A 185,867-nucleotide genomic window follows, 5' to 3' on the forward strand; every position below is an offset into this window, starting at 1 on the left:
GCCTTCGGCGCCGAGGTCAGCCTTCGGCGCCGAGGTCACCGTCGTCGGTGGCAAGGTCACCGCGGTCGCCGACGGCGTCGGCAACGCGGCCATCCCGACCAACGGCTACGTCCTCTCCGGCCACGGCACCAGCCGCGACTGGCTCAAGGCCAACGCCAAGGTCGGCAGCACCGTGACGGTCACCGGCAGCACCGTCACCGCCGGCTGACACCCGACGACCGGCACCAGACTCCTGGCCCGGTCCGCGCAAGTGCCGTGCGGACCGGGCCGGGGACCGAGCGCCCGGCGCTCAGGAAGACCCGATGCTCCGTGGGGGGGCATCGGGTCTTTCGCACCTCCCGCAGCCCGACGGCTGTGGACGACCGCCCACGGGCCAGAACCAGCCGCAGCATGCTGGGACGATGACCGATCCCGAACCGCCTCCTGCGATCGCCGCCGGCCTGCGCGCGGCGCTCTGCGACTTCATCGACGCCGCCGGTGCTCGGCGGGTGCTGCCGACGATCTTCCACGTCGGCCGACCCGGCAGCCGCCCCGGGAGACACCGGCTGGCCGTTCCCGACGAACCCGGCCTGGGACCCGGTCTCGGACCCGGTCTCCGACCCGGTCTCCGGGCCGACCTGGTCGAGCGAGCCCTCGACGGCCTCGACGTCGCGGACCCGTGCGCCTGGGTCACCCGCTCCGGGCCGCTCGCCCCGACCGACCACGACTTCGCCTGGTTCGCCGCCAGCAGGGAGGCCTTCGCGCGGCACGGCCTCGACCTGCCCGGCTTCTTCGTGATCACCCGGGCCGGCTGGCTCAACCTGATGACCGAGCACGCCCTGCCGCACACCGAGGTGCGCCGCCGACGGCGCCGGCGCGCCTGACCCGCCCGCGGAACCGGCCGGCTACCAGGTGTGCACCGGGTCGTTGCTGTGCATCCGCTCCCGGTAGTCCAGCAGCGTCCGCCGCAGCGCCTCCGCCCGGCTCTCCCCCGCGGCCTCGTGCTCGTGGACCCGGTCGCGGTACCAGGTCGCCCCGTTGCGGCCCAGCGTGCAGCGCGCCTCGATGATCGCGAGCAGCCGCTCGGCCTCGTCGGGATCCACCCCCCAGCGGTCGAGGCCCTCCCGGGCCAGCGGGAGCAGCCGGCGCAGGGTCAGCTCGGCGGCGGAGACCTGACCGATCCCGGGCCAGTAGATCTGGGCGTCGATGCCGTCCCGTGCCGCGGTGTGGAAGTTCTCCTCGGCCGCGGAGAACGACATCCGCGACCACAACGGGCGCTCGTCCTCGGCGAGTGCGCGGGTCAGCCCGTAGTAGAAGGCCGCGTTCGCGATCGTGTCGACCACGGTCGGGCCCGCGGCGAGCACGCGGTTCTCCACCCGGAGGTGCGGTCGGCCCGCGACGACGTCGTACACGGGCCGGTTCCAGCGGTAGATCGTGCCGTTGTGCAGCCGCAGCTCGTGCAGCTGCGGCGTACCCCCGCTGGTCAGGACCTCCAGGGGGTCCTCGTCCTCGATGACCGGGAGCAGCGCCGGAAAGTAGCGCACGTTCTCCTCGAACAGGTCGAAGATCGAGGTGATCCACCGCTCCCCGAACCAGACCCGCGGCCGCACTCCCTGGGCCTTGAGCTCCTCGCTGCGGGTGTCCGTCGCCTGCTCGAACAACGGGATCCGGGTCTCGCTCCACAGCTCCTGGCCGAGCAGGTACGGCGAGTTGGCGCCGACCGCGAGCTGGATCGAGGAGATCGCCTGCGCCGCGTTCCAGTACGACGGGAAGTCGTCCGGGCTGACCTGGGTGTGCAGCTGGGTGCTCGTGCAGGCGGCCTCGGGCATGATCGAGTCGGCGGTCGTCCGCAGCCGCTCGACACCGCTGATCGCGATCGCGATGTCCTCGCCCCGGGCGTTCAGGATCTGGTCGCTGAGCAGCCGGTAGCGCGGGTTCGGGCTGATCGTCGCGGGACTCAGGTGGCCCGGTTCCAGGGTGGGCAGGATGCCGATCATCACCAGGTGGGCGCCCACCTCGTTGGCACGCGTCTCCGCTTCGTTGAGGCTCGCCCGGAGGTCCTCCTCGAACCCGGTGACGCCCCGGGCCCCGAGCCGGCGGGGAGCGACGTTGATCTCGATGTTGAACTGGCCGAGCTCGGTCTGGAAGTCAGGGTTGGCGATCGACTCGAGCGCCTCGGCGTTCTTCAGCGCCGGCCGCCCGTCGTCGTCGACCAGGTTGAACTCGATCTCGAGCCCGGTCATCGGGTCCTCGGCCTCGAACTGGGCCTCGCGCAGCATCAGCGCGAACACGTCCAGGCAGCGCCGTACCTTCTCCCGGTGCGCGGTGCGGTCGGCCCGGCTGAACTCCTGCTGGTCGACTTCCTGACCCATGCACCGACAGTAGAGCCCGCGCGGCGGCGCGACCAGGGTCGTGGCACCCGCGGGCCCGGACTTTCACGAGGCCCCTCGCCGGCCGCTCACCCGGCTCGACCCGTCCTCGGCGAGGACCCGGAGGGCGTGCTGCGGGATCGGTGCCCAGACCGTCGGCGGGGTGGCGCTCTCCAGGAGCGCGGCGACGTGCTGGCCGAGCGCGTCGTCGGGGTCGACGTCGAAGCAGCGGTCCAGCGCGCACCAGGCGAGCGCGCCCTCGCCCCGGAGCCAGGCCGAGAACGCCAGCAGCGCGGCCGGTGCCGGCCGGAGGTCGCGCGGCGCCCGCCGGACCAGGTGGCGCCACAGCTCGACGTGCTCTCCGGCACCGGACCGGTCGATCTCGGCCCAGGCCACCTCGCGCAGGGAGTCCAGCGCGACCAGCACCAGCAACCGGCCGGCGTCCGCGCTCGTGATCTCCGCCGGGGCGGCCAGGGCACGCCGGAGGGTCCGCTGCAGCCACCGACCCTCCGTGCGCAGCTCGCCGGCCAGCGCGACCTGCAGCGGCACCCGGACACCGACCGGGGTGCCCAGGGCGGTGCCTGGGCGCTTCCCCACCTCGATCAGCCGGTCCGCGGTGCGGTCGGCCGCTGCCGCGACGGCGGCGACGTCCTCGTCGTCGGCCCCGACCAGGCTGTCCGCGAGCGCGGACCGGCGCTCGTGGACCACCCGGCCGCGCAGGACCTGGTCGGCCGTGTACGGGTGGCTGCTCAGGTCGTACGCCGTCCCGCCGTCGTCCGGCTCGCCGACGTGGTGGAACCGTTCGCCGTCGGTCCGGATCACGTCGATCACTTCGACGCCCGCGGACAGCAGCGGCGGGACAGCCACCGCGGCGAACGCCTCCGCGGCCCCGGCGTCCTCGGTGTAGAGCACCAGCGCGACCCGGCCGGCGCCGTGCCGGCCGACGACCTCGCGCAGCAACCGGGCGACCTGCCGCTGCTCGTGCTCGACCACCGGCAGGTCCATCCGCGCGTGGAACGACTCCCCCGGCCCGAAGGTCAGCAGGACGACCGAGTCCTCGGGGTGGAACCCGAGGACGAAGGGCACCACGGCGAGCAGGTCGGTGGGGTTGCGGGCGGTGAAGGTCGCGGGCGTCGGTGTCATGGACCGAGGCTGTCCGCCCGGCCCGGAGACGGGCGACCACGCGCGCGCCGCCTGTGCACGGCCCGCGCCTTCGGGCGCCTGTGGACGCTGTGGGCACCGCGCGCCGCCGTACGATGCGACCGTGCGTGCCGAGCCGACGATCCTGCACGTCGACCTGGACGCCTTCTTCGCCGCCGTCGAGCAGCGCGACAAACCGTCGCTGCGCGGCAAGCCGGTGGTGGTCGGCGGGGTCGGCGGACGCGGTGTCGTCGCGACCGCGTCGTACGAGGCGCGCGCCTTCGGGGTGCACTCGGCGATGCCGACCGCCGAGGCACGCCGCCGCTGCCCGAACGCCGCGTTCCTGGCCGGCCGGTTCGGCGCCTACCGCGAGACCAGCCGCGCCGTGATGGGCCTGCTCCGCTCGATCAGCCCGCTGGTGGAGCCGCTCTCCCTCGACGAGGCCTTCGTCGACCTCGCCGCGGCCGAGCTGGCCGACACCTCGGTGACCGGGGTGAGCGCGTTCGGCCGCCGGCTCAAGGAGCAGGTGGCCGAGGTGACCGGCGGGCTGAACGCGTCGGTCGGGATCGGCACCTCGAAGTTCATCGCGAAGATCGCCAGCGACCTGGACAAGCCGGACGGCCTCGTTGTCGTCGCGCCCGGGATGGAGCGCGACCTGCTCCGGCCGATGCAGGTGACGGTGATCCCCGGGGTCGGCCCGGCCACCGCCGAGAGCCTGCGGCGGATCGGCGTGCACACCGTCGCCGACCTGGAGCAGATCAGCGTCGAGGAGCTCGTCCGCGTGGTCGGCAAGGCGCACGGACGGACGTTGTTCGAGCTCGCCCGCGCCGAGGACGACCGCCCGGTGGTCGCGGAGCGCGAGGTGAAGTCGATCAGCGTCGAGGACACCTACGAGACCGACCACGTCGACCGCAACCTGCTCGCCGCGCTCGTCGACCGGCAGTCGGCCAAGGTGGCTGAGCGGCTCCGCAAGGCGCGGCTCTCCGGGCGCACGGTGACCCTCAAGGTCCGGCTGCACGACTTCTCCACCCACACCCGCTCGGCCACGCTCCCGGGACCGACCGACGACACCCGGACGGTGGCCCGGGTCGCCCGCACGCTGCTCACCGAGGTCGACACCTCCGGCGGCGTCCGCCTGCTCGGCGTCGGCGTCTCCGGGCTCGCCGACTGGATCCAGGAGGACCTGTTCGCGGACGCCGAGGACGGGACCGTGGACGAGGTCGACGAGGAGACCGAGTCGGTGCTGGCCTCGCTGAACCGCTGGCGCGGGTGGGTGCCGGGCATGGACGTCGAGCACGACGAGCTGGGCCGCGGCTGGGTGTGGGGCTCGGGACGCGGCGTGGTGACCGTCCGGTTCGAGACCGCCGAGGCCCCGGCCGGCAAGGTCGTCAGCCTCGCCGCAGACGACCCGGCGCTGCGCCCGTGGACTCCTCCGGTCAGCCCGGAGGACGGTTCGGAAGACGCCCCGGGGCCAGCCTCAGGGTGAGCCGCTCCCCCGGCCGCGCCTGCGCGCAGACGGGCAGGTCGGCCGCGCGGACCACGCCGATCACCGGGTAGCCGCCCGTCGTCGGGTGGTCCTGCAGGAAGACGACCGGCCGGCCGTTCGGCGGTACCTGGACGCTGCCGAGCACCATCGGCTCGCTCGGCAGCTCGCGGTCGGGGTCGGAGCGGGCCAGCACCGGGCCGTCGAGGCGGAGCCCGATCCGGTTCGACGCCGGCAGCACCGTGTACGACGCCCCGTCGAGCGCCGCGAGCGACGCGGCCGTGAACCAGTCCTCGTGCGGTCCGGCCAGCACCGTCAGGACGCCGCGCCGCGGAACCGGGACGGCCTCGCCGCCGGCCGGGGCCGCCGGGGGTCGCCCGACGGGGAGCCGGTCACCGGCCGCGAGCGGGGCGGGCCCGGTGCCGGAGAGCAGGTCGGTCGACCGGGAGCCGAGCACCGGCGGCACCTCGATCCCGCCGGCGACGCCGAGGTAGCTGCGCAGGCCGTCCGCCGCCGGACCGAGCTCGACGACCGCGCCGGCCGGGACCGGGCCGAGGAGCCCCCACCCGACCGGGCGGCCGCCGATCCGGACCGGGCAGGACGCGCCGGTGACGGCGACCGCGCCGGCGTGGTCGAACCGGAGCCGGCAGCCGGTCGCGGTCACCTCCAGGCCGGCCGCCGACTCCGGGTTGCCGACCAGCCGGTTCGCGAGCCTCAGGGCAGGCTGGTCCAGCGCACCGGAGAGCGGGACGCCGAGGTGCGCGAACCCCGGCCGGCCGAGGTCCTGGACCGTTGTGAGCAGCCCGGGGTCCTCGACGACGACGTGGCGGGCGGTCTCAGGCATCCCGGAACCCCTGGGTTGAGGAGCCGAGGGACGAGGCGTCTCGAAACCCCACCCGGGTCCCGGGAGCGAGCAGCGCCGGCGGGTCCGCCTCGGGACGCCACAGCACCGCGTCGGTCGTGCCGATCAGCTGCCAGCCGCCGGGCGACGACGTCGGGTAGATGCCGGTGTACTCGCCGGCGAGGGCGACCGAGCCGGCCGGGACCATCGGACGCGGTTCGTCGCGGCGGCGTACGGTCAGGCCGTCCGGGAGCCCGGTGCAGTAGGCGAACCCGGGCGCGAACCCGCAGAACGCGACCGTGAAGGTGCTCTGCTGGTGCAGGCGGACCACCTCGGCGGCGCTCGTCCCCCACTGCTCGGCGACCACCTCGAGGTCGGGGCCGTCGTACCGGACCGGGACGGTCACCTCGGGCGCGGTCGCGAGCGCGCCGACGGGCGGCGCGTGCCAGGCGTCGAGCCGGGCGACGAGAGCCTCGGGGTCCGCGATCCCGTCGAGCAGCACGGTCCGGGCGGCCGGGACCACCTCGACCGCGCCGAGCTCGGCCGCGGCGCCGCGCAGGACCGCGTACGTCGCGCGGACCTCGTCGTCGTCCGCGCACCGGACGAGGACGGCGTGCTCGCCGACGGCACGTGCTCGCATGGCGTCATTCTGGCAGCATTTCGGGACGCATTTCCGGGGACGCGTCGGAGGTACGCGAGAAATGCTCCGGAAATAGGCGTAGGGCCCGCGAAAGTATGAGTTTCACGGGCCCTACTTTGGTGTGGCGGTGATGCTCCGCACCAGGGTCGACGGACTTCCTCGGTGCCAGCCATGCCCATCACCGGGCGGCTTTCCGGCGAGTTGCCTCGCCAGGTGGTTCCGATTCCTTCTGCCGATCCCCGCGTCCCTTGCGGGCTGCGGTGAGAGATTTCTACGTGACCCGCACCACACCGCGCAAGACCTTTTCCGAAGATTTTTCGACGAGTTTTCGAGTGCACAGGGTTGTCCACAAGAAAGACTCCGCGGTCCACAGGAACGCGCCCGTCTCCACAGCGCCGTCCACAGCTTCCTGTGGAGAAGTCAGGCCCAGCTTCGGACCTCGAACCCTGCCTCGGCGAGTGCCGCACGCACCTGCTTCGCCGCCGCCACCGCGCCCGGCGAGTCCCCGTGCACGCAGACGGTGCGGACGTCGCCGCGACGGGCCAGCACCACCGCGTTGGCCGCGATCTCCGCGGGATCCTCCACCAGCGCGCCCGGTCGGTCCCGCGGCACCAGCCGCCCTTCGGCGGTGTAGCCGCGGTCCGGGAACCCCTCGGGCACGACCTCGCGGCCGGCCCGGTGCGCCAGCCGCAGCAGCGCCGAGTCCGGCAGGCCGAGCACCGGCAGCACCCCGCTCCCCGCGAGCACGGCGGCCGCCTGGGTGGCGTCGTCGGCCACCCGGTTGTACAGGGCTCCGTGCGGCTTCACGTACGCGACCGCGGTCCCGGCGGCCGCGGCGATCGCTGTGAGCACGGTCACCTGCTCCGCGACCCAGTCGGCGAGGAGCTCGTGCCCGACGTCCATGTGCCGGCGGCCGAAGCCCTCGCGGTCGGCGTAGGAGACCTGCGCCCCGACCACCACGCCGAGCTCCGCCGCCCGCTCGCAGACGGCGCGCATCACCCGCTCGTCGCCCGCGTGGAACCCGCAGGCGACGTTCGCGCTGGTCACCAGGCCCAGGAGCGCGTCGTCGTCGGTGACGCCCTCGCCGAGGTCGGCGTTCAGGTCGATCCGGAGCACCCCGGGAGGGCTGTCGGCGGGATGAGTGGGGGCCACGGGACCAGTGTGACGGCCATCCGCGACACCGTCTGCACCGAATCATCACTGAGAAGTGGCTGAGAAGACGCCAGATCGGCAACTTCCTGGGTATCTCGGACGTCGTAACCCTCGAAGGCAGCGTCACAGGCGGGAATCCCCCGCCGCGACCACGCGTTGGAACATCTGGAACCACGATCCACCGGTTCCACGGCAGGAAGGGAGGCCACCAGTGACTGTACGTCGCACGGAGCGCGAGATCGAGGGCCGCGACAGCGTCGGGCTGTACCTCGACGAGATCGCACGCACGCCCCTGCTCGACGCCGCCACGGAGGTCGAGCTCTCCAAGACGATCGAAGCGGGCATGCTGGCCGCCCAGCTCCTCGAGGAGGGCCGGGTCGGACGCCGCAAGGGCGGTGCCCCCGGCTTCGCCACCGAGGCCGAGCTCACCTGGCTGGTCGAGGAGGGTGAGCGCGCGATGCAGCAGTTCATCAACGCCAACCTGCGCCTGGTCGTCTCGATCGCCCGCAAGTACGGCCGCAGCGCGATGCCGATGCTCGACCTGATCCAGGAGGGCAACACCGGCCTGATCCGCGCCGTCGAGAAGTTCGACTACGCCAAGGGTTACAAGTTCTCCACCTACGCCACCTGGTGGGTCCGCCAGGCCATCACCCGCGGCATCGCCCAGCAGGCGCGCGTGGTCCGGCTGCCCGTGCACGTGGTCGAGGAGCTCAACCAGGTCTCGGCCGCGCGCCGCACCCTGGAGCGCCAGCTCGGCCGCACCCCCGACGCCGCGGAGATCGCCACCGAGCTCGGGATGGAGCTCGACCGGGTCATCGACCTGATCGGCTGGGGGCGCGACCACGTCAGCCTGGACACCCCGCTCGACGTCGACGGCGACACCTCGCTGGGCGACCTGATCGCGCAGGAGAGCGCGCCGGGCCCGGACCTGACGTTCCTCGACACCGAGGCGCGCGACCGCCTCAACCTGCTCATCGACCGGCTCGACGAGCGGTCGGCCGACATCATCCGCTCCCGCTACGGGCTCGGGGACGGTCGCCAGCACAAGCTCGCCGACATCGGCACCAAGCACGGCATCTCCGCCGAGCGCGTCCGCCAGCTGGAGCGGGAGGCGATCGCCAAGCTGCGCCGCCTCGCCGACCCGGACCTGGCCGCCTAACTCTCCGCAGTCAGCTCCTCGAAGACCTCCGTCACCCGGTGACGGAGGTCTTCGAGCGTTCCGGTGTTCTCGATCACGTAGGTCGCGATGGCGAGCCGGTCCTCGCGGCCGGCCTGCGCGGCCATCCGGGCCCGGGCCTCCTCCGCGGTCCAGCCGCGGTCGCGCACCATCCGCTCGACCTGCGTCTCGGCTGGCGCGTCGACCACGATCACGGCGTCGAAGGTGTCCGCGCGGCCGCTCTCAGCCAGCAGCGGAATGTCGTGCACCACCACCGAGCCCGCCGGCGCGTGCGACTCGAGGTCGACGATCCGCTCGAAGACCAGCGGGTGCACGATCGACTCGAGCTTCTTGCGGGCGCCGGCGTCGGCGAACACCAGCTCTCCCATCGCGGGGCGGTCCAGGTGCCCGTCCTCGGTGAGCAGGTGTGGCCCGAACGCGTCCACGACGGCAGCCAGGCCCGGCGTGCCCTGGTCGACCACCTCGCGGGCCAGCGCGTCGGCGTCGATGATCACCGCCCCGAGCTCGCGCAGGATCGCGGACACCGTGCTCTTGCCGGACGCGATGCCGCCGGTCAGTCCCACTCGCTTGGTCACGCGAGCGAGTATCCCAGCGGGCTGGGAGGATGGGCGTCATGTCCGCACCGCGTCCCGATCCGGCGACCGACCTGCGGGCCGGCGACCGGGTGGCGCTCCTGGTCGACGGGTCGCTCCGGTACGTCGACGCGGTGCTGTCGCTGCTGGTCCGCGGCGTGATCCCGATCCCGCTCGACCCGCGGCTCACGTCGTACGAGCGCGAGCGGATCCTGGCCGACCTCGACCCGGCCCTCGTGGTGACCGACGCCGCCGGGCTCGAGCCGCTGGTCACCGGCTGGCAGCCGGGCGACGTCCCGCTGGCCCGGCCGATGCACGTCACCAGCGGCACGACGGGCACCCCCAAGGGCGTCGACAGCGGCGTCCTCCCCCGGTCTCACGCCGAGGCGCTGCTGGCCGAGGAGCGCGACCTGTGGGGCTTCCGGGCCGACGACGTGAACCTCGTGCTCAGCCCGCTGTACCACTCCGCGCCGCTGCGCTTCGCGATCGGGACGCTGCTCGCGGGCGGCCGGGTGGTGGCACCCGGGCCGTTCGACCCGGCCCGGGTCAGTGCTGCGATCGCCGCGGAGCGACCGACCACGATGTTCTGCGTGCCGGCGCACCTGCAGCGGCTCTTCGCGCACTGGGACGAGCCCGGGGACCGGCACGACCGTCCCGACCTGTCCTCGTTCCGGCTCGTCGCGCACGCCGGTGCCCCGTGCCCGGACCACCTCAAGGAGCGCCTGGTCGAGGTGTTCCCGGACGGCAGCACCTGGGAGTTCTACGGGTCTACCGAGGGCCAGTTCACCGCCTGCCGGAGCGAGGAGTGGCGCGCTCGTCCGGGGACGGTCGGCCGGGCCCGGCCGGGCCGGCGGATGCGGGCCGACGCGGACGGGCTGCTGTGGTGCGCGGTGCCCGAGCACGCCCGGTTCAGCTACTTCGGCGCGCCCGGGAAGACCGCCGCCGCCTGGCGCGACGGCCCGGACGGGCCGGAGTTCACCGTGGGCGACCTCGGCCGGGTCGACGAGGACGGCTACGTGTACCTGGACGGCCGGCGCGAGGACCTGGTGATCAGCGGCGGCGTGAACGTCTACCCCGCCGAGGTGGAGAACGTGCTCGGCGCGCACCCGGGCGTCGCCGACGTCGCCGTGTACGGCGTCCCGGACCCGGCTTGGGGTCAGCGGCTCTGCGCCGCCGTGGTCGGCACGGTCGCCGCCCAGGAGCTCGAGGAGGACCTGCGGGCCTGGGCGACCGCCCGGCTGAGCCCTCCGAAGCGGCCCAAGGACTACCGGTTCCTCGCCGAGGTGCCGCGCACGTTGACCGGCAAGGTGCTCCGCCGCGACCTGGTCGCGGAGGAGGGCGTCACGCCGGGCGCTCGTCGGGGCAGCTGAACGACTGCCGGTACCCCTGCGGGCTGACCCCGCGGACCCGGCTGAAGTGCTGGCGCATCGTCGCCGCGTTCCCGAAGCCGACCTCGGCCGCGATCCACTCGACCGACGCGTCACTGCGCTCGAGGAGCTCCTCGGCGGCGATCACGCGCTGGTTGGTGACCCACGCGTGCGGGGTGGCGCCGGTCTCGGCGCGGAACCGGCGGGCGAAGGTCCGCGGCGACATGTGCGCGCGCCGGGCCAGCGCCTCGACGCCGTGGTCCTCGGCGAGGTTGTCGACGATCCAGGTGAGCAGCGGTCCCAGGGTCTCGGCGGCGCAGTCGGGCACCGGGCGCGCGATGAACTGTGCCTGGCCGCCCTCGCGCTGCGGCGGCACCACCATCCGGCGCGCCACCGTCGAGGCGACCTTGCCGCCGAACTCCTTGCGCCACAGGTGCAGGCAGGCGTCCAGCCCCGCGGCGGAACCGGCCGAGGTGATCACCGGGTCCTCGTCGACGTAGAGCACCTCGGGCAGCACGCGCGCCTTCGGGAACTGCTCCTGGAGCTGGTCGGAGTACATCCAGTGGGTCGTGCAGCCGCGACCGTCGAGCAGGCCGGCCTGCCCGAGCACGAACGCGCCGGTGCAGACCGACAGCACCCGGGCACCCCGGGCGACCGTCTCGCGCAGGGCCTGGAGCACGTCGGTGGGCATCGGCCAGCTCCGGTGCAGGGCCGGGACGCAGACGAGGTCGGCCACCGCCACCCGGTCCAGGCCGTGCTCGACCTGGAGGTCGAAGCCCATGCTGGTGCTGATCCGCCCCGGCGTCGCGGAGCAGACCGCGAAGTCCAGAGCCGGTACGCCGTCCGCGGTGCGGTCGACGCCCCAGGCCTCGCAGAGCACGCCGAGCTCGAACGGCGCGACGCCGTCGAAGGCGACGACGGCCACGTTGGTGAGCATCACCCCAGGCTGCCACAGGTATGGCAGAAAATCGAGGGTAGGTGTCTTTCCTGCCACTGTTGGCAGGAAAGCAATGCGCGCAAGATTACTGCCATGAGCGAGATCCTGATCCCCGTCACCGCCGTCCTCCTGCTGCTCGCCGGCCTGGCCGCGCTCGTCGTCCTCGCCCGCCGGGACGGCTTCGCCGGTCCGGGCACCGGCTACCTGCCCCACGACGAGCTCGGCCCGCTGTCCTTCCGCCGTCGCCCGGTCTGACGGGCTCGCGGGCAACTCACCCGTACCCGGGCAAATCGACGTTGTCAGGTGGAACGCGGTCGTTCCGGATAATCTCCCCGGACCGGCGCGCGTGGGGCGCGCCCCCCTCCGCACCGCGAAGACCGAGGCACCCATGACTTCACGGCACCACCTGCACTGGTCCCTGCTCGCCGCCCTGACCGGAGGAATCCTCGTGGTCTCGGGCCTCGTCGCTCCGCCCGCGGGCGCGGCGACCGCCCGGTCCCTGGCGCTGAGCCCGCGAACCGCGACCGTCGGCGCGGGCACGGCGGTGACCTTCACCGGCCGCGTCACCAAGTCCCCGCGCGGGAGCCTGATCCGGGTCCAGCGCCTGTCGGGCTCCACCTGGGTCAACGCGACCTCGGTGCGCACCACGAGCAAGGTCGGCCGGTACAGCGCCAAGGTCACGGTCCCCGCCTCCGGGGGCACGTTCCGCTACCGAGCGGTCGCACCGGCGACCACGAAGCTGCGCACCGCCGTCTCCCCGGCGGCGACCGTGACCGGGCTGCGCAGGACCACCGCGTCGATCAGCGCCGCCCCAGCGACGATCGCCCTCGGCGGGTCGAGCACGCTGAGCGGCACGGTCACGCCGTTCGTGAGCGGGACGGTCGTCGCGGTCCAGCGCCTCTCGGGAGGCACCTGGACCACCGAGGACACCGCCTCCGTGAGCTCCTCGGGCGGCTTCTCCGCGGCCGTGTCCCCGACGACCACCTCCACCTACCGCGTCGCGGTCCCCCGCGCCGGCGTCAACGCCGGCACCGTCTCGACCGCGGTCACCGTCACCGTCACCACCGTCGGTCCGGCGGCGACGCCGCCGACCATCACGACCCCGACCGACCTGCCCACGGCCACCCGCGGCGCGACGTACTCCACGACCCTGACGAAGAACGGCCGGGCCGGCACCTGGTCGGCCGCGCAGCCGCTGCCGCCGGGCCTCAGCCTGGATGCGGACACCGGCGTCCTCTCCGGCGTCCCGACCGCCGTCGGGACCTACGGCGTCTACCCCACCTTCACCGAGACCAGCACCGGCCTCTCCGCGAGCGCGGCCCTCCGGGTCAAGGTCGACGGCACCAATGTCGGGATCACCAGCCCCGCCCAGCTCCCGGGCGCGACCCGGGGCGAGGTCTACTCGGTCACCCTGACCAAGACCGGCGGGGACGGCACCTGGGGCACGCTCGCCGAGCTGCCCGCGGGCCTGACGCTCGACGCCGGCACGGGAGTTCTCTCCGGAGCCCCGCACCAGGCGGGCACCTTCGGGATCTACCCCACGTTCACCGAGACCGCGACCGGCCAGCAGGCGACCCGCGCGCTGACCCTGGTCGTCGGCGGAGACCCGCTGGCGGTCACGACCAGCACGCTGCCCGACGCACCGCGGAACCTGCCGTACTCCGTCACGCTCACGAAGACGGGCACCGCCGGGACCTGGTCGACCATCGGCGACCTGCCGCCCGGCCTGGCCCTCGACCCCGACGCGGGTGTGATCTCCGGCATCCCGACCACGGCCGCCACCTACCCGGTCTACGTGGTCTTCACCGAGGAGTCGACCGGTGAGTCCGCCTGGGCCGCGCTCGCGCTCCACGTCGTCGCGCCGGACGTCACCACCACCACGCTGCCCGACGGCACCCGCGGCACCGGGTACAGCCAGCAGCTCACCAAGGTCGGCTACGCCGGCACCTGGAGCCTGACCCGGGGCGCTCTTCCCCCCGGCCTCACCCTCTCCAACGGCGGCCTGGTCTCCGGTACGCCGACCCGGGCCGGCGACTACGGCTTCACGGTCACCTTCACCGAGACCTCCACCGGCAACGCCGACAGCCAGCAGCTGCTGCTGCACGTCTCCGCCCCCGGAGCTCCGGTGATCACCACGACCTCGCTGCCGACCGGCACGGCCGGGACCCCGTACGCCGCCACCCTGGCCTCCAGCACGCCCGGCGGTCTCTGGTCGGTCTCCTCGGGCAGCCTGCCGCCCGGGATCACCCTGAACGCGTTCACCGGAGCGCTGTCGGGCACGCCGACGAAGGCCGGCGCCTGGTTCTTCATCGTGAAGTACTCGACCCTCACCTCGAGCAACACCAAGGTGCTCGCGATCGGCGTCCAGGAAGCCCCCGCCGGCTGAGCCGTCCGGCAACGACCACCACCAGGAACGACGAAGGGCCCCCACCGTGACGGTGGGGGCCCTTCGCGTTGATCAGGTGACCGGGATCAGTTGCCGCCGGTCAGCTTCTCGCGGAGCGCCTGCAGGGCCTCGTCCGAAGCGAGCGAGCCGCCCTCGACCTCCGGGGCCTCGCTGCTGTACGAGGTGGCCTCGCCGGCCTCGACCTCGGCCTGCTTGGCCTCGGCCTGCTGCTTGACGTGGGCCTCCCAGCGGGCGTGCGCCTTGGCGTACTGGTCCTCCCAGGTCTTGCGCTGGTCCTCGTACCCCTCGAGCCACTCGCCGGTGTCCGGGTCGAAGCCCTCCGGGTAGATGTAGTTGCCCTGCTCGTCGTACGAGGCGGTCATGCCGTACAGCGTCGGGTCGAACTCCTCGGCCTCCGCAGCGGTGGCGGTCTCGTTCGCCTGCTTCAGCGAGAGCGAGATCCGGCGACGCTCGAGGTCGATGTCGATGATCTTGACCATGACGTCGTCGTTGACCTGGACGACCTGCTCCGGGATCTCCACGTGGCGCTCGGCCAGCTCGGAGATGTGCACCAGACCCTCGATGCCCTCCTCGACACGGACGAACGAGCCGAAGGGCACCAGCTTGGTGACCTTGCCCGGCACGATCTGGCCGATCTGGTGGGTCCGGGCGAAGTGCTGCCACGGGTCTTCCTGGGTCGCCTTGAGCGACAGCGAGACGCGCTCGCGGTCCATGTCGACGTCGAGGACCTCGACGGTGACCTCGTCGCCCACGGTGACGACCTCGGACGGGTGGTCGATGTGCTTCCAGGACAGCTCGGAGACGTGCACGAGGCCGTCGACGCCGCCGAGGTCCACGAACGCACCGAAGTTGACGATCGAGGAGACGACACCCTTGCGGATCTGACCCTTCTGGAGCTGGGTCAGGAAGCCGTGGCGAACCTCGGACTGGGTCTGCTCGAGCCACGCACGGCGCGAGAGCACGACGTTGTTGCGGTTCTTGTCCAGCTCGATGATCTTCGCCTCGAGCTCCTTGCCGACGTACGGCTGGAGGTCGCGGACCCGACGCATCTCGACGAGCGAGGCGGGCAGGAAGCCGCGCAGGCCGATGTCGAGGATGAGGCCGCCCTTGACGACCTCGATGACGGTGCCGGTGACGACGCCGTCCTCTTCCTTGACCTGCTCGATGGTGCCCCAGGCGCGCTCGTACTGGGCGCGCTTCTTGGACAGGATCAGGCGGCCTTCCTTGTCCTCCTTCTGGAGGACGAGGGCCTCGACCTTGTCGCCGACCTCGACGACCTCGTTGGGGTCGACGTCGTGCTTGATCGAGAGCTCGCGCGAGGGGATGACACCCTCGGTCTTGTAGCCGATGTCGAGCAGGACCTCGTCGCGGTCCACCTTGACGATGGTGCCCTCAACGATGTCGCCGTCGTTGAAGTACTTGATGGTCTCGTCGATGGCGGCGAGGAAGTCGGCCTCCGAGCCGATGTCGTTGATCGCGACCTGAGGGGCGTCGGAGAGCGTCGGTGTGATGGTCATAAGGGAATGGATCCTCGATGGACAGATGTAGTTCGGGCGCGCGTCAAGGCCTTCCGCCGTCCGGGACTGTCTCCAGCCACCGTCACACGAATGAACGTCTTGGCCCCGAGCGGGGCAACAGCGAGCGAGAGTCTGCTCCGTCTGAGACTCGACGCAGACCTCTGGCGCATCGCCAAGCGTACGGCGTCGTACGGTCCCACGTCCAACCGGGCGGTCCGGCCCGGAACCGGGGAGGTGCGATCATCGACCCATGGCCGCCGACGCACCCTCAGGAGCCCGTCCGGTACGCGTCGAGCGCCGCGGGGTCGACGAGCCGGACTCGCTGCGCGCGAACCGCGCCGACTGGGACCGGTACGCCGACGAGTACCAGTCCACGCACGGCGAGTTCCTCGGTGACGACGGCTTCCTCTGGGGGCCCGAGGGCGTCCGCGAGGACACCGTCGGAGCCCTCGGGGACGTAGCCGGGAAGGACGTCCTCGAGCTGGGCTGCGGAGCCGGCCAGTGCTCGCGCTGGGTGCTCGCACGCGGCGGCCGCCCCGTCGGCCTGGACGTGTCCCTGCGTCAGCTGCAGCACAGCCGCCGGATCGACGAGCACCACGGCACCCGGGTGCCCACGGTCTGCGCCGGGGCGGCCGCGCTCCCCTTCGCCGACGACACCTTCGACACCGTCTTCTCCGCGTTCGGGGCGCTGCAGTTCATCGCCGACGCGGACGCGCTGGTCGCCGAGATCGCCCGGGTGACCCGCACGGGCGGCCGGTTCGCCTTCTCGGTGACCCACCCGACGCGGTGGATGTTCCCCGACGACCCCGGTCCCGGTGGTCTGACCGCGAGCCAGTCCTACTGGGACCGCACCCCGTACGTCGAGGTCGACGACGAGACCGGCGAGACGTCGTACGTCGAGCACCACCGCACGCTCGGCGACTGGGTGCGCGCCCTGAGCGCGGCGGGCTACCGGCTGATCGACCTGGTCGAGCCCGAGTGGCCGGCCGACCACGACCGGGTCTGGGGCGGCTGGAGCCGCACCCGCGGTCTGCTCACCCCCGGAACAGCGCTCTACGTCGCCGACCTCGGCTGAGGTCGACGACGTAGAGAGAGTCGTGCGGAGGGGCCTGGACGTCAGGCGTTGGCGTCCTCGAGCTCGCGGACCCGCGTGCCGCCCGAGGACGACTTGCGCCGGCCGAGGACGATGCCGGCGATGACCATGGCCAGGCCGAGCACGAACGCGATCTGCGGGCCGGTGACGCGGACCAGGTGCAGCAGGTTCGCCTGCGAGCCGTACTCGTCGGCGTTCTTCTTGACGGTCTTGTCGTCGTAGCCGGTCGTCACCTTGGTCAGCGTGACGCGCGGCTCGCCCTGGTAGTTGAGGGTCTCCGTGACGGCCTCGGACCGCTTGAGGATGACGCCGGTCTCGGGCTCCACCCACAGGGTGCGGGTGACGCCGTAGACGCGGTCCGCGGTGACGGTCTCGTCGCCCGGCAGGCCGAGGACGCTCAGCGGGACGTCCATCGTCTCGTAGGCGGTCGGCGCCAGCGTCTGACCGAACTTGTAGACGTCGACACCCTCGACCGTGGCGGTGCCCTGGTACTTGATCGGCGCCGACTTCAGCAGCGTGCTGTCCCAGAAGTCGTAGGTCTTCTTCTCCGTCTGGAACGGGAACTTCGCCGGCAGCCCGGTGTGCGTGACCGGGGTCTCGACGCCCTCGGTGGTCGACACGAAGTCGCCGCAGCACTTCGGGTTCGCCACGCCGGTGTGCGCGTCGAACGTCATCCGCTCGACGTCGCGCGAACGCATCACGCCGTCGGCCGAGTTCGTCGACGTCGAGTTGACGTAGGTGACGTTGCCCGGCGCCTTGTCCGGGGTGCTCTCGTCACCGGTGGTGTTCACGACGGTGGTGAGATCGGTCTGGATCTCCTTCAGCGTCGCGATGTCGAAGATCGTGGCGTTCGGACCCACCAGGGTGGTGACGCTGCGCTGGTTCGGCGGCGCGACGGCCAGCTTGGGGTACGCGTAGAAACGCACCATCGGCGCCAGCACGATCAGGAACACCCCGACCGCGATCAGGACAAGACTCAATTTGCGCATGACAGCGCTCCCTCCCACATGGACGCGCACCCGGGCTCCCTCCCGGCACGCGTTCCCGCACCTTAGCAGGAAAAGTGGGCAAAACCTCTCAACCGGGGCGCAGTGATCGAAACGAGACCAAGCCGGACCAGACCGGACCTGATCGGGCCAGACGTGCCTAGACCGGACGACGCCTGGGCACGGCCGGGACGAGCACCCGGGCACACCCGGCAAGACCGCCCCGGGTCGCTCAGGAGGGCTTGCGGACCACGATCCAGAGGTTCCACGTGAGCAGCTCGCGCAGACCGGGCACCCTGAGGAGGAACGAGGTCCAGCGGGGCAGGTAGCGGGGCCGCAGGTCGAGGACCTCCAGGTCGGGCCGGGTGCGCAGCCAGCGGAGGCCGTCGGAGACCGAGGCCGGGAACATCGTCTCGCCGAACCGGTTCTTCGGCGGGCGACCGTGCCGGCGCTCGTAGCGCCGAGCCGCCCTGTCCCCACCGAACAGGTGCCAGGGCGAGGTCTCGTGGCCGCCCCAGGGGCCGAGCCAGATCGTGTACGACAGCACCGCGACTCCCCCGGGTCGGACCACCCGCAGGATCTCGTCGCAGGTGCCGCCGAGGTCCGCCACGTGCTCGAGCAGGTTCGAGGAGAACGCCAGGTCCACCGCACCGTCGCGCAGCGGCGCTCGCTCGGCCAGCCCGACCACCGAGCCCGGCGTACGCCGGCCGTGCAGCCGGATCTCGTCCAGGTCGGCGTCGACCAGCACGGTGCGCGCCCCCCGACCGCGGAACGCCTGGGAGTAGAACCCGGGTCCACCGCCGAAGTCCGCCACGGTCGCCCCCTCCAGCTCCAGGTGCTCGGCGACCAGCTCGGCCGCGTCGTCGGCGATCAGGCTGTAGAAGCCGTCCGGATCGGTCTGCTCGGTCAGGAACGACCGGAACAACCGCACAGACCGGACTAGCCCGGCGTATCGGAGCATTCGGACAAAGTCCACCCTCAAATGCTACCGTTGGCGCGCTTATCGGTATCGCACCGGGGAGGGAGAACCACAGTGCGATCCTCAGGGAGGAATCTTCAGGCTGCCCGGAATCGGGTGATCATCCTGAATTGGCGTGACCCGTGGCACCCGGAGGGCGGGGGCTCCGAGCTCTACGTCCACCAGGTCGCGCAGCGCATGCGCGACGCCGGCCGTCAGGTCACCTGGCTCACTGCGGCCTACCCGGGCGCAGCAGGGGACGAGACCGTCGACGGGATCCGGTTCGTCCGCCGCGGCGGTCACCTCACCGTGTACCTCTGGGTCGCCTGGCTGCTCGTCGGCCAGCGCGCCGGCGCGGCGCTCGCCCGCATGACCGGGGTCCGGCCGAGGCACACCCTCGGCACCGTGGACGCCGTCCTCGAGGTGCAGAACGGGATGCCGTTCCTCTCCTCCTGGCTGACCGGAGCGCCGGTCACGGTCCTGGTGCACCACGTCCACCGCGAGCAGTGGACCGTCGTCGGCCCGCTGCTGGCCAAGGTGGGCTGGTTCCTGGAGTCCCGCGTCGCCGTCCTCGCGAACCGCGGCCGGCGCTACGTCGCCGTCTCGGACATCACCCGCCGCGAGCTCGTCGAGCTCGGCGTCGACGCCGGCTCGATCTCCCTGGCCTACAACGGCCTGCCGCCCGTCCCGGAGTACGACGCCGGCGAGCCCGCCGAGGCACCTACGCTGGTCGCCCTGAGCCGGCTGGTGCCGCACAAGCAGATCGAGCACGCGATCCGGGCGCTGCCGGCGCTGGCCGAGGAGTTCCCCGAGGTCCGGCTGAACGTCCTCGGCGACGGCTGGTGGAGCGAGGAGCTGCACCGCATCACCGCCGAGCTCGGGCTCACCGAGCGGGTCACCTTCTTCGGCTTCGTCGACGAGAGCACCAAGTTCACCCAGCTCGCCCGGGCGTGGGTGCACGTGCTCCCGTCGGTCAAGGAGGGCTGGGGACTGTCGATCGTGGAGGCCGGCCGCGCCGGTACCCCGTCGGTCGCCTACGCCTCGGCCGGCGGTGTCGCCGAGGCGATCCTCGACGGCGTCACGGGCCTGCTCGCCACCGACCAGGCCGACCTCGGCCGGAAGATCGGCCTGCTGCTGCGCGACCCCGTGCTGCGCGAGGAGCTCGGCCACAAGGCGTTCGTGCGCTCGGGTGAGTTCACCTGGGACGCGGCCGCCGCCACCATCATGACCAGCCTGGACGCCACCGGCGCCCATCGCTGAGCGCCCCGTGGGCGCCCCCGTGGCCGCGCCCAGGGGGGCGGCCGGCCGGGGGTCCGGGGGTCTCGGGGATCTCGGGAAAAGGAAGATCCGCCGCACCGGAGGTGCGGCGGATCTTTTGCGTTTCGTGGGGTCAGTCAGTCCGCGTAGTTCGGCTGGCTGACGTGGCTGGCCGTGTTGGCCGTCGTGGCGTCGGGCTGGGTGACGTTCGCCGCCACCTGCGTCCCGCCGACGGCGAGCACTGCCGCCGCTGCCGCACCGGCGGCACCGGCCGCGGCGATGGCACCGATCGTGGTGGCTGCCCCACTGGCGCCGGCCGCAGCCGCGCCCAATCCAAACATCGACATCGTTCCCTCAGTTCTCCCTAGAAACTGCTCCCGGGGGACATGCTACCCGATGACGTCCGGTTTGCGCAGAAACCGGCGAGTTCCGAGGAATGTCCCCGCGGCGAGCACGGCCAGGGCGGCCAGGACGTCCGCGGCGATCACCAGCCCGGGGTGGTCCGAACGGTCCAGCCGGGCCGGGTTGCCGAGGTCCACCAGGCTCAGCTCGCGGCCGTCGTACAGGGTGGTTCCGGGCGGCACCCGGACCGGGAACGCGCTCGGTGCGGTCTTCTCAACGAGCACGTACCGGACGCCGGCCCCGGCGAGCACCGGGCCGAGCGGCCGACCGGCGGCGACGGCCCTCGCGATCCGCGCCGCCGCCTCGCTGTCGCCGGTGACGACCCGGCCGGACCCGAGCACGAGGGTGTCGTTGGTGACGACCTGGCCCGCGAAGTAGCGGATCGCCGGGTCGAGGGCGGCGCGGTTGTCGTTCCAGGCGAACCGCTGGTAGGTCGAGAACGGCAGCACGACGGTGCGCCGCTGATCGGCCGGCTGGGCGCCGAGGACGTCCGCGACCCGGTCCCACTCCCCCGGGTACGCGACCGGCGCGTACTTGCCGGCCAGTCCCCAGGCGAGGCTCGGCAGCAGGAAGACCGGCATCAGGGCGACGGCGAGCCCGAACCAGCGGGCCCCCAGGTCACGCTGCTGCAGAGTGCGCACCAGCAGGTCGATCAGCAGCCCGAACCCGACCGCCACGACGAGCGCGAGCAGCTGGACCCACTTCTGGGAGTCGCGCAGCAGACCGGCGCCCGGCACGTTCTCCACCAGCCAGGACACCGCGTCGGCGCCGGGGCCGGTGGCCGGCAGCAGCGCGAGCAGGAATCCCAGCGCGGCGAGCACCAGCAGGCGGCGCGCGAGGTCCGGCGTCAGCCCGTCCGGCTCCCGGGCGCCGGCCGACGCACGGGCCCGCAGCACGAGCAGGGCGAGCCCACCGGCCGAGATCACCAGCGCGATCAGCACCAACAGCCAGGTGTCCCGCTCCGGCGCGACGATGCTCTGCTTCCAGATCGCACCCAGGGTGGCCAGCGAGCCGACCAGGCCGAGAGGCGTGTCGGCCCGGGCGGCGAAAGCCCGGACACCCGCCGGGTCGGTGCCGATGCTGGTGGCGAGCACCCCGGGAACCAGCCACGGCAGGTTCACCACCAGGGTCGCGGCCAGCACGAGCCCGGTACGACGCACCCGACCGCGGCCGACCACGACGACGACCGCGACCACCCCGGCGACCACGCCCCCGGTCGGACTGCCGACGGCCGCCGCGGCCAGCAGGAGCAGCAGCCAGGCCGCGGCCCGGGCGTCACCGGCACGGAAGCGGCGCGCGGCGAGCAGCACCCACGGGAGGGCGGCGTACCCGACGAGCAGGCCCCACTGCCCGATGCCGAGCCGCTGGTGCACGAACGGGTTCCAGACGAACAGCAGCGCGGCGCCGAAGGCCGCGACCCGGCTGGCGGCCGGGAGCAGGCGGCTGACGAGACGGAGCATCCCGAGGCCCGCCACGACCAGGGTGCCCCAGAGCACCGCCTTCTGGAGGAGGTCCCCGGGCACGACCCGGGTCAGCACCGAGACCACCGCGTCTGCCGGCACCGCTCGCGGCACCGAACCGTCCAGCGCCAGCCAGGCGGCCTTCCACGGCTGCCGCGGTACGAAAGTCATGTCGCCGACGAGGACGAACCCGCGGTGCAGCAGCACCGGACCGAGCACCAGCGCGCCGAGTGCGACGAGCGCGAGAGCGGGGACGAGCAGCGACCGCCCGCCCCCGCCGGACGGGTGCTCAGACGTGGCCATGGTCGTCCTCGTGGAGGGCGAAGCGGGACAGCGTGGCCGCGAGCAGACCGACCCCCACCGCGGCGACCAGGTCGGCCAGGTCGACCGGCTCACCCGAGCCCAGGTGCCCGCCGGCGACGGCCACGACGCCCGAGAGCGCGACCGCGGCAGCACCGACGCCGGCGACGACGGTGCGGTCCAGGACCCGGCAGAGCAGCACCCCGACCGCGATCGTGACCGCCAGCACCGGACCGCCCAGAACGGTCGCCACCCCGAGGCCGGCGAGCAGGACGACCGCGGACACCCGGCGCTGGCGCAGCGTGGAGCGCACCGCGCCGGTGGCGGTGGAGCGGCCCAGCGCCGGCCCGAGCAGCGGGCTCGGCCGGAGCAGGTCGAGGAGGAGCAGCGCGACCAGGAGCAGGGCGCCGAGCAGGCCGAGGCCGAGCGCGATCCGGTAGACGGGCGCCGGCGCGTACCGCACCACCAGCTTGCCGCCGTCCCCGGCCGGCACCACGAAGCCCTGCTGCCACCCGTCGACGACCTGCGCAGTGAGCCGCTTGCCGTCGAGGTCGGCCCGCCAGCCGGTGTTCGCGTTCTGGCCGAGAACCAGGACCGCCGCCGGCCCGGTCCCGACGTCGAAGTGCATCTCGTCCGAACGCGGGGTCGCACTGAGGGTCCGCGGCTCCGCCGCCTCCGCGGCGTCCGCGGCCGGCAGCCGGCTGGCCGCGGCCCGAAGGCTGATCAGCGTCGGGGTCCAGGTATCGGTCGCCACCGCCTCCAGGCGATGGGGCCCGGCGGAGAGCTCGACCTCGCGGTCCTGGCCGCAGGTCGACCACGTGAGCGGGCGGGCGTCGACCACGTCCGCGAGCGAACCGGTCACCCGGGTCCGGTGCAGGGTGCCGTCGATCCGTACGTCGGGCCCCAGCCCGCACGCGCCGGTGAAGGAGAACGAGGTGGCCACCGGGTGGGCCAGGTCGTCCACGCCGGCGATCCGGATCTCGCCGATGCCGACCGGCAGCGTCGGGCGGCTCAGCTCGCGCCGGGCGTGGAAGGTGATCCGGACCTTGTCGGTGCGGAACGGCTCGAAGTAGCCGAGCTGCCCGGTCCCGAGCTCGACCGTGCGCCGCTGCCCGTCGGCACCCTCGATGTCGGCCAGGTACGGCGTCGAGGACTCGACCAGCGACGGGTCGATCTGCAGCCGGCTGATCCGGCGCGGCCCGTCCCAGCTGATCTCGATCTCGGGGTGCAGGTCCCCCAGCGCAGCTATCCAGGAGGTGTCGCCGCGGCCGTCGACCGCGAACATCGCCGAGACCGCCGGGTCGTCACCGAGCACGCTGTCGCTGGTCGCCCGGAGCGCGTCGCCGAGCGGCAGCAGCGCCGCGGCCGCCGCCGGGCCGGGCAGCGCCACCACCTGGCCGCTGAGCGACCAGGTGCCGGCACCGTTGACGGTGAAACGCCGGTCGACACGCCCCTGCTCCGCCCCCGGCCGGGCCTCGAGCGCGTCGCACGCCGGGCCGAGCACGGTCTTGAGGCAGGCGCGGCGCGGCGGCTCGGCGCTGAAGACGAACGAGGTGTGCTCGTCGGCCCCGGTGTCCGGCACCACCAGGGTCCGGCGCTGGTCGATCCCCGAGACGACGACGTCGCGCAGCGCCACGGTCGCGCCCGGTCTGTGCGGGCCGACGGCGAGGACCGTGACCCGGACACTCTCGGCGAGGTCCTGCTTGAAGTCGGCGAGCGCCATCCCGGTGTCCGGGTCGACGTCCACCTCCTTGCGCCGGTTCCCCGCTTGGATCGCCACCTTCCGCACCGGCGCGCCCAGGTACTTGTCGACCCCGGCGCGGACGGCCACCAGGCCCACGGGGCGCGGCTGGTCGAAACGCAGGTCGACCCACTGCCCCACGGGGTCCTCGAACGGCGCCGAGCTCCAGTACGTCGCCGGGTCGCCGTCGGCGACGGAGGCCGGGCCGAGCTCCGGGCGGGTCCGTCCGAACCCGTCGACGTAGCCGGCCGACGAGGACGCCGTCACGACGTCCAGGTCGGCGTACTCGGCGACGACCCGCGGGACGCCCTCGACGCCGGGGTAGTCCTCGACCTTCCGGCCCAGCCGGGTCTTCTCCTCCGCGGTCATCACCTGGCTGACCGCGCCGTGCAGGCGACCGTACTGCCGCTCCACCCGCCGGTAGGCGTCGCCGACGATGTCCGGCGACTCGCCCTTGCCGGCCAGCCCGACGACCACGTGGTCCCCGTCGGGGACCAGGCCGGCCTCACGGGCGGTGATCACGTCCTCGGGGCCGCCGGTCAGCAGCGGCAGGTCGGCCGGCGCGAGCTCCGGGGTGAGCGGTGCCGGGTCGACCCGGAAGATCTGGATCATCGGCACCGTCGCGAGACCGGACCGGCCGAAGCGGTGCACCTCGGTGATGCCGGGACTCGCCGCCAGCGCGGCGGCCACCCGGGCCGGGTCGGCGACGTCGCCGGCCACCACGTCCAGGTCGTTGCGGAGCAGGATCCGGGAGATCCCCGCGGAGGCCAGCTCGCCGGCCAGCGCCGCCGACCCGCCCCCGTCCTCCAGCCTGTCGTCGAGGGCGTCGAGCATCCGGATCGTGCTGGCCGGCACCAGCGGCACCTGCGTGCGGGTGGCCCAGTCGGAGCCCGAGAGGCCCTGGACCGGCTCGTCGACCGTCCAGCCCCAGGTCTGCTGGCCGATGCCCGAGGACGGCACCACCAGCGTCGTACCGGGACCGTCGGCGTCCAGCCAGGCGGCCGCCTCGTCCCAGGCGGCCGGCACCCGGTCCCAGCCGTGGTCGTGGCGGAGCTGGCCGGCGAACGCCGGGGCGGAGCCGAGCAGCAGCGCGACCGCCGCGACCGCGACGCCCAGGTGCCGGGCACGCCCGAACGGCATCCGCGAGGCGTCCCGCAGCCGCCCGGAGCGGCGTACCCGCTCGGCGAGCACCATGCAGAGCGTCCCGAAGCCGAGGGCGATCGGCAGCCGCACCAGCGGGTCGACCTTGTGCACGTTGCGGAACGGCGCCAGCGGCCCGTCGAGAAGCGTCCGGATGTCCTCGGCGAACAGGGTCCCGGCCGGGCCGCCGTGGCCCGCGGTCAGGCAGACCAGGCCGAGGAGCGCGGACAGCGCGAACGGGATCCGCAGCGACATCCGCGGGTGCACCAGGCCGAAGAGGCCGAGCGCCGCGAGCACCCCCGCGGCGATCACCAGCGCCGGCGCGACCGACAGCGCGTGCGCGCCCTCCCACCACGGCCGACCGCCGATGAGGATGTAATTGAGCCAGTGCTCGGCGCCGCGGACCGAGTTGCTCCACCCGGTCGTCCGCGTCGTCGTCGCCGCGTTCTCGACGTAGTCCAGGAACGGCGGGCTGTAGCGGCCGAGCAGGAGCAGCGGCAGCATCCACCAGAGCGACGCCAGCGCGGTCGCACCGGCCCACCAGAAGGCCAGCCTGCGTCCGGCCGCGGTGCCGGCGCCGGCCAGCACGAGCAGGAACGGCAGCGGCATCGTGGCCAGGTTCTCGACCGCGTTCACGCCTCCCATGAGCAGGACGGCGAGCCCGGACAGCACCCCGGCCCGGCGCGGCGACAACCGGCCGGCCAGCGCGAGGACGAGCGGCAGGCAGACCCAGGGCAGCACCGCGCTCGGCAGTACCTCGGCGGTGAGCACCCCGGAGAGCCCGAGGATGCGCGGCGTGAGCGCGTAGGTCAGGCCGACCAGCACCGGGACGGCCGAGGAGCCGATGCCGAGGGCGCGGCACAACCTCCGGGCGCCGTCGTAGGCGAGCAGCAGGATCAGGGCCGACCAGAGCCGCTGGGCGACCCAGTCGGGCAGGTGGACCAGGTCGGCGAGCGAGAACCAGGTCCCCTGCGGGAAGAGGTACCCGTAGGCCTGGTTCTGCAGGCCGCCGAAATTCTGCTCGGTGCCCCAGAGCGTGAGCGAGCGACGCAGCGCCGCGAGCGGGTCGGCGGTCAGGTCGAACTTGGTGTCGAACGTGGTCTCGCCGATGCGCTGCGCGAAGGCGACGTACAGCAGCAACGCGCACGCGGCCAGGTGCAGCCGGGAGGTGTGCACCGCGGCCCGAAGGCGGTCCCGGATCTTCCGGCTCCGGCCGGGGCCGGACCGCCGCGGGACGGGTCGCTCACGGCCGGGTCTCGACCCGGCCCGACGGACTCCCCTCCTGCGGCGCACCGGGGCACTCTACCGACGCACGTAAGATGCCGCTCATGCTGAGTGCCGCGTCGCCGACCCCGTCCGACGATCCCGCCTGGACGCTCATCTGGCAGGACGCTTCGGACATTCCGGGCTGGCTCAAGGAGGGGCAGGCACGGATCCTCTGGGACGAGGCCCGGGCCCTGCCCGACGGTGCGACCGTCCTCGAGATCGGCAGTCACCAGGGCCGGTCCACCGTGGTCCTCGGCGAGGCCCTGCGGAGCAAGGGCGGCACCGTGCTGGCGGTCGACCCGTTCATCGAGGGACGGCTCTTCGGCGGGTTGAGCACCAAGGACAAGTTCGAGGCCAACATCGCCGCGGCCGGGCTCGGCGACGTCGTCGAGCTGGTCCAGGACTACAGCACCAGGATCCGGCCGACCTGGTCGCGCGGCTTCGACCTGCTCTACATCGACGGCAAGCACGACTACTGGACGCTGTCGGACGACCTGAAGTGGGCCGTGCACCTGCCGCCGGGCGCGGCCGTGGTGATCCACGACTGCTACTCCTCGATCGGCGTCACGCTCGGCATCCTGGCGCACGTGCTGTTCAGCTCCGAGCTCGCCTACGAGCGACGCTCGGACTCCCAGGCGCTCTTCCGGGTCCGGCGTCCGAGCACCGCGGACCGGCTCCGGATCCTGCGCGAGGTGCCGTGGTGGATCCGCAACGTCTTCCTCAAGGTGCTGCTCCGGCTGCGGCTGCGGCCGGTGGCCCGGCTGTTCGGGCACGACTCGCCGTACGACCCGTACTGAGTCCTTACTGGCCCTTACTCCGTACTGGCCCTGACCGGCCGCTACTCGGCCAGCGCCCGGAACTCCTCGGCGACCAGGTCCGCCAGCCGGTCCCCGGCGGCGGCCGAGAACCAGCCCCGGCGCAGCCGCACGGTGAGCACGGTCGAGGTCGGCGTGCTCGCGAGGCCGAGCGCGCACCCGCTGGGTCCGGTCGGCACCGGCCAGAACCGCAGCTCGAGCACGTCCGGGTCCGCCACCACGCCCAGGTTGGAGACCAGCACGGTCGCGCCCAGCCGGTTCGCCAGCAACCGGGCGGCCAACGGGCCGGCACCGCCGCCGTCGGTCTCCGGGAACGCCGGCTCCGGGTCGGTCGCGCGCATCAGGTCCGCGGCCTCTGCGGTGCCGGTGATCCCGTCGGCCGGCAGCCGCACGTAGGCGGTGTCGCGGTCCGGAGGTGCTACCGGGGTGCCGGGGCGGCGCGACAGCCCCATCGACACCACCAGGCGCCGTCCGCCCGCACGGCGGCTGCCGTTCCAGCGCCGCAGCGAGGTGGCGGCGGCCGCCACCAGCGCCGCGCTGGACGGGCGCGGCGCGGTCACCGCCCGGGACAGCAGCAGGTCTCCCGACGCGGGCTCGGAGGTCTCCGCGGCGAACCGGACCGGCGGGTGCACCAGCACCTCCACGAGCCGCACGACGGTACGGCGCAGGAACCCGGTCGGTTGCGCCTCCCGGGTGATGCCCCGCGCCGACGACGTCAGGTCCGCGTCGGCGAGCGCGGCCGCCGCACCGAGGAGCCCGAGTCCGTCGGTGGCCCCGTGGTGCGCGGCCACGAGCAACGTCCGTCCGTCCTCGGCGAGCCCGACCCGCAGCAGTGGCTCGTGGTCGCGGTACTCGGCGTCGGCCATCGCGGCCAGCAGCTCGCCCTCCTCGGCGGGCGCGTAGACCCGCACCGGCGGGACCTGCCCCAGGTGCGGGAAGCGGGCGACCAGCGCGCCGGCACGCGTCTCCACGTCGTCGGCCCGGCGCGCGCCGGCGAACCGCACGGCGAGCACGATGCTCCAGGTCACGTCCGGGTCGCCGTACAGGCCCACGACGCGGCGCGCGCGGGCGACCGCCTCGTCGGGACGCACCTCCGAGCTCGTCACTCCGCAGACTCTAGGCTGTGCCCGTGATCAGACCAGCCGGTGCCGTCCCGGCGCGCCTCCGTGCCGCCCTCCGCGGCGGAACGGCGATCGCCGGCGCGGTCGTGGTCATGAACCTCTCGACGTACGTCTTCACGATCCTGGCCGCGCGCGTCCTCGGGCCCCGGCCGTTCGGCGCCTTCGCCGCGGTGATGAACGTGCTGCTCGTGGCCGGCGTCCTCGCGCTCGCGCTGCAGGCGACCGCGGCCCGGCGGATCGCGCGCGAACCCGGGGACGTCCACGAGGTCGAGGCGACCATCCTGACCGTCGGGCGGCGGTCCGCGGTCGGCCTCGGCCTCTTCTTCCTGCTGATCTCGCCGCTGGTGAACACCGCGCTGCGGCTCGACAGCCTGCCCACGGCCGTGCTCATCGCCGTCGCGGTCGTGCCGACGACGCTCATGGGCGCGCAGGCCGGCGTGCTCCAGGGCGAACGGCGCTGGATCCCGCTCTCGCTGATCTACGTCGCCGCCGGGGTGCCGCGACTGCTCATCGGCACGGCGTTCCTGCTCTGGCGTCCCGACGAGACCGCGGCGGTCGCCGCCGTCGCGATCGCCGCGTTCGCCCCGGTCGTGGTCGGCTCCATCGCGCTGCGCCAGCCGCGGGCGCAGCGGACCGTCGCGCAGACCGACGAGCACAACGCCCGGGCGCTCTGGTGGGAGACGGTGCACAACTCCCAGGCGCTGCTGGCGTTCCTCGTCCTCTCCAACGCCGACATCATCCTGGCCCGCAACTCGCTCGACGCCCACGACGCCGGCCTGTACGCCGCCGGTCTGATCATGGTGAAGGCGGTGACCTTCCTCCCCCAGTTCGTGGTCGTGCTCGCGTTCCCCTCGATGGGGACCGAGGACGCCCGCCGACCGGCCCTGCTGGCCAGCCTGGGCCTCGTCGCGCTCACCGGTGCCGCCGTGATCGTCGGCGTCACCGTGCTGCCGGGGCTGGCGCTCGCCTTCGTCGGTGGCCAGGAGTACGCCGGCATCAGCGACCTGCTCTGGGCCTTCGCGCTGCTCGGCACCGTGCTGTCCATGATCCAGCTGCTGGTCTACAGCGGGATGGCCCGCCAGGCCCGCCAGGCGGTCGTCGTGGTCTGGATCGCGATCGTCCCGCTCATCGTGCTCGGACTCACCGCCGGCTCGGTCAGCCAGCTGCTCGCCCGGGTCCTGGTCGTCGACACGGCCCTGCTCCTGGTGCTGCTCACCACCACGCTGTGGCACCTGCGCCACGACCGGCCGGTCGCGCTCACCGCCTGAGCGTCACCAGCCGGGGCGAGCCTCAGTGCGCCGCGTCGTGCCAGCTCCGGCCGGTCCCGACCGACACGTCGAGCGGGACCGTCAGGTCGGCGGCCGCGGCCATCTGCTCGCGCACCAGCGCCTCGAGCGCCTCGCGCTCCCCCGCGGCGACCTCGAACACGAGCTCGTCGTGCACCTGGAGCAGCATCCGCGAACGCAGCCCCGCCTCGGCCAGGGCCCGGTCGACGTTGAGCATCGCGACCTTGATGATGTCCGCGGCCGACCCCTGGATCGGCGCGTTCAGCGCCATCCGCTCGGCCATCTCGCGACGCTGCCGGTTGTCGCTGGTCAGGTCCGGCAGGTAGCGGCGCCGACCCATGATCGTCTCGGTGAACCCGGTCCGCCGGGCCTCGTCGACCACCCCGGCCAGGTAGTCGCGGATCCCGCCGAAGGTCTCGAAGTACTCGTCCATCAGCCCGCGGGCCTCGCCGGTGTCGATCTTGAGCTGCTGGGACAGGCCGAAGGCCGAGAGCCCGTAGGCAAGCCCGTAGTTCATCGCCTTGATCTTGGCGCGCATCTCGGTGTTGACCGCGCTCGGCTCGACGCCGAAGACCCGAGCCGCGGTGGCCTGGTGGAAGTCGCGGCCGGAGTTGAACGCCTCGATCAGGCCGGCGTCCTCGGAGAGGTGGGCCATGATCCGCATCTCGATCTGGCTGTAGTCGGCGGTGAGCAGCGACTCCCAGGCCTGCCCGTCGACCGGCTCGCCGACCACGAAGGCCTGCCGGATCCGGCGGCCCTCCTCGGTCCGCACCGGGATGTTCTGAAGGTTCGGGTCGGTGCTGGAGAGCCGCCCGGTGGCCGCGATCAGCTGGTTGAACGTGGTGTGGATCCGGCCGTCGGGCGCGACCGTCTTGAGCAGCCCCTCGACCGTCTGGCGCAGCCGGGTGACGTCGCGGTGCCGGAGCAGGTGGGCCAGGAACGGGTGCTCGGTCTTCGCGAACAGGTCGTTCAGCGCGTCGGCGTCGGTGGTGTAGCCGGTCTTGGTGCGCTTGGTCTTCGGCATGTCGAGCTCGTCGAAGAGGACCACCTGGAGCTGCTTGGGCGAGCCGAGGTTGATCTCCTTGCCGATGACCTCGTAGGCGTCGGCGGCGGCCTCCCGGACGGCGTCGCCGAACTCCGACTCCAGGCCGGTCAGGAAGTCCTGGTCCACCGCGATGCCGACCCGTTCCATGCCGACCAGCACGCCGACCAGCGGCAGCTCGATCTCGGCCAGCAGCCGTTCGCCGCCACGCTCGGAGAGCTCGGTGCGCAGCGTCCCGGCGAGGTCGAGGACGGCACGGGCGTGCAGCATCGACGCCTCGCCGGCCTCCTCGCCGCTCTCGAAGAGCAGCCCCTGGTCGTCGTCGCTGTCCTGCTTCAGCTCACGCTTGAGGTAGCGCAGGGTCAGGTCGGCCAGCGCGTAGGAACGCTGGTCGGGCGCCACCAGGTAGGCCATCATCGCGGTGTCGGTGGCCAGGCCCGCGAGGTCCCAGCCGTGGGCGCCCAGGGCGAGCAGCGGGCCGTTCGCGTCGTGGAGGACCTTCGGTCGCGAGGCGTCGGCCAGCCAGGCCGCGAGCGCGGCGTCGTCGCCGACGGTCAGGCCGGCGACGTCGACGTACGCCGCGCCGCCGTCCGCGCACGCGAAGGCGAGCCCGTCCACCCGACCGGTGCCCGCGCCCCAGGAGCCGCGGACGTGCAGCCCGACCGGGTCGGTGCCGAGGTCGGCCAGGAAGCCGGCCAGCTCGTCGGCAGCGACCACCCGGCCCTCGAGCCGGAAGCCTGCCCCCGCTGTCTCCGGCTCCTCCTCCGGCGCCAGCACGTCGAGGATCCGGGTGCGGAGCTCGCCACGGAACTCGAGCTCGTCGAGCAGCTCCAGCGCCGCCTTGCGGTCCCACTCGGTCAGGCCGAGGTCGCCCGGGACGAGCTCGAGCGCGAGGTCGCGCACCAGCGCGTTGAGGCGCCGGTTGCGGATCACGTCGTCGAGGTGCGCCCGCAGGTTCTCCCCGGCCTTGCCGCCGACCTCCTCTGCGCGGTTCACGACGTTGTCGAGCCCGTCGAAGGTCGCGATCCACTTCGCCGCGGTCTTCGGGCCGACGCCCGGGATGCCGGGCAGGTTGTCGGAGTCCTCGCCGACGAGGGCGGCGAGCTCGGGGTAGCGGTGCGGCGGGACGCCGTACTTGGTCTCGACGGCCTCGGGTGTCATCCGGGCGAGCTCGGAGACCCCGCGCATCGGGTACAGCACGGTCGAGTCCGGCGTGACCAGCTGCAGCGAGTCGCGGTCGCCGGTGAGGATGAGCACCTCGAAGCCGTCCGCGAGGGCCTGGGTGGTCAGCGTGGCGATGATGTCGTCGGCCTCGTAGCCGGCGTGGGTCAGGTGCCGGATCCGGAAGGTGTCGAGCAGCTCCTGCAGCAACGTGAGCTGGCTGCTGAACTCGTCGGGCGTCTTGTTCCGCTTCGCCTTGTACTCCGGGTACTCCTCGAGGCGGAAGGTCTGCCGCGACTTGTCGAAGGCCACGCCGACGTGGGTCGGCCGCTCGTCGCGGAGCACGTTGACGAGCATCGAGGTGAAGCCGTAGACGGCATTGGTGTGCTGCCCGGTGACGGTCGAGAAGTTCTCCACGGGCAGGGCGAAGAAGGCCCGATAGGCCAACGAGTGACCGTCCAGGAGCAGGAGTCGGGGGCGTCCAGGGGCAGCAGTCTCGGGCACGGCCTTAACCTAACCGCTCGCCCCGACAACCGCGCGCCGCGGGGCGGGCGGCAGGATGGGGGCATGACTTCGCAGGACCGCTCCGCCGAGACCACCATCGACATCGACGCCTACGTCGCCCGGTTGCCGCAGGGCATGGGTGCGCTCAACGACAAGATGGGCATCGAGATCCAGGAGCTCAGCCCGCACCGGATCGTCGCCACGATGCCGGTGGAGGGGAACACCCAGCCGTTCGGGCTGCTGCACGGCGGCGCCTCCGTGGTGCTCGCCGAGACCCTCGGCTCCATCGGCTCCGGTCTGCACGCCGAGCCGCTGGGCCGGGTCCCGGTCGGTGTCGACATCAACGCCACCCACCACAGGTCCGCCACCAGCGGCGTCGTCACCGGCGTGGCGACCGCGATCCACCTCGGCCGGACCAGCGCCGCGTTCGAGATCGTGATCTCCGACGAGCGCGGCAAGCGGGTCTGCACGTCGCGGATCACCTGCGCGCTCGTCGAGCCGCGGTGACCGGCCGCTGACCGGCCGCTGACGGGCCGCTGACGGGCCGCTGACCGGCCTCTAGTCCCGCTCCCCCGCCTGGGCGCGGCGCTGGATCGACCGGCGCTGGGCCAGCACCCGGCCCAGGTTCCGGCGGGCGTCGAGCGGCCGGAGCGGCTCCGGCGTCAACCGACGTCGCAGCGTGCTCGTGCTCGCCACCCGGACGGTCGCCACGGTGGCCAGGCCGAGCCGGGCCAGGAAGCGGTTGGTGTCGCGCGAGCTGCTGGAGGTGATCGCGGTGACGTGCGAGACGTCCTTCTCCTCCGCCCACGTGACGGCGGCGTCCAGCAGCGCGCGGGCGAACCCGTGCTTGCGGTGCTCCGGGAGCACCACCAGGTACGACGTGTGGATGGCCATGTCGCTGTGCAGCGGGCTCATCGAAGCCCGGCGCAGGTGCAGCGCCGCCACCAGGGCCCCGTCGTGGAAGCCCACCAGGACCCGCTCGTCGGGGTCGGCGGCGACCAGCGCCAACGCGCTGGCGGCCTCGCCCACGGGACGCGTCGCCGGCTGCTCGGCACCGCGGCCGGCGCCCAGCGCCCAGAGCTGGAGCAGCGCCTCGGCGTCGTCCGGACGGGCATCGCGGATCTCCAGCGGACGACGTGACATCGCTGCCTCCCTGCCCCCCGTCTGTTGACCAGATCCGATCTGCTGCGGCCGCCGGAGAGCCCGAGCGGCTCCGCGGCGGTGCCAGACTACGCTTCTGGCTTCAACGTCTCTAGGGGGCCCTTCGTGTTCGTCGGAACCGGAACACTGGTGAACGCCTCGACCGTCCTGGCCGGCAGTGCGATCGGCGTGCTGATCGGGCACCGGCTCCCCGAACGGACCCGGACCGTCGTCACCGACGGCCTCGGCCTGGTCACCCTGCTCATCGCCGGGAGCGCGGCGATGGCGGTCGCCGACCCGGCCTTCAGCAGGGCCGTCGGCGACGCGGCCACGATGCTGATCGTCCTGGGCGCCCTGCTGATCGGCGCCATCATCGGGTCGCTGGCGCGGATCGAGGACCGGCTCGAAGGACTCGGCGACGTCCTCCAGCGCCGGCTGAGCCGGGGCACGGCTGCGGGCGACCCGGAGGACCAGGCGGCGGAGCACGTCGCGCGGGACAGGTTCATCCAGGGGTTCGTGACCAGCTCGCTGGTCTTCTGCGTCGGCCCGCTGACGATCCTCGGCTCGGTGACCGAAGGCATCGGTCGTGGCCCCGACCAGCTGCTGCTCAAGGCCGCGCTCGACGGCTTCGCGGCGATCGCGTTCGCGGCGGCGTACGGCTGGGGGGTGGCGGCCAGCGTGATCACCCTGGTCGTCGTCCAGGGCAGCCTGACGGTGGTCGGCGCCGTCCTCGGCGACTTCCTCCCCGACGCGCACCTGGCCGCGCTCACCGCGACCGGCGGCCTCCTGCTCGTCGGCGTCGCGCTGCGTCTGCTCAACATCAAGCAGGTGAAGGTCGGCGACCTGCTCCCGGCGCTGCTGATGGCGCCGGTGCTGACCGAGGTCGTGATCTGGTTCAGGTAGGCGGGCCGGTCACCGCGTCTCGACAGGCTCGACGACCAGGACGGGCCTAGACGTCGCCGCCCAGGTAGGCGGCCTTCACCGAGCCGTCGGCGGCCAGCTCCGCACCGGTGCCGGAGCGGACCACCTCGCCGGTCTCCAGGATGTGCGCGGTGTCGGCCCGCTTCAGCGCCTGGGCGGCGTTCTGCTCGACGAGCAGCACCGTGGTGCCCTGGGCGTTGATCTCGGTGATGATCGTGAAGATCTGGGCGATCAGCTTCGGGGCCAGACCCATCGACGGCTCGTCGAGGAGCAGCAGGCGCGGCTTGGCCATGAGCGCACGGCCGATCGCCAGCATCTGCTGCTCACCGCCCGACATGCTGCCCGCGGGCTGCTTCTCCCGTTCCTTCAGCCGCGGGAAGAGGTCGAAGACCCGGTCCAGGTCCTGCTGGTACGCCGGGGTCTTCCGGTCCTTGCGGGTGTAGGCACCCATGTCCAGGTTCTCCCGGACCGACATGCCCGGGAAGCAGCCGCGGCCCTCCGGCGACTGGCTGATCCCCCGCAGCACCCGCTCGTACGGCGGCATGTGGGTGATGTCCTTGCCGTCGAAGATGATCGCGCCGGCGCGCACCTTCCGCAGTCCCGAGATCGTCTTCAGCGTGGTCGTCTTGCCGGCGCCGTTCGCGCCGATCAAGGTCGCGATGGTGCCTTCCTCCACGTTGAAGGAGATGTCACGGATGGCCTCGATGTGCCCGTAGTTGACACACAGGCCACGCACCTCAAGAAGCATCGTCCTCGTCCACTCCCAGGTAGGCCGCGATCACCGCGGGGTTGTCACGGATCTCCGCCGGGGAGCCCTCGGCGATCTTGCGACCGAACTCGAGCACCACGATGCGGTCGGTCACGCCCATCACCAGGCGCATGTCGTGCTCGATGAGGAGCACGGTGTAGCCCTGGTCGCGGACCTTGCGGATCAGGTCCATCAGCTTGGCCTTCTCGGCCGGGTTGAAGCCGGCCGCCGGCTCGTCGAGGCAGAGCAGCTTCGGGCCGGTGGCCATCGCCCGGGCGATCTCGAGGCGGCGCTGGTCGCCGTAGGAGAGGTTCGCGGCGAGGTCGTCGGCCCGGCCGTTGACGCCGACGAACTTGAGCAGCTCGTGGGCGCGACGGTCGGCTTCCGCCTCCTCGCGCCGCATCGCCGGAGTCCGGAACAGCGCGCTCAGCAGGCCGGACCTGCTGCGGGCGTCGAAGCCGACCTTCACGTTCTCCAGGACCGTCATCGACTTGAAGAGCCGGATGTTCTGGAACGTGCGGGCGATGCCGAGCTGGGTGATCTCGAACCGCTTCATCCCGGTCAGGGGCTTGCCGGAGAACCGGGCCTCCCCGCTGGTTGGCTTGTAGACGCCGGTCATCACGTTGAAGCAGGTGGTCTTGCCGGCACCGTTCGGGCCGATCAGACCGAGGATCTCGCCTTCGCGGATCTCGAAGCTGACCCCGTCGAGCGCGGTCACACCACCGAACTTGAGGGTGACGTCGTCGACGACGAGCAGGGCCTCGCCGGGCGTCGCCGCAGGCGGCTGCGCGTTCTCGGTCATCGCCCCTCCTCCGGCTCGTAGTCGCCCTCTTCGAGAGCCTCGATCTCCTGCTCCATCTTCTTCGCCCTTCGTTGTCGACCGGGCGGCAGGATGCCCTCGGGCCGGTAGACGGCCAGGATCATCAGCGCGAGGCCGAAGGCGAGCACCCGCCAGTCCTCGAAGCCGCGGAACCGCTCCGGCAGGTAGACGACCAGGAAGGCGCCGATCATGACGCCCCAGCGGTTGCCGGCACCGCCGACGACCACCGCGGCCAGGAACAGGATCGAGAGCAGCAGCTGGAACGACTGCGGGTTGATGAAGCCCTGCTTGCCGGCGAACAGCGCACCCGAGAGACCACCGATGGCGGCACCCATCGCGAAGGCGAGCAGCTTGAACTTGAACGTCGGCACGCCCATCAGCTCGGCGGCGTCCTCGTCCTCCCGGGTCGCCTCCCAGGCGCGGCCGACGCGGCTGTTCTTGATCATGATGTCGCCGATCAGGACCAGGACGATGACGGTGAGCGCGAACCAGTAGTACGGGATCGCGTCCAGGACGCCGAACTTCAGGACCTTGGTCTTGGTGTCCAGGTCGATCAGCGGCTGACCGTTCTGCCAGATCAGGTGCGGGACCTCGAACAGCGGGTCCGAGCTGTCGCCCGGCGGGATGCTCGGCGGACCGGGGATGTCGGAGACACCGCGCGCGGCACCCAGCCACTGCACGTTGGTGATGATCAGCCGGATGATCTCTCCGAAGCCGAGCGTCACGATCGCGAGGTAGTCGCCGCGCACCCGGAGCGTCGGGGCGCCGAGGATGACGCCGGAGATCATCGCGATCCCGATCGCGACCGGGATGGCGAGCAGGAAGGGCCAGCTCCCGTGGGCCGCGGTCAGCATCGCGACCGTGTAGGCGCCGACCGCGTAGAAGCCGACGTACCCGAGGTCGAGCAGCCCGGCGTAGCCGACGACGATGTTGAGGCCGAGCGCCACCAGGCAGTAGATGGCCACGTTGAACATCACGCCGCCGAAGTCGGTGTCCGGGGTGGTGATGATCGGGATGTTGAGCAGCGGCAGCGCGTAGAAGAAGAGCGCGACGACGACCCAGAGCGCGATCTTGGCCGGCTTGGACATGTTGTCGACCCGGTCCCGGAAGCCGACCTTCTCCTTCTTCGCCCCGCGCTTGGCGGGAGTCGTGGTGCTCATGCGCGCGCCTTTCCGAGCGACTCACCGAGCAGACCGGTGGGTCGGAACAGCAGCACCAGGATGAGGAGGACGAACGCGACGACGTCCTTCCACTGGGTGCCGAAGATCGCGGACCCCCAGTTCTCGGCGACGCCGAGGACCAGGCCGCCGAGGAGCGCTCCGCGCAGGTTGCCGATGCCGCCGAGGACGGCGGCCGTGAAGGCCTTGACGCCGAGCAGGAAGCCGGCGTTGAACCGCGTCGTGCCGATCTTGATCATGTAGAGCGTGGCGGCGGCGCCGGCCATGACACCGCCGATGAGGAACGTCACCTGGATCACCCGGGTCGCGTTCACGCCCATCAGGGCGGCCGACTCCGGGTCCTGCGCGACGGCGCGGATACCGCGTCCGAGTCGCGACCGGTTGATGAACTGGTCGAGGATCAGCATCATCACCAGCGCCGAGAAGATCAGCAGCAGGTCGATCGTGGTGACCCCGTAGTCACCGAGGGTGAAGACCCGGTGCGGGTTGATGTCCAGCGGCAGGCTGGTGTTGTCGCGGGCCTTGTCGACGTAGCGCACGAACGTGTCGTCGATCGTGAGGAACTTGGCGATGTTGTCGCGCAGGCCCATCAGCTCCGACAGCACGAACGACGCGCCGATCGCCGAGATCAGGATGACGAGCTTGGGCGCGTTGCGCTTGATCAGCGGTCGGTAGGCGAACCGCTCCAGCGCGAGGGCGACGCTGCCGGAGACCGCCATCGCGACGATCAGGGCGACCAGCAGCATGCCGATCGTCGCGGCGGTCGAGGTCGTGGGGTCCGCGCCGAACGCGTACATCACCCAGACGACCGCGAACGTGCCGAACATGAAGACCTCGGAGTGCGCGAAGTTGATCAGCTGCAGCACGCCGTAGACCATCGTGTAGCCCAGGGCGACCAGGGCGTAGATCGCGCCGATCGCGAGGCCGGTGATCGTGTACGCGAAGAAATTCTGGAACAACAGATCGAAGTGCAAGTCTCTCCCCTACTCGGTACCAAGCAGCCCGATCCGATGTGCTGCGGCCGGGGGAGGAAACCCCCGGCCGCAGCCGGTCATCAGATCAATCCGGATGAGCCGATGTCACTGCTGGATCGGCGTACCGGGGGTGATCTTCCCGTTCTCGACCTTGTACGCGTAGATCACGACGTCGGAGACCTCACCGGTGGAGTCGAACTTGATGTTCTTGGTGATGCCCTCGGCGTCGTAGCTGTTCACCCAGTCGAGCATCTTGGAGCGGGTGCTGTTCCCGTCCTTGATGCCCTGCAGGAAGATGTTCGCCGCGTCGAAGCCCTCGGCCGAGTAGGTGCCCGGGTCGGTGCCGTTGAGCGCCTTGTACTTCGAGGTGAAGTCGGCCGGCGACGGGGCGCACGGGCAGGTCAGGACCGCACCGTTGGCGGCGCTGGCACCCGCGGCGCTGATGAAGCCCGGGTCGAGCGAGCCGTCACCGGAGACGAACGTCCCGGTGTAGCCACCCTGCTTGAGCTGCTTGGCCAGCAGGCCCGCCTCGGCGTAGTAGCCGCCGTAGAAGAACACGTCGGTGCCCGAGGCCTTGGCCTTGGTGACCGTCGCCGAGAAGTCGGTCTGCTTCTGCTGCACGGTGTCCGTCGAGGTGACCAGGTTCTTCAGGTCGTCGCGGACGCCGTCCGCGAGGCCCTTGCCGTACTCGGAGGCGTCGTCGACGACCATGACCTTCTTGGCCTTCAGCGTGTTCTGGATGTACGACGCGACGGCGGGCGCCTGGGTGGCGTCGTTGCCGAGCACGCGGTGGAAGGTCTTCCAGCCGTGCGTGGTCAGGTCGGGGTTGGTGGCCGACGCGGAGACCGTCGGGAGACCCGCCTCGGAGAACGCCGGGCCGGTCGCGTCGCTCTCACCGGAGAACGTCGGGCCGACCACGCCGATGATGTCCTTGTCGCTGATGATCTTCGCGGCGAGCGGGGTGGCCTTCTCGGGGTCACCCTGGGAGTCGAACTCGTCCATGGTGACCTTGCAGTCGGAGTTGGCCTTGTTGTACTCGTCCAGCGCGACCTTGGCACCGTTGATGATGTTGATACCCAGGTTCGCGGCGTCGCCGGTCTTCGGGCCCAGGAACGCGAGCTTGGTGGTGCAGTCGCCGCTGGCGTTCGAGTTGTTGTCGCTGCTCCCACCCGAGGTGCCACAGGCACTCAGGGTCAGGGCTGCGACGCCAGCCAGCGCGGCGAACGCACGCAAGGACTTCTTGGAACGGATCATCTTTCCTCCGTTGACGGGGTGGATGCGATCGACCCTCGGCACGATCACGGGTTTTGCTGGACGCTAGCACCACAGAAACCCGTGCGGGAGAACGTGAAGGCGCGGATTGCCGCCGTTGCCAAGTTGTGACGAAGCGGGCGTTACTCCGCGCCTCCGCACGGGGAAGGAAGGCCCCCGACGCCAGCCGACACGCCGATGAACGCGCAGGTGGACCGGACCAGTGCGGCCCGGGACCGGGTCAGCGCGGCTCGACCCCGTGCTCGACGACGCCGTCGGCGACCTCGCGCATCGACAGCCGCAGGTCCATCGCCGTCTTCTGGATCCAGCGGAACGCGTCCGGCTCGCTCAGGCCGAGCTTCTCCTGGAGGACGCCCTTGGCACGGTCGACCACCTTGCGGGTCTCCAGCCGCTCGGACAGGTCGGCCACCTCGGCCTCGAGCAGCTGCAGCTCGGCGAACCGGCTGACCGCCATCTCGATCGCCGGCAGCAGGTCGTTCTTGCCGAACGGCTTCACGACGTACGCCATCGCGCCGGCGTCGCGGGCCCGCTCGACCAGGTCGCGCTGGCTGAACGCGGTCAGCATGACCACCGGGGCGATCCGCTGCGAGGCGATCCGCTCCGCGGCGGCGATCCCGTCGAGCCGCGGCATCTTCACGTCGAGGATGACCAGGTCCGGCCGGAGCTCCTCGGTCCGCGCGACGGCCTGCTCGCCGTCCTCGACCGCGGCGACCACCTCGTACCCCTCCTCGGCGAGCATCTCGGCGAGGTCGAGGCGGATCAGGGCCTCGTCCTCGGCGATGACGACGCGTCGGGGTGCGGGAGCGGCGGTCTCGGTCACGCGCACAGGCTACCGAGTACGGCGGGGCCGGCTGATTCCGGTAGCGTTTGCCTGCTTGCCCCGGTAGCCCAATCGGCAGAGGCCATGTGCTCAAACCACATCCAGTGTGGGTTCGAATCCCACCCGGGGCACACAGAAACGTCGGTCGTCGGCGCGATGCTCGGTGCATGTACGACACCTCGACTCGCGCTCAGGCGCTCGAGCTCGTGTACGCCGGGCACAGCAGGAACGCGGTGTCGCGCCGGCTCGGCGTCAGCAGGTCGACACTGCGGAGATGGCTGTCGGACCCGGAAGGAGCAGGCGGAGGCGCCCGTCCCTGCCCCGTGCCGCTCGAACCATCCGCCGCGTACTCCGCCCTCCTCGGCTACTACCTCGGAGACGGTCACATCGCGCGCTTCCCCCGTTACTACGCCCTCCGCATCGCCTGCGACGCCAGGTACGGGAGGATCATCGACGACGTCGGGCGGCTGCTGCACACCGTGCATCCGGACCGGCCCGTCTTCCGGGTGAGAGCCTCCGGCTGCGTCGTCGTCCAGTCGAATTGGAAGCACTGGCCGTGCCTCTTTCCTCAGCACGGCCCCGGACCCAAGCACCAACGGCAGCTGGTGCTGACCGATTGGCAGCGGCGAACCATCGCGGAGGAGCCCGGCGCCTTCCTTCGTGGCCTCTTCCACTCGGACGGATGCCTCGTCAAGAACTGGGCGACTCGCCCGGTCGGGGGGCGTATCAAGCGCTACGAGTACCCGAGGTGGCAGTTCGTCAACGAATCACGCGACATCATGCAGTGGTGCGGTGAAGCCCTGGACCGGGTCGGCGTGCGCTGGCGCCAGACAAAACCACGGGTCCTCTCCGTCTCACGGCGAGACGATGTCGCCCGGCTGACCGCACTGATCGGCGAGAAGGGCTGAGACCACGTACCGTGTCCCGGTGCTTCTCGGACCCGACGACCCGCTGCCGCAGGGCCTCCGCCCGCGCCGTGTCCTGGTCAACGGTTCCTCGGGTGGCGGCAAGACGACGCTGGCCGCGGCGCTGGCGGTCGACCTCGATCTGCCGCACACCGAGATCGACGCACTCTTCCACGGACCCGGCTGGGTGCCGCGCCCGGAGTTCCTCGACGACGTCGCCGAGCTGGCGGCGAGCCCCGCTTGGATCACCGAGTGGCAGTACTCCGCGGCGCAGCCGGTGCTGCTCCCCCGCTGCGACCTGATGGTCTGGCTGGACACGCCGCGGCCGGTGGCGATGTGGCGGGTCATCCGGCGCACGGTCCGCCGGCGGCTGCGCCGCGAGATCCTCTGGAACGGCAACATCGAGGGCCCGCTGCGCGAGGTGTTCACCGACCCCGAGCACATCATCCGCTGGGCGTGGTCGTCCCACCCGCGTGCGGCCCAACGGGTCGAAGCCGTGCTCTGCGACCGGCCAGAACTGCCCGTGGTGCGGCTGCGACCCGGCGACGTCGCGCGTTGGCGCGCTGGCCTCGGCAGCTGACTCAGCGGCTCCGGTACGCCGGCGCGACCTCGTTGATCGCGTCGCCCATCCGGTGGATGCGCAGCGCGTTCGTCGAACCGGGGATGCCCGGCGGACTGCCGGCGATGATGACCACGAGGTCGCCCTCGGATACCCGGCCCAGCGAGAGCAGCTGCTCGTCGACCTGGCGCACCATCTGGTCGGTGTGCTCGACGCCGACGGTCTTGAAGGTCTCCACTCCCCAGGTCATCGAGAGCTGCGAGCGCACCGCGGCCTCCGGGGTGAAGGCGAGCACCGGGATCGGGCCGCGGTAGCGAGCCAGACGCCGCGCGGAGTCGCCGGACTGGGTGAAGGCGACCAGGTACTTCGCGCCGACGCGCTCGGCGACCTCGGCGGCGGCCTTGGCGATGACACCGCCCCGGGTCTTCGGCTGCCAGTCGATCGCCGCCATGTGGTGCAGCTCGTGGTCCTCGGTGGAGGAGATGATCCGGGCCATCGTCCGGACGGTCTCGATCGGGTACTCCCCGACGCTGGTCTCCCCCGACAGCATCACCGCGTCCGCGCCGTCGAGGACGGCGTTCGCGACGTCGGAGGCCTCGGCCCGGGTCGGAGCCGGGTTCGAGATCATCGACTCCAGCATCTGGGTCGCGACGATCACCGCCTTGGCGTTGCGGCGGGCCTTCTCCACCACGCGCTTCTGCAGGAACGGCACGTCCTCCAGCGGGCACTCCACGCCGAGGTCGCCGCGCGCGACCATGAAGCCGTCGAAGGCCTTGACCACCTCGTCGAGGTTGTCGATCGCCTGCGGCTTCTCGATCTTCGCGATCACCGGGAGCATGACCCCCTCCTCGCGCATGATCCGCCGGACGTCCTCGGCGTCCTTGGCCGAGCGCACGAAGGAAAGTGCGATGAAGTCGACGGTGAGGTGCAGCGCCCAGCGCAGGTCCTCGATGTCCTTCTCCGACAGCGCGGGCACGCTCACCGGGACGCCGGGCAGGTTGATGCCCTTGTGGTCGCTGACCCGGCCGCCCACGACGACCACGGTGTGCACGTCGGTGCCCTCGACCTCGGTCACCCGGAGCCGGACCTTGCCGTCGTCGATGAGGATCTGGTCCCCGGGGTTCACGTCGCCCGGCAGGCCGTCGTACGTGGTCCCGGCGATCTCGTTGTCGCCGCTGATCTCGCGGGTCGTGATCGTGAACGACTGGCCGGTCTGCAGCCGGACGCCGCCCTCGCGGAACCAGCCCAGCCGGATCTTCGGGCCCTGCAGGTCGGCGAAGATGCCGACCCCGTGGCCGCTCTCGTCGGAGGCCTCGCGCACCATCCGGTACACCGCCTCGTGCTCGGCGTGGGTGCCGTGGCTCAGGTTGAGCCGTGCCACGTCCATGCCGGCGTCGACGAGAGCACGGATGCTCTCCTTGGTCGAGGTGGCCGGACCCAGGGTGCACACGATCTTTGCTCTCCGCACGTGCACAACCTACCGTCTGTTTTTGCTCAGGCGGTGACGGGGCGCTCGGTCGGCGGGATCGGCGCCGGCAGGGTGGTCGATCCCGTCAGGAACGTGTCCACGGCGGCGGCCGCGGCACGACCCTCGGCGATCGCCCAGACGATCAGCGACTGACCGCGGCCGGCGTCGCCGGCCACGAAGACGCCCTCGACCGAGGAGGCGTAGGACTTGTCCCGGACGACGTTGCCGCGCTCGTCGAGCTCGACGCCGAGCTGGCTGACCAGGCCCGGCTGCTCCGGACCGGTGAAGCCCATCGCGAGCAGCACCAGGTCGGCCGGGATCTCGCGCTCGGTGCCCTCGACGGGCTGGAACTTCGCGTCGACCTCGACCAGGCGCAGCGACCGGACGTTGCCCTGCTCGTCGCCGAGGAACTCCTGGGTGGAGACCGCGTACACCCGGTCGCCGCCCTCCTCGTGGGCCGAGGAGACCCGGAAGGTCATCGGGTACGTCGGCCACGGCTGGCCGGCCGGCCGGTCGAGACCGGGCTGCGGCATGATCTCCAGCTGGGTGATCGAGGCGGCGCCCTGACGGATCGAGGTGCCGAGGCAGTCGGCGCCGGTGTCACCGCCACCGATGATCACGACGTGCTTGCCGGTCGCCACGATCTGGTCCACCCCGTCAGGCAGGGTCTCGCCGAGCGCGACCCGGTTGGCCTGCGGCAGGAACTCCATCGCCTGGTGGATGCCGGCCAGCTCGCGGCCGGGCACCGGCAGGTCGCGGGCGACGGTCGAGCCGATCGCCAGCACGACGGCGTCGTACCGCTCGCGCAGCTGCTCGCCGGTGAGCTCCTCACCGACGTTCACCCCGGCGCGGAAGACGGTGCCCTCGCGACGCATCTGCTCCAGCCGGCGGTCGAGGACCTTCTTCTCCATCTTGAACTCGGGGATGCCGTAGCGCAGCAGGCCGCCGATCTTGTCGGCGCGCTCGTAGACCGCGACGGTGTGACCCGAGCGGGTGAGCTGCTGGGCGGCGGCGAGGCCGGCCGGGCCGGAGCCGATCACCGCGACGGTCCTGCCGGAGAGCCACTCCGGCGGCTGCGGCCGCACGTTGTGGGACTCGAAGGCCCGCTCGATGATCGAGACCTCGACGTTCTTGATGGTCACCGGGTCCTGGTTGATGCCCAGGACGCAGGCCGTCTCGCACGGCGCCGGGCACAGCCGCCCGGTGAACTCCGGGAAGTTGTTCGTGGCGTGCAGCCGCTCGATCGCGGCGTCCCAGTCGTCCCGGTACACCAGGTCGTTCCACTCGGGGATGATGTTGCCCAGCGGGCAGCCCTGGTGGCAGAACGGGATGCCGCAGTCCATGCAGCGGGCGGCCTGGGTCCGGATGATCGGCAGCAGCGCGCGTGCCGGGTTCTCCGGGTAGACCTCGTTCCAGTCCTGGACGCGCTCGTCCACCGGACGCCGGTCCGCGACCTCACGGCCGTGGTTCAGAAAGCCCTTCGGGTCAGCCATGGAGCGCCCCCATCATCCTCTGGGCCACCTCGGCCTCGTCCAGTCCGTCGGCCTCGGCCTTCGCCTTGGCCTCCATCACGATCCGGTAGTCGCGCGGCATGACCTCGGTGAACCGCGCCAGAGCGGCGTCCCAGTCGGCCAGCAGCTCCGCGGCGACGGTCGAGCCGGTCTCCTCGGCGTGCTGGGTGACCAGACCCTTGAGGAAGTCCGACTCGGCGGCGGGCACCGGACCGAGGTCCACGAGCTCGCCGTTGACGCGGCCGTCGTTCAGGTCCAGCACGTACGCCGTGCCGCCGCTCATGCCGGCCGCGAAGTTGCGCCCGGTCGGACCGAGCACGACTACGGTGCCGCCGGTCATGTACTCGCAGCCGTGGTCGCCCACGCCCTCGACGATCGCGGTCGCGCCGGAGTTGCGGACGCAGAAGCGCTCGCCGGCCTGACCGCGCAGGAAGATCTGGCCGCTGGTCGCGCCGTAGCCGATCGTGTTGCCGGCGATGATCTGCTGCGCGGCGTCGAAGGTCGCCGCCCGGTTCGGCCGGACCACGATCCGGCCGCCGGAGAGACCCTTGCCGACGTAGTCGTTGGCGTCGCCCTCGATCCGCAGGGTGATGCCCTTCGGGACGAACGCGCCGAACGAGTTGCCGGCCTCACCGGTGAAGGTGATGTCGATCGTGCCGTCCGGCAGGCCCGCGCCGCGGTACCGCTTGGTGACCTCGTGCCCGAGCATCGTGCCGACGGTCCGGTTGACGTTGCGGATCGCGACCTGCGCCCGGACCGGCTCGCCGTTCTCGAGCGCCGGGGCGGCGAGCTCGATGAGCTGGTTGTCGAGCGCCTTGTCCAGGCCGTGGTCCTGGCCGGTGGTGTTGCGCAGGGCAGCACCCTCGGGCAGGGCCGGCACGTGGAAGATCGGCGAGATGTCGAGTCCCGCTGCCTTCCAGTGGTGGACGGCCTTCTCCGCGTCGAGGACGTCGGCGTGGCCGATCGCCTCGTCGAGGGTGCGGAAGCCGAGCTCGGCGAGGATCTCGCGCACCTCCTCGGCGACGTACTCGAAGAAGTTGACGACGTACTCGGCCTTGCCGGAGTAGCGCTCGCGCAGCACCGGGTTCTGGGTAGCGACGCCGACCGGGCAGGTGTCCAGGTGGCAGACCCGCATCAGGATGCAGCCGGAGACCACCAGCGGTGCCGTCGCGAAGCCGTACTCCTCGGCGCCGAGCAGCGCCGCGATGACGACGTCGCGACCGGTCTTGAGCTGGCCGTCGGTCTGGACGACGATCCGGTCGCGCAGGCCGTTGAGCAGCAGCGTCTGCTGGGTCTCGGCGAGGCCGAGCTCCCAGGGGCCACCGGCGTGCTTGAGCGAGGTCAGCGGCGAGGCACCGGTGCCGCCGTCGTGGCCGGAGACCAGCACCACGTCGGCGTGCGCCTTCGAGACACCCGCGGCGACCGTGCCGACACCGACCTCGGCGACCAGCTTCACGTGCACCCGGGCGGCCGGGTTCGCGTTCTTCAGGTCGTGGATCAGCTGGGCCAGGTCCTCGATCGAGTAGATGTCGTGGTGCGGCGGCGGCGAGATCAGGCCGACGCCGGGCGTGCTGTGCCGGGTCTTGGCCACCCACGGGTAGACCTTGTTGCCGGGCAGCTGGCCACCCTCGCCGGGCTTCGCGCCCTGGGCCATCTTGATCTGGATGTCGTCGGAGTTGGTCAGGTACTCCGAGGTGACGCCGAAGCGACCGGAGGCGACCTGCTTGATCGACGAGCGCCGCTCCGGGTCGTAGAGCCGCTCGGCGTCCTCGCCGCCCTCACCGGTGTTCGACTTGCCGCCCAGGCGGTTCATCGCGATCGCGAGGGTCTCGTGGGCCTCCTGCGAGATCGACCCGTAGGACATCGCGCCGGTGGAGAACCGCTTCACGATCGCGGAGACCGGCTCGACCTCGTCGATGCTGATCGGCGTCCGGCCGGTCTCGCCGGCGTCCTTGAAGCGGAACAGACCGCGCAGGGTCATCAGCTTCTCGGACTGCTCGTCGACCGCCTGCGTGTACTGCTTGAACACGTCGTAGCGGCCCGAACGGGTGGCGTGCTGGAGCCGGAAGACCGTCTCCGGGTTGAACAGGTGCAGCTCGCCCTCGCGGCGCCACTGGTACTCGCCACCGACGGCGAGGTCGCGGTGCGCCGGCGCGATGCCGTCGACCGGGTAGGCCATCCGGTGGCGCTGCGCGACCTCCTCGGCGATCACGTCGAGGCCGACGCCGCCGAGCTTGGAGGTGGTGCCGGTGAAGTACCGGTCGACCAGCTCCTGGGAGAGGCCGAGGGCCTCGAAGATCTGCGCACCCGTGTACGACGCGACGGTGGAGACGCCCATCTTGGACATCACCTTCACCACGCCCTTGCCGAGCGACTTCACCAGGTTCTTGACCGCGACCTCGGGCTCGGTCTTCACGTAGAAGCCGTCCCGGGCCAGGTCCTCGACCGTCTCCATCGCGAGGTACGGGTTGACCGCGGCCGCGCCGAACCCGATCAGCGTCGCGACGTGGTGCACCTCGCGGACGTCACCGGCCTCGACGATCAGGCCGACCTGGGTGCGGGTCTTCTCCCGGACGAGGTGGTGGTGGACCGCGGCGGTGAGCAGCAGCGACGGGATCGGCGCGTGGATCGCGTCCGAGTGCCGGTCGGACAGCACGATGATCCGGGCGCCGCCGGCGATCGCCGCCGAGACCTCGGCGCAGATCGCGTCGAGCCGGGCCGCCAGGGCCGCTCCGCCGCCGGCGACCTCGTAGAGGCCGCGGGAGACGTGCGTGACGAAGCCGGGGTGGTCGCCGTCGCGGTTGATGTGCCGGATCTTCACCAGCTCGTCGTTGGTGATCACCGGGAACGTCAGCACGACCTGGCGGCACGAGGCCGGGGTCGGGTCGAGCAGGTTGGCCTCGGGGCCGATGGTCCCGTTGAGGCTGGTGACCAGCTCCTCGCGGATCGCGTCCAGCGGCGGGTTGGTGACCTGCGCGAACAGCTGCGCGAAGTAGTCGAACAGCAGCCGAGGACGGTCGGAGAGCACGGCCACCGGGGTGTCGGTGCCCATCGAGCCGAGCGGCTCCGCGGCGGTGTTCGCCATCGGCGTCAGGATGACGCGCAGCTCCTCCTCGGTGTAGCCGAAGATCTGCTGACGACGGGTCACCGAGGCGTGGCTGTGCACCACGTGCTCGCGGTCGGCGATGTCGCCGAGCTTGATCAGACCGGCGTGCAGCCACTCCCCGTAGGGGTGCTCGGCGGCCAGCTCGGACTTGATCTCCTCGTCCTCGATGATCCGGTGCTCCTCGGTGTCGATGAGGAACATCCGGCCCGGCTGCAGGCGGCCCTTGCGGACGACGCTCGCCGGGTCGAGGTCGAGCACGCCCACCTCGGAGGCCAGCACGACGAGACCGTCGTCGGTGACCCAGTAGCGGCTCGGCCGCAGGCCGTTGCGGTCGAGGACCGCGCCGACCTGGGTGCCGTCGGTGAAGACGACGCACGCGGGGCCGTCCCACGGCTCCATCAGCGCGGAGTGGAACTCGTAGAACGCCTTGCGGTCGGCGTCCATCTCGGCGTGGTTCTCCCACGCCTCCGGGATCATCATCAGCACCGCGTGCGGCAGCGACCGGCCGCCCATGTGCAGCAGCTCGAGGACCTCGTCGAACGAGGCCGAGTCGCTGGCGCCCGGGGTGCAGATCGGGAACAGCCGCTCCAGGTCTCCGGGGATGATGTCGCTGTCCAGCAGCGCCTCGCGGGCGCGCATCCAGTTGCGGTTGCCCATCACGGTGTTGATCTCGCCGTTGTGGGCGATGAACCGGAACGGGTGGCTCAGCGGCCAGCTCGGGAAGGTGTTCGTGGAGAACCGCGAGTGCACCACGCCGATCGCGGACTCGACCCGCGGGTCGACCAGGTCCGGGAAGACGTGGTCGAGCTGGTCGGTGGTGAGCATGYCCTTGTAGGCGATCGTCCGGCTCGACAGCGACGGGAAGTACACGTCGGTCTCGCGCTCGGCGCGCTTGCGCAGGCAGAACGCCAGCCGCTCCAGGCCCATGCCGAGGACCCGGCTGCCGCTGGAGGCGATGAAGATCTGGGCGAACGTCGGCATCGCGGAGAGCGCGGTGGCGCCCAGCGAGGACGGGTCGGTCGGGACGTCGCGCCAGCCGAGGACGGTCAGGCCCTCCTCCGCGGCGATCTCCTCGATCCGGGCGCGGGTCTTCGCGACGTGCTCGGCGTCACCGGGCAGGAACGCGGTGCCCACGGCGTAGGAGTGCGCCGGCGGGAGCTCGAAGCCCAGCTCGGCGGTGACCTCGCGGAAGAACCGGTCCGGGACCTGGAGCAGGATGCCAGCGCCGTCACCCGAGTTGGGCTCGGCACCCGCGGCACCACGGTGCTCGAGGTTGCGCAGGGCGGTCAGCGCCTTCGTCACGATGTCGTGGCTCGGAACGCCGGTCAGGGTCGCGACGAAGGCGACACCGCAGGCGTCGTGCTCGTGCTGTGCGTCGTACAGGCCCTGCGGCTCGGGTCGTCCGAAAGGTCCGGTGAAGGACCTTGCCCCGGATGAGGGCGGCGGGAATGCGTGCATCTGCATTCTCCCGTCGTCGTCGTGCGCACGCGGGACGGTTCCCCTGAATCAGGGCCCGGCTCGGTGCGGCGGTGGAAGCATGCCAACACAGGACTTCACTGGCCCATGCGGAGGGATCAGACTACAGGAGCCGCGCCCCGGGCGCTCACTCAGTTTCGTGTGACGGATGTGGTGTAGGCGACTCACCTGCCGGCTCGCCGGCGTCCGCCCCGGTCTCCGCCCGGCTTCCCACCTGTTCCGCGACCTCCGGGGCGCGTCCGTCCACGAAGACCGAGTCCTCGCGGGTGTGCGGCGCCGGGTGCCGGCGGCCGGCCACCACGAAGTAGACGAGCGCGCCGGTCCCCAGCACGATCGAGGTCCAGACGTTCAGCCGCAGGCCGAGGACGTCGTTGTACTCGACGTTGTCGATCCGCAGGTACTCGATCCAGCCGCGCCCGAGGCAGTACGCCATCACGTAGAGCGCGAAGCAGCGGCCGAAGCCCAGGCGCAGCTTCCGGTCCAGGTAGAGCACGACGCCCATGGCGCCCAGGTTCCACAGGCACTCGTAGAGGAACGTCGGGTGGAAGGTGGCGTGGTCCTCGTACCCGGCCGGCCGGTGCTGGGCGTCGATCTCGAGCCCCCACGGCAGCGTCGTCGGGCGGCCGAAGAGCTCCTGGTTGAAGTAGTTGCCCCAGCGGCCGATCGCCTGGGCGAGCAGCAGCCCGGGCGCGAGGGCGTCCATCAGCGGCAGCATCTTGATCCCGTAGTGCCGGCAGGCGAACAGCGCGCCGACCGCACCGCCGGCGATCGCGCCCCAGATGCCGAGGCCGCCGTGCCAGATCTCCAGCGCGCCGATCGCGCGCTTGCCCTCGCCGAAGTAGAGGTCGTGGTCGGTGATCACGTGGTAGAGCCGGGCGCCGATCAGGCCCGCGGGGACCGCCCACAGGGCGACGTCGCCGACCTGGCCGGACCTACCGCCGCGCTCGACCCAGCGCTTCTCCCCCAGCCAGACCGCGGCGACGACGCCGAGGATGATGCAGAGCGCGTAGGCCCGGATCGGGAAACCCGCCACGTGCCAGACCCCCTGGCCCGGACTCGGCAGGAACGCGGGGATCAGAGCAGCGGTCACGGGTGGGTCTCTCCTCGGTCAGGACTTGAGCAGCTTGATCATGTCAGCGGACATCTCCGCCGGGGACGTCGTGGAGTCCCAGATCACCTCGGCGCCGTCGCCGAGGACGCCGTAGGTGTACGTCGAGTGGTCGACCTCGTAGCCGCCGCTGGGCAGCTTGCGGCCGTCCTCGATGGAGACCTTGAACGAGTCGCCCAGCGCACTGATGTCGGCCATCGAGCCGGTCAACCCGACCAGGCCGTCGCCGAACCGGGCCAGGTAGGAACCGAGCACCTTCTCGGTGTCCCGGGCGGGGTCGGTGGTGACGAAGACGATCTCGACCTTCTCCTGGTCGGCGTCGTCGAGCTTGGTCACGGCCTGGGCGACCGTGCTCATCACGACCTGGCAGATGTCCGGGCACTTGGTGTAGCCGAAGAAGACGATCTTGAGCGGAGCCTTCGCCGTCGCGATCGAGTACGGCTCACCGTCGGTGCCCGTCAGCGGCACGTCGGCGACCTTGAAGGGGCTCTCGTCCAGGTAGGTCCCGTGGTAGCCGCCGTTGTCACCGGCCACGCTGATGGCCGGGCCCGCAGGCTCGTCGGCACCGCAAGCGGCGGTGCCGAGCACGGCGACCGCCAGCGCCACCGCAGCCAGCCGCCGACGGTCAGCCACGCCGGACCCCGTCGGCCAGGTCCTCGGTCAGGGCAGCCAGCGCGGTCAGGCCGGCGGCGGTGTCGCCGGGGTGGTCGAGCAGCGTCCGGACGAACGCGGAACCGACGATCACGCCGTCGGCGTACGTAGCGACCTCTGCGGCCTGCGCTCCGTTCGAGACGCCCAGGCCGACGCCGACGGGCAGCGTGGTGGCGGCCTTCGTGCGGGCGACCAGCGGCCCGGCGAGGTCGCTGGTGCTCGCCCGGGCGCCGGTGACGCCCATGACCGCGGTCGCGTAGACGAAGCCGCGGCAGGCGGCCGTCGTCATCGCGATCCGCTCGTCGGTGGAGGACGGCGCCACCAGGAAGACCTTGTCGAGGTCGTGCGCGTCGGCCGCCGCGATCCAGGCCGCGCCCGAGTCCGGGGTCAGGTCGGGGGTGATCAGGCCCGCTCCCCCGGCACTGGCCAGATCGGCGGCGAACCGCTCCACGCCGCTGTGCCGATGGCTCCGACCGCTGGCGCGGCCGTAGCGTTCGACCGGGTTCCAGTACGTCATCACCAGCGTCGGGGTGCCGGTCGCGGCCACCGCCTCGACGACGCGGAGCACGTCCGCGGTGCGGGTGCCGGCCTCGAGGGCCTGCTGGGCGGCGGCCTGGATGGTCGGGCCGTCCATCACCGGGTCGCTGTAGGGCAGGCCGATCTCGATCACGTCGCAGCCGGCCTCGACCATCACCTTCAGCGCGGCGATGGAGCCGTCCACGTCGGGGAATCCCGCCGGCAGGTAGCCGACCAGGGCCGCACGGTCCTCGGCACGCGCCTTCGCGAACGCCACCTGGGTGCTGGTCACGACTCCGCCTTCCCGAGGCCGAACCACTCGATGGCCGTGCCCATGTCCTTGTCGCCGCGGCCGGACAGGTTGATCAGGATGGTCGCGCCCGGGTTCTCCGCGGCCAGCCGGAGCGACCCAGCCACCGCGTGCGCCGACTCGATCGCGCAGATGATGCCCTCGGTGCGGGCCAGCAGCGCCATCGCGTCCATCGCCTCGGCGTCGGTCACCGACTGGTAGTCGGCCCGGCCGATGTGCGCCAGGTGGGCGTGCTGCGGGCCGACGCCCGGGTAGTCGAGGCCGGCGGAGATCGAGTGCGACTCGATCGTCTGGCCGTCCTCGTCCTGGAGGATGTAGGTCCGGGCGCCGTGCAGGACCCCGGCCTCGCCGGCGTGGATGGTCGCGGCGTGCCGCGCGGTGTCGACGCCCTCGCCGCCGGCCTCGAACCCGACGATCCGCACGTCGGCGTCGTCGAGGAACGCGGTGAACATGCCGATCGCGTTGGAGCCGCCGCCCACGCACGCGGTGACGATGCCGGGCAGCGTGCCGGTGAGCTCCAGGCACTGCGCCCGGGCCTCGTCCCCGATGCCGCGGCAGAAGTCCCGGACCATCGCCGGGAAGGGGTGCGGCCCGGCGGCGGTGCCGAAGCAGTACGCCGTGTGGTCGACCGTCGCGACCCAGTCGCGGATCGCCTCGTTGATCGCGTCCTTCAGGGTCATGCTGCCGGAGTCGACCGCGACCACCTCGGCACCAAGCAGGTTCATCCGGGCCACGTTGAGCGCCTGGCGCTCGGTGTCGACCTTGCCCATGTAGACGACGCAGTCCAGCCCCAGGTACGCCGCCGCGGTGGCCGTCGCGACGCCGTGCTGGCCGGCCCCGGTCTCGGCGATCAGCCGGGTCTTGCCCATCCGCTTGGCCAGCAGCGCCTGGCCGAGCACGTTGCGGATCTTGTGCGCCCCGGTGTGGTTCAGGTCCTCGCGCTTGAGCAGGATCCGGGCACCGGCCTTCGCGGAGAGGTGCTTCGCCTCGTAGAGGCTGCTCGGCACACCGGCGTACTCGTGGAGCATCCGCTGGAACTCGCCGGTGAAGGCCGGGTCGGCCATCGCCCCGGTCCAGACGTCGGTGAGCCGGTCGAGCTCGGCGATCAGCGCCTCGGGCATGTAGCGCCCGCCCCACAGGGCGTCGTCCGGCGCGCCGAAGTAGCCGCGCTCGTCGGGTCCAGCGGACGGGAGCTGATCGGTCATCGTGCACCTCCGGAGGCGGGGACCGCGCGCATCGCGGCGACGGCGGACGTCGGGTCGCCGTCCTTGACGAGGGCCTCGCCGACCAGGACGACGTCGGCGCCCTCGGCGGCGTAGCGGGCGGCGTCGGCGGGACCGGTGATCCCGGACTCGGCCACCTTCACGACGTCGTCGGGCAGCAGCCGGACCAGCCGGCCGAACGCGTCCGGGTCGACCTCGAGGGTCTTGAGGTTGCGGGCGTTGACGCCGATCAGCTCGGCCCCGATCGCCAGCGCGCGGGCGATCTCGTCCTCCTCGTGCACCTCCACGAGGACGGTCATGCCGAGCTCGCGGGCGCGGTCGTGCAGCCGGGCCAGGGTGGCGTCGTCGAGCGCGGCCACGATGAGGAGGACCAGGTCGGCACCCGCGGCGCGGGCCTCCAGGAGCTGGTACTCGGTGACGATGAAGTCCTTGCGGAGCAGCGGGGTCGCGACCGCGGCGCGCACGGCCCGCAGGTCGTCGAGGCTGCCGCCGAAGCGGCGCTGCTCGGTGAGCACGGAGATCGCGTCCGCCCCACCCGCCGTGTAGGCGGCGGCCAGTGCGGCCGGGTCGGGGATGTCGGCCAGGTCGCCCTTGCTCGGCGAACGGCGCTTGACCTCCGAGATCACCGACAGGCCGGGGGCGCGGAACGCGGTCATCACCTCGCGCGCCGGCGGGGCGGCGGCCGCGAGGGCGGCGAGCCCGGTCTCGTCGAGCGCGGCCTGCCGGACCGCCAGGTCCTCGCGCACGCCCGCAACGATCTCGTCGAGCACAGACATGGGAAGCCTCACTGGTCGGACACGTGCAGAGGGAGAGCGGCCTCGTCGTCGCTCTGGAGCCACCCTCAGGCTCTCACGCGGAGCCAAGGGGTTTGCCGGGGTCAGTGACCCGCGGTGCCGTAGCCCATCTTGCCCATGACGAAGCCCACGAGCAGGGCGATCGGGGCGAGCGCGACGCCGACCCAGAACACGGGCATGGACTCGACCATCAGGCCGATCCCGCCGACCACGAAGCTCGCCAGCCCGATGCTCACGGCGGTCCAGGCGGCCGGGGTGTTCCCGTGGTTGTCCGACATGCGTTCGACTCCTTGCTCAGGTGCGGGGCAGCAGCATTCTAGGGGGCTCGGTGGTCCGGACGTTCCGTCGGGTCGTGCCCGGCGTCCATCGCCTTCCAGAGGTCGGTCTCGGTCGCCGGCTCGTGCTCGGTGTCGGCAGGGCTGTCGGCAGGGGTGTCGGCGGGGTGCGCGGCGGGGTGTGCGGTGGGGGCGTCGTACCGGCTGCCCATCTCGGGCCAGTGGCGCGCGAACCGGACCGCACCGGTCGCGGCCACGACCGCGAGCACCGCCGCGACGAGCGCGACCCAGTACCACCCGGTCATGGTGGTCCCGAGGTCTCCGGCGGCCGCCCCGCGCGCGGCACGGTAATTCTCGGCCACCGTGTCCGGGAGCCGCAGGTACGCGACCACGGTCACCGCGACGAGCACCGCGGCCACCACCAGCGTGACCACGGCCATCAGCCGGCGCGCTCCGCCGCGGGTGACCAGCAGGACACCCCAGGCGGCGAGCAGGACGAAGGCGAGCGCGCCGGCCAGCGGCATGTCGGCGCTCACCGTCTGCGACGCGAGCAGCCCCAGGCTGGCCGGTGACTTCGACGTCGTGGCCCAGTCCTTCGTCCCCGCGACGGCGGCGCCGCCGGCGGAGGCGAGTCCGAGCAGGACGACCGGCGCGAAGGTCCGGCGCGGGTCGGTCACGCCCAGCCCTCGGGACCCAGGAGGTCGGCGTCGAAGCAGGTCCGGTCGCCGGTGTGGCAGGCCGCGCCCTCCTGGTCGACCTTGACCAGCAGGGTGTCGCCGTCGCAGTCGAGGCGGACCTCGACCACGTGCTGGCGGTTCCCGGAGGTCTCGCCCTTGACCCAGTACTCCTGGCGCGAGCGGCTCCAGAACGTGCCCCGGCCGGTGGTGAGCGTCCGGTGCAGCGCCTCGTCGTCCATCCACCCGAGCATCAGCACCTCCCCGGTGTCGTGCTGCTGCACGATCGCCGGGACGAGCCCCTCCGCGGTCCGCTTGAGGCGGGCGGCCAGGGCAGGGTCGAGCGGGCTCTCCGGCAAGGCGTTCACACCGGCCAGTATCCCCGACCCGTCATGACGACTGCTGGGCCACCCAGGACGAGTGCAACCGCCCGTAGACGCCGCCCTCCTGGACCAGAGCGGCATGGGTGCCGCGCTGCACCACCCGGCCCTGGTCGAAGACGATCACCTCGTCCGCGTTCTCGGCGGTGCTGAGACGGTGCGCGATCGTGACCGAGGTGCGTCCGGCCATCAGCAGCTCCAGCGCCCGCCCGATCCGCATCTCCAGGGCAGGGTCGACCGCGCTGGTGGCCTCGTCGAGGACCAGCAGGTCCGGGTCGGCGAGGTGGGCGCGGACCAGGGCCACCAGCTGCCGCTCCCCCGCGCTCAGCGACTCACCGCGCTGCCCCACCCGGGTGTCGAGCCCCCGCGGCAGACCCGCCAGCCAGTCGCCGAGCCCGAGGTCGTGCAGCGCCCGGGTGACGTCCTCGCGGGTGGCGTCGAGGTCGCCGTACGCCGCGTTGGCGAACAGCGTGCTGTCGAAGAGGAAACCCTCCTGCGGGACCAGCACCACCCGGCGGCGCAGCGACGCGAACGCGATCGCGCGCAGGTCGTGGCCGGCCAGCCGGACCGCGCCGGTCGTCGGATCCATCAGCCGGGTCAGCAGCTTCGCGAAGGTGGTCTTGCCGGAGCCGGTCTCGCCGACGACGGCGATCCGGGTCCCGGCCTCGATCCGCTCGTCCACGTCGCGCAGGACCAGGCCGCTGCCGGGGTAGCCGAAGTCGACGTGGTCGAACTCGACGGTCACCGCGCCGTGCGGGAGGACCACGCCCGCCGGGCCCGGGTCGTCCAGGTCGGCCGGCGTCTGCAGGATGCCGATCACCCGGCGCCACCCGGCGAGGGCGTTCTGGGCGTCGGTGAGCACCTGCGTGCCCATCTGCACCGGGCTGACGAACAGGGTCACCAGGAACGCGAACGCGAGCACCTGGCCGGCGGTGATCTGGTCGTCGAAGCCGAGCCAGATGCCGACGATGATCACCAGCGCGTTCGCGAGTCCGGCCGAGACGCCGCCGAGGGAGAACGAGAACGCGGTCAGGCCCTGGGCCCGGGTGCTGGCCGCCTGGTACTCCGCGATCGACTCGTCGATGCGCGCCTGGGTGCGGCCCTCGATCGCGTGCGTGCGGACGACGACCGCGCCGACCACCGGCTCGGAGACCGCGGCGAGCATCTGCCCGACCATCCGGCGCACCACCGCGTAGGAGTCCGACAGCTTGCGCTGGAAGTAGCGCAGGGACAGGAACAGCGGCAGGAAGCAGACCCAGACCACGATCGTCAGCTGCCAGCTGTAGACGAGCATGATCACCGTCGCGACCAGCACCTGGCCGACGCTGACGATGCCGATCACGCCCCCGAAGACGAGGAACTGGCTGACCTGGTCGACGTCGCTGGTGACCCGCGAGACCAGGGACCCGCGGCGCTCGGTGTTCTGGGTGAGCAGCGGCAGGTCGTGGACGTGCCGGAACGCCTTGATCCGGAGCGTGGCCAGGCCGCGCTCCGCGGAGGTGAACAGCCGTTTGGTCATCCAGTACGACGACACCCCGGTGACCACCATCGCCAGGGTCGCCGCGGCGGCCATCCAGGCGACGAACGCCAGGTCGATGCCGTCCGGCCCGTTGATGCCGCGGTCGAGGGTCTGCTGCACGGCGATCGGGACGACCACCCGGCCGCCGGTGCCGATCACGGCGAGAACCAGGGTGCCGGCCAGGCCGTCGGTGATCTCGGGCGAGATCGCGGCGCCGCGGCGGATCGTCTCCCAGGCGGAGATCTCCTCGCCGGTGTCCATCACGGTGCCGGCCGGGGTCGCCGCGGTCGCGGCGCTCATGCGTCCACCTCCTCGGCGTCGGCCTGCTCGTAGGCGTTGACCAGCCGGGCGTAGGCGTCGTTGCGGCCCAGCAGCACGGCGTGCGGGCCGCGGTCGGCGATCCGGCCGTCGGCGAGGAACAGCACCTCGTCGGCGAGCCCGATCGTCGCCTTGCGGTAGGCGATCAGCACCAGGGTCGCGTCGGCGGACCTGGCCCGCATCGCGCCGAGGATCCGCGCCTCGACCTCGGGGTCGACGGCCGAGGTGGCGTCGTCGAGGATCAGCAGCCGCGGGCGTCGTACGAGGGCGCGGGCGAGTGCRAGGCGCTGCCGCTGCCCGCCGGACAGGGTGGTGCCGCGCTCGCCGAGCCGGGAGTCCAGCCCGTGCGGGAGCGCGGCGACGAAGCCGTCGGCCTGGGCGGTGCGCAGGGCTTCCCAGACCTCGTCGTCGGGGACGTCGGCGCCGAGCGCGACGTTGCCGCGCACGGTGTCGTCGAAGAGGAAGGCGGTCTGCGGGACGAGCGCGACGTGCTGCGCGAGCTCGCCGCGGGCCAGGGTGCGCAGGTCGGTGCCGTCGACGAGGACGGTGCCGGAGTCCGGGTCGACGAGCCGGGTCAGCAGCGTGGTCAGCGTGCTCTTCCCGGACGCGGTCTCCCCGACGACGGCCACGGTCCGCCCGGGGTCGACCTCGAAGGAGAGGCCGTCGAGCACCGGCTCGTCCGGTTCGTAGCCGAAGCCGAGTCCCTCGACGTCGAGGCGCGCCCCGTGGTCCGTGGCCGTGAGGGTGGCGGTGCCGTACTCGGTGCGGACCGGCTCGTCGAGCACGTGGTGCACCCGGCGGAAGCCGACCACCGAGCGCGGGAACTCGCCGAGCAGCCAGCCGATGGAGCGGATCGGGAAGGCCACGATCGTCAGCAGGTAGGCGATCGTGACGACGTCCCCGGGACCGGCGTTGCCGTTCTGCACCTGGAGGACCCCGACGCCGAGCACGCCCAGCACGCCCAGGCTCGGGATCGCCTCCAGGAGCGGGTCGAACACGGCCCGGATCCGGCCGACCTGGATACCGAGGTCGCGGAGCTGGTTCGCCTTCGCCGCGAACCGCTCGGTCTCCTCGGACTCGCGGCCGAGGGTCTTGACCACCATCGCGCCGTCGAACGACTCGTGCGCGACCTCGGAGAGCTCCGCGCGCAGCGCCTGGATCCGGGTGAACAGCGGCGAGGAGTAGCGCTGGTAGACCAGCGTCACGAGGGTGACGAGCGGGAAGACGAGCAGCCCGACGGCCGCCATGGTGAGGTCGACGAGCAGCATCTGGACGACCGCGATCACCATCATCGCCAGCGTGCCGACCGCCATCGGCAGCGGCGCGATCGGCGCCCAGGCGGCCTCGACGTCGGAGTTCGCGTTGGAGAGCAGCTGCCCGGCCGGGTGCCGCTGGTGCCAGGCCATCGGCAGGGCGAGGTACTGCGCCGTCACCTCGCGCCGGTACGCCGCCTGCATCCGGTACTGCATCACGCCGGCCCCGAGGCGCCGGGCCACGATCCCGACCGCGCGCAGCAGCGCCACCCCGAGGAAGAGCGCGAGGACCGCCCACAGCAGCTCGGCCGAGACGGTGCCGTCCTCGAACGCCGGCAGCAGCACGTGGTCGGTCGCCCAGCCGAGCACCCAGGCGTCGGCGACGGTGAGCGCGCCGAACAGCACGCTGCCGAGCGTGGAGACGGTGAAGATCCACGGTTCCCGCCGGATCGCCACGCCGAGGACGGCGAACCCGTCGCGCAGCGTGGTCCGGGCAGGCGCGGTCGCGGACGGTGAGCTCACAGTGGACCAACCCTAGGTGGTCGGTCTGTGTTCCCGCGCGCGGGTTTTCCGGCTACCGACGGTCGAGGAGGTCGCGCAGCAACCGTCCCGAAACCTCAGTAGACGCTGACATGGACATGGTCCATGTGGTTCGCGGTGGCCGAGCCGCGGTCGCCCATCGAGCGCCAGCCCTCGCCGCCGCGTTCCTGGGTGAAGATGTGCTGGCGCCAGATCACGTCGTACAGGTGCAGGGCGCCGGCGTTCGCCTTGAGGAACTCGGCGATCGCGGTCCCGAGCGCGACGTCGCTGGTCATGATGTCGATGGCCCGGCCGCTGGAGTGCTCGCCGTGGTTGTCGTAGCCGCCGTAGTGCTGGATCTGCGGGAAGTTGTTGCAGACCGCGCGGTAGACGCGGACCGCGTTCGCGGTGATGCCGTTCTCGACGCCGGAGGTCCCGGCGCACGGGGTGTCCCCGAGCGGCAGGTGGGCCGGGTCGGTCGGCTTCTTCTCGGCGAGGAACTCCGCGGTGACCCAGCGGACCTTGCCGGCGACGACGACCTGGGCGAAGCCGTCGCGGCGGACGCCGGTGACGCCGATCTGCTTGAGGGTGTCGTACTCGCCGTCGACCTTCGCGTCCTTGGTCGGCGTGAGCCGCAGGTCGAGGTCGTTGGTGGTCCAGAGCTTGCGCTTGACCTTGGGCACCGCGACGACGACGGGCCCGGCGGCGGACTTGGCGACGAGCGGGGCCCGGACCGCGCTGCGGGAGACGCTCGACTCGCGGGCGACGGCGGCGGACACGTCGCCGAGCGCGGCGCTCGCGAAGTCGGGCTCACCGGCGGCGAGCGGGGCGGAGGCTCCGGTGGCGACGACGCCGGCTCCGACGATGCCGCAGGTGACGAGCGGAGCGGCGAGGAGCGCGAGGCGACGGGGCTTGGAAGCGCGTGGCGCAAGGCTGTGGCGGCCTCGGGTCACGGATCGTCCTAACGTCGGGGACAGGGCAGCAGACCCGCGATCTCGGCCCTCCGAGACGGGCCGACGGCTGCAGGCAGCCCGGCCATGAGAACACGGTTCCGTGCCGAAAAACCAACCAGACTCCCGACATTTGGGACAAAACGTACGTGAGGGACCCCACGAACAGGGTCCCGAAACCAACCGAAGCGGACCAAACCCGCAGGTCAGCCGCCCGAGATCTCGGCAGTGTCCTCCTGCATCACCAGACCGCTCCCGTCCGCATCGTCCAGCCACCCGTCGGGCAGCACGACGCGCTTGCGCTCACTCCCCTGGCGGCCGCGCGGCGCACCCAGCACGCTGGTCGGGAACGGCTCGGCCGGGTCCAACGCGGCGAGCAGGGTGTCGAGCTCGGCGAGCGAGGAGACCAGCGCGAGGGCGTGCCGCAGCTCGCCGCCGGCGCTGAAGCCCTTGAGGTACCAGGAGACGTGCTTGCGGAACTCCTTGCAGCCGCGCTCCTCCCCCATGTCCCGGCTCAGCAGCTCGGCGTGCCGCCCCATCATCGTGCTGACCTCGCCGAGGGTCGGCAGGGTGGCGACGGTCCGCCCGGCGAAGGCCGCGGCGAGGTCGCGGAACAGCCACGGGCGCCCCAGGCAGCCACGGCCGACGACGACGCCGGCGGCGCCGGTCTCGGCGACCATCCGGAGCGCGTCCTCGGCCTCCCAGATGTCGCCGTTCCCGAGCACCGGGATCGAGACGTGCTCGACCAGCTCGCCGATCGGCTCCCAGGCCGCGGTGCCGGAGTAGCCCTGCAGCGCGGTCCGGCCGTGCAGCGCGATCGCGGCCGCGCCCGACTCCTCGGCGATCCGGCCGGCGTCCAGGTAGGTGAGGTGGTCGGCGTCGATGCCGAGGCGGGTCTTCATGGTGACCGGGACCCCGTGCCGCTCCCCCGCGCTCACCGCGGCGCGCAGGATCTCGCCGAGCAGGTTCCGCTTCCACGGCAGCGCGGCACCGCCGCCCTTGCGGGTCACCTTCGGGACCGGGCAGCCGAAGTTCAGGTCGACGTGCGCGACGCCGTACTCCGAGCAGAGGATCTCGGTCGCCTTGCCGACGTACGCGGGGTCGGTGCCGTAGAGCTGCACCGACCGGACGTCCTCGAGCTCGTCGAAGACCAGCATCTGCTTGGTGGTGGCGTCGCCCTCGACGAGTCCGCGGCTGGTGATCATCTCGCAGACGAAGAGGCCGGTGCCGCCCTGCGCGTGCATCTGCTCCAGGCAGAGCCGCCGGTACGCCGCGTTGGTGATGCCGGCCATCGGCGCGAGCGCCACCGGGGTGGCGACGCTGACCGGGCCCAGCGTGAGCCCGGGGTGGGTCGGAGCGTGCTCGGTCAGGACGCCTTCTTCTTCTTGGCGACCGTCGCCGGCGTCACCGGCCCGGTCCAGACGATCGGTGCGACGGCCTGCAGCGGCCGGAAGCTGACCCCGGTCAGGGTGCCGTGGTCGGGCACCAGGTACACCAGGCACGTCTCGGCGACCGCGTTCGGCGCGAACGTCGTCGGCAGCGGCGTCGAGGGGCACTTGGTGAACGCGTTGGTGAAGCTGGACGCCTGGATCAGCGTGTTGTTCTTGTCGACCGCCCACAGCGGGATCGGCGTCTGGCCGACGTCGCCGTCGCCGACGTTCTTCACCCCGACCCTGACGTAGTACGGAGTCGACGCCTTGGCCCGGTCGTCGAGCACGTAGCTGCCGAGGTCGGCGATGCTGCCCTGCTGCGCGGACTTCACCGTCAGCTCCAGGACGCTGTTGCGCTCCGGGTTCGGCTCGTAGGCGACAGTGGCGGTCTGGCCGAACTTCAGGTCGGTGCCCGCCTCGGTCAGGGTGACCCCGGACGGGACGTTCACGCTGCTGGTCGACCGGGTGGCCGACGGCTCGGCCTTCGGCTCCTTCTTGTCCGAGCCGCAGCCGGTGAGGGCGAGCGCGCCGGCCAGGGCGAGCACGGAGGCCCGCACGACGAAGCGGCGGGACGGGACGTCAGGGCGACCGAGGTTCTTCACCGGGACATTGTGCACGGCGGAACCGTCAGCAGCCGACGAGACGCTCGGCGAACCAGGTCCGGACTCCGTCGAGCGAGATCCGCTCCTGCTTCATGGAGTCGCGCTCGCGCACGGTGACAGCGCCGTCCTCGAGGGTGTCGAAGTCGACGGTCACGCAGTACGGCGTCCCGATCTCGTCCTGGCGGCGGTAGCGGCGGCCGATCGCGCCGGAGTCGTCGAACTCGACGTTCCAGCTCTGCCGCAGCTCGGCGGCCAGGTCCCGCGACTTCGGCGACAGGTCCTCGTTGCGGCTCAGCGGCAGCACGGCCACCTTGACCGGGGCGAGCCGCGGGTCCAGGCGCAGCACGGTGCGCTTGTCCACGCCGCCCTTGGTGTTCGGCGCCTCGTCCTCGGTGTAGGCGTCGACGAGGAAGGTCATCAGGCTGCGCGACAGACCGGCCGCGGGCTCGATCACGTACGGGTAGTAGCGCTCGTTGGCGGCCTGGTCGAAGTAGGACAGGTCGCTGCCGGAGGCCTTCGCGTGGGTGGAGAGGTCGAAGTCGGTGCGGTTCGCGATGCCCTCGAGCTCACCCCACTCCGAGCCGGCGAAGTTGAACCGGTACTCGATGTCGACGGTCCGCTTGGCGTAGTGGCTGAGCTTCTCCTGGGCGTGCTCGTAGTGCCGCAGGTTGTCCGGGTCGATGCCGAGGTCGGTGTACCAGCGGGTGCGCTCGTCGATCCAGTACTGGTGCCAGTCCTCGTCCTCACCGGGCTTGACGAAGAACTCCATCTCCATCTGCTCGAACTCGCGGGTGCGGAAGATGAAGTTGCCCGGGGTGATCTCGTTGCGGAAGCTCTTGCCGATCTGGGCGATGCCGAACGGCGGCTTCTTGCGGCTGGAGGTCACCACGTTGGCGAAGTTGAGGAAGATGCCCTGGGCGGTCTCCGGGCGCAGGTAGTGCAGCCCGGACTCGTCCTCGATGACGCCGAGGTAGGTCTTGAGCAGGCCGGAGAACTGTCGCGGCTCGGTCCAGGCGCCGCGGGTGCCGCAGTTCGGGCACGCCACCGTCGCGAGGTCGACCTCGTCGGGGTCCGTGAGGCCCTTCTTCTCCGCGACCGCCTCCTGGAGGTGGTCGGCGCGGAAGCGCTTGTGGCAGGACTGGCACTCGGTGAGCGGGTCGGTGAACGTCGCGACGTGGCCGGAGGCCTCCCAGGTCTGGCGCGGCAGGATCACGCTGGAGTCGAGACCGACGACGTCCTCGCGCGACTGCACCATCGAGCGCCACCACTGGCGCTTGATGTTCTCCTTGAGCTCGACGCCGAGCGGCCCGTAGTCCCAGGCGGAGCGGGTGCCGCCGTAGATCTCGCCGCAGGGGAAGACGAACCCGCGCCGCTTGGCGAGGGAGACGACGTTGTCGAGCGGGGACGCGGGCTTCTTGGCCACGGGGTTCAGCTCCTCCAGGATCGGCCGACTGGCTGCCGGCGAGGTGCGCGGGTGCGCGCGAGCGCCAACCTTATCGAGGTCAGCGGGAGCCGTGCTCGTTGAGGGTGCCGCCGGGTTCGACCGGCTCGAAGGCGCTCGGCTCGTCGACCGCACGGCTCAGCAGCGGCACCGCGCCGACCTTCACCTCGTACGACGACAGCGCCCGCCGGTAGCTCCCGACGTCGCGCCAGCGGCTGACCATCACCCAGAGGTCGGGCTCGTCGAGGTTGCGGCCGAGGCTGACGTCCTCGCAGCCGTCGCGGGTGCCGAGCACCGCGGCCGCCGCCTCCAGGTCGGCACGGAAGGCCGGGTCGGCGGTGCGGAACCGGTTCACCACGAGCATGCGAGGAGGCTAGTCGAGGAAGCGTTCCGTGTACGCCGCGAACCGGGCGCGCAGGTCGTCGGGGTCCAGCCCGATGTCCGCGGCGCGGTAGTCGATCCGCCCGTGCCGGTCGCGCTGGTGCTCGGCCAGGTACGCCGCCATCGCGGTCGCCGCGGCCGCGGTGACCGGCTCCCCCGCCAGGGCGTAGACCGCCTGCGCGGTGCCCAGGTCGTCGGCCATGAAGTCGTCGAAGCGGACGTCGGCGCTGGTGTCCGCCGGCAGCAGGTCGCGATCGGTCATGAGGGTGCCGAGCATCGTCTCGATCCGGTCGGCCCAGTAGCCGGCGATCCGCGCGACCGGCACCGGCGTCCGGTGCATCCGCGCGGTGTAGACGACCATCGTCGCCATCGAGACCACCACGGAGACCGGGTCGCGGTGGGTCACCACGACGGCGGCGCCGGGGAAGACCTCGGCGAGGACCGGCAGCTGCTCCAGGTGCTGCGGGGACTTGAGCAGCCAGCGCTGCGGGCGAACGCCCGCCGCCGGGGCGCCGGCCTCGTCGAGGTGCTGGAGCGCCTTCAGCTGCAGCCGCAGGTGCGCGTAGTGCGGGGTCTGGTCCGCGGCGAGGTAGTGGTCCCGCCAGGCCGGCACCTCGGCGATCGTCTCGTAGAACATCGTGGAGAAGTCGTTGGCGAGGAGCTGGATCTCCTCGTGCACGTGGTCCGCGGTCATCTCGTGCATCCGCTTGAAGTACGGCATCGCCTCGTCGGCGAACCAGGTCGCCTGGGCGGTGCGCTCGCGGCGCGGCCCCGGGTCCCCGGCCTCGGCGGCGACGGGGAACGGCTCGACGCTCTCCCAGTAGGGCAGCGTCCGGAAGGTCGGCCCGGCCGCGAGCAGGTTGTGCAGGTGCGTGGTGCCGGTCCGCGGCAGCCCCGCGATCACCACCGGCGGCACCAGGTCGCGCTCCGCGATCGCGGGGTCGCGGGCGAGCAGGTCGACGAGGAGCAACCGGTTCTTGAGCATCTGGAGCACCTGGGTGTGCAGGTTGAGCAGGCCGACCGGGGTGAGGTCGTCGATCTCGCGCATCGCCGCCAGGAGCAGGTCGAGCCGCTCGGCGTAGTCGCGCGGACCGAAGTCGGCCAGGCCGCCGGTCTGCTCGGTGGCCATCGCGTGCAGCTGGTCGGAGTCCAGCCGCAGGCCGTCGGCCATCGGGCCCATCACGTCGAAGATGGCGCGGACGTCCGCGGAGAACTCCGGGACGGCGAGGTCGGTGAGGCGCACGGGATCGGGCATGGACGGCTCCTTGGTCAGAAGAGCGAGTTACGTTACGCTCGGCATCGAAATGGTGACACAGACTTCAGCGCCTGACCAGAGCCCGGGCCGGCCCCGCGACCAGCGGATCGACGAGGCCGTGCTGCACGCCACCCGCGAGCTCCTCCTGGAGGTCGGCTACGCCGGCCTCTCCCTCACCGCGATCGCCGAGCGCGCCGGCACCACCCGGCCGGCGCTCTCCCGGCGCTGGCCCTCGCTCGACCACCTGGTCCACGAGGCCGCCTTCCCGGCGGACCTGACCGCACCGCTCGCCCCGAGCGGATCGACGACCCGCGACGTGCGCGCGATGGTCGCCGGCGCGCTGGCCGCGTTCGCGCACCCGGTCGCCCGCGCCGCCGCCCCGGGGCTGGTCGCGGCGATCACCGCCGACCCCGCCCTGCACGCCGTGCTGCTCGAACGGTTCTCCGCGGCGCTCGGCGGCATCGAGCAGCCGTTGCTCGACGTCGTCGCCGGCACCACCTTCTTCGCCCTGCTGCTGCACCCCGACGACCTGGACGACGACTGGGTCGACCAGGTCACCCACCTCCTGACGGAAGGCATCCCCCGATGAGCGCTCACCCTGACAACTCGGGCACCTGGGAGTCCACCGCCGCCTGGAACGAGCTGCTCACCGGGCTCGGCGAGCTGCAGCAGTCCTTCCTGGCCGGCGACCGCGCCGTGACCACCGAGACCGGGGTCGTCGACGGCTACCGGATGCTGACCACGATCCTCGGGGTCGGCCTGGACATCTACCTCTACCCGGACCGGAGCCGGCCGGTCTGGGTGGAGACGGTCAGCCCGTTCCGCCGCGACCGGCGCTGGGGCGGCGACAACACCGACGCGGCGTACTCGTTCGTCGTCCTCGACCCCGAGCGCACCTACCGGATCTGGGGCCGGCGCAACGACAGCGCCTACTTCTCGGTGACGGTCTACAACGAGCCCGCCCCGGGCGCCTGGTCGGACCAGGTGATCGGCGTCGTCAACGACTCCGACCTCGACTTCGACGACGACGGCGGCTTCTCGTTCCACCTCGGCGCCCGCAGGCCCCACGGGTACGACGGACCCTGGATCCAATTCACCCCGGACACGGCCGCGGCGCTGACCCGCGACTACCAGGCCGACCCGCTCACCGGGACGCCGGTCGAGTGGCACGTCGAGTGCCTGGACGAGCCGGACCCGGTGGTGCGCTCGGACGCCGCGACCGCGCAGGCGCTGCGCTCGACGCTGAGCTGGATGCGGACGATGTTCGCGATCGTCCCGATGGCGATCCAGGAGCGCACCGACGACGACCGCCTCGGACTGGGGCACGAGACCCCGGACGGCGTGAACACGGTGGCGGAGCCCTACCGGGTGCCGGACTTCAACTTCGGCTGGTCGGCGACCGATGCGACGTACTGCTTCGGCTCCTACGACCTGCGGCCGGACGAGGCACTGGTGCTCACCTACCGGCCGCCGAACTCGTTCCGGTTCTGGAACTTCATGCCGTGGAACGAGTACATGGCCGGCCACAACGCGGCCGACGGCAAGACCTCGCTCAACAACCACACCGCGGTCCCGAACGCGGACGGCACGATCACGATCGTGGTCGCGCGCCGGCAGCTCGACCACCCCAACGCGGTGACGACGCTGGATCACCAGCGCGGGATGCTCGCGTTCCGCTGGTTCCTCGCCGACGAGGTGCCGGCCCGGCCCGAGGTGCGGCTGGTCGGCTGCGCGGACGCCCCGACCGAGCTCGGGTAGCCGGGACACCTCCTCGAAGTTGACAATGGTTCTCATTCCGAATGAGAATCGTTGTCATGTTCCGACGCCTCGCCCTCCCCCTGTTCGCCGTGCTGCTGCTCGGGCCGCTCGCGGCCTGCGGCTCCGCGGACAGCGGCAAGCCCACCGTGGTGGCATCGTTCTACCCGCTGGAGTACCTGGTCCGGTCGATCGCCGGCGACACCGTGCAGGTCGAGGACGTGACCGCCCCCGGTGTCGAGCCGCACGACTTCGAGCCCAAGGTCGCCGAGACCGCGGCGATCGCCGACGCCCGGCTGGTCGTCTACTCCCGCGGGCTGCAGCCGGCCGTCGACGACTCCGTGTCCCAGAACGCGCAGGAGAGCCTCGACGTCAGCAAGGCGGTCGACCTCACCGACGACAACCCGCACTTCTGGGTGGACCCGCTGCGGATGGAGAAGGCCGCCGTCGCGGTGGAGAAGCGCCTCGCCGAGCTCAACCCCGACCACGCCGACGAGTACGCCGCCAACCTGGCGACGCTCCGCAGCACCCTCCAGGACCTCGACGCGGCGTACCGGACGGGCCTGCGGGGATGCGAGCGCGACCTCGTCGTCACCAGCCACGACGCGTTCGGCTACCTGGGCCGCTACGGCCTCCGGTTCGCGCCGATCACCGGCCTCTCCCCCGAGGCCGAGCCGAGCCCCAAGCACCTGGCCCAGCTGCGCGACCTGATCGAGCAGGACGGCATCACCACCGTCTTCAGCGAGACCATCGCCAGCCCGAAGATGGCCGACACGCTCGCCCACGACCTCGGCATCAGCACCGCGGTCCTGGACCCGATCGAGGGCCTGCAGAAGGGCAGCACCGACGACTACGCGTCGCTGATGCGGGCGAACCTCGCCGCCCTGCAGAAGGCGAACGGCTGCCCCGGTGCGAAGGTGGGGTCATGAACCGCGCCGTTCCGGTCCTGGAGGTGACCTCCGGAGCCGTCGCCCTCGGCGGGCGCCCGATCCTGCGTGACATCGACCTGCGCGTCGAGCCCGGCGAGGTCGTCGCGCTGCTCGGCGCCAACGGCTCCGGGAAGTCCACCCTGGTGAAGGCCGCCGTCGGGCTGCTCCCGCTCTCGGCCGGCTCGGTGGCGCTCTTCGGCGAGCCGCTGTCCTCCTTCCGCGCCTGGCAACGCCTCGGCTACGTCCCGCAGCGCTCGCCGATGAACCAGGGCATCCCGTCGACGGTCCGCGAGGTGGTGAGCAGCGGCCGGCTCGCCCACCGCAAGCCGTTCGCGCCGGCCCGGGCCGCGGACCGGGCCGCCGTCGACGCGGCGCTGGCTGCGGTCGGGCTCACCGACCGCGCCACCCACCCGGTCGCCACCTTGTCCGGCGGGCAGCAGCAGCGCGTGCTGATGGCGCGCACCCTCGCCGGCGGCCCCGAGCTGCTCGTCCTCGACGAACCCCTGGCCGGGGTCGACCTGATCAGCCAGCAGGCGATGGCCACGGCGCTTGCGGAGCGTGCCCGCGCCGGCGCCACCGTCGTGGTCGTGCTGCACGAGCTCGGCCCGTTCGAGTCGCTGATCGGCCGCACGGTGGTCCTCCGCGAAGGCCGGATCGTCTACGACGGCGCGCCGGCCGCGCTGGCCGACCTCGCCCACGACCACGACGTGCACTGCGCGCCGACCGATCCGGTCCCGCGACTGCCGCTGCCCGGCCCGCTCGGGACGGAGGGACGCCGATGACGGCCCAGATGGCGGCCCTGCTGATCAACCCGTTCGCCTACGACTTCATCCTGCGGGCGCTGGTCGCCGGCGCCGCGACCGGCCTGGCCGCGCCCGCGATCGGCACCTTCCTGGTGCAGCGCCGGCTCTCCCTGCTCGGCGACGGCATCGGCCACATCGCCGTCACCGGCGTCGCGCTCGGCCTGCTCACCGGCACCTCGCCGACCTGGACCGCGATCATCGTGTCCGTCCTGGGAGCGCTCGCCATCGAGCTGATCCGAGCCACCGGCAAGGCGTCCGGCGACGTCGCGCTGGCGCTGATCTTCTACGGCGGCATCGCCGGCGGCCTGATGCTCGTCTCCTTCGCCGACCGCGGCGCCTACGCGCTCAACAACTACCTGTTCGGCTCGATCACCTCGATCTCCGGCACCGACGTCGTGGTGACCGTGGCGCTGGCGGGCGTGGTGATCGCGCTCTGCCTGACGCTGCTCCCCCAGCTGTTCTCGGTCGCCAACGACGAGGACTACGCCCGGACGACGGGCCTGCGGGTGCAGGTGTACAACGTGCTGATCTCGGTGCTGGCCGCCGTCTCGGTGAGCATCGCGATGCGGACCGTCGGACTGCTGCTGGTCAGCGCGCTGATGGTGATCCCGGTGGCRACCGCGCAGCAGTTCGCCCGCGGCTTCCGGGTGACCATGCTCAGCGCGATGACCGCCGGCACGCTGGCGGCCGTGCTCGGCGTCCTCACCTCGGCGTACGTGAACGTCCCGACCGGGTCGACGATCGTGCTGGTCGCGCTCGCCGGCTTCGCGGCGACCGCCCCCGTCGGCATGGTGCTGCAGCGCCGGCGCCGGGCCCGGGTTCCGTTCGACATGCCGGTCGAGCCCGAGCAGCACCGGGTCGAGGAACCGCACCGGCACCAGCACGGGCCGGGCTGCGGCCACATCGCCGTCGAGCACGGCGACCACATCGACTACATCCACGACGGACACCGGCACGCGGTCCACGGAGGTCACTATGACGAGCACTGACCCCGGCGAGCGCACCCTGCGCCCCACCCGCCAGCGCCGCGCCGTCGCCGCCGTCCTGGAGGAGTCCGGCGAGTTCCGCAGCGCCCAGGAGATCCACGAGTCGCTGCGCAGCGCCGGGGACACCGTCGGGCTCTCCACCGTGTACCGGACCCTGCAGGCGATGGCCGACTCCGGCGAGATCGACACGCTCCGCTCCGAGGGCGGCGAGGCCGTCTACCGCCGCTGCAGCGCCAGCCACCACCACCACCTCGTCTGCCGCAGCTGCGGCGCGACCGTCGAGGTCGAGGGACCGGCCGTGGAGAAGTGGACCCGCGCCGTCGCCGGCGAGCACGGCTACACGGACGTCAGCCACACCCTGGAGATCTTCGGCATCTGCGCAAACTGCTCCTGAGCGGCGTCCGGAGCGTGCGTGCAGGGCGTCGTCGCTCAGCTCAGCTACGCCTGGCCGTAGCGGCGGTCTCTCTTGGCGTACTCGGTAATGGCGTTCCACAGGGCGATCCGGTCGACGTCGGGCCAGAGCACGTCGGAGAACACGAACTCCGAGTAGGCGGCCTGCCACAGCATGAAGTTGCTCAGCCGCTCCTCCCCCGAGGTGCGCCAGACCATGTCGGCCTCGGCCTGCTCGGGGACGTAGAGGTACTTCGCGAAGGCGCGTTCGTCGACCTTCGCCGGGTCGAGCCGGCCGGCGGCGACGTCGTGCGCGAGCGCCCGGGCCGCGTCGGCGATCTCGGCGCGGCCGCCGTAGTTGACGCACATGGTCAGGGTGAGCACGTCGTTGCCGGCGGTCAGCTCCTCGGCGACGCGCAGCTCGTTGATCACCGACTTCCACAGCCGCGGCGCCCGGCCGGCCCAGCGGACCCGGACGCCGAGCTCGTGCAGCTCCTCGCGGCGGCGTCGTACGACGTCGCGGTTGAAGCCCATCAGGAAGCGGACCTCCTCGGGCGAGCGCGACCAGTTCTCGGTCGAGAACGCGTACGCCGAGACCGCCTTCACCCCGATCTCGATCGCGCCCTTGACCACCTCGACGAGCGCCTGCTCGCCGCGCTCGTGGCCCGCCGTACGGGGCAGTCCGCGCTGCTCGGCCCAGCGGCCGTTGCCGTCCATGATCACCGCGACGTGCCGCGGCACCAGCTCGGGCGGGAGCACCGGCGGCCGGGCGCCGCTGGGGTGCGGCTCCGGGACCTTGACGGGTCCCCGGGGCACCACCGCGGCCTTGCGGGCGGACCGGCGCACGGGCACCTCCTGCGGAGTGGACGGGACGGCCCGAAGCCTACTGCGGACGCTGCCGCGGCCGTCGCGTCAGGTGGCGTACGGCATCGAGCGCAGGCCGCGCTCCAGGTGCCAGGCCAGGTACGCCGCGACCAGGCCGCGGGCCTCGCGCCGGTTCCGGTCCTCGGCGACGTCGACGACCTCCCAGCGGCCGGCCAGGAGCGCGCCGAGCAGCTCGATCGTCGCCGCGGCCGGCTGTGCCGACCCGGGCAGCCGGCAGTCGGCGCAGAGCATCCCGCCCGACCCGGGGTGGAAGGCCCGGTGCGGTCCCTCCAGACCGCAGCGCGCGCACCCGTCGAACGACGGCGCGTAGCCGGCGACGGCGAGCGAGCGCAGCAGGAAGGAGTCCATCACGTCGCCGGGCCGGTGGTCCCCGGCCGCCATCGCGCGGAGCGCCCCGACCAGGAGCAGGTACTGCTGCACCGACGGCTCGCGCTCCTCGACGACCAGCCGTTCGGCCGTCTCCAGCATCACCGACGCGGCGGTGTACCGGTCGTAGTCGTTGCTGATCGCCTCGCCGTACGGCGCCCGCGTGACCGCCTGGGTGATCGTGTCCAGGTTCCGCCCCTCGGCGAGCTGGAGGTCGACGTGCGTGAACGGCTCCAGCCGGGAGCCGAAGCGTGAGCTGGTCCGCCGCACGCCCTTCGCGACCGCCCGCACGATCCCGCGCTCGCGGGTCAGCAGGGTGATGATCCGGTCCGCCTCCGCGAGCTTGCGCGTGCGCAGCACGATCGCTTCGTCGCTGTAGAGGGGCATGCCCTCATTGTCCTCCCTGGCCGGTCAGCCGGCGCGTGCGACGCGCGGCCCCGCCAGCGGCAGCCGGATCTCCAGGGTGGTCCCCGCGCCCTCGACGCTGAAGACGTCGATGCTGCCGCCGTGCGCCTCGATGATCGTCTTGGAGATCGCCAGTCCGAGGCCGGTCCCCGGGATCGCGTCGACCTGCACGCCGGGCGAGCGGAAGAACTTCACGAAGACGTCCTCGAGCTCCTCGGCCGGGATGCCCCGGCCCGTGTCCGAGATCCGTACGACGACGTCGCGGCCCTCGCGGAAGACGGCGGCCGTGATCCGGCCGCCCTCCGGGGTGAACTTCACGGCGTTGTTGAAGATGTTGTCGATGACCTGGGCCAGCCGTTCGGCGTCGCCCTGGACCTCGAGCGGGCCGCGCCCGACCTCGACCTCGACGACCAGCCCGGCGGCCTCGGCCGCCTTCTCCGCGTCGATCGCCGAGGCTCGGACCACGTTGGACAGCGAGATCCGGCCGAGGTGCAGCTCGGCGCGGCCGAGCTTGAGCGCGTCGGAGAGCAGGTCGTCGACGAGGCGGTGCAGCCGTCGCGCGTTGCGCTGCACGGTCACCAGGAACGGGCGGGCGTCCTCGGGGATCCCCTCGACGTCCTCCAGCAGCACGTCGACGTACCCGACGATCGAGGTGAGCGGGGTGCGCAGCTCGTGGCTGACGGTGGCGACGAACTCGTCCTTGAGCCGTACCGCGGTCATCAGCTCGGTGATGTCGTGGTAGGCCAGGACGGCGCCGTCGAACGCCCCCTCGGGGGTGAAGAACGGGGACGCGGAGACCGCGAACGCCCGCCGGGTCTGCGGCTCGGGCCCGACCCAGATCAGGTAGTCGCGCAGCGACTCCCCGTGCAGCGCCCGCCAGGACGGCAGCTCCTCGGCGGCGAGCTCGGTGAAACCGTCCGCGCCGAAGGTGTACCCGGTCACGTCGGCCTCGCGGGGACCCTCCGGGAACGCCAGCTCCAGGAATCGCTCGTGCCGCGGGTTCATCGAGTTGACCCGGCCGCGCGCGTCCAGGGCGAGGATGCCGACGTCGACCGAGTTGAGGATGGCCTCGTTGAAGCGGCGCTGCTCGGCGCTGTCGGAGACCGCGCGCTCCAGCATCTTCTGCGCCTCGGCCGCCTCCTCGACCTTCGCCTGCCAGGCGTCGGCGGTCACCGAGACCACCATCGAGCAGATCAGCACGACGACGAGCTCCTGGGCGATCCAGGCGTCGTCGAGCAGCTCGCCGCCGAACGGCAGCGGCAGCACGAACGAGACGGCGGTCGCCAGCACGGCGATCACGACCCCGCGGCGGCCGAACTGCAGGCCCAGCCAGATCGCCGGGAAGACGATCGCCAGGCTGGCGGTGCTCCCGGACGACAGCTCCATGAACCCGGTGGCGATGATGTCCAGCGTCGGTACGACGACGACCCAGCTGGCCGGCAGGCCGTCGTACCCGATCGCGACGGCGAGGACGGTCGCGACGGCGACGATCACGATGCCGATCGCGTAGCGCTCCCCGACGTGCGTGTCCTCGGTCGCGATCAGGAAACCGATGTCCAGGACGATCGTGAACAGGAAGAGGTACTGGGCGAAGCGCGGGTCCGAACGGTCGCGCCCCAGGAGCTGCTCGATACCCCGGAAGAGGGCAGACCTCGATCGCATCGGCCGCACCCCCTCCTCCGATCGCTCAACAGCCGCTTCGAGAGTAGTGGCGTGCGCGGACACTTGGCGCCAATTGGGCAATCCGCGAAACGGGGGCCGGCCGCGGCTCAGCTGCTGGCCAGGCGCTCGGGCACCGGCTCGTCGAAGCAGGCGGTCACGAACGCCGCCGCCTCGGCGTCGAGGCGCTCCGGGCGCAGCCGCCACTCGAGCAGGCCGCGGGCCTCGACGAACCGCGCTCCGGGGATCTCGTCGGCCAGCATCGCGGCGTCGGCGGCGGGGTGGACCGGGTCGTGCCGGTGGCCGACCACGAGCGCCGGAACGTCGATCCGGAGCCGGTCCTTGGCCGGGGGCGCGAGCCGGCCGAAGAAGAGCCCGTGGACGGTGGCGGCCATCGCGGCGGGCCGCTGGTCGAGCGTGTCCAGCCCGACACCGGCCCAGAACGGGACCAGGCCGCGCGGTACCGCGCGGGACAGGGCCCGGACGCCCGAGACGGCGAGCGGGACGAAGCGCGAGACCAGGAGCAGCGGCGCGGACGTCACGATCCCGGCCTCGACGGCGTTGTCGAGAACGGGCATCTCGACGAGCAGCCCGCGGACGCGTTCGGGGGCCAGCACGGTGGTCTCCAGGGCCACGTTCGCGCCGAGCGAGGTGCCACCGACGACCGCGCGTCCGGCCCCGAGGTGGTCGAGCAGGCCGAGAACCTGCTCGGCGAACGCGGTCACCGAGTGGGCCATCGGGTCCGCGGGCCGGTCGGAGCGTCCGTGGCCGAGGAGGTCGAGCGTCACGACGTGCGCGCCGGTGGCGGCGATCCGGCGCGCGAGCGGCTGGTGCATCCGGCGCGTCATCAGCTGGCCGTGGACCAGGACCACCCAGCGGTCGCCGCCGCCGTACTCGGTGTACTCGAGGCGGTGGTCGTCGTGGAAGAACTGGCCGATCCGTTCGGACACGAGCGTCATGGGAGCGAGCCTGCCACCCGGGCGGCGGTTCGGAGGCGAGATCGGCCGCCTTCGGGCAGAATTCGGTCTGTGGGTCGGACCGGGGGACCGCGAGCGACTGCATTCCTTGCAGCGCTGCTGCTCTGCGCCAGCACCGCGGCCGGGGTCCTCGGCATCGCGATCACCGACAGCGACCACCCGACGGCGGCCTGGTGGCCGGCCGCCGGGATCGGGGTGCTCACCCTGCTGCTGCTCCCCCGGAGCTGGTGGCCCGGGCTGCTCGCCGGCCTCTTCGGCACCTACGTGCTGGCCAACCTGATCGGCGACCGCCCCCTCGACGCCGCCGTCCTGCTGGCGATGGCGGACACCGCCGAGACCGCCGTCGTCTCGTGGGCCGTGCTGAACCGGGTCGGCCGGCGGATGGAGACGGTCGGCGAGTTCGGCTGGCTACTCGGGATCTCCTTCGGCGGAGCGGTGCTGGCCGCGCTCGGGGTGGCGGCCACGTCGGCGCAGCTCCTCGGCGGCGAGTTCTCCGACACCGTCGCGGCCACGACGGCGGCGCACTGGGCCGCGGTGATGCTGATCGTGCCGCTCGGCCTCGTCCCGCGCGAACGGCTGCGCGAACGGCTGGGCGAACGGCTGGGCGGACCTGATCACCGCCCATCGCCCTGGCTGCTCGTCCTCCAGCTCGCGCTCCTGCTGACCGCGACCGTGCTCGCGTTCGGTCCCGGGCACCACCCGACCCTGGGGTTCGCGCCGCTGCCCTTCCTGATCTGGGCCGGGGTCGCCTTCGGCCCGTTCGTGGTCGCCGTCGAGCAGCTCGCGCTCGCGGTCCTCGTCACCGCGCTGACGCTCGGCGGCTGGGGGCCGTTCGCCGACTCCGAGCAGGCGGCGAACCAGGTGGCCCAGCTCTACCTGCTCAGCCTGGTCATCGCCGGGACGCCGCTCGCCCTCGCGGTGCGCCAGCAGCGGCGGGCCACGGTGGCGGTCTGGGCGGAGAAGAAGCGGACCGAGGCGATCATCGAGTCCTCCTCGATGCCGATCCTGGTCACCGACGAGGACGGCGTGATGCTGTCCGCGAACCCGGCGGTCACCGAGCTCACCGGGTTCCGCCCGGCCGACCTGATCGGTCGCCCGTTCTGGGAGCGGCTGATGCCTGCCGGGGAGTGGGAGCTCGCCCAGGAGCGGTTCGCCGAGGCCCGGGTCCGCGGCCGTGGCGTGATCCGGACCGCCGCGGGCGGCGAGCGGATCGTCACCTACTCGCAGAGCGAGCTGATCGACCCCGTCGACGGCACCGTCCACTACGTGCTCACGGCCGCCGACATCACCGCCGAGCGGGCCAGCACCCACTTCCTCCAGCACCTGCTCCGCTCCGCGACCACGGTCGCGATCCTCGGCACCGACGAGCAGGGCGTGATCACCCTGGTCAACGCCGGCGCCGAGCGCATGCTGAGGATCGACCAGGCCACCGGGCGGGACTTCCTGGACTTCCTCGACCCCGACGAGGTCGCCCGGCGCGGGGCGGAGTACGAGGCCGAAGAGGGGTTCGGCACGCTGGTGCACGACGTCGCGGCCGACGGCGTCCCGCAGACCCGGGACTGGACCTGGGTTCCTCCCGACGGCGTCCCGCTCCGGGTCTCGATGACCACCAGCCTCGTCGCGGACGCCCGGCAGCGGCCGATCGGGTACCTCTTCGTGGCCCGCGACGTCACCGACACCCGCCGCAACCAGGAGCTGCTCCACCAGGCGCTGGAGCGTGAACGGGCCGCGGTCGGGCACCTGCAGGCGCTGGACCACGCCAAGGACGACTTCGTCTCCACCGTCAGCCACGAGCTCCGCACGCCGCTGACCAGCATCATCGGCAGCATCGAGCTCCTCGGCGACGGCCTGCTCGGCGAGCTGGGCCCGGACCAGAAGCACCTCATCGACGTCATCGAGCGCAACGCCGAGCGGCTGCTCGCCCTCGCCAACGACCTGCTCCTGCTCTCGGCGTACGAGGGCGCCGGGGCGCAGCCGCTGCTCGTCCCGCTCGACCTCCGCACCGTCGTGACCGCCAGCGAAGCCTCGATCGTGCCGCTGCTCAACCACCGCGACCTGGAGATGCAGGTCGACCTCCCGGACGACCCCGTCCCCGTGCTCGGCGACGTCGACTACCTGGAGCGCGCGGTCACCAACCTGCTCACCAACGCGGTGAAGTTCACCCAGGACGGCGGCTCGGTCACGACCACGGTGCTGACCGACCCGGCGAACCGCCGCTGCTCGCTCAGCGTGGCCGACTCCGGGATCGGCATCCCCGAGGAGGACCTGGCGAGCGTCTTCCAGCGCTTCTTCCGCTCGCGCAACGTCCGGGCCGACGCCATCCAGGGCACCGGCCTCGGGCTGTCGATCGTCCGCTCCGTGGTCGAGGCGCACCACGGCAGCATCGAGGTGCACTCCCAGCCCGGGGCAGGCACGACCTTCACGATCCACCTGCCGATGGCGTAGGAGCGAGCTTCCGACGTTGCGTAAGCACGGCGCCGCCGACGAGGTCTGCAAGGTGTGCAGACAAGAAGCCGACGTACCGCAGCAGCCGCAGGTCACGGTCCCGCGAACGCGAGCGGAGGTGCGGTCGCGGGCGGTCACTGGGACTCGACCGGCGCCGTCGGATTCTCGTCGGGGCAGACCTGGGGAGCCCGCTTCTCGCGGAGCCCGGCAGAACCGTCGCCGAGCAGCCTGTCCACGTGCATGCGCGGCAAGGTCAGGGTCGGCGGGACGACGGTCTACTCGACTCAAGTCCGTTGTACGTGGGGCTGACGCATGCTTCGCGTGTTCCTCGATGCTGACCCCTGGGCGCTTCCGACGACGATCGCGCTCACGTTGGCGGCCCTTCTGCTCGCTCCACGATGCGCTCGCCGGTTCGGTGGCCGTGCCTTCGGGTGGTGGTTCTTCCTCTCCTCCGTCGGCGTGTTCGCCGCCGTCACCATGACGCCGGCCGGAGGGGACTTCACCGCAGGCTTCTCCGGTCACGTGATCCGGTCGATGGCACCGACGCTCCCGGGCATGCGCGATCTGCGCTCACTCGATGAGGTGTCGCTCAACGTCCTGGTCGGCGTTCCCGTCGGTGCCGCGATCGCGTTGCTCGCCCACCAGCTGCGGCGATGGTGGCCGCTGCTCTTCGTCGGCCTTCCCCTGGTCTCCGAACTGGTCCAGGGAGCACTCCCCGGTCTGAATCGGGTCGGCTTCCTGCTGGGTGACGCGATCACGAACCTGCTCGGGATCGCCCTCGGGACGGGAGCCTGCGCGGCGGTGCTCCTGGCCCGGGCGGTCCGCCCGGGCACAGGAGCGATCAGGCGCGGTTGACCGCCGAGATGACCGCCTTCAGGGACGCGGTGACGATGTTCGCGTCGAGGCCGACGCCCCAGTAGATCTCGCCGCGGACCGCGCACTCCACGTACGCCGCCGCGATCGCGTCGCCGCCGGAGGACAGCGCGTGCTCGGTGTAGTCGAGCACCCGGACGTCCCAGGGGTCATCGGAGCCGGCGTATCCGTCCAGCCCGTTGATCGCGTCCACGAAGGCGGCGATCGGGCCGTTGCCGGAGCCGTGCAGCTCGCGCAGCTGGCCGTCGACGTACACGTTGACGGTGAGCTGGTCCTTCTCCCCCGCGGCCGAGGAAGTGTGCACCGAGTTCAACCGCAGCGGCGTCTCCCGGTTCAGGTACTCGCCCTGGAACGCCTCCCAGATGGCGTCCGGCGTCATCTCGCCGCCCTCGCCGTCGGTGCGCTGCTGGACGACGCGGCTGAACTCGATCTGCAGCCGGCGCGGCAGGTCGAGCTTGTGCTCGGCCTTCATCACGTAGGCGACGCCACCCTTGCCGGACTGGCTGTTGACCCGGATCACGGCTTCGTAGGTGCGGCCGACGTCCTTGGGGTCGATCGGCAGGTACGGCGCCTCCCACGGGACCTGGCCGACCGGGATCCCCCGCTCGTCGGCGATCCGGTCGAGGTCCTCCAGACCCTTCTTGATCGCGTCCTGGTGGGACCCGGAGAAGGCGGTGTAGACGAGGTCGCCGGCGTACGGGTGCCGCGGGTGCACCGGCAGGTTGGTGCAGTACTCCACGGTGCGCCGGACCTCGTCGATGTCGCTCAGGTCGACCTGCGGGTCGATGCCCTGGCTGAACAGGTTCATCGCCAGGGTGACCAGGTCGACGTTGCCGGTGCGCTCGCCGTGCCCGAACAGGCAGCCCTCGACGCGGTCCGCGCCGGCCATCAGGGCCAGCTCGGTGGCGGCGACGGCGGTGCCGCGGTCGTTGTGCGGGTGCAGGCTGATCGCCGAGTGCTCGCGCCGGGTCAGGTTCCGCCCGAAGTACTCGATCTGGTCGGCGTAGGTGTTCGGCGTGGACATCTCCACGGTCGCCGGCAGGTTCAGGATGATCTCCCGGCCCGCCTCGGGCTGCCAGATGTCGGAGACGCGCTCGCACACCTCGAGGGCGAAGTCGGTCGGCGTCTGGGTGAAGATCTCCGGGCTGTACTGGTAGCCGAAGTGGGTCCCCTCGAGCAGCTGCTCGGCGTACTTCATCACCCACTCGGTGCCGCGGGTGGCGATCGCGATGCACTCGGCCTCGGTGACGCCGAAGACGACCCGCTGGAACAGCGGCGCGGTCGCGTTGTACAGGTGGACGGTCGCGTTCGGGGCACCGACCAGCGACGACACGGTCCGCTCGATCAGGTCCTCGCGCGCCTGGGTCAGCACCGAGACCCGGACGTCGCCGGGGATCCGGTCCTCCTCGACGAGCTGGCGGACGAAGTCGAAGTCGGTCTGGCTGGCCGCCGGGAAGCCGACCTCGATCTCCTTGTAGCCCATCGCGACCAGCAGCTCGAACATCTTCAGCTTGCGGGCCGGGCTCATCGGGTCGATCAGCGCCTGGTTGCCGTCGCGCAGGTCGGTGGAGAGCCACCGCGGCGCGTGCGTGATCTTCTGGTCCGGCCAGGTGCGGTCCGGGACGGTGACGGGCTCGAAGGCCCGGTAGCGCTCGAACGGCATCCCGCTCGGCTGCTGGGTGTTGGCGGTCCGGCTCAGGGCGATGCCCGGGATGTTCTCGGTCATGGATCTATCTCTCGCTGGGTGTCGGTGCCGGCGAACGCCCCCTGGGGACACACAGCCTCCGCAGCGAGGGGGTCCGGCTGAGTCAGACCTCGCTGCGGCAGCGAAGAAGGAGCTGGCGCATCAACATGACGGGGTCAGCATAGCCGGTCGCGCGCGGACGCGGAGCGGGGCCGTGGAATCATCGCCGCGTGACCGAGGTGCCCGACGGATTCGTGTTCAGCTCCGACAGCTCCCGGATGGACCACGAACGGATCCACCACTGGCTCAGCACCGGGGCCTACTGGGCGCTCGGGCGGCCCCGGGAGACCCAGGACGCGGCGATCGCCGGGTCGCGCAGCTACGGGATCTTCCGCGACACCGGCGAGCAGGTCGCCTACGCGCGGGCGGTCACCGACGGCGTCACCTTCGCGTGGGTCTGCGACGTCTTCGTCGACGACGCCGTCCGCGGGCTCAGGCTGGGTGAGGCCCTGGTCGCCGGGGTCTGTGCCGAGCTGGACGAGCTCCGGATCAAGCGCATCCTCCTGGTCACCGGCAACGCGCACGGTCTCTACGACAAGTTCGGCTTCCGGACCGTCGAGCCGGCCGAGAACTGGATGGTCCGGATCCGGGCCGACCAGACCGCGGCCGACTAGCGTGACGAAGGTGCCCCGGCTGCTGGTGATCCACCACTCCCCGACCGCGTCGCTGCGCGCCCTGACGACCCGGGTGCTCGACGGCGCCCGGCACCCGGACCTGGCCGAGGTCGAGGTGGTCGAGCGGGCGGCGCTCGACTTCGCGACCGGGGCGGCCGGCGCCGACGACCTGCTGGCCGCGGACGGCTACGTGCTCGGCACCACCGCCAACTTCGGCTACATGTCCGGAGCGCTCAAGCACGTCTTCGACAGCACCTTCCTGACGATCGGCGGGGCCCTGGACGCCAGCGGAGCGGGCGACCCCGGCGCGAGCGGCGGCACGCAAGGAAGACCGTTCGGGCTCTACGTGCACGGCCGCTACGACACCACCGGCGCGGTCCGGTCGGTGCTCGCGATCACCGGGGCACTCGGCTGGAAGCAGGGCTTCCAGGTCCTCGAGGCGATGGGCGACGTGACCGCGGACGACGAGGCGTCGGCGTACGAGCTCGGCGGTACGATCGCCGCACTGCTGCTCGGCTGAGGAGGGACCCGTGCTCGGACGCGTGTCCCTGTCCGCCCTCGGCAGCGCGGTCCTCGCAGTCGTGCTCGCGGCGACGACCGCGGCGTGCGACGTCCCGTTCGCGTCCACGTCGGCGTCCGACAACCTCACCCCGCCCAAGCTCGGAGCCTGCCGGGACCTGGTCCCCGGCGACCTGACGAAGCCCAGCAACGACACCGCCCCGATCGCCTGCACCACCGGTCACACCGCCCAGACCTTCGCGATCGGGACGCTCCCGGCCGCCACCGGCAAGGGGTACGACGACCCGCGGCACGGCCGGTTCGTCTACGGCACCTGCCAGAAGGCGTTCGCCGAGTTCCTCGGCGCCGACGAGAGCCTGGCGATGCGCTCGCGGCTCAGCTGGGCGTGGTTCCGGCCGAGCGAGCGCGGCTGGGACAAGGGCGCCCGCTGGTACCGCTGCGACCTGGTCGGCGGACCCGCGGACGCCACGAAGCTGCGCCACCTGCCCGAGGACGCCCAGGGCCTGTTCTCCGAGTCGCTGCCCGACGCCTGGCTCACCTGCGCCCGCGGCCCAGGCGTCGGGAAGGGCACCAAGGTCGCCTGCACCGAGAAGCACGACTGGCGCGCCGTCACCACGGTCAAGGTCGGCCAGCCCGACGACCCGTACCCGGGCGACCGCCTGGTCCAGGTCCGCAGCCGCGACTACTGCCAGGAATCGGTCGGCGGCTGGATGCACTACCCACCGGACTACGACTACGGCTACACCTGGTTCCGCGAGGCCCAGTGGGCGACCGGCAACCGGCGCTCGATCTGCTGGGCCCGGACCGACCGCTGAGGCCTTCCGGGCCGCCTGAGACGATGACCGCGATGAGGACCCTGACCCGGTACGCCGCCGCTGCCGCCGCGCTCGCCGCCCTGACCGCCGTGTCCGGGTGCGCCGGAGACGGTCCCGGAAACAGCCCCGGAGACGCGGCCACGACTCCCGCCGGATCTCCCGCCGGGTCGGCCACGCAGGAGACCGCCACGACTCCGCCGCCGGCCCCGTCGGCCACCGCCTGCTACGACCTCGCCTTCAGTGCCGTGCTCGAACCGACCAGCGACACCGCCCCGGTCCCCTGCACCGGCCCGCACACCACCCGCACGGTGCACGTCGGCCGCCTCGACCTGGTGGTCGACGGCCACCTCCTCGCGGTCGACTCGGCCCGGGTGCAGGAACAGGTCGCGACCACCTGCCGGGCCCGTGTCGCGGACCACCTCGGCGGGAGCGAGGCGACCCGCCGGCTCAGCCGGTTCGAGGCGCTCTGGTTCAGCCCCACGCTCGCGGAGAGCGACGCCGGCGCGACCTGGTTCCGTTGCGACCTCGGCCTGGTCACCCGGCCGGACACCCTCGGGACGCTGCCGGCGCGCACCCGTGGCGTGCTCGACGACCCCAAGTCCCTCGACCGCTACGGGACCTGCGGCACCAGGAGTCCCGCTGCCACCGGGTTCCGCCGGGTGACGTGCGGCCAGCCGCACACCTGGCGCGCCCGCGCGGCCCTCGACCTGCCGGCCGGGGCGAAGTACCTCGGCAAGGCCGCGACCGCCGACGCGGACTCGCGCTGCCGCGACATCGACGCGAAGATCGCCGCGGACAACCTGCGCCTGAAGTGGAGCTTCGAGTGGCCGACGAAGGCCCAGTGGGACGCCGGGCAACGGTACGGCCTGTGCTGGACCCCCGACCCGGCCTGACGCGTCATCCGCGGCACCTGGCTGCGTTGTCGTCGGTCGACGCCCGCTCCGCTCGAAGGCCGCCTTCCCTCCTCCGCCTTGCCGGGCACCACGCCTGACGCGTCAGGCGGTCAGCGGACGGGGTAACCGGCCGAGCCGAGCGCCCGCTTCACGTCCCCGATCCGGAGCGTGCCGAAGTGGAAGACGGTCGCGGCGAGGACGGCGTCGGCGCCGGCCTCGACCGCCGGGGCGAAGTGCTCGAGCCTGCCGGCACCGCCGCTGGCGATCACCGGGATGCTGACCTCGGCGCGGACCAGGCGGAGCAGGTCGAGGTCGAAGCCGTCCTGGGTGCCGTCGGCGTCCATCGCGTTGAGCAGGATCTCCCCCGCGCCGAGCTCGGCGGCACGGACGGCCCACTCGATCGCGTCCAGGCCGGCCGACTTCCGGCCGCCGTGGGTGGTGACCTCGAACCCCGACCCCGTGCCGGGGGCCCGGCGGGCGTCGACCGAGAGCACCAGTACCTGGTTGCCGAACCGGTCGGCGATCTCCGCGACCAGCTCGGGCCGAGTGATCGCGGCGGTGTTGACCGCGACCTTGTCGGCGCCGGCGCGCAGCAGCCGGTYGACGTCCTCGACGCTGCCGACCCCGCCACCGACGGTCAGCGGGATGAACACCTGCTCGGCCGTGCGGGAGACGATCTCCATCGTCGTCGCGCGGCCCTCGTGGGAGGCCGAGATGTCCAGGAAGGTCAGCTCGTCGGCGCCCTCGGCGTCGTACACCTTGGCCAGCTCGACCGGGTCGCCGGCGTCGCGCAGCTCCTGGAAGTTGATGCCCTTGACCACCCGGCCGCCGTCGACGTCCAGGCAGGGGATGACCCGGACCGCGAGGCTCATCGGGTCACCCGGTCCGGCCAGGTGAGGTCGAGGGCCTCCTCCAGGGTGAACCGGCCCTCGTAGAGCGCGGTCCCGGCGATGGCACCCTCGACGCCCACCGGCACGAGCTCCATCAGCGCCCGGACGTCGTCGAGCGTGGTGACGCCGCCCGAGGCGACCACGGGCCGGTCGGTGCGGGCGCAGACGTCGCGCAGCAGGTCCAGGTTCGGCCCCTGGAGCATGCCGTCCTTGTTGACGTCGGTGACGACGTACCGGGCGCAGCCCTCGGAGTCGAGCCGCGCCAGCGTCTCGTAGAGGTCTCCGCCGTCGCGGGTCCAGCCGCGCGCGGCGAGGGTGGTGCCGCGCACGTCCAGGCCGATCGCCACCCGGTCGCCGTACGTCGCGATCGCCCGCGCGCACCACTCGGGCTGCTCCAGCGCCGCGGTGCCGATGTTGACCCGGCGGCAGCCGGTCGCCATCGCGGCCGCGAGCGACTCGTCGTCGCGGATGCCGCCGCTCATCTCGACCTTGATGTCGAGCCGGCCGACGATCTCGGCCTGCAGCGCCCGGTTCTCGCCGTGCCCGAAGGCGGCGTCGAGGTCGACCAGGTGCAGCCACTCGGCTCCGGCCTCCTGCCAGCGGAGGGCGGCCTCGACGGGGTCGCCGAACCGCTTCTCGGAGCCGTCGACGCCCTGGACGAGCTGGACGGCCTGGCCGCCCTTGATGTCGACGGCGGGGAGGAGTTCGAGGTGCCCGGAGAAGGGACTGGTCACGGGGTGGCTCCTAGCGAGGTGGGTCGGGGGTTCAGAGGACGAGGGCGGCGACGACGGGGAACGCCAGCAGGGCGACCAGCGCGGCAGCCAGCCGGGCCTCCCAGTCGGGCCGGATGATCCAGACGAGGACCTGGAGGAACAGCAGCGCGGCGATGAGCAGCGTGGTCCGCTTCCGGCGTCGCTCGGCGAGCGCCCCGCTCTGCCGACCGGTGGTGAGCGCCAGCCGGAGCCGGCGGAACGGCGTGACGACCGGGGCGAGGAGCGCGTCGCGACGGGCACGGCGCCGCTGCTGCGCCGCCTTCTGGGCCGCACGCTCGGCGGCCCGGACGGCCACCTCCCGCTCGCGGGCCTCGCGCCGACGTGCCCGCTCCTTGCTCATGCCGTGCTCATTCTCGGGCTCACAGCCCGGCCACCCAGTTGGCCAGCAGCCGGGCACCTGCGTCCCCGGACTTCTCCGGGTGGAACTGGGTCGCGCACAGCGGACCGTTCTCGACGGCCGCGACGAACCGGTCGCCCGCCCCGGGAATCGATCCGGTCTCGGCCCAGGTCACCAGCGGCGCCCGGGTCCGGTCGTTGGTGACCAGCGTCCAGTCGCGGACGCCGTAGGAGTGCACGAAGTAGAACCGCTCGTCCTCGACGCCGGCGAACAGCGACGTGCCCTCGGGCACCTCGACGGTGTTCCAGCCCATGTGCGGCACCACCGGCGCCTGCAGCCGCTCGACCGTGCCCGGCCACTCGTCGCAGCCCTCGGTGGTCACGCCGTGCTCGACCCCGGTCTCGAAGAGCACCTGCATGCCGACGCAGATCCCGAGCACCGGACGRCCGCCGGCCAGCCGGCGGCCGATGATCTCCGGTCCCTTGACCGCGCGCAGCCCGGCCATGCAGGCGGCGAACGCGCCGACCCCGGGGACGACGAGCCCGTCCGCGTCGAGCGCGGCCTGCTTGTCGCTGGTCAGCACGACCTCGGCACCGGCGCGCTCGAAGGCGCGCACCGCCGAACGGAGGTTCCCCGACCCGTAGTCGAGGACTGCTACTCGCTTCAGAGCGTCCCCTTGGTCGAGGGCACGCCCGACTCGCGCGGGTCGTAGGCGACGGCGTCGCGCAGCGCCCGGGCGACCGCCTTGAACTGGGACTCGACCAGGTGGTGCGGCTCGCGGCCGGACAGCACCCGGACGTGCAGCGCGATCTGCCCGTGGAAGGCCAGCGTCTCGAAGACGTGCCGGGTCAGCGACCCGAGGTAGGAGACGCCGGAACCGCCGATCTGGACGTACTGCTGCCCCTCGGGCTCGCCGGTGTGCACGCAGTAGGGACGCCCGGAGACGTCGACGGCGCACTGCACCAGCGACTCGTCCAGCGGCACCAGCGAGTCGCCGAACCGGCGGATCCCGGCCTTGTCGCCGAGCGCCTGGCGGAGCGCGTCGCCGAGCACGATCGCAGTGTCCTCGACGGTGTGGTGGGCGTCGATGTGGGTGTCGCCCTCGGTCCGCACGGTGAGGTCGAAGAGCGCGTGCCGGCCGAACGCGGTGAGCATGTGGTCGTAGAAGCCGACGCCGGTGCTGACCTCGGTCCGTCCGGTGCCGTCGAGGTTCAGCTCGACGACCACCTTGGACTCCTTGGTCTCCCGCTCCAGGCGGACGCTGCGCGACCCCGTGGGCGAGCTCGCGGGCGTGCTCGTGGTCATCTCGTTACCTCCGTCAGGGCGTCGCGGAACGCCGCCATCTCCTCAGCGGTGCCGATCGACACACGCAACCATCCGTCCGGACCAGTCTCCCGGATCAGCACCCCGTGATCGAGCAGGCCCTGCCAGACCGCGTGCCGGTCGGAGAACCGGCCGAAGAGGCAGAAGTTCGCGTCCGAGTCCGCGACCTCGTGTCCCTGGGCCCGGAGCCAGTCCACGGTCCGGTCCCGCTCGGCCCGCAGCAGCGCCACTTTGCCGAGCAGCTCGTCGGCGTGCCGCAGCGCCGCCGAAGCGGTCGCCTGGGTCACCGCGGAGAGGTGGTAGGGCAGCCGGACCACCCGGAGCGCGTCGCAGATCTCCGGCGCGGCGGCCAGGTAGCCGAGCCGGGCGCCGGCGAGGGCGAACGCCTTGCTCATCGTCCGGCTCACCACCAGGTTGCGGTGCTCGGGCAGCAGCGCGAGCGCCGACGGGGTGCCCTCGCGGCGGAACTCGGCGTACGCCTCGTCGATCACGACGACGCCGTCGATCCCGGCGACCAGCTCGCACAGCGTCCCGATGACGTCGTGCGGCAGCGCGGTGCCGGTCGGGTTGTTCGGCGACGGCAGCAGCACCACCGAGGGCCGGTGCTCGGCGATCAGGTCACGGGCGTGGTCGAGGTCGAAGGTGAAGTCCTCGTGGCGCCGCCCGGCCACCCAGCCGGTCATCGCGTTGCGGGCGTACTCGGGGTACATCGAATACGTCGGCGCGAACGAGACCGCCGTGCGGCCGGGACCGCCGAAGGCCTGCAGGAGCTGCAGCATGACCTCGTTGGAGCCGTTCGCGGCCCACACCTGGTCCGCCGTGATCCCGCCCCCCTGATCGACACCGGCGCCCGCGGTGTTCAGGTACGCCGCCAGCCCCTCGCGCAGCTCGGTGAACTCGCGGTCCGGGTAGCGGTTCAACGAGCTCGCCGCCTCGGCGACGGCGGTGGCGATGTCCGCGACCACCTTCGCCGACGGCGGGTACGGGTTCTCGTTGACGTTGAGGCAGACCGGCACGTCGAGCTGCGGCGCTCCGTACGGCTCGACGCCCTGCAGCTCTGCCCGCAGCGGCGGCCAGGTCACTGGCCGGGTCCCGGCAGGCGGCCAGAAAGAGGGCCGGAAAGGCGCACCGTCACGGCGGCGCCGTGGCCGGGCAGGTCCTCGGCCTCGGCGAGCGTGGTCACGTGCCCGGCGACCTCGACAAGCGCGTCGCGGGAGTACTCGATCACGTGCATCGCCTTGAGGAACGCGCGCACCGACAGTCCCGAGGAGTGGCAGGCGCAGCCCGCCGTCGGGAGCACGTGGTTGGAGCCGGCGCAGTAGTCGCCGAGCGAGACCGGGGCGTACGGGCCGACGAAGACCGCGCCAGCGTTGCGGACCCGGCCGGCCACCGCGGCGGCGTCGGCGGTGTGGATCTCCAGGTGCTCGGCGGCGTACGCGTTGACCACGTCGAGCCCCTGCTCGACGTCGGCGACGAGGACGATCCCGGACTGCTCGCCGGAGAGCGCGGTCCGGATCCGCTCGACGTGCCGGGTCGCCGCGACCTGCTTGTCGAGCTCGGCCTCGACCTCGTCGGCGAGGCGGAGCGAGTCGGTCACCAGGACCGAGGCGGCCATCGGGTCGTGCTCGGCCTGGCTGATCAGGTCGGAGGCGACGTAGGCCGCGTCGGCGGTGTCGTCGGCGAGGATCGCGATCTCGGTCGGGCCGGCCTCGGAGTCGATCCCGACGACGCCCTTGAGCAGCCGCTTGGCGGAGACGGTGTAGATGTTGCCCGGCCCGGTGACCAGGTCGACCTTGCGGCACGGCCCGGCACCGTAGGCGAGCATCGCGATCGCCTGGGCGCCGCCGACGGCGTACACCTCCTCGACACCGAGGAGTGCGCACGCGGCCAGGATGGTCGGGTGCGGCAGCCCGGCGCCCCACTGACCGAACTCGGCCTTCTGCGGGGACGAGGTCAGTGCGATCGACCCGACCCCGGCGACCTGGGCCGGGACCACGTTCATCACCACGCTGGAGACCAGCGGCGCGACCCCACCGGGCACGTAGAGCCCGACCCGGTCCACCGGGACCATCCGCTGGGTGACGCGGGCGCCGGGACCGAGGTCGGTGACGACGTCGGCCTCCACCTCGGCCTCGCAGGTCGCCCGGAGCCGACGGATCGACTCCTCCAGCCCGGCCCGGACGGCCGGGTCGAGGGCCTCCAGGGCGGCCGCGATCGCAGCGGCGGGCACGGCGATCTCCGGGGTGTCGACGCCGTCGAACTTCGCCGAGTACGCGCGGATCGCCTCGACCCCGCGGGTCCGGACGTCGTCGCAGATCGGGCGCACCACGTGCAGGGCGGACTCGACGTCGAAGTCGGCGCGCGGCACGAGGGTGCGGTAGTCAGGGGCCCCGGCACCGGGGGTCCGGTCCACGTCCCTGAGATCGATCCTGCGAATCATGGGGCCAGTCTAGAGAGGCGGGCCCGGCGACCCGCCCCCGATTTCACGGCTCGGTCACGTGGGCCGGCCTCCGGCTCGACTAGGTTGTGCCACGTGACCACGGTGCCGGTGTTCCCGCTCAACACGGTGCTGTTCCCCGGGGTGGTCGCTCCGCTGCACATCTTCGAGGACCGGTACCGGGCCCTGGTCCGGGATCTGCTGGCCGTGCCCGAGCCCCGCGACCGGGTCTTCGGCGTCGTCGCGATCCGGGAGGGCTACGAGGTCGGCGACCGCGGCCGGCAATCGCTGCACCGGATCGGGACGCTGGTCCAGCTGACCGAGTTCGAGCGGTACGACGACGGCCGGTTCGACATCGAGGTCACCGGCCGGCAACGGCTGGTCCTGGACACCATCGACCCGGGCGGCGAGTACCTGGTCGGCGAGGTCGACCTGATCGAGGACGAGGACGGCGAGGTGGACGCGGAGACCGCGAGCGGCGCCCAGCGGACGCTGGCGACCTTCGAGGAGTACCGAGCCGAGCTCTCCGACCTGCGCGGCGGGCCGGTCCTCACCGGCACGATGCCGACCGACCCGGTCTACCTCTCCTACTCCCTGGCCGCGACGTGCCTGCTCAGCCAGGGCGAGCGGCAGCAGCTGCTGGAGGCGCCGGACGCGCAGGCGCGGCTCCGGATGCTGCGCCGGTCGCTGCGCGAGGAGATGCGCGCGATGCGGGCCGTTCCGAGCCTCCCGGCCACCGAGGTGGCCCGGACCCGCTGGTCACCGAACTGAGAGCGGCGACTCCTCCGGTGGCCAAGAAGAAGACCGGTTCCGGCACGCCCGCGACGGTGGCGCTGGAGAAAGCCGGCATCCCCTTCACGGTGCACACCTACACCCACGACCCCCGTCACGAGGGGTACGGGCTGGAGGCGGCGGACGCGCTCGGCCTCGACCCCGGGACGGTGTTCAAGACCCTGCTGGCCGACACCGACCGCGGCACCGTCGTCGGGATCGTGCCGGTGACCGGCACCCTGGACCTGAAGGCGCTCGCGGCGGCCGTCGGGGCGAAGAAGGCGGCGATGGCCGACCCGGTCGCGGCCGAGCGGCTCACCGGGTACGTCGTCGGCGGCATCTCCCCGATCGGCCAGAAGCGGCGGCTCACCACGGTGCTCGACGACTCGGCGACCGGGCTCCCGGTCGTCTACGTGAGCGGTGGCCGCCGCGGGCTCGACCTCGGGATCGCCCCGGCCGACCTGGTCGCCGTCCTGGGGGCGACGACCGCCCCGATCCGCCGCGCCTGACTCCGGACCACGCGGGTCAGCCCTGCTCGGCCTGCTCGGCCTTCTCCGCCTGCTCCCGGCGGGTCGTGCTGTCGGTGCCCCAGATGACCCCGATCGCACCGAGCAGGGCCGCGACGGACCAGACGACGTAGATCCCGGTGGCGGTCGGGTCGAGGCGGACCGGGATCTTGTCGCCGGCCTTCGCGGTGGCCAGCACCTTGTCCGGGTCCGGCGGCCCCAGGATCAGCCCGGTCCGGAGCATCACCCAGGTGGCCAGGCCGCCGCCGAGGGCGACGAGCACCACCATGAGCAGCGGGTCGCGCCGTCGCCAGCTGAGCAGGGCGATCCCGCTGATCAGGCCGCCGACCAGCGCGATCACGACGAACCAACCGTCGGTGGCGACCTGCTTGGCGAGCTGCTGCTCGTCCATCACGCCGTTGTCCGCGGTCCGGGTGAACTCGGCGAGCGGGGTGACGAGCCACCAGACGACCGCGCCGAGGACGCCGGCGACGACGAACCAGGCCGCCACCACGCCGAGGTCGCGCAGGCCGGGCCGCCCGTGCTCCCGCCACCAGTCCGGCTCGTCCGTCCGCGGGGCGTCCGTCGTGGCCGGGCCCGCGTCGGGCCCGGGGCTCAGCCCAGACATCCCGGCCCCAGGAGCTGCTTGAGGTCCGCGGTGAGCGCCGAGCTCGGCGTCACCCTCAGCTGGTCGGGCATCCTGAACACCTTCGTCGAGGTCCGCGTCATGAGCTTGAGCCGCACCTCGGTCATCCCCGGGTGCGTCGCCAGGATCTCCTTGAGGTGGTCGACGACCGGCGGCGTGCACCGGGTCGACGGCATCGAGATGACCAGCGGTCCGCTCGGCCCCTCGCTGATGTCCGGCATCGTGACTTCCTGGCCGTGCAGCTCCGGCTGGTCCTTCTGCCGGGAGAGCCGGCCCTTGACCGTGACGATGGCGTCCTCGGTCAGGTAGGTGGCCGCCAGCTGGTAGGCGCTCGGGAAGAGCAGCACGTCGATCGCACCGTCGAGGTCCTCGACGTTGACCATCGCCCACGTGTCGCCGCGCTTGGTGAGCTTGCGCTGCACCGAGGTGACCAGGCCGGAGATCGTCACGGTCGAGTTGTCGGCGCGCTCCTCGTCCATCAGCAGCTGGCCGATGGAGCAGTCCCGGGACGCGGCCAGGACGTGCTCGAGCCCGAAGAGCGGGTGGTCGCTGACGTAGAGGCCGAGCATCTCCCGCTCGTGCCCGAGCAGGGTCATCTTGTCCCAGTCCTCGATGTCGGGTACCGCGACCGAGATGCCGAACCCGACCGCGTCGTCGTCGTCCAGGCCGCCGAAGAGCGAGTCCTGCCCGATCGCCTCGTTCTTCTTGATGTCGACGTACTGGTCGACGGCGGTCTCGTGGATCGCGACCAGCGCCCGGCGCTTGTGCTTCATGTCGTCGAAGGCGCCGGCCTTGATCAGCGACTCGATGACCCGCTTGTTGCAGACGACCGCCGGGACCTTGTCCATGAAGTCGTTGAAGTCGGTGTAGCGGCCCTTCTCGGCGCGCGCGGCGACGATGCCGTCGACCACGTTGTGGCCGACGTTGCGGACCGCGGTCAGGCCGAAGCGGATGTCGGTGCCGACGGCGGTGAAGTCGTGGGCGGACTCGTTGACGTCGGGCGGCAGGACCTGGATCTTCATCCGCCGGCACTCGCCGAGGTAGATCGCCATCTTGTCCTTGTCGTTCTTGACCGAGGTCAGGAGCGCGGCCATGTACTCCGTGGGGTAGTTGGCCTTGAGGTAGGCGGTCCAGTACGTGATGACGCCGTACGCCGCGGAGTGCGACTTGTTGAACGCGTAGTCGGCGAACGGGACGAGGATCTCCCAGAGCGTCTTGACCGCGTCCTGCGGGTAGCCGCGCTCGAGCATGCCGGCCTCGAAGCCGGCGTACTGCTTGTCGAGCTCCTCCTTCTTCTTCTTGCCCATCGCGCGCCGCATGTTGTCGGCCGCGCCGAGCGAGAAGCCGGCGAGCACCTGCGCGATCGCCATGACCTGCTCCTGGTACACGATCAGGCCGTAGGTCTCGCCGAGCACCGGCTCGAGCGCCTCGGCCAGCGCCGGGTGGATCGGCACGATCGGCTCGCGGCCGTTCTTGCGGTGCGCGTACTTGTTGTGCGAGTCGGCACCCATCGGGCCCGGCCGGTAGAGCGCCGAGACGGCCGTGATGTCGGCGAACTGGTCGGGCAGCATCGAGCGCAGCAGCGCCCGCATGCCGCCACCGTCGAGCTGGAACACGCCGAGCGTGTCGCCCCGGCCCATCAGCTCGTACGTCGCCCGGTCGTCGAAGGGCAGGTCCTCCAGCACGATGTCCTCGCCGCGGTTGGCCTTGATGTTGGCCACCGCGTCCTCGAGCGTGTGCAGGTTGGAGAGCCCGAGGAAGTCCATCTTGACCAGCCCGAGCGACTCGCACATCGGGTAGTCGAACTGGGTGATGATCGCGCCGTCCTGCGGACGGGCCATGATCGGGACCACGTCGATCAGCGGCTCGCTGGACATGATCACGCCGGCGGCGTGGACGCCCCAGTTGCGGATCTGGCCCTCCAGGCCGCGCGCGGTCTCGTAGATCGTGCGGACGTCCGGGTTCTGGTCGTGCAGCGTCCGGAACTCGCCGCCCTCGGCGTAGCGCTTGTGCTCGGGGTTGAAGAGCTCCTTGAGCGGGACGCCCTTGCCCATGACGTCCGGCGGGAGCGCCTTGGTGATCATGTCGCCGACGCCGAAGCCGTGGTCGAGCACCCGGGCGGCGTCCTTGATCGCGGCCTTGGCCTTGAGCCGGCCGAAGGTGGCGATCTGGGCGACCCGCTCGGCGCCGTACTTGTCGCTGACGTAGGCGATCACCTCGCCGCGGCGGGCGTCGTCGAAGTCGATGTCGAAGTCGGGCATCGAGGGGCGCTCGGGGTTGAGGAACCGCTCGAAGAACAGGCCGTGCTCGAGCGGGCACAGGTCGGTGATCCGGAGCGCGTACGCCGCGATCGAGCCCGCTCCCGAGCCCCGGCCGGGGCCGACCCGGATGCCGTTGTCCTTGGACCAGCCGATGAAGTCGGCGACCACGAGGTAGTACCCGCAGTAGCCCTTCTGGGAGATGATCCCGAGCTCCATCTCGACCCGGTCGCGGACCTCCTGGGTCAGCCGCTCGCCGGGGTAGCGCGCCTCGATCCCGCGCCACACCTCCTTGCGGAACCAGGACTCCTCGGTCTCCCCCGCCGGCACATCGGCGCGGGCCATGTAGCCGCCGGTCGACTCGGTGAACTCGACGTTGCAGCGCTCGGCGATGAGCAGGGTGTTGTCGCAGGCCTCCGGCATCCCGAACCGGTCGGCCCAGAGCTCGCGCATCTCGGCCGCGGACTTGATGTAGTAGCCGCCGCCGTCGAACTTGAGCCGGTTCGGGTCGGAGAGCCGCTTGCCGGAGGCGACGCAGATGAGGGCGTCGTGGGCGTCGGCGTCCTCGGGGTTGTTGTAGTGCGAGTCGTTGGTCGCGATCGGCGGCAGGCCGAGCTCCTTGCCGAGCTTGATCAGGTCGTCGCGGACCCGCTTCTCGATGGAGATGCCGTGGTCCATCAGCTCGAGGAAGACGTTGTCGCGGCCGAAGATGTCCTGCAGCTCACCGGCCTCCCGGACCGCCTCGTCCCACTGCCCCAGGCGGAGCCGCGTCTGGATCGCGCCGCTCGGGCAGCCGGTGCTGACGATCAGGCCCTTGCTGTAGGTCTGCAGCAGCTCCTTGTCCATCCGGGGCTTGTAGAAGAAGCCCTCGAGGCTGGACTTCGAGGAGAGCCGGAAGAGGTTGTGCATCCCCTCGGTCGACTCCGACCACATCGTCATGTGGGTGTACGCGCCGCCGCCGGCGACGTCGTCGCCGCCCTCCTCGGCCGCGTCACCCTTGCCCCACCGGACCCGGCGGCGCTCGCCGCGCTGGGTGCCGGGGGTGATGTACGCCTCGATGCCGATGATCGGCTTCACGCCGTACTTCTTCGCCTTGGACCAGAAGTCGTAGGCGCCGTGCAGGTTGCCGTGGTCGGTCATCGCGATCGACGACATGCCCAGCTCGCTCACCCGGGAGAACAGACCGTCCAGCAGCGAGGCACCGTCGAGCATCGAGTACTCGGTGTGCACGTGCAGGTGGGCGAAGTCCGAGGATCCGGTCGACATGGAGCGGGGTTCACACCTTCCCGAAGGGGTCGCGAGTCTGACAGGGACGCGCTGGCGCGCATCGGGGAAGGGCGCCAGCCTACGTCAGTCTGGCAGCGACCACCGACACCCGGGGCGTGTCGGTCCGGACCGCCCCAAAGACCGCCCCAGACTCCGTCTCAGACTCCCCCGCGGGCCATCTGCTGGAGCCGCTCGATCCGGTCCTCGGTCGGCGGGTGCGTCGAGAACAGCTTCGAGACGTCCTGGGCCCGGAACGGGTTCGCGATCATCATGTGGCTGGCGTTCTGCAGCTGCGGGGTGGGCTGCAGCGGGTGGGCGGCGACGCCGTTCTGGAGCTTGGCGAGCGCGCTGGCCAGGGCGAGCGGGTCGCGGGTCAGCTTCGCGCCGTCCTCGTCGGCGTCGTACTCCCGGGTCCGCGAGATCGCCATCTGGATGATCGCGGCGGCGATCGGGGCCAGCAGCGACATCGCGATCAGGACCAGCGGGTTGGGGCGGTCCTCGTCGTCGCTGCCGCCGAAGATGTTGATCCACACCAGCATCTGCGCGATCGAGGTGATCACGCCGGCGATCGCCGCGGCCACCGAAGAGGTCAGGATGTCGCGGTTGTAGACGTGCATCAGCTCGTGGCCCAGGACGCCGCGCAGCTCGCGCTCGTCGAGCAGCTGCAGGATCCCCTCGGTGCAGCAGACCGCGGCGTGGTTCGGGTTCCGGCCGGTGGCGAACGCGTTGGGCGCCTCGGTCGGCGAGACGAAGAGCGCGGGCATCGGCTGCCCGGCGGTGGTCGAGAGCTCGCGGACGATCCGGTACATGGCCGGTTGCTCCTGCTCGGTGACCGGGCGGGCGCGCATCGCCTTGATCGCGATCTTGTCCGAGTTCCAGTAGCCGTACGCCGTCATCGCGACGCCGAACAGGGCGAAGAACCAGATGTACTGGCCGCCGCCGATGACCGCGCCGAGCGCGAGCAGCAGACCGAAGATGCCGCCCAGCAGGAGCGCGGTCTTCAGGCCGTTGAAGTGGTTGTGCATGTCTTTCCCAACGTGCGAGCGCCGGACCGGGTTCCGCGGCGCGCGGGTGATGCGGGTCTCGACCGAGCCTAGCCGCGGGTCAGTCCCGCGAGCGGCGCTCGTAGGCGTCCAGCGACTCGCCGATCACCCGTTCCATGATCCGGCCGACGGCGGCCTCCCCCAGGCCGGGGGCGTGGGCGGCCATCCGGGCGGCGATCTCGGCCTCGCGGGCGAGGTCGCGGCCCTCCTGCCCCGGACGCTCCTTGAAGCCCTGGACCGCGGCCGTCAGCGCGAACCGCCGGGCGAGCAGCAGCGCGATCTCGTCGTCGACCTCGTCGATCTGGGCGCGCAGGTAGCGCAGCGGCTCGATGCCCGGCCACGCCATCCGTACGTCGGGCGACCGCTCCTCGTTGCCGGAGCCGTCGGTGTGCTCGAGCTCGACCAGCCCGTGCCGGTGGTAGAAGCCGCGCGCGGAGGTGTTCGAGGCGAAGACCCAGAGCGCGAAGCCGCCGGGCCGCTGCGCCTTCACGAGGTCGAGCAGGAGGGTGCCGGTGCCGGCGCCCTGGTGCTGCGGGCCGACGTACAGGGAGTCCAGCCAGTCCCCGTCGAGGACCGCGAAGCCGGTGATCTCGTCGCGCTCGGCGACCCAGACTTCCTTGCGCTCCGGGAGGGTCGCGACCCAGTCCCGCACCTCGGCGTCCGGGTGCACCCCGACCGGCATCTGCCCGACGGCCGCCCGCCGGGCGGCGATGTAGAGCTCGGCGACCTCGGCCATGTCCTCGGCACCGGCCGGGCGCAGCACGAGGTCGATCTCCTCGGTGCCGTTCTCAGTGCTCATCGCGGATCGTCTCCAGCGCGGCGGCGAGATCGTCGGGGTAGCCGGACTCGTACTGCACGTACTCCCCGGAGTCGGGGTGGGTGAACCCGAGCCGGACGGCGTGCAGCCACTGCCGCTCCAGCCGGAGCCGGCGGGCGAGCGTCGGGTCGGCGCCGTAGGTCAGGTCGCCGACGCACGGGTGCTTCAGCGCGGCCATGTGCACCCGGATCTGGTGGGTCCGGCCGGTCTCGAGCTGGATCTCCAGCAGGCTGGCGAAGCGGTGCGCCTCCAGCGTGCTGTAGTGCGTCACGCTGTGCTTGCCGTCCTCGCGGACCGCGAACTTCCAGTCCGACTTCGGCGCCCGCCCGATCGGCGCGTCCACGGTGCCCTCCAGCGGGTCCGGGTGCCCCTGGACCAGCGCGTGGTAGGTCTTGTCGATCTCGCGGTGGCGGAAGGCGTTCTTGAGCACCGAGTAGGCCCGTTCGCCCTTGCAGATCACCATCACGCCCGAGGTGCCGACGTCCAGTCGCTGCACGATGCCCTGGCGCTCGGGGGCGCCGCTGGTGGCGATCCGGTAGCCGGCCGCCTGGAGGTGCCCGACGACGGTCGGCCCGGTCCAGCCCATCGAGGGGTGCACGGCGACGCCGACCGGCTTGTCGATCACCACGATCGAGTCGTCGTCGTGGATGACCGAGATGCCCTCGACCTCCTCGGCGCGGATCTRCAGCGGGTCGCTGACCGGCGGCAGGTGGACCTCGAGCAGCGTGTCGGGCAGGAGCCGGTCGGACTTCGCGGCGGTGGCGCCGTCGATCTGGACCAGGCCCTGGCTGATCAGGTCCGCGGCCTTGGAGCGGGAGATCCCGAACATCCGGGCCAGCCCGGCGTCGACGCGTTCGCCGGCCAGGCCCTCGGGGACGCGGAGCGCGCGGTGCTCGCCGCCCGCGGGGGGTCCGGAGACAGGGACAGTCACGGCGCCTCCCCCGGTACCTGCTCGTCGGCGCCGTCGCTCTCGGTCTCCTTGACCCCGGAGAGCGGGATGCCGCGCAGCGACTGCAGGATGATCAGCCCGGCCGCGACGTTGATGCAGATGTCGGCGACGTTGAAGATCGGCCAGTGCGGCAGCTCGAGGAAGTCGATCACGTGCCCGCGCAGCGGCCCGGGCTCCCGGAAGAGCCGGTCGGTCAGGTTCCCGGCGATACCGGCGAGCAGCAGCCCGAAGGCCCAGGCCCAGACCGTGTCGCCGACCCGGAACGACAGCCAGAGCACCACCCCGAACGCGGCCAGCGCGAACAGGCTGATCAGCGGCGTCAGACCGGTCCCGGTGCTGAACGCGGCGCCGGGGTTGGCCGTGAGGTTCAGGCGCAGGAGCGAATCGACCAGCTCGACCGGGTCACCGGACTCCAGGCGGTGCAGCGCCAGGCTCTTGGTGACGAGGTCGACGAGCCAAGCGGCTACGGCGACGCCGAGGAGGAGGGCTGTCTTCGATCGGTGGTCGCTGGTCAGCGACGCTCCTCGCGCTGCTTGCATGTCAGGCACATTGTGGCACGGGGGAACGCCATCAAACGATTCTTGCCGATCGGGTTGCCGCAGACCTCGCAGATTCCGTAGGTGCCGTCGGCGATCCGCTCGAGCGCGTGCTCGGACTGTTCGAGCATGTCGCGCGCGTTGTTGACGATCGTCATCTCCTGGTCGCGCTCGAACGTCGCGGAGCCGACGTCGGCCTGGTCGCTGCCGGCGCTCTCGCCCGCGTCGCGCATCAGGTCGGCCAGGTCGCCCTGGACCTCGTCGAGCTCGGCGACGAGCCGCTTCACATCGGCACGGAGCTGGGTGCGGACCTCGTTGAGCTCGGCCTTGGTCCACGGCTCCTCGGCCTCGAGGACGACCAGCTTGCCCGAACGGGCCGGTGCCTTCTTCGCCGGAGTCTTCACAGGTGCAGTCTTCGCCACGGGTGCTGCCTTCTTCGCCGTCGTCGCCGGAGCGGGGGCCTTCTTGGCCGGAGCCGCCTTCTTCACGGGGGCGGCCTTGGTGGCCGTCGTCTTCTTGGCGGGCGCCTTGGCAGGCGTCGCCTTCTTCGCCGGCGTCTTCTTGGCCGGAGCCGCCTTCGTGGCCGCGGCCTTCTTCACCGGGGCCGCCTTCTTCGCCGGGGCCGCCTTCTTGGCCGGGGCCGCCTTCTTGGCCGGAGCGGCCTTCTTGGCTGCCGCCTTCTTCGCCGGGGCCGCCTTCTTGGCTGCCGCCTTCTTGGCCGGGGCCGGCTTCTTCGCCGGGGCCGCCTTCTTGGCCGGGGCCGCCTTCTTGGCGGATGCAGTCTTCTTCGCGGATGAAGTCTTGGCCGAAGCTGCCTTGGTGGCGGGTGCCGCCTTCTTGAGCGGTGACGCCGAGGTGCCGGACGAGGCCTTCTTGGTCGTCCGTCCGACGGCCTTGCGCGCGGCTGCTCCCGCGCGGCTCACCAGGGATCGCTTACCGGTCGTTGCCATGAGCGGTTGCCCCTATCGGGGTAGAAGGAAATATGACGTAGGTCATAACCAGTGGGCGCGAGGATATGCGCTAGCCGGAGCCCCTTCAACTCGGCTCTCCGGCGATATCCGAGATGATCCGGAGGCATTGCGTCTGGCACACTGGACGCCGCAGCAAGGCGTCGATGGGGCCATCACCCCGGAGCCGCCGGAAGAAACGCCTCCTCAGGTCAGCAACCGGGCCCGGGGGCGGACTAGAACCGGCAGCTGCGGACCAAGAGCGGACCGTCTCCGGGCGGTCAAGAAGGGTGGTACCGCGGGGCCCCGGCCTCGTCCCTTCGGGTTTCTCCGACACCGAAGCAGAAGGACCACCGTGACCGAGTTGAATTCCGGGTACCGCGCCGTTCCCCCGCAGGTCGACCTCCCCGCGCTCGAGCGCGACATCCTCGCCCTCTGGGCCGAGCAGGACACCTTCGCGCGCTCCGTCGAGCTCACCCGCGCCGGCGAGCCGTGGACCTTCTACGAGGGCCCGCCGACCGCCAACGGGATGCCTGGCACCCACCACGTCGAGGCCCGGGTGTTCAAGGACCTCTTCCCCCGCTTCCAGACCATGCGCGGCCGGTACGTCGTCCGCAAGGGCGGCTGGGACTGCCACGGCCTCCCGGTCGAGCTCGCCGTCGAGAAGGAGCTCGGGTTCTCCGGCAAGGGCGACATCGAGGCGTTCGGGGTGGCCGAGTTCAACGCCCGCTGCCGCGAGTCCGTGCTGCGGCACGTCGACGCGTTCGAGCAGATGACCGAGCGGATGGGCTACTGGGTCGACACCGAGAACCCCTACCGGACCATGGACTCCTCCTACGTCGAGTCGGTCTGGTGGGCGCTGCAGCAGATCCACCAGAAGGGACTGCTGGTCGAGGACTACCGGGTCGCGCCGTACTGCCCGCGCTGCGGCACCGGCCTGTCGGACCACGAGCTCGCGCAGGGCTACGAGACGGTGACCGACCCGTCGGTCTACGTCCGCTTCCCGCTGACCAGCGGTCCGTGGGCGGGCGCCTCCCTGCTGATCTGGACCACGACCCCGTGGACCCTCGTCTCCAACACCGCGGTCGCGGTCCACCCCGGGGTCGAGTACGTGCTGGTCGAGACTGCGTCCGAGGACGGCGCGGGCGAGAAGCTGGTCGTCGCCCGCCCGCTCGTCGAGGCCGTCCTGGGCGCACCCGACGGGCAGGGCCCCACCGAGCTCGGCGCCGTCACCGGCGCCGAGATGGAGCACTGGAAGTACCGGCGCCCGTTCGAGCTCGTCGCCTTCCCCGAAGGCACCGAGAGCCACTTCGTCGTGCTCGCCGACTACGTCACCACCGAGGACGGCACCGGCCTGGTGCACCAGTCCCCCGCCTTCGGCGCCGACGACATGGCGGTCTGCAAGTCCTACGGCCTCCCGGTGGTCAACCCGGTCCGGCCCGACGGCCACTTCGCCGACGACGTCCCGCTGGTCGGCGGTCAGTTCTTCCGGCACGCCAACGCCGACCTGGTCGCGGACCTGACGGCGCGCGGCCTGCTCTTCCGGCACCTGCCCTACGAGCACAGCTACCCGCACTGCTGGCGCTGCCACACCGCGCTGCTGTACTACGCCCAGCCGTCCTGGTACGTCCGCACCACCGCGGTCAAGGACGCGCTGCTGCGCGAGAACGAGAAGACGAACTGGTTCCCCGACACGATCAAGTGGGGCCGGTACGGCGACTGGCTGAACAACAACATCGACTGGGCGCTGTCGCGCAGCCGGTACTGGGGCACACCGCTGCCGATCTGGCGCTGCGCCGCCGGCCACCAGACCTGCGTCGGCTCGCTCGCCGAGCTCTCCGAGCTCACCGGCACCGACCAGTCCGGGCTCGACCCGCACCGGCCGTTCATCGACGAGGTCACCTTCGGCTGCCCGGCTGTGCTCGATTCCGGGGATGGCTGCGCGGAGACCGCGACCCGGGTGCCCGAGGTGATCGACGCCTGGTTCGACTCCGGCTCGATGCCGTTCGCGCAGTGGGGCTACCCGCACGTCGAGGGCTCGAAGGAGAAGTTCGAGGCGGCGTACCCGGCCGACTTCATCTGCGAGGCGATCGACCAGACCCGCGGCTGGTTCTACACCCTGATGGCGGTCGGTACGACGGTCTTCGACCGGTCGTCGTACCAGAACGTGCTCTGCCTCGGTCACATCCTCGCCGAGGACGGCCGCAAGATGAGCAAGCACCTCGGCAACATCCTGGAGCCGATCTCGCTGATGGACGAGCACGGCGCGGACGCCGTGCGGTGGTTCATGGCCTGCGGCGGCTCGCCGTGGTCGGCCCGCCGGGTCGGGCACACGACCATCCAGGAGACCGTGCGCAAGGTCCTGCTGACGTACTGGAACACGGTGGCCTTCCACGTCCTCTACGCCCGGACGTCGGGCTGGACCCCGGGAGGTGACGTCCCGGCGGTCGCGAACCGGCCGGTGCTGGACCGCTGGCTGCACGCGGAGACCGCGCGCCTGGTGGTCGAGGTGACCGCGGCGTACGAGCGTTTCGACACCCAGCGGATCGGCGCGCTGCTCGGCCAGTTCGTCGACGACCTCTCCAACTGGTACGTACGCCGCTCGCGTCGCCGGTTCTGGGTCGGCGACCCGGCCGCGCTGCAGACCCTGCACGACGCGCTCAGCACCCTGACCGCGCTGATGGCGCCGCTGGTGCCGTTCATCACCGAACGGGTCTGGCAGGACCTGGTCGTCCCGGTCACCCCGGGCGCGCCGGCCTCGGTGCACCTGTCGTCGTGGCCGACGCCGGACCCGGACGCCGTCGACACCGAGCTGTCCGACGCCGTCGCGATCGCCCGCCGGCTGGTCGAGCTCGGCCGCGCCGCCCGCGCGGACGCGAAGGTCCGCACCCGGCAGCCGCTGCGCCGCGCGCTCGTCGGCACGGCCGCCTACGAGCGCCTCGACGACGAGCTGCGGGCCGAGGTCGCCGACGAGCTGAACCTCGGCCAGATCGAGCCGCTCAGCGCCGCCGGCGCCGACCTGGTCGACCACAGCGCGAAGGGCAACTTCCGCGCGCTCGGCAAGCGGTTCGCGAAGCAGACCCCGACCGTCGCCGCCGCGATCGCCGAGGCCGACGCCTCCGCGCTGGCCGCGTCGCTGGCCGCCACCGGCCGCGCGACCGTGACGGTCGAGGGGGCCGAGGTCGAGGTGCTCGCCGACGAGGTGATCGTCTCCGAGCGCCCCCGCGAGGGCTGGTCGGTGGTCAACGAGCAGGGCGAGACGGTCGCGCTCGACCTCGAGCTCACCGACGAGCTGCGCCGCGCCGGCCTGGCCCGCGAGGTGATCCGGATGATCCAGGAGGCCCGCAAGAACAGCGGCTTCGAGGTGTCCGACCGGATCGCGCTGACCTGGTCCGCCGAGGGTCCGGTCGCCGAGGCCTTCGCCGAGCACGCCGACCTGATCGCCGGCGAGGTGCTGGCCGCGTCGATGGCGGAGTCGGAGTCGGTGGCGGACCTGACCTTCCACGACGACGAGGTCGGGTTCCACTTCTCGGTGTTCAAGGTCTGACCCGCAGGACAAGCAGAACGGCGCCCCACCGCGAGGTGGGGCGCCGTTCTGGCGTTCGTCCGGAGACCTGGTCCTCAGGCCTTGTCGTCGGCTGCTTCCTCGCCGAGGATCGACCGGAGGCGCTTCGGGGCGTGCTCGTTGCCGCCCGGCAGGTTCCCGGTCTGCACGGCCGAGCCGTCGAGCGCCTCGAGCTGCTGGGTGAAGTAGCTCTTCAGGCGGCTGCGGTACTCGCGCTCGAAGGAGCGCAGGCCCTCGATCTCGCCGTTGAGGGCGTCCTTCTCCTTCTCGAGGTTGCCGAAGATCTCCTTGCGGCGGGCCTCGGTCTCGGAGTCGAGCATCGCGGCACGGGTGCGGGCGTCGGACTCGAGACGGTCGGTCTTCGCCTTGGTCTCGGCCTCGAGGCGCTCGGCCTTGGTCTTCGCGGCGCCGACGATCTGGTCGGCCTCGTCCTTGGCCTCGCCGACGAGCTCGTCGGCGTTGCGGGTGGCGATCTCGAGCAGCTTGGCGGCGGCGCTCGAAGCGTCCGCGACGGTGCTGACCTTGATCTCCTGCACCGGCGCGGGGGCCGCGGCGGCGACCGGGGTCGGCGCCGGAGCGGCGACCGGCTCGGGGGCCTTCTCGATCACCGGCGCGGGGGCGTCTCCACCGCCGCGCTGGGCCGCGCTGAGCTTGGTCCGCAGGTCGTCGTTCTCCTTGTTGAGGCGCTCCAGCTCCGCCTCGACCTCGTCAAGGAACTGGTCGACCTCACCCATGTCGTAGCCCTCGCGGAGCCGGACGGGAGTAAAGCGCTTGTTGCTCACGTCCTCAGGCGTCAGCGGCATGACCTCACCCATTCTTCGTTAGTCGGACAAACACGTTCTCAAGGGAAAACACTGTGCGGGATTGAACAATAGCCCGTCGTCGTGCACGAAGGCATTCCCCCCTCGCAGGCGACGTTCCCTGGCTCGCCGTCAGGCGGTCCAGACGAGGGTGTTGATGCGGAGCAGCAGGTAGCAGACGAGCAGCACGGCCAGGAAGCTGAGGTCGAGGGCGACCCCGCCGATCCGGATCGGCTTGAACACGCGGCGGAACGCGTGGATCGGCGGATCGGTCGCGGAGTACACGCCTTCCAGGACCAGCAGCACCGGCCCCTTCGGGGACCAGGACCGTGCGAAGAACTGGATCCAGTCCACGATCAGCCTGATCAGCAGCAGCAGGATGAAGATCTCGAGGACCAGGTTGATGACCTGGCCGATGGGGTTCACGTCGCTCAGCTCTGGTTGAAGAAGCCACCCTCGACCAGGCGCTGCTTGTCCTCGGTGTCGACGTCGACGTCCGGCGGCGAGAGCAGGAACACCTTCGCGGTGACCCGCTCGATGGTGCCGCGCACGGAGAAGACGAGGCCGGCAGCGAAGTCGACCAGGCGCTTGGCCTCGGTGTCCGACATCTCCGACAGGTTCATGATGACCGGGATGCCGTCGCGGAAGTTCTCGCCGATGACCCGGGCCTCGTTGTAGGTGCGCGGGTGCAGCGTGGTGATCCGGGACAGCGGCGTCGAGGCGCGCGCGACGGGCGCCGCGGTCGGAGCGGCGGTCGCGGCCGGGGCGGCGACCTTGCGACGCTCGTTGATGCTGGACACCGCGCGGGTCGGCTCCGGCTGGCGACGAGCAGGCTCGTCGTAGGCGTTGTCGAGCTCGGCGTACTCGCCGTCGGCGTCCTCGAGCAGTCCGAGGTAGACGCCCATCTTCCGCATCGCGCCGCTCATTGATCCTCTTCCTCTGCGCCAGTTCCGGCCCCGTGCGGGCCGACGGTCCTTGCTGGTGAATCTGCTGCGAATCCTGCTCGGGACACTACTTGATCAGGGGCCTCGTACCGAGGACCGCCGAGCCGATCCGCACGTGTGTCGCGCCGCAGGCGACGGCGTCCTCGAGGTCACCGCTCATCCCTGCCGACACCCAGGTCGCCGCCGGGTGGTCGGCACGGAAGTCGCGGGCGATCCCGGCGAGCCGCTCGAACGCCGGCCGGGCCGGCTCCCCGAGCGGTGCGACCGCCATCAGGCCCCGCAGCCGCAGCGATCCGGCGGCCGCCACGGCCTCGGCCACGGCGCCGATCTCGTCGGGACCGGCTCCGCTCCGGCCGGCTGCGCCGCGTCCGTCCCCGGCCGGGTCGAGGCTGACCTGGACCAGGCAGTCCACGGTCCGTCCGGCCGCCTCGGCGCCGCGGTCGAGGGCGCCGACGAGCTTGACCCGGTCGACGGACTCGACCACGTCGGCGAAGCCGGCGATCGAGGCCGCCTTGTTGCTCTGGATCCCTCCGATGAAGTGCCAGGAGAGACCGAGGTCGGCGCACTCCGCCGCCTTGGCCGAGGCCTCCTGGTACCGGTTCTCCCCCACCGTCCGCACCCCGAGGTCGGCGAGGATGCGGACGTCGGAGGCGGGGAAGAACTTGGTCACGACCACGAGGGTGACCTCATCGGCGGGACGACCCGCGGACGCGCACGCGGCAGCGATGCGCTCGCGGACCGTCTCCAGGTTGGCCGCGGTCTCGGCACGACGATCGTCGGTCATCGACCCGTGATGTCTCCCTGAGCAGCGCCGGTCACTTCAGGAAGTCGGGGACGTCCAGGTCGTCGTCCAGGTCGCCGACGGGCCGTGCGGCCGACGACGGGACGCTGACCCCGACGGTGACCGGCTCGCGACGGGGCGCCGCCGGGGCGGGCGCGCTCTCGCCTGCGGCCGCGGCACCGGTACGCCGCTCCTCGGCGAGCGCCTGGGCCGCGGCCCGGGTCTCCTCCTGGGACTGCACCTTCGGCGGGGTGACGGGCTTGCGCAGGCCGGGGGCCTCCTCGCGCCGCTTCGGGCGGCCGCCCTCGAAGCCGGCCGCGATGACGGTCACGCGGACCTCGTCGCCGAGGGCGTCGTCGATGGTCGCGCCGAAGATGATGTTCGCGTCCGGGTGCACCGCGTCGGACACCATCGCCGCGGCCTCGTTGATCTCGAAGAGGCCGAGGTCCGATCCGCCGGCGATCGAGAGCAGCACGCCCTGGGCGCCGTCGATGGACTCCTCCAGCAGCGGGCTGGAGACGGCGAGCTCGGCGGCCTCGACGGCGCGGTTCTCGCCGCGGGCCGAGCCGATGCCCATGAGGGCGGAGCCGGCGTTGGACATCACCGACTTCACGTCGGCGAAGTCCAGGTTGATCAGGCCGGGCGTGGTGATCAGGTCGGTGATGCCGGAGACGCCCTGCAGCAGCACCTGGTCGGCCTGCTTGAACGCGTCGAGCATGCTCACGCTGCGGTCGGAGATGGAGAGCAGCTTGTCGTTCGGGATGACGATCAGCGTGTCGACCTCCTCGCGCAGGCCGGCGATGYCGTTCTCCGCCGAAGACGCGCGCCGCTTGCCCTCGAAGGCGAACGGGCGGGTCACGACGCCGATGGTCAGCGCGCCCAGCGAGCGGGCGATCTTCGCCACCACGGGCGCGCCGCCGGTGCCGGTGCCGCCGCCCTCGCCGGCCGTCACGAACACCATGTCGGCGCCCTTGATGACCTCTTCGATCTCCTCGGCGTGGTCCTCGGCCGCCCTCGCGCCCACCTCCGGGTTGGCGCCCGCCCCGAGTCCACGGGTCAGCTCACGGCCGATGTCGAGCTTCACATCGGCATCACTCATCAGGAGTGCCTGAGCATCGGTGTTGATCGCGATGAACTCAACGCCCTTCAGCCCGACTTCGATCATCCGGTTGACGGCATTGACTCCACCTCCACCGATACCCACGACCTTGATCACGGCCAGGTAGTTCTGTGGTGCTGCCACGGCGGGTGCCTCTCAGTTCGATGTGCTGCCGTCCCGCCCGACTGCGGGACGACTCCGGGTCTGACTGGGGCTGCTTCCCCTAGCCCCGGACCTCCGCCTGAAATGAACCCTAACCCTCCACTAGAGAGTTAATGTTATGTCAACCTGAGGTCGTGAGAACAACGTAGGCAAGGGCCCGGCCAATTCGTGGCAACCCGCCCGCGACACGCCAGAAGTGGCGGCGAATCAACGCGTCGTCGGACGACCCGGGACGCTGACGTCGATCTCCTGGGCCTTCTGCTGGAGCAGCACGGCCAGCACCTCGGCCTTCTGCGCCGAGTGCTCCGCGCTCCCCCACGACACCACCCGGCCGTCGTCGAGCCGCAGCCGGATCCGGTCGATCGTCTGCACGTCGATGAAGTCGACCCTGGCCGCGATGTCGGAACGGAGCGACCCGACCACGCGGGCCGCCTCGGCGAGCGCGTCGGCCTTCACGTCCGGGGCGGTCCGCACCAGCGGCAGGTCGGCCGGCTGGCTGGCGTAGCGGCCGAACAGCACGCCCTGGTCGTCGACGGCCTGCAGCCCGGACCCGCGGTTGACCACCGCGACCGGCGTGCGCTCGACCACGTCGACGTGCACCGTGTGCGGCCACGACCGCGACACCGACGCCGACCGGACGGCCGGCAGCGCCTCCACCCGGGCCTGGATCGCACCCAGGTCCGCGCGCGCCAGCGGCTTCCCCAGCGGGGCGCCCGCGACCGCCTCGACCCGGGTCGCGCTCAACGTGGTGTTGCCGGTGACCTGGACGCCGCGGACCGTCATCGCCGAGGAAAAGAAAACCAGCCAGATCCCGGTGGCGAGCAGCACCACCGCGAGACCGGCCAGGAGGAACGGCCGCCACCGGCGCAGCCGCGCCGAGAACCGGCGCCGCCGGAACTCCCGGCTCGCCAGGGTGACGGTCTCCTCCTCTGTCGTGGTCACGCCGTCGTCCCCGCCTCGTCCGCCGCCCGGAGCAGCTCGAGCACGGCAGGGCCGAGCAGGGTCACGTCCCCGGCCCCGAGGGTGAGCACGACGTCACCGGGGCGGGCCCGCTCGACCAGGTGGCCGGCCGTGGCCGACCAGGAGGGCTCGAAGACCACCTGTTCGGCGGGCAGCGGGACCGCGTCGGAGACCAGCCGGCCGGTGACGCCCGGCTCGGGGTCCTCGCGGGCGACGTACACGTCCATCACGACGACCTCGTCGGCGGCGCCGAGCGCGACGCCCATCTCCGCGCCGAAGATGCGGGTCCGGGAGACCATGTGCGGCTGGTAGGCCACCACGACCCGGCCCGGGCCGGCGAGCGAGCGCGCCGCGACCAGGTCGCCGGCGATCTCGCGCGGGTGGTGGGCGTAGGAGTCGAAGACCCGGATCCCGCCGACCTCGCCCTTCAGCTCCATCCGCCGCCGGGTGCCGCTGTAGGCGCCGAGACCGCGGGCCAGGTCGGCGAAGGGCTGCCCGAGCCGGAGCCCGCTCGCCAGCGCCGCCAGGGCGTCCAGGACGTAGTGCCGGCCCGGCACCTGCAGGCGCACCTCGCCGAGGCGTCGACCGCGGTCCACGACGGTGAAGGTCGAGGTCGAGCCGACCAGCGTGACGTTCTCCGCGCGCACCTCGGCCTCCGCGGACTCGCCGACGCCGACGGTGGTGATCCCGCGTGCGCGCGCGGTCGCGACCAGCTCGGCCGCCCCCGGGTCGTCGATGCAGGCGACCAGGAAGCCGTCCGCGTCGATCCGGTCGAGGAACGTCGTGAAGGCCGCCTTGTAGGCCTCCTCGGTGCCGTAGTTGTCCAGGTGGTCGGCCTCGACGTTGGTGACCAGCGCGACGTGCGGCGAGTACACCAGGAACGCGCCGTCGCTCTCGTCCGCCTCGGCGACGAAGAGGTCGCCGGTGCCGTCGTGGGCGTTCGAGCCGGACTCGTTGAGCTCGCCGCCGATCGCGAAGGACGGGTCCGCGCCGCAGTGCTGCAGCGCGACGGTGAGCATCGAGGTGGTCGTGGTCTTGCCGTGCGTCCCGGCGACCGCGATCACCCGGCGCCCCTGCATCACGGACTCGAGCGCGGCCGAGCGCGGCAGCAGCCGGAGCCCGCGGCGGACCGCCTCCCGCACCTCCGGGTTGTCCTCGCGCACGGCGGTCGAGACGACCACAGTGTCGGCCACGCCGAGGTTCTCCGCGGCGTGCCCGACCTCGCAACGGGCCCCGAGGGCGCGCAGCGCCTCCAGGGTGGCCGACGGCTTGGCGTCGCTGCCCGAGACCTGGACCCCGCGGGCCAGCATGATCCGGGCGATCCCGGACAGGCCGGCGCCGCCGATGCCGACGAAGTGCACCCGGCCGAGCTGGTCGGCGGGGAGCAGCACGTCGGGGACCGGGACCTTCACCGGCCCACCCCCGCCGCCTTCTCGATCAGGTCCGCGAGCTTCTCGTCCGCGTCCAGCGGGATCACGCCCGCGGCGGCCGCGCCCATCGTCGCGAGCCGCTCGGTGTCGGTGACCAGGGAGGGCAGCGCGTCGGCGGCCCAGTCCGGGGTGAAGGCGGCGTCGGCGACCAGCAGCGCGCCGCCCGCGTCCACGACCGGGCGCGCGTTCAGGGCCTGCTCGCCGTTGCCGATCGGCAGCGGCACGAAGACCGCGGGCAGGCCGACCCCGGACACCTCGGTGACGGTGTTGGACCCGGCCCGGCAGACCACGGCGTCCGCGGCGGCGTACGCCAGGTCCATCCGGTCCACGAAGCGCTGCACGACGTACGGCACCGGGCCGGTGCCCTCGGGCGCCTCGAACTCGCTCTTCGGCCCGACCACGTGCAGCACCTGGACCCCGGCGCCGGCGAGCGCGGGCGCGACGGCGCCGATGGTCGTGTTGATCCGCAGAGCGCCCTGGGAGCCGCCGGTGACCAGCAGCGTCGGCCGGTCGGCGTCCAGGCCGAAGAAAGCGCGCGCCTCCTCGCGCACCGCGGCGCGGTCGAGGGTCGCGATCATCCGCCGGATCGGCAGCCCCGTGCAGACGGCGTGGCGCAGCCTCGTGCCCGGGAAGCTGGTCGCCACGTACGGCGTGAACCGGGCGCCGAGCTTGTTCGCGATGCCCGGCAGGGCGTTGCCCTCGTGCACCACCAACGGCACGTGGCGCCGCCGCGCGGCCAGGTACGCCGGCACCGAGACGTAGCCGCCGAACCCGACGACGACGTCGGGCCGGACCCGGTCCAGCACCTCGACGGCCGCGTTCACCGAGGCGCGCAGCTTGGCCGGGGTCCGGAACAGGTCGGCGTTGACCGAGCGGGACAGCGGCACCGGCGGGACCAGCTCCAGCGGGTAGCCGGCCGCCGGGATGACGGTGGTCTCGAGCCCGCGGGCGGTGCCGAGGCAGGTGATGGCGAGATCGGGGTGCCGGCGGCGCAGGGCGTCGGCGGTGGCGAGCAGCGGGGAGGTGTGTCCCGCGGTGCCGCCACCCGCGAGGAGGACGTTCTTCATCAGGTGCTCAATCCTGCCCCATGGCCGGGTCGCGGCCTCACCCGAGGCGGGGCCGGGCCCCGGCGTTGACGGCCTTGAGAGCGCGGCGCTCGCTGCGCTGCCGGCGCAGCTCGCCGGCGGCGTCGGGCTCGGAGCGGGCGAAGCCGATCACCAGGCCGAGGGCGACCAGCTCGGGGACCAGCGACGAGCCGCCGTAGGAGACCAGCGGGAGCGGGATGCCGATGACGGGCAGCAGCGCGAGCACCATGCCGATGTTGATCAGCGCGTGCGCGATCAGCCAGATCACGATGCCGGCGGTCGCGTACCGCACGAACAGGTTCTCGGTCCGGGACGCGATCCGGATGCCGGCGTAGGCGATGGTGAGGAAGAGCGCCAGCACCAGCAGCGTGCCGACCAGGCCGAGCTCCTCGCCGAGGACGGCGAAGATGAAGTCGGTGTGCGCCTCCGGCAGGTTGCCCCACTTCTGCTGGCTCGCGCCGATGCCCTTGCCGAACAGGCCGCCGCTGGCCATGCCCAGGATGCCGTGGCCGGCCTGCCAGCCCGACCCCTGGAAGTCGTTGAACGGGTTCACGAAGGAGGTGATCCGGTTGAGCCGCTCGGGACTGCTGGCGGCCAGGTAGAGCGCCGCGACCGAGACCATCGTCACCGCGGCCACGAAGATCCGGGCCGGCACGCCGACCACCCAGAGCATGCCGAGGGTGATCGCGAACAGCACCAGCGCGGTGCCGAGGTCACCGCCGACCAGGACGAGCGCGGTGATCGTGCCCGCCACCGGGACCACCGGCACGACCAGGTGCTTCCAGGACCCGAGCAGCGCGTCCTTGCGGGCGTAGACGTCGGCGCACCACAGCACCATCGCGAACTTCGCGACCTCCGACGGCTGGACCTGGATCGGGCCGACGCCGAGCCAGTTCTTGTTGCCGTTGACCTCCACACCGAGGCTGGTCTGGGTGAGTGCGAGCAGCACGACGGCGGTCAGCAGCATCGGCCAGGCCGCGACCCGCAGCAGCTTGAGCGGCAGCCGGGTCGCGATCCAGGCGCACGGCAGCGCGATCAGCACCCACATCAGCTGCTTGGTCGCCCAGTAGTAGCTGTTGCCGTCGTGGTGCTTGTAGGAGTCGACGCTGGAGGCGCTGAGCACCATCACCATGCCGATCGCGAGCAGCAGGCCGGTCGCGCCGAGAAGGAGGTAGTACGGGGTGAGCGGCCGGTCCAGCACGCGGCGTGCTGCCGCGGTGCGGGCAGAGAGCCCCGTGGTGGCCACGCATCCTCCTGGTCGCGCTCGTCACCGAGCGACGGGCCCGCGCGGTGGGTGTCTCCCAGTCTCCCCGGCGGCACCGGCGTTCCCGGGCACATCCGGCGCGTGTCGCCGTCGGGGCGTCCGCTCAGTCCTCGCCGGAGGTGCGCAGGGCGCGCAGCGCGTCCCGCACGGCCACCGGTTCGACGCCGAAGGCGCGCGCCAGGGCGGCGGCCGCCAGCACCCGCTCCAGGTACGCCGGCTCGTCGCGGTCGAGGTCGGCCAGGGTGCCGAGCTCGGCCGCCGTGCTGCGCCGGTCCGCCACGAAGGCGCGGTCGGCGAGCACGTCCTCGACGATGCCGACCATGCTCAGGCCCGGTGTGCCCAGGGTGATCCCGATGGCGCGCGCACCCTCGACCACCTCGGCGTCGGCGACCAGGTCCTCGGTGGCGCTGTCGGCGACGTTGTAGACGCAGGCGACCCGCACGCCCTCGTAGGCGCGGCCGAGCACGTGCGCCGACTCCGGGTCCCCGACGTGGAGCACCGCGGCCGAGTGGGCGGCGAACCCGCCGGGGCTGGCCAGGTGCGCGGGGTCGAGCGCGGCCACCAGGACGTCGTACGGCGTCGGGTCCATCACGGCCTCGACCAGCGGCAGCCCGCCCGGACCGCAGCGCAGCGGCGCCCGGTCGGCGGCGAGCACCATCGCGGCGACCAGGTCGGCCACCTCCTCGGCTCCCTCGCCGGCGACGGCCAGCCACGGCGGACCGTCGGCGGCACGCAGCTCCCACGCGAGGTCGAGCTCGCCGCGCACGGGCAGACCGAAGCCGGCGGCGACCTCGCCGAGCGCGTGCTGCTCGCCGAGCACGACGACGTCGGTGCCGACCGGCAGGTCGCCGGTGCTGCCCGGCCCGAGCCGGACGGTGGCGCCGAGCACCTCCAGGAGCTTGGCGCGCTCCTCGTCGGCCCCGGTCGCCGGCTCGTCGGCGAGCAGCGTCACGGTCGCACCCAGGTGCATCAGGTTGTCGGCCGCGGCGAACCCTGCGGGCGTCAGCCCGACCACGGCGACGCGGCGCCCCTCCCAGCCGGTGGCCGGTCGGTCCCCCTCCGGGCTCACGTCCCGGCCACCCACTCGGCGTAGAAGATGCCGAGCCCGGCGGCCACGAAGACGGCCGCGATCAACCAGAAGCGGATCACCACGGTGATCTCCTCCCAGCCGAGCAGCTCGAAGTGGTGGTGCAGCGGGGCCATCCGGAAGAGGCGTTTGCCCTTGGTGAGCTTGAAGTAGCCGACCTGGAGGATCACCGAGGCGGTCTGCAGCACGAACAGTCCGCCGATGAGCAGCATCAGCAGCTCGGTGCGGGTCAGCACCGCGATGCCGGCGACCGCGCCGCCGAGCGCGAGCGAGCCGGTGTCGCCCATGAAGATCTGCGCGGGCGAGGCGTTGTACCAGAGGAAGCCGAAGCAGGCGCCGGTGATCGCCGCGCAGACGACGGCCAGGTCGAGCGGGTCGCGCACCTCGTAGCAGGCGGGACCCGGGCTGGTCGCGCAGGACTGGTTGCTCTGCCAGATGTTGACCATCGTGTACGCGCCGAAGACCATCATCGAGGCACCGGCGGCGAGGCCGTCGAGGCCGTCGGTGAGGTTGACCGCGTTGGAGAAGCCGGCGATGAGCAGCACGATGAAGATCACCAGCAGGCCGACCGGCAGCGCCAGCTTCTCGATGTCCCGGGTGAACGAGATCGCGTGCCCGGCCGGGGTCTGGCCGCGGTCGTCGGTGAACGGATCGACCTCCCAGAGCACCAGGCAGGCGAAGATCAGCGCGACCACCGTCTGGCCGATGAACTTCGCCTTGCTGCGCAGCCCCAGGTTGCGCTGCTTGTAGATCTTGATGAAGTCGTCGAGGAAGCCGACGGTGCCCAACCCGATGTAGAGGAAGAGCAGCAGCAGCGCGGAGATCGAGATGTGCGAGCCGGTGATCAGCTTCGCCAGGAAGTAGGCGACCGTCGACCCGAGCACGATCACCAGACCGCCCATCGTGGGCGTGCCGCGCTTGGTGTGGTGCGAGGTGGGTCCGTCGTCACGGATCAGCTGCCCGTAGCCGCGGGCCGCGAACACCTTGATCGCCACCCGGGTTCCGATGATCGTGAAGATCAGCGACAGCCCGCCGGCGAGCAGGATCGCTCTCACTGGTCCGTTCCCTCCCCGCTGAGCAGTGCGTCCGCGACACGTTCGAGCCGCAGGGCACGCGAGGCCTTCACCAGGACGACCTCGCTGCCGACGACATTGTTCCGCACCAGATCGGTCGCTTCCTCCACCGACGCGGCGAAGACGGCTGATTCGTGGGCCTCGGCGAGCGGGCGGGCCTCCTCGCCGACGGCGACCACGCGGTCGATGCCCAGCGCCGCGGCGAGCTCGCCGACCGCGCGGTGCTCGGCCGCCGAGGTCTCTCCCAGCTCGCGCATCTCCCCCAGGACCGCGACGGTCGGCCGCCCGGTCCGGCGGCCCATCTCGGCGAGGGTGCCGAGCGCGGCCGCCATCGAGTCGGGGTTGGCGTTGTACGCGTCGTTGACCACGACCAGCCCGTCGGCGCGCTCGTGGAGCTCCATCCGCCAGCGGGACAGCGATCCCACCGACTCCAGACTGCGCGCGATCCGGTCCAGCGGGACCCCGAGGAGGAGCGCGACCGCGGTCGCGGCGGCCGCGTTGACGGCCTGGTGCTCGCCGAGGAGCTGCATCCGGACGTGCTCGCGGTGGCTGCGGTGCGCCAGGTCGAACCGGACCCGGCCCAGCTCGTCGGTCCCGACGTCGTGCAGGCGGACGTCCGCGGCGACGGCGTACCCGAAGGTGCGGACCGGCGCGCGGGTCCGGGTGTGCATCGCGGCGACCAGCGGGTCGTCGAGGTTGAGCACGGCGACGCCGTCGCGGCCGAGCCCCTCGACGATCTCGCCCTTCGCCCGGGCGATCGCCTCCTGGGAGCCGAACTCGCCGAGGTGGGCGCGACCGACGTTGAGCACCAGCCCGATGTCCGGCGGCGCGACCCGGCAGAGCTCGGCCACGTGGCCGATGCCGCGGGCGCCCATCTCCAGGACCAGGAACCGGGTCCCGGCGTCCGCGCGCAGCACGGTCAGGGGCAGCCCGAGCTCGTTGTTGAAGGACCCGTACGTCGCCACGGTCGGGGCAGCGGCACCGAGGACCGCGGCGAGCAGGTCCTTGGTGCTGGTCTTGCCCTGCGAACCGGTGAGCGCGACGACCTTGAGCGCGGGGTTCGCCGCGCGGAGCCGGCGCAGCACGTGCGTCGCGAGGGTGCGCAGCGCTTCCTGGGCGTCGTCGACGACGACGGTGGGCACCCCGGTCGCGCGGGTGCCGAGCACGGCCGCGGCCCCTCCTGCGACCGCGGCGTCGGCGAAGGCGTGCCCGTCGGCGTGCTCGCCCTCGAAGGCCACGAAGAGCCCGCCGGGCGCGGGGCTGCGGCTGTCCAGGAAGGCGGGGCCGGTGACGAGCAGGTCGGAATCACCCGATTCCCCGAGGCCGACCACGTCGCCGTCCACCACCGCGGCGATCTCGGCCAGGGACATCGCGATCATCGTGCCGCCCTCTCCAGCAGCGCCGCCCGGAGCTGCTCGCGGTCGTCGAACGGGGTGATCGTGCGGTCGCCGGGGCCGCCGACCTCCTGGCCGGTCTCGTGGCCCTTGCCCGCGACCAGGACGGTGCTCCCCGGCCCGGCCAGGTCCACGGCGTGCCGGATCGCGGCGGCCCGGTCGCCGATCTCGACGACCGCGGCCCGCTGCGCGGCCGGCACCTGCTCGGCGCCGGCCAGCACGGCGGCGCGGATCGCCGCCGGGTCCTCGCTGCGCGGGTTGTCGTCGGTGACCACGAGGACGTCGGCCAGCCGGGCGCCGATCTCCCCCATCAGCGGGCGCTTCCCGGTGTCGCGGTCGCCGCCGGCCCCCACGACGAGGACGAGCCGACCGGTCGTGAGCGGGCGGACCGCCTCCAGTGCCGCGGTCAGCGCCTCGGGCTTGTGGGCGTAGTCGACGACGGCGAGGAAGTCCTGCCCGGCCTCGACCCGCTCCAGCCGGCCGGGTACGCCCGGGGAGGCGGCGATCCCGGCGGCCACGACGGCCGGGTCGAAGCCGGCCTCGCCCGCCAGCGCGATCGCGCACAGCGCGTTCGCCACGTTGAAGGAGCCCGTCACCGGGACGCCCGCCGGGATCCGGTCCCCCTGCGGGGTCAGCACGGTGAAGCGCGAGCCCTCCGGCTCCAGCAGCACGTCGACCGCCCGCCAGTCCGCGTCCGCCCCGGACGGGGAGAACGTGCGCATCGGGATCGTCGCCCGGTCGAGCAGCAGCCGGCCGTGCTCGTCGTCGACGTTGGTCAGGCCCAGCCGGGCCCGCTCCGGGGTGAACAACGACGCCTTCGCGGCGAAGTAGTCCTCGACGTCGGCGTGGAAGTCGAGGTGGTCGCGCCCCAGGTTGGCGAAGGCGGCGACGTCGAAGACCACGCCGTCGACGCGGCCCATCACCAGGGCGTGGCTGGAGACCTCCATCGCGCAGCCGCGGACGCCCTGCTCGCGCATCAGCGCGAAGAGAGCGTGCAGGTCGGGCGCCTCCGGCGTGGTGAGCGCGGTCTTCACGTCGCGCCCCGCGATCCGGGTCCCGACCGTGCCGACCACCGCCGCCGGGATGCCGGCCACCTCCAGGCCGGACTCGAGCAGCCGCGTCGTGGTCGTCTTGCCCTGGGTCCCCGTGACGGCCATCAGGGTGAGCGCGGACGCCGGGTCGCCGTACAGGGTGGCGGCGAGGCCGCCGAGCACCGCCCGGGGGTCCTCGACGACGAGGACGGGAACGTCGGTGCCGCCGAGGGTGACCAGGCCTGCTGCGTCGGTGAGCACCGCGACCGCGCCGGCCGCGATCGCGTCCGCCGCGTACGTCGCCCCGTGGGCGCTCGAGCCGGGCAGGGCGGCGTACAGGTCGCCGGGGAGCACCCGCCGCGAGCTCAGCGTGAGTCCGGTGACCGCGACGCTCCCGGGGTCGCCGACCACCTGGGCGCCGAGGTGCGCGACCACGTCGGCCAGCGGTGTCCGCGGAGGGGCCGCGGGCCGGGTCGAACGGGTCTCGGAAGGATCAGGTGCCACCCGGTGAAACCTACCGGCTCACCACTCCACCGGCAGCGCCGCGGGAGGGGTGTTCGTCGGCGGGACGGCGTACTTCTGCAGCAGGTAGGTGAGGATCTTGCGGAACACCGGGCCGGCCGTGCCGCCACCGCTGGCCGCGCCCTGCGGCTTCTGGATCACGACGTAGACGGTGAACCGCGGGTCGTCGGCCGGGGCGAAGCCCGCGAAGGAGACCGCCAGCGAACCGTCGTAGCACTTGCAGGCCTTGCCGACCTGCTGGGCGGTACCGGTCTTGCCGGCCACCCGGTAGCCGGCGATGCCCGCGCCCGGCGCGGTGCCGGCACCCTCGGTGGTGACCATCTCCATCATCCGCGCGGTCTGCTCGGCCGCCTGCGGGCTGACCACCCGGGACCGCTTCGCCACGTCGGTGCCGTACTCGGCGCCGAGGTTGTTGCTCGCGCGTCCCTTGATCAGGCTCGGGCTGATCAGCTCGCCGCCGTTGGCGACCGCGTTGACCGCGGTGACCATCTGGAGCGCGTTGACGGAGAGGCCCTGGCCGAAGGCGATGTTCGCCTGGGTCAGGTCGGTCCAGCTCGGAAGCACCGGCAGCACGCCGCTGGACTCCGGCATGCCGATGCCGGCGCCGTGGCCGAGGCCGAACTTGTCGAGGTACTGCCACAGCTGGGCGTGGTCGAACTGGCGGGCGGCGAGCACGGTGCCGATGTTGGAGGACTTCGCGATGACGCCGGCCAGGGTGAGCCGGATCCTGTCGTGCTGGAAGTAGTCGTGGATGGTCCGGTCCATCACCGGCAGCGCCGGTGGCACGGTGATCCGGGTCCGCGGGGAGACCTTGCCCGCGTCGATGAGCGAGGAGGTGGTGAGGACCTTCTCCACCGAGCCCGGCTCGTAGACGTCGTTCAGTGCCCGGCTGCCGCGGTCGGACTTCGCCGACTTGCCCGGGGCGTTCGCGTCGTACGTCGGGTAGTCGGCCAGCGCCAGGATCTCGCCGGTCTTGGTGTCCAGCGCGATCGCCGCCCCGGACTCGGCCCGGGTGTTCTCCACCGCGGTGCGCAGCACCCGCTGGGCGTACCACTGCACGTCGCGGTCGAGGGTGAGCGTGAGGTCCTTGCCGTTGACCGGCTTGACCTCGGTGTTCTCCCCCAGCGGGATCCGGTTGCCGCCGCCGACCTCGTAGGTCTCGTGGCCGTCCTTGCCGGCCAGCCGCTTGTCGAAGGCGAGCTCAAGGCCGGCCAGCGGCTTGCCCTCGGTGCCGAGGAAGCCGAGCAGGTTCGCGGCGACGTCGCGGGCCGGGTAGTCCCGGACGGGGTCGGGACGGGTGTCCACGCCCTTGTAGCCGGCGGCCTTCACCGCGTCGAGGGCACGCTGGGCGACGGTCGCGGGCACCCGCCGGGCGAGGTAGGTGAAGCGGATCGCCGGCTTGCCCGCGGGCGCGGTCTTGCGCAGGTTGTCGAGCAGGTCGAAGTAGTCCAGCTCCAGCTTGTCGGCCAGGATCTTGGCGATCTTGTCCGCGTTCGCCCGGGTCCGCTGCGGGTCGGCCACGATCATCACGCCGGTGACGGTCTCGGCGAGCGGCACGCCGTTGCGGTCGGTGATGTTCCCGCGCTTGGCGGGCAGCGGCTCCGTGACCAGGCCCTCGGCGTCGGCCCGGGCGGCGTACGCCTTGGGGTCCAGGCCCTGGAGCTGGAGCAGCCGGACGCCGAAGAGCGAGAGCACCATCGCGATCGCGATCAGGCCGATGCGCAGCCGGATCTCCGAGGACCCACGCAGCGTTCCCTTCTGGTCACCCTTGCCGGCACCGGGTCGGTTCCGGGCCGCCGGGCGGCGAGGTTGGGTCAACGAGCTGCTCCCTGGTCCGCGGATGCTGCTCCATTCCTACCGGCTGCGGTCGCGCCGGCGGTGGAGGCAGGGCCGTGGACGGGGGTGGTTTGTCCGCCTGCGCCCGCGGTCGCGCCGGTCGTCGCCGGAGCCATCACCTTGACGATGATCGGCTTGGGCAGCAGCGGCGCCGGGAGCTGGGCGGGCAGCGGCTTGATCCGGACCGCGTCCTCGGCGACGGCGGGAGCCGGGGTACCGGCGACACGGCCGTCCGAGAGGGTCACGAACGCGGGCACGCTCGGGGCCACCATGCCGAGCCCCTTGGCCGCCTCGGCGAGCCGCTGCGGGTCGCGGAGGCGGTCGAGCTCCATGTCCAGCGACTGGCTGCGGGCGGCGAGGTCGTCGGCCTGGTTCTGCAGGCTGGTGGCGTAGAAGGAGGCCTGCTGCATCTGGGTGTTGAACATGAGGAGGCCGACCACGCCGGCCCCCAGGATGGCGAGGACCAGCACCGCGAACGGCGCCCGCGGCGCGCGGACGCGCCGGGTCGGGACCAGGGCGAGACGGGCTCGCTCGACGGCGGCCCGCTCGAGACCACGCAGCGCCGGGCGGGCGGCGCGGAATCCGGCAGGGCTCCGGAGAGTGCTCATGCGGCCTTTCCTCCTCTGGTCCGCTCCACGGCCCGGAGCCGCACGGACGCGGCGCGGGGGTTCTCGGCGATCTCGGCCTCGTTCGCCTTCTCGGCACCCCGAGTGAGCAGCCGCATCTCCGGCAGGTACTCCTCGGGGACCACCGGCAGGTCGGGGGGCGCGGTCGAGCGGGTGCGCTCGGCGAACTCGTGCTTGACCATCCGGTCCTCGAGCGAGTGGTAGCTCATGACCACGACGCGGCCGCCGACCGAGATCGAGTCCAGCGCGGCCGGGATCGCGCGGCCGAGGACGTCGAGCTCCTCGTTCACCTCGATCCGCAGCGCCTGGAAGGTGCGCTTGGCCGGGTGTCCCCCGGTACGCCGGGCCGGCGCCGGGATGACCCGGTAGAGCAGCTCGACCAGGCGGGCCGAGCTGGTGAACGGCTCCCGCTCCCGCTCCGCCACGATCGCCCGCGCGATCTGGCGGGAGAACTTCTCCTCGCCGTACGCGCGCAGGATCCGGGCCAGGTCCGCGGCCGGGTAGGTGTTGAGCACCTCCGCCGCGGTGAGGCCCTCGGTGTCGTTCATCCGCATGTCCAGCGGCGCGTCCTCGGCGTAGGCGAAGCCCCGCTCGCGGACGTCGAGCTGCATCGAGGAGACGCCGAGGTCGAAGAGGATCCCCTGCACCGCGGCGATGCCGAGGTCGGCGAGGACGTCGGGGATCTCGTCGTACACGGCGTGCACCAGGGAGGTCCGGCCGGCGAACGGGGCCAGCCGCTCGGCGGCGAGCTCGAGCGCGTGCACGTCCCGGTCGATGCCGATCAGGTGCGCCTCGGGGCAGCGGGTCAGCAACGCCTCGGAGTGGCCGGCCAGCCCGAGGGTGGCGTCGACGACGACGCTACCGGGGGCGGCGAGCGCGGGGTCCAGCAACGAGACGCACCGGTCGAGGAGGACCGGCACGTGCAGGGGGCCGCTCACCGGCCCTACTTCCCGAGCCCGACGAGGAACATGATGAGCCCGGTCATCCCGACGCTGGCTCCGGCGGAGAACGCCATCACCGCGATCCCGTCACGTACCTCGTGACGCACGCGCCGGACCGGGGTGACCGATCCTTCGGTGACTGCGCTCATGGTTTCGACCCCTGTGCCTGGCTTCGTTGACTGGCTGGTGGTGATCGCCTGACCAGGTTCGGGTCCGCTGTTCCCCCGGGAAGCGGCTTTCTGGAGCCGGGGAAGGTGCCCCAGACGGCCTGGGGGGAAGAGCGGACACGAGCCTCGTCCTGCGATCACCGTGTGTTGAGTTGTGCTGCGGTCCTGCGGTGCTGCGGTCCTGCGGTGCTGCGGGTCAGAAGCCCGGGAAGATCTCCTCGGAGACGTCGGAGAACGCCTGCTCCTGCGCTGCCGTGTACTCGGCCCACGCGCCGGGCTCCCAGATCTCGATGCGGTTGTAGATGCCGATCACGACGCACTCCTTCTCGAGCGCGGCGTACTGGCGCAGCTCCGGGGTGATCGAGATCCGGCCCTGCTTGTCGGGGACCTGCTCGGAGGCCAGCGCGAAGAGCATCCGGCCGTAGCCGCGCAGCCGGGCGTCGGTCTGCGAGGCGTTCTGGAACTTCTCCGCGAAGACGTCGAAGTCGGCCTTGGTGCGCATGTCGATCGAGCGCTCCTGCCCTCGGGTGATCACCAGCCCGTCCCCCATCGCCTCTCGGAATTTCGCCGGGAGGAAGAGGCGCCCCTTGTCGTCGAGCTTCGGGGTGAAGGTGCCGGAGAACATCGCGCCACCTCATCCCTCTCTTCCACCACTTTCCCCCACTTTACTCCACAACGCTCCACCGTCAACCACCTTCGCTCCCTTTCCCTCCCATTTTCGGGTCCGTTTCTCCCCACCGCGGACCAGCCCGGTTTTTCCGCCTATGGGGTTGACTAGGAACATGGGAGAAGAGGCGTACGACGGGACCGCGGGATCGAGCGCACCCGCCAGCGATCTGGACACGCTGCGATCGGTCACCGACCGGGTGCGCGCCAACATCGAGAAGGTGATCGAGGGCAAGCCGGACGTGGCCCGGACCGCCCTGGTCGTGCTGCTCGCCGAGGGCCACCTGCTGATCGAGGACGTGCCCGGCGTCGGCAAGACGATGCTGTGCAAGGCGCTCGCCCGGTCGATCGACCTGACCGTCCGCCGGATCCAGTTCACGCCGGACCTGCTGCCCTCCGACGTCACCGGCGTCTCGGTCTTCAACCAGGACAGCCGGAGCTTCGAGTTCCGCCCCGGCGGCGTCTTCGCCAACATCGTGATCGGCGACGAGATCAACCGCGCCTCCCCGAAGACCCAGTCCGCGATGCTCGAGTGCATGGAGGAGCGCCAGGTCACCGTCGACAACCAGACCTTCGCCCTGGAGCCGCCGTTCATGGTGATCGCGACCCAGAACCCGCTGGAGATGGAAGGCACCTACGCACTCCCCGAGGCCCAGCGCGACCGCTTCCTCGCCCGGGTCTCGATGGGCTACCCGGTCGAGGCCGCCGAGATCGCGATGCTCTCGGCGCGGGACAACGCCAGCCCGCTCGACGACCTCGAGCCGGTCACCGACGCCGCCGAGATCCGCAAGCTCGTCGCCGTGGTCTCCGGCGTGCACGTCTCCTCGGCGGTGCAGCGCTACGCGGTCTCGATCGCGACCGGCACCCGGCGTTCGGGCGAGCTGCGCCTCGGCGCCTCACCGCGCGCCACCCTCCACCTGGTCCGCGCCGCGAAGGCGCAGGCCGCGATGGCCGGCCGCGAGTACGTCGTCCCCGACGACGTCCGCGATCTCGCACCCGCCGTCCTGGCCCACCGGCTGCTGCCCACGGTCGAGGCGGCCATGAGCGGCCGCACCCCGGCCACCATCCTCGGCTCGGTGCTCGAGTCGGTCGCCGTCCCGCACTGAGACCATGACCGCCCTCTCCCGCGCTACTTCCCGTGCCCCGGCCACCGGTGCTGCGGCACGCCCCCGGCCCGAGGCGTTCAAGGAAGCCCTCGGCTCGTTCACCAACCGCGGCCGCGGGTTCGTCGCCGGCGGCGTCGCCGCCTCGCTGTGCGGCATCGTCCTCGGCGAGCGCGACCTGGTGCGGATCGGGTTCGTCGTCCTGCTCCTGCCCGTGGTCGCCGCGTTCTGGGTCGCCCGGTCCGGGAACCGGCTCGGCCTGGTCCGCACGCTCTCCAGCACCCAGATCGAGGTCGGCCAGAGCTCGACGGTGCACCTCGAGATCACCAACGTCGGGCCGACCACCGGCCTGCTGCTCGTCGAGGAGCAGCTTCCCTGGGTCCTCGGCAGCCGGCCGCGCTTCGTGGTCGACGCGATGCGCCCGCGCCGGGTGCGCCGGATCGACTACCAGGTCCGGGCCGAGCAGCGCGGCCGCTACGAGATCGGCCCGCTCCGGCTCCGGGTCGGCGACCCCACCGGCATGGTCGAGCTCCAGCGCTCCTTCACCCGCACCGCGGCGCTCGTCGTCATCCCCGCCGCGGAGCCGCTCCCCGCCATCCCGCTGCACGGCGCCTGGACCGGCAGCGGCGACAACCGGCCGCGGCCGTTCGCCAGCGGCAGCGCGGCGGACGTGATGGTCCGCGAGTACCGCCGCGGCGACGACCTGCGCCGGGTGCACTGGCGCAGCACCGCCCGCACCGGCGAGCTGATGGTGCGCCGCGAGGAGCAGCCCTGGCAGTCGCGGTGCACCCTGCTCATCGACAACCGCGAACGGGCGCACCGCGGGCACGGCCCGGACTCCTCCCTGGAGAGGGCCGTCACCGTGACCGCCTCGATCGCGGTCCACCTCGCCTCCCAGGGCTTCCAGGTGCGCCTGGTCAGCGCGCTCGGCGACGAGACCGAGCACGGCTGGCACGACGACGACGTCCCGCTCGGCGCGCGGCCCGTCCTCGAACGGCTCGCCGTCCTCCCGGCGACGCCGACCGAGCACCTGCACACCGGCTGGATCGACGAGTCCGTCACCGCCGGCATGCTGATCGCCGTCGTCGGCGCGCTCGACGACCACGACCGAGCGCTGCTCGCCCGGCTCCACCACCGCAACAACGCCGCCAGCGCGATCGTGCTCGACGTCGACAGCTGGCTGGGCCGGGTCGCACGGGCCGCGAACGCCGCCGCCCCGGCCGGCGACCGGCCGGCCCTGGCACCCTGGCTGCGGCAGCGCGGCTGGAAGGCGTCCTCCCTCGCGCGCGGCGAGTCCCTCCCCGCCGCCTGGCAGGAGCTCGGCCGGTGAAGGGCCGGTTCACCGCCCTGGCCGGCGTCGCGGCGATCGCGGGGCTGATGGCCTGGGTGGCGCTGCAGTCCTGGCGCGGCCTGGTCGAGGAGCCCAACAGCTTCCTCGGTCCTGCCCTGACCGGAACCATCCTGGTGGTCCTGGTCGGCGCACTCGGACGCACCGCCCGCTTCCCGTTCTACGCGGTCCTCGCCCTCCAGGTCCTGGTCCTGCTGGTCTGGCTCGAGCACCGGATCACGCCCGGGACGGGGCTCGCCGGCTGGGTCCCGAGCGCGACCGGGGTGCAACGCCTCGGCGACGCGGTCGCCCGCGGTGCCGCGGACATCAACACCTTCGCCTCCCCGGTGAGCACCGAGCACCCGGACGCCGCCTTCTACCTGCTCGCCACCGGCATGCTGGTGGTCCTGTCCGTCGACCTGCTCGCCTGCGGGCTGCGGCGGGCACCGTGGGCCGGGCTGCCGATCGTGATCACCCTGACGGTGCCGATCAGCGTGCTCGAGGAGCCGCTCAGCTGGCTGGTCTTCCTCGTGGTCGCGATGCTGTTCGCGCTGCTGCTCTCCACGCAGCAGATCGAGCGGGTGCGCGCCTGGGAGCACGCGCCCGGCGCCGCCGAGCGCCACGACTCGGTGCTGCGCCCCGCCGAGGGGACCTCGCTGCGGGCCGGCGCGCTCCGGATCGGGCTGGCCACGGCCGCGGGCGCCCTGGTGCTCCCGATCCTGGTGCCGGTGACCGGTGGGATGTTCGGCAGCGGCAAGGGCGGCAACGGCTCCGGCGGCGAGGACCAGACCGTCACCCTGGTGAACCCCCTGGTGGACCTGCACCGCGACCTGGTCGACCAGAACCACATCCCGCTGCTCACCGCGACGACCGACGACCCGGACACCAGCTACCTGCGCACCACCGTGCTCGACCAGTTCGACGGCCGGCGCTGGAAGCCGTCGCAGCGGGACATGCCCGCGGACAACAAGGTCGACGGCGCGCTCCCGCACCCGCCCGGCCTGCCGTCGCTGATCGGCAACAGCAGCGAGTGGTCGCTGCGGTTCGAGCCGCGGTTCCACTCCTCCTGGCTGCCGGCCCCGTTCCCGCTGCGGTCGATGCGGGTGAGCGAGGGCGACTGGCGCTACGACGGCCGCACCATGGACTTCGCCAACGTCGACAAGCGCACTCCGGCCGGCATCACCTACGACCTGGTGGCGGTCCACCCGAGCATCGACTCCGTGCAGCTCGACAACGCCGTCGCGGCGCCGAGCGCCGTCCGGACGCCGATGATCGCGCTCCCGGACAACCTGCCGCCGGTCGTCGAGGACATCGCCCGCCAGGTGACTGCCGACGGGCGGTCGGCGTACGAGAAGGCGGTGCTGCTCCAGAACTGGTTCCGCAGCAGCGGCGGCTTCACCTACTCCCTGGAGCCCGGTGTCGACCCCGGCAGCAGCATGGACGCGCTGGTCGCGTTCATCACCACCGACAAGATCGGCTACTGCGAGCAGTACGCCGCCGCGATGGCGATCATGGCGCGCAGCCTGGGCATCCCGGCCCGGGTCGCGGTCGGCTTCCTCAGCCCGGACGACAACGGCGACGGCACCTACACCTACACCAGCGACGCGCTGCACGCGTGGCCGGAGATCTACTTCTCCGGCAGCGGGTGGGTCCGGTTCGAGCCGACGCCGAGCGCCCGCACCGGTGCACCGCCGTCGTGGACCCAGGAGCGCGCGACGAACGCCCCGTCGGCCCGCCCGAGCGCGGCCGCGACGTCCGCGAACCAGCGTCCGGACAGCGAGCTCGCCCAGCGCTCCGACGCCGTCAGCGCCCAGGACAGCTCGGTGACCACACCGCTGGCCTGGATCGCCCTCGGCATCCTGGCCCTGGCCGCGGCCACGGTGCCCGCACTCGTCCGCCGCCGGCAGCGCCGCCTCCGGCTGGAGCCGGCCGGCACGCTGGACTCGGACCGGGTCGCAGCCGGCCTGTGGAACGAGCTGCTGGCCACCGCGGAGGACCTGCGGGTCCCGCTGCCCGCGGAACGGTCCGTCCGCGACGTCGCCGTCGCCCTCAGCGAGAGGATCGGCCCCGGGCCCGACGACGGGGCCGCGCTGGCGGAGCTGGTCGCGTTCCTGGAGCGCGCCCGGTTCGGCCGCACGTACGAGGTCGAATCCACGTCCCTGCACACCATGACCCGGGTGGTGCGCACCTGGTGCCGACTGCTCGCCGAGGACGCGTCGCGCAGCCGGCGCGCGGCCGCACGGGTGCTGCCGCGCTCGATCTTCACCCGCCGCGGCACCGCCGAGCTCGCCCCGGTCACCCGCGCCGAGTCCGAGACCGTGGGCGCCGGCGAGATCAGCTGAGAAGCAGCAACGCCGTGGCCCACGGCCACGGCGTCTCGGTGCGGAAGTCTCGGGGTCTAGTAACCCTGGTCGCGCCGGTGCTGCCAGCGCTGTTCCATGCGCTGCATGAAGGTGCCCTGCTTGCGGGCCTTCTGCTTGCGCGGCTTGCGGGGCTTGGAGGCCCGACCGCCCTGGATCACGTCGAAGCGGTGGCCGCGGTCGTCGAAGTCGAACAACGCGTCGGGAGCGGGACGCTCCTCCGGCACGCGATGACCGCGCCAGGTCGCCAGACCGAGGGTCGCCGACACCAGCATGACCAGGAATCCGATCACCCCGAGCCAGGTCTGCCCGGCCATCGCACCGCCCATGAGCAGGGCGATGCCTCCGACGAAGACGACGACGGCGCCGATGGTGCGCATCCGTACGACGCGGCGCAGCGTGCGGCCCTGGAGCGCGGAGACGAACTTCGGGTCCTCCGCGGCGAGGGCCCGTTCCATCTGCTCCAGCAGACGAAGCTCCTCTTCCGAGAGCGGCACGGCTTCCTCCAGGTGGTGAGTCCGGTGACAGGGACTGCTCCCAAGTCTAGGCAGGGAGGACGAAACGCGGTAGGCGGGATGCGGAATTCTCAGGGAACTGGTCCAGCGCTCTTCCCGAGGGCCACCGGACCCTCGCCGGAGGCCGGCTCGGGCTCACGGACGGTCCCCCGCGAGCAGCGTCGCCGGCCGCACGGCGCCCCGGCCGAACCGGGTGCGGGCCCGGTCCATCGCCCGGTCGGCCTCGGGCCACCCGCGTTCGCGCTCCCCCAGGACGCCCTGCCGCTGCGCGCCGGCCCGCGGCCGCAGGCCCTCGACCCGGACCCCGACGAGCCGGACCCGGCGGCCCTGGCTCGTCTCCTGGCCGAGCGCGTCGTAGAGGAGCACGGCCGTCCGGTGCACCTCGGCGGTGACGTCGGTGGGGTCGCTGAGCGTGTGCGACCGGGTGAGGGTGGTGAAGTCGGCGTACCGGACCCGGATGGCGACGGTGCGCCCGGCCAGGCCGGCGTGCCGCATCCGCGCCGTGACCCGTCCGGCGAGGCGCAGCAGCTCGCGGTGGATCACCTCCGGGTCGGCGACGTCACGCCCGAAGGTCTCGTCGGACCCCATGCTGCGCTCCGGGTCCTCGTCGGCGCGGCGCGGCGTGAGCACCGACCGGTCCGTCCCCCACGCGAGCTGGTGGAGCTGGGCCGCCGCCGCCGCGCCGACGACGTGCCGCAGCGTCTCCGCCGGCATCTGCGCCACGTCCCCGACGGTCTCCAGCCCGATCTTGCGGAGCTTCGCGCGGGTCCGCGGGCCGACCCCGAACAGCTCGCCGACGTCGAGCGGGTGCACGGCGCTGACGATCTCGTCGGGCCGGACCACGAGCAGACCGTCGGGCTTCGCCCGCTTGCTCGCGAGCTTGGCCACCGAGACGGTCGCGGCCAGCCCGACCGAGCAGGTGACCCGCTGCTCGTCGTGGATCCGCGCCCGGAGCAGCTCGGCGATCTGCAGCGGCGACCCGAGCCGGCGCGCGGCACCGCGGACGTCCAGGAACGCCTCGTCCAGGGAGTACGCCTCCACCAGCGGGGTGACCGACCGGAACGTCTCCATCACCGAGCGCGACACCGTCTCGAACTCCCCGAATTCCGGGGAGATCCGCACCGCCTGCGGACAGAGCCGGCGGGCCTCGGTGCCGGACATGCCGGAGCGGACCCCGTAGGCGCGCGCCGGGTAGTTCGCCGACAGTACGACGCCACGGTGGCCGCCCCCGACGATCACGGGAACGTCGTGCAGCTCCGGACGGTCGCGGATCGCGACGGAGGCGTAGAACGCGTCCATGTCCACGTGCAGGATCGGGCAGACCGCGGAGCCGTCCTCATTCACGGGCCACCGGCCCGGGTCGGTCAGACCGTGGCGACCGCGTGCAGCTGGGCGGCGAGGGCGCGGTACTCGACCCGCCCGGCGACGGCCCGCTCCAGGTCGAGCAGACCGCCGATCGCCCCCGGCTCGAGGTCGAGCAGCGAGGACGGCACCAGATCGGCGAAGACCCGCACGCCATGGATCTCGGGCTCCCCGAAACCGGTCCGCGCGAGCAGGTCGACCAGCTCCTCGGCGGTGAACCGGTGCTCGGTCCCCCGCGCTTCCGGGCGGGCCTCGTCGTCGCTTCCGTCGAGGAGGTCGCGGGCCTGGGTGAACTGACCGGCCATCGCTCGGGCGAGGACGGCCGCGTGCCGTTGGCCGACCAGGACGCTGAGCGCTCCCCCGGGCCGGAGCGTCGCCCGCAGCGTGCCGAGCGCGGCGGCCGGGTCGACGACGAGGCCGAGCACCTCGTGGCACAGGACCAGGTCGACGCTTCCCGGGGCGACCAGGTCGCCGAGGCCGGAGAGGTCGCCCTGCTGCCCGGCGACACGGTCGGCGACGTCCCGCTCGGCAGCACGCCGGCCGAGCGCGGCGAGGGCGTCCGGGCTCGGGTCGACGACGGTGACCCGGTGCCCGAGCTCGGCGACCCGGACCGCGAAACCACCGGTGCCGCCACCGATGTCGAGGACCACCAGGTCCTGCTTCCCGGCGAGGTGCCGCTGCACCGCCTCCCACACGACGGCGGTGCGGATCGAGGCACGGCGCTCCAGAGGTCGCTCCATGCAACGCACCCTAGTGCCGAGGCGCCAGCCACCACGTCCGACACCTCAGCCGTCGGCTCAGGCGACTCGAAACGGTGCATGGCTGGTGAGCCCGAGGCTCGTCTCGATCAAGGCGAGGAAGCGGTCGGCGTCGCGGACCAGGTCGTCGGCTTCCCGCTCGGTGACCGCGCGCCGCGAACCGGCCTCGGCGGCGGCACGCTTCTGGGCGCCCGCGGAGAAGAACGTCGCCCACTCCTGGAGCTCGGGGGCGACCTCGGCGAGCAGCACCCAGGCGTTCTTCTGCCGCCGGCGTGCTGCCGGCAGCGGCTGGGCCCGGGCGGCCAGGAGGGCCGCGGTGGCGCGCAGCGCGGCCACGTGGGCCAGCGCGTACCGCTGCGGGACGTCGGTGCAGGTGATCGCCTCGCGCAGCGACTCGGCGGAGCGTTCGAGGTAGGAGTGCGTGGAAGCGGGCAGGAGGAAGTCCACGGGGAGCACCGTTCAGTCGAGGGAGCCGGCGAGACGCCAGACACCGCGGGTCGGGTCGAACGCGAGGTCGAAGACGCCGAAACCGGGATCGTCGGCCGTGGCGACAGCGCGGCCACGGGCGGCCGAGACCCGCCAGACCTCGCGCTCGCGGAGCAGCTCGGAGCGACCGGGTCGCTCCTCGGGACGGCGCAGCCACCACGCGCCGGTCTCGACCCAGTGCGCGAGCACCTCGCGCACCTGCCAGAGCCGGCCGCGCCACAGGAACTGCTGCGGGCCGTCATCCGGGACCGGACCCTTGCGCACCTCCACCAGGTCGTCGTACTGCCGCACCGCCTGCTCCTTCCGTCGGGACGACCCCGCTTGTCGGTGGCCCGGTGGAGGATGGGGGTCGAGGTCATCCCCCACCGGACCGTCGTTCGAACAGGTGTTCGAACAAGTCCAAGGTACACCGCCCCACGGACAACGCGTCAAGCCCCGTTCCGACCTCGCGGACCACCGGTGGGATAACTTCCGCGTCATGGCCGAGAACGACACCGAGAACGACACCGAGCACTCCTCGATCGCCCGCTTCCGCAGCGCACTCGAAGCCGCCGGCGGGCAGGGCCGGATCGTGGTCCTCCCCGACTCCGTGCACACCGCCGCGCTCGCCGCCGAGGCTCTCGGCTGCGAGGTCGGCGCGATCGCGAACAGCCTGCTCTTCGAGGCGGCCGGCGAGCCCGTCCTGATCCTCACCTCCGGCGCGCACCGGGTCGACGTGCAGAAGGCCGCCGACCAGATCGGCGTCGAGGCACTGCGCCGGGCCAAGCCGGAGTTCGTGAAGGAAGCCACCGGCCAGGTCATCGGCGGCGTCTCCCCGATCGCGCACCCGGCCCCGATCCGCACCTACCTGGACCCGGCCCTGCGGCAGTACGCGACCCTGTGGGCCGCGGCCGGCCACCCTGCCGCCGTCTTCTCCACCACGTACGACGAGCTCGCCGCGATGACCGGCGCGGAAGAGATCGAGGTGAACTGACCGTCATGGCCGTCGAGATCTGGATCAACCCGGCGTGCAGCAAGTGCCGCAGCGCCAAGGCCGACCTGGACGCCGCAGGCGTCGAGTACGTCGAGCGCCGCTACCTCGACGACCCGCCGACGACCGCCGAGCTCGGTGCCGTGCTGGACCGGCTCGGCCTGCAGCCCTGGGAGATCGCCCGTCCGGCCGAGACCCGCGAGGCGGGCATCGCGATCGCGAAGGACGCGGAGCACCGCGACGCGTGGATCGCCGCCCTGGTCGCGCACCCGCGCGCGATCCAGCGCCCGATCATCACCGCCAGCGACGCGACCACCGTGGTCGCCCGTGACCCCGCCACGGTCGCCGGCGTGATCGCCCGCGAGCTCTAGTAGAGCCCTTCGCGGTACCGCTCGCCGTAGTAGGTCCGTCAAGAAGTGTTCGGGTCGGGCAGATCGAACTTGCGGAAGAGTCGCTCCCGCGACGCCCGCTCGACGTCGTCGTACGGAACATTGTTCGGATCTGTCCCTTCGATCCAGTGCGCTTGCAGTTGATCGCCACACCGGACCATCAGCGCCACAGCGTAGAGGTCGGCGTGCTGCTCAGCAGCCCAAGTCAGCACGTCAGAAACATCCGCACCCAGGATCTCGTGAACTCCACAAGCGAAGGAATCCCCGTGCCGGTCGAACAAGAAGACGCGGAAGGTGGGGCCGTCAAACTCGCTGTCCGTCGATTCCTCATCGACTTCGCTGACTCGCATCCCTGCTCCCTCCGCATCAGTTCGACCGGCACGAGGATAGGCAGTCGCTGATCGATCAGCAGTCCTTCACCTTCGTGTAGCCATGACGGACGCTGACGCCAGACTTGCCGTTAGCCCGGTGTTCGGCCTTGAAACTCCCGGAGATCGACTGGCCATTCCCGCATCTGACGACCGGACTGCCCTTGGCGGGGATCCAGGTCCGTGAAGTTCGAGACGCCAACAGGAACCTTGTGGATAACCGACGCTGTCCACCGGATATCAATTCGGGCCGGCGACGACGCAGGGCGAGACCCTGGCGGCCGGATTCAGCGGCACCCACCCCCACGTGGACTGGTCCATGCCCCTCGCGAGGGCAGCGTCAGCCACGAACAGGGCGCCCGTGCCCCCTGGACAGTCGCCGGCGTGATCGCCTGCGAGCGGGCCCAGGTTTCGAGACGGTCGCTGCGACCTCCTCAATCGCCGTTCTAGTACAGCCCCTCGCGGTACCGCTCGCCGTAGTACGCGTCGAGCTCCTCCAGGCTGCGCCCGGACGGCTCCAGCCGCTGCGCGAGCACCGCCCGTCGCGGCACCGTGCCCTCCGGGTCCCAGGTCTCCGGGTCCCACAGGCCCGAGCGCAGGAACGCCTTCGCGCAGTGGTGGAAGACCTCCTCGACGTCGACGACCACGGCCAGCACCGGCCGGTGGCCCTGGACGACCATCGCGTCGAAGAACGGCGCGTCGGCGACCAGCCGCGCGCGCCCGTTGACCCGCAGGGTGTCGCCGCGGCCCGGGATCAGGAAGCAGAGCCCCACCTGCGGGTTCTCCAGGATGTTGCGGTAGCCGTCGGCGCGCCGGTTCCCGGGCCGTTCCGCCAGCGCGATCGTGGTGTCGTCCACGACGTGCACCAGGTCGCCCGCCGGGTCCCCCTTCGGCGAGGCGTCGCAGGCGCCGTCGGCCCCCGCGGTCGCGAGCAGGCAGAACGGCGAGGCGGCCAGCCAGTCCCGGTCCACATCGGTCAGCGCGTGCCGCACCTTGTCGCGCACCCGCGGGATCGGCTCGCCGATCACCGCGACCAGCGCGTCCAGGTCGGCGATCTCGGTCCAGCCTGCTTGCACTCCGCGGTCTGCCACGCTGCGACCGTACGCCGGCCGCAGGTCCGGCGGCGACCGGGTTTCCCGCTCTAGGCTCGGGACGTGGACCTGCTCCCCCTCGTCTTCTCCGGCGGCTGGGTCAGTGGCGTGAACGCCTACCTGACCCTGCTCGTCCTCGGCCTGGTCGACCGCTACTCCGACGTCTCCGAGGTGCCCGACGCGCTCGGCCGCACCGACGTGCTGCTCGTCGTCGGGCTGCTCTGCGCGATCGAGTTCGTCGCCGACAAGGTCCCCTACGTCGACTCGACCTGGGACGCCGTCTCGACCGTGGTCCGGCCGGCCGTCGGGACCGCGCTCGCGCTGATGGTGACCGGGGAGGCGACGTCGGTGCAGCAGGCGGCGTACGCGGTGCTCGGCGGCGGAACCGCCCTGACCAGCCACGCGGTGAAGGCGGGCGGGCGGCTGGCGATCAACACCTCGCCGGAGCCGTTCACCAACGTCGTCRCCAGCGTCGCCGAGGACGTCACCGTCGTCGGCGTCGTGCTGCTGGCGATCCACCACCCGTGGCTGGCCGCGGCGATCTGCCTGGTGCTGCTCGTCGCCGGGATCGTGCTGCTGCGCCTGCTGCTCCGGCTGGTCCGCCGCGGCTGGGCACGCTGGAAGGGAAGGCCGGCGCCGGCGTAGCCGGGACCGGTGCGCCGCCCGTACCCAGCCCGTACCCACCCCGGGCCCCCTAAGGTTGCCGCCATGGCGCGTGTGGTGGTGGTCGGTGGTGGTTTCGGCGGGCTCGCGAGCGCGGCCCGGCTCGCCAAGCTCGGGCACGAGGTGACCCTGCTCGAGGCCGCGCCCGCGCTGGGCGGCTGCCTCGGCACCGTCGAGCAGGACGGCTTCCGGTGGGACTCCGGGCCCACCACGACGCTGCTGCCCGCGGTGATCCGCGACTTCTTCCGCAAGTCCGGCCGGGCGGCGGAGAAGGAGATCGACCTGGTGCCCGTCGAGCCGGTCGCCCGGCACCGGTTCACCGACGGCACCGAGCTCGACCTGCCCGGCGGCAGCCGCGGCGCCCAGCTCGACGCGGTCGGGACCGCGCTCGGCGGCGACGCCGGCACCCGCTGGGTCGGCTACGTCGACGCGCAGCGGGACGTCTGGGAGGCCCTGCGCAAGGACGTGTACGAGCGACCCTGGTCGCCCGAGCACGCCCCCAAGCCGACCCGCGAGATCCTCGACAGCCGGCTGTCCCTGCACAAGGTGGTGCACCGCACCTTCAAGGACGCCCGCCTCCGCGACCTCGCGCTGCACCACGCCCGGCTGGAGGGGCACGACCCGCGGAACGTGCCGGCGTGGTTCGGGATGTGGTCCTACGTCGAGCAGAACTTCGGGGTGTGGACGCTGCCCGGCGGCATGGGCCAGCTCACCGACGTGCTGACGCAGCGGCTCGCCACCCGCGGCGTCACCGTCCTGACCGGGACCCCGGCCCGCGACCTCGTCRTCGAGGGCGGCCGCGTCGTGGCGGTCAAGGCCGACCGGGACGGCGAGGTGCACGACCTCCCGGCCGACCACGTCGTCGTCGCCATCGACCCGCGCCGGCTTCCCGCCCTGGCCCGGCTGGTCGAGCGCACGATGCCGGCGATCCCGCCGGTCGTCTCCCACATCGGACTCGAGGGCGAGGTCCCCGAGCTGCCCCAGGAGGTCGTCCTGCACGGCGACCCGTCCCTGGTGCTGCGCACGAACGGCACCGCCCCGGCGGGAGCGCACGCCTGGACCGTGCTCGGCCGCGGCAAGCTCGCCGAGGACATCGTCGTCGCCCTGGCCCGGGCCGGGATCAGGGTGCGCGAGCAGGTGGTCACCCGGGTCGACCGCTCCCCCAAGGACCTGGTCGGCGACTGGGGCGGGTCGCCGTACGGGGTGCTGTGGCAGGGCCGCGGCACGTTCACCCGCCGCCTCGGCAGCACCACCCCGGTCGCCGGCGTCCACGTCGCCGGCGCGCACGCGACCACCGGCGCTGGCCTGCCCAGCGTGGGCCTGTCGGCCGCGTTGGTGGCGCAGGTGATCGGCCCGGCCTGATCAGGCGTGGCAGGCGAGGGCGGTGTAGATCTCCCGCGTCGCCTTCGACCGGTTGAGCGTGTAGAAGTGCAGGCCGGGTGCACCGCCGGCGAGCAGGTCGTCGCAGAGCTCGGTGGCGATCCGGATGCCCTCGGCGCGGACCGCCTCGGGGTCGCCGGCCAGCGGCTCGATCCGGGCCAGCACCTCGGCCGGCATCTCGCGCCCGGAGAGCTCGACCATCTTCTTCATCGAGCCGATCGCGAGGATCGGCATGATGCCCGGGATGATCGGCATGTCGATGCCGGCCGCCCGGCAGCGCTCGACGAGGCCGAAGTAGTCCGAGGCGCGCAGCACCATCTCGGTGACGCCGAACTCCGCGCCGGCGTCGTACTTCGCCTTCATCACCGCGACGTCCTGGTCCAGCGACGTCGAGTCGCGGTGGCCCTCGGGGAAGACGGCGACGCCGACCGAGAACCGGCCGCGGCGGTGGATCAGGTCGACCAGCTCGGCGGCGTAGTCGACGCCGCCCGGGGTCGGGACCCAGGTGGTGCCGGGGCCGCCCGGCGGGTCGCCGCGCAGGGCGAGGACGTTGCTCACGCCCGCGTCGGCGAGCGAGTCGAGAATGGCGCCGAGCTCCTCGACGGTGTGCCCGACGCAGGTCAGGTGGGCCATCGGGGTCATCGTGGTCTCCCGCGCGATCCGCCCGGTGATCTCGATGGTGCGGTCCCGGGTGGAGCCACCGGCGCCGTACGTCACCGAGACGAACGTCGGCCGCAGCTGCTCGAGCTCGCCCAGCGAGCGCCACAGGACTTCCTCGCCGGCCGCGTCCTTCGGCGGGAAGAACTCGAACGAGAAGGAGCGCTCTCCCGCTGCCAGCAGGGTCGCGATGCTCGTTGCCTGTCCCGTCGCCATGGGCCAGAGGATACGAGGGCTACGCTCGCCGCGTGACAGAGTCTCAGGATGTCGTCCCGGCCGCGGGCCCCGGTGCCGGGTGGGACCCGGCCGAGTTCCGCGCCGGCATCGAGCGCACCGTGCAGGCCTTCGTCGACACCCAGGCCGCCTGGCTCGACGCGCTCGGCGAGGACGCCCAGCGGCTCGTCGAGCACGCCCGGGTCAGCGTCACCGGCGGCAAGCGGTTCCGGGCCGCCTTCTGCTGGTGGGGCCACCTCGCCGTGGCGCCGACCGCCGACCCCGAGGAGCTGCTGCGTGCCTGCGCGTCGCTGGAGCTGCTGCACGCGAGCGCCCTGGTGCACGACGACTACATGGACGCCTCCGACACCCGGCGCGGCCGCCCGGCCACCCACCGCGCCTTCGAGGCCCTGCACCGCGAGCGCGGCTGGTCCGCCAGCGCGGCCCAGTACGGCGCCTCCGCCGCGATCCTCCTCGGCGACCTGCTGCTCTCCTGGTCCGACGAGATGCTGCGCACCTGCGGGCTGCCCGCCGACCGGGTCCTGGACGCGCTCGGCTACTTCGACCAGACCCGCAGCGAGGTCGTGACCGGGCAGTTCCTCGACGTCTCCGCCCAGGCCCGCGGCACCAGCGACGTCGACCTGGCGATGACCGTGGTCCGCTACAAGTCCGCGAAGTACTCGATCGAGCGCCCGCTGCACATCGGCGCCGCCCTGGCCGGTGCCGACCGCGCGACCGTCGAGCAGCTGACCCGCTTCGGGCTCCCGCTCGGCGAGGCGTTCCAGCTCCGCGACGACCTGCTCGGGGTGTTCGGCGACCCCGAGGTGACCGGGAAGCCTGCCGGCGACGACCTCACCGAGGGCAAGCGGACCGTGCTGATCGCGATGGCGCTCGAGACTCTCGACGGGGCCGACCGGGACCGGCTCGACTCGAGCCTGGGCCGCCCGCTCACCGCGGACGAGGTCGCCGACCTGCGCCGCCTGATCGACGGCAGCGGAGCCCACGCCCGCGTCGAGGAGCTGATCACGTCCCTGACCGATCGCGCGCTGGCGGCGCTGGACGCGGCGGACATCCGCGAGGAGGCCCGCGAGGTGCTCCGCCAGCTCGCCGCGGCAGCGACCCAGCGGACGGTCTGAGCCAGTCGTGCGCGGGATCTTCTTCGACGAGGACGAGGCCCGGGAGGTCGAGCGCCAGCTCGCCGCCGACGGGTACGACGTCGCGCTGAGCCGGGTCGCCTACGCCGGCGAGGACGACGACGAGGACCACCCGTGGGCCGTCACGACGGACGCCCCGGCGGTGGTGCTGGAGATCCTCGTCGACCACCACGACGGCTGGCTCGACGACGACACCGAGGCGCCCGCGGAGGCGGCGTACGCGCCGGTCGACCTGCCGGACTCCCCGAAGCGGCACCACCGGCCACCCTCCTGAGCAGTGCCGGACGGCGGCCTCAGGAGTCGAGCGAGCGCACGTCCGGCTCGGGCCCGTCGCCGCGCAGCAGCACGCTGAACGGCACCGCACCGGTCCCGGCCCGGTCCTGCAGCACCTCCAGGACCGCGGCGAAGGCGGGCGCGTCCCCGCGGGCGAAGACGCCCCAGCCGTCCCAGAGCACCACGGTGGGTTCGAGGACGTCGGCCAGGCAGTCGGCGAAGGCGTCCAGGTTGCGCCCGAACCACTCCGGGAACGCCAGGGCCGCGGCGAAGGCGTCCAACGTGTCGGTCTTCGTCGGGTTCCGCCAGCCGTCCACGTGGCCGAGCAGTGCGCCGGCGCGCTCGACGCTGGCGCGCACGTCCTCGACGTCGAAGGCGGCGTGCCAGCGGTAGACGCCGGGGTCGTGGCGGCCGGCGAGCAGCGCGGCGAGTCCACTCATCGGTTCACTCCTCGATCCGCCGGAACGACGCGTAGTGGTCGCTCGTCCAGTACAGCCTGCCGTCCTGGCCGGCGACGATCCGGCGCGCCCCGCGGTCGGACTCCCCGGGCGTCGGCACCGTGTACTCGCGGTAGAAGCCGCGCGGCCGCGACGGCAGCAGGCCCTCGCGGTTGCCGAAGGTGACGCCGTCGCGGTCGTAGCGGAACGGGCCGCCGGCGTGGATCGCCCGGGCGACCGCGCGTGCCTCCGGCGGCAGGTCGGCGAGCCCGACGGTGTCACCCGCCCCTGCGGTGGCCCCTGAGGTGGCCGCGCCTGCGGTGGCCCCTGAGGTGGCCGTGGACCCGCCGGCGGGCTCGTCGCCCGAGGGCTGCTGGGACCACCAGAGCAGGCTCGCCGCCAGCAGCGCGCCGACGAGGGCGAGCAGCGTCCGGGTCCGCGGACTCATCGGCTCAGAGCGACATCGCCTGGGCGCGCCGCTTCACCTCGGAGCCGCGGTTCTCCCGGAGCGCGTCGATCGGGCGCCCGGGCAGGGTGTCGTCGACGGTGAACAACCAGGTGAGGATCTCGCGGTCGTCGTACCCGCCGTCGTGGAAGACGGTGAGCAGCCCGGGCACACCCTTGACGATCTCGCCGTCCATGATCAGCTCGGCCGGCACCTTCTGGCCCGCGCCCGGGACGGGGACCGCCGCAGCCAGGTGGTGCTCGCGGATGTACTGGCGGACCTTGTTGACCGAGACGCCGAGCGCCTCGCCCGCCGCCTTCCAGTCCAGCCAGTCGCTGATCAGGGCCCCCAGGTCGGGGCCTTCGTCCGGTGTCATCGCCGTGGTCTCGCTCACGCCCCCATGCTCGCACCGATGCGGCGATGCCGCGATTCGGGGATCCCGCACCGTAAACTCGTCGCCTGACCGGGCTTCCCCACCGGTCTCTTGGAGGATGCAGTGGAGCGCACGGACACGGGTCGCGTCGACGACCCGCTGATCGGCCGCATCCTCGACGGCCGGTACCAGGTGGGCGAGAAGGTCGCCCGCGGCGGGATGGCCACCGTCTACCAGGCGCGCGACCTGCGGCTGGACCGCACCGTCGCGGTCAAGGTGATGCACGAGGGTCTCGGCGACGACCCGGAGTTCGTGGCCCGCTTCGAGCGCGAGGCGCGCTCGGCGGCCCGGCTGTCGCACCACAACGTGGTCGCGGTGTTCGACCAGGGCGAGGACCGCGGCACGCTGTTCCTGGTCATGGAGTACGTCCCCGGCCTGACCCTGCGCGACCTCATCCGCAAGGAGGCGCCGCTCAGCCCGGGACGCGCGCTGGCGGTGGTCGAGCCCGTGCTCGCGGCGCTGGCGGCCGCGCACGGCGCCGGGATGATCCACCGCGACATGAAGCCCGAGAACGTCCTGCTCGCCACGGACCTCGATTCCGGGGCGGGCCGGGTCAAGGTCGCCGACTTCGGGCTCGCCCGCGCGGTGAACGCCGAGACCCAGCACACCGCGACCGGCGGCGTCCTGATCGGCACCGTCTCCTACCTGTCCCCCGAGCTCGTCGTGGACGGCAAGGCCGACGCCCGCTCCGACGTGTACGCCGTCGGGATCATGCTCTACGAGATGCTCACCGGCGAGAAGCCGCACCAGGCGGACTCCCCGATCCAGGTGGCCTACAAGCACGTGCACGAGGACGTGCCGCCGCCGTCGCAGCGGGTCCCCGGCCTGCCGCCGTACGTCGACGCGCTGGTCGCCCGCGCCACCGCCCGCGACCGCGACCTGCGTCCCTCCGACGCCCGGGTCCTGCTGCACCAGGTGCGCCGGGTCCGGCAGGCGCTCGACCACGGCATCGTCGACGACCCGGAGCTGACCGCCGACCTGGCGCCGCGCGCGCTGGTCCCGGCGGCGGACCGGACCGACGAGCTCGACCTGGCACCGGTGCGCGACGAGGTGTACTCGCCGCCGGAGTTCCTCTTCGACTCCGACGATCTCGACATGACCACCGCGGTCCCGGTGCCGCCTCCGGTCCCGGTGACCCGGACCGCGGCCGCACCGCCGCGGCGCCCGATCCCGCCGCCGGCGTTGGGCGAGCCCGGCCCGGTCTACCGCGAGCGGCGGTCCCGGCGCGGTCTGGTGCTGCTGATCGGCGTGCTGCTCGCCGCCCTGCTCGTCGGTCTCGGCGGCTGGTACCTCGGCGTCGCCCGCTACACGACGACGCCGGCGGTCATCAACCTGACCCAGGCGGCGGCGAAGGCCAAGGTGGAGAAGGCGGGCCTGTCCTTCGACACCGGGAGGCCGGCGTACTCGGAGACGGTCGCGAAGGGCTCGGTCATCCGCACCGACCCGTCGCCCGGCGACCGGGTCGCGAAGGACGGCACCGTCACCGCGACGATCTCGCTCGGCCCGGAGCGGCACGAGGTGCCGACGGTCCGCGGCCGCACACCCGCCGAGGCGCAGGCGATGCTGGACGAGGCCTCGCTCACGGTCGGCAGCACCGTGCCGCAGTACAACGAGACGATCCCGGCCGGGAAGGTCGTCGGCACCGACCCGCGTGCCGGGACGCCGCTGAAGCGCGATGCCGCGGTGAACGTCATCGTCAGCAAGGGCAAGCGCCCGGTCAGGATCGCCGACTGGACCGGGAAGCGGGCCGACAACGCGCAGAGCCACCTGGAGGACGCCGGCTTCAAGGTGAGCCGGCAGACCCAGTTCAGCGACACGGTGCCGAAGGGCCGGGTCATCTCGCAGAGCCCGAATTCCGGGACCGGCTTCAAGGGCGACACGATCACGCTGGTCGTCTCCCAGGGCCCCGAGCTGGTCACGATCCCCCGCCTGCGCGGGTCGCGCACCAACGACGCGAAGAAGGAGCTCGAGGCGCTCGGCTTCCAGGTGAAGGTCGAGCACAGCGTGCTCTTCGTCGGTGCGCAGTACGTCGTCGGGGTGACCCCCGGCGAGGGCCAGGCGGTCCCGAAGGGCAGCCTCGTCGTGCTGTCCGTCGTCTGACCGACCGGCCCGTCGCCGGGGACCTCCAGGGCTCGGCTCAGCCCTCCTCGGGGCGCCGGATCACGAAGGTCACCAGCGCGAGGGTGACCACGAGCATCAGCGTCGCCGCCTCGAACGCGGCGTGCGCGCCGGAGAGGAACGTCTGGTGCGCGCGAGCGACCTGGTCCAGCGCGGGCGCCAGGTCGACTGCCCGGCTGGCGTGGCCGGAGACGGTGACCAGCCCGGCGAGACCGAGCGCCGAGCCGAGCTGCTGGGCGACGTTGACCAGGCCCGAGGCGGCACCCGCCTCGCCCGGGGCGACGTCGTGCAGCGCGGACGCGGTCAGCGGCACGAACGCGAGCCCGTTGCCGAGACCGAGCAGCACCAGCGCGACCAGCACGTCGGCGTACCCGCTGTGCAGGTCGAGCCGGGTGAGCCAGACCAGCGAGGCCAGGGTGAGGGCGGCGCCGGTGATCATCACCGCACGCTCCCCGAACCGCTCGACCAGGACCCGGGAGCTGGCCTGCGAGGCCACGAAGACGCCGGCGGTCATCGGCAGGAAGGCGAGCCCGGCCTGCACCGGGCTGAAGCCGAGGACGTCCTGGAGGTACTGGGTGAGGAAGAAGAACGCCCCCATGGCACCGGCGATCAGGAACATCCGGGCGAGGAGCGCGCCGCTGCGCACCCGGTTGGCGAACAGGCCCAGCGGCGTGATCGGCTCGTCCGCCCGGCGCTCGACCGCGACGAACGCAACCAGGAGCGCGACGCCGCCGAGGACCGAGGTCAGGGTGACCGGGTCGCCCCAGCCGGCCGAGGCCGCGTGCACGAACCCGTAGACGAGCGCGGAGACGCCGGCCGTGGACGTGACCGCGCCGGCCAGGTCGAAGCGGCCGTGGCGCCGCGGCGTGTGCGGGACGGCGAGCCAGGCGATGGCCGCGACCAGGATCCCGATCGGGACGTTGACGAGCATCACCCAGCGCCAGGAGGCGTACTCGGTGAGGATGCCGCCGACGACCAGGCCGAAGGAGACGCCGCCGACGGAGACGGCGGTGTAGAGGCCGAGGGCGCGGACCCGCTCGCGACCCTCGGGGAACATCGTGGTCAGCAGCGAGAGCGAGGCCGGTGCCGCGAAGGCGGCGCCGATGCCCTGGACCACGCGGGAGACGACCAGGGCGGCTCCGGTGGTGGCGAACCCGCCGGCGAGCGAGGCCAGGGTGAACAGCGCGATGCCGGCCAGGAACGTCGGCCGGCGGCCGAGGAGGTCACCGGTGCGGGCCCCGAGCAGGAGCAGGCCGCCGAAGGCGAGGCTGTAGCCGTTCAGCACCCAGGAGAGGCCGGTCGGGGTGAAGCCGAGCGCGCCCTGCATCGCGGGCAGGGCGACGTTCACGATGCTCATGTCGAGCACGACCATCAGCTGGGCGATCAGGATCGTGGCGAGGATCAGGCCACGGCGCTGCGGGATCCCGGGGGTCTCCGGCGCAGCGGTCAGGGTGGTCGCCGGGGTGTCGGCGATAAGTTGGTCGGACACGGAGAGTCTCCGTTCAGGCTGGCTGCAACCAGCCGGTCGAGGTAATATGTGGAGGGCGCCTCCACTTAATATACGGAGGCACCCTCCGGTTATGCAAGGTCATTTCGCGAAAGGGCACGGACGATGGCTGCTGGGACGACGGACGGGGGCCCCGCGCGGGCGCCCAAGCTCCGCGCCGACGCCGCCCGCAACCGCGCCAAGCTGGTCGCGACCGCCCGCGAGGTCTTCACCGCCCAGGGCGGCGACGCCTCGCTCGAGCAGATCGCCAAGGCCGCCGGCGTCGGCATCGGCACCCTGTACCGGCACTTCCCCACCCGGCTGGAGCTCCTCGAAGCGGTCTACCGCGACGAGGTCGACGTCCTGCGCGAGACCGCCGAGAAGGTCGTCCCCAACCACCCGCCCGCCGAGGCGCTGGAGCTGTGGCTGGTCGCCTTCGTCGACTACGCCGCCACCAAGCGGCACATCTTCACCGAGCTCGTCGAGGCCGTCGGCCGCGAGTCCGAGCTGATGTCGCACTCCCGCGCCGTCATCTACGACACCGCCGAGGCGCTCGTCTCCGCCGCCCAGCTGGCCGGCGAGATCCGCCCCGACGTCACCTCCGCCGACGTCCTGCGCCTGGTCGGCGGCTGCACGATGATGCCGAACTTCGACCGCGAGCAGACCCAGCGGATCCTGCGCGTGGTGATGGACGGCCTCAAGGTCGGCTGACCCGCGGCGCCACGTACCCTGGCCCGATGCGCTCGGCTGCTTCCTCCGTCCCGTCCCGTCCGGTCGGCACCCACGTCAAGGTCGGAAAAGGGCTCGTCGAGGGAGCGCTCGCGACGGCCGACGAGCTCGGCGCCGAGACGATCCAGATCTTCGCCGGCAACCCGCGCGGCTGGGCGCACAGCCCCGGCGACCCGGCCAAGGACCGCGCGTTCCGGGAGGCCTGCGAGGCCCGCGGGATGCGCACGTTCGTGCACGCGCCGTACCTGGTGAACCTGGGCAGCCCGACCCCGGCGACCTTCGAGAAGTCGGTCGCCAGCGTGGCCCACAACCTCGCCCGGGCGGCGAGCACCGGCGCCGAGGGCGTCGTCGTGCACACCGGCTCGTGCGTGGACGAAGGCGCCTTTGACTCGGCTCTGCGCCAGGTCCGGGAGGGCCTGCTGCCGGTGCTCGACGTCCTCGACGACGCCGCGCCCTGGCTGCTGCTCGAGCCGACCGCCGGCCAGGGCCGGTCGTTGTGCGCAGGCGTCGACGACCTCGGGCCGTACCTGGACGCGCTCGACCGGCACCCGAAGGTCGGCATCTGCCTGGACACCTGTCACGTCTTCGCCGCCGGCGCCCCGCTCGACGAGCCCGGCGGCGCGGCCGCCACCCTCGACCGGCTGGTCGAGATCGCCGGCGAGGGCCGGCTTCGGCTGGTGCACGCCAACGACTCGATGGACGTGCGCGGCTCGTTCCGCGACCGCCACGAGCGGATCGGCGACGGCCACATCGGGCAGGACGCGTTCACGGAACTGTTCGCGCACCCGGCCACCGACGGGGTCCCGTTCATCCTGGAGACCCCCGGTTCGGGCGACGTCACCGGCGGCTGCCTGCCGCTGCTGAAGAAGCTGCGCGACGCGTGAGCGGCACGGCCCCGACCTCGGCCCCGACCTCAGCGCAGGAGCGCCGGCTGGCGCTGCTGGCCACCCTCACCCTGCTGGCGATGACCGCCTGCTGGGGAAGCACCTTCTACCTGATCCACGACCTGGTCGAACGCGTCCCGGTGGTCGACTTCCTGGCCGTCCGGTTCACGATCGCCAGCGCCGCGATGGTCCTGCTCGCCCCGCGCGCGATCGGGCGGCTCTCCCCCGAGGTCCGCAAGCACGCTCTCGTGCTGGGCTGCCTGTACGGCGTCGCCCAGATCCTGCAGACGGCCGGCCTCGCGCACACCCCGGCGAGCGTCTCCGGCTTCATCACCGGGATGTACGTCGTGTTCACCCCGTTCCTCGCCGCCGCGATCCTGCACACCCGGATCACCCGGAGCACCTGGATCGCGGTGCTGCTCGCGGTCGCCGGGCTCGCCGTCCTGACCCTGAACGGCCTCAGCGCCGGGTACGGCGAGGCGCTCACCCTGGTCGCCGCCGGGCTCTACGCGCTGCACATCGTCGGACTCGGCGCCTGGTCCTCCCCCGCCGACGCGATCGGGATGGCGATCCTGCAGTGCCTGGTGATCGCGGCCATCTGCCTGGTCGCCGCCGTGCCGGGCGGGATCACGCTGCCGGACACCACCTCGGACTGGCTCGCGGTGATCTACATGGCGCTCTTCGCCGGGGCTGCGGCGCTGCTCGGGCAGACCTGGGCCCAGGCGCACCTGCCCCCGACCCGCAGCGCGATCATCATGAGCATGGAGCCGGTGTTCGCCGCCTTCTTCGCCGTCGTGCTCGGTGGCGAGTCGATGACCCTGCGGATGCTCGCCGGCGGCGCGATGGTGCTCGGCGCGATGCTCCTCGTGGAGCTCGCCCCGCGCCGGAAGATCGAGGGCGAAGTCACGCACATCGCCGTCTGACCGCCTCACGGCAGCAGCAGGGCGCTGTCGCCGAACTCGTGCCACAGGTAGCCGCCGGCGACCGCGGCGTCGTACGCCGCCTGGCTGAGCGCGGGCCCGGCGACCGCCTCGACCAGGAGCAGGTGCGAGGCCTGCGGGTCGTGCCAGCCGGTGACCAGGCCGTCGACCACCCGCGGCGGGGCCGCCGGGGTGACCACGCGCCCGGTCCAGCCGGAGCTCGCGACCACCCGGCCATCGGTGCCGGCTCCCGGGCCGACCGCCGACTCCAGCGCCCGGGTGACCGTGGTGCCGACCGCGACGACCCGGCCGCCGCCGGCCCGGACCGCGTTGACCAGCCGCGCCGTGCTCTCCGGCACCGCGAACCGCTCGGCCTGCGGCGCCTCGCCGGCCTCCTGCGAGGAGACCCCGGTGTGCAGCGTGACCGGGGCGATCGTGACGCCGCGGGCCACCAGGTCGGTGATCACGCGCGGCGTGAACGGGCGCGCCGCGGACGGCATCTCCGCGCTGCCCGGGCGGGTGCCGAAGACGGTCTGGTAGGCGCTCAGCGGGTAGCGCCGCGGCAGGTACCCGTAGGCGATCGGCCGTCCGTGCGCGACCAGGTGCGCATCCAGCGGGCCGTCCACCGACGCGCGCCAGAGCCGGTTGCCGCGGCCGGTCGGCGACGACCCGGTCTCCGGGTACGGCGCCCGCAGCTCCAGCACGACCGGGCCGGCGACGAACCGGCTCCCGCGGTCGAGGTCGAGGACCGCGCGGGCGGCGTACGGGGCGGTGCGGACCTCGACGACCCAGCTGCCGTCCTCCAGCGGTGCCGCCAGGTGCACCACCACGGGTCCGGCCGGGCCGGCGGCGTCGAGCTCGGCGGCGACGGTGGCGGAGTCGTTGACGACGAGGAGGTCGCCGGCGCGGAGGTGGTCGGCGAGGTGCCGGAACTCGGTGTGCTCGATGCCCTCGGAGGACGCCACCAGGAGCCGGACGCCGTCCCGCTCCAGGCCGCGCGCCTCGGCGGGCGCGGGCGCGGTGGCGTCCCCCGGTTCCGGGAACCGGGTGCTCGGCTGCTCGGTGAGGACGGTCATCGGGCCCCCGCCCCGACGGCGCCGGAGAGGGCGCCAGAGACGGCGCCAGAGACGGCGCCAGAGACGGCGACTGGGACGTCCGCGGCCCGGTAGCGACCGGAGGCCGGCCGGCCGGCGATCAGCGCCAGGAGGTGCGGGACCACGGACTCCGGCTCCGGCCGGTCGGAGAGGTCCTCGCCCGGGAAGGCGTCCGCCTGCATCTGCGTGCGCATGTCCCCCGGGTCGACCGCGTACGCCGTGATCGCGTCGTTCTCGGCCGCAAAGGTGAGCACCAGGTGGTCCAGGCCAGCCTTCGAGGCGCCGTACAGGCCCCAGCCCGCGTAGTGCGCGACGGCGGCGTCCGAGGAGATCCCGACCAGGATCCCGCGGGCGGCCACCAGGTCGTCGAGGAGCTGGGTGGTGAGGACGAGCGGTGCGCCGAGGTTGGAGCGCCAGACGTGCTGGAGGTCGTCGACGGTGACGTCGGCGAGCCGCGGCAACCGGGTCGGTCCCCCGACCGGGCCGAGCGTGCCGGCGTTGTGGACGAGCAGGTCGAGAGCGCCGTACTGCCGCACGGCCGCGACGAGCTCGGAGCGGTGCTCGGCGTCGGTGACGTCGCCGAGGACCGGGTGGATCCCGGGCCGGTCGGCCGCGGCGGCGAGCCGGGTGTCGTCGCGGCCGTCGACGACGACCGTCCAGCCGGCGTCGGCGAGGGCGAGGGCGAGGGCGCGGCCGAGACCGGCCGACCCTCCGGTGACGAGTGCGACGGGCATGTCCTTCTCCTTGATCGAGGCGTGTGGTGGTGCCATCCTTCAAGTTAAAGTGAACTTGAGGTCAAGACTCTTTCCCGAAGTCCTCCGAGGAGAACCCGATGGACACCCACGACGTCCTCACCGTGAGCGAAGTGGCGCGCCGCAGCGGCTTCGCTGCCTCGGCGCTGCGCTACTACGAGGACCAGGGGCTGATCCACGCCCGCCGCAGCAGCGGCGGCCAGCGGCGCTACGAGCGCGGCGTGCTGCGCCGCCTCGCCTTCATCCGTGCGGCCGGCAACATCGGCCTGACGCTCGGCGAGATCCGGGCCGAGCTCGATACCCTCCCCCGCTCCCGCACCCCCACGAAGGCCGACTGGCAGCGGATCTCCCGGCACTGGCGCACCCGCCTCGACGACCGGATCAGCGCGCTCGAACGGCTCCGCGACGGCCTCGACAGCTGCATCGGCTGCGGCTGCCTCTCGCTGCAGCGCTGCGCGATCAGCAACCCCGGCGACGTGGCCGCCGGATCCGGCGAGGCCCCCGGGGCGGCGTACCTGCCGGCCGGCCTGCGCAGGGTCCAGCCGGGCGAGCGCGGCCCGGGTCGTTCCGGTCGGTGACCCGGGGCACCCGGACTGCGATACTCGGGCCATCGACCAGGGAGGCACGATGACCGAGCAACCGCCGTTCGACCCGAACGCCGCGGGCCAGCAGGCGCAGCAGCAAGCGCAGCAGCAGCCGCAGCAGCCGCAGGGACAACCGGTGCCGCCGCAGGGCTGGACGCCGCCGCCGGGCTACGGCTACCCCGCGCCGACCGCACCGACGCCGGGGTCGGCCACCTCCGCGCTGATCCTCGGCATCCTGAGCCTGATCATGTGCGGCCTCTTCACCGGCATCCCGGCGATCTTCGTCGGCCGCAACGCGATCCGGGAGATCGACGCGTCCAACGGCCAGCTCGGCGGTCGATCCACCGCGAACGCCGGCTACATCCTCGGTATCGTCGGCACGGCGATCTCCGCGATCGGGATCGTGCTGTTCGGGGTCCTGCTCGTGTTCGGCCTGATCTTCGCGAGCAACATCGACAACTGCACCTTCACCGACAACGGCGACAACAGCAGCAGCCTGCACTGCGACTGAGACCCCCGCACCGCCCCGACATTCTCCCGACCCGAGAGCGAGTCCCCCCATGACCGAGCAGCAGCCGCCGTCCTTCGACCCGAACCAGGGCCAGCCCGGCCAGCCCCAGGGTCAGCCCCAGGGTCAGCCCCAGTGGGGTGCGCCGCAGGGCCAGCCGCCGTACGGCCAGGCGCCGTACGGGCAGCCGGGCTACGGCTACGCGCCGCCGCAGGCGCCGAGGACCCCGGGCTCGGCGATCACGGCGCTGATCCTCGGCATCGTGAGCCTGGTCTTCTGCGGCCTCATCGCCGGCATCCCGGCCATCTTCGTGGGCCGCAACGCGATGCGCGAGATCGACGCGTCCGGCGGTCAGCTCAGCGGGCGCGGGATGGCGCAGGCGGGGTTCATCCTCGGCATCGTCGGAACGGCGCTGTCGCTGCTCGGAATCTTCTTCTTCGTCATCGCGCTGTCGATGAGAGGGACCAGCTGACCATCCGGACGACCCACGCCGGCCGTCTCGCCTGCCGGGACCGCCGTCCGGACTACGGACGTCGCGCCTAGCCTTCGTCCATGGTTGTGGTGATGGCCCCGGATGCCACTGACGAACAGATCGCCCACGTCACCGAGCGTGTCGAAGGTGTCGGCGGACAGGCGTTCGTCAGCCGTGGCGTCGTCCGCACGATCATCGGCCTGGTCGGCGACATCGAGTCCTTCCACGGCCTGAACCTGCGCAGCATGGCCGGCGTCGCCGACGTGCACCGCATCTCCGACCCGTTCAAGCTCGTCAGCCGGCAGCACCACGCCGACCGCTCGACGGTCTGGGTCGGCCCGGCCGGCAAGCAGGTCCCGATCGGTCCCGAGACGTTCACCTTCATCGCCGGCCCCTGCGCCGTCGAGACCGCGCCGCAGACCCTCGAGGCCGCGGAGATGGCAAAGGCCGCCGGCGCGACGCTGCTGCGCGGCGGCGCCTACAAGCCGCGCACCTCGCCGTACGCCTTCCAGGGCCTGGGCGTGAAGGGCCTGGAGATCCTCGCCGACGTCCGCGAGACCACCGGGCTCCCGGTCGTGACCGAGGTCGTCGACGCGCGGGACGTCGCCGTCGTCGCCGAGCACGCCGACATGCTCCAGATCGGCACCCGGAACATGGCCAACTTCGGCCTGCTCCAGGCCGTCGGCGAGGCCGGCAAGCCGGTCCTCCTCAAGCGCGGCATGACCGCGACCATCGAGGAGTGGCTGATGGCCGCCGAGTACATCGCCCAGCGCGGCAACCTCGACGTGGTCCTCTGCGAGCGCGGCATCCGGACCTTCGAGCCGGCCACCCGCAACACCCTGGACATCTCGGCCGTCCCCGTGGTGCAGGCGAAGAGCCACCTGCCGATCATCGTCGACCCGTCGCACGCCGGCGGTCGCAAGGACCTGGTGGTCCCCCTGTCCCGCGCCGCGATCGGCGTCGGCGCCGACGGCGTCATCGTCGACGTCCACCCGGACCCCGAGCACGCCCTCTGCGACGGCCCGCAAGCCCTCCTCGGCAACGAGCTCCGCGCCCTCGCCCAGGCGGTACGCCAGATGCCGCCGGTGGTGGGCCGGGTGGACGCGAGCGAGCGGGTCCGCGCGTAGCGGGCGGTTTCCCAAGGCAAGCCGAGGTTCCGCCAGAACAGCCCGATGCATCGGGCTGAACTGCAGGGAACGGGCTGGAAGCCGGGTCAGTGACCGCGGTTGCAGGTGGTCGCCGGTACGACGACGCGGACGGTCATCGCCGTCCCCTGCTGCGTACGACGCGCAGCCCGCGGTGCGACTTTCGGCTGGGCCGACTCCGGCAGCAGCCGGCAGTGCCGGAGCTGCTCGACCGGTCGCACCCCCTGGGCGACCGGTCGAGGGGCGCCGGGTCCGTCCGGGGACCGGGCACCACTGACAGCCCCGGCCGTCGGCACCGCGGCGAGTGCGAGAACGCACCCGAGGGCGCCGGCTGACCGGATGATCATGCCGGTCCGATCGGCGGGCAGCCCGCGGACCTGAGGCGTTCGGGCGAGGACCTCTCAGCCCAGGAGTGAGCCCAGCACCTTCGCCGCCGTCTCCGCGTCCTCGCGGGTGACGTCGAGGTGGGTGAGGAGCCGGACCCGGCGCGGGCCGACGGCGCCGACCCGGATGCCGTGGTCGGCTGCCGCGGCGACGAAGTCGGGGGCCGAACCGACGTCGATGACGACGATGTTGGTGGGCACGTTCGCGGGGTCGACTCCGCAGGCCTCGGCGATCAGGCGGGCGTGCTCGTGGTCCTCGGCCATCCGCTCGACGTGGTGGTCGAGGGCRTGCAGGCCGGCGGCGGCGAGGATGCCGACCTGGCGCATGCCGCCGCCGAGGCGCTTGCGGCGTACCCGGGCCTCGGCGACCGCGTCCGCGGAGCCGACCATGAGCGAGCCGACCGGGGCGCCGAGCCCCTTCGACAGGCAGACGGCGAGCACGTCCGCGACCGCGCCGTACGCCGCCAGCGGCGTCCCGGTGGCCACGTGCGCGTTCCAGATCCGGGCGCCGTCGAGGTGCACGGCGATGCCCACGTCGGAGGCCCAGGCGCGCAGCGCCCGCAGGTCCTCCAGCGGCAGCACCGCGCCGCCGGCGAAGTTGTGGGTGTTCTCGACCGAGACGGCGGTGGTGCGGACGAAGTACATCCCCATGTCGGGGGCGTACATCTCCTGGATCGTCGGCAGGTCGATCTGCCCGTCGGGGTGGACCCAGGTCCGGCTGGTGATCCCGGTCAGCGCGCCGTGCGCACCGAGCTCGGCGCGGACGATGTGCGCCCGTGACTCGCAGAGGACCTCCTGGCCGGGCGCGACCACCGACGCGACGGCGAGCACGTTCGCCATCGACCCGGTCGGGGTGAACAGCGCGGCCTCCTTGCCGAACAGAGCGGCGACGCGCTCCTCCAGCACGGCGACGGTCGGGTCCTCGCCGTAGACGTCGTCACCGACCTCGGCCTCGGCCATGGCGCGGCGCATCGCCGCGGTGGGCTTGGTGAGCGTGTCCGAACGGAGGTCGATCACCGCGCCGGCGCTCATGCCTTGCGAAGCATCTCGGCGACCAGGAACGCGAGTTCCAGCGACTGCACCCGGTTCAGGCGCGGGTCGCAGACCGACTCGTAGCGCTCGGCCAGGCCGGTCTCGTCCAGCTCCTCGCCACCGCCGACGCACTCGGTGACGTCGTCACCGGTGAGCTCGACGTGGACGCCGCCGGGCCAGGTGCCGAGGGCGCGGTGCACGTCGAAGAAGCCCTGGACCTCGGCGATGACGTCGTCGAAGCGGCGGGTCTTGTAACCCGAGGACGCCTCGTAGGTGTTGCCGTGCATCGGGTCGCAGACCCAGGCGACCTGGACCCCGGCGGCCTCGACCTTCTCCACCAGCGGCGGCAGGTGGTCGCGGATCTTGCCCGCGCCCATCCGGGTGATGAAGGTGAGCCGGCCGGGCTCGTTGTCGGGGCTGAGCCGCTCGGCCAGCGCGATCGCGTCGTCGGCGCTGGTGGTGGGGCCCAGCTTCACGCCGATCGGGTTGCGGATCCGGCTGAGCAGGTCGACGTGCGCGCCGTCGAGCTGGCGGGTCCGCTCGCCGATCCAGACGAAGTGGCTGGAGACGTCGTACGGCAGCTCGGTGCGCGAGTCGATCCGGGTCATCGCGTGCTCGTACTCGAGGACGAGCGCCTCGTGGCTGGAGTGCATCTCGACGCGGTGGAACTCGTCGGGGTCGGCGCCGATCGCCTTCATGAAGGTGAGCGCGCGGTCGATCTCGTTCGCCATCGCCTCGTACCGGCTGCCCACGGCGGAGCCGAGCACGAAGTCGGTGTTCCAGGCGTGCACCTGGCGCAGGTCGGCGTAGCCGCCGGTGGTGAACGCGCGCACGAGGTTCAGGGTGCTGGCGGACGCGTGGTAGACGTCGACGAGCCGCTGCGGGTCGGGGATCCGGGAGGCCTCGGTGAAGTCGAAGCCGTTGACCGCGTCGCCCCGGTACGCCGGCAGCGTGATCTTCTCGCCGTCGACGACGCGGGTCTCCCAGTCCGAGGACCGGGGCTTGGCGTACTGGCCGGCGAACCGGCCGAGCTTCACGACCGGCACCGACGCGGCGTAGGTGAGCACGACGGCCATCTGCAGCAGCACGCGCAGCTTGTTGCGCACGTTCTCGGCGGTCACGCCCTCGAAGGTCTCCGCGCAGTCGCCGCCCTGGAGCAGGAACGACTCGCCGCGGCTGACCGCGGCCAGCTTGTCCTTGAGCTTGTCGCACTCCCCCGCGAACACCAGCGGCGGGTAGGAGCGCAGCTTGGCGACGGCGGCGTCGACCGCGGCGGGGTCCGGGTACGACGGCTGCTGGGCGGCGCCCGTCGCGTGCAGCTCGGCCAGGGTGGGGATCGTGTCGCTCACCGGGCAAGCCTACGTCGCCGGGCCCCCGGGCCGCCCCTCCGGGACCGGGCGGGCGGCGATCGTAGGATCGGGCACATGACGACGGTGGTGCGCGCGACGGCCTACGGCGGTCCCGAGGTCCTGTCCCTCGACGAGGTCCCGACGCCGGTGCCGGCACCGGACCAGGTGCTGGTCTCGGTCCGCGCGGCGGGGGTGAACCAGGCGGACGTGAAGGTCTACGCGGGCATCTGGGGCACCGATCCCGATGCCCTGCCGATGCCGTTGGGCTTCGAGGTCAGCGGGGTGGTGACGGCGGTCGGCGCGGACGTGACCGGGGTCGCCGTCGGCGACGAGGTGATCGCGCACCCGGTCAAGGGCGGCTACGCCTCCGAGGTGCTCGCCCCGGCCGGCTCCCTGACCGCGAAGCCGGCCGGTCTCGGCTGGGCCGAGGCCAGCGGGCTGATGCTCACCGGCAAGGCCGCGGCGCACGCGGTCACCGCGGCCGGGGTGTCCGAGGGCGACACCGTCCTGGTGCACGGCGCGGCGGGCGGCGTCGGCCTGATCGCGGTGCAGCTGGCCACCCTGCGCGGCGCCCGCGTGATCGGCACCGCGGCGCCGGAGCAGCACGCCCTGCTCGCCGAGCTCGGCGCCGTCGGGGTCAGCTACGGCGACGGCCTGCTGGAGCGGGTCACCGACCTGGCTCCCGAGGGCGTCGACGCGGCGCTCGACCTCGCCGGCACCGACGAGGCGCTGGACGTGTCCCTCGCGCTGGTCGGGGACCGTGCGCGGATCGCGACGATCGCGAACTTCGACCGCGGCCCGCAGGAAGGGATCCGCGTCCTCGGGGTCGGCGGCGAGCCCGGCACGGAGATCCGGGCAGCGGCCGGGCCCGAGCTCGCCCGGCTGGCCGCCGACGGCGAGCTGCGGCTGTTCGTCGAGGCGACGTTCCCGCTCACCGAGGTGGTCGCGGCCCACGAGCTGCTCGCCAGCAGGCGGGCGACCGGGAAGATCGTGCTGCTGCCGTAGGACCTCAGTCGTCGGCCAGGTGCTCGACGTCGCTGAACTCGCTGGTCCCGCCGCTCGCCCGGTTGACCGCCCAGGTGATCAGCCAGAGCACGATCCCGACCGCGAGCAGGCCGGCGGCGATCTTGTACTGGATCCGGTCCTCCTCCAGCCGCGCCCACGGGCCGAGCAGGTACAGGCAGGCGACGGCACCGGCCACCGGGAGCGCGGTGGGTGCCCGGAAGCCGCCCGGGATCGCGGGGTCCCGGCGCAGCACCAGCACCGCGACGTTCACCACCGAGAAGACGGCGAGCAGCAGCAGCGCCGTGGTCCCGGAGAGCGCGGCGACCACGGTGTTGTCCGAGGCCAGCCGGACCAGCACGATCAGGCCGAGTGCGAGCGCCGTGGTGAAGATGATCGCCGTCACCGGCGAGCGGCGTACCGGCAGCACCTGACCCAGGCCGCGCGGCAGCACGCCCTGGTTGGCCATCCCGTAGACGAGCCGGCTCGCCATCAGCATGTTGATCAGCGCGGTGTTGGCGACCGCGAAGACGGTCATGAACGGGAAGATCTTGTCGATCGGCACGTCCGGCGCGCCGACCCGTACGACGTCGAGCAGGATCCCGGCCTCCGGGTTCTTCGGCGTCACGATCTGCCCGGCGGGGACCACCGCGACCACCGAGACCGCGACCAGCATGTAGATCACCACCGCGATCCCGAGCCCGGTGAACATCGCCCGCGGGAAGATCCGCTGCGGGTCCTTGGTCTCCTCGACCATGTTCACCGAGTCCTCGAACCCGACCATCGAGAAGAACGCGATCGCGGTCGCGACCGTGACCGCCGCGAACAGGCCCTTGTCCTGGGGGCTCTCGAAGACGGTGACCCGGCTCAGGTCGCCGTCCCCGCGGGCGACAGTGGCGAAGCCGATCGCGATCACGATCGCCAGCGCGGCCATCTCGACCAGGGTGAGCACGACGTTGAACTTCACGCTCTCGCCGACACCACGGAGGTTGACCAGCGCGAGCAGCAGCATGAACCCGAGCGCGACCACGAGCGTCGCGGTGTCCCCGGTCGGCACCGCGTCGGCCAGCTCGTCGAGGCCGATCAGCAGGTTGCTGGCCAGCAGTCCCGAGGAGGTGGCCGCGCTGGTGATGCCCGAGCAGACCACGGTGAAGGCGACCAGGAAGGTCACGAAGTGCACGCCGAACGCCTGGTGCGTGTAGAGCGCGGCACCGGCGGCCTGCGGGTACTTCGCGACCAGCTCGAGGTAGGAACAGGCCGTCAGCGCCGCGACCGCGAAGGCGACCAGGAAGGGCAGCCAGGCGATGCCGCCGACCTGGCCGGCGAGCCGGCCGGTGACCGCGTAGACGCCGGCCCCGAGGATGTCGCCGACGATGAACAGGAGCAGGAGCCCCGGCCCCATCACGCGCTTCAGGTCGGTCCGGGTCCCGTTGACGTCCTGCTCGGTCAGCGACATGCCCCCAGGTCTACCCCGCCGCCGCGCACATCAAGCATGAGGGTCGTCAGGCGCCGCGGACGACGACGCTCAGCCGAAGAAGACTTCGGCCTCGGCGTACTGCTCGGGCTGCACGACCTTCAGCTCGCCGGTGCCCTCGATCAGCGGCACCCGCACGATGTCGGTGCCGCGCAGCGCCATCATGGTGCCGAAGTCGCCGTCGTGGACGGCCCCGATCGCCTGCAGCCCGAACCGGGTCGCGAGCCAGCGGTCGAACGCGGTCGGCGTGCCGCCGCGCTGGACGTGGCCGAGCACCACGGCACGGGCCTCCTTGCCTGTCCGGGTCTCGATCTCGTTGGCGAGGAGCTCGCCGATGCCGCCGAGCCGGACGTGCCCGAAGGCGTCCTTCTCGCCGGTGAGCAGGGTCATCCCGCTGCCGTCGGCCGGGACCGCGCCCTCGGAGACGACCATGATCACGGCGTACTTGGTCTCGAACCGGGTCTCGACGTACTTGCAGACCTGCTCGATGTCGAAGGGGCGCTCCGGGATCAGCACGACGTTGGCGCCGCCGGCGATCCCGGCGTGCAGCGCGATCCAGCCGGCGTGCCGTCCCATCACCTCGACGACGAGGACGCGGTGGTGCGACTCGGCCGTGGTGTGCAGCCGGTCGATGGCCTCCATGGCGATGTTGACCGCGGTGTCGAAGCCGAAGGTGAAGTCGGTTCCGGAGAGGTCGTTGTCGATGGTCTTCGGGACGCCGACCACGTTGACGCCGAGGTCGTGCAGCTTCGTCGCCACGCCCAGGGTGTCCTCGCCGCCGATCGCGATCAGCGCGTCGACGCCGGCCGCGGCCAGGTTGGCCTTGATCTGCTCGACACCGCCGTCGACCTTGAACGGGTTCGTCCGCGACGACCCCAGGATGGTGCCGCCGCGCGGCAGGATGCCGCGGACCTGGTCGACGCCGAGAGGCATCGTCAGCCCTTCGAGCGGGCCCTTCCAGCCGTCGCGGAACCCGACGAACTCGTAGCCGTACTCCTTGACACCCTTGCGGACGACAGCCCGGATGACGGCGTTGAGACCAGGACAGTCCCCGCCGCCGGTGAGCACTCCGACGCGCATCTCGACTCCTCCAATTGGAACGTTCAAGTGACGTGAGCCACAGTAGCGACCCCGGCCCTCGGGTGCACGCGAGGAACCCGCCGACGGGCAGGCTCTACAGTCGCGGCATGACCTTCTCCATCGTCGCCCGCTCGTTCGACGGCCCGTACGGCGACCCCGCGTGGGGCGTCGCCGTCGCGTCGAAGTTCCTCGCCGTCGGCAACGCCGTCCCGGCCGCCGTCGCCGGCGTCGGAGCGGTGGCCACCCAGGCCGACGCCAACGTCGCCTGGAAGGGCGTCGGGCTGTCGCTGCTCGACGAGGGAGCCACCGCCGAGGTGGCCCTGCAGCGGATGCTGGAGGAGGACGAGAAGCGCGACCACCGCCAGGTCGGGATCGTCGACGTCGACGGCGGCGCCGCCTCGCACACCGGTGCGGCCTGCCTCGAGTGGGCCGGCGGGGCGACCGGCGAGGGCTTCGCGATCCAGGGCAACATCCTGGCCGGCCCGCAGGTGGTCGAGGCGATGCGCACCGCCTGGGAGGAGTCCGAGGGCGCCCCGCTGGCGCGGCGGCTGCTGGCCGCCCTCGCGGCCGGGGACGCGGCCGGCGGGGACCGGCGCGGCCGGCAGTCCGCCGCCCTGCTCGTGGTCCGCGAGGGGGCCGGGTACGGCGGCGGCGACGACGTCGCGGTCGACCTGCGCGTCGACGACCACACGGCGCCCGTCGACGAGCTCGCCCGGCTGCTCGACCTCAACGACCTCTACCTGACCGCGTCCACCGAGGAGGAGAAGGTCGTCGTCACCCCCGACCTGGAGGCGGAGCTGGAGGAGCGCGCCCGCGCCGCCGGCCACCCCTCGTTCCTGGCCTGGGTCGGGACCGAGAACTACGAGATGCGCGTCGCCGAGGACGCGAGCTGGATCGACGTCCGGGTGCTCGGGATCCTGCGCGGCGAGGACGACGCCGACGGGGACTCCTGAGGGGCGCAATTCCGGCCGTACGGCTGCAAGGATGCGGACATGAGCCCGAAGAGCATCCTGGCCATCGACGCAGGCACCACCGGGGTGACGGCCCTGGTCGTCACCCCTGACGGCGCCATCGCCGCCAAGGGCTACCAGGAGTTCGCGCAGCACTTCCCCCAGCCCGGCTGGGTCGAGCACTCCCCCGAGGAGATCTGGCAGGCGACGCTGGAGTCCGCGCGGGCCGCGCTGAAGGCGTGGTCCGGCACCCCTGCGGACCTCGCCGGCATCGGCATCACCAACCAGCGCGAGACCGTGCTGCTCTGGGACCGCGAGACCCTCGGCTCGCCACGGCGCGCCATCGTCTGGCAGGACCGCCGCACCGCGGACATCTGCACCCGGATGAAGGCCGAGGGGCACGAGGACCGCGTCTCCGAGCTCACCGGCCTGCGCCTGGACCCGTACTTCTCCGGGACCAAGCTCGCCTGGATCGCCGAGCACGAGCCGCACGCCTGGGCGCTCGTCGAGTCCGGCCGGTACGCCGTCGGCACGGTCGACTCCTACCTGGTGGCCCGGATGACCCGCGGCACCTGGCACGTCACCGACGTCTCGAACGCCTCCCGCACGCTGCTGTTCGACCTGGAGCAGGGGGCCTGGTCCCCCGAGCTGTGCGCGCTCTTCGGTGTCCCGGTGGACGCGCTCCCGGAGGTCGTCGACAGCTGGGGCGACCTGGCTCGCACCGACCCGCGCAGCTTCCTGGACCTCGACCTGCCGATCGCCGGGATCGCCGGCGACCAGCAGTCCGCGCTGTTCGGGCAGACCTGCTTCCTGGTGGGCGACTCCAAGTGCACCTACGGCACCGGGTCGTTCATCCTCACCAACACCGGCACCACCGTCGAGCGCTCCGACGCCGGGCTGCTCTCCACGGCCGCCTGGAGGGACCCGTCCGGCGCGGTCACCTACGCGCTGGAGGGCTCGATCTTCGTCACCGGCGCCGCGGTCCAGTGGCTGCGCGACGGACTGCAGATCGTCGACACCGCGGCCGAGACCCAGGCGGTCGCGCAGACCGTCGACTCCACCGAGGGCGTCGTGTTCGTGCCCGCCCTCACCGGCCTCGGCGCCCCGCACTGGGACCCGCACGCCCGCGGCGCCATCCTCGGGCTCACCCGCGGCACCCGGCGCGCGCACATCGTCCGGGCCACCCTGGAGGCGATCACCTACGAGGTCCGCGACGTCATCGACACGATGCCCTCGCTCACCTCCGTCGCCGTCGACGGCGGCGCCGCGGCGAACGACTTCCTCTGCCAGCTCCAGGCCGACCTGCTCGGCGTCCCGGTGGAGCGGCCCCGGATCGTGGAGACGACCGGCCTCGGCGCGGCCTTCATGGCCGGCCTCGGCACGGGCGTCTGGTCCTCGACCGACGAGCTGGAGTCGACCTGGCAGCTCGACCGGGTCTTCCAGCCCGACCCGGCCGCCGCCGAGCGCACCGCGGCGTCGTACGCGCTGTGGAAGAAGGCCGTCGAGCGGGCGAAGGACTGGGCCTAGACCGCTACTCGAACTGCGCCAGCGCCGCCTCGGCGTCGTCGAGCTCGCGGACCGCCTCGGCCACGGCTCCCGTCGCCTCCTGGTGCGACTCCTCGGCCTCCTCGACCTCCTCGTCGACCCGATCGACCTCGTCCTCCAGTCCCGCCAGTCGGCGGCGCAGCTCGTCGATCTCGCCGCCGAGCTGCAGCCGGCGCGCCTGCAGCCGTTCCAGCACCGCGTTCAGGTGCTCGACGGCCTCCTCCGCCGCGGCCCGCGCCACGGTCGCCTGGTGCACCCGGTCCCGGGCCTCGTCGCGCCGGACCGCCTCGTCGCTCACCACCGTCAGGACCGGCGGCCTGTGCTCCGGCGGCGCGACCGCGGCGGCCCGGTGACCGAGCGCCTCCGGCACCGCGCAGACCGCGGCGACGTCGACCGCGGAGAGCCCGGTCGCGGTGAACGCGGTCACCAGCAGGCCGGAACGCACCACGTCGGCCGCGACCGGGTCGAGCATCGCGGCGGTGAGCACCCCCTCGACCTGGTCGGCGACGGCGCTGGTCAACCGGACGTCGTGCTCGCGGGCCAGCGACCGGGCACTGCTGGTCAGCGCCGCGGTGAGCTGGCGGCGCTGCCGGGTGAGGGCGCGCAGCTCCTCGCCGTCCAGTGAGGCCGCCGCGGCGCGGAGCCCCTCGGCGACGGCCAGCACCTGGTCGATCTGGTCTGCCTCCCGGCGGACCAGCAGGTTCACCGCCCAGGCGGCGACCGACGGCTTGCGCAGCGTCTTGATCCGGGCGGCGAGCGCCTTGTCCGCGGTCGCCTTCGCCGCGGCGTCGCGGGACGCGGTGAACGCGCCGGCCGGCTCGCCGTACAGCTCGTCGGCGACGGCGAGCAGGTCGCTGTGGTCAGCCGAGCTCGGCACGCAGCTCCCCGATCGCCGCGGCGCACGCCTGCGCCCGGATCGCGGTCCGGTCGCCGGTGAGCGCGAGCCGGTGCACCTGCACGCCGAGGGGGCCGGCGACGCCGACGTACACGGTGCCGACCGGGCGGTCGTCCTGCTTCTCCGGCCCGGCGACCCCGGTCGTCGAGACGGCCCAGTCCGCGCCGAGCAGCTTGCGCACCCCGGTCGCCATCTGCGCCGCGCAGTCGGCCGAGACCACCTGGGCCGCGGTGACGCCGAGCAGGTCGCGCTTGACCTCGGTCGCGTAGCTGACCACGCCGCCGAGGAACGTCGCCGAGGCGCCGGGCGTGCCGCTCAGCAGGTCGGCCAGCCCGCCGCCGGTCAGCGACTCGGCGCAGGCGACGGTCTCCCCCCGGGCGAGCAGGCCGCGGTGTAGCGCCGCGGCGAGGTCGTGCGTGTCCACACGCTGAGGCTAGGGCATGGCCATGCCCTAGTGTCTTCTCGATGCCGCTGCCCATCGAGGACTACGCCGCCGTCGGTGACCGCCACACGGTCGCCCTGGTCGGCCGCGACGGCTCGGTGGACTGGCTCTGCCTCCCGCGCTACGACTCCGCCGCCTGCTTCAGCGCCCTGCTCGGCGACGAGGACGGCAGCCGGTGGCTGCTCGGCCCCGACCCGGACCTGGCCGGCGAGGTCACCACCCGGCGGCGCTACCTCGGCAGCAGCACGGTGCTCGAGACGACGTACACGACCGCCGACGGCGAGGTCCGGGTGACCGACGTGATGCCCGCGGGCGACCGCCGGGCCGACCTGGTCCGCCGGATCGAGGGGGTCCGCGGCGCGGTGCCGTTCCGGCACGAGTACGTCATCCGCTTCGACTACGGCGAGATCCGGCCCTGGGTGCACCGCGAGGAACGCGACGACGGCCAGGTGATCGTCGCGGTCGCCGGACCGGACAAGGTGGTGCTCGCCGGACCGCGGCTGCCACGGCGGGGCCGGGGCCGGCACGAGGACGCGTTCACCGTCTCCGCGGGCGAGCGCCTCGACTTCACCCTGACCTGGATCCCGTCCCACCGGGACGTGCCGGACCCGCTGCCGGTCGACGAGCGGCTGGCGAGCACCCTGGCCCAGCACCAGGCGTGGGCCGACGAGTACGAGGAGAGCGGCCCGTACGCCGACGCCGTGGTGCGCAGCCTGGTGACGTTGCGCGGCCTGACCCACGAGGACACCGGGGGCATCGTGGCCGCGGCGACCACCTCGCTGCCCGAGGACTTCGGCGGCGAGCGGAACTGGGACTACCGCTACTCCTGGCTCCGCGACGCCGCCCTCGCGGTCGAGGCGATGACCGGCTCGTCCCGGCCGGACCGGGCGGCGACCTGGCGGGACTGGCTGCTGCGCGCGGTCGCCGGCGACCCGGAGGACCTGCAGATCATGTACACCGTCGACGGCGGCCGGCACCTGCCCGAGGTCGAGCTGACCCACCTCGCCGGGTACGCCGGGTCGCGCCCGGTCCGGATCGGCAACGGCGCCGTCGACCAGCGCCAGACCGACGTGGTCGGCGAGGTGATGGCGGCACTCGCGAGCGCCCGGGACGCCGGGCTCTCCGAGACCACCGAGAGCTGGAGCCTGCAGCGGTCGCTGATGACCGGCCTGGCCGGGACCTGGGACCTGCCCGACCACGGGATCTGGGAGATCCGCGGACCGCTGCAGCACTTCACCCACAGCCGGATCATGGTCTGGGTCGCGTTCGACCGGGCGGTCCGCGCGGTCGAAGCGCACGGCCTGCCCGGGCCGGTCGAGGAGTGGCGCGCCCTGCGCGAGCAGGTCCGCGCCGAGATCCTCGAGCAGGGCGTGAGCCCGGTGACCGGCGGCTTCCGGCAGCACTACGGCACCGAGGAGGCCGACGCGTCGCTGCTGCTCGCCTCCGCGGTCGGCTTCGTCGCCGGCGACGACCCGGTGATGCTGGCGACGATCGCGGCGGTCGAGCGCGACCTGATGCCGGACGGCCTGGTCCTGCGGTACCGGACCGCGACCGGCGTCGACGGCCTGGCCGGGGCCGAGAACCCCTTCCTGGCGTGCTCTTTCTGGCTCGTCGAGGCCTACGCGCTCGCCGGGCGGAGGGCGGACGCCCACGCCCTGATGGAGCGGTTGCTGGCGTTGCGCAACGACGTCGGGCTGCTCTCCGAGGAGTACGACGTCGCCCGCGGCCGGATGGCCGGGAACTTCCCGCAGGCGCTCTCCCACCTGGCGCTGGTCCAGGCGGCCCGCGCGCTGGCGGCCGCCGACGACGGCCAGCCGGTCCAGCGGCTGCGGGGCTGACCGGTCCCCCGGGGACCTTGGTCCCCACCTCGGTACCCGAGAGGACAAATCGGGCATAACGGTCTAGGCTCGGCCTCCCGTCCCCGGCGCCCGGGGACCGCCCCGGAGGTGCGCCCAAGGTGTCGTCACTGCGTCTGGTCCTCGTCGGAGCCCTCGCTGCGCTCGGTGTCGCGCTCGGGGCCGCCCCCGCCTCGGCCGCGTCCGCACCGGTCGCGCACGACGACGACTTCGTGGTCCCCGCCGGCCGGCCGACCCCGCTGTCGCTGGCGAACGCCGCCGCCGACGCGGACAACGACGCCCTGGAGTTCGTCCTCGTGGCCGCGCCCACGCACGGCACCCTCGACGACTGCACCGACGGCGAGTGCACCTACACGCCCACCGCGGGCTACACCGGCCCCGACTCGTTCAGCTGGCGGGCCAAGGACTCGACCGCGCGCTTCTCGAACCTGGCGACGTACAGCCTGACGGTCGAGGCCGACGCGAGCCAGATCACCGCGGACGGGCCGCTGACCCGGATCATGATCACCCCGCACCTCAACTGCGCGGTCAGCCACAACGGCGACGTCGGCCAGGAGAGCGAGACCCAGCTCGCCTTCTTCGACGACACCGCGTGCGGCACCTTCCTCGTCGTCGACGGCGTGCTCTACTCCCCCCGCGACGTCGGACGCGCCCAGCTCGGGACGCCGTACAAGAAGATCAGCCAGACCCCGGTGCTCGGCACCGGCACCGCCGCCGACCCGTACACGATCGTCACCACGGTCGCCGCCGGCACGACCGGCGTCCGGCTCGTCCAGACCGACACCTACGTGACCGGCCAGGAGTCCTACCGGACCGAGGTCGAGCTGCAGAACTCCGCGACCGCGCGCACCGTCCGGCTCTACCGGGCGGCCGACTGCCTGCTCGACGGCGACGACGAGGGCCTCGGCGCTCCCGGCCCGAACGGCGCGATCGCCTGCACCAGCGGCACCGGGACCTCCAACCGGATCGAGCAGCTGCTGCCGATCTCCCCGGGAGCGCGCTACTACGAGGCGCAGTACTCCGAGATCTGGTCCGCGATCACCGCCCGTCAGCCGCTGGCCAACACCTGCCGCTGCGGCGAGAACATCGACAACGGCATCGCGCTGCAGTGGGACGTCACCCTGCCGCCGAGCGGCACCGCCACCCGGTCCAGCCTGATCACCTTCTCGCCGTTCGACGGGTCGCTGCCGCTGACCACCTCCAGCACCGTCGACACCCCCGACGTCGGCGCGGCCGCCACCGTGCACTACACCGTCACCGTCGCCAACCCCGGCCTGTACGACGCCGCGATCACCGAGATCTCCGACGTGCTCCCCGCGGGCTTCGCCTACCTCCCCGGATCCACCACCGGCGTCACCACCGGCAACCCGGCCCAGCAGGGCAGCCGGCTCGCCTGGCCGCTGGCCGCGACCGTTCCCCCCGGAGGCGCGATCAGCCTGACCTTCGCAGCGACCACCGCCAGCACCCCCGGCTTCTACTACAACGCTGCCGCCGCGGTCGCGACCGACCTCTTCGTCAGCGGCTCGGGCGCCACCGCGCGGGTGCGCGTGACGACCGGCGCCGGCAACCGGGCCCCCGACGCGGTCGACGACACCCTCACCACGCCCGAGGACGTCACGTCGGTGAAGAACGTGCTCGCCAACGACACCGACCCGGACGGCGACGTCCTCGCCGTCACCGGCTGGACCGACGGCGAGCACGGGACGGTCAGCTGCGGGCCGCTCGGGTGCAGCTACTCCCCCGGCGCCAACTACAACGGCGACGACACTTTCGAGTACACCGTCCAGGACGGCCGGGGCGGCTTCAGCATCGGCACCGTCACCGTCCACGTCACGCCCGTCGACGACCCGCTGACGGCGGCCGACGACGAGGCCGTCACCCGCGAGGAGACCACGGTCGCGATCCCGGTGCTCGACAACGACGCCGACATCGACATCAACTCCGACGACCTGACGATCACGTCCTGGACCACGCCCGCCCACGGCACCGTGACCTGCGGGGCGCAGTGCCTCTACACGCCGGCCACCGACTTCCACGGCACCGACTCCTTCGGGTACGCCGTCACCGACGGCAGCACGACCGCGCACGCGACGGTCACCGTCACGGTCACCTCGGTCTACGACCCGGTCGACGCCCGGGACGACACCCGGACGATGACCGAGGACGGCCCCGCCTTGGTGGTCGACGTGCTCGCCAACGACGTCAACCCCGACGGCGACGCGCTGACCATCAGCTCGAGCACCACCCCGGCGCACGGCACCGCCACCTGCACCACGACGTGCAGCTACACGCCGGCCGCCAACTACTCCGGCACCGACTCGTTCTACTACACCGTGACCGACGACCGCGGCGGCACGGACACCGCGAGGGTGACCGTCACCGTCGCGCCCGTGAACGACGCGCCGGTCGCCACCGCCGACACGCTGAGCGCCGTGGCCGGTCTGCCGGCGACGCTGCAGGTGCTCGCCAACGACACCGACCCCGACGGGGACGCGCTGCGGATCAGCGGCTGGACCGGCCTCACCGCGAACGGCGGTGCGGTCACCTGCACCACCTCCACCACCACCGCCGGGTCCGTCAAGCCGACCTGCACCTACAAGGCCCCGGCCTCCTACGCGGGTGCCGACTCCTTCACCTACACCGCGAACGACAGCCACGGCGGGTTCGCCACCGGCACCGTCACGGTCACCGTGGCGCCCGCGCCGAAGATGGATGTCTCGGTCGCCGTCACCCCGCTGGCCACCGCCGTCCCCGTCGGTGCGGCCGCGGGCTGGACGATCAAGGTCACGAACAACGGCGCCGGGACCTCGATGCCGGTCGTGCTCACCCAGACGGTGCCGACGTCCTTCCGGTACCAGTCCGCGACCGGCGCGACCTGCACCCTGTCGGGCGCCACGCTGACCTGCGACCTCGGCACGACGGCCGCCGGCAGCACCCGCACCGTCGTGGTCCGGGGTGCGTACGTCAAGCACGGGATCTTCGGCAGCGCCTCCACGGCGGCCGTCGAGGGCGACCCGGTCCCGGCCAACAACACCGCCACCTCCGCGACCACCGTCTCCGGCGCCGACTGCACCCGGGTCGGCACCTTCGGCAACGACACCCTCACCGGCACCACCGGCGCGGACGTGCTCTGCGGGCTGGCCGGCAACGACACGCTCAACGGGCTCGCGGGCAACGACGTGCTCTACGGCAACGAGGGCACCGACACCGCGTCGTTCGGATCCCTCAAGCTGGCCGTCAAGGTGACGATGGCGACCGGCCGCGCGACCGGGCAGGGCAGCGACACCCTGGTCGCGATCGAGAACGTCAACGGCTCCCCGCTCAACGACACCATCGTCGGCAGCTCCGCCGCGAACCGGATCGACGGCCTCGCCGGGAACGACAAGGTCTCCGGCGGCAGCGGCAACGACCTGCTGTACGGCGGCGCCGGGACCGACGTCCTCAAGGGCGACGCGGGCAACGACACCCTCAACGGCGGCGCCTCGAAGGACACCTGCGCGCAGGGAACCGGGCGCGGGAGCTACGTGGGCTGCGAGAAGAAGAGCTAGGAGGCTGCCGCGTCGACCTGGGTCTCGCGCTTGGCGCGGGCCACGTCCCGCGCGAACTCGACGCCCGAGGTGATCGTCAGGACGAGCGCGACGGCCATCAGGACCGCGGCCAGCCACCAGACGACCAGGCCGGGCACCTCCCAGAAGCCGTCGAGGTGCTTGAACGGGGCGACGAAGCCGCCCAGGGCGAGCGCCTGCGCCATCGTCTTGACCTTGCCGCTCTGCTTGGCCGGCATCACGACCTGCTTGGCGATCGAGAGCCGGGCGAAGGTCACCGACCACTCGCGGACCAGCACCACGATGGTGATCCACCACCACAGCTCACCGATGATCGAGAGGCCGATGAAGGCCATCCCGGTGATCGCCTTGTCCGCGATCGGGTCGGCGATCTTGCCGAAGTTGGTGATCAGGTTGTGCTTGCGGGCCAGGTCGCCGTCGATCTTGTCGGTGATCATCGCGACCACGAAGATCCCGTAGGCGATCCAGCGCCAGGTGTTGTTCTCGCCGCCGTCGACGAGCAGCGCGTAGCCGAAGAACGGGACCAGCACGATGCGCAGCGTGGTGAGCGCGTTCGGCACGTTCCAGTTGCTCACCTGCTGCTCGGTCATTCCCCGCCCTCGCTCACGTCGGCGACCAGGTCGACTCCCTCGGTGGCGACCACGATCGCCTCGATCATGTCACCCACCCGCACGGACCCGGAACCGACACCCACCAGCACGGTCGAGCCGTCGACCTCGGGGCCCTGGCAGGCCGCGCGGCCCTCGACGGTGCCGTCCTCGTCGACCGACTCGACCAGCACCCGGACCGGCTCCCCGATCCGGGCCCGGGCCCGCTCGGCGGAGACGTCCTCGGCCAGCGTGGTCAGGTGCTCGACGCGCTCGGCGATGGTGTCGGCGTCGAGCTTGCCGTCGTACCCCTCGGCCTCGGTGCCGTCCTCGTCGGAGTAGCCGAAGACGCCGACGGCGTCGAGCCGCGCGGCGCCGACGAACTCGCAGAGGGTCTCGAAGTCCTGCTCGGTCTCGCCCGGGAAGCCGACGATGAAGTTCGAGCGCACGCCCGCGCGGGGCGCCTGCCGGCGGACGTCCTCGAGCAGGCCGAGGAACGACTCCGGGTCGCCGAAGCGACGCATCCGGCGCAGCACCTGCGCGGAGGCGTGCTGGAAGGACAGGTCGAAGTAGTCGGCCACGCCCGGGGTGCTCGCGATCGCGGTGACCAGGCCGGGCCGGGTCTCGGCGGGCTGGAGGTAGGACACCCGGACCCGCTCGACGCCGTCGACGGCGGCCAGCTCGGGCAGCATCGTCTCCAGCAGCCGCAGGTCGCCGAGGTCCTTGCCGTAGGACGTCGAGTTCTCCGAGACCAGGAAGAGCTCCTTGACGCCCTGCTCGCCGAGCCAGCGCGCCTCGGAGAGGACGTCGGCGGGGCGGCGGGAGACGAACGAGCCGCGGAAGCTCGGGATCGCGCAGAACGCGCACCGGCGGTCGCAGCCCGAGGCGAGCTTGAGCGGCGCCATCGGTCCGCCCTCGAGGCGGCGGCGGACGGTGCGGGGGCCGGTCGCCGGGGCGCCGGCGCCCACGTCGGTGATCGGTGCGGGGGCCACCGAGGCGTGCCCGGGCACGACCACGTCGGTCCCGCCGCGCTCGGCCGGGGTGATCGGGAGCAGCTTGCGCCGGTCCGAGGGGGTGTGCGGGTGCAGCTTCTCCCCCGCCAGGATCGCGCGCAGCCGGGAGGCGATGTCCGGGTAGTCGTCGAAGCCGAGGACCGCATCGGCCTCCGGCAGCGACTCGGCCAGGTCCGCGCCGTACCGCTCGGCCAGGCAGCCGACGGCCACCACCGAGCGGGTCACGCCGCCGGCACCGGCGTCGTCCTTGAGGTCCGCGGCGGAGAGCAGGGTGTCGATCGAGTCCTGCTTGGCCGCCTCGACGAACCCGCAGGTGTTGACCACGACGGTCTCGGCGTCGGCCGGGTCCTCGACGAGCACGAACCCGCCGGCCTCGAGCTGTCCGGCGAGCTCCTCGGAGTCCACCTCGTTGCGCGCGCACCCGAGGGTGACCAGAGCGACGGTACGGCGGTCGGACGAGGGCGCGGCAGGGGTAGTCATGTCCGGAAAAGTATGACGGCCCGGTGGCCGGTTAGCGAACCGGCGACCGGGCCGTCAGGCGGGCCTGCGAGCAGGATCACCCGAACTTCTTGGAACCGGCCTTCCCGGCCATCCCGACCGGGCCGAGCTGCTTGCCCTTCACGGTGACCGTCACGGCACCGCCGTTGTCGGCCTCGACCTCGAACGGCGCCAGCCCGGCCACCTTGCGGTGGTGGCCGATCGGCAGGTCGCCGGACCAGAGGATCCGGCCGGTCCGGTCGCGGACCACGACGTGCGCGGCGGCGTGCGCGGCCGTCACCGTCATGGTCGAGGTCTTCATGATCGGGGAGGTGATCGGCTGTCGGTTCGCGGTCAGGCCGGCCGTCTCGCTGCTGGCGTCCGGCGCCGCGGAGAGCTTCTCCGGGTCGTCGGCGAACATCCGCGCCAGGCCCCAGACCATGGTCAGGCAGAGCACGGCGGTGACCAGCAGGCTCCAGCGCGGGCCGCCGAGGGTGGTCCGCATCCCCCCGGAGAGGCCGGTGGACAGCTCGGCCTCGAAGACCCGGCGGGCGTTGATCGGTCCCTGCGCGTAGCGCTCCTCGTACGCCGCCAGCAGCGGCGCGAGGTCCAGCCCGAGCACCCGGGCCACCGACCCGAGGTGACCGCGGGCGTAGACGTCGCCGCCGCAGGGCCCGAAGTCGTCGACCTCCATCGCCTCGAGGACGTGCGGCCGGATCCGGGTCCGCTGGCTGAGCTCGTCGACGCTCATGTCGAGCATCTCCCGGGCGTGCACGATCTTGGTGCCGATCACCGGCACCGGCGCCGGCTCGGGGGTGAGGTCGTCGATCACCGGCAGCACGACCGCGCCGGAGGCGTCGTCGCCGGCCAGCAGGGCCGCGATCTCGCCGGGCCGGCGCTGGCTCGGGACGGCCGTGGCCGCGAGCGGAGCGGGGTCCTCAGGCTCCTCGACCGGCGTCGGAGGCTCCAGGCGGACCTCGACGCGGGCCGGGCGGCGCAGCGACCGCAGCGGCGAGACCGGGTCGGGCAGCGTGGCCGCGGGGCCGGTGTCGTCGTCGGTGTCGTCGTCGGGGTCGTCCTCGGGGTCGTCCTCGAGGTCGTCCTCGGGCGGCGGCGGGAGCTCGGCGGTCTCCCCCGGCACGGTCTCCGGGAGCAGCGCAGCCGCGTCGGTCTCGTCGGTGCCGTCGGTCTCGGCATCGTCCGGTTCGAGCGTGTGCGCGCGGGCCGGGACCTCCTCCAGGCGGGCGAGCTCCTTGCCGCTGAGGTCGGCGACGTCGACCCGGTCACCGGAGAGCGCCCGGAGGTCGTCGGCCAGGGCCGGGGTGTCGACGAAGGTGGTCATCCCGAGCGGGACGGCCAGCGGGGCGTCGTACCAGAAGCGGTTCCAGCGCAGGTGCGCCCGGCCGAGCGCGTCGGTGGCGCCGACCGCGGCCTCGAGGTCCCGGGGCACCACGACGAGCCGGCCGTCGCGCAGCGGCGAGTCGGCGTGCTCGACCACCACCTGCCGGATCGAGGACCACGGCAGGCCGCGCCAGGACAGTCCGAGCCGGAGCCGGACCCCCTGCTCGTCGGCGACGAGCACGGGCACGCCCCAGGAGGCCAGCGCGGCCAGGTGCAGGCCGCCGAGCACGAGGAAGAGCAGCCCGAGCGGGACGTCGAGGAACCAGCTCCCGCGGGCCAGGAAGGCGATGCCGTTGAGCGCGACCAGACCGCCGACGATGCCGCTCAGCAGCAGGTTGCGGCGGATCGCGACGACCTCGTCGGCGGGTGCCTCGGAGTGGGCCGGCCGGTCGACGACCGGAGCGGCGCTGTGCTTGCTGCTCACATCTCCCCCTGCAGGGTCGCGATGACCGCATCGAGGTCATCAGGCTTGATCAGCACGTCCCGGGCCTTCGAGCCCTCGCTGGGGCCGACCACGCCCCGGCTCTCCATGATGTCCATCAGCCGGCCGGCCTTCGCGAAGCCGACCCGCAGCTTGCGCTGCAGCATCGAGGTGGACCCGAACTGGGTGGAGACGACCAGCTCGACGGCCTGGACCACCAGGTCGAGGTCGTCCCCGATGTCGTCGTCGAGGTCCCGCTTGGAGGCGGCCGCGACGGTCACGTCCTCGCGGTAGGTCGGCTCGAGCTGGTCCTTGCACTTCGTGACGACCTGGTGGATCTCCGCCTCGGTGACCCAGCTGCCCTGGACGCGCACCGGCTTGGAGGCGCCCATCGGCAGGAACAGCCCGTCACCCTGGCCGACCAGCTTCTCCGCGCCGGGCTGGTCGAGGATGACCCGGCTGTCGGCGAGGCTGGAGGTGGCGAACGCGAGGCGCGACGGCACGTTGGCCTTGATCAGGCCGGTGACGACGTCGACGGAGGGCCGCTGGGTGGCGAGCACCAGGTGGATGCCGGCCGCACGGGCGAGCTGGGTGATCCGGACGACCGAGTCCTCGACGTCGCGCGGGGCGACCATCATCAGGTCGGCGAGCTCGTCGACGATCACCAGCAGGTACGGGTACGGCGTCAGCTTGCGCTCGCTGCCCGCGGGCGGCTGCACCTTGCCGGCGCGCACCGCCTTGTTGAAGTCGTCGACGTGCCGGAAGCCGAAGTTGGCGAGGTCGTCGTAGCGCATGTCCATCTCGCGCACGACCCACTGCAGCGCCTCGGCGGCCTTCTTCGGGTTGGTGATGATCGGGGTGATCAGGTGCGGGACGCCCTCGTAGGCGTTCAGCTCGACCCGCTTCGGGTCGACCATGATCATCCGGACCTCGTCGGGCGTGGCCCGCATCAGCACCGAGGTGATCATCGAGTTGATGAAGCTCGACTTGCCGGAACCGGTGGCGCCGGCGACCAGGAGGTGCGGCATCTTCGCGAGGTTCGCGACCACGAAGCCGCCCTCGACGTCCTTGCCGAGCCCGGCGACCATCGGGTGGTGGTCGTTGCGGGCGTTGTTGGAGCGGAGCACGTCGCCGAGGGAGACGATCTCCTTGTCCGTGTTCGGGATCTCCACGCCGACCGCGGACTTGCCCGGGATCGGCGAGAGGATCCGGATGTCGGCGGAGGCCACCGCGTAGGCGATGTTCTTCTGGATGTTGGTGATCTTCTCGACCTTGACGGCCGGGCCGAGCTCGACGATGTACCGCGTCACGGTGGGCCCGCGGGTGTAGCCGGTCACGGTGGCGTCGATGTCGAACTCCTCGAACACCGCGGTGAGGCGCGCGACGATCGCGTCCGACGCGGGGGTGCGCGCCTTGTGGGCGCTGCCCGGCTTGAGGATGTCGCTCTCGGGGAGCGTGTAGGTGATGTCGCCGGACAGGCTGAGCTGCTCGACGCGGACCGGCAGCGGGGTGTGCGGCGGCGGCTCGAGCTCCACCTTCTCCTCGGCGGCCTCGGGCTCCGGGACGACCGTCTTGCGGCCGCGCTTGGAGAACTCCCGGCCCTCCATCGTGTCGGCGACCAGCGGGGTGTCGTACGGCTCGTCGCCCATCTCCGGGTCGATGTCGGTCGCCTTCTTGCGGCGGCGCTTGACCGGGACGGTGTCCTCGACGTCGAGCGGCTCGTCGGCGACCTCGCGGCCGAGCATCCGGTCGCGGAAGTGCCGCAGCCGGACGGGGATCTGGTAGACCGGCGTCGCCGTGACCACCAGCAGCCCGAAGACGGCCAGCAGGACGAGCAGCGGCACCACGACGAACGGGGTGTGCAGCAGGTCGGTGAGCAGCTTGGCGACGACGAAGCCGAGCGCTCCCCCGGCCTGCTGGAGGTCGGCGGTGTCGCCGAGCTCGGGCTTCGGGGAGCCGTTCGCGATGTGCACGATGCCGAGCACGCCGAAGGTGAGCGCGCCCCAGCCGACGACCTGGCGGCCGGCCGGGCCGTTGGCGTCGGGGTCGCGGAGGTTGCGCCAGGCGATGTAGACGAGCACCAGCGGGACGAACCACGCGAGCAGCCCGACCGAGCCGGCCACGGCGGCGCGGAGCGCGTCGAAGACGCCGCCGGGGACCTGCCACCAGACGGCAGCGGCCACCACGACCGCGGACGCGATCAGGAACAGGCCGGCTCCGTCGCGGCGGTGCTCGGGTTCGAGGTCGCGGGCGCCCTGGCCGACCTTGCGGGCGCCGGCGCCGATGCCGCCGGCGACGCCGAGCCAGACGCTGGACGCGCCGTGGCCGAGCGCGCCGAAGGTACGCGAGACGGGACCAGGGCCGTTGCGGACTGCGCGCGGAGCGGGGCGTCGACCCTTCGTCGAACCCTTCTTCGCAGCAGGCTTGCGCTTGCCCTGGCTACCGGACGGCCGGGACCGCGAGGTCGAAGCACCGGTCTTGCTGGTGCTCCTGCTTCGCGACGCCGGCGGGGAAGACGTACGGGTCGCCATGCTGGGCAATGTACGGGAAAACCTCACCCGTCCCACAGGTCACACGCCGTGTCGCAGGCCTCAACAGCATCACAACATTCCGGACACACCGCCCGGGAGGGGGTGGATCAGCGCCGATCGAGCATCCCGCGGAGGTACGCCGCCTGCGCCATGTGCTGCACCATGTCGTCGACGATGCTCACCATCCGCACCCCCAGGGTGACCGGCGGGTCCCACTCCTTGTCGACCACCCGGTCCAGGTCCTCAGGCGTCAGCGCGGCCAGGAAACGGACCAGCACCGGCTCCACGTCGGCGTAGTACCCGGCCAGGTTCTCCGCGCTGGCGCGCACCTGGCCGACCTGCTCAGCGGTGAATCCGTAGCCGTGCGCCTCGGGACCGAACGGCAGCGCGAACCGCTCGTACCAGCCCCCGCCGGTCCAGCGCGGCGGCACCTCGGCGTACACCGCGCTGTACTCGTCGGCGACCCGCGTCAGGTGCCACAGCAGCCAGGCGATCGAGTTCGCGCCCGGTTCGGGCCGCCAGGCGAGGTCGTCCTCGTCCAGCCCCTCGACGAGGCCGGGTACCTGCTCGGTCACCCGGCCGACGGCGTCCTTGAAGAGATCTCCCACGTCCATGGAGCCACTCTGCCTTTCCGCGCGCCCGAGGGGAATGGCCCTGCCCCTCCCGTCGGCGCTACCGGTCCGCCGCGACGCGCTGGCGCGGGATCTCCAGGGAGACCGTGCCCCACATCCGCACCTTGGCCCGCCGGTACGCCGCCGCGCGCAGCCGGCCCATCTCCCGGCCGCCCGGGTCGCGGAGCAGCAGACCGGCCCCCTGCGGGACCGCGACCCCGTCGAGGAGCCAGGGCACCTGCTCCCCCAGACCGAGGACCGCCTCGTCGGAGGTCCAGCAGGGTGCCCGGCTGGTCTGGCGCAGCAGCGCGCCGATCGCGGCGTCGAGCTCCTCGCGGTGCTCGCGGTCCCCGCGCTCCCGGAAGTCGCAGGCGGTCGCGAACAGCGCAGCGGCGGCCTCGCAGACCCGCGCGTCCGGGCAGTCGACCAGGCCGGACATCCAGGCGAGGTGGTCGGTCAGCAGCTGGCGCCGCTCCGTGCTGAGCCTGCCGCCCTCGGCGAGCAGGGCGTGCGCGCGGTGGAGGTCGCGACGGACGGCCGCCTCGGCGAACCGGTGCAAGGTGCTCATGCCGGACAGGAGCGCCGACCGGCCGTCCTGATACACGCCCCGGCGGATTCCCGGTCTCCCGAGGAGCCCCGAGAAGCCCCGAGAAGGCTCAGAGCTCCAGGAAGGTGTCCTCGTTCTCCCGGATCTCGGTCTCCAGCGCCTCGTTGAGGTCGTCGATGACGCGCTCGTCGGACCCCTTCGGCGCGATCGAGGACCAGGCCTTGTCGATCGCCGCGGAGACGTCGATCATCCGGGCGGCCTGCACCCGCGGCTTGGTGGTCTCGCGGGCGACGTACTTGGCGACGAACCGCTGGACCTCGCCCTCGATGTTCGCGATCCGCTGCATGATCGAGGCCCGGATCCCCTCGGCGGTCACCTTGATCCGGACCTCCGAGCGGTGCGGCGGGGCGATGTCGATCCAGATCCGGACGCCCTCGACCGCGCGGGCGGTCAGCGTCAGCGGAACGACCAGGTCGGCGTGGTAGGTGTGCGTCTCGACCTGCAGGTCGACGGCGAACGTGAGCGAGACCGGGAGCTCGACCCGGTAGGCGATCGACGGGCCGTCCAGCCGGGTCGCGGTCGCGGAGCCGATCGCGCCGTTCGCGCGCACCTTGGCGATCTTGCCCGGACCCACGCCGATCGGACCGAAGTCGATCGGCTGACCGGCGATGTTGTCGACCGCGGCCAGGATCCGCTCCTGGCTGACCGCCTCGGAGAAGAAGTCGACGCCCCACTGCTGGTAGCTGACGAACTCCGCCTCGTCCGGTGACGCGTCCGCGGCCGTCACGCTCAGGCCTCCAGCACCACGGGGATGATCATCGGCCGGCGCCGGTGGGTGTTGCTGACCCAGCGCCCGACCACCCGGCGGATCGTCTGCTGGAGCTGGTAGGCGTCGTCGACGCCCTCGGCGCCCGCCTTGGTCAGCGCGTCGATGATCGGCTGCCGGATCTCGTCGAAGGCGCCCTCGCTCTCGGCGAACCCGCGCGCGTGGATCTCCGGCCCGCTGAGCACCTTGCCGGATTGCGAGTCGATGACCACGATCACCGAGACGAAGCCCTCCTCGCCGAGGATCCGGCGGTCCTTCAGGCTGCTCTCGGTGATGTCGCCGACCGAGGTGCCGTCGACGAAGACGTAGCCGCAGTCGACCTTGCCGGCGATCGCCGCCTTGCCGTCGACCAGGTCCACGACGACGCCGTCCTCGGCGATCACGACCCGGTCGGCCGGCACGCCGGTGGCGATCGCCAGGTCGGCGTTGGCCTTCATGTGCCGGATCTCGCCGTGCACCGGCATCACGTTGCGCGGCCGGACGATGTTGTAGCAGTAGAGCAGCTCACCGGCGCTCGCGTGGCCGCTGACGTGGACCAGGGCGTTGCCCTTGTGCACGACCTTGGCGCCCCAGCGGGTGAGGCCGTTGATCACCCGGTAGACCGAGTTCTCGTTGCCCGGGATCAGGCTGCTGGCGAGGATGACGGTGTCGCCCTCCTCGATGTGCACGAAGTTGTGGTTGCGCTGGGCGATCCGCGCCAGCGCGGAGAGCGGCTCGCCCTGCGACCCGGTCGAGATCAGCACGACCTTCTCCGGCGGCATGTCGGCCAGCGCCTTCGCGTCGACGAGCAGGCCCGGCGGCACGTCCAGGTAGCCGAGCTCCTTGGCGATCGCCATGTTGCGCACCATCGAGCGGCCGACGTAGGCGACCTTCCGGCCGTGCTCGGCGGCCGCGTCCATCACCTGCTGCACCCGGTGCACGTGCGAGGCGAAGCAGGCCACGATGATCCGCTGGTTGCTCTGGTGGAAGACCCGGTCCAGCACCGGGGCGATGTCCTTCTCCGAGGTGGTGAAGCCGGGCACCTCGGCGTTGGTGGAGTCGGTGAGGAAGAGGTCGACACCCTCCTCCCCCAGCCGTGCGAAGGCGCGCAGGTCGGTGATCCGGCCGTCCATCGGGAGCTGGTCCATCTTGAAGTCGCCGGTGTGCAGCACCAGACCGGCGCCGGTGCGGATGACGACCGCGAGCGCGTCCGGGATGGAGTGGTTGACCGCGACGAACTCCAGGTCGAACGGACCGAACGCGATCCGCTCACCCTCGGCCACGATGTGCTGGACGCTGTTCTTGAGCCGGTGCTCGCGCAGCTTGGACCCGAGCAGCGCCAGGGTCAGCTGCGAGCCGACCAGCGGGATGTCCTGCCGCTCGCGGAGCAGGTACGGCGTCGCGCCGATGTGGTCCTCGTGGCCGTGGGTCAGCACCAGCGCCTCGACGTCGTCGAGCCGGCCGCGGATCGAGTCGAAGTCCGGCAGGATCAGGTCGACACCCGGGTGGTTCTCCTCCGGGAACAGCACCCCGCAGTCGACGATCAGCAGGCGGCCGTCGTACTCGAAGACGGTCATGTTGCGGCCGACCTCGCCGAGACCGCCGAGGGCGGTGACACGGAGGCCGCCCTGGGGCAGCGGGCCGGGGGCGTCGAGCTCGGGGTGCGGGTGGCTCATCAGTTGGTTTCCGTCTCGGGGAGCAGGTGGGCCGAGGCCAGGGTCTCGTGGACGAGGCCGACGAGGTCGTCGTCCGCCTCGACCAGCGGCAGCCGGACTGCGCGGTTCGCGGTGACGCCCATCAGCTGCAGGGCCGCCTTGGCGGTCATCACGCCGGGTGCGTGGTTCATGATCGCGTCGACCACGGGCAGCAGCTCGACGTAGATCGCGAGCGCGCCGTCGAGGTCGCCCTTGTCGACGCAGGCGATCATCTCGGCGTACCGGGAGCCGGCGACGTGGCCGACGACCGAGACGACGCCGCAGCCGCCGTGGGTCAGCCAGCCGAGGTTGAGCACGTCGTCGCCGGAGTAGAACGACAGTCCGGTCTCGGCCATGATCCGGGCGCCGCGGAACAGGTCCCCGACGGCGTCCTTGACCGCGACGAACTTGTCGATCCGCGCGACCTTCGCGTAGGTCTCCGGCGTGATCGTGACGCCGGTGCGGCCGGGGATGTCGTACAGCATGATCGGCAGGTCGCTAGCGGCGGCGACGGCCTCGAAGTGCGCCGCGATCCCGGCCTGGGTGGGCTTGTTGTAGTACGGCGAGACCAGCAGCACCCCGTCGGCACCGGCCTTCTCGGCCTGCTCGTTGAGCTCGATCGAGTGCTCGGTGTGGTTGGTGCCGACCCCGGCGACGACAGTGGCGCGGTCGCCGACCGCGTCGATCACGGCCCGCAGGATCTCGCCGTCCTCGGCGACCGAGGTGGTCGGCGCCTCCCCGGTGGTCCCGCTGACGACGATGCCGTCGTTGCCGTGGTCGACCAGGTGGTTCGCGACCGCGGCGACCGCGTCGAGGTCGACCGACCCGTCGTCCTTGAAGGGCGTCACCATCGCGGTGAGCACGCGTCCGAACGGGGCAGCAGGCAGGCTCATGGGGTTCAGGTTAGTAGTCCCGGCGGCCGGAGGCGCACCCAGTTGTGCTGTACGGGCACCTGGGCGGGCACCCGGGAGCCCGGAAGTCCGGATCTGCGAGGCCCGGGCGGGTACCTTCGTCCCGTGAGTCACCTGCGCCCCCTGCGTCCCTTCCGCACCGCTGCCCCGCTCCTCGCGGCCTGCGCGCTRCTGCTGGCCGGGTGCGGCGGTACCGACCCGGCCGGGTCCGCCGCGAGCACCGAGCCGACGCCGACGCCGAGCGCCACCGCGACCCCGACGCCCACCCCGACGCCCACCCCGACGCCGACTCCGACCCCGACACCCACCGCCGCCGCGACCGACGACCAGCTCGGCGACGGTGACGCCGACGGAGCCGACGAGCCCGCCGCTGCCGGCGGCGGCGTCTGCCAGGACCTCTCCGAGGCCGCCGTGGGCAGGGCGCTGGGCCACGAGGTGACCGGCGAGGCCGTCGGCGGCGGGGGCTGCCGCTTCACCGGCCCGAACCCGAAGGCCACCGCGCTCTCCGTCTTCGAGCAGAAGTACACCGGCATGCCCGCCGCCAAGGAAGGTGCGATCTCCGCGGTCGAAGGGACCCCCGAGGACATCACCGGCATCGGGCAGGACGCGTTCGTCGTCACCGGCACCATGTTCGGCGGCGACGACCTCCAGGGCGTCGGCGTGGTCCACGTCGGTCCCCGGCTGATCAGCGTCACCGTCAACCAGTCCCAGGGCATGGCACGCGCTCAGGTACGCGCGGCGACCGTCGCCGCGCTGCGTCTGGTCGCCGACCGGCTCTGAGCCGTCAGACGCCCGTCTCGGCGGCGATCCGGCCCGCCTTCACGGCGTCGACCAACGCCTGGTGGTCGCGCTCGTTCTGGTCGGCGTACGCGCTCGCGAACGCGGCGATCGCGTGGTCGAACGTGTCGCCGCCGCCCAGGTACGACGCGATCGCGATCCGGTCGCCGGAGCGGGCGTGCGCCCGGGCGAGCGCCGCCGCGCACACCTGCGCGTACACCGCCATGGTCGAGGCGTTCATCCGGTCGACGTCGGCCGACCCCTTCCAGTCGCGCAGCTGCCGGACGTAGAAGTCACGGGGCCGCCCGTCGAATCCGATCGTGTGCTCCCAGCCGAGGAAGATGTCGCTCACCGACTGCATCACGCGCTGACCGGCGACGACGCGCTGCCCGTGGTTCGGGTACTGGCTCTTCCCGACGAAGCGTTCGAGGACCGACTCCTCGGCCTCCTTCGCCTGCAGGACGAGCGGGTCCTGGTCGTCCCGGCCGAGGAGCAGCACGATCCAGGCGCGGGTGCCGACACTGCCGACCCCGACCACCTTCCGCGCCATGTGGGCGAACTCGAACTGCTCCAGCAGGTGGCGCCGGTCGGTCTCCAGCGTGCGCCGGTAGGACCGGATCAGCGCCCGGACGTCGGCGTCGATCTGCTCGCGCTCCTTACCGGGCGGCAGCAGGTCCTCCAGCGGCACGATCAACGGCGGGTCCGCGGTGATCCGCGGCTTCCCGCCGGAGTCGTGGGTGAACTTCGTGAGTGCTTGCATGCTGTCCCGGGCGCGGGCCTTGGCCTCGTTCGCCTTCGCGTTCTTCCACACCTTCTCCGAGACCTCTGACCTGAGCCGGTCGAGCAGCTCGCTCACCTCGACGTGGTCGTACCAGACCTCGAGGTTCCGGCGCCCGGCCGCGTCGCGCATCTTGGTCCGGTACGCCGCCGCCCCGGCCAGCACGACGGCCCGCCGCTGCTCCGCGGTGAACCCGCGGTCACGGCCGGCGATCTCGAGGCTCGCGCACAACCGCTTGACGTCCCACTCCCACGGGCCCGGCAGGGTCTCGTCGAAGTCGTTGATGTCGAAGGTCATCCGCCGCTCGGGGGTGGCGAAGGCCCCGAAGTTCGACAGGTGCGCGTCGCCGCAGATCTGCGCCCGCACCCCCGAGCTCGCGGTGGCCGCGAGGTCGGCGGCCATGATCAGCGCACCTCCGCGGTAGAAGGTGAACGGCGACAGCAGCATCCGGCCGTACCGGATCGGCAGCAGGTCCGGCACCCGGGTCCGTCCCTGCTCCTCCAGGAGGGCGACCGGGTCCGGGCGGTTGTCGGCCGGCGCCCACTCCCCGTGGCTCGAGCGCGGGACCTCGTTGCGGGCCGCCTTGCCGCGGGCGGCGCGCTCCTCGGGGGTCAGGTGCGCGACCTTCCACTCCTCGGGCTGCTGCGGATCCCCGGCCGTCCCCGTGGTGCTCGCCGTCATGGCTCCATCCCACCCGTTCCGGAGGATGGCCGCAATGGTCCCGCGTGGGATTCTGCGGTCATGTCGGACCCGCGCGCGATGCGTCGTACGGGGCACTACGTCACGGTCCTGGAGGGCATCCGGCCCTACGACCGCGGGCAGCTCGGCCGCGACCTCGTCGCGGGCGTCACCCTGGCGGCCCTCGCGATCCCGGAGGTGATGGGCTACACGAAGATCTCGGGGACGCCGGTCGTCACCGGGCTCTACACGATCCTGCTGCCGGCGGCCGCGTTCGCGCTGCTCGGCTCCTCGCGCCACCTCGTCGTCGGCGGCGACTCCGCGACCGCCGCCATCCTGTACGCCGGCATCGCCGGGCTCGGGCTCTCCGGGGTCGTCCCCGGCAGCGACCAGTGGCTGGCGCTGGCGAGCCTGGCCGCGCTCATCACCGGCGTGATGCTGGTGATCGCGCGGGTCGCCCGGCTCGGGTTCGTCGCCGACTTCATCTCCCGGACCGTGCTGGTCGGGTTCCTCACCGGGGTCGGCGTCCAGGTCGCGCTGTCCCAGCTCGGCGGGATGCTCGGCGTGCCGTCGCCCGACGTCGCGCCGGACCAGGTGAGCGGGACGCTGATCAGGTTCTGGAAGACCCTCCGGGAGATCGACCAGGCGCAGGCCGCGACCGTCGCCGTCTCGGTGGCGGTGATCGTGACCCTGGTCGTGTTCGAGCGCTGGATCACCCGGATCCCCGGCGGGCTGGTCGCCGTCGTCGGCGCCATCACCGCCAGCTGGGCGCTGGACCTGCAGTCCCACGGCGTCGCCGTCCTCGGAACCGTGCCGGGCGGCTTGCCGTCGATCGGCTGGCCCGCCGGAGTCGGGTGGGACGACGTCCGCGGCCTGCTGCCGATCTGCGCGTCGATGTTCGTGGTCATCCTCGCCCAGAGCGCCGCCACCTCGCGTGCGTACGCCGTCCGCTACCGCGAGCGGTTCGACGAGAACACCGACCTCGTCGGGCTCGCCACCGCCAACATCGCCGCGGCGCTCAGCAGCTCGTTCGTCGTCAACGGGAGCCCGACGAAGACCGAGATGGCCGACGCYGCCAAGAGCCGCAGCCAGGTCTCGATGCTCGCCATGGCCGCCACCGTGGCCGTCGTGCTGCTGTTCCTGACCGAGCCGCTGCAGTACCTGCCGAACGCCGCCCTCTCCGCCGTCGTCTTCGTGATCGGCCTCAAGCTGGTCGACCTCGCCGGCCTGCGCGCCATCGCGAAAGTGCGCCGCGACGAGTTCGTGATCGCGCTGGCGACGACCGCCATCGTCGTCGGCATCGGCGTCGAGCAGGGCATCGTCGCGGCGATCGTCCTGTCCCTGCTGGTCCACGTCAGCCGGCACTACACCCCGCACGACATCGTGCTCACCCTCGGCCCGGACGACCGGCCGCACGTCGTACCGGCGGCGCCGGGGGTCCTGACCGAGCCCGGTCTCGTGGTCTACCGCTTCGGCGTCGGACTGTTCTACGCCAACGCGAGCCGGTTCACCGAGGAGGTGCTCGCGCTCGTCGACACCGACGACCCGCCCCGCTGGTTCGTGCTGCTCGCCGACGCGATGGACGACGTCGACTACACCGGCGGCAAGACCCTGCTCGAGGTCGCCGACCAGCTCGCGAGCCGCGGGGTCGTCTTCGCCGTGGCCGAGGCCGGCGGCGACGTCACCGGCGAGCTCGCCAGGTTCGGGGTGACGGAGGCGATCGGCAGCGAGCACGTGTACCGCACGCTGGACGAGGCGATCGCGGCGTTCCGCGGCAGCTGACGGGCAGCGGACCGTCGTAGGTGAGGCGTGGTCAGTCGGTGAGGACCAGCCACTGGTGCCCGTCGACGAGCTCGCGCGCCGCGTCGAGCTGTCCGGCGTGGGCGGCGGTCTCGGTGATGACGTGCAGCACCGTACGCCGCAGGACCCTGCTCGGCATGTCGCCGAACATCTCCGTCGGCCACGCCGCCGGTCCGGCGTCGAGCGGCGTGCCGCTGATGATCTCGTCCGTGCGCGCGGCCTCGTCGCGGTAGAGCTGGACCACCTGCTCGGCCGGCCGGTCCGCCGGCACCTGCCACGCCTGGTCGCCGGTGGACAGCTCGACCTCCCGACCGGCCACCACGAACTGGAACCAGAACCGCTCCACGTCGAGGGCCAGGTGCTGCACCACGCCCAGGTAGGTCCATCCCGACGGCAGCACCGGCGTGCGCAACACCTCGTCGGGCAGCCCGGCGAAGGTCTCGACCACCCGGTCCCGCTGCTGCTGCAGCGCGCGAAGCAGCGCCCCCACCTCAGAGTCCACGTCGACTGGTTCCGTCATCTGGCGAGACTAACGACAGTGACCGACGTGGACTCCAACGGCGGGCACCTAGGCTTCGACGAACATCCGAGTCCGGCCAAGAGCTAGGCGTGAGCAACGGAATCGTTGGCTGGTCTCTTCACCGGCATTCGGTTGCGACGTCGCGACCGGCGTTGGTCACGACGTATCGGCCAGCTGCGGAGCGGACGCCGTTCTCACGTCCTCCGGCTGAAGGTCACCTTTCCGTTCGGTCCGGTCTTCATCTGGAAGCGGGCGTCGTGGGCCAGGGTGTGGTGGCGGGGGCAGAGCAGCCTGYCGTGCTCGATGTCGGTGGGTCCGCCGCGACTCCACGGGATGCCGTGGTGGGCGTGGCACATCCCTGGCGGCCAGTCGCAGCCTTCGGCGGTGCAGCCGCCGTCCCGTCTGCCGAGGACGATGCGTTGGGCTTCGGTGTGGAAGCGGGTCTTGCGGCCCAGATCGAGGACCTGGGACTTCGACCCGAGGACGGCCGGGATGATCCCGGCCTCGCAGGCCAGCCTCCGGGCCTCGCCTGCGGTGATCCGGTCCCCGGTGTCCAGGGTCGCAACCGTGTCGGCGCCCAGGAGGGCTTCCATCGTCATCGTGACCACGACGGTGGCGGCGATGCCGCCGGCTTTCGGGGCGTCGCGGCGGGTCTCGACGTACTCGATGAACGCCTGGCCCAGGCGGATCGGGCGGGCGACCTTCTCCCCGGCGGTGCGCTCGACCGCAGCTCGGTGCTTGGGCGCGGCCAGGGCTTCGAGGTGGCGGGCCAGCATCTGCCCGACCAGGACCGGGAGCTTGAATCTGCCCACCATGGAGCCGTGCCCGTCGGGGTTCATCGTGAACGACGCCGTCTCCCGTGCCCGCTGCTCCTCGCCCTCCAACAGGCGACGTTCGTGCTCTTCGGCGACCTCGGGGGCCACGACCTCCAGGATCCGACGGCCCAGGAAGCGCAACTCTTTGGGGTCGTGGTGCTCGGCCAGCGCCACCAGATGTGCCTCGGCCTCGGCCTTCGCGCTCGGGAGCGCGTCGACCGCGTCGAGGATCACGGCTGCTTGCTCGACCGAGACCGCCCCGGCGCTCATCGCGTTGGCGGTGGTGTCGTGTGAGCCCAGGCGACCGGCCAGCTTCACGGCCCGGTGCGCGGCGGGCTTGGTCGTACGGGTCGCGTTGGCCCACCAGCCCGCGGTGTTGGCCGCACCCAGCGGGTCGCCGACCTGGTGCCGGTCGGCCTCGGCCAGCAGGCGTAGTTCCAGGGCGTCCAGGCGGCGCTTGGCGACTGCGAGCGCGGGGAGGAGATCGGTGAGGTCACCCGGCGTCAGCGACCAGGTCGGCGCGGTGCCGTGCTCGTCGATCAAGTCCCCCAGGGCAGAGACCAGCTGCGCCACCGGATGCGGCGGCGCAGAGGTCAGGGAGCCCGAGGTCATGAGTACAGATTAGGAACCGGCGCCGACAGTTTCGGATCGGTTTTCGCCTTGTCCACAGGGCAATTCGGGCTGACCTTCGGTGCCAGGTCCTGCCTTGCTTACGCCGTCTCGACAGGCTCGACGACCACCGCTCAACGAGCACCGCACGCCGCCCACGGCACGCCGCCCCACAGCCCGACGCCGACAGCCCGACGCCTACATGTCGAGTGCCTAGGCGCGTTCGAGCCAGACGAACTCGAAGCCCGGTTCGCCGTCCAGGTGCGGCTCGCGCTTCGTCTCGATCCAGGCTGTGCGGTCGAAGTCCGGGTAGCGGGTGTCGCCGTCGGGGCTCAGGTGGACCTCGGTGAGCACCTGGTGCGTCGCGCGGTCCAGGGCGGCGGCGTACACCGCCGAGCCGCCGACGACGAACACCTCCCCGATCCCGGCCGCCAGGTCGAGCGCGACGTCCAGGTCGGTGGCGACGAGCACCCCGGGGTGCGCCGGGCCCGCGGTCCAGGACGGGTCCCGGGTGAGCACGACCGTGGTGCGGCCCGGCAGCGGCCGCCCGATCGACTCGTACGTCGCCCGACCCATCACCAGCACCCCGCCGAGGGTGAGCGCCTTGAAGTGCGCGAAGTCCGCCGGGATCCGCCACGGGATGTCGCTGTCAGCGCCGATCACGCCGTTGTCCGCGACCGCGGCGACGAGCGTCAGGTCTCGAGACAGGCGCTGCGCACCTTCCTCGACCACCGAAGGCTTCATACCGCGATCGGTGCTTTGATCCCGGGGTGCGGGTCGTAGCCCTCCACGACGATGTGCTCGAGGTCGAACTCGTCCAGCGCCGTCACCGACGGGTCCAGCCGCAGCGTCGGCAGCGGCCGCGGCTCCCGGGTCAGCTGCAGCCGGGCCTGGTCGAGGTGGTTCAGGTACAGGTGCGCGTCCCCGATCGTGTGCACGAAGTCCCCGACCTCCAGGCCGACGACCTGGGCGACCATGTGGGTCAGCAGCGCGTACGACGCGATGTTGAACGGGATGCCGAGGAAGACGTCGCCAGAACGCTGGTAGAGCTGGCAGGAGAGCCTGCCGTCGGCGACGTAGAACTGGAACATCGTGTGGCAGGGCGCCAGCGCCATGTCCGGGATGTCGGCCACGTTCCAGGCCGAGACGATGTGCCGCCGCGAGTCCGGGTCCCGCCGCAGCTGCTCGACGACCTGGGCGATCTGGTCCACGTGCCGCCCGTCCGGGGTCGGCCACGACCGCCACTGGTAGCCGTAGACCGGTCCGAGGTCGCCGTTCTCGTCGGCCCACTCGTCCCAGATGGTGACGCCGCGGTCCTGGAGCCACTTCACGTTGGTGTCGCCGCGCAGGAACCAGAGCAGCTCGGCGAACACGGACCGGGTGTGCACCTTCTTGGTGGTCACCAGCGGGAACCCCTCGGCGAGGTCGAAGCGCATCTGGTGGCCGAAGACGCTGAGCGTGCCGGTGCCGGTCCGGTCGGTCTTCTCGACCCCGGTGTCGAGGATCCGCTGCACCAGGTCGAGGTACGTCTGCATGGCGACAACCTACCTCCGCGAAACACCCGGGACGGGCGGGACACCACGTGTCAGACTCCGGGGGTGCTCCTGGGTCTCACGGCGGCGTTGCTGGCCGCCGTCCTGTTCGGCGTCATCGCCGTCGTCCAGGCCGCGGTGATCCGTCGCCACGGTCTGGTCTCGCCGATGATGGCCGGCGTCCTGGTCGCCTACCTGGTCGGCTGGCTGCTGCACCTGGTCGCGATCGCGGAGCTGCCGCTGTACCTGGCCCAGGTCGGCGTCGGCGCCTCGCTGGTGGTGACCGCCCTGGTGGCCGCGTTCGTGATGGGCGAGCCGCTGCGCACCGAGCACTGGGTGGCGGTCGCGGGGGTGGTGGTCGGCCTGGGCGTGCTGGCGCTGTCCGCCGGTCCGGTCGGCGACTCGGAGTTCACCAGCCGCACGACCGTGCTGCTCTACGTGCTGCTCGGCGTGAACGCGGCCCTCGGCTGGCTCGCCTACCGCTGGCACGGCGCCTGGAGCGGCGTCGCCCTCGGCATCCTGGCCGGGTTCGCGTACGGCGGCACCCCGGTCGCCACCCGGGTGCTCACCGACCTGGACTTCACCCCGGCGACGGTGGTGCCGGCGCTCAGCATCGGCTTGTACGGCGCACTCGGGTTCGTCCTCTACTCGGTGGCGATGAAGCGGACCTCGGTGACCGCGGCGACCGCGCCGCTGGTCCTGCTCCAGACGCTGATCCCGGCGGTCGTCGGCCTCCTCGTCTTCGGCGACGAGGTCCGCGCCGGCTGGTGGCCGGCCGCACTGGTCGCGTTCGCGGTGAGCCTGGCGGCGGGCGTGGTGCTCTGCGGTGCGGAGGCCCGGCTCGACCTGCTGGACCCCGACCACGATCCGGGCCACGACCCCGGCCACGACCCCGGGCACGACGGCCAGCCGCTCGATCAGGCGTCGTAGTCGACCTCGAGCGTCTCCCCCGTCGGGTGGGACTGGCAGGTGAGGACGTAGCCGGCCTCGATCTCGTCGGGCTCCAGCGCCCAGGTCGCGCCCATCACGACCTCGCCGCGCACCACCCGGGCCCGGCAGGTGCCGCAGACTCCGCCCTTGCACGCGTACGGCGCGTCCGGCCGCACCCGGAGGAGGGCGTCGAGGACGACCTCGCCGGGCCGCACGGTGACCTCCCCGACCAGCCCGGCCAGCCGGACGGTGGCCAGCGTGCCGGTGGCCGGCGCGTCCGGGACCGGCGGCGGCGCCGCGGTCTCGGCGTGGAACAGCTCGACGTGCACCGCGCCGGTGGGGACGCCGTCGGCGAGCAGCGCCGCGCGCAGCTCGGTGACCATCGACTGCGGCCCGCACAGGAACCAGCCGTCCACCGGTCCGACGAGGGCGGCCCGCACGGCGGCGAGACGCTCCGGGTCCAGCCGCCCGGAGAGCAGCGCGCTCTCCTGGGCCTCCCGGGTGAGCAGGTGGACCAGCTGCAGCCGGGACGGGTACCGGTTCTTCAGCGCCGCGAGCTCCTCGAGGAACATCACGCTCGCCTGGGTGCGGTTGCAGGCCAGCACGGTGACCTCCTCGACCGTCTCGTCGGCGAGCGCGGCCGCGGCCATCGCGAGCGCCGGCGTGATCCCGGAGCCGGCGGCCACGAACGCGGGCCGGACCAGGCCGGGCAGGCCCGCCCCGAACCGGCCGGCGGGGGTCATCACCTCCAGCGCGTCCCCGGGCCGCAGGGTGTCGAGGACGCCGTGCGAGAAGCGCCCCCCGGGCAGGCGCCGTACGCCGATCCGCAGGTCGTCCTCGCCGGGCAGCCCGCACAGCGAGTAGGAGCGGCGTTCCTCGTCCCCCGGTACGCCGACCGCGACGTGCTGCCCCGGCTGGTACCCGTACGCCGCCCGCAGGTCCTCGGGGACGGCCAGCCGGACGGCCACGGCGTCGTCGGTGAGCTCGCGGAGCTCGGTGACGACCAGCCGGTGGAAGGCGGGCCCGTGCTCGGGCAGAGCGCTCAGCGGCTCGGCCGCGGGTGCGCTCACCGGTGCTCCCGGAAGCGGTCGAACGGCTCGGCGCAGTCGGAGCAGACCCAGAGCGCCTTGCACGAGGTCGAGCCGAACCGGCTGAGCTCGCGGGTGCGCGGGGATCCGCACTGCGGGCAGCGCACCGTCAGGGTGAGCGGGACCGGCCCGGCGGGCGACGGCGGCGCGATCCCGGCCTCGGCCAGGGCGCGGCGGCCGGCGTCGGTGACGTCGTCGGTCGTCCAGGCCGGGCTGAGCACGGTCTCGACCTCGACCGGGAGCGGCGCGACGGCGGCGGCGATGTCGTCGCGGATCGCGTCCATCGCGGGGCAGCCGGAGTAGGTCGGCGTGATCGTCACCCGGACCACGCCGTCGACCACGTCGACGACCCGGAGGATCCCGAGGTCGGCGATGCTGACCATCGGCAGCTCGGGGTCGGGCACGGCCGCGACCGCCGCGCGCACCTCGTCGACGGAGAGCACGCTCACCACTGGGCCCCCGGGTGTGCGCGGGCGACCTCGCCCAGGGTGTCGAGCATCGCGGTCAGCGCGTCCGTGTGCTCGCCGCGACGACCGTCGGGAAGTTCGAGGGCGATGTCCGGGACCGCCAGGGTCGCCTCCGCGAGCACGCCCCGGACCCAGGCCCGCGCGGCGGGTTCGATCGCGGCCGGGTCGACGAGCGCGCCGTCGACCGGGGCGAACAGGGTCGCGAACCACGGCCACTCGGCGTCGAGGGCGGCCTGCGCGCGGTCGTGCGAGACGGGGGTCCCGTCACCGAGGCGCAGCACCCAGGTGCGGGCGTGGTCGCGGTGGTAGGCGACCTCCTTGACCGCTTTCGCGGCGACCGCGGCCAGCAGCGGGTCGGGACCACCGGCGAGCCGGGCGTAGAGCTCGCCCTGGTAGCCGGCGAGGAGGAGCAGCCGGACGATCGTGACGGCGAAGTCGCCGCCGTCGCGCTCCAGCAGGCCCGCATTCCGGAAATCGGCGGGGGCCCGGTGGTAGGCGAGGTCGTCCTCGGTCCGGACCGGGTCCTCGAGCGACCCGGCGTAGGTGAGCAGGGCGCGCGCCTGGCCGAGCAGGTCGAGCCCGATGTTGGCCAGCGCGACGTCCTCCTCGATCTCCGGCGCCCGGGCCACCCAGCGGATCAGCCACTGGGCCGCGACCAGGGCGTCGTCGCCGAGGGCGAGCGCGTAGCCCGCGGTCGCGGCACGGTCAGCGACCACCGCCGTCTCAGAGCTGGACGCCATCGGGCACCTCGTAGAACGTCGGGTGGCGGTAGACCTTGTCGCCCGCCGGGTCGAAGAACTCGTCGGCCTCGTCGGGGCTGCTCGCGACGACCGCCTCGGAGGGCACCACCCAGATCGAGACACCCTCGCCGCGCCGGGTGTAGACGTCGCGGGCGTTGCGCAGCGCGATCTCGGCGTCGGCGCCGTGGATCGAGCCGGCGTGCGCGTGCGCCAGGCCGCGCCGCGGCCGTACGAACACCTCCCACAGCCCGGCCATCAGGCCACCTCCGGCCGCGCCGGACGCGCGTGCTTGGCGGCGTACGCGGCCGCGGCCTCGCGGACCCAGGCGCCGTCCTCGTGGGCGGCCACCCGGTGGGCGAGCCGTTCGGCGTTGCACGGACCGTCGCCGCGGAGCACCGCGCGGAGCTCGTCGAAGTCGATCGCACCGTAGTCGTAGCCGCCGCGGCCTTCGTCCTTGTCGGCGTTCCAGCGCAGGTCGGGGTCGGGCAGGGTGAGGCCGAGCGCCTCGGCCTGCGGGACGGCCTGGTCGATGAACCGCTGCCGCAGCGTGTCGTTGGAGAACCGCTTGATCCCCCAGGCGGTCGACTGGGCACTGTGCGGCGAGTCCGCGTCCGGCGGGCCGAACATCATCAGCGACGGCCACCACCAGCGGTCGACCGCCTCCTGGGCCATCGCGTGCTGGGCGGGCGTGCCGTGGCTGAGGGTGTGCAGCAGCTCGAAGCCCTGCCTCTGGTGGAAGGACTCCTCCTTGCAGACCCGGACCATCGCGCGGGCGTACGGGCCGTAGGAGCAGCGGCAGAGCGGGACCTGGTTGACGATCGCGGCGCCGTCGACGAGCCAGCCGATCGCGCCGACGTCGGCCCAGGTGAGCGAGGGGTAGTTGAAGATCGAGGAGTACCGCTGCCGGCCGGTGTGGAGGGCGTCGAGGAGCTCCTCGCGGCTGGCCCCGAGGGTCTCGGCGGCGGCGTACAGGTAGAGGCCGTGGCCGGCCTCGTCCTGGACCTTGGCGAGCAGCACGGCCTGGCGGCGCAGGCTCGGCGCCCGGGTGAGCCAGGCGCCCTCGGGTTGCATCCCGATGATCTCGCTGTGCGCGTGCTGGGCGATCTGCCGGACGAGGGTGGCCCGGTAGCCGTCGGGCATCGCGTCGCGCGGCTCGACCCGGTCCTGGGCGGCCAGCACGTCCTCGAAGGTGGTCATGTCCGGAGCCTACGTCAGTTTGTTACAGGAATCACGTCGGACGACGCTCTATCTGTAACACCGGGGCGACCTGCTTTCATGGCCCGGTGAGTGCCGATGTCTCCTGCCGCGTCGCCTGGGCCGACGACGCCCCCGCGATCGCCGCGGTCCAGGTCCGCGCGTGGCGGACCTCGTACGCCGACCTGCTGCCCGCCGAGCTCCTCGAAGCCCTGACCCCCGAGGAGGTCTCGGCCGGCTGGAACGAGTCGCTGCGCCGGCCACCGGACGCCCGCAACCGGGTCCTGGTGGCCCTGGAGCGCAACCTGGTGACCGGGTTCGCGGTGACCGGACCGGCCCTCGACCCGGACCTCGACCCGGTCGCCGACGGCGAGATCAGCGACCTCACCGTCGACCCGCACAAGCGCGGCAACGGCCACGGGTCGCGGCTGGTGCAGGCCTGCGTCGACACGCTGCGGGCCGACCGGTTCACCCGGGCGGTCACCTGGCTGGCCGCGACCGACGACGCCACCCGCGCCTTCCTGGTCGGCACCGGCTGGGACGCCGACGGGGCCCACCGCACCCTCGACCTCACCGGCGACGGGAGCGTGACGGTCAAGCAGGTCCGGCTGCACACCGATCTCGGATGACCGACCCGGCCCGGGAGCCCGGTCTCGACCCGGCGCTGCGCCGCGAGATCGTCCGGGACTCGGTCGCGGTCGCGGTCGCCACCGGCGCGTACGGGATCTCCTTCGGGGCGATCGCGACCGGCGCCGGCCTGGACGTGTGGCAGGCGTGCGCGCTCTCCCTGCTGGTCTTCACCGGCGCCTCCCAGTTCGCCCTGGTCGGCGTGATCGCGGCCGGCGGCGCTCCCCTCGTCGGCGCCTTCTCCGGGCTGCTCCTCGGGGTCCGCAACAGCCTCTACGGCCTCCGGCTGGCCCCGCTGCTCTCCTGGACCGGCGTACGCCGCGCCGCCGCGGCGCACCTGATCATCGACGAGTCGAGCGCGATGAGCGTGACCCGGGACTCCACCGCCGCGGCCCGGGTCGGGTTCCTCGCCACCGGCCTGGGCGTCTTCGCGCTCTGGAACCTGGCCACCCTGGCCGGCGCGCTCGCCGGCGACACCCTCGGCGACCCGCGCGACCTCGGCCTCGACGCGGCCGTCGGCGGTGCCTTCCTGGCACTGCTCTGGCCCCGGCTCGACTCCCGGCTGCACCGGGTCACGGCAGTGCTCGCGGCGGCGCTCGCGCTCGTCCTGATCCCGCTCACCCCGGCGGGGATCCCCGTGCTCGCGGCCGCTGTGGTCGCCCTCGGCCTGGGGCTGCGCGCGGGCGGCGTTCCCCAGGAAGGCCCGCACGCATGATCTGGATCGCCATCGTGGTCTGCGGCCTCGGCTGCTACCTGCTCAAGCTCGCCGGGCTCTCGGTGCCGCACCAGGTCCTGGAACGGCCGCTGGTGCAGCGGATCGCCGACCTGCTCCCGGTCGCCCTGCTGGCCGCGCTCATCACGGTCCAGGTCTTCACCGTCGACGACGGCGGGCACCCCGGGATCGGGATCGACGCCCGGCTCGCCGGACTGGCCGCCGCCGCCGTCGCGCTCACGCTGCGGGCGCCGTTCCTGGTGGTGGTCGTGGTCGCCGCCGCGACCGCCGCACTCCTCCGGCTCGCCTGAAACCCGTCCGGACGCACGCCGGGCCCACGCCGGGCCCACGC

General features: G+C 72.4%; 176 protein-coding genes and 1 tRNA gene. 59 read left to right on the forward strand and 118 right to left on the reverse strand.

The window, feature by feature from the left end:
* Window positions 1–208 (forward strand): hypothetical protein (locus AB4Y76_RS06880; RefSeq protein ID WP_441923495.1); only part of this gene is annotated, 208 nt, incomplete at its 5' end.
* Window positions 209–401: 193 nt separating this feature from the next.
* On the forward strand, window positions 402–863 hold the full coding sequence (locus AB4Y76_RS06885) for a hypothetical protein (protein ID WP_441923497.1): 462 nt from the start codon (window positions 402–404) through the stop codon (window positions 861–863).
* 21 nt (window positions 864–884) lie between these two features.
* Here the strand turns inward: AB4Y76_RS06885 and AB4Y76_RS06890 are convergent, their stop codons facing one another.
* Window positions 885–2,351, reverse strand: coding sequence for a glutamate--cysteine ligase (locus tag AB4Y76_RS06890; protein ID WP_441923498.1), 1,467 nt, complete (start codon window positions 2,349–2,351; stop codon window positions 885–887).
* A 63-nt stretch (window positions 2,352–2,414) separates the two neighbouring features.
* Entirely contained in the window at window positions 2,415–3,491 is a 1,077-nt protein-coding gene (locus tag AB4Y76_RS06895; protein ID WP_441923500.1) for a DUF4192 domain-containing protein, read from the reverse strand.
* Window positions 3,492–3,612: 121 nt separating this feature from the next.
* Here AB4Y76_RS06895 and AB4Y76_RS06900 point away from each other — a divergent pair, with 121 nt between their 5' ends.
* Window positions 3,613–4,974 (forward strand): DNA polymerase IV, encoded by a 1,362-nt coding sequence (locus AB4Y76_RS06900; RefSeq protein WP_441923502.1) that lies wholly within the window; start codon window positions 3,613–3,615, stop codon window positions 4,972–4,974.
* Here the strand turns inward: AB4Y76_RS06900 and AB4Y76_RS06905 are convergent.
* The 3 genes from AB4Y76_RS06905 to AB4Y76_RS06915 all read right to left on the reverse strand — a co-directional run bounded on the left by AB4Y76_RS06905 (window position 4,925) and on the right by AB4Y76_RS06915 (window position 7,568).
* Entirely contained in the window at window positions 4,925–5,815 is an 891-nt protein-coding gene (locus tag AB4Y76_RS06905) for a biotin-dependent carboxyltransferase family protein (RefSeq protein WP_441923504.1), read from the reverse strand. The genes AB4Y76_RS06900 and AB4Y76_RS06905 overlap by 50 nt on opposite strands.
* Window positions 5,808–6,452 carry a 5-oxoprolinase subunit B family protein gene (locus tag AB4Y76_RS06910; RefSeq protein ID WP_441923506.1) on the reverse strand — a complete coding sequence of 215 codons (645 nt, stop codon included), beginning with the start codon at window positions 6,450–6,452 and terminating at the stop codon, window positions 5,808–5,810. Before AB4Y76_RS06910 ends, AB4Y76_RS06905 begins: the two co-directional genes overlap by 8 nt.
* Window positions 6,453–6,872: 420 nt before the next feature.
* Window positions 6,873–7,568, reverse strand: coding sequence for a LamB/YcsF family protein (locus AB4Y76_RS06915; protein ID WP_441923832.1), 696 nt, complete (start codon window positions 7,566–7,568; stop codon window positions 6,873–6,875).
* Between the two features lie 247 nt (window positions 7,569–7,815).
* Here AB4Y76_RS06915 and AB4Y76_RS06920 point away from each other — a divergent pair, with 247 nt between their 5' ends.
* Complete coding sequence (locus tag AB4Y76_RS06920; protein WP_441923508.1) at window positions 7,816–8,763, forward strand: sigma-70 family RNA polymerase sigma factor; 948 nt, start codon at window positions 7,816–7,818, stop codon at window positions 8,761–8,763.
* Here the strand turns inward: AB4Y76_RS06920 and coaE are convergent.
* On the reverse strand, window positions 8,760–9,356 hold the full coding sequence (gene coaE / locus AB4Y76_RS06925; RefSeq protein WP_441923510.1) for a dephospho-CoA kinase: 597 nt from the start codon (window positions 9,354–9,356) through the stop codon (window positions 8,760–8,762). The genes AB4Y76_RS06920 and coaE overlap by 4 nt on opposite strands.
* 38 nt (window positions 9,357–9,394) lie before the next feature.
* Here coaE and AB4Y76_RS06930 point away from each other — a divergent pair, with 38 nt between their 5' ends.
* Window positions 9,395–10,723, forward strand: coding sequence for a class I adenylate-forming enzyme family protein (locus tag AB4Y76_RS06930; RefSeq protein ID WP_441923512.1), 1,329 nt, complete (start codon window positions 9,395–9,397; stop codon window positions 10,721–10,723).
* Here AB4Y76_RS06930 and AB4Y76_RS06935 read toward each other — a convergent pair.
* Window positions 10,695–11,657, reverse strand: a complete 963-nt coding sequence (locus tag AB4Y76_RS06935; protein ID WP_441923514.1) for a GlxA family transcriptional regulator — start codon at window positions 11,655–11,657, stop codon at window positions 10,695–10,697. The two genes, AB4Y76_RS06930 and AB4Y76_RS06935, sit on opposite strands and share 29 nt — an antisense overlap.
* A 93-nt stretch (window positions 11,658–11,750) precedes the next feature.
* Between AB4Y76_RS06935 and AB4Y76_RS06940 the strand changes: the two genes are divergently transcribed.
* A complete protein-coding gene (locus AB4Y76_RS06940) occupies window positions 11,751–11,912 on the forward strand; it encodes a hypothetical protein (RefSeq protein ID WP_441923516.1) in 162 nt (53 codons plus the stop codon).
* A gap of 133 nt (window positions 11,913–12,045) precedes the next feature.
* A complete protein-coding gene (locus tag AB4Y76_RS06945; protein WP_441923518.1) occupies window positions 12,046–14,043 on the forward strand; it encodes a putative Ig domain-containing protein in 1,998 nt (665 codons plus the stop codon).
* An 86-nt stretch (window positions 14,044–14,129) separates the two neighbouring features.
* Here the strand turns inward: AB4Y76_RS06945 and rpsA are convergent, their stop codons facing one another.
* Window positions 14,130–15,581 (reverse strand): 30S ribosomal protein S1, encoded by a 1,452-nt coding sequence (gene rpsA, locus AB4Y76_RS06950; RefSeq protein WP_441923520.1) that lies wholly within the window; start codon window positions 15,579–15,581, stop codon window positions 14,130–14,132.
* A gap of 250 nt (window positions 15,582–15,831) precedes the next feature.
* On the opposite strand from rpsA, the gene AB4Y76_RS06955 reads away from it, so the two are divergent.
* Window positions 15,832–16,656: a class I SAM-dependent methyltransferase gene (locus AB4Y76_RS06955; protein WP_441923522.1), complete on the forward strand. Its 825-nt coding sequence runs from the start codon at window positions 15,832–15,834 to the stop codon at window positions 16,654–16,656.
* 41 nt (window positions 16,657–16,697) lie between these two features.
* On the opposite strand, the gene AB4Y76_RS06960 is transcribed toward AB4Y76_RS06955, so the two are convergent.
* Complete coding sequence (locus AB4Y76_RS06960) at window positions 16,698–17,654, reverse strand: DUF3068 domain-containing protein (protein WP_441923524.1); 957 nt, start codon at window positions 17,652–17,654, stop codon at window positions 16,698–16,700.
* 238 nt (window positions 17,655–17,892) lie between these two features.
* The gene (locus AB4Y76_RS06965; protein ID WP_441923526.1) at window positions 17,893–18,591 is read right to left on the reverse strand and encodes a class I SAM-dependent methyltransferase; all 699 of its coding nucleotides are present in this window, start codon (window positions 18,589–18,591) and stop codon (window positions 17,893–17,895) included.
* 144 nt (window positions 18,592–18,735) lie between these two features.
* On the opposite strand from AB4Y76_RS06965, the gene AB4Y76_RS06970 reads away from it, so the two are divergent.
* The gene (locus AB4Y76_RS06970) at window positions 18,736–19,878 is read left to right on the forward strand and encodes a glycosyltransferase family 4 protein (RefSeq protein ID WP_441923528.1); all 1,143 of its coding nucleotides are present in this window, start codon (window positions 18,736–18,738) and stop codon (window positions 19,876–19,878) included.
* Between the two features lie 134 nt (window positions 19,879–20,012).
* Here AB4Y76_RS06970 and AB4Y76_RS06975 read toward each other — a convergent pair whose 3' ends face one another.
* From AB4Y76_RS06975 to AB4Y76_RS06985, 3 genes are read right to left on the reverse strand one after another with little or no spacing between them, the layout of a single operon-like run.
* The gene (locus AB4Y76_RS06975; protein WP_441923530.1) at window positions 20,013–20,216 is read right to left on the reverse strand and encodes a hypothetical protein; all 204 of its coding nucleotides are present in this window, start codon (window positions 20,214–20,216) and stop codon (window positions 20,013–20,015) included.
* A 48-nt stretch (window positions 20,217–20,264) separates the two neighbouring features.
* Window positions 20,265–22,040, reverse strand: a complete 1,776-nt coding sequence (locus AB4Y76_RS06980; protein WP_441923532.1) for a hypothetical protein — start codon at window positions 22,038–22,040, stop codon at window positions 20,265–20,267.
* The gene (locus tag AB4Y76_RS06985) at window positions 22,027–26,094 is read right to left on the reverse strand and encodes an alpha-(1->3)-arabinofuranosyltransferase domain-containing protein (protein WP_441923534.1); all 4,068 of its coding nucleotides are present in this window, start codon (window positions 26,092–26,094) and stop codon (window positions 22,027–22,029) included. The genes AB4Y76_RS06980 and AB4Y76_RS06985 overlap by 14 nt, the downstream gene beginning before the upstream one ends.
* Window positions 26,095–26,246: 152 nt before the next feature.
* Here AB4Y76_RS06985 and AB4Y76_RS06990 point away from each other — a divergent pair, with 152 nt between their 5' ends.
* Window positions 26,247–26,981 carry a class I SAM-dependent methyltransferase gene (locus AB4Y76_RS06990; RefSeq protein WP_441923536.1) on the forward strand — a complete coding sequence of 245 codons (735 nt, stop codon included), beginning with the start codon at window positions 26,247–26,249 and terminating at the stop codon, window positions 26,979–26,981.
* A gap of 41 nt (window positions 26,982–27,022) precedes the next feature.
* Here the strand turns inward: AB4Y76_RS06990 and AB4Y76_RS06995 are convergent, their stop codons facing one another.
* Window positions 27,023–28,105, reverse strand: coding sequence for a hypothetical protein (locus AB4Y76_RS06995; protein ID WP_441923538.1), 1,083 nt, complete (start codon window positions 28,103–28,105; stop codon window positions 27,023–27,025).
* Window positions 28,106–28,128: 23 nt separating this feature from the next.
* Between AB4Y76_RS06995 and AB4Y76_RS07000 the strand changes: the two genes are divergently transcribed.
* Complete coding sequence (locus AB4Y76_RS07000) at window positions 28,129–29,388, forward strand: lipopolysaccharide biosynthesis protein (protein WP_441923540.1); 1,260 nt, start codon at window positions 28,129–28,131, stop codon at window positions 29,386–29,388.
* A 22-nt stretch (window positions 29,389–29,410) separates the two neighbouring features.
* On the opposite strand, the gene polA is transcribed toward AB4Y76_RS07000, so the two are convergent.
* Entirely contained in the window at window positions 29,411–32,113 is a 2,703-nt protein-coding gene (gene polA / locus AB4Y76_RS07005; RefSeq protein WP_441923542.1) for a DNA polymerase I, read from the reverse strand.
* A 63-nt stretch (window positions 32,114–32,176) separates the two neighbouring features.
* Between polA and AB4Y76_RS07010 the strand changes: the two genes are divergently transcribed.
* Window positions 32,177–32,620 carry a hotdog fold thioesterase gene (locus AB4Y76_RS07010; protein ID WP_441923544.1) on the forward strand — a complete coding sequence of 148 codons (444 nt, stop codon included), beginning with the start codon at window positions 32,177–32,179 and terminating at the stop codon, window positions 32,618–32,620.
* Between the two features lie 51 nt (window positions 32,621–32,671).
* On the opposite strand, the gene AB4Y76_RS07015 is transcribed toward AB4Y76_RS07010, so the two are convergent.
* Window positions 32,672–33,256 carry a GNAT family N-acetyltransferase gene (locus AB4Y76_RS07015; protein ID WP_441923546.1) on the reverse strand — a complete coding sequence of 195 codons (585 nt, stop codon included), beginning with the start codon at window positions 33,254–33,256 and terminating at the stop codon, window positions 32,672–32,674.
* A 147-nt stretch (window positions 33,257–33,403) separates the two neighbouring features.
* Between AB4Y76_RS07015 and AB4Y76_RS07020 the strand changes: the two genes are divergently transcribed.
* Window positions 33,404–34,156 (forward strand): DUF554 domain-containing protein, encoded by a 753-nt coding sequence (locus tag AB4Y76_RS07020; RefSeq protein ID WP_441923548.1) that lies wholly within the window; start codon window positions 33,404–33,406, stop codon window positions 34,154–34,156.
* Window positions 34,157–34,202: 46 nt separating this feature from the next.
* Here AB4Y76_RS07020 and AB4Y76_RS07025 read toward each other — a convergent pair whose 3' ends face one another.
* The 6 genes from AB4Y76_RS07025 to AB4Y76_RS07050 form a co-directional block, all read right to left on the reverse strand.
* Entirely contained in the window at window positions 34,203–34,910 is a 708-nt protein-coding gene (locus AB4Y76_RS07025; RefSeq protein ID WP_441923550.1) for an ABC transporter ATP-binding protein, read from the reverse strand.
* Window position 34,911: 1 nt separating this feature from the next.
* On the reverse strand, window positions 34,912–35,724 hold the full coding sequence (locus tag AB4Y76_RS07030; protein WP_441923552.1) for an ABC transporter ATP-binding protein: 813 nt from the start codon (window positions 35,722–35,724) through the stop codon (window positions 34,912–34,914).
* Entirely contained in the window at window positions 35,721–36,902 is a 1,182-nt protein-coding gene (locus AB4Y76_RS07035) for a branched-chain amino acid ABC transporter permease (protein ID WP_441923554.1), read from the reverse strand. Before AB4Y76_RS07035 ends, AB4Y76_RS07030 begins: the two co-directional genes overlap by 4 nt.
* Complete coding sequence (locus AB4Y76_RS07040; protein WP_441923556.1) at window positions 36,899–37,894, reverse strand: branched-chain amino acid ABC transporter permease; 996 nt, start codon at window positions 37,892–37,894, stop codon at window positions 36,899–36,901. The genes AB4Y76_RS07035 and AB4Y76_RS07040 overlap by 4 nt, the downstream gene beginning before the upstream one ends.
* A 105-nt stretch (window positions 37,895–37,999) precedes the next feature.
* The gene (locus tag AB4Y76_RS07045) at window positions 38,000–39,148 is read right to left on the reverse strand and encodes a branched-chain amino acid ABC transporter substrate-binding protein (RefSeq protein ID WP_441923558.1); all 1,149 of its coding nucleotides are present in this window, start codon (window positions 39,146–39,148) and stop codon (window positions 38,000–38,002) included.
* A gap of 238 nt (window positions 39,149–39,386) precedes the next feature.
* On the reverse strand, window positions 39,387–39,986 hold the full coding sequence (locus tag AB4Y76_RS07050) for an ANTAR domain-containing response regulator (RefSeq protein ID WP_441923560.1): 600 nt from the start codon (window positions 39,984–39,986) through the stop codon (window positions 39,387–39,389).
* 57 nt (window positions 39,987–40,043) lie between these two features.
* On the opposite strand from AB4Y76_RS07050, the gene AB4Y76_RS07055 reads away from it, so the two are divergent.
* From AB4Y76_RS07055 to AB4Y76_RS07065, 3 genes are all read left to right on the forward strand, one after another.
* A tRNA-Leu gene (locus AB4Y76_RS07055) sits at window positions 40,044–40,117 on the forward strand.
* Between the two features lie 36 nt (window positions 40,118–40,153).
* Entirely contained in the window at window positions 40,154–40,894 is a 741-nt protein-coding gene (locus AB4Y76_RS07060; protein ID WP_441923562.1) for a helix-turn-helix domain-containing protein, read from the forward strand.
* A gap of 19 nt (window positions 40,895–40,913) precedes the next feature.
* Window positions 40,914–41,471 (forward strand): AAA family ATPase, encoded by a 558-nt coding sequence (locus AB4Y76_RS07065; protein WP_441923564.1) that lies wholly within the window; start codon window positions 40,914–40,916, stop codon window positions 41,469–41,471.
* A gap of 1 nt (window position 41,472) precedes the next feature.
* On the opposite strand, the gene pyk is transcribed toward AB4Y76_RS07065, so the two are convergent.
* The 19 genes from pyk to AB4Y76_RS07160 all read right to left on the reverse strand — a co-directional run bounded on the left by pyk (window position 41,473) and on the right by AB4Y76_RS07160 (window position 64,610).
* On the reverse strand, window positions 41,473–42,918 hold the full coding sequence (gene pyk / locus AB4Y76_RS07070; RefSeq protein ID WP_441923566.1) for a pyruvate kinase: 1,446 nt from the start codon (window positions 42,916–42,918) through the stop codon (window positions 41,473–41,475).
* A 26-nt stretch (window positions 42,919–42,944) separates the two neighbouring features.
* Window positions 42,945–44,411: a glutamate synthase subunit beta gene (locus AB4Y76_RS07075; protein ID WP_441923567.1), complete on the reverse strand. Its 1,467-nt coding sequence runs from the start codon at window positions 44,409–44,411 to the stop codon at window positions 42,945–42,947.
* The gene (gltB, locus tag AB4Y76_RS07080) at window positions 44,404–48,993 is read right to left on the reverse strand and encodes a glutamate synthase large subunit (RefSeq protein WP_441923569.1); all 4,590 of its coding nucleotides are present in this window, start codon (window positions 48,991–48,993) and stop codon (window positions 44,404–44,406) included. The genes AB4Y76_RS07075 and gltB overlap by 8 nt, the downstream gene beginning before the upstream one ends.
* Before the next feature lie 145 nt (window positions 48,994–49,138).
* Complete coding sequence (lgt, locus tag AB4Y76_RS07085; RefSeq protein WP_441923571.1) at window positions 49,139–50,101, reverse strand: prolipoprotein diacylglyceryl transferase; 963 nt, start codon at window positions 50,099–50,101, stop codon at window positions 49,139–49,141.
* 18 nt (window positions 50,102–50,119) lie between these two features.
* Window positions 50,120–50,752 (reverse strand): SCO family protein, encoded by a 633-nt coding sequence (locus AB4Y76_RS07090; RefSeq protein ID WP_441923573.1) that lies wholly within the window; start codon window positions 50,750–50,752, stop codon window positions 50,120–50,122.
* Window positions 50,745–51,578, reverse strand: a complete 834-nt coding sequence (gene trpA / locus AB4Y76_RS07095) for a tryptophan synthase subunit alpha (RefSeq protein WP_441923575.1) — start codon at window positions 51,576–51,578, stop codon at window positions 50,745–50,747. The genes AB4Y76_RS07090 and trpA overlap by 8 nt, the downstream gene beginning before the upstream one ends.
* Window positions 51,575–52,801: a tryptophan synthase subunit beta gene (gene trpB / locus AB4Y76_RS07100; protein ID WP_441923577.1), complete on the reverse strand. Its 1,227-nt coding sequence runs from the start codon at window positions 52,799–52,801 to the stop codon at window positions 51,575–51,577. The genes trpA and trpB overlap by 4 nt, the downstream gene beginning before the upstream one ends.
* The gene (trpC, locus tag AB4Y76_RS07105; protein ID WP_441923579.1) at window positions 52,798–53,595 is read right to left on the reverse strand and encodes an indole-3-glycerol phosphate synthase TrpC; all 798 of its coding nucleotides are present in this window, start codon (window positions 53,593–53,595) and stop codon (window positions 52,798–52,800) included. Before trpC ends, trpB begins: the two co-directional genes overlap by 4 nt.
* A gap of 101 nt (window positions 53,596–53,696) precedes the next feature.
* Entirely contained in the window at window positions 53,697–53,891 is a 195-nt protein-coding gene (locus AB4Y76_RS07110; RefSeq protein ID WP_441923581.1) for an HGxxPAAW family protein, read from the reverse strand.
* 38 nt (window positions 53,892–53,929) lie between these two features.
* Window positions 53,930–54,565, reverse strand: a complete 636-nt coding sequence (locus AB4Y76_RS07115; protein ID WP_441923583.1) for a Trp biosynthesis-associated membrane protein — start codon at window positions 54,563–54,565, stop codon at window positions 53,930–53,932.
* On the reverse strand, window positions 54,562–54,930 hold the full coding sequence (gene hisI / locus AB4Y76_RS07120) for a phosphoribosyl-AMP cyclohydrolase (RefSeq protein WP_441923585.1): 369 nt from the start codon (window positions 54,928–54,930) through the stop codon (window positions 54,562–54,564). The genes AB4Y76_RS07115 and hisI overlap by 4 nt, the downstream gene beginning before the upstream one ends.
* A 22-nt stretch (window positions 54,931–54,952) precedes the next feature.
* Window positions 54,953–56,761, reverse strand: coding sequence for an ABC transporter ATP-binding protein (locus tag AB4Y76_RS07125; RefSeq protein WP_441923587.1), 1,809 nt, complete (start codon window positions 56,759–56,761; stop codon window positions 54,953–54,955).
* Window positions 56,758–58,554, reverse strand: a complete 1,797-nt coding sequence (locus AB4Y76_RS07130; protein WP_441923589.1) for an ABC transporter ATP-binding protein — start codon at window positions 58,552–58,554, stop codon at window positions 56,758–56,760. The genes AB4Y76_RS07125 and AB4Y76_RS07130 overlap by 4 nt, the downstream gene beginning before the upstream one ends.
* Before the next feature lie 95 nt (window positions 58,555–58,649).
* A complete protein-coding gene (locus tag AB4Y76_RS07135) occupies window positions 58,650–59,504 on the reverse strand; it encodes a mucin-2 protein (RefSeq protein WP_441923591.1) in 855 nt (284 codons plus the stop codon).
* A gap of 203 nt (window positions 59,505–59,707) precedes the next feature.
* On the reverse strand, window positions 59,708–60,871 hold the full coding sequence (gene dusB, locus AB4Y76_RS07140) for a tRNA dihydrouridine synthase DusB (RefSeq protein ID WP_441923834.1): 1,164 nt from the start codon (window positions 60,869–60,871) through the stop codon (window positions 59,708–59,710).
* Window positions 60,868–61,533, reverse strand: a complete 666-nt coding sequence (locus tag AB4Y76_RS07145; protein ID WP_441923593.1) for a hypothetical protein — start codon at window positions 61,531–61,533, stop codon at window positions 60,868–60,870. Before AB4Y76_RS07145 ends, dusB begins: the two co-directional genes overlap by 4 nt.
* A 25-nt stretch (window positions 61,534–61,558) precedes the next feature.
* Window positions 61,559–62,956 carry a glycine--tRNA ligase gene (locus AB4Y76_RS07150; RefSeq protein ID WP_441923595.1) on the reverse strand — a complete coding sequence of 466 codons (1,398 nt, stop codon included), beginning with the start codon at window positions 62,954–62,956 and terminating at the stop codon, window positions 61,559–61,561.
* Between the two features lie 79 nt (window positions 62,957–63,035).
* Window positions 63,036–63,338, reverse strand: a complete 303-nt coding sequence (locus tag AB4Y76_RS07155) for an antibiotic biosynthesis monooxygenase family protein (RefSeq protein WP_441923597.1) — start codon at window positions 63,336–63,338, stop codon at window positions 63,036–63,038.
* Window positions 63,339–63,347: 9 nt separating this feature from the next.
* Window positions 63,348–64,610 carry a sulfotransferase family protein gene (locus AB4Y76_RS07160; RefSeq protein WP_441923599.1) on the reverse strand — a complete coding sequence of 421 codons (1,263 nt, stop codon included), beginning with the start codon at window positions 64,608–64,610 and terminating at the stop codon, window positions 63,348–63,350.
* Window positions 64,611–64,659: 49 nt separating this feature from the next.
* Here AB4Y76_RS07160 and AB4Y76_RS07165 point away from each other — a divergent pair, with 49 nt between their 5' ends.
* Genes AB4Y76_RS07165 through AB4Y76_RS07190 form a run of 6 tightly spaced genes read left to right on the forward strand, consistent with a single transcriptional unit; the run spans window position 64,660 to window position 69,477 of the window.
* Window positions 64,660–65,199 (forward strand): TetR/AcrR family transcriptional regulator, encoded by a 540-nt coding sequence (locus tag AB4Y76_RS07165; protein ID WP_441923601.1) that lies wholly within the window; start codon window positions 64,660–64,662, stop codon window positions 65,197–65,199.
* On the forward strand, window positions 65,196–66,368 hold the full coding sequence (locus tag AB4Y76_RS07170; protein WP_441923602.1) for a DUF1214 domain-containing protein: 1,173 nt from the start codon (window positions 65,196–65,198) through the stop codon (window positions 66,366–66,368). Before AB4Y76_RS07165 ends, AB4Y76_RS07170 begins: the two co-directional genes overlap by 4 nt.
* Before the next feature lie 56 nt (window positions 66,369–66,424).
* A complete protein-coding gene (locus AB4Y76_RS07175) occupies window positions 66,425–67,294 on the forward strand; it encodes a metal ABC transporter substrate-binding protein (protein WP_441923604.1) in 870 nt (289 codons plus the stop codon).
* On the forward strand, window positions 67,291–68,076 hold the full coding sequence (locus tag AB4Y76_RS07180; RefSeq protein ID WP_441923606.1) for a metal ABC transporter ATP-binding protein: 786 nt from the start codon (window positions 67,291–67,293) through the stop codon (window positions 68,074–68,076). The genes AB4Y76_RS07175 and AB4Y76_RS07180 overlap by 4 nt, the downstream gene beginning before the upstream one ends.
* On the forward strand, window positions 68,073–69,086 hold the full coding sequence (locus AB4Y76_RS07185; RefSeq protein ID WP_441923608.1) for a metal ABC transporter permease: 1,014 nt from the start codon (window positions 68,073–68,075) through the stop codon (window positions 69,084–69,086). Before AB4Y76_RS07180 ends, AB4Y76_RS07185 begins: the two co-directional genes overlap by 4 nt.
* Complete coding sequence (locus AB4Y76_RS07190) at window positions 69,073–69,477, forward strand: Fur family transcriptional regulator (protein ID WP_441923610.1); 405 nt, start codon at window positions 69,073–69,075, stop codon at window positions 69,475–69,477. Before AB4Y76_RS07185 ends, AB4Y76_RS07190 begins: the two co-directional genes overlap by 14 nt.
* 44 nt (window positions 69,478–69,521) lie before the next feature.
* Here the strand turns inward: AB4Y76_RS07190 and AB4Y76_RS07195 are convergent, their stop codons facing one another.
* The 4 genes from AB4Y76_RS07195 to AB4Y76_RS07210 form a co-directional block, all read right to left on the reverse strand.
* A complete protein-coding gene (locus AB4Y76_RS07195) occupies window positions 69,522–70,319 on the reverse strand; it encodes an isoprenyl transferase (protein ID WP_441923612.1) in 798 nt (265 codons plus the stop codon).
* 66 nt (window positions 70,320–70,385) lie between these two features.
* A complete protein-coding gene (recO, locus tag AB4Y76_RS07200; protein ID WP_441923614.1) occupies window positions 70,386–71,111 on the reverse strand; it encodes a DNA repair protein RecO in 726 nt (241 codons plus the stop codon).
* A gap of 24 nt (window positions 71,112–71,135) precedes the next feature.
* Window positions 71,136–72,791: an ATP-binding protein gene (locus AB4Y76_RS07205; RefSeq protein ID WP_441923616.1), complete on the reverse strand. Its 1,656-nt coding sequence runs from the start codon at window positions 72,789–72,791 to the stop codon at window positions 71,136–71,138.
* Window positions 72,792–72,898: 107 nt separating this feature from the next.
* Window positions 72,899–73,747 carry an alpha/beta fold hydrolase gene (locus tag AB4Y76_RS07210; RefSeq protein WP_441923618.1) on the reverse strand — a complete coding sequence of 283 codons (849 nt, stop codon included), beginning with the start codon at window positions 73,745–73,747 and terminating at the stop codon, window positions 72,899–72,901.
* A 69-nt stretch (window positions 73,748–73,816) separates the two neighbouring features.
* Here AB4Y76_RS07210 and AB4Y76_RS07215 point away from each other — a divergent pair, with 69 nt between their 5' ends.
* Both AB4Y76_RS07215 and AB4Y76_RS07220 read left to right on the forward strand, forming a co-directional pair.
* The gene (locus AB4Y76_RS07215) at window positions 73,817–76,210 is read left to right on the forward strand and encodes an ATP-binding protein (RefSeq protein WP_441923620.1); all 2,394 of its coding nucleotides are present in this window, start codon (window positions 73,817–73,819) and stop codon (window positions 76,208–76,210) included.
* Window positions 76,211–76,522: 312 nt separating this feature from the next.
* Window positions 76,523–77,065 (forward strand): hypothetical protein, encoded by a 543-nt coding sequence (locus AB4Y76_RS07220; protein ID WP_441923622.1) that lies wholly within the window; start codon window positions 76,523–76,525, stop codon window positions 77,063–77,065.
* Here AB4Y76_RS07220 and leuA read toward each other — a convergent pair.
* Window positions 77,052–78,809: a 2-isopropylmalate synthase gene (gene leuA / locus AB4Y76_RS07225; protein WP_441923624.1), complete on the reverse strand. Its 1,758-nt coding sequence runs from the start codon at window positions 78,807–78,809 to the stop codon at window positions 77,052–77,054. The genes AB4Y76_RS07220 and leuA overlap by 14 nt on opposite strands.
* Before the next feature lie 188 nt (window positions 78,810–78,997).
* Between leuA and AB4Y76_RS07230 the strand changes: the two genes are divergently transcribed.
* The 4 genes from AB4Y76_RS07230 to AB4Y76_RS07245 are packed head-to-tail and all read left to right on the forward strand — an operon-like array spanning window position 78,998 to window position 81,668.
* Window positions 78,998–79,441 carry a GNAT family N-acetyltransferase gene (locus tag AB4Y76_RS07230; RefSeq protein WP_441923626.1) on the forward strand — a complete coding sequence of 148 codons (444 nt, stop codon included), beginning with the start codon at window positions 78,998–79,000 and terminating at the stop codon, window positions 79,439–79,441.
* Window positions 79,442–79,451: 10 nt separating this feature from the next.
* Window positions 79,452–79,961, forward strand: coding sequence for a flavodoxin family protein (locus AB4Y76_RS07235; RefSeq protein ID WP_441923628.1), 510 nt, complete (start codon window positions 79,452–79,454; stop codon window positions 79,959–79,961).
* 10 nt (window positions 79,962–79,971) lie between these two features.
* A complete protein-coding gene (locus AB4Y76_RS07240; RefSeq protein ID WP_441923630.1) occupies window positions 79,972–80,775 on the forward strand; it encodes a septum formation family protein in 804 nt (267 codons plus the stop codon).
* A 32-nt stretch (window positions 80,776–80,807) separates the two neighbouring features.
* Window positions 80,808–81,668, forward strand: coding sequence for a septum formation family protein (locus AB4Y76_RS07245; protein WP_441923632.1), 861 nt, complete (start codon window positions 80,808–80,810; stop codon window positions 81,666–81,668).
* Between the two features lie 110 nt (window positions 81,669–81,778).
* Here the strand turns inward: AB4Y76_RS07245 and hisF are convergent, their stop codons facing one another.
* Genes hisF through hisD form a run of 7 tightly spaced genes read right to left on the reverse strand, consistent with a single transcriptional unit; the run spans window position 81,779 to window position 87,431 of the window.
* A complete protein-coding gene (gene hisF / locus AB4Y76_RS07250; RefSeq protein WP_441923634.1) occupies window positions 81,779–82,540 on the reverse strand; it encodes an imidazole glycerol phosphate synthase subunit HisF in 762 nt (253 codons plus the stop codon).
* Window positions 82,537–83,292, reverse strand: coding sequence for a bifunctional 1-(5-phosphoribosyl)-5-((5-phosphoribosylamino)methylideneamino)imidazole-4-carboxamide isomerase/phosphoribosylanthranilate isomerase PriA (priA, locus tag AB4Y76_RS07255; RefSeq protein ID WP_441923636.1), 756 nt, complete (start codon window positions 83,290–83,292; stop codon window positions 82,537–82,539). The genes hisF and priA overlap by 4 nt, the downstream gene beginning before the upstream one ends.
* Before the next feature lie 31 nt (window positions 83,293–83,323).
* Window positions 83,324–83,671 (reverse strand): hypothetical protein, encoded by a 348-nt coding sequence (locus tag AB4Y76_RS07260; RefSeq protein ID WP_441923638.1) that lies wholly within the window; start codon window positions 83,669–83,671, stop codon window positions 83,324–83,326.
* Between the two features lie 19 nt (window positions 83,672–83,690).
* Window positions 83,691–84,335 carry an imidazole glycerol phosphate synthase subunit HisH gene (hisH, locus tag AB4Y76_RS07265; RefSeq protein ID WP_441923836.1) on the reverse strand — a complete coding sequence of 215 codons (645 nt, stop codon included), beginning with the start codon at window positions 84,333–84,335 and terminating at the stop codon, window positions 83,691–83,693.
* Complete coding sequence (hisB, locus tag AB4Y76_RS07270; protein WP_441923640.1) at window positions 84,332–84,973, reverse strand: imidazoleglycerol-phosphate dehydratase HisB; 642 nt, start codon at window positions 84,971–84,973, stop codon at window positions 84,332–84,334. The genes hisH and hisB overlap by 4 nt, the downstream gene beginning before the upstream one ends.
* Entirely contained in the window at window positions 84,970–86,073 is a 1,104-nt protein-coding gene (locus AB4Y76_RS07275) for a histidinol-phosphate transaminase (protein WP_441923642.1), read from the reverse strand. The genes hisB and AB4Y76_RS07275 overlap by 4 nt, the downstream gene beginning before the upstream one ends.
* On the reverse strand, window positions 86,070–87,431 hold the full coding sequence (hisD, locus tag AB4Y76_RS07280; RefSeq protein WP_441923644.1) for a histidinol dehydrogenase: 1,362 nt from the start codon (window positions 87,429–87,431) through the stop codon (window positions 86,070–86,072). Before hisD ends, AB4Y76_RS07275 begins: the two co-directional genes overlap by 4 nt.
* Before the next feature lie 93 nt (window positions 87,432–87,524).
* Between hisD and AB4Y76_RS07285 the strand changes: the two genes are divergently transcribed.
* Both AB4Y76_RS07285 and ybaK read left to right on the forward strand, forming a co-directional pair.
* The gene (locus AB4Y76_RS07285; protein ID WP_441923646.1) at window positions 87,525–88,199 is read left to right on the forward strand and encodes an LON peptidase substrate-binding domain-containing protein; all 675 of its coding nucleotides are present in this window, start codon (window positions 87,525–87,527) and stop codon (window positions 88,197–88,199) included.
* Between the two features lie 17 nt (window positions 88,200–88,216).
* Window positions 88,217–88,708, forward strand: a complete 492-nt coding sequence (ybaK, locus tag AB4Y76_RS07290) for a Cys-tRNA(Pro) deacylase (RefSeq protein WP_441923648.1) — start codon at window positions 88,217–88,219, stop codon at window positions 88,706–88,708.
* Window positions 88,709–88,724: 16 nt separating this feature from the next.
* On the opposite strand, the gene AB4Y76_RS07295 is transcribed toward ybaK, so the two are convergent.
* From AB4Y76_RS07295 to AB4Y76_RS07325, 7 genes are all read right to left on the reverse strand, one after another.
* Window positions 88,725–89,333 carry a hypothetical protein gene (locus tag AB4Y76_RS07295; protein ID WP_441923650.1) on the reverse strand — a complete coding sequence of 203 codons (609 nt, stop codon included), beginning with the start codon at window positions 89,331–89,333 and terminating at the stop codon, window positions 88,725–88,727.
* Window positions 89,321–92,875 (reverse strand): DNA polymerase III subunit alpha, encoded by a 3,555-nt coding sequence (gene dnaE / locus AB4Y76_RS07300; protein WP_441923652.1) that lies wholly within the window; start codon window positions 92,873–92,875, stop codon window positions 89,321–89,323. Before dnaE ends, AB4Y76_RS07295 begins: the two co-directional genes overlap by 13 nt.
* A gap of 158 nt (window positions 92,876–93,033) precedes the next feature.
* Window positions 93,034–93,900 (reverse strand): zinc metalloprotease HtpX, encoded by an 867-nt coding sequence (gene htpX, locus AB4Y76_RS07305; protein ID WP_441923654.1) that lies wholly within the window; start codon window positions 93,898–93,900, stop codon window positions 93,034–93,036.
* Between the two features lie 79 nt (window positions 93,901–93,979).
* The gene (locus AB4Y76_RS07310; RefSeq protein WP_441923656.1) at window positions 93,980–94,717 is read right to left on the reverse strand and encodes a GNAT family N-acetyltransferase; all 738 of its coding nucleotides are present in this window, start codon (window positions 94,715–94,717) and stop codon (window positions 93,980–93,982) included.
* A complete protein-coding gene (locus tag AB4Y76_RS07315; protein ID WP_441923658.1) occupies window positions 94,707–95,666 on the reverse strand; it encodes an RluA family pseudouridine synthase in 960 nt (319 codons plus the stop codon). The genes AB4Y76_RS07310 and AB4Y76_RS07315 overlap by 11 nt, the downstream gene beginning before the upstream one ends.
* The gene (lspA, locus tag AB4Y76_RS07320; RefSeq protein ID WP_441923660.1) at window positions 95,663–96,223 is read right to left on the reverse strand and encodes a signal peptidase II; all 561 of its coding nucleotides are present in this window, start codon (window positions 96,221–96,223) and stop codon (window positions 95,663–95,665) included. The genes AB4Y76_RS07315 and lspA overlap by 4 nt, the downstream gene beginning before the upstream one ends.
* The gene (locus tag AB4Y76_RS07325; RefSeq protein WP_441923662.1) at window positions 96,196–97,170 is read right to left on the reverse strand and encodes a TraR/DksA family transcriptional regulator; all 975 of its coding nucleotides are present in this window, start codon (window positions 97,168–97,170) and stop codon (window positions 96,196–96,198) included. The genes lspA and AB4Y76_RS07325 overlap by 28 nt, the downstream gene beginning before the upstream one ends.
* Before the next feature lie 352 nt (window positions 97,171–97,522).
* Here AB4Y76_RS07325 and ileS point away from each other — a divergent pair, with 352 nt between their 5' ends.
* Window positions 97,523–100,714, forward strand: a complete 3,192-nt coding sequence (gene ileS, locus AB4Y76_RS07330) for an isoleucine--tRNA ligase (protein ID WP_441923664.1) — start codon at window positions 97,523–97,525, stop codon at window positions 100,712–100,714.
* Between the two features lie 74 nt (window positions 100,715–100,788).
* Here ileS and AB4Y76_RS07335 read toward each other — a convergent pair whose 3' ends face one another.
* The 18 genes from AB4Y76_RS07335 to mraZ form a co-directional block, all read right to left on the reverse strand.
* Window positions 100,789–101,535: a DivIVA domain-containing protein gene (locus AB4Y76_RS07335; RefSeq protein ID WP_441923666.1), complete on the reverse strand. Its 747-nt coding sequence runs from the start codon at window positions 101,533–101,535 to the stop codon at window positions 100,789–100,791.
* A gap of 129 nt (window positions 101,536–101,664) precedes the next feature.
* On the reverse strand, window positions 101,665–101,958 hold the full coding sequence (locus AB4Y76_RS07340; RefSeq protein ID WP_441923668.1) for a YggT family protein: 294 nt from the start codon (window positions 101,956–101,958) through the stop codon (window positions 101,665–101,667).
* A gap of 5 nt (window positions 101,959–101,963) precedes the next feature.
* A complete protein-coding gene (locus tag AB4Y76_RS07345; RefSeq protein WP_441923670.1) occupies window positions 101,964–102,458 on the reverse strand; it encodes a cell division protein SepF in 495 nt (164 codons plus the stop codon).
* A gap of 85 nt (window positions 102,459–102,543) precedes the next feature.
* Complete coding sequence (locus AB4Y76_RS07350; protein ID WP_441923672.1) at window positions 102,544–103,260, reverse strand: YggS family pyridoxal phosphate-dependent enzyme; 717 nt, start codon at window positions 103,258–103,260, stop codon at window positions 102,544–102,546.
* Between the two features lie 31 nt (window positions 103,261–103,291).
* Complete coding sequence (gene ftsZ / locus AB4Y76_RS07355; RefSeq protein WP_441923674.1) at window positions 103,292–104,500, reverse strand: cell division protein FtsZ; 1,209 nt, start codon at window positions 104,498–104,500, stop codon at window positions 103,292–103,294.
* A gap of 225 nt (window positions 104,501–104,725) precedes the next feature.
* Entirely contained in the window at window positions 104,726–105,460 is a 735-nt protein-coding gene (locus tag AB4Y76_RS07360) for a cell division protein FtsQ/DivIB (protein WP_441923676.1), read from the reverse strand.
* Window positions 105,457–106,890: a UDP-N-acetylmuramate--L-alanine ligase gene (murC, locus tag AB4Y76_RS07365; RefSeq protein WP_441923678.1), complete on the reverse strand. Its 1,434-nt coding sequence runs from the start codon at window positions 106,888–106,890 to the stop codon at window positions 105,457–105,459. The genes AB4Y76_RS07360 and murC overlap by 4 nt, the downstream gene beginning before the upstream one ends.
* On the reverse strand, window positions 106,887–107,975 hold the full coding sequence (murG, locus tag AB4Y76_RS07370; RefSeq protein WP_441923680.1) for an undecaprenyldiphospho-muramoylpentapeptide beta-N-acetylglucosaminyltransferase: 1,089 nt from the start codon (window positions 107,973–107,975) through the stop codon (window positions 106,887–106,889). The genes murC and murG overlap by 4 nt, the downstream gene beginning before the upstream one ends.
* A 37-nt stretch (window positions 107,976–108,012) precedes the next feature.
* Complete coding sequence (gene ftsW / locus AB4Y76_RS07375) at window positions 108,013–109,239, reverse strand: putative lipid II flippase FtsW (protein WP_441923682.1); 1,227 nt, start codon at window positions 109,237–109,239, stop codon at window positions 108,013–108,015.
* Between the two features lie 121 nt (window positions 109,240–109,360).
* A complete protein-coding gene (locus tag AB4Y76_RS07380; protein ID WP_441923684.1) occupies window positions 109,361–110,326 on the reverse strand; it encodes a hypothetical protein in 966 nt (321 codons plus the stop codon).
* On the reverse strand, window positions 110,323–111,399 hold the full coding sequence (gene mraY / locus AB4Y76_RS07385) for a phospho-N-acetylmuramoyl-pentapeptide-transferase (RefSeq protein ID WP_441923686.1): 1,077 nt from the start codon (window positions 111,397–111,399) through the stop codon (window positions 110,323–110,325). Before mraY ends, AB4Y76_RS07380 begins: the two co-directional genes overlap by 4 nt.
* On the reverse strand, window positions 111,396–112,796 hold the full coding sequence (locus tag AB4Y76_RS07390; RefSeq protein WP_441923688.1) for a UDP-N-acetylmuramoyl-tripeptide--D-alanyl-D-alanine ligase: 1,401 nt from the start codon (window positions 112,794–112,796) through the stop codon (window positions 111,396–111,398). The genes mraY and AB4Y76_RS07390 overlap by 4 nt, the downstream gene beginning before the upstream one ends.
* Complete coding sequence (locus AB4Y76_RS07395; protein ID WP_441923690.1) at window positions 112,793–114,346, reverse strand: UDP-N-acetylmuramoyl-L-alanyl-D-glutamate--2,6-diaminopimelate ligase; 1,554 nt, start codon at window positions 114,344–114,346, stop codon at window positions 112,793–112,795. The genes AB4Y76_RS07390 and AB4Y76_RS07395 overlap by 4 nt, the downstream gene beginning before the upstream one ends.
* Window positions 114,347–114,364: 18 nt before the next feature.
* Entirely contained in the window at window positions 114,365–116,182 is a 1,818-nt protein-coding gene (locus AB4Y76_RS07400) for a peptidoglycan D,D-transpeptidase FtsI family protein (protein ID WP_441923692.1), read from the reverse strand.
* Window positions 116,179–116,808 (reverse strand): hypothetical protein, encoded by a 630-nt coding sequence (locus AB4Y76_RS07405; protein ID WP_441923694.1) that lies wholly within the window; start codon window positions 116,806–116,808, stop codon window positions 116,179–116,181. The genes AB4Y76_RS07400 and AB4Y76_RS07405 overlap by 4 nt, the downstream gene beginning before the upstream one ends.
* Window positions 116,805–117,764 (reverse strand): 16S rRNA (cytosine(1402)-N(4))-methyltransferase RsmH, encoded by a 960-nt coding sequence (gene rsmH / locus AB4Y76_RS07410; protein ID WP_441923696.1) that lies wholly within the window; start codon window positions 117,762–117,764, stop codon window positions 116,805–116,807. The genes AB4Y76_RS07405 and rsmH overlap by 4 nt, the downstream gene beginning before the upstream one ends.
* 5 nt (window positions 117,765–117,769) lie before the next feature.
* Window positions 117,770–117,916 carry a hypothetical protein gene (locus AB4Y76_RS07415; RefSeq protein WP_441923698.1) on the reverse strand — a complete coding sequence of 49 codons (147 nt, stop codon included), beginning with the start codon at window positions 117,914–117,916 and terminating at the stop codon, window positions 117,770–117,772.
* A gap of 214 nt (window positions 117,917–118,130) precedes the next feature.
* On the reverse strand, window positions 118,131–118,559 hold the full coding sequence (mraZ, locus tag AB4Y76_RS07420) for a division/cell wall cluster transcriptional repressor MraZ (RefSeq protein ID WP_441923700.1): 429 nt from the start codon (window positions 118,557–118,559) through the stop codon (window positions 118,131–118,133).
* A 157-nt stretch (window positions 118,560–118,716) separates the two neighbouring features.
* On the opposite strand from mraZ, the gene AB4Y76_RS07425 reads away from it, so the two are divergent.
* The 3 genes from AB4Y76_RS07425 to AB4Y76_RS07435 are packed head-to-tail and all read left to right on the forward strand — an operon-like array spanning window position 118,717 to window position 123,372.
* Entirely contained in the window at window positions 118,717–119,706 is a 990-nt protein-coding gene (locus AB4Y76_RS07425) for an AAA family ATPase (RefSeq protein ID WP_441923702.1), read from the forward strand.
* A gap of 4 nt (window positions 119,707–119,710) precedes the next feature.
* On the forward strand, window positions 119,711–121,033 hold the full coding sequence (locus AB4Y76_RS07430; RefSeq protein WP_441923704.1) for a DUF58 domain-containing protein: 1,323 nt from the start codon (window positions 119,711–119,713) through the stop codon (window positions 121,031–121,033).
* On the forward strand, window positions 121,030–123,372 hold the full coding sequence (locus tag AB4Y76_RS07435) for a transglutaminase family protein (protein WP_441923706.1): 2,343 nt from the start codon (window positions 121,030–121,032) through the stop codon (window positions 123,370–123,372). The genes AB4Y76_RS07430 and AB4Y76_RS07435 overlap by 4 nt, the downstream gene beginning before the upstream one ends.
* Window positions 123,373–123,428: 56 nt before the next feature.
* Here the strand turns inward: AB4Y76_RS07435 and AB4Y76_RS07440 are convergent, their stop codons facing one another.
* The 5 genes from AB4Y76_RS07440 to AB4Y76_RS07460 all read right to left on the reverse strand — a co-directional run bounded on the left by AB4Y76_RS07440 (window position 123,429) and on the right by AB4Y76_RS07460 (window position 126,802).
* Entirely contained in the window at window positions 123,429–123,887 is a 459-nt protein-coding gene (locus tag AB4Y76_RS07440; protein WP_441923708.1) for a DUF3040 domain-containing protein, read from the reverse strand.
* A 153-nt stretch (window positions 123,888–124,040) separates the two neighbouring features.
* Window positions 124,041–125,249, reverse strand: coding sequence for a DNA polymerase IV (dinB, locus tag AB4Y76_RS07445; RefSeq protein ID WP_441923710.1), 1,209 nt, complete (start codon window positions 125,247–125,249; stop codon window positions 124,041–124,043).
* A 20-nt stretch (window positions 125,250–125,269) separates the two neighbouring features.
* Window positions 125,270–126,007 (reverse strand): methyltransferase, encoded by a 738-nt coding sequence (locus AB4Y76_RS07450; protein ID WP_441923712.1) that lies wholly within the window; start codon window positions 126,005–126,007, stop codon window positions 125,270–125,272.
* 57 nt (window positions 126,008–126,064) lie between these two features.
* On the reverse strand, window positions 126,065–126,472 hold the full coding sequence (locus AB4Y76_RS07455; protein WP_441923714.1) for an SAV_6107 family HEPN domain-containing protein: 408 nt from the start codon (window positions 126,470–126,472) through the stop codon (window positions 126,065–126,067).
* A 12-nt stretch (window positions 126,473–126,484) separates the two neighbouring features.
* The gene (locus AB4Y76_RS07460; RefSeq protein ID WP_441923715.1) at window positions 126,485–126,802 is read right to left on the reverse strand and encodes a DUF6504 family protein; all 318 of its coding nucleotides are present in this window, start codon (window positions 126,800–126,802) and stop codon (window positions 126,485–126,487) included.
* 187 nt (window positions 126,803–126,989) lie between these two features.
* Between AB4Y76_RS07460 and AB4Y76_RS07465 the strand changes: the two genes are divergently transcribed.
* Window positions 126,990–127,484, forward strand: a complete 495-nt coding sequence (locus AB4Y76_RS07465; protein ID WP_441923717.1) for a YbaK/EbsC family protein — start codon at window positions 126,990–126,992, stop codon at window positions 127,482–127,484.
* A 5-nt stretch (window positions 127,485–127,489) separates the two neighbouring features.
* On the forward strand, window positions 127,490–127,852 hold the full coding sequence (locus AB4Y76_RS07470; protein ID WP_441923719.1) for an ArsC/Spx/MgsR family protein: 363 nt from the start codon (window positions 127,490–127,492) through the stop codon (window positions 127,850–127,852).
* A gap of 38 nt (window positions 127,853–127,890) precedes the next feature.
* Here AB4Y76_RS07470 and AB4Y76_RS07475 read toward each other — a convergent pair whose 3' ends face one another.
* Window positions 127,891–128,220 (reverse strand): hypothetical protein, encoded by a 330-nt coding sequence (locus AB4Y76_RS07475; protein ID WP_441923721.1) that lies wholly within the window; start codon window positions 128,218–128,220, stop codon window positions 127,891–127,893.
* 464 nt (window positions 128,221–128,684) lie between these two features.
* Window positions 128,685–129,329 (reverse strand): pyridoxamine 5'-phosphate oxidase family protein, encoded by a 645-nt coding sequence (locus AB4Y76_RS07480; protein ID WP_441923723.1) that lies wholly within the window; start codon window positions 129,327–129,329, stop codon window positions 128,685–128,687.
* Between the two features lie 63 nt (window positions 129,330–129,392).
* Here AB4Y76_RS07480 and AB4Y76_RS07485 point away from each other — a divergent pair, with 63 nt between their 5' ends.
* Together AB4Y76_RS07485 and AB4Y76_RS07490 are read left to right on the forward strand one after the other, a co-directional pair.
* Window positions 129,393–129,974 (forward strand): DUF4126 domain-containing protein, encoded by a 582-nt coding sequence (locus AB4Y76_RS07485; RefSeq protein ID WP_441923725.1) that lies wholly within the window; start codon window positions 129,393–129,395, stop codon window positions 129,972–129,974.
* A 63-nt stretch (window positions 129,975–130,037) separates the two neighbouring features.
* The gene (locus tag AB4Y76_RS07490) at window positions 130,038–131,354 is read left to right on the forward strand and encodes a phytoene desaturase family protein (RefSeq protein ID WP_441923727.1); all 1,317 of its coding nucleotides are present in this window, start codon (window positions 130,038–130,040) and stop codon (window positions 131,352–131,354) included.
* On the opposite strand, the gene metF is transcribed toward AB4Y76_RS07490, so the two are convergent.
* A complete protein-coding gene (gene metF / locus AB4Y76_RS07495; RefSeq protein ID WP_441923729.1) occupies window positions 131,355–132,245 on the reverse strand; it encodes a methylenetetrahydrofolate reductase [NAD(P)H] in 891 nt (296 codons plus the stop codon).
* Window positions 132,246–132,277: 32 nt separating this feature from the next.
* Between metF and AB4Y76_RS07500 the strand changes: the two genes are divergently transcribed.
* Window positions 132,278–133,378 carry a polyprenyl synthetase family protein gene (locus AB4Y76_RS07500; RefSeq protein WP_441923731.1) on the forward strand — a complete coding sequence of 367 codons (1,101 nt, stop codon included), beginning with the start codon at window positions 132,278–132,280 and terminating at the stop codon, window positions 133,376–133,378.
* Window positions 133,379–133,385: 7 nt separating this feature from the next.
* Entirely contained in the window at window positions 133,386–133,670 is a 285-nt protein-coding gene (locus AB4Y76_RS07505; RefSeq protein ID WP_441923733.1) for a hypothetical protein, read from the forward strand.
* A gap of 19 nt (window positions 133,671–133,689) precedes the next feature.
* Here the strand turns inward: AB4Y76_RS07505 and AB4Y76_RS07510 are convergent, their stop codons facing one another.
* From AB4Y76_RS07510 to AB4Y76_RS07520, 3 genes are read right to left on the reverse strand one after another with little or no spacing between them, the layout of a single operon-like run.
* Entirely contained in the window at window positions 133,690–134,109 is a 420-nt protein-coding gene (locus AB4Y76_RS07510; protein WP_441923735.1) for a barstar family protein, read from the reverse strand.
* A gap of 4 nt (window positions 134,110–134,113) precedes the next feature.
* Window positions 134,114–134,554, reverse strand: coding sequence for a ribonuclease domain-containing protein (locus AB4Y76_RS07515; RefSeq protein WP_441923737.1), 441 nt, complete (start codon window positions 134,552–134,554; stop codon window positions 134,114–134,116).
* Between the two features lie 4 nt (window positions 134,555–134,558).
* Window positions 134,559–134,945: an Rv2175c family DNA-binding protein gene (locus tag AB4Y76_RS07520; protein ID WP_441923739.1), complete on the reverse strand. Its 387-nt coding sequence runs from the start codon at window positions 134,943–134,945 to the stop codon at window positions 134,559–134,561.
* 102 nt (window positions 134,946–135,047) lie between these two features.
* On the opposite strand from AB4Y76_RS07520, the gene pknB reads away from it, so the two are divergent.
* Window positions 135,048–137,084: a Stk1 family PASTA domain-containing Ser/Thr kinase gene (gene pknB / locus AB4Y76_RS07525; RefSeq protein WP_441923741.1), complete on the forward strand. Its 2,037-nt coding sequence runs from the start codon at window positions 135,048–135,050 to the stop codon at window positions 137,082–137,084.
* Between the two features lie 37 nt (window positions 137,085–137,121).
* On the opposite strand, the gene AB4Y76_RS07530 is transcribed toward pknB, so the two are convergent.
* The gene (locus AB4Y76_RS07530; RefSeq protein WP_441923743.1) at window positions 137,122–138,591 is read right to left on the reverse strand and encodes an MFS transporter; all 1,470 of its coding nucleotides are present in this window, start codon (window positions 138,589–138,591) and stop codon (window positions 137,122–137,124) included.
* A gap of 123 nt (window positions 138,592–138,714) precedes the next feature.
* Between AB4Y76_RS07530 and AB4Y76_RS07535 the strand changes: the two genes are divergently transcribed.
* From AB4Y76_RS07535 to AB4Y76_RS07545, 3 genes are read left to right on the forward strand one after another with little or no spacing between them, the layout of a single operon-like run.
* A complete protein-coding gene (locus tag AB4Y76_RS07535; RefSeq protein ID WP_441923745.1) occupies window positions 138,715–139,299 on the forward strand; it encodes a TetR/AcrR family transcriptional regulator in 585 nt (194 codons plus the stop codon).
* A 26-nt stretch (window positions 139,300–139,325) separates the two neighbouring features.
* Entirely contained in the window at window positions 139,326–140,201 is an 876-nt protein-coding gene (locus tag AB4Y76_RS07540; RefSeq protein WP_441923747.1) for a deoxyribonuclease IV, read from the forward strand.
* Window positions 140,198–141,124, forward strand: coding sequence for a DMT family transporter (locus AB4Y76_RS07545; protein WP_441923749.1), 927 nt, complete (start codon window positions 140,198–140,200; stop codon window positions 141,122–141,124). The genes AB4Y76_RS07540 and AB4Y76_RS07545 overlap by 4 nt, the downstream gene beginning before the upstream one ends.
* Window positions 141,125–141,129: 5 nt before the next feature.
* Here AB4Y76_RS07545 and AB4Y76_RS07550 read toward each other — a convergent pair whose 3' ends face one another.
* Both AB4Y76_RS07550 and AB4Y76_RS07555 read right to left on the reverse strand, forming a co-directional pair.
* On the reverse strand, window positions 141,130–142,197 hold the full coding sequence (locus AB4Y76_RS07550; RefSeq protein ID WP_441923751.1) for an S-adenosylmethionine:tRNA ribosyltransferase-isomerase: 1,068 nt from the start codon (window positions 142,195–142,197) through the stop codon (window positions 141,130–141,132).
* On the reverse strand, window positions 142,194–142,985 hold the full coding sequence (locus AB4Y76_RS07555; protein WP_441923753.1) for an SDR family NAD(P)-dependent oxidoreductase: 792 nt from the start codon (window positions 142,983–142,985) through the stop codon (window positions 142,194–142,196). The genes AB4Y76_RS07550 and AB4Y76_RS07555 overlap by 4 nt, the downstream gene beginning before the upstream one ends.
* Window positions 142,986–143,047: 62 nt before the next feature.
* Here AB4Y76_RS07555 and soxR point away from each other — a divergent pair, with 62 nt between their 5' ends.
* The 4 genes from soxR to aroF all read left to right on the forward strand — a co-directional run bounded on the left by soxR (window position 143,048) and on the right by aroF (window position 145,658).
* Complete coding sequence (soxR, locus tag AB4Y76_RS07560) at window positions 143,048–143,545, forward strand: redox-sensitive transcriptional activator SoxR (protein ID WP_441923754.1); 498 nt, start codon at window positions 143,048–143,050, stop codon at window positions 143,543–143,545.
* A 49-nt stretch (window positions 143,546–143,594) separates the two neighbouring features.
* Window positions 143,595–144,062 carry a DUF4190 domain-containing protein gene (locus AB4Y76_RS07565; protein WP_441923756.1) on the forward strand — a complete coding sequence of 156 codons (468 nt, stop codon included), beginning with the start codon at window positions 143,595–143,597 and terminating at the stop codon, window positions 144,060–144,062.
* A gap of 49 nt (window positions 144,063–144,111) precedes the next feature.
* A complete protein-coding gene (locus AB4Y76_RS07570) occupies window positions 144,112–144,531 on the forward strand; it encodes a DUF4190 domain-containing protein (RefSeq protein WP_441923758.1) in 420 nt (139 codons plus the stop codon).
* An 80-nt stretch (window positions 144,532–144,611) separates the two neighbouring features.
* Window positions 144,612–145,658 (forward strand): 3-deoxy-7-phosphoheptulonate synthase, encoded by a 1,047-nt coding sequence (gene aroF, locus AB4Y76_RS07575; protein WP_441923760.1) that lies wholly within the window; start codon window positions 144,612–144,614, stop codon window positions 145,656–145,658.
* Window positions 145,659–145,744: 86 nt separating this feature from the next.
* On the opposite strand, the gene AB4Y76_RS07580 is transcribed toward aroF, so the two are convergent.
* From AB4Y76_RS07580 to AB4Y76_RS07590, 3 genes are read right to left on the reverse strand one after another with little or no spacing between them, the layout of a single operon-like run.
* Window positions 145,745–146,023, reverse strand: a complete 279-nt coding sequence (locus AB4Y76_RS07580; RefSeq protein ID WP_441923762.1) for a hypothetical protein — start codon at window positions 146,021–146,023, stop codon at window positions 145,745–145,747.
* A 54-nt stretch (window positions 146,024–146,077) separates the two neighbouring features.
* Window positions 146,078–147,091, reverse strand: coding sequence for a threonine aldolase family protein (locus tag AB4Y76_RS07585; RefSeq protein WP_441923763.1), 1,014 nt, complete (start codon window positions 147,089–147,091; stop codon window positions 146,078–146,080).
* The gene (locus tag AB4Y76_RS07590; RefSeq protein ID WP_441923765.1) at window positions 147,088–148,440 is read right to left on the reverse strand and encodes a class II 3-deoxy-7-phosphoheptulonate synthase; all 1,353 of its coding nucleotides are present in this window, start codon (window positions 148,438–148,440) and stop codon (window positions 147,088–147,090) included. Before AB4Y76_RS07590 ends, AB4Y76_RS07585 begins: the two co-directional genes overlap by 4 nt.
* A gap of 75 nt (window positions 148,441–148,515) precedes the next feature.
* On the opposite strand from AB4Y76_RS07590, the gene AB4Y76_RS07595 reads away from it, so the two are divergent.
* Window positions 148,516–149,445, forward strand: a complete 930-nt coding sequence (locus AB4Y76_RS07595) for a quinone oxidoreductase family protein (RefSeq protein WP_441923767.1) — start codon at window positions 148,516–148,518, stop codon at window positions 149,443–149,445.
* 4 nt (window positions 149,446–149,449) lie between these two features.
* Here the strand turns inward: AB4Y76_RS07595 and AB4Y76_RS07600 are convergent, their stop codons facing one another.
* Window positions 149,450–150,898: an APC family permease gene (locus AB4Y76_RS07600; RefSeq protein WP_441923769.1), complete on the reverse strand. Its 1,449-nt coding sequence runs from the start codon at window positions 150,896–150,898 to the stop codon at window positions 149,450–149,452.
* A gap of 69 nt (window positions 150,899–150,967) precedes the next feature.
* Window positions 150,968–151,996 (reverse strand): 6-phosphofructokinase, encoded by a 1,029-nt coding sequence (locus AB4Y76_RS07605; RefSeq protein ID WP_441923771.1) that lies wholly within the window; start codon window positions 151,994–151,996, stop codon window positions 150,968–150,970.
* Between the two features lie 107 nt (window positions 151,997–152,103).
* On the opposite strand from AB4Y76_RS07605, the gene AB4Y76_RS07610 reads away from it, so the two are divergent.
* Window positions 152,104–152,949 (forward strand): DUF1028 domain-containing protein, encoded by an 846-nt coding sequence (locus AB4Y76_RS07610; RefSeq protein ID WP_441923773.1) that lies wholly within the window; start codon window positions 152,104–152,106, stop codon window positions 152,947–152,949.
* Between the two features lie 39 nt (window positions 152,950–152,988).
* Window positions 152,989–154,473, forward strand: coding sequence for a glycerol kinase GlpK (glpK, locus tag AB4Y76_RS07615; protein ID WP_441923774.1), 1,485 nt, complete (start codon window positions 152,989–152,991; stop codon window positions 154,471–154,473).
* A gap of 4 nt (window positions 154,474–154,477) precedes the next feature.
* Here the strand turns inward: glpK and AB4Y76_RS07620 are convergent, their stop codons facing one another.
* Window positions 154,478–155,368 (reverse strand): hypothetical protein, encoded by an 891-nt coding sequence (locus AB4Y76_RS07620; protein WP_441923776.1) that lies wholly within the window; start codon window positions 155,366–155,368, stop codon window positions 154,478–154,480.
* Window positions 155,352–155,810: a CinA family protein gene (locus AB4Y76_RS07625; protein ID WP_441923778.1), complete on the reverse strand. Its 459-nt coding sequence runs from the start codon at window positions 155,808–155,810 to the stop codon at window positions 155,352–155,354. Before AB4Y76_RS07625 ends, AB4Y76_RS07620 begins: the two co-directional genes overlap by 17 nt.
* 41 nt (window positions 155,811–155,851) lie before the next feature.
* On the opposite strand from AB4Y76_RS07625, the gene AB4Y76_RS07630 reads away from it, so the two are divergent.
* A complete protein-coding gene (locus AB4Y76_RS07630) occupies window positions 155,852–157,666 on the forward strand; it encodes a glycoside hydrolase family 15 protein (protein ID WP_441923780.1) in 1,815 nt (604 codons plus the stop codon).
* 119 nt (window positions 157,667–157,785) lie between these two features.
* The gene (locus AB4Y76_RS07635) at window positions 157,786–161,232 is read left to right on the forward strand and encodes an Ig-like domain-containing protein (RefSeq protein ID WP_441923782.1); all 3,447 of its coding nucleotides are present in this window, start codon (window positions 157,786–157,788) and stop codon (window positions 161,230–161,232) included.
* Here AB4Y76_RS07635 and pgsA read toward each other — a convergent pair.
* The 9 genes from pgsA to dapA all read right to left on the reverse strand — a co-directional run bounded on the left by pgsA (window position 161,229) and on the right by dapA (window position 172,224).
* Complete coding sequence (pgsA, locus tag AB4Y76_RS07640; RefSeq protein WP_441923784.1) at window positions 161,229–161,840, reverse strand: CDP-diacylglycerol--glycerol-3-phosphate 3-phosphatidyltransferase; 612 nt, start codon at window positions 161,838–161,840, stop codon at window positions 161,229–161,231. The two genes, AB4Y76_RS07635 and pgsA, sit on opposite strands and share 4 nt — an antisense overlap.
* Window positions 161,837–163,330: a 30S ribosomal protein S12 methylthiotransferase RimO gene (gene rimO / locus AB4Y76_RS07645; protein ID WP_441923786.1), complete on the reverse strand. Its 1,494-nt coding sequence runs from the start codon at window positions 163,328–163,330 to the stop codon at window positions 161,837–161,839. Before rimO ends, pgsA begins: the two co-directional genes overlap by 4 nt.
* A gap of 76 nt (window positions 163,331–163,406) precedes the next feature.
* Window positions 163,407–165,152: a RodZ domain-containing protein gene (locus AB4Y76_RS07650; protein ID WP_441923788.1), complete on the reverse strand. Its 1,746-nt coding sequence runs from the start codon at window positions 165,150–165,152 to the stop codon at window positions 163,407–163,409.
* A complete protein-coding gene (locus tag AB4Y76_RS07655) occupies window positions 165,149–167,680 on the reverse strand; it encodes a DNA translocase FtsK 4TM domain-containing protein (RefSeq protein WP_441923790.1) in 2,532 nt (843 codons plus the stop codon). The genes AB4Y76_RS07650 and AB4Y76_RS07655 overlap by 4 nt, the downstream gene beginning before the upstream one ends.
* 107 nt (window positions 167,681–167,787) lie before the next feature.
* A complete protein-coding gene (locus AB4Y76_RS07660; RefSeq protein ID WP_441923792.1) occupies window positions 167,788–168,294 on the reverse strand; it encodes a mycothiol transferase in 507 nt (168 codons plus the stop codon).
* 58 nt (window positions 168,295–168,352) lie between these two features.
* Complete coding sequence (locus tag AB4Y76_RS07665; RefSeq protein ID WP_441923794.1) at window positions 168,353–168,859, reverse strand: hypothetical protein; 507 nt, start codon at window positions 168,857–168,859, stop codon at window positions 168,353–168,355.
* A gap of 88 nt (window positions 168,860–168,947) precedes the next feature.
* Window positions 168,948–169,625, reverse strand: a complete 678-nt coding sequence (locus AB4Y76_RS07670) for a hypothetical protein (protein WP_441923796.1) — start codon at window positions 169,623–169,625, stop codon at window positions 168,948–168,950.
* Window positions 169,626–169,627: 2 nt separating this feature from the next.
* Window positions 169,628–171,319, reverse strand: coding sequence for a ribonuclease J (locus tag AB4Y76_RS07675; RefSeq protein WP_441923798.1), 1,692 nt, complete (start codon window positions 171,317–171,319; stop codon window positions 169,628–169,630).
* Window positions 171,319–172,224: a 4-hydroxy-tetrahydrodipicolinate synthase gene (gene dapA, locus AB4Y76_RS07680; RefSeq protein ID WP_441923838.1), complete on the reverse strand. Its 906-nt coding sequence runs from the start codon at window positions 172,222–172,224 to the stop codon at window positions 171,319–171,321. The genes AB4Y76_RS07675 and dapA overlap by 1 nt, the downstream gene beginning before the upstream one ends.
* A 129-nt stretch (window positions 172,225–172,353) precedes the next feature.
* Here dapA and AB4Y76_RS07685 point away from each other — a divergent pair, with 129 nt between their 5' ends.
* Window positions 172,354–173,028 carry a hypothetical protein gene (locus tag AB4Y76_RS07685; protein WP_441923800.1) on the forward strand — a complete coding sequence of 225 codons (675 nt, stop codon included), beginning with the start codon at window positions 172,354–172,356 and terminating at the stop codon, window positions 173,026–173,028.
* Window positions 173,029–173,032: 4 nt separating this feature from the next.
* Here AB4Y76_RS07685 and AB4Y76_RS07690 read toward each other — a convergent pair whose 3' ends face one another.
* Window positions 173,033–174,484: a DUF2252 domain-containing protein gene (locus tag AB4Y76_RS07690; RefSeq protein WP_441923802.1), complete on the reverse strand. Its 1,452-nt coding sequence runs from the start codon at window positions 174,482–174,484 to the stop codon at window positions 173,033–173,035.
* A gap of 60 nt (window positions 174,485–174,544) precedes the next feature.
* Between AB4Y76_RS07690 and AB4Y76_RS07695 the strand changes: the two genes are divergently transcribed.
* A complete protein-coding gene (locus AB4Y76_RS07695; protein ID WP_441923804.1) occupies window positions 174,545–176,263 on the forward strand; it encodes a SulP family inorganic anion transporter in 1,719 nt (572 codons plus the stop codon).
* 31 nt (window positions 176,264–176,294) lie between these two features.
* On the opposite strand, the gene AB4Y76_RS07700 is transcribed toward AB4Y76_RS07695, so the two are convergent.
* The 4 genes from AB4Y76_RS07700 to AB4Y76_RS07715 all read right to left on the reverse strand — a co-directional run bounded on the left by AB4Y76_RS07700 (window position 176,295) and on the right by AB4Y76_RS07715 (window position 179,760).
* Window positions 176,295–176,801 (reverse strand): DinB family protein, encoded by a 507-nt coding sequence (locus AB4Y76_RS07700; RefSeq protein WP_441923806.1) that lies wholly within the window; start codon window positions 176,799–176,801, stop codon window positions 176,295–176,297.
* 194 nt (window positions 176,802–176,995) lie between these two features.
* Window positions 176,996–178,228 (reverse strand): DUF222 domain-containing protein, encoded by a 1,233-nt coding sequence (locus AB4Y76_RS07705; protein WP_441923808.1) that lies wholly within the window; start codon window positions 178,226–178,228, stop codon window positions 176,996–176,998.
* 210 nt (window positions 178,229–178,438) lie between these two features.
* Window positions 178,439–178,969, reverse strand: coding sequence for a dihydrofolate reductase (locus AB4Y76_RS07710; protein WP_441923810.1), 531 nt, complete (start codon window positions 178,967–178,969; stop codon window positions 178,439–178,441).
* Window positions 178,966–179,760: a thymidylate synthase gene (locus AB4Y76_RS07715; RefSeq protein WP_441923812.1), complete on the reverse strand. Its 795-nt coding sequence runs from the start codon at window positions 179,758–179,760 to the stop codon at window positions 178,966–178,968. Before AB4Y76_RS07715 ends, AB4Y76_RS07710 begins: the two co-directional genes overlap by 4 nt.
* Before the next feature lie 63 nt (window positions 179,761–179,823).
* Here AB4Y76_RS07715 and AB4Y76_RS07720 point away from each other — a divergent pair, with 63 nt between their 5' ends.
* Window positions 179,824–180,687, forward strand: a complete 864-nt coding sequence (locus AB4Y76_RS07720; RefSeq protein WP_441923814.1) for a hypothetical protein — start codon at window positions 179,824–179,826, stop codon at window positions 180,685–180,687.
* Here the strand turns inward: AB4Y76_RS07720 and AB4Y76_RS07725 are convergent.
* Genes AB4Y76_RS07725 through paaA form a run of 5 tightly spaced genes read right to left on the reverse strand, consistent with a single transcriptional unit; the run spans window position 180,675 to window position 184,179 of the window.
* Window positions 180,675–181,757, reverse strand: coding sequence for a 2Fe-2S iron-sulfur cluster-binding protein (locus AB4Y76_RS07725; RefSeq protein ID WP_441923816.1), 1,083 nt, complete (start codon window positions 181,755–181,757; stop codon window positions 180,675–180,677). The genes AB4Y76_RS07720 and AB4Y76_RS07725 overlap by 13 nt on opposite strands.
* The gene (gene paaD, locus AB4Y76_RS07730) at window positions 181,754–182,224 is read right to left on the reverse strand and encodes a 1,2-phenylacetyl-CoA epoxidase subunit PaaD (RefSeq protein ID WP_441923818.1); all 471 of its coding nucleotides are present in this window, start codon (window positions 182,222–182,224) and stop codon (window positions 181,754–181,756) included. Before paaD ends, AB4Y76_RS07725 begins: the two co-directional genes overlap by 4 nt.
* Window positions 182,221–182,982 carry a 1,2-phenylacetyl-CoA epoxidase subunit PaaC gene (gene paaC, locus AB4Y76_RS07735; protein WP_441923820.1) on the reverse strand — a complete coding sequence of 254 codons (762 nt, stop codon included), beginning with the start codon at window positions 182,980–182,982 and terminating at the stop codon, window positions 182,221–182,223. The genes paaD and paaC overlap by 4 nt, the downstream gene beginning before the upstream one ends.
* Window positions 182,966–183,238: a 1,2-phenylacetyl-CoA epoxidase subunit PaaB gene (gene paaB, locus AB4Y76_RS07740; protein WP_441923822.1), complete on the reverse strand. Its 273-nt coding sequence runs from the start codon at window positions 183,236–183,238 to the stop codon at window positions 182,966–182,968. The genes paaC and paaB overlap by 17 nt, the downstream gene beginning before the upstream one ends.
* A complete protein-coding gene (paaA, locus tag AB4Y76_RS07745; RefSeq protein ID WP_441923824.1) occupies window positions 183,238–184,179 on the reverse strand; it encodes a 1,2-phenylacetyl-CoA epoxidase subunit PaaA in 942 nt (313 codons plus the stop codon). Before paaA ends, paaB begins: the two co-directional genes overlap by 1 nt.
* Before the next feature lie 86 nt (window positions 184,180–184,265).
* Between paaA and AB4Y76_RS07750 the strand changes: the two genes are divergently transcribed.
* Genes AB4Y76_RS07750 through AB4Y76_RS07760 form a run of 3 tightly spaced genes read left to right on the forward strand, consistent with a single transcriptional unit; the run spans window position 184,266 to window position 185,826 of the window.
* The gene (locus tag AB4Y76_RS07750) at window positions 184,266–184,805 is read left to right on the forward strand and encodes a GNAT family N-acetyltransferase (RefSeq protein ID WP_441923826.1); all 540 of its coding nucleotides are present in this window, start codon (window positions 184,266–184,268) and stop codon (window positions 184,803–184,805) included.
* The gene (locus tag AB4Y76_RS07755; RefSeq protein WP_441923828.1) at window positions 184,802–185,518 is read left to right on the forward strand and encodes an AzlC family ABC transporter permease; all 717 of its coding nucleotides are present in this window, start codon (window positions 184,802–184,804) and stop codon (window positions 185,516–185,518) included. The genes AB4Y76_RS07750 and AB4Y76_RS07755 overlap by 4 nt, the downstream gene beginning before the upstream one ends.
* Window positions 185,515–185,826, forward strand: a complete 312-nt coding sequence (locus tag AB4Y76_RS07760) for an AzlD domain-containing protein (RefSeq protein ID WP_441923830.1) — start codon at window positions 185,515–185,517, stop codon at window positions 185,824–185,826. Before AB4Y76_RS07755 ends, AB4Y76_RS07760 begins: the two co-directional genes overlap by 4 nt.
* Window positions 185,827–185,867 lie beyond the last annotated feature (41 nt).

The sequence above is a fragment of the Marmoricola sp. RAF53 genome (assembly GCF_052114005.1).
Classification (GTDB): domain Bacteria; phylum Actinomycetota; class Actinomycetes; order Propionibacteriales; family Nocardioidaceae; genus Marmoricola.

Coding starts and splice junctions, on each gene's coding strand:
- AB4Y76_RS07295 (WP_441923650.1), bottom strand. CDS start 89,333: ATGTCTGGGCTGAGCCCCGGGCCCGACGCGGGCCCGGCCACGACGGAC.
- AB4Y76_RS07210 (WP_441923618.1), bottom strand. CDS start 73,747: ATGACGCTCGTGTCCGAACGGATCGGCCAGTTCTTCCACGACGACCAC.
- AB4Y76_RS06990 (WP_441923536.1), top strand. CDS start 26,247: ATGCTGAGTGCCGCGTCGCCGACCCCGTCCGACGATCCCGCCTGGACG.
- AB4Y76_RS07205 (WP_441923616.1), bottom strand. CDS start 72,791: ATGCGATCGAGGTCTGCCCTCTTCCGGGGTATCGAGCAGCTCCTGGGG.
- AB4Y76_RS07690 (WP_441923802.1), bottom strand. CDS start 174,484: ATGACGGCGAGCACCACGGGGACGGCCGGGGATCCGCAGCAGCCCGAG.
- AB4Y76_RS07710 (WP_441923810.1), bottom strand. CDS start 178,969: ATGAAGCCTTCGGTGGTCGAGGAAGGTGCGCAGCGCCTGTCTCGAGAC.
- AB4Y76_RS07570 (WP_441923758.1), top strand. CDS start 144,112: ATGACCGAGCAGCAGCCGCCGTCCTTCGACCCGAACCAGGGCCAGCCC.
- mraZ (WP_441923700.1), bottom strand. CDS start 118,559: ATGTTCTCCGGCACCTTCACCCCGAAGCTCGACGACAAGGGGCGCCTC.
- AB4Y76_RS07415 (WP_441923698.1), bottom strand. CDS start 117,916: ATGAGCGCAGTCACCGAAGGATCGGTCACCCCGGTCCGGCGCGTGCGT.
- AB4Y76_RS06910 (WP_441923506.1), bottom strand. CDS start 6,452: ATGCGAGCACGTGCCGTCGGCGAGCACGCCGTCCTCGTCCGGTGCGCG.
- AB4Y76_RS07665 (WP_441923794.1), bottom strand. CDS start 168,859: ATGAGCACCTTGCACCGGTTCGCCGAGGCGGCCGTCCGTCGCGACCTC.
- metF (WP_441923729.1), bottom strand. CDS start 132,245: ATGGCGACGGGACAGGCAACGAGCATCGCGACCCTGCTGGCAGCGGGA.
- AB4Y76_RS06930 (WP_441923512.1), top strand. CDS start 9,395: ATGTCCGCACCGCGTCCCGATCCGGCGACCGACCTGCGGGCCGGCGAC.
- AB4Y76_RS07475 (WP_441923721.1), bottom strand. CDS start 128,220: ATGCGAGTCAGCGAAGTCGATGAGGAATCGACGGACAGCGAGTTTGAC.
- trpC (WP_441923579.1), bottom strand. CDS start 53,595: ATGTCTGTGCTCGACGAGATCGTTGCGGGCGTGCGCGAGGACCTGGCG.
- AB4Y76_RS07110 (WP_441923581.1), bottom strand. CDS start 53,891: ATGTCGGACAACCACGGGAACACCCCGGCCGCCTGGACCGCCGTGAGC.
- AB4Y76_RS07700 (WP_441923806.1), bottom strand. CDS start 176,801: ATGACGGAACCAGTCGACGTGGACTCTGAGGTGGGGGCGCTGCTTCGC.
- AB4Y76_RS07160 (WP_441923599.1), bottom strand. CDS start 64,610: ATGCCCGATCCCGTGCGCCTCACCGACCTCGCCGTCCCGGAGTTCTCC.
- AB4Y76_RS07675 (WP_441923798.1), bottom strand. CDS start 171,319: ATGAGCCACCCGCACCCCGAGCTCGACGCCCCCGGCCCGCTGCCCCAG.
- AB4Y76_RS07510 (WP_441923735.1), bottom strand. CDS start 134,109: ATGAGTGGACTCGCCGCGCTGCTCGCCGGCCGCCACGACCCCGGCGTC.
- AB4Y76_RS07540 (WP_441923747.1), top strand. CDS start 139,326: ATGCGCTCGGCTGCTTCCTCCGTCCCGTCCCGTCCGGTCGGCACCCAC.
- lspA (WP_441923660.1), bottom strand. CDS start 96,223: ATGCAAGCAGCGCGAGGAGCGTCGCTGACCAGCGACCACCGATCGAAG.
- AB4Y76_RS07630 (WP_441923780.1), top strand. CDS start 155,852: ATGCCGCTGCCCATCGAGGACTACGCCGCCGTCGGTGACCGCCACACG.
- AB4Y76_RS07515 (WP_441923737.1), bottom strand. CDS start 134,554: ATGAGTCCGCGGACCCGGACGCTGCTCGCCCTCGTCGGCGCGCTGCTG.
- murG (WP_441923680.1), bottom strand. CDS start 107,975: ATGAAGAACGTCCTCCTCGCGGGTGGCGGCACCGCGGGACACACCTCC.
- AB4Y76_RS07125 (WP_441923587.1), bottom strand. CDS start 56,761: ATGAGCGCCGCGACCGCGGCGACCCCGGCCGGCACCGTGATGGACACC.
- AB4Y76_RS07030 (WP_441923552.1), bottom strand. CDS start 35,724: ATGACCGAGAACGCGCAGCCGCCTGCGGCGACGCCCGGCGAGGCCCTG.
- AB4Y76_RS07425 (WP_441923702.1), top strand. CDS start 118,717: ATGGGAGAAGAGGCGTACGACGGGACCGCGGGATCGAGCGCACCCGCC.
- AB4Y76_RS07165 (WP_441923601.1), top strand. CDS start 64,660: ATGGTGACACAGACTTCAGCGCCTGACCAGAGCCCGGGCCGGCCCCGC.
- AB4Y76_RS07555 (WP_441923753.1), bottom strand. CDS start 142,985: ATGGCACCACCACACGCCTCGATCAAGGAGAAGGACATGCCCGTCGCA.
- AB4Y76_RS07260 (WP_441923638.1), bottom strand. CDS start 83,671: ATGAGCAAGGAGCGGGCACGTCGGCGCGAGGCCCGCGAGCGGGAGGTG.
- rpsA (WP_441923520.1), bottom strand. CDS start 15,581: ATGACCATCACACCGACGCTCTCCGACGCCCCTCAGGTCGCGATCAAC.
- AB4Y76_RS07465 (WP_441923717.1), top strand. CDS start 126,990: ATGGCCGAGAACGACACCGAGAACGACACCGAGCACTCCTCGATCGCC.
- AB4Y76_RS07595 (WP_441923767.1), top strand. CDS start 148,516: ATGACGACGGTGGTGCGCGCGACGGCCTACGGCGGTCCCGAGGTCCTG.
- pgsA (WP_441923784.1), bottom strand. CDS start 161,840: ATGACCGAGCAGCAGGTGAGCAACTGGAACGTGCCGAACGCGCTCACC.
- AB4Y76_RS07610 (WP_441923773.1), top strand. CDS start 152,104: ATGACCTTCTCCATCGTCGCCCGCTCGTTCGACGGCCCGTACGGCGAC.
- AB4Y76_RS07550 (WP_441923751.1), bottom strand. CDS start 142,197: ATGACCGTCCTCACCGAGCAGCCGAGCACCCGGTTCCCGGAACCGGGG.
- AB4Y76_RS07755 (WP_441923828.1), top strand. CDS start 184,802: ATGACCGACCCGGCCCGGGAGCCCGGTCTCGACCCGGCGCTGCGCCGC.
- AB4Y76_RS07605 (WP_441923771.1), bottom strand. CDS start 151,996: ATGCGCGTCGGAGTGCTCACCGGCGGCGGGGACTGTCCTGGTCTCAAC.
- AB4Y76_RS06885 (WP_441923497.1), top strand. CDS start 402: ATGACCGATCCCGAACCGCCTCCTGCGATCGCCGCCGGCCTGCGCGCG.
- AB4Y76_RS07660 (WP_441923792.1), bottom strand. CDS start 168,294: ATGGACGTGGGAGATCTCTTCAAGGACGCCGTCGGCCGGGTGACCGAG.
- paaB (WP_441923822.1), bottom strand. CDS start 183,238: ATGGCCGGGCTGTGGGAGGTGTTCGTACGGCCGCGGCGCGGCCTGGCG.
- AB4Y76_RS06940 (WP_441923516.1), top strand. CDS start 11,751: ATGAGCGAGATCCTGATCCCCGTCACCGCCGTCCTCCTGCTGCTCGCC.
- soxR (WP_441923754.1), top strand. CDS start 143,048: ATGGACACCCACGACGTCCTCACCGTGAGCGAAGTGGCGCGCCGCAGC.
- hisD (WP_441923644.1), bottom strand. CDS start 87,431: ATGATTCGCAGGATCGATCTCAGGGACGTGGACCGGACCCCCGGTGCC.
- AB4Y76_RS06890 (WP_441923498.1), bottom strand. CDS start 2,351: ATGGGTCAGGAAGTCGACCAGCAGGAGTTCAGCCGGGCCGACCGCACC.
- AB4Y76_RS07760 (WP_441923830.1), top strand. CDS start 185,515: ATGATCTGGATCGCCATCGTGGTCTGCGGCCTCGGCTGCTACCTGCTC.
- AB4Y76_RS07335 (WP_441923666.1), bottom strand. CDS start 101,535: ATGCCGCTGACGCCTGAGGACGTGAGCAACAAGCGCTTTACTCCCGTC.
- AB4Y76_RS07180 (WP_441923606.1), top strand. CDS start 67,291: ATGAACCGCGCCGTTCCGGTCCTGGAGGTGACCTCCGGAGCCGTCGCC.
- AB4Y76_RS07170 (WP_441923602.1), top strand. CDS start 65,196: ATGAGCGCTCACCCTGACAACTCGGGCACCTGGGAGTCCACCGCCGCC.
- AB4Y76_RS07405 (WP_441923694.1), bottom strand. CDS start 116,808: ATGAGCACTCTCCGGAGCCCTGCCGGATTCCGCGCCGCCCGCCCGGCG.
- AB4Y76_RS07450 (WP_441923712.1), bottom strand. CDS start 126,007: ATGGAGCGACCTCTGGAGCGCCGTGCCTCGATCCGCACCGCCGTCGTG.
- AB4Y76_RS07035 (WP_441923554.1), bottom strand. CDS start 36,902: ATGAGCACCACGACTCCCGCCAAGCGCGGGGCGAAGAAGGAGAAGGTC.
- leuA (WP_441923624.1), bottom strand. CDS start 78,809: ATGACCGAGAACATCCCGGGCATCGCCCTGAGCCGGACCGCCAACACC.
- AB4Y76_RS06935 (WP_441923514.1), bottom strand. CDS start 11,657: ATGCTCACCAACGTGGCCGTCGTCGCCTTCGACGGCGTCGCGCCGTTC.
- AB4Y76_RS07470 (WP_441923719.1), top strand. CDS start 127,490: ATGGCCGTCGAGATCTGGATCAACCCGGCGTGCAGCAAGTGCCGCAGC.
- AB4Y76_RS07190 (WP_441923610.1), top strand. CDS start 69,073: ATGACGAGCACTGACCCCGGCGAGCGCACCCTGCGCCCCACCCGCCAG.
- AB4Y76_RS07075 (WP_441923567.1), bottom strand. CDS start 44,411: ATGGCTGACCCGAAGGGCTTTCTGAACCACGGCCGTGAGGTCGCGGAC.
- AB4Y76_RS07390 (WP_441923688.1), bottom strand. CDS start 112,796: ATGATCGCGATGTCCCTGGCCGAGATCGCCGCGGTGGTGGACGGCGAC.
- rimO (WP_441923786.1), bottom strand. CDS start 163,330: ATGACTACCCCTGCCGCGCCCTCGTCCGACCGCCGTACCGTCGCTCTG.
- AB4Y76_RS07350 (WP_441923672.1), bottom strand. CDS start 103,260: ATGACCGACGATCGTCGTGCCGAGACCGCGGCCAACCTGGAGACGGTC.
- AB4Y76_RS07010 (WP_441923544.1), top strand. CDS start 32,177: ATGACTTCGCAGGACCGCTCCGCCGAGACCACCATCGACATCGACGCC.
- AB4Y76_RS07060 (WP_441923562.1), top strand. CDS start 40,154: ATGTACGACACCTCGACTCGCGCTCAGGCGCTCGAGCTCGTGTACGCC.
- AB4Y76_RS07045 (WP_441923558.1), bottom strand. CDS start 39,148: ATGATCCGTTCCAAGAAGTCCTTGCGTGCGTTCGCCGCGCTGGCTGGC.
- AB4Y76_RS07155 (WP_441923597.1), bottom strand. CDS start 63,338: ATGCTCGTGGTGAACCGGTTCCGCACCGCCGACCCGGCCTTCCGTGCC.
- AB4Y76_RS07430 (WP_441923704.1), top strand. CDS start 119,711: ATGACCGCCCTCTCCCGCGCTACTTCCCGTGCCCCGGCCACCGGTGCT.
- AB4Y76_RS07175 (WP_441923604.1), top strand. CDS start 66,425: ATGTTCCGACGCCTCGCCCTCCCCCTGTTCGCCGTGCTGCTGCTCGGG.
- paaC (WP_441923820.1), bottom strand. CDS start 182,982: ATGGCGTCCAGCTCTGAGACGGCGGTGGTCGCTGACCGTGCCGCGACC.
- hisB (WP_441923640.1), bottom strand. CDS start 84,973: ATGACCACGAGCACGCCCGCGAGCTCGCCCACGGGGTCGCGCAGCGTC.
- AB4Y76_RS07310 (WP_441923656.1), bottom strand. CDS start 94,717: ATGAGCACTGAGAACGGCACCGAGGAGATCGACCTCGTGCTGCGCCCG.
- AB4Y76_RS06980 (WP_441923532.1), bottom strand. CDS start 22,040: ATGGCCACGTCTGAGCACCCGTCCGGCGGGGGCGGGCGGTCGCTGCTC.
- AB4Y76_RS07245 (WP_441923632.1), top strand. CDS start 80,808: ATGAGGACCCTGACCCGGTACGCCGCCGCTGCCGCCGCGCTCGCCGCC.
- AB4Y76_RS07325 (WP_441923662.1), bottom strand. CDS start 97,170: ATGGCAACGACCGGTAAGCGATCCCTGGTGAGCCGCGCGGGAGCAGCC.
- paaA (WP_441923824.1), bottom strand. CDS start 184,179: ATGACCACCTTCGAGGACGTGCTGGCCGCCCAGGACCGGGTCGAGCCG.
- AB4Y76_RS07655 (WP_441923790.1), bottom strand. CDS start 167,680: ATGGCGACCCGTACGTCTTCCCCGCCGGCGTCGCGAAGCAGGAGCACC.
- htpX (WP_441923654.1), bottom strand. CDS start 93,900: ATGCACAACCACTTCAACGGCCTGAAGACCGCGCTCCTGCTGGGCGGC.
- AB4Y76_RS07220 (WP_441923622.1), top strand. CDS start 76,523: ATGCTTCGCGTGTTCCTCGATGCTGACCCCTGGGCGCTTCCGACGACG.
- recO (WP_441923614.1), bottom strand. CDS start 71,111: ATGCCCCTCTACAGCGACGAAGCGATCGTGCTGCGCACGCGCAAGCTC.
- AB4Y76_RS07600 (WP_441923769.1), bottom strand. CDS start 150,898: ATGTCGCTGACCGAGCAGGACGTCAACGGGACCCGGACCGACCTGAAG.
- AB4Y76_RS07015 (WP_441923546.1), bottom strand. CDS start 33,256: ATGTCACGTCGTCCGCTGGAGATCCGCGATGCCCGTCCGGACGACGCC.
- glpK (WP_441923774.1), top strand. CDS start 152,989: ATGAGCCCGAAGAGCATCCTGGCCATCGACGCAGGCACCACCGGGGTG.
- AB4Y76_RS07580 (WP_441923762.1), bottom strand. CDS start 146,023: ATGATCATCCGGTCAGCCGGCGCCCTCGGGTGCGTTCTCGCACTCGCC.
- AB4Y76_RS06945 (WP_441923518.1), top strand. CDS start 12,046: ATGACTTCACGGCACCACCTGCACTGGTCCCTGCTCGCCGCCCTGACC.
- AB4Y76_RS06895 (WP_441923500.1), bottom strand. CDS start 3,491: ATGACACCGACGCCCGCGACCTTCACCGCCCGCAACCCCACCGACCTG.
- AB4Y76_RS07715 (WP_441923812.1), bottom strand. CDS start 179,760: ATGCAGACGTACCTCGACCTGGTGCAGCGGATCCTCGACACCGGGGTC.
- AB4Y76_RS06905 (WP_441923504.1), bottom strand. CDS start 5,815: ATGCCTGAGACCGCCCGCCACGTCGTCGTCGAGGACCCCGGGCTGCTC.
- AB4Y76_RS06975 (WP_441923530.1), bottom strand. CDS start 20,216: ATGTTTGGATTGGGCGCGGCTGCGGCCGGCGCCAGTGGGGCAGCCACC.
- AB4Y76_RS07345 (WP_441923670.1), bottom strand. CDS start 102,458: ATGAGCGGCGCGATGCGGAAGATGGGCGTCTACCTCGGACTGCTCGAG.
- AB4Y76_RS07565 (WP_441923756.1), top strand. CDS start 143,595: ATGACCGAGCAACCGCCGTTCGACCCGAACGCCGCGGGCCAGCAGGCG.
- dnaE (WP_441923652.1), bottom strand. CDS start 92,875: ATGTCGACCGGATCCTCGGACTTCGCCCACCTGCACGTGCACACCGAG.
- AB4Y76_RS06955 (WP_441923522.1), top strand. CDS start 15,832: ATGGCCGCCGACGCACCCTCAGGAGCCCGTCCGGTACGCGTCGAGCGC.
- AB4Y76_RS07535 (WP_441923745.1), top strand. CDS start 138,715: ATGGCTGCTGGGACGACGGACGGGGGCCCCGCGCGGGCGCCCAAGCTC.
- trpB (WP_441923577.1), bottom strand. CDS start 52,801: ATGACCGATCAGCTCCCGTCCGCTGGACCCGACGAGCGCGGCTACTTC.
- aroF (WP_441923760.1), top strand. CDS start 144,612: ATGGTTGTGGTGATGGCCCCGGATGCCACTGACGAACAGATCGCCCAC.